The 230,686-nt window shown below is 44.3% G+C and carries 213 protein-coding genes, 2 tRNA genes, 1 rRNA gene, 7 pseudogenes, 1 riboswitch and 2 other annotated features (1 of these 226 running past the window's edge); of the genes and pseudogenes, 188 read left to right on the top strand and 35 right to left on the bottom strand.

The features are described 5' to 3' along the window. The 3 genes from BN3261_RS09015 to BN3261_RS09005 all read left to right on the top strand — a co-directional run. Positions 1-353: the final stretch of an ABC transporter permease gene (locus tag BN3261_RS09015; RefSeq protein WP_059086064.1), read on the top strand. The gene continues 655 nt to the left of window position 1, outside the view; only the last 353 of its 1,008 coding nucleotides appear in the window; the start codon falls outside the window, past its left edge; the stop codon is at positions 351-353. A 99-nt stretch (positions 354-452) separates the two neighbouring features. After that, positions 453-1,520, top strand: coding sequence for a substrate-binding domain-containing protein (locus BN3261_RS09010; RefSeq protein ID WP_059086063.1), 1,068 nt, complete (start codon positions 453-455; stop codon positions 1,518-1,520). A 213-nt stretch (positions 1,521-1,733) separates the two neighbouring features. Then, positions 1,734-2,717 carry an AraC family transcriptional regulator gene (locus tag BN3261_RS09005; RefSeq protein WP_059086062.1) on the top strand — a complete coding sequence of 328 codons (984 nt, stop codon included), beginning with the start codon at positions 1,734-1,736 and terminating at the stop codon, positions 2,715-2,717. Positions 2,718-2,730: 13 nt separating this feature from the next. Here BN3261_RS09005 and BN3261_RS09000 read toward each other — a convergent pair whose 3' ends face one another. Continuing rightward, on the bottom strand, positions 2,731-3,408 hold the full coding sequence (locus tag BN3261_RS09000) for a GTP pyrophosphokinase (RefSeq protein ID WP_059086061.1): 678 nt from the start codon (positions 3,406-3,408) through the stop codon (positions 2,731-2,733). 516 nt (positions 3,409-3,924) lie between these two features. Between BN3261_RS09000 and trpE the strand changes: the two genes are divergently transcribed. The 8 genes from trpE (at position 3,925) to BN3261_RS08955 (ending at position 12,967) form a co-directional block, all read left to right on the top strand. Then, positions 3,925-5,412: an anthranilate synthase component I gene (gene trpE, locus BN3261_RS08990; protein ID WP_059086060.1), complete on the top strand. Its 1,488-nt coding sequence runs from the start codon at positions 3,925-3,927 to the stop codon at positions 5,410-5,412. Beyond that, on the top strand, positions 5,409-5,987 hold the full coding sequence (locus BN3261_RS08985) for an anthranilate synthase component II (RefSeq protein ID WP_059086059.1): 579 nt from the start codon (positions 5,409-5,411) through the stop codon (positions 5,985-5,987). Before trpE ends, BN3261_RS08985 begins: the two co-directional genes overlap by 4 nt. A 57-nt stretch (positions 5,988-6,044) precedes the next feature. Next, positions 6,045-7,058: an anthranilate phosphoribosyltransferase gene (trpD, locus tag BN3261_RS08980; protein ID WP_059086058.1), complete on the top strand. Its 1,014-nt coding sequence runs from the start codon at positions 6,045-6,047 to the stop codon at positions 7,056-7,058. 129 nt (positions 7,059-7,187) lie between these two features. Next, positions 7,188-7,982, top strand: a complete 795-nt coding sequence (gene trpC, locus BN3261_RS08975) for an indole-3-glycerol phosphate synthase TrpC (protein WP_059086057.1) — start codon at positions 7,188-7,190, stop codon at positions 7,980-7,982. Between the two features lie 107 nt (positions 7,983-8,089). Then, positions 8,090-8,737: a phosphoribosylanthranilate isomerase gene (locus tag BN3261_RS08970; RefSeq protein WP_059086056.1), complete on the top strand. Its 648-nt coding sequence runs from the start codon at positions 8,090-8,092 to the stop codon at positions 8,735-8,737. Position 8,738: 1 nt separating this feature from the next. Next, positions 8,739-9,923: a tryptophan synthase subunit beta gene (trpB, locus tag BN3261_RS08965; protein ID WP_015527286.1), complete on the top strand. Its 1,185-nt coding sequence runs from the start codon at positions 8,739-8,741 to the stop codon at positions 9,921-9,923. Then, positions 9,916-10,689 (top strand): tryptophan synthase subunit alpha, encoded by a 774-nt coding sequence (trpA, locus tag BN3261_RS08960; RefSeq protein ID WP_059086055.1) that lies wholly within the window; start codon positions 9,916-9,918, stop codon positions 10,687-10,689. The genes trpB and trpA overlap by 8 nt, the downstream gene beginning before the upstream one ends. Before the next feature lie 184 nt (positions 10,690-10,873). Beyond that, entirely contained in the window at positions 10,874-12,967 is a 2,094-nt protein-coding gene (locus BN3261_RS08955; RefSeq protein ID WP_059086054.1) for a glycoside hydrolase family 3 C-terminal domain-containing protein, read from the top strand. Between the two features lie 57 nt (positions 12,968-13,024). Here the strand turns inward: BN3261_RS08955 and BN3261_RS08950 are convergent, their stop codons facing one another. Beyond that, entirely contained in the window at positions 13,025-14,404 is a 1,380-nt protein-coding gene (locus tag BN3261_RS08950) for an aldehyde dehydrogenase (protein ID WP_059086053.1), read from the bottom strand. A 70-nt stretch (positions 14,405-14,474) separates the two neighbouring features. Further along, positions 14,475-15,689, bottom strand: coding sequence for an iron-containing alcohol dehydrogenase (locus tag BN3261_RS08945; protein WP_022426709.1), 1,215 nt, complete (start codon positions 15,687-15,689; stop codon positions 14,475-14,477). 284 nt (positions 15,690-15,973) lie between these two features. Between BN3261_RS08945 and BN3261_RS08940 the strand changes: the two genes are divergently transcribed. Together BN3261_RS08940 and glgP are read left to right on the top strand one after the other, a co-directional pair. Continuing rightward, positions 15,974-16,891, top strand: a complete 918-nt coding sequence (locus BN3261_RS08940) for an AraC family transcriptional regulator (RefSeq protein ID WP_059086052.1) — start codon at positions 15,974-15,976, stop codon at positions 16,889-16,891. A 216-nt stretch (positions 16,892-17,107) separates the two neighbouring features. Continuing rightward, the gene (gene glgP / locus BN3261_RS08935; RefSeq protein WP_059086051.1) at positions 17,108-19,375 is read left to right on the top strand and encodes a glycogen/starch/alpha-glucan family phosphorylase; all 2,268 of its coding nucleotides are present in this window, start codon (positions 17,108-17,110) and stop codon (positions 19,373-19,375) included. 205 nt (positions 19,376-19,580) lie between these two features. On the opposite strand, the gene nudC is transcribed toward glgP, so the two are convergent. Beyond that, positions 19,581-20,417, bottom strand: a complete 837-nt coding sequence (nudC, locus tag BN3261_RS08930; RefSeq protein ID WP_059086050.1) for an NAD(+) diphosphatase — start codon at positions 20,415-20,417, stop codon at positions 19,581-19,583. Between the two features lie 227 nt (positions 20,418-20,644). Here nudC and BN3261_RS08925 point away from each other — a divergent pair, with 227 nt between their 5' ends. The 3 genes from BN3261_RS08925 (at position 20,645) to BN3261_RS08915 (ending at position 23,250) form a co-directional block, all read left to right on the top strand. Next, the gene (locus BN3261_RS08925; protein ID WP_235812364.1) at positions 20,645-21,370 is read left to right on the top strand and encodes a TraX family protein; all 726 of its coding nucleotides are present in this window, start codon (positions 20,645-20,647) and stop codon (positions 21,368-21,370) included. Between the two features lie 234 nt (positions 21,371-21,604). After that, the gene (locus tag BN3261_RS08920; RefSeq protein ID WP_059086911.1) at positions 21,605-22,843 is read left to right on the top strand and encodes an ammonium transporter; all 1,239 of its coding nucleotides are present in this window, start codon (positions 21,605-21,607) and stop codon (positions 22,841-22,843) included. A gap of 47 nt (positions 22,844-22,890) precedes the next feature. Next, positions 22,891-23,250 (top strand): P-II family nitrogen regulator, encoded by a 360-nt coding sequence (locus tag BN3261_RS08915; protein ID WP_059086049.1) that lies wholly within the window; start codon positions 22,891-22,893, stop codon positions 23,248-23,250. Between the two features lie 569 nt (positions 23,251-23,819). On the opposite strand, the gene sdaAA is transcribed toward BN3261_RS08915, so the two are convergent. From sdaAA to BN3261_RS08900, 3 genes are read right to left on the bottom strand one after another with little or no spacing between them, the layout of a single operon-like run. Beyond that, positions 23,820-24,689 (bottom strand): L-serine ammonia-lyase, iron-sulfur-dependent, subunit alpha, encoded by an 870-nt coding sequence (gene sdaAA / locus BN3261_RS08910; RefSeq protein ID WP_015527274.1) that lies wholly within the window; start codon positions 24,687-24,689, stop codon positions 23,820-23,822. A gap of 20 nt (positions 24,690-24,709) precedes the next feature. Next, positions 24,710-25,378, bottom strand: a complete 669-nt coding sequence (gene sdaAB, locus BN3261_RS08905; protein WP_059086048.1) for an L-serine ammonia-lyase, iron-sulfur-dependent subunit beta — start codon at positions 25,376-25,378, stop codon at positions 24,710-24,712. Positions 25,379-25,383: 5 nt separating this feature from the next. After that, positions 25,384-26,604 (bottom strand): dicarboxylate/amino acid:cation symporter, encoded by a 1,221-nt coding sequence (locus tag BN3261_RS08900; protein WP_021652178.1) that lies wholly within the window; start codon positions 26,602-26,604, stop codon positions 25,384-25,386. A 155-nt stretch (positions 26,605-26,759) separates the two neighbouring features. On the opposite strand from BN3261_RS08900, the gene BN3261_RS08895 reads away from it, so the two are divergent. The 4 genes and pseudogenes from BN3261_RS08895 to BN3261_RS08880 form a co-directional block, all read left to right on the top strand. Then, positions 26,760-27,632, top strand: a complete 873-nt coding sequence (locus BN3261_RS08895) for a LysR family transcriptional regulator (RefSeq protein WP_021976645.1) — start codon at positions 26,760-26,762, stop codon at positions 27,630-27,632. Between the two features lie 65 nt (positions 27,633-27,697). Continuing rightward, a complete protein-coding gene (locus tag BN3261_RS08890; protein WP_059086047.1) occupies positions 27,698-28,165 on the top strand; it encodes a DUF2284 domain-containing protein in 468 nt (155 codons plus the stop codon). Between the two features lie 140 nt (positions 28,166-28,305). After that, complete coding sequence (locus tag BN3261_RS08885; RefSeq protein WP_015527270.1) at positions 28,306-29,430, top strand: DUF362 domain-containing protein; 1,125 nt, start codon at positions 28,306-28,308, stop codon at positions 29,428-29,430. A 202-nt stretch (positions 29,431-29,632) separates the two neighbouring features. Next, positions 29,633-30,577, top strand: a pseudogene (locus BN3261_RS08880) (MFS transporter); the annotation flags it as partial. A gap of 35 nt (positions 30,578-30,612) precedes the next feature. Here the strand turns inward: BN3261_RS08880 and BN3261_RS08875 are convergent. Continuing rightward, positions 30,613-31,779, bottom strand: coding sequence for a sensor histidine kinase (locus tag BN3261_RS08875; RefSeq protein ID WP_022426718.1), 1,167 nt, complete (start codon positions 31,777-31,779; stop codon positions 30,613-30,615). Beyond that, positions 31,776-32,453 carry a response regulator transcription factor gene (locus BN3261_RS08870; RefSeq protein WP_022426717.1) on the bottom strand — a complete coding sequence of 226 codons (678 nt, stop codon included), beginning with the start codon at positions 32,451-32,453 and terminating at the stop codon, positions 31,776-31,778. Before BN3261_RS08870 ends, BN3261_RS08875 begins: the two co-directional genes overlap by 4 nt. Positions 32,454-32,658: 205 nt before the next feature. Between BN3261_RS08870 and BN3261_RS08865 the strand changes: the two genes are divergently transcribed. The 3 genes from BN3261_RS08865 to BN3261_RS08855 are packed head-to-tail and all read left to right on the top strand — an operon-like array spanning position 32,659 to position 34,843. Continuing rightward, positions 32,659-33,807: a TlpA family protein disulfide reductase gene (locus BN3261_RS08865; protein ID WP_059086046.1), complete on the top strand. Its 1,149-nt coding sequence runs from the start codon at positions 32,659-32,661 to the stop codon at positions 33,805-33,807. A gap of 27 nt (positions 33,808-33,834) precedes the next feature. Continuing rightward, on the top strand, positions 33,835-33,987 hold the full coding sequence (locus BN3261_RS08860) for a CD1871A family CXXC motif-containing protein (RefSeq protein WP_044962403.1): 153 nt from the start codon (positions 33,835-33,837) through the stop codon (positions 33,985-33,987). A 7-nt stretch (positions 33,988-33,994) separates the two neighbouring features. Continuing rightward, positions 33,995-34,843 carry a 4Fe-4S binding protein gene (locus BN3261_RS08855; RefSeq protein WP_059086910.1) on the top strand — a complete coding sequence of 283 codons (849 nt, stop codon included), beginning with the start codon at positions 33,995-33,997 and terminating at the stop codon, positions 34,841-34,843. Positions 34,844-34,906: 63 nt separating this feature from the next. Here the strand turns inward: BN3261_RS08855 and BN3261_RS08850 are convergent, their stop codons facing one another. Then, positions 34,907-35,635 carry a helix-turn-helix domain-containing protein gene (locus BN3261_RS08850; RefSeq protein WP_021652982.1) on the bottom strand — a complete coding sequence of 243 codons (729 nt, stop codon included), beginning with the start codon at positions 35,633-35,635 and terminating at the stop codon, positions 34,907-34,909. Positions 35,636-35,856: 221 nt separating this feature from the next. On the opposite strand from BN3261_RS08850, the gene BN3261_RS08845 reads away from it, so the two are divergent. From BN3261_RS08845 to BN3261_RS08815, 7 genes are all read left to right on the top strand, one after another. After that, positions 35,857-37,257, top strand: a complete 1,401-nt coding sequence (locus tag BN3261_RS08845; RefSeq protein WP_021652983.1) for a sodium-dependent transporter — start codon at positions 35,857-35,859, stop codon at positions 37,255-37,257. Between the two features lie 240 nt (positions 37,258-37,497). Next, positions 37,498-37,579: riboswitch (ZMP/ZTP riboswitch) on the top strand. A gap of 73 nt (positions 37,580-37,652) precedes the next feature. Beyond that, positions 37,653-39,338, top strand: coding sequence for a formate--tetrahydrofolate ligase (locus tag BN3261_RS08840; protein WP_059086045.1), 1,686 nt, complete (start codon positions 37,653-37,655; stop codon positions 39,336-39,338). 548 nt (positions 39,339-39,886) lie between these two features. After that, the gene (locus BN3261_RS08835) at positions 39,887-40,420 is read left to right on the top strand and encodes a methylated-DNA--[protein]-cysteine S-methyltransferase (protein WP_059086044.1); all 534 of its coding nucleotides are present in this window, start codon (positions 39,887-39,889) and stop codon (positions 40,418-40,420) included. Positions 40,421-40,527: 107 nt separating this feature from the next. Then, entirely contained in the window at positions 40,528-40,836 is a 309-nt protein-coding gene (locus BN3261_RS08830; protein WP_059086043.1) for an MGMT family protein, read from the top strand. Between the two features lie 587 nt (positions 40,837-41,423). After that, complete coding sequence (locus tag BN3261_RS08825) at positions 41,424-41,876, top strand: MarR family winged helix-turn-helix transcriptional regulator (protein WP_059086042.1); 453 nt, start codon at positions 41,424-41,426, stop codon at positions 41,874-41,876. After that, the gene (locus tag BN3261_RS08820) at positions 41,866-43,218 is read left to right on the top strand and encodes an MATE family efflux transporter (protein WP_059086041.1); all 1,353 of its coding nucleotides are present in this window, start codon (positions 41,866-41,868) and stop codon (positions 43,216-43,218) included. The genes BN3261_RS08825 and BN3261_RS08820 overlap by 11 nt, the downstream gene beginning before the upstream one ends. 124 nt (positions 43,219-43,342) lie before the next feature. Beyond that, a complete protein-coding gene (locus tag BN3261_RS08815; protein WP_021977018.1) occupies positions 43,343-44,230 on the top strand; it encodes a putative ABC transporter permease in 888 nt (295 codons plus the stop codon). A gap of 81 nt (positions 44,231-44,311) precedes the next feature. On the opposite strand, the gene BN3261_RS08810 is transcribed toward BN3261_RS08815, so the two are convergent. Further along, on the bottom strand, positions 44,312-44,857 hold the full coding sequence (locus BN3261_RS08810; protein WP_015527251.1) for a biotin transporter BioY: 546 nt from the start codon (positions 44,855-44,857) through the stop codon (positions 44,312-44,314). Between the two features lie 101 nt (positions 44,858-44,958). Then, the gene (gene bioB, locus BN3261_RS08805) at positions 44,959-45,930 is read right to left on the bottom strand and encodes a biotin synthase BioB (RefSeq protein WP_059086040.1); all 972 of its coding nucleotides are present in this window, start codon (positions 45,928-45,930) and stop codon (positions 44,959-44,961) included. Between the two features lie 306 nt (positions 45,931-46,236). Here bioB and BN3261_RS08800 point away from each other — a divergent pair, with 306 nt between their 5' ends. The 22 genes and pseudogenes from BN3261_RS08800 (at position 46,237) to BN3261_RS17715 (ending at position 65,327) form a co-directional block, all read left to right on the top strand. Further along, a complete protein-coding gene (locus tag BN3261_RS08800) occupies positions 46,237-47,574 on the top strand; it encodes a TrkH family potassium uptake protein (protein WP_059086039.1) in 1,338 nt (445 codons plus the stop codon). A 19-nt stretch (positions 47,575-47,593) separates the two neighbouring features. Further along, positions 47,594-48,241, top strand: coding sequence for a potassium channel family protein (locus BN3261_RS08795; protein ID WP_015527248.1), 648 nt, complete (start codon positions 47,594-47,596; stop codon positions 48,239-48,241). A gap of 85 nt (positions 48,242-48,326) precedes the next feature. Next, positions 48,327-49,910 carry an ATP-binding protein gene (locus BN3261_RS08790; RefSeq protein ID WP_059086038.1) on the top strand — a complete coding sequence of 528 codons (1,584 nt, stop codon included), beginning with the start codon at positions 48,327-48,329 and terminating at the stop codon, positions 49,908-49,910. Continuing rightward, a complete protein-coding gene (locus tag BN3261_RS08785; protein WP_059086037.1) occupies positions 49,903-50,655 on the top strand; it encodes a response regulator in 753 nt (250 codons plus the stop codon). Before BN3261_RS08790 ends, BN3261_RS08785 begins: the two co-directional genes overlap by 8 nt. Positions 50,656-50,718: 63 nt before the next feature. After that, the gene (locus BN3261_RS08780) at positions 50,719-52,032 is read left to right on the top strand and encodes a sedoheptulokinase (RefSeq protein WP_059086036.1); all 1,314 of its coding nucleotides are present in this window, start codon (positions 50,719-50,721) and stop codon (positions 52,030-52,032) included. 210 nt (positions 52,033-52,242) lie between these two features. After that, on the top strand, positions 52,243-53,610 hold the full coding sequence (locus BN3261_RS08775; RefSeq protein WP_059086035.1) for an MATE family efflux transporter: 1,368 nt from the start codon (positions 52,243-52,245) through the stop codon (positions 53,608-53,610). 13 nt (positions 53,611-53,623) lie between these two features. Further along, entirely contained in the window at positions 53,624-54,211 is a 588-nt protein-coding gene (locus BN3261_RS08770; RefSeq protein ID WP_059086034.1) for a cytidylate kinase-like family protein, read from the top strand. Positions 54,212-54,296: 85 nt separating this feature from the next. Then, positions 54,297-54,401 (top strand): annotated as a pseudogene (locus BN3261_RS18405) (TnpV protein); the annotation flags it as partial. Beyond that, a pseudogene (locus tag BN3261_RS18400) lies at positions 54,383-54,505 on the top strand (ORF6N domain-containing protein); the annotation flags it as partial. The pseudogenes BN3261_RS18405 and BN3261_RS18400, both read left to right, overlap by 19 nt. A 349-nt stretch (positions 54,506-54,854) precedes the next feature. Continuing rightward, positions 54,855-55,022 (top strand): annotated as a pseudogene (locus BN3261_RS17275) (ketopantoate reductase family protein); the annotation flags it as partial. Positions 55,023-55,087: 65 nt separating this feature from the next. Further along, complete coding sequence (locus BN3261_RS08765) at positions 55,088-55,867, top strand: alpha/beta fold hydrolase (RefSeq protein ID WP_059086033.1); 780 nt, start codon at positions 55,088-55,090, stop codon at positions 55,865-55,867. Then, positions 55,867-56,673 carry a class I SAM-dependent methyltransferase gene (locus tag BN3261_RS08760; protein ID WP_059086032.1) on the top strand — a complete coding sequence of 269 codons (807 nt, stop codon included), beginning with the start codon at positions 55,867-55,869 and terminating at the stop codon, positions 56,671-56,673. The genes BN3261_RS08765 and BN3261_RS08760 overlap by 1 nt, the downstream gene beginning before the upstream one ends. Before the next feature lie 13 nt (positions 56,674-56,686). Continuing rightward, the gene (locus BN3261_RS08755; protein WP_059086031.1) at positions 56,687-57,622 is read left to right on the top strand and encodes an acyl-CoA thioester hydrolase/BAAT C-terminal domain-containing protein; all 936 of its coding nucleotides are present in this window, start codon (positions 56,687-56,689) and stop codon (positions 57,620-57,622) included. 22 nt (positions 57,623-57,644) lie between these two features. Beyond that, the gene (locus tag BN3261_RS17925; protein WP_235812363.1) at positions 57,645-58,025 is read left to right on the top strand and encodes a hypothetical protein; all 381 of its coding nucleotides are present in this window, start codon (positions 57,645-57,647) and stop codon (positions 58,023-58,025) included. Between the two features lie 101 nt (positions 58,026-58,126). Continuing rightward, positions 58,127-58,429, top strand: coding sequence for a hypothetical protein (locus tag BN3261_RS17920; protein WP_235812362.1), 303 nt, complete (start codon positions 58,127-58,129; stop codon positions 58,427-58,429). A 2-nt stretch (positions 58,430-58,431) separates the two neighbouring features. Next, complete coding sequence (locus BN3261_RS08745) at positions 58,432-59,133, top strand: hypothetical protein (RefSeq protein WP_059086030.1); 702 nt, start codon at positions 58,432-58,434, stop codon at positions 59,131-59,133. Positions 59,134-59,487: 354 nt separating this feature from the next. Further along, positions 59,488-60,117, top strand: a complete 630-nt coding sequence (locus BN3261_RS08740) for a TetR/AcrR family transcriptional regulator (protein ID WP_059086029.1) — start codon at positions 59,488-59,490, stop codon at positions 60,115-60,117. A gap of 167 nt (positions 60,118-60,284) precedes the next feature. Next, entirely contained in the window at positions 60,285-62,039 is a 1,755-nt protein-coding gene (locus tag BN3261_RS08735) for an ABC transporter ATP-binding protein (RefSeq protein WP_059086909.1), read from the top strand. A gap of 1 nt (position 62,040) precedes the next feature. Next, positions 62,041-63,780 carry an ABC transporter ATP-binding protein gene (locus tag BN3261_RS08730; protein ID WP_059086028.1) on the top strand — a complete coding sequence of 580 codons (1,740 nt, stop codon included), beginning with the start codon at positions 62,041-62,043 and terminating at the stop codon, positions 63,778-63,780. 590 nt (positions 63,781-64,370) lie between these two features. Then, positions 64,371-64,718: pseudogene (locus tag BN3261_RS08725) on the top strand (TnpV protein). Positions 64,719-64,856: 138 nt separating this feature from the next. Continuing rightward, complete coding sequence (locus BN3261_RS08720; protein WP_059086027.1) at positions 64,857-65,072, top strand: hypothetical protein; 216 nt, start codon at positions 64,857-64,859, stop codon at positions 65,070-65,072. A gap of 39 nt (positions 65,073-65,111) precedes the next feature. Beyond that, the gene (locus tag BN3261_RS17715; RefSeq protein ID WP_059086026.1) at positions 65,112-65,327 is read left to right on the top strand and encodes a hypothetical protein; all 216 of its coding nucleotides are present in this window, start codon (positions 65,112-65,114) and stop codon (positions 65,325-65,327) included. A 300-nt stretch (positions 65,328-65,627) separates the two neighbouring features. Here the strand turns inward: BN3261_RS17715 and BN3261_RS17260 are convergent. Beyond that, positions 65,628-65,902, bottom strand: a pseudogene (locus BN3261_RS17260) (helix-turn-helix domain-containing protein); the annotation flags it as partial. Between the two features lie 179 nt (positions 65,903-66,081). Between BN3261_RS17260 and BN3261_RS08710 the strand changes: the two are divergent. The 17 genes from BN3261_RS08710 to BN3261_RS08630 all read left to right on the top strand — a co-directional run bounded on the left by BN3261_RS08710 (position 66,082) and on the right by BN3261_RS08630 (position 85,059). Beyond that, positions 66,082-66,783 carry a lantibiotic protection ABC transporter ATP-binding protein gene (locus BN3261_RS08710; RefSeq protein WP_026649306.1) on the top strand — a complete coding sequence of 234 codons (702 nt, stop codon included), beginning with the start codon at positions 66,082-66,084 and terminating at the stop codon, positions 66,781-66,783. A gap of 3 nt (positions 66,784-66,786) precedes the next feature. Then, a complete protein-coding gene (locus BN3261_RS08705) occupies positions 66,787-67,512 on the top strand; it encodes a lantibiotic immunity ABC transporter MutE/EpiE family permease subunit (protein WP_059086025.1) in 726 nt (241 codons plus the stop codon). 6 nt (positions 67,513-67,518) lie between these two features. Next, positions 67,519-68,250, top strand: coding sequence for a lantibiotic immunity ABC transporter MutG family permease subunit (locus BN3261_RS08700; protein WP_059086024.1), 732 nt, complete (start codon positions 67,519-67,521; stop codon positions 68,248-68,250). Beyond that, on the top strand, positions 68,243-69,058 hold the full coding sequence (locus tag BN3261_RS08695) for a NisI/SpaI family lantibiotic immunity lipoprotein (RefSeq protein WP_059086023.1): 816 nt from the start codon (positions 68,243-68,245) through the stop codon (positions 69,056-69,058). Before BN3261_RS08700 ends, BN3261_RS08695 begins: the two co-directional genes overlap by 8 nt. A 61-nt stretch (positions 69,059-69,119) precedes the next feature. Beyond that, a complete protein-coding gene (locus BN3261_RS08690) occupies positions 69,120-69,779 on the top strand; it encodes a response regulator transcription factor (protein WP_059086022.1) in 660 nt (219 codons plus the stop codon). Further along, complete coding sequence (locus tag BN3261_RS08685; RefSeq protein WP_059086021.1) at positions 69,770-71,134, top strand: sensor histidine kinase; 1,365 nt, start codon at positions 69,770-69,772, stop codon at positions 71,132-71,134. The genes BN3261_RS08690 and BN3261_RS08685 overlap by 10 nt, the downstream gene beginning before the upstream one ends. Positions 71,135-71,680: 546 nt before the next feature. After that, the gene (locus BN3261_RS08680) at positions 71,681-72,112 is read left to right on the top strand and encodes an RNA polymerase sigma factor (RefSeq protein WP_059086020.1); all 432 of its coding nucleotides are present in this window, start codon (positions 71,681-71,683) and stop codon (positions 72,110-72,112) included. Continuing rightward, the gene (locus tag BN3261_RS08675; protein ID WP_059086019.1) at positions 72,102-72,341 is read left to right on the top strand and encodes a helix-turn-helix domain-containing protein; all 240 of its coding nucleotides are present in this window, start codon (positions 72,102-72,104) and stop codon (positions 72,339-72,341) included. Before BN3261_RS08680 ends, BN3261_RS08675 begins: the two co-directional genes overlap by 11 nt. A gap of 457 nt (positions 72,342-72,798) precedes the next feature. After that, on the top strand, positions 72,799-72,993 hold the full coding sequence (locus BN3261_RS08670; RefSeq protein ID WP_005423220.1) for a hypothetical protein: 195 nt from the start codon (positions 72,799-72,801) through the stop codon (positions 72,991-72,993). Between the two features lie 105 nt (positions 72,994-73,098). After that, positions 73,099-74,316 (top strand): tyrosine-type recombinase/integrase, encoded by a 1,218-nt coding sequence (locus BN3261_RS08665; protein ID WP_059086018.1) that lies wholly within the window; start codon positions 73,099-73,101, stop codon positions 74,314-74,316. A 244-nt stretch (positions 74,317-74,560) separates the two neighbouring features. After that, positions 74,561-77,143 carry an ATP-dependent chaperone ClpB gene (gene clpB, locus BN3261_RS08660; RefSeq protein WP_059086017.1) on the top strand — a complete coding sequence of 861 codons (2,583 nt, stop codon included), beginning with the start codon at positions 74,561-74,563 and terminating at the stop codon, positions 77,141-77,143. 288 nt (positions 77,144-77,431) lie between these two features. Beyond that, positions 77,432-77,605, top strand: coding sequence for a DUF4250 domain-containing protein (locus BN3261_RS08655; protein ID WP_110925881.1), 174 nt, complete (start codon positions 77,432-77,434; stop codon positions 77,603-77,605). 301 nt (positions 77,606-77,906) lie between these two features. Next, positions 77,907-78,425, top strand: coding sequence for a MarR family winged helix-turn-helix transcriptional regulator (locus BN3261_RS08650; protein WP_227588606.1), 519 nt, complete (start codon positions 77,907-77,909; stop codon positions 78,423-78,425). After that, the gene (locus BN3261_RS08645) at positions 78,418-80,580 is read left to right on the top strand and encodes an ABC transporter ATP-binding protein (protein WP_059086015.1); all 2,163 of its coding nucleotides are present in this window, start codon (positions 78,418-78,420) and stop codon (positions 80,578-80,580) included. The genes BN3261_RS08650 and BN3261_RS08645 overlap by 8 nt, the downstream gene beginning before the upstream one ends. Continuing rightward, a complete protein-coding gene (locus BN3261_RS08640; RefSeq protein ID WP_059086014.1) occupies positions 80,577-82,415 on the top strand; it encodes an ABC transporter ATP-binding protein in 1,839 nt (612 codons plus the stop codon). The genes BN3261_RS08645 and BN3261_RS08640 overlap by 4 nt, the downstream gene beginning before the upstream one ends. 182 nt (positions 82,416-82,597) lie before the next feature. Further along, on the top strand, positions 82,598-82,918 hold the full coding sequence (locus BN3261_RS08635; protein WP_059086013.1) for a putative heavy metal-binding protein: 321 nt from the start codon (positions 82,598-82,600) through the stop codon (positions 82,916-82,918). A 5-nt stretch (positions 82,919-82,923) separates the two neighbouring features. Next, positions 82,924-85,059, top strand: coding sequence for a HelD family protein (locus tag BN3261_RS08630; protein ID WP_059086012.1), 2,136 nt, complete (start codon positions 82,924-82,926; stop codon positions 85,057-85,059). Positions 85,060-85,173: 114 nt separating this feature from the next. On the opposite strand, the gene BN3261_RS08625 is transcribed toward BN3261_RS08630, so the two are convergent. Together BN3261_RS08625 and BN3261_RS08620 are read right to left on the bottom strand one after the other, a co-directional pair. Next, positions 85,174-86,304, bottom strand: coding sequence for a pyridoxal-phosphate-dependent aminotransferase family protein (locus tag BN3261_RS08625; protein ID WP_059086011.1), 1,131 nt, complete (start codon positions 86,302-86,304; stop codon positions 85,174-85,176). 54 nt (positions 86,305-86,358) lie between these two features. Then, positions 86,359-86,916 (bottom strand): ECF transporter S component, encoded by a 558-nt coding sequence (locus tag BN3261_RS08620; protein ID WP_059086010.1) that lies wholly within the window; start codon positions 86,914-86,916, stop codon positions 86,359-86,361. Positions 86,917-87,359: 443 nt separating this feature from the next. Here BN3261_RS08620 and BN3261_RS08615 point away from each other — a divergent pair, with 443 nt between their 5' ends. The 4 genes from BN3261_RS08615 to BN3261_RS08600 all read left to right on the top strand — a co-directional run bounded on the left by BN3261_RS08615 (position 87,360) and on the right by BN3261_RS08600 (position 92,308). Continuing rightward, positions 87,360-88,490 carry a hypothetical protein gene (locus BN3261_RS08615; RefSeq protein ID WP_059086908.1) on the top strand — a complete coding sequence of 377 codons (1,131 nt, stop codon included), beginning with the start codon at positions 87,360-87,362 and terminating at the stop codon, positions 88,488-88,490. Positions 88,491-88,666: 176 nt separating this feature from the next. After that, a complete protein-coding gene (locus BN3261_RS08610) occupies positions 88,667-89,440 on the top strand; it encodes a class I SAM-dependent DNA methyltransferase (RefSeq protein WP_059086907.1) in 774 nt (257 codons plus the stop codon). Between the two features lie 17 nt (positions 89,441-89,457). After that, the gene (hslO, locus tag BN3261_RS08605; protein WP_015527218.1) at positions 89,458-90,339 is read left to right on the top strand and encodes an Hsp33 family molecular chaperone HslO; all 882 of its coding nucleotides are present in this window, start codon (positions 89,458-89,460) and stop codon (positions 90,337-90,339) included. A gap of 19 nt (positions 90,340-90,358) precedes the next feature. Next, positions 90,359-92,308, top strand: a complete 1,950-nt coding sequence (locus BN3261_RS08600) for an NAD(+) synthase (protein WP_059086009.1) — start codon at positions 90,359-90,361, stop codon at positions 92,306-92,308. Positions 92,309-92,331: 23 nt separating this feature from the next. On the opposite strand, the gene BN3261_RS08595 is transcribed toward BN3261_RS08600, so the two are convergent. Next, the gene (locus BN3261_RS08595; RefSeq protein WP_021651335.1) at positions 92,332-92,769 is read right to left on the bottom strand and encodes a hypothetical protein; all 438 of its coding nucleotides are present in this window, start codon (positions 92,767-92,769) and stop codon (positions 92,332-92,334) included. Positions 92,770-92,936: 167 nt separating this feature from the next. Here BN3261_RS08595 and addB point away from each other — a divergent pair, with 167 nt between their 5' ends. Together addB and addA are read left to right on the top strand one after the other, a co-directional pair. Continuing rightward, a complete protein-coding gene (addB, locus tag BN3261_RS08590; RefSeq protein ID WP_330383257.1) occupies positions 92,937-96,359 on the top strand; it encodes a helicase-exonuclease AddAB subunit AddB in 3,423 nt (1,140 codons plus the stop codon). Continuing rightward, complete coding sequence (gene addA, locus BN3261_RS08585; protein ID WP_059086008.1) at positions 96,340-100,062, top strand: helicase-exonuclease AddAB subunit AddA; 3,723 nt, start codon at positions 96,340-96,342, stop codon at positions 100,060-100,062. The genes addB and addA overlap by 20 nt, the downstream gene beginning before the upstream one ends. A 52-nt stretch (positions 100,063-100,114) precedes the next feature. Here the strand turns inward: addA and BN3261_RS08580 are convergent, their stop codons facing one another. After that, positions 100,115-101,575, bottom strand: coding sequence for an RsmF rRNA methyltransferase first C-terminal domain-containing protein (locus BN3261_RS08580; protein WP_195635059.1), 1,461 nt, complete (start codon positions 101,573-101,575; stop codon positions 100,115-100,117). 256 nt (positions 101,576-101,831) lie between these two features. Between BN3261_RS08580 and BN3261_RS08575 the strand changes: the two genes are divergently transcribed. The 10 genes from BN3261_RS08575 to BN3261_RS08530 all read left to right on the top strand — a co-directional run bounded on the left by BN3261_RS08575 (position 101,832) and on the right by BN3261_RS08530 (position 110,307). Further along, positions 101,832-102,149, top strand: coding sequence for a PadR family transcriptional regulator (locus tag BN3261_RS08575; protein ID WP_015527209.1), 318 nt, complete (start codon positions 101,832-101,834; stop codon positions 102,147-102,149). Positions 102,150-102,151: 2 nt separating this feature from the next. Beyond that, entirely contained in the window at positions 102,152-102,928 is a 777-nt protein-coding gene (locus BN3261_RS08570) for a DUF1700 domain-containing protein (protein ID WP_059086007.1), read from the top strand. After that, complete coding sequence (locus BN3261_RS08565; protein WP_059086006.1) at positions 102,925-103,842, top strand: DUF4097 family beta strand repeat-containing protein; 918 nt, start codon at positions 102,925-102,927, stop codon at positions 103,840-103,842. The genes BN3261_RS08570 and BN3261_RS08565 overlap by 4 nt, the downstream gene beginning before the upstream one ends. 13 nt (positions 103,843-103,855) lie before the next feature. Then, positions 103,856-104,038 carry a PspC domain-containing protein gene (locus tag BN3261_RS08560; RefSeq protein ID WP_015527206.1) on the top strand — a complete coding sequence of 61 codons (183 nt, stop codon included), beginning with the start codon at positions 103,856-103,858 and terminating at the stop codon, positions 104,036-104,038. A 97-nt stretch (positions 104,039-104,135) separates the two neighbouring features. Continuing rightward, positions 104,136-104,327 carry an alpha/beta-type small acid-soluble spore protein gene (locus BN3261_RS08555; protein WP_015527205.1) on the top strand — a complete coding sequence of 64 codons (192 nt, stop codon included), beginning with the start codon at positions 104,136-104,138 and terminating at the stop codon, positions 104,325-104,327. A gap of 168 nt (positions 104,328-104,495) precedes the next feature. Next, positions 104,496-105,440, top strand: coding sequence for a DUF308 domain-containing protein (locus BN3261_RS08550; protein WP_059086005.1), 945 nt, complete (start codon positions 104,496-104,498; stop codon positions 105,438-105,440). A 43-nt stretch (positions 105,441-105,483) separates the two neighbouring features. Then, a complete protein-coding gene (locus tag BN3261_RS08545) occupies positions 105,484-106,302 on the top strand; it encodes an arginase family protein (RefSeq protein WP_059086004.1) in 819 nt (272 codons plus the stop codon). Beyond that, complete coding sequence (locus BN3261_RS08540) at positions 106,299-107,069, top strand: prolipoprotein diacylglyceryl transferase (RefSeq protein WP_059086003.1); 771 nt, start codon at positions 106,299-106,301, stop codon at positions 107,067-107,069. The genes BN3261_RS08545 and BN3261_RS08540 overlap by 4 nt, the downstream gene beginning before the upstream one ends. 117 nt (positions 107,070-107,186) lie before the next feature. Continuing rightward, positions 107,187-108,998 carry a S8 family peptidase gene (locus BN3261_RS08535; protein WP_015527201.1) on the top strand — a complete coding sequence of 604 codons (1,812 nt, stop codon included), beginning with the start codon at positions 107,187-107,189 and terminating at the stop codon, positions 108,996-108,998. 220 nt (positions 108,999-109,218) lie between these two features. After that, positions 109,219-110,307: a class II aldolase/adducin family protein gene (locus tag BN3261_RS08530; RefSeq protein ID WP_044961478.1), complete on the top strand. Its 1,089-nt coding sequence runs from the start codon at positions 109,219-109,221 to the stop codon at positions 110,305-110,307. A 151-nt stretch (positions 110,308-110,458) separates the two neighbouring features. Here the strand turns inward: BN3261_RS08530 and BN3261_RS08525 are convergent, their stop codons facing one another. Further along, positions 110,459-111,685, bottom strand: a complete 1,227-nt coding sequence (locus BN3261_RS08525) for a 6-phosphofructokinase (RefSeq protein WP_044961479.1) — start codon at positions 111,683-111,685, stop codon at positions 110,459-110,461. A gap of 157 nt (positions 111,686-111,842) precedes the next feature. Here BN3261_RS08525 and BN3261_RS08520 point away from each other — a divergent pair, with 157 nt between their 5' ends. The 4 genes from BN3261_RS08520 to BN3261_RS08505 all read left to right on the top strand — a co-directional run bounded on the left by BN3261_RS08520 (position 111,843) and on the right by BN3261_RS08505 (position 113,803). Next, positions 111,843-112,073: an HPr family phosphocarrier protein gene (locus BN3261_RS08520; RefSeq protein WP_015527198.1), complete on the top strand. Its 231-nt coding sequence runs from the start codon at positions 111,843-111,845 to the stop codon at positions 112,071-112,073. 216 nt (positions 112,074-112,289) lie between these two features. Then, complete coding sequence (locus BN3261_RS08515; RefSeq protein ID WP_015527197.1) at positions 112,290-112,568, top strand: autorepressor SdpR family transcription factor; 279 nt, start codon at positions 112,290-112,292, stop codon at positions 112,566-112,568. Continuing rightward, positions 112,555-113,214, top strand: coding sequence for an SdpI family protein (locus BN3261_RS08510; RefSeq protein WP_326929022.1), 660 nt, complete (start codon positions 112,555-112,557; stop codon positions 113,212-113,214). The genes BN3261_RS08515 and BN3261_RS08510 overlap by 14 nt, the downstream gene beginning before the upstream one ends. A gap of 157 nt (positions 113,215-113,371) precedes the next feature. Continuing rightward, positions 113,372-113,803: a hypothetical protein gene (locus tag BN3261_RS08505; RefSeq protein WP_015527195.1), complete on the top strand. Its 432-nt coding sequence runs from the start codon at positions 113,372-113,374 to the stop codon at positions 113,801-113,803. 35 nt (positions 113,804-113,838) lie between these two features. On the opposite strand, the gene BN3261_RS17255 is transcribed toward BN3261_RS08505, so the two are convergent. Next, positions 113,839-114,369: an IS630 family transposase gene (locus tag BN3261_RS17255; RefSeq protein ID WP_084449127.1), complete on the bottom strand. Its 531-nt coding sequence runs from the start codon at positions 114,367-114,369 to the stop codon at positions 113,839-113,841. Between the two features lie 208 nt (positions 114,370-114,577). Next, on the bottom strand, positions 114,578-114,775 hold the full coding sequence (locus BN3261_RS17710; RefSeq protein WP_021650727.1) for a hypothetical protein: 198 nt from the start codon (positions 114,773-114,775) through the stop codon (positions 114,578-114,580). A gap of 188 nt (positions 114,776-114,963) precedes the next feature. On the opposite strand from BN3261_RS17710, the gene BN3261_RS08495 reads away from it, so the two are divergent. From BN3261_RS08495 to BN3261_RS08430, 15 genes are all read left to right on the top strand, one after another. Beyond that, positions 114,964-115,215 carry a helix-turn-helix transcriptional regulator gene (locus BN3261_RS08495; protein ID WP_138270063.1) on the top strand — a complete coding sequence of 84 codons (252 nt, stop codon included), beginning with the start codon at positions 114,964-114,966 and terminating at the stop codon, positions 115,213-115,215. 46 nt (positions 115,216-115,261) lie between these two features. Continuing rightward, positions 115,262-115,423, top strand: coding sequence for a hypothetical protein (locus tag BN3261_RS17705; RefSeq protein WP_021650642.1), 162 nt, complete (start codon positions 115,262-115,264; stop codon positions 115,421-115,423). Between the two features lie 225 nt (positions 115,424-115,648). Then, positions 115,649-116,173, top strand: a complete 525-nt coding sequence (locus tag BN3261_RS08490; protein ID WP_021650644.1) for a GNAT family N-acetyltransferase — start codon at positions 115,649-115,651, stop codon at positions 116,171-116,173. Positions 116,174-116,470: 297 nt separating this feature from the next. Further along, positions 116,471-117,742: an ABC transporter substrate-binding protein gene (locus BN3261_RS08485; protein ID WP_044960957.1), complete on the top strand. Its 1,272-nt coding sequence runs from the start codon at positions 116,471-116,473 to the stop codon at positions 117,740-117,742. A 68-nt stretch (positions 117,743-117,810) separates the two neighbouring features. Next, positions 117,811-118,710 (top strand): carbohydrate ABC transporter permease, encoded by a 900-nt coding sequence (locus tag BN3261_RS08480; protein ID WP_021650646.1) that lies wholly within the window; start codon positions 117,811-117,813, stop codon positions 118,708-118,710. 16 nt (positions 118,711-118,726) lie between these two features. Then, the gene (locus BN3261_RS08475) at positions 118,727-119,575 is read left to right on the top strand and encodes a carbohydrate ABC transporter permease (RefSeq protein ID WP_044960959.1); all 849 of its coding nucleotides are present in this window, start codon (positions 118,727-118,729) and stop codon (positions 119,573-119,575) included. Positions 119,576-119,592: 17 nt separating this feature from the next. Further along, on the top strand, positions 119,593-120,618 hold the full coding sequence (locus BN3261_RS08470) for a zinc-dependent alcohol dehydrogenase (RefSeq protein ID WP_021650648.1): 1,026 nt from the start codon (positions 119,593-119,595) through the stop codon (positions 120,616-120,618). 22 nt (positions 120,619-120,640) lie between these two features. Further along, positions 120,641-122,875 carry a pyruvate formate lyase family protein gene (locus BN3261_RS08465; RefSeq protein WP_227589144.1) on the top strand — a complete coding sequence of 745 codons (2,235 nt, stop codon included), beginning with the start codon at positions 120,641-120,643 and terminating at the stop codon, positions 122,873-122,875. A gap of 8 nt (positions 122,876-122,883) precedes the next feature. Next, positions 122,884-123,780, top strand: a complete 897-nt coding sequence (locus tag BN3261_RS08460; protein WP_021650650.1) for a glycyl-radical enzyme activating protein — start codon at positions 122,884-122,886, stop codon at positions 123,778-123,780. 34 nt (positions 123,781-123,814) lie between these two features. Next, a complete protein-coding gene (locus BN3261_RS08455) occupies positions 123,815-126,580 on the top strand; it encodes a glucosidase family protein (protein ID WP_021650651.1) in 2,766 nt (921 codons plus the stop codon). A gap of 36 nt (positions 126,581-126,616) precedes the next feature. Further along, complete coding sequence (locus tag BN3261_RS08450; RefSeq protein WP_021650652.1) at positions 126,617-127,753, top strand: carbohydrate kinase family protein; 1,137 nt, start codon at positions 126,617-126,619, stop codon at positions 127,751-127,753. Positions 127,754-127,765: 12 nt separating this feature from the next. Next, on the top strand, positions 127,766-128,695 hold the full coding sequence (locus BN3261_RS08445; protein WP_021650653.1) for a class II fructose-bisphosphate aldolase: 930 nt from the start codon (positions 127,766-127,768) through the stop codon (positions 128,693-128,695). A 152-nt stretch (positions 128,696-128,847) separates the two neighbouring features. Beyond that, positions 128,848-129,825: a LacI family DNA-binding transcriptional regulator gene (locus tag BN3261_RS08440; protein WP_059086001.1), complete on the top strand. Its 978-nt coding sequence runs from the start codon at positions 128,848-128,850 to the stop codon at positions 129,823-129,825. A 238-nt stretch (positions 129,826-130,063) separates the two neighbouring features. Further along, positions 130,064-131,644 (top strand): glucose-6-phosphate isomerase, encoded by a 1,581-nt coding sequence (locus BN3261_RS08435; RefSeq protein ID WP_021650655.1) that lies wholly within the window; start codon positions 130,064-130,066, stop codon positions 131,642-131,644. Between the two features lie 158 nt (positions 131,645-131,802). Continuing rightward, the gene (locus tag BN3261_RS08430; protein WP_021650656.1) at positions 131,803-132,321 is read left to right on the top strand and encodes an AAA family ATPase; all 519 of its coding nucleotides are present in this window, start codon (positions 131,803-131,805) and stop codon (positions 132,319-132,321) included. 12 nt (positions 132,322-132,333) lie between these two features. Here BN3261_RS08430 and BN3261_RS17250 read toward each other — a convergent pair whose 3' ends face one another. Together BN3261_RS17250 and BN3261_RS17700 are read right to left on the bottom strand one after the other, a co-directional pair. Continuing rightward, entirely contained in the window at positions 132,334-132,864 is a 531-nt protein-coding gene (locus BN3261_RS17250) for an IS630 family transposase (protein WP_084449127.1), read from the bottom strand. A 208-nt stretch (positions 132,865-133,072) separates the two neighbouring features. Then, positions 133,073-133,270: a hypothetical protein gene (locus tag BN3261_RS17700; RefSeq protein ID WP_021650727.1), complete on the bottom strand. Its 198-nt coding sequence runs from the start codon at positions 133,268-133,270 to the stop codon at positions 133,073-133,075. Between the two features lie 90 nt (positions 133,271-133,360). Between BN3261_RS17700 and BN3261_RS08420 the strand changes: the two genes are divergently transcribed. The 13 genes from BN3261_RS08420 (at position 133,361) to BN3261_RS08360 (ending at position 145,203) form a co-directional block, all read left to right on the top strand. Then, complete coding sequence (locus BN3261_RS08420; RefSeq protein WP_021651404.1) at positions 133,361-134,647, top strand: vWA domain-containing protein; 1,287 nt, start codon at positions 133,361-133,363, stop codon at positions 134,645-134,647. Continuing rightward, the gene (locus BN3261_RS08415) at positions 134,644-136,164 is read left to right on the top strand and encodes an AAA family ATPase (RefSeq protein WP_021651403.1); all 1,521 of its coding nucleotides are present in this window, start codon (positions 134,644-134,646) and stop codon (positions 136,162-136,164) included. The genes BN3261_RS08420 and BN3261_RS08415 overlap by 4 nt, the downstream gene beginning before the upstream one ends. Positions 136,165-136,288: 124 nt before the next feature. Further along, positions 136,289-137,161 carry a phosphoribosylaminoimidazolesuccinocarboxamide synthase gene (locus tag BN3261_RS08410; RefSeq protein ID WP_059086000.1) on the top strand — a complete coding sequence of 291 codons (873 nt, stop codon included), beginning with the start codon at positions 136,289-136,291 and terminating at the stop codon, positions 137,159-137,161. Positions 137,162-137,338: 177 nt separating this feature from the next. Next, on the top strand, positions 137,339-138,157 hold the full coding sequence (srtB, locus tag BN3261_RS08405; RefSeq protein ID WP_021651401.1) for a class B sortase: 819 nt from the start codon (positions 137,339-137,341) through the stop codon (positions 138,155-138,157). A 32-nt stretch (positions 138,158-138,189) separates the two neighbouring features. Next, positions 138,190-138,912, top strand: coding sequence for an NAD-dependent protein deacylase (locus BN3261_RS08400; RefSeq protein ID WP_015527191.1), 723 nt, complete (start codon positions 138,190-138,192; stop codon positions 138,910-138,912). Between the two features lie 49 nt (positions 138,913-138,961). Then, positions 138,962-139,156, top strand: a complete 195-nt coding sequence (locus BN3261_RS08395) for a DUF951 domain-containing protein (protein ID WP_022426426.1) — start codon at positions 138,962-138,964, stop codon at positions 139,154-139,156. Positions 139,157-139,271: 115 nt separating this feature from the next. Continuing rightward, a complete protein-coding gene (gene rpsF / locus BN3261_RS08390) occupies positions 139,272-139,559 on the top strand; it encodes a 30S ribosomal protein S6 (protein WP_015527189.1) in 288 nt (95 codons plus the stop codon). 74 nt (positions 139,560-139,633) lie between these two features. After that, positions 139,634-140,092 carry a single-stranded DNA-binding protein gene (locus tag BN3261_RS08385; protein WP_015527188.1) on the top strand — a complete coding sequence of 153 codons (459 nt, stop codon included), beginning with the start codon at positions 139,634-139,636 and terminating at the stop codon, positions 140,090-140,092. A 48-nt stretch (positions 140,093-140,140) separates the two neighbouring features. Further along, complete coding sequence (gene rpsR, locus BN3261_RS08380) at positions 140,141-140,404, top strand: 30S ribosomal protein S18 (protein ID WP_021651398.1); 264 nt, start codon at positions 140,141-140,143, stop codon at positions 140,402-140,404. Positions 140,405-140,577: 173 nt separating this feature from the next. Continuing rightward, a complete protein-coding gene (locus BN3261_RS08375) occupies positions 140,578-142,626 on the top strand; it encodes a DHH family phosphoesterase (RefSeq protein ID WP_022426425.1) in 2,049 nt (682 codons plus the stop codon). A gap of 2 nt (positions 142,627-142,628) precedes the next feature. Further along, positions 142,629-143,075: a 50S ribosomal protein L9 gene (gene rplI / locus BN3261_RS08370; RefSeq protein ID WP_015527184.1), complete on the top strand. Its 447-nt coding sequence runs from the start codon at positions 142,629-142,631 to the stop codon at positions 143,073-143,075. A gap of 3 nt (positions 143,076-143,078) precedes the next feature. After that, positions 143,079-144,407, top strand: coding sequence for a replicative DNA helicase (gene dnaB, locus BN3261_RS08365; protein ID WP_015527183.1), 1,329 nt, complete (start codon positions 143,079-143,081; stop codon positions 144,405-144,407). A 226-nt stretch (positions 144,408-144,633) separates the two neighbouring features. After that, positions 144,634-145,203 (top strand): MerR family transcriptional regulator, encoded by a 570-nt coding sequence (locus BN3261_RS08360; RefSeq protein ID WP_022426424.1) that lies wholly within the window; start codon positions 144,634-144,636, stop codon positions 145,201-145,203. A gap of 46 nt (positions 145,204-145,249) precedes the next feature. Here the strand turns inward: BN3261_RS08360 and BN3261_RS08355 are convergent, their stop codons facing one another. After that, a complete protein-coding gene (locus tag BN3261_RS08355) occupies positions 145,250-145,420 on the bottom strand; it encodes a DUF362 domain-containing protein (protein WP_015527180.1) in 171 nt (56 codons plus the stop codon). Positions 145,421-145,627: 207 nt separating this feature from the next. On the opposite strand from BN3261_RS08355, the gene BN3261_RS08350 reads away from it, so the two are divergent. Next, on the top strand, positions 145,628-145,828 hold the full coding sequence (locus tag BN3261_RS08350) for a DUF1858 domain-containing protein (RefSeq protein ID WP_015527179.1): 201 nt from the start codon (positions 145,628-145,630) through the stop codon (positions 145,826-145,828). Between the two features lie 106 nt (positions 145,829-145,934). On the opposite strand, the gene BN3261_RS08345 is transcribed toward BN3261_RS08350, so the two are convergent. After that, positions 145,935-146,702 (bottom strand): adaptor protein MecA, encoded by a 768-nt coding sequence (locus BN3261_RS08345; protein ID WP_059085999.1) that lies wholly within the window; start codon positions 146,700-146,702, stop codon positions 145,935-145,937. Positions 146,703-147,061: 359 nt separating this feature from the next. Here BN3261_RS08345 and BN3261_RS08335 point away from each other — a divergent pair, with 359 nt between their 5' ends. The 10 genes from BN3261_RS08335 to BN3261_RS08290 all read left to right on the top strand — a co-directional run bounded on the left by BN3261_RS08335 (position 147,062) and on the right by BN3261_RS08290 (position 157,770). After that, complete coding sequence (locus BN3261_RS08335) at positions 147,062-147,331, top strand: hypothetical protein (protein WP_021651392.1); 270 nt, start codon at positions 147,062-147,064, stop codon at positions 147,329-147,331. 185 nt (positions 147,332-147,516) lie between these two features. Further along, positions 147,517-149,166: a glycosyl hydrolase family 18 protein gene (locus tag BN3261_RS08330; protein WP_059085997.1), complete on the top strand. Its 1,650-nt coding sequence runs from the start codon at positions 147,517-147,519 to the stop codon at positions 149,164-149,166. An 85-nt stretch (positions 149,167-149,251) separates the two neighbouring features. Beyond that, the gene (locus BN3261_RS08325) at positions 149,252-149,971 is read left to right on the top strand and encodes an N-acetylmuramoyl-L-alanine amidase (protein ID WP_059085996.1); all 720 of its coding nucleotides are present in this window, start codon (positions 149,252-149,254) and stop codon (positions 149,969-149,971) included. Positions 149,972-150,040: 69 nt separating this feature from the next. After that, positions 150,041-152,038 (top strand): hypothetical protein, encoded by a 1,998-nt coding sequence (locus BN3261_RS08320; protein ID WP_059085995.1) that lies wholly within the window; start codon positions 150,041-150,043, stop codon positions 152,036-152,038. Continuing rightward, positions 152,028-152,738, top strand: a complete 711-nt coding sequence (locus BN3261_RS08315; RefSeq protein ID WP_059085994.1) for a glycosyltransferase family 2 protein — start codon at positions 152,028-152,030, stop codon at positions 152,736-152,738. Before BN3261_RS08320 ends, BN3261_RS08315 begins: the two co-directional genes overlap by 11 nt. An 18-nt stretch (positions 152,739-152,756) precedes the next feature. Next, the gene (locus tag BN3261_RS08310; RefSeq protein ID WP_059085993.1) at positions 152,757-155,015 is read left to right on the top strand and encodes a DUF2298 domain-containing protein; all 2,259 of its coding nucleotides are present in this window, start codon (positions 152,757-152,759) and stop codon (positions 155,013-155,015) included. Between the two features lie 136 nt (positions 155,016-155,151). Next, complete coding sequence (locus BN3261_RS08305; protein ID WP_059086903.1) at positions 155,152-155,733, top strand: HD domain-containing protein; 582 nt, start codon at positions 155,152-155,154, stop codon at positions 155,731-155,733. Between the two features lie 12 nt (positions 155,734-155,745). After that, positions 155,746-156,828, top strand: coding sequence for an L-threonylcarbamoyladenylate synthase (locus BN3261_RS08300; protein WP_059086902.1), 1,083 nt, complete (start codon positions 155,746-155,748; stop codon positions 156,826-156,828). Continuing rightward, positions 156,809-157,237, top strand: coding sequence for a ribose 5-phosphate isomerase B (gene rpiB / locus BN3261_RS08295; RefSeq protein WP_015527166.1), 429 nt, complete (start codon positions 156,809-156,811; stop codon positions 157,235-157,237). Before BN3261_RS08300 ends, rpiB begins: the two co-directional genes overlap by 20 nt. Positions 157,238-157,275: 38 nt before the next feature. Continuing rightward, a complete protein-coding gene (locus BN3261_RS08290; protein ID WP_015527165.1) occupies positions 157,276-157,770 on the top strand; it encodes a deoxycytidylate deaminase in 495 nt (164 codons plus the stop codon). Between the two features lie 86 nt (positions 157,771-157,856). On the opposite strand, the gene BN3261_RS08285 is transcribed toward BN3261_RS08290, so the two are convergent. After that, positions 157,857-160,541, bottom strand: coding sequence for a sensor histidine kinase (locus BN3261_RS08285; RefSeq protein ID WP_059085992.1), 2,685 nt, complete (start codon positions 160,539-160,541; stop codon positions 157,857-157,859). A 42-nt stretch (positions 160,542-160,583) separates the two neighbouring features. After that, a complete protein-coding gene (locus tag BN3261_RS08280) occupies positions 160,584-161,285 on the bottom strand; it encodes a response regulator transcription factor (RefSeq protein ID WP_059085991.1) in 702 nt (233 codons plus the stop codon). A 236-nt stretch (positions 161,286-161,521) separates the two neighbouring features. Here BN3261_RS08280 and BN3261_RS08275 point away from each other — a divergent pair, with 236 nt between their 5' ends. Next, positions 161,522-162,457, top strand: coding sequence for a radical SAM protein (locus tag BN3261_RS08275; RefSeq protein WP_044961497.1), 936 nt, complete (start codon positions 161,522-161,524; stop codon positions 162,455-162,457). A 182-nt stretch (positions 162,458-162,639) separates the two neighbouring features. Here the strand turns inward: BN3261_RS08275 and BN3261_RS08270 are convergent, their stop codons facing one another. Then, positions 162,640-164,079, bottom strand: coding sequence for a TrkH family potassium uptake protein (locus tag BN3261_RS08270; protein ID WP_021651380.1), 1,440 nt, complete (start codon positions 164,077-164,079; stop codon positions 162,640-162,642). 12 nt (positions 164,080-164,091) lie between these two features. Beyond that, complete coding sequence (gene trkA / locus BN3261_RS08265; protein WP_015527160.1) at positions 164,092-165,450, bottom strand: Trk system potassium transporter TrkA; 1,359 nt, start codon at positions 165,448-165,450, stop codon at positions 164,092-164,094. Positions 165,451-165,694: 244 nt separating this feature from the next. Between trkA and BN3261_RS08260 the strand changes: the two genes are divergently transcribed. The 3 genes and pseudogenes from BN3261_RS08260 to BN3261_RS17245 form a co-directional block, all read left to right on the top strand. Further along, a complete protein-coding gene (locus BN3261_RS08260; RefSeq protein ID WP_015527159.1) occupies positions 165,695-165,940 on the top strand; it encodes a spore coat associated protein CotJA in 246 nt (81 codons plus the stop codon). Continuing rightward, positions 165,940-166,218 (top strand): spore coat protein CotJB, encoded by a 279-nt coding sequence (locus tag BN3261_RS08255; protein WP_015527158.1) that lies wholly within the window; start codon positions 165,940-165,942, stop codon positions 166,216-166,218. The genes BN3261_RS08260 and BN3261_RS08255 overlap by 1 nt, the downstream gene beginning before the upstream one ends. A gap of 3 nt (positions 166,219-166,221) precedes the next feature. After that, positions 166,222-166,320 (top strand): annotated as a pseudogene (locus BN3261_RS17245) (manganese catalase family protein); the annotation flags it as partial. Positions 166,321-166,339: 19 nt separating this feature from the next. Here BN3261_RS17245 and BN3261_RS08250 read toward each other — a convergent pair. The 4 genes from BN3261_RS08250 to BN3261_RS08235 all read right to left on the bottom strand — a co-directional run bounded on the left by BN3261_RS08250 (position 166,340) and on the right by BN3261_RS08235 (position 170,590). Then, entirely contained in the window at positions 166,340-167,764 is a 1,425-nt protein-coding gene (locus BN3261_RS08250) for a recombinase family protein (RefSeq protein WP_059085990.1), read from the bottom strand. A 357-nt stretch (positions 167,765-168,121) separates the two neighbouring features. Continuing rightward, positions 168,122-169,714, bottom strand: coding sequence for an SIR2 family protein (locus BN3261_RS08245; protein WP_059085989.1), 1,593 nt, complete (start codon positions 169,712-169,714; stop codon positions 168,122-168,124). 18 nt (positions 169,715-169,732) lie between these two features. Then, a complete protein-coding gene (locus tag BN3261_RS08240; RefSeq protein ID WP_059085988.1) occupies positions 169,733-170,161 on the bottom strand; it encodes an ImmA/IrrE family metallo-endopeptidase in 429 nt (142 codons plus the stop codon). A 9-nt stretch (positions 170,162-170,170) separates the two neighbouring features. After that, complete coding sequence (locus BN3261_RS08235) at positions 170,171-170,590, bottom strand: helix-turn-helix domain-containing protein (protein WP_059085987.1); 420 nt, start codon at positions 170,588-170,590, stop codon at positions 170,171-170,173. A 210-nt stretch (positions 170,591-170,800) separates the two neighbouring features. Here BN3261_RS08235 and BN3261_RS08230 point away from each other — a divergent pair, with 210 nt between their 5' ends. The 36 genes from BN3261_RS08230 (at position 170,801) to BN3261_RS08060 (ending at position 197,809) form a co-directional block, all read left to right on the top strand. Beyond that, entirely contained in the window at positions 170,801-171,004 is a 204-nt protein-coding gene (locus BN3261_RS08230; RefSeq protein WP_059085986.1) for a helix-turn-helix domain-containing protein, read from the top strand. A 2-nt stretch (positions 171,005-171,006) separates the two neighbouring features. Next, entirely contained in the window at positions 171,007-171,180 is a 174-nt protein-coding gene (locus tag BN3261_RS17695; protein WP_173746042.1) for a hypothetical protein, read from the top strand. Between the two features lie 311 nt (positions 171,181-171,491). Further along, positions 171,492-171,629, top strand: coding sequence for a hypothetical protein (locus tag BN3261_RS17690; RefSeq protein WP_173746043.1), 138 nt, complete (start codon positions 171,492-171,494; stop codon positions 171,627-171,629). 11 nt (positions 171,630-171,640) lie between these two features. After that, positions 171,641-171,820, top strand: a complete 180-nt coding sequence (locus tag BN3261_RS08225) for a hypothetical protein (protein WP_059085985.1) — start codon at positions 171,641-171,643, stop codon at positions 171,818-171,820. After that, entirely contained in the window at positions 171,817-171,978 is a 162-nt protein-coding gene (locus tag BN3261_RS17685; RefSeq protein ID WP_173746044.1) for a hypothetical protein, read from the top strand. The genes BN3261_RS08225 and BN3261_RS17685 overlap by 4 nt, the downstream gene beginning before the upstream one ends. Before the next feature lie 185 nt (positions 171,979-172,163). Next, positions 172,164-172,922 (top strand): rolling circle replication-associated protein, encoded by a 759-nt coding sequence (locus BN3261_RS08220; RefSeq protein ID WP_059085984.1) that lies wholly within the window; start codon positions 172,164-172,166, stop codon positions 172,920-172,922. A gap of 1 nt (position 172,923) precedes the next feature. Further along, entirely contained in the window at positions 172,924-173,358 is a 435-nt protein-coding gene (locus BN3261_RS08215; RefSeq protein ID WP_059085983.1) for a hypothetical protein, read from the top strand. Further along, positions 173,359-173,853, top strand: coding sequence for a hypothetical protein (locus tag BN3261_RS08210; RefSeq protein WP_059085982.1), 495 nt, complete (start codon positions 173,359-173,361; stop codon positions 173,851-173,853). Continuing rightward, entirely contained in the window at positions 173,850-175,922 is a 2,073-nt protein-coding gene (locus BN3261_RS08205; RefSeq protein ID WP_059085981.1) for a PcfJ domain-containing protein, read from the top strand. The genes BN3261_RS08210 and BN3261_RS08205 overlap by 4 nt, the downstream gene beginning before the upstream one ends. 10 nt (positions 175,923-175,932) lie before the next feature. Then, entirely contained in the window at positions 175,933-177,189 is a 1,257-nt protein-coding gene (locus BN3261_RS08200; protein WP_059085980.1) for a hypothetical protein, read from the top strand. 74 nt (positions 177,190-177,263) lie between these two features. Next, positions 177,264-177,665 carry a hypothetical protein gene (locus BN3261_RS08195; protein ID WP_059085979.1) on the top strand — a complete coding sequence of 134 codons (402 nt, stop codon included), beginning with the start codon at positions 177,264-177,266 and terminating at the stop codon, positions 177,663-177,665. A 216-nt stretch (positions 177,666-177,881) separates the two neighbouring features. After that, complete coding sequence (locus tag BN3261_RS08185) at positions 177,882-178,301, top strand: hypothetical protein (protein ID WP_059085977.1); 420 nt, start codon at positions 177,882-177,884, stop codon at positions 178,299-178,301. Continuing rightward, on the top strand, positions 178,298-178,486 hold the full coding sequence (locus BN3261_RS08180; protein ID WP_059085976.1) for a hypothetical protein: 189 nt from the start codon (positions 178,298-178,300) through the stop codon (positions 178,484-178,486). The genes BN3261_RS08185 and BN3261_RS08180 overlap by 4 nt, the downstream gene beginning before the upstream one ends. 5 nt (positions 178,487-178,491) lie before the next feature. After that, a complete protein-coding gene (locus tag BN3261_RS08175) occupies positions 178,492-178,674 on the top strand; it encodes a hypothetical protein (protein ID WP_059085975.1) in 183 nt (60 codons plus the stop codon). Further along, complete coding sequence (locus BN3261_RS08170) at positions 178,664-179,587, top strand: SPFH domain-containing protein (RefSeq protein ID WP_059085974.1); 924 nt, start codon at positions 178,664-178,666, stop codon at positions 179,585-179,587. The genes BN3261_RS08175 and BN3261_RS08170 overlap by 11 nt, the downstream gene beginning before the upstream one ends. A 67-nt stretch (positions 179,588-179,654) precedes the next feature. After that, the gene (locus tag BN3261_RS08165) at positions 179,655-180,077 is read left to right on the top strand and encodes a sigma factor-like helix-turn-helix DNA-binding protein (RefSeq protein ID WP_059085973.1); all 423 of its coding nucleotides are present in this window, start codon (positions 179,655-179,657) and stop codon (positions 180,075-180,077) included. Between the two features lie 114 nt (positions 180,078-180,191). Next, positions 180,192-180,260, top strand: a tRNA-Leu gene (locus tag BN3261_RS08160). A gap of 412 nt (positions 180,261-180,672) precedes the next feature. Continuing rightward, on the top strand, positions 180,673-180,882 hold the full coding sequence (locus BN3261_RS08155) for a hypothetical protein (RefSeq protein ID WP_059085972.1): 210 nt from the start codon (positions 180,673-180,675) through the stop codon (positions 180,880-180,882). A 133-nt stretch (positions 180,883-181,015) separates the two neighbouring features. Next, complete coding sequence (locus BN3261_RS08150; RefSeq protein ID WP_235812360.1) at positions 181,016-181,252, top strand: hypothetical protein; 237 nt, start codon at positions 181,016-181,018, stop codon at positions 181,250-181,252. Between the two features lies 1 nt (position 181,253). Beyond that, positions 181,254-181,604 (top strand): hypothetical protein, encoded by a 351-nt coding sequence (locus BN3261_RS08145; protein WP_059085970.1) that lies wholly within the window; start codon positions 181,254-181,256, stop codon positions 181,602-181,604. 247 nt (positions 181,605-181,851) lie between these two features. Then, positions 181,852-182,169 (top strand): P27 family phage terminase small subunit, encoded by a 318-nt coding sequence (locus tag BN3261_RS08135; protein ID WP_059085968.1) that lies wholly within the window; start codon positions 181,852-181,854, stop codon positions 182,167-182,169. Continuing rightward, positions 182,147-183,844 carry a terminase TerL endonuclease subunit gene (locus tag BN3261_RS08130; protein ID WP_235812359.1) on the top strand — a complete coding sequence of 566 codons (1,698 nt, stop codon included), beginning with the start codon at positions 182,147-182,149 and terminating at the stop codon, positions 183,842-183,844. The genes BN3261_RS08135 and BN3261_RS08130 overlap by 23 nt, the downstream gene beginning before the upstream one ends. 21 nt (positions 183,845-183,865) lie before the next feature. Further along, positions 183,866-185,065, top strand: coding sequence for a phage portal protein (locus BN3261_RS08125; protein WP_059085967.1), 1,200 nt, complete (start codon positions 183,866-183,868; stop codon positions 185,063-185,065). Further along, complete coding sequence (locus tag BN3261_RS08120; RefSeq protein WP_059085966.1) at positions 185,049-185,837, top strand: head maturation protease, ClpP-related; 789 nt, start codon at positions 185,049-185,051, stop codon at positions 185,835-185,837. Before BN3261_RS08125 ends, BN3261_RS08120 begins: the two co-directional genes overlap by 17 nt. 12 nt (positions 185,838-185,849) lie before the next feature. Beyond that, the gene (locus BN3261_RS08115) at positions 185,850-187,310 is read left to right on the top strand and encodes a phage major capsid protein (protein ID WP_059085965.1); all 1,461 of its coding nucleotides are present in this window, start codon (positions 185,850-185,852) and stop codon (positions 187,308-187,310) included. 7 nt (positions 187,311-187,317) lie between these two features. After that, the gene (locus BN3261_RS08110) at positions 187,318-187,617 is read left to right on the top strand and encodes a hypothetical protein (protein WP_059085964.1); all 300 of its coding nucleotides are present in this window, start codon (positions 187,318-187,320) and stop codon (positions 187,615-187,617) included. Then, positions 187,601-188,029, top strand: a complete 429-nt coding sequence (locus BN3261_RS08105; protein WP_059085963.1) for a hypothetical protein — start codon at positions 187,601-187,603, stop codon at positions 188,027-188,029. Before BN3261_RS08110 ends, BN3261_RS08105 begins: the two co-directional genes overlap by 17 nt. Beyond that, entirely contained in the window at positions 188,019-188,390 is a 372-nt protein-coding gene (locus BN3261_RS08100) for an HK97 gp10 family phage protein (protein WP_059085962.1), read from the top strand. The genes BN3261_RS08105 and BN3261_RS08100 overlap by 11 nt, the downstream gene beginning before the upstream one ends. Next, entirely contained in the window at positions 188,387-188,713 is a 327-nt protein-coding gene (locus BN3261_RS08095) for a hypothetical protein (protein WP_059085961.1), read from the top strand. The genes BN3261_RS08100 and BN3261_RS08095 overlap by 4 nt, the downstream gene beginning before the upstream one ends. A 3-nt stretch (positions 188,714-188,716) precedes the next feature. Then, positions 188,717-189,331, top strand: a complete 615-nt coding sequence (locus BN3261_RS08090) for a major tail protein (protein ID WP_059085960.1) — start codon at positions 188,717-188,719, stop codon at positions 189,329-189,331. 12 nt (positions 189,332-189,343) lie between these two features. Then, positions 189,344-189,733, top strand: a complete 390-nt coding sequence (locus BN3261_RS08085) for a hypothetical protein (protein WP_059085959.1) — start codon at positions 189,344-189,346, stop codon at positions 189,731-189,733. A 175-nt stretch (positions 189,734-189,908) separates the two neighbouring features. After that, positions 189,909-192,992 (top strand): phage tail tape measure protein, encoded by a 3,084-nt coding sequence (locus BN3261_RS08080; RefSeq protein ID WP_110925781.1) that lies wholly within the window; start codon positions 189,909-189,911, stop codon positions 192,990-192,992. Then, positions 192,992-193,720, top strand: a complete 729-nt coding sequence (locus BN3261_RS08075; RefSeq protein WP_059085958.1) for a phage distal tail protein — start codon at positions 192,992-192,994, stop codon at positions 193,718-193,720. Before BN3261_RS08080 ends, BN3261_RS08075 begins: the two co-directional genes overlap by 1 nt. 12 nt (positions 193,721-193,732) lie before the next feature. Beyond that, positions 193,733-194,107, top strand: a complete 375-nt coding sequence (locus BN3261_RS08070; protein WP_059085957.1) for a hypothetical protein — start codon at positions 193,733-193,735, stop codon at positions 194,105-194,107. Positions 194,108-194,131: 24 nt separating this feature from the next. Next, positions 194,132-197,263 (top strand): phage tail protein, encoded by a 3,132-nt coding sequence (locus BN3261_RS08065; protein ID WP_059085956.1) that lies wholly within the window; start codon positions 194,132-194,134, stop codon positions 197,261-197,263. Positions 197,264-197,296: 33 nt separating this feature from the next. Then, positions 197,297-197,809: a hypothetical protein gene (locus BN3261_RS08060; protein WP_059085955.1), complete on the top strand. Its 513-nt coding sequence runs from the start codon at positions 197,297-197,299 to the stop codon at positions 197,807-197,809. A 417-nt stretch (positions 197,810-198,226) separates the two neighbouring features. On the opposite strand, the gene BN3261_RS08055 is transcribed toward BN3261_RS08060, so the two are convergent. Beyond that, positions 198,227-199,225 (bottom strand): tyrosine-type recombinase/integrase, encoded by a 999-nt coding sequence (locus tag BN3261_RS08055; RefSeq protein ID WP_059085954.1) that lies wholly within the window; start codon positions 199,223-199,225, stop codon positions 198,227-198,229. A gap of 1,455 nt (positions 199,226-200,680) precedes the next feature. Between BN3261_RS08055 and BN3261_RS08045 the strand changes: the two genes are divergently transcribed. From BN3261_RS08045 to BN3261_RS08020, 6 genes are all read left to right on the top strand, one after another. After that, complete coding sequence (locus BN3261_RS08045; RefSeq protein ID WP_059085952.1) at positions 200,681-203,038, top strand: hypothetical protein; 2,358 nt, start codon at positions 200,681-200,683, stop codon at positions 203,036-203,038. Next, positions 203,035-203,232 (top strand): hypothetical protein, encoded by a 198-nt coding sequence (locus BN3261_RS08040; protein WP_059085951.1) that lies wholly within the window; start codon positions 203,035-203,037, stop codon positions 203,230-203,232. Before BN3261_RS08045 ends, BN3261_RS08040 begins: the two co-directional genes overlap by 4 nt. A gap of 102 nt (positions 203,233-203,334) precedes the next feature. After that, the gene (locus BN3261_RS08035; RefSeq protein ID WP_110925877.1) at positions 203,335-203,628 is read left to right on the top strand and encodes a hypothetical protein; all 294 of its coding nucleotides are present in this window, start codon (positions 203,335-203,337) and stop codon (positions 203,626-203,628) included. A 2-nt stretch (positions 203,629-203,630) separates the two neighbouring features. Continuing rightward, positions 203,631-203,963, top strand: coding sequence for a hypothetical protein (locus BN3261_RS08030; protein WP_059085949.1), 333 nt, complete (start codon positions 203,631-203,633; stop codon positions 203,961-203,963). A 30-nt stretch (positions 203,964-203,993) separates the two neighbouring features. Next, positions 203,994-205,439 (top strand): N-acetylmuramoyl-L-alanine amidase, encoded by a 1,446-nt coding sequence (locus BN3261_RS18395; protein WP_330383255.1) that lies wholly within the window; start codon positions 203,994-203,996, stop codon positions 205,437-205,439. A gap of 45 nt (positions 205,440-205,484) precedes the next feature. After that, entirely contained in the window at positions 205,485-206,066 is a 582-nt protein-coding gene (locus BN3261_RS08020) for a manganese catalase family protein (RefSeq protein ID WP_059085948.1), read from the top strand. Positions 206,067-206,201: 135 nt separating this feature from the next. On the opposite strand, the gene BN3261_RS08015 is transcribed toward BN3261_RS08020, so the two are convergent. Continuing rightward, positions 206,202-210,443: a 2-hydroxyacyl-CoA dehydratase gene (locus BN3261_RS08015; protein WP_059085947.1), complete on the bottom strand. Its 4,242-nt coding sequence runs from the start codon at positions 210,441-210,443 to the stop codon at positions 206,202-206,204. Between the two features lie 302 nt (positions 210,444-210,745). Here BN3261_RS08015 and tgt point away from each other — a divergent pair, with 302 nt between their 5' ends. From tgt to BN3261_RS18390, 11 genes are all read left to right on the top strand, one after another. Beyond that, positions 210,746-211,897, top strand: coding sequence for a tRNA guanosine(34) transglycosylase Tgt (gene tgt / locus BN3261_RS08010; protein ID WP_015527155.1), 1,152 nt, complete (start codon positions 210,746-210,748; stop codon positions 211,895-211,897). A gap of 157 nt (positions 211,898-212,054) precedes the next feature. Then, the gene (yajC, locus tag BN3261_RS08005) at positions 212,055-212,369 is read left to right on the top strand and encodes a preprotein translocase subunit YajC (protein ID WP_015527154.1); all 315 of its coding nucleotides are present in this window, start codon (positions 212,055-212,057) and stop codon (positions 212,367-212,369) included. Between the two features lie 751 nt (positions 212,370-213,120). Beyond that, positions 213,121-214,476 carry an SPFH domain-containing protein gene (locus tag BN3261_RS07995; protein ID WP_059085945.1) on the top strand — a complete coding sequence of 452 codons (1,356 nt, stop codon included), beginning with the start codon at positions 213,121-213,123 and terminating at the stop codon, positions 214,474-214,476. 84 nt (positions 214,477-214,560) lie between these two features. Continuing rightward, positions 214,561-215,646: a TFIIB-type zinc ribbon-containing protein gene (locus BN3261_RS07990; protein ID WP_022426084.1), complete on the top strand. Its 1,086-nt coding sequence runs from the start codon at positions 214,561-214,563 to the stop codon at positions 215,644-215,646. Positions 215,647-215,659: 13 nt separating this feature from the next. Continuing rightward, complete coding sequence (locus BN3261_RS07985) at positions 215,660-216,460, top strand: TPM domain-containing protein (protein ID WP_110925779.1); 801 nt, start codon at positions 215,660-215,662, stop codon at positions 216,458-216,460. Between the two features lie 265 nt (positions 216,461-216,725). Next, positions 216,726-217,811 (top strand): 3-isopropylmalate dehydrogenase, encoded by a 1,086-nt coding sequence (gene leuB, locus BN3261_RS07980; protein ID WP_015527150.1) that lies wholly within the window; start codon positions 216,726-216,728, stop codon positions 217,809-217,811. Positions 217,812-217,930: 119 nt separating this feature from the next. Beyond that, a complete protein-coding gene (gene ilvD, locus BN3261_RS07975; RefSeq protein ID WP_015527149.1) occupies positions 217,931-219,604 on the top strand; it encodes a dihydroxy-acid dehydratase in 1,674 nt (557 codons plus the stop codon). A 15-nt stretch (positions 219,605-219,619) separates the two neighbouring features. Further along, complete coding sequence (gene ilvB, locus BN3261_RS07970; protein ID WP_015527148.1) at positions 219,620-221,302, top strand: biosynthetic-type acetolactate synthase large subunit; 1,683 nt, start codon at positions 219,620-219,622, stop codon at positions 221,300-221,302. After that, positions 221,295-222,377: a 3-phosphoserine/phosphohydroxythreonine transaminase gene (serC, locus tag BN3261_RS07965; RefSeq protein WP_015527147.1), complete on the top strand. Its 1,083-nt coding sequence runs from the start codon at positions 221,295-221,297 to the stop codon at positions 222,375-222,377. Before ilvB ends, serC begins: the two co-directional genes overlap by 8 nt. Beyond that, a complete protein-coding gene (locus BN3261_RS07960) occupies positions 222,377-223,540 on the top strand; it encodes a phosphoglycerate dehydrogenase (RefSeq protein WP_021651414.1) in 1,164 nt (387 codons plus the stop codon). The genes serC and BN3261_RS07960 overlap by 1 nt, the downstream gene beginning before the upstream one ends. 519 nt (positions 223,541-224,059) lie before the next feature. Further along, a complete protein-coding gene (locus tag BN3261_RS18390) occupies positions 224,060-224,335 on the top strand; it encodes a pentapeptide repeat-containing protein (RefSeq protein WP_110925778.1) in 276 nt (91 codons plus the stop codon). A gap of 183 nt (positions 224,336-224,518) precedes the next feature. On the opposite strand, the gene BN3261_RS07950 is transcribed toward BN3261_RS18390, so the two are convergent. After that, positions 224,519-225,490 carry a carbohydrate kinase family protein gene (locus tag BN3261_RS07950; protein WP_022427213.1) on the bottom strand — a complete coding sequence of 324 codons (972 nt, stop codon included), beginning with the start codon at positions 225,488-225,490 and terminating at the stop codon, positions 224,519-224,521. A 215-nt stretch (positions 225,491-225,705) separates the two neighbouring features. Between BN3261_RS07950 and glgB the strand changes: the two genes are divergently transcribed. The 3 genes from glgB (at position 225,706) to rrf (ending at position 230,200) form a co-directional block, all read left to right on the top strand. After that, positions 225,706-227,979, top strand: a complete 2,274-nt coding sequence (gene glgB, locus BN3261_RS07945; RefSeq protein WP_059085943.1) for a 1,4-alpha-glucan branching enzyme — start codon at positions 225,706-225,708, stop codon at positions 227,977-227,979. Positions 227,980-228,105: 126 nt separating this feature from the next. Next, positions 228,106-228,178 (top strand) — tRNA-Thr (locus BN3261_RS07940). A gap of 1,539 nt (positions 228,179-229,717) precedes the next feature. Next, positions 229,718-229,814 (top strand) — a sequence feature (16S ribosomal RNA rRNA prediction is too short). Between the two features lie 62 nt (positions 229,815-229,876). Then, positions 229,877-230,009, top strand: a sequence feature (16S ribosomal RNA rRNA prediction is too short). A 73-nt stretch (positions 230,010-230,082) separates the two neighbouring features. Continuing rightward, a 5S ribosomal RNA gene (rrf, locus tag BN3261_RS07930) occupies positions 230,083-230,200 on the top strand. Positions 230,201-230,686 lie beyond the last annotated feature (486 nt).

Genomic DNA, 230,686 nt, shown 5'->3' with positions numbered 1-230,686 from the left:
TAGAGAAGATCCGTTTCATCATCTACACAGTTATGGGACTTATGTCCGGACTTTGTGCAGTATTCCTGGTATCCTCTTCCTACGGTGCAAATACAACAACCGGTAACGGATTTGAGATGGATGCCATTGCAATGGCAGTATTCGGAGGTATCTCCTCCACAGGTGGTAAAGGTAACCTGGCCGGCGGTATCATTTCTGCATTCATCATCGTATGCTTACGAGTTGGCCTTGGACAGAAGAACGTAAATGCACAGGTGATCCTTCTTATCATCGGTGTACTTCTGGTAGCAGCAGTAGCTCTTCCGAATATCATCGGCGATGTGAAAAAAGCAGTCGCAATGAAGAAAAACTAAATATCACTTTTGAAACTCATATGATTGTTAGCTGCCTCCATTGGTGTAGCGGAGGCAGCAGCATATAAAAAAATTATATTCTTATAGGGAGGAACAACAATGAAAAAAAAGGTAATTAGCGCAATCCTTTGTGGAGCAATGGTTCTTGGTACAGTTTGCCCGGTTCTTGCAGCAGATGACAAAAAAGATGATACTAAGACAGAAGCAGCAGCTGGCGATTCCGCAAAAGACAAAAAGATCGCTCTGGTTGGTAAAGCAGCCGGTAACGCATTCTTCGAGATCGCAGCGAAATCTTTCCAGGAGACAGTAGAGGCTGAAGGCGGCGAGGTTCAGGTCGTTTATCCTGAGACAGCTACAGCTGATGCACAGATCAAGGTTCTTGACAACCTGATTTCCCAGGACTTCGATGCAATCTGTATTTCCGCTAACGATGTTAACGCTCTTCAGGCTAAGCTTGAGGAAGCTATGGATGAGGGAATCAAAGTATCTTCCTTCGACTCCGCACCGAACAAAGACAGCCGTGAGATTTTCGTAAACCAGGCTGGTACGAAAGAAGTTGCTCAGGCACTTATGGATGCAGTTCTTGATATTTCCGGTGGTGAAGGACAGTTCGCTATCCTTTCCGCTACATCTCAGTCCGCTAACCAGAATGCATGGATCGACGCAATGAAGACCATCATGGAAGGCGATGACAAATACAGCAAGCTTGAGCTTGTAGACGTTGTATACGGTGATGATGAGCCGCAGAAATCCACAGACCAGACAGCAGCTCTTCTTCAGAACTACAAGGATCTGAAGGTTATCTGCGCACCTACAACAGTTGGTATCGCAGCAGCAGCTAAATATCTTCAGGATAACGGATCTTCCTGCAAGCTGACCGGACTTGGACTTCCATCTGAGATGCAGGAGTACACAGGTGATGATGATTCTCATTCCTGCCCATACTTCTATCTGTGGGATATGCAGGGCCTTGGAAAACTCAGCGCTTACACAACAATCGCTCTGATCAACGAAGACATCACAGGTGCTAAAGATGACAAATTCACAGCTGGTGACCTTGGTGACTACACAGTAACAGAGGCAGATGACGGCGGTACAGAGGTTGTTCTTGGTGCACCTCTGAAATTCGATACAAGCAACATCGAGGAGATGGCTAAGCTGTACTAATCAATCCTCAGATTGACTGTAATATTCATATGATAAATCCTTTCAGAGCAGGCGAGGTCTTTGGACTCCGCCTGTTTCTGTGTGCAGAGACGTTGGAGGTTCTTTTGCGCAGATCTTTTATATGAGGATTTTAGTTGTGTGGATGTGACAGCAGTGCTAAAATGAGGATAAAGAGGAACAAAGAAAGAAGAAACGGATAAAGGAGAGGAAGGCATGCAGCAGGCGCTACTGGATCAGCTGAGAAAGATCACAGAAGAAGAACGAAAGATCCTGGATGGAGAGGCAGAGGTGGACAGAGACCTTTATACCTCCGGCAGGGACTTTACCGTGGACAGCGGAAAAATGCTGGAGGAAGGCCGGCTGATCGCGGTCCGTACCCATACCCGTTTTGTGCATTTTCCGGCACACCGGCATAATTTCGTGGAAGTGCTCTATGTCTGCGAAGGCTCTCTGACTAACATCATTGATGGCAAAAAAGTCATCGTTAATAAGGGTGAGCTGCTTTTTCTCAACCAGTTTACGAAACATGAGATCCTGAAGGCTGGACAGAACGATATTGCCATTAACTTTATGGTGCTGCCGGAGTTTTTTGATGTGGCTTATTCCATGACCGGCAATGATAATATGCTGGCAGATTTTCTTGTGAATGTGCTCAGACAGGATGAGGAACGGGGAGAATATCTGCATTTTAAGGTGGCAGAGGTGCTACAGATCCAGAATCTTCTGGAAAACATCATCTATTCCCTGGTAAATGGAGAAGAGAACCGGGAACGGATTAATCAGACCACAATGGGCCTGATCTTTATGTATCTGGTGGAATCCGTACAGTACGTGGAGATGCGTCTTCCCAACCAGTACGAAAACATGATCTCCATGACCACACTGGACTACATTGAGCAAAAATACCGGACAGCTACCCTGACAGAGCTGTGCAGCCGTCTTCATCTGCCCATGCATGTATTAAGCAAGATGATCAAAAAAACGACAGGATTTAACTTTAAGGAACTTCTTCAGCGAAAACGTCTGAACAAGGCGGTGGAACTGATGTGTGACACAGATCTTCCCATCAGTGATATCATTGCCGCGGTGGGATATGAGAATAACAGTTATTTTCACCGGGTATTTAAAGAACATTATCATATGACACCCAGAGCATTTCGGGTAAAGAACAGCGAAAAAGAGCAGGTGAGGCTTTAACCCCACCTGCTTTTTAAATGTCGTGGAACTGTCCGATCTTATCCTTGATCCGCTGCATCTCATTATCCATGTCGATGACAGCTCTGGCGCAGTTGAGAAGTTCATCACTGACTTCTTCATATCCATCCATTTCTTCGATATTCTGCTTATAACGAAGCTGATGCTCCAGTGTGGCCCAGAAATCCATGCCGTTGGTACGGATCTGGATCTCGGCTCTCATCGGTGTTTTTCCTTTGGAGAAAAATACGGGGATTTCTACGATCATGTGATAGCTGCGGTAGCCGTTGGGCTTTGGATTTTTGATGTAATCTTTTACCTGGATAACAGTGATATCGTCCTGCTTGGAGATCAGATCCGCAATGGTGTAGATATCATCGATAAAAGCGCACACAACCCGGATGCCGGCTACATCATTCAGCTGATTCTGGATATTCTCGGCTGTAAATTCATAGCCAAGCTTCTTAAGCTTCTTGTAAATGCTTTCCGGTTTTTTGATCCTGGTTTTGATAAAAGAAATGGGATTACGTTTATATTCCACGGAAAATTCATCGTTGAGGACTTCCAGCTTGGTACGGACCTCCCGGACAGTACAGCGGTACATCATCATCAGGTCGTTAAATTTTGCGGAATTTTTGATAAAAACCCGGGGATCCGGTGTATCCAGCCAGTTATTGGTATTTTCTTTTGCCATGGTATTTTTTGAGAGAAACTCCTTTCGTATGTGAAATCTGCTGAAAACAGTAAAGACAGATTCTGATCTGTTCCTGTTATTTTTCGGCAATGTGATAAGATAATTATAGAATAAAATGACATTTTTTTCAACTTTTGTATTGACAGATTAAAAATCCTGTGCTATTTTATATGAAGAGTTTAATCAAGTAAACCACTAAACCGTTGAAGCGGAGATAAAAGTTTTCATGCGCGCACAGAGAATCCGGGAGGGTGAGAGCCGGGTCGAGAAGCAGTTTACTAAATGGACCGCTGAGGGCACAGGGAAAGGTATCCCGGATACCGAGTATTCTGTGACGTGAAGGCATACGTCAGTTGCCGGGAATATGCAGGTATTCCGACAAGTGCACAGGTCATACTGTGAAGCAGGGTGGCACCGCGGGTGTATTGGATTTTGAACGCTCGTCCCTGGCAGAACTGGATTCTGCCGGAGACGGGTTTTTTTTGTTACATAAATGTAGATCAGGAGGGACTGAATATGTATCCAGCATTAGAAGGATTAAGAGAAATCGCAAAGTCAGGGGAATACCGGCGTATTCCCGTATGCAGAGAACTGTATTCCGACCGCTATACACCCGTAGAAGTCATGAGGACCTTACGCACAGCCAGCAGACATTGCTATCTTCTGGAAAGTGCCAGCCAGACAGAGGTATGGGGACGCTATTCCTTCCTGGGATATGAGCCATCCATGGAGATCACCTGTACAGACGGAAAGCTTCAGATCCGCAGGATCCATGAGGACGGAACTGAAGAAAAAACCGTACAGCAGGTGAAGCATCCGGGAGATGCTATTCGGGAGATCCTGAAAGAATACAAAAGCCCGGTGATGGAAAATATGCCGACCTTTACCGGAGGTCTGGTGGGATATTTTTCCTACGATTACATCAAATACAGCGAGCCGAAGCTGGAGCTTACTGACGAGACAGTACAGGATTTCCGGGATATGGATCTGATGCTTTTTGACCAGGTGATCGCCTTTGACCATTACAGACAGAAGGTGCTTCTGATCACCGGAGTGATGACAGATGATCTGGAAAATGCCTACCAGAATGCGGAAGCGAAACTAAAAGAGATGGCGGATCTGATCCGCAATGGAAAGCAGGATGAATTCCCGTCACTGAAGCTGAAATCTTCCATTGAGCCGCAGTTCCCGAAAGCAAAATACTGTGAGATGGTTGAGAAAGCGAAGTATTACATCCACGAAGGAGATATTTTCCAGGTGGTGCTCTCCAATCCGATGCGAGCGAAAGCAGAGGGAAGTCTGTTTGATACATACCGTGTTCTCAGGGCTACCAATCCTTCGCCGTATATGTTTTATTTTTCCAGTGATGATATTGAGATTGCAGGAGCCTCCCCGGAAACACTTGCCAGGCTTGCAGGAACAGAATTAAGTACCTTCCCGCTTGCAGGAACAAGACCAAGAGGCAAGACAAAAGAAGAAGACCTGGTGCTGGAAAAAGGACTCCTGGCTGATGAGAAGGAACGTGCCGAGCATAACATGCTGGTGGATCTTGGGCGAAATGATATCGGAAAGATCAGTAAGATCGGTACTGTGAACGTAGAAAAATATATGTGCATCGAGCGTTTTTCTCATGTGATGCATATTGGTTCCACAGTTACCGGCCAGATCCGGGATGACAGGGATGCGGTGGATGCAGTGGATGCCATCCTTCCGGCAGGAACACTTTCCGGAGCACCGAAATTCCGTGCCTGCCAGATCATCCAGGAACTGGAACAGAGCAAGCGAGGTATTTACGGCGGTGCTATCGGATATCTGGATTTTGCCGGAAACCTGGATACCTGTATTGCCATTCGCCTGGTTTATAAGAAAAACGGTGAGATCTGTATCCGGTCAGGAGCAGGGATCGTAGCAGACAGCATTCCGGAAAGTGAATTTCAGGAGTGCTGCAACAAGGCAAGAGCCGTTGTACAGGCAATCGAAACTGCACAGGAGGGACTGGAATGATAGTACTGATCGATAATTATGATAGCTTTTCCTACAATGTTTATCAGCTGATCGGTTCTGTGGAGCCGGATATCAAGGTGGTAAGAAATGATGAAGTGACCATCAAAGAGCTGGAGGCCATGAAGCCGGAGGCATTGATCCTTTCCCCTGGTCCGGGAAAACCGGAGGATGCGGGAATCTGTATTGAATCCATAAAATATTTCAAAGACAAGCTGCCGATCCTGGGTATCTGCCTTGGACATCAGTCCATCTGTGAAGCCTTCGGAGGGACAGTATCCTACGCAAAAGAGCTGATGCACGGAAAGCAGAAAGAGGTACATAAAGTTGGAAAGAGCCGGATGTTTGAAGGACTTCCGGAAACTTTTCCGGCAGCCAGATATCACTCACTGGCAGCTATCCGGGATACTTTACCGGAGGAACTGGTTGTTACCGCTGAGTCTGAGGACGGAGAGGTGATGGCACTGGAGCATAAAGAATATCCGATATTCGGATTACAGTTCCATCCGGAATCTGTTATGACACCGGATGGAAAAACAATGATCGAGAACTTTATGAAGGTTATCAGAGACAGATAAGACAGAGAACAGCAATCCATAAAAGATAGAATCGTTACAAAACAGGAGGAAACAACAATGATCAAAGAAGCAATCCTCAAGCTTTCAAAAAAAGAAGATCTTACATATGACGAAGCAGAAGCCGTAATGAATGAGATCATGGACGGAGCGGCAACACCGGTACAGATGGCATCCTACCTTACTGCACTTTCCCTGAAAGGAGAGACTATTGATGAGATCACTGCATCAGCAGCCGGAATGCGTGCACACTGCATCAAGCTTCTCCACGATATGAATGTTCTGGAGATCGTAGGAACCGGTGGTGACGGAGCAAACTCCTTTAACATTTCCACGACATCTTCTCTTGTGATCGCAGCAGGTGGCGTTCCGGTAGCAAAACACGGAAATCGTGCAGCATCTTCCAAGAGCGGTGCAGCAGATGTTCTGGAAGCACTTGGCGTAAAGATCACCATTCCGCCGGAAAAAAGTGCAGAGATCCTGAAAAAGATTAACATCTGTTTCCTGTTCGCCCAGAATTATCATATTGCCATGAAATATGTGGCACCGATTCGTAAAGAGCTGGGAATCCGCACGGTATTTAATATCCTCGGACCATTAAGCAACCCGGCAGGCGCAAACATGGAGCTGATGGGAGTCTTTGACCAGTCTCTGGTAGAGCCGCTGGCACAGGTTATGATGAAGCTTGGCGTGAACCGTGGAATGGTAGTTTTTGGACAGGATAAGCTGGATGAGATCTCCATGAGCGCACCGACTTCTGTGTGCGAGATCAAGGACGGATGGTTCCAGTCCTATGAGATCACACCGGAGCAGTTCGGCTATACACGCTGCAGCAAAGAAGATCTGGCAGGCGGCACACCGACAGAGAACGCAGAGATCACAAAAGCCATTGTAAACGGAACCGAAAAAGGCCCGAAGCGTCAGGCGGTCTGCATGAACGCAGGTGCAGCACTTTATATCGCAGGAAAGGCAGAGAGCCTGGAAGCCGGCGTAAGAAAGGCTGAAGATCTGATCGACAGTGGTGCAGCTGCTGCCAAGCTTGCGGAATTTATCAAATTAAGTAACGAGATTTGAAAATAATAGCGGCAGAAGAGAAATCGGCAATCCCTATCGGAAGAGATACGAACGGAAACATTAATCTGTCAGACTTCTTGAAATTGCCGAATGAGAGTTGAACTGAAATATCAAGGAGACAAACAAAGAATGAGCGAAAAAAACATTCTGGAGGAAATCGCAGAAAAAACAAGAGAACGTATCCGGAAGGAAAAACGTCAGTTTCCCCTGGATCAGCTGAAAACCCTGGCAGAAAAAGCGCCACAGCAGCCGTCCTTTCTGGAAGCGTTGAAAAAGCCGGGTATGTCCTACATCTGTGAAGTAAAAAAAGCTTCCCCCTCCAAGGGGCTGATCGCACCGGAATTTCTGTATCTGGAAATTGCGAAAGAATACGAAGCAGCAGGTGCATCTGCGATCTCCTGCCTCACAGAGCCATTTTATTTCATGGGAAGTGATACTTATCTCCGTGAGATCACAGAAACAGTGGATATTCCGGTCCTTCGGAAGGACTTCACGGTGGATAAGTACATGATCTATCAGGCAAAAGCATTCGGTGCATCGGCAGTGCTTCTGATCTGTGCTATCTTAAATGACCAGGAACTCCTGGAATACCGAGAGCTTGCAGAAACTCTGGGAATGGATGCACTGGTGGAAGCTCATGACGAGAATGAAGTGGCAAGAGCATTAAAGACAGGTGCAAAGATCGTCGGTGTAAATAACCGTGACCTGAAAACCTTTAAGGTTGATATGAATAACAGCATCCGTCTTCGAAACCTGGCACCGGACAATGTGGTATTTGTGTCTGAGAGCGGAATCAAAAACGCAGGTGATATCGCTATCCTGGAAAGAAACCGGGTAGGTGCAGTCCTGATCGGTGAGACTCTGATGCGAAGCCCGGATAAGAAAGCTGCATTGGAAAATCTGAATGGTGGAGCGCTTGTATAAAGGCCAAACGAAAGGATAGAGCAAATAAGTAACAGAGCTGACCAGCAGCAAATAGTAACGAAACAGGAAGGGGCAGGGTCAGACAGAAAGGGCAGGATTGGCTGAATATGAGAGAACAACCGTTGAAACATGGGAGCAGAACCAGGATCAAGATCTGCGGCCTGACCCGCCCGGAAGATATCCAGGCAGTGAACCAGGCTAAACCGGACTTTGCAGGATTCATTGTAGAATTCCCAAAAAGCAGAAGAAACGTCACCGTGGAGCAATTGAAGGCTTTCCGGGAAGAACTGGATGATAGCATTTTGCCGGTAGGCGTATTCGTCAATGCACCGGTGGAGCTTCCCGCACAGCTTTTAAACGAGGGAACCATCGCACTGGCACAGCTTCACGGCCAGGAGGACGAGAATTATATCAGACAGCTTAAGACCATGACAGACCAGCTTCTGATAAAGGCTTTTTCCATAAAAACAGAAGCAGATATAAAGAAAGCGATCCGTTCGGAAGCAGACTATATTCTGCTGGATCAGGGCGCAGGAGGAACAGGAGAAACTTTCGACTGGAGTCTGGTACCGGCGATCAAACGGCCCTGGTTTCTGGCAGGAGGTCTGGGCTGTGAAAATCTGGAATCGGCCATACATCTGCTTCACCCCTGGGCAGTAGATTTAAGCAGTAGTGTAGAAACCGACGGTCACAAAGATCCGGATAAAATATTAGAAGCAGTATACGCAGTAAGGAACATAAAGGAGGAAATATAACATGTCAAAAGGAAGATTCGGCATCCATGGCGGACAGTACATCCCGGAAACACTGATGAACGCCGTTCTGGAGCTTGAGGAAGCATACAACCATTACAAAAACGATCCGGAATTCAACCGTGAGCTCACAGAGCTTCTCAATGAATACGCAGGAAGACCATCCCGTCTTTACTATGCGGCACATATGACCGAGGACCTTGGCGGAGCCAAGATCTATCTGAAAAGAGAAGACTTAAACCACACAGGAGCCCACAAGATCAACAACGTACTTGGTCAGGTGCTCCTGGCAAAAAAAATGGGCAAGACCCGTGTCATCGCAGAGACAGGAGCCGGCCAGCACGGTGTTGCAACTGCAACCGCAGCAGCACTGATGGGAATGGAATGTGAGGTATTCATGGGAAAAGAGGACACCGAGCGTCAGGCTCTGAACGTATATAAAATGCGTCTCCTCGGAGCAAAGGTCCATGCAGTCACAAGCGGAACCGCAACCTTAAAGGATGCCGTTTCCGAGACCATGCGTGAGTGGACAAACCGTATTGCAGATACCCATTATGTACTGGGATCTGTTATGGGCCCGCACCCGTTCCCGACCATCGTACGTGATTTCCAGGCCGTGATCTCCAAGGAAATCAAAGAACAGATGCTGGAAAAAGAGGGCAGACTTCCGGATGTTGTCCTGGCTTGTGTAGGCGGCGGCTCCAATGCTATCGGAACCTTCTACAATTTCATTGAGGACAAAGACGTTCGTCTCATCGGCTGTGAGGCGGCAGGACGTGGCGTGAATACTGCGGAGACTGCGGCAACCATTGCAACCGGTCGTCTCGGAATCTTCCATGGTATGAAATCTTACTTCTGCCAGGATGAATACGGACAGATCGCACCGGTATACTCCATCTCCGCAGGTCTTGATTATCCGGGTGTAGGTCCGGAGCATGCACACCTTTATGATATCGGAAGAGCAGAGTACGTTCCTGTTACAGATGACGAAGCAGTAGAGGCTTTTGAATATCTTTCCAGAACAGAAGGAATCATTCCTGCGATTGAAAGTGCCCACGCAGTGGCCTATGCGAAAAAGATCGCACCGACACTTGGAAAGGACAAGATCATGGTAGTTACCATTTCAGGACGTGGAGATAAGGACTGTGCGGCAATTGCCCGCTACAGAGGGGAGGATATTCATGAATAAGAGAATTACAGAAGCATTTGCAAACGGAAAAGCATTTATTCCTTTTTTAACCTGCGGAGATCCGTCTCTGGAGGTAACAGAGCAGCTGGTTTATGCAATGGAAGAAGCAGGAGCAGATCTGATCGAGCTTGGGATCCCGTTCTCAGATCCTACCGCAGAGGGACCTGTGATCCAGGAAGCTAATGTCCGGGCACTTGCAGGCGGCGTGACTACAGATAAAGTTTTTGCAATGGTAGAAAAAATCCGTAAAAATACAAAAATCCCAATGGTATTCATGACCTACGCAAACGTAGTATTTTCTTACGGAACAGAGCGTTTTATCAAGAAAGCAGCGGAAGTTGGAATGGATGGACTGATTCTTCCGGATGTTCCGTTTGAGGAAAAAGAAGAGTTTGATGTTGTGTGTAAACAGTACGGCCTTGACCTGATCTCCCTGATCGCACCGACCTCCCATGAGCGGATCGCCATGATCGCAAAAGAGGCGGAAGGCTTTGTTTACTGCGTATCTTCCCTTGGTGTAACAGGAATGCGTACCAGCATTACCACAGATATCGGAGCTATGGTGAAATTAGTAAAAGCTCAGAAAGACATTCCATGTGCAGTAGGATTCGGAATCTCCACACCGGAGCAGGCAAAAAAAATGGCAGATCAGTCAGACGGTGCCATTGTAGGATCTGCGATCGTGAAGCTCTGTGGTGCCTACGGCAAAGACTGCGTGCCGAAGGTGAAGGCTTATGTGAAAGAGATGAAGGATGCAATCAGATAAGTTCCCGGCTGAAATTGGAACACAGATCACAAAGTGTAATAAAAATCTGCTTTATCCCAAAGAAAGGGTAAAGCAGATTTTTTTCTGCTCTGAACAGAGGCCGGAAAAATTGCAGGAAATATCTACTTGACAGTCAGAGACCAAATGATAGATGATATAAAAAAAGGTGAGGAGGAAATTGGGGATGAATCGGGAAGAAGCAAAGAAGAAAGCAGAAGCGCTGGTTGCCAGGATGACTCTGGAGGAAAAGGCCAGTCAGTTAAGGTACGATGCACCTGCAATAAAAAGATTGGGAATTCCGGCGTATAACTGGTGGAATGAGGGACTTCACGGTGTTGCCAGAGCAGGGCAGGCAACGGTTTTTCCACAGGCGATCGGAATGGCGGCTGCTTTTGACCGGAAAAGTGTGGCAGAGATGGCCGGTATCGTGGCAACAGAGGGCAGAGCAAAGTATAATGCATATTCCGTAAACGGTGACAGAGATATTTATAAGGGATTGACGTTCTGGTCTCCTAATGTCAATATTTTCCGTGATCCACGATGGGGTAGAGGCCATGAAACTTATGGGGAAGATCCGTATCTTACAAAAGAACTGGGAGTTTCCTTTGTAAAAGCACTTCAGGGAAATGGGGATACAATGAAGGCAGCAGCCTGTGCCAAACATTTTGCAGTACATTCCGGGCCGGAGGCACTCCGTCATGAATTTGATGCGGAAGCATCCGCAAAAGATATGGAAGAAACGTATTTGCCGGCATTCGAAGGTCTGGTAAAAGAAGCCAAAGTAGAAGCGGTTATGGGAGCTTATAACCGGACAAACGGGGAACCCTGCTGCGGAAGTCCCACATTACAGAAAAAACTCAGAGGCGAATGGAAATTTCAGGGGCATTTTGTATCAGACTGCTGGGCAATCCGTGATTTTCATGAACACCATATGGTAACGGATACAGCCGTTGAATCTGCAGCACTGGCTATTAATAATGGCTGTGACCTGAATTGTGGAAATACCTATCTTCACATTATGAAGGCATACGAAAAGGGGCTTGTCACAGAAGAAACCATAACCCGGGCAACAGTGCGGCTTTTTACCACAAGGTATCTGCTGGGGTTGTTTGATGGAAGCGAATATGACAATATCTCCTATCTGGAGGTAGAATCTCCCAGGCATCTGGATGCAGCGGAGAAAGCAGCGGAAAAAAGCTTTGTTCTGCTGAAAAATAACGGGATTCTTCCGCTTGATAAAGAAAAACTGAAAACAATAGGGATCATCGGACCAAATGCGGACAGCAGACAGGCGCTGATCGGCAATTATCACGGGACAGCTTCCAGGTATATTACCATACAGGAAGGCATCCAGGATTATGTGGGAGACGATGTAAGGATCCTTACTTCCAGAGGCTGTGATCTGTTCCGAGACCGGACGGAGCACCTTGCGTTTACCAGAGATCGTATTGCGGAAGCGAAGGTGGTTGCGGAAAACAGCGATGTGGTGATCTTATGTATGGGACTGGATGAGACACTGGAAGGAGAAGAGGGAGACACCGGAAACAGCTATGTATCGGGAGATAAAGAAGATATTGAACTTCCCGGAGTACAGCGAGAACTGATGGAAGCAATCGCAGACACAGGAAAACCGGTAGTATTCTGTCTGCTGGCAGGAAGTGACCTTAATCTGAAATATGCGGCAGAGAAATTTGATGCCGTCATGATGCTGTGGTACCCTGGATGCCAGGGCGGGAAGGCAGCGGCAAAGGTACTGTTTGGAGAAATCTCGCCATCAGGAAAACTTCCGGTGACATTTTATGAAAGCCTGGAAGAACTTCCGGATTTTACCGATTATTCCATGAAAGGCAGAACATATCGCTATATGGAACGAAAAGCACAGTTTCCTTTTGGATATGGTCTGACGTACAGTAAGGTGGCAGTAGATAAAGCAGAGGTCAAAACATGTGGACAGAAGATAAACGTGGAGGTAGAAGTGCAGAATAACGGCGCATATGATACAGAGGATGTTGTTCAGATTTATGTAAAAAATATCGACAGCAAAAATGCCATTCCAAATCCGATGCTGGCCGGTTTTCATCGGATATTCCTGAAGGCGGGAGAATGCCGAAAAATAGAAATCCCAATATGGGAAAAAGCATTCACCGTAGTAGATGAAACAGGAAAACGGATGGAAGAAGGAAAGAAATTTGAAATTTATGCAGGCTGCAGCCAGCCGGATGAAAAAAGCAAAGAACTGACCGGGATCATGCCGGTAAAGATCATCTGGGAAAAATAATAAGAAAATCTAAAGTAACAGGAGGGCGATGCATCAGGTAGCGCCCTCCCTTTATATCTAACGCATAAACAACCGTACCATTTTCTCATAAATCTTCCGATATTTCTGATACCGCATAGGAAGATCGATCCAGGTCTTTTTATCTACAATACTCTTATAATGAGAGAATGTCCGGAAGCCGTCGATGCCATGATAGGATCCCATGCCGCTTTCACCAAAGCCGCCGAAGCCCATATTGCTGGTTGCCAGATGTATGAGGACATCGTTGATACAGCCACCGCCGAAACCACATCGGGAAGTAACTTCCCGGGCATTTTTTTCATCTTCGGTGAAGATATAAAGAGCCAGCGGATGTGCCATGGAATTGATCTTTGTTACGGCACCTCCGAGAGAGTCATAGGTGAGGACCGGAAGTACCGGACCGAAGATTTCCTGCTGCATGACCGGATCTTCGAAGGTTACGTTATCAAGAACCGTCGGCTCGATCTGAAGTGTTTCACGGTTGGAACCACCGCCGCAGACAGTTTTGGAAGGATCGATCAGACTGTTGATACGGTCGAAATGCTTTTCGTTGATGATCTTTCCATAATTCCGGTTCTTCAGTGCTTCTTTTCCATACTGGCGTGTGATCTGTCTGCGAAGCTCTGCGACCAGGGCTTCTTTGATCTCCGGATCACAGTAGATGTAGTCCGGAGCCACGCAGGTCTGGCCACAGTTCAGGAACTTGCCGAATACGATACGTTTTGCCGCAAGGCGGAGATTGGCTGTTTTGTCCACGATGCAGGGGCTTTTTCCACCCAGCTCCAGAGTGACTGGTGTGAGGTGTTCGGAAGCCTTTCTCATGACCTCTTTTCCCACAGACTGGCTTCCCGTGAAGAAGATGTAATCAAAGTGCAGACTGAGAAGATGTGTGTTTTCCGCACGTCCGCCTGTGACAGTTGCAACGTATTTTTCATCGAAACATTCATGGATGAGAAGACGGATCACTTCACTTGTTGCCGGTGAGTAGGCGCTTGGTTTCAGGATGACTGTGTTTCCGGCTGCAATGGCGTCTACCAGTGGTTCTATGGTGAGAAGAAACGGATAGTTCCACGGACTCATAATGAGAACCACACCGTAGGGGGATGGTTTGCGGAAACTGTGGGAATGGAACTGTGCCAGTGGAGTTGGAACGGTCTGTTCTTTTGCGTAGGAGCGGATATTTTTCAGCATATGTGTGATCTCGGAGAGCACCAGTCCGGTCTCACACATATAGCTTTCGAAATTACTTTTTCCAAGATCATTTTTCAGCGCGGCGTGGATCTGATCTTCGTGTTTCCGGATGGAAGCGCGGAGACGTTTCAGGGCGCTGATGCGAAAATCAAGGTCAAGAGTTGCGCCGGAGTAGAAGTACTGGCGCTGTTTATCTAAAAGCTGGTTGATCTGTTCTTTTTCCATGGAATTGTAGTCCTTTCTGAAAAAACTGTATTCGAAATATCGAAAAAATCTTTCTATGCCAATGGCTGTTTTAGCAATTGCCTGCCGGAGGCATCAGTCTGTAATACAGTGTTTCAAGTTCGCCGGCATCCATCAGTACAGGAACCGGGTACAGAGGATTGGCTTCTTTATCTGCGTAATGGGCAAGCTCCGGGATGTCTGTTTCCTGGATTTCCGGAATATAGTCTCCGATGCTAAAGCGTTTTTTCATATCTTTTATTGCATCAATAAACATCCGGGCAGCAGTTTTATCGTCCTCATGTTTATCGCAGAGACCGGCAGTTACGGCAAGGTTGCGGAGTTTGTGAGTGATGGAATCTCCGTATGTTTCCAGTACCATAGGAAGGATCACTGCATTGGCAAGCCCATGTGGAACATTATATTTTCCGCCGAGGGAATGTGCAATTGCGTGGACATATCCAACGTAGGATTTGGTGAAGGCACAGCCTGCGAAATAGGAGGCGCGGAGCATATTTCGTCTTGCTTCAATATTATTGCCGTCTGTGTAGGCGGTATCCAGATTTTCAAAGATCAGTCTGACAGCATCCAGGGCATTTTTTCTTGTGCCAGGTGTAGTGGAATTTCCAATGTAGGCTTCCACCGCGTGAGTCAGGGCATCCATGCCGGTGGTAGCTGTGATAAACGGCGGAAGGCTTAAAGTCACTTTCGGGTCAAGGACTGCGTAGCGTGGGATCAGCGGAAAATCGTTGATGGCATATTTGTGCCGTGTTTCTGCATCGGTAATGACAGCAGCAAGTGTTGTTTCACTTCCTGTTCCTGCAGTCGTGGGGATGGCGATGAGAAGAGGAAGCTTTTTGTGGATCTTCAGGATTCCCTTCATCTGAGCAAGAGACTGGTGTGGCTTGGCAATGCGGGCTGCTGTGGCTTTTGCACAGTCCATACTGGAACCTCCGCCGAAGCCGATGATCGCCTGGCAGTCATTGTCCAGATACATGTGAAGGGCTTCGTCCACATTGACGGTTGTTGGATTGGCAACGGTTTTGTCGTAGATGTGGTAAGAGATGCAGCTTCGCTTCAGTGTCTGCTCCAGTCTTTCTGTAAGGCCAAGGCTTCGGATCCCTGCATCTGTGATGATGAGTACATTGTTATAGTTTCTTTTTTCCAGAACTTCCGGAATACCTTTGACGCTTCCGATGATCTTCGGATTGCGGTAAGGAAGCAGTGGAAGGGCGAATTTAAAGACATTCTGGAAAACCCGGCAGTAAGCTTTTTTTAATGGATTCATGGTAGTTTTTTTTCCTTTTAAAGTCAAATTATTTTATTCTAAATATTATATATAGCAGTTGGAAGGGGAAAAGTCAAGATTGCCGTTTATGGAAGTGCATCGCGAAGCGTGTTGCTGAGAACAGAGTAACCGTAACGTCATAAAAAAGAAAACAGGAAATATAATATTGTCATGGTTGTAAATATCCTTTACACTAAGGGAGTCAAACAGAATCATTATGTAAGGATTGGATATCCAGCGGAAGGCAAATGTCCGCAGGATAGATATTGATCACGGAGGAAATCATGCCAGAAACAGACACATCCGCAAAAAATCCTCTTCACGTATCCGAAGTGGATGATAATTTAAAAGAATTAAGCCCTCACGGTTCCTTTGAGCTGCCGGTGGAAACCTATATGGCGAACTGTGAAATCTTTCATGCACTGTATGACCACTGGCACAGTGAGATGGAGATCATGTATATTGAAAAAGGCAGTGGCTTTGCCAGACTGAACCGGGAGAGCATCCGCCTGAAAAAGGGGGATATCCTGATCGTGAACTGCGGAGTTCTCCATAGTATGTGCACGGATCTTAAGAAGCCTCTTTATTATAAGAGTGTGGTTTTCAGCCTGGGCTTCCTTGCAGGTCAGCCGGGAGATATCTGCCAGGAATGTGTGGTATCACCATTAATAGAAAACAAGGCAGAATTCTGCCATCATATAGAAGAGGGAGATTCCGGATATGAGAAGCTACGGGAAATTTTTCTGGAGATCCATGACTGTCATACGGAGAAGAAGCCATATTTTTATGTGAAGCTGAAAATGCTGTTTTTTGATTTCTTTTATGAGATGCTGACGAAGCATTATATTATCCCGGTAAGCACAGAGCAGAACAAGAGCCTTGCAGCAGTAAAGGAAGTGCTGGATCATATCAGCCTTCACTACCAGGAGAATCTTACCGTTTCAGAGCTTTCCGGACTTTCCAATTACAGTGAGTATTATTTTATGAAGCTTTTCCGCCAGTATACGGGAAAAACCCTGGTGGAATACATCAATGACTTCCGTATGGAGAAGGCGAAGTATCTTCTTACGCATTCCGATGCACCTGTGACGGAGATCGCCATGCAGGTGGGATTTAACAGTACAAGTTATTTTATAAAGAAATTTCAGCAGTCCAATAAGGTTTCACCGCATAAGTACAGGAAGCGTATGAGACAGATCTGAGAAAGCTCCCGAAGTAACCGCATATGTATCGGTTACGTTTTTATGCAGAGCTATCGTAAAAAGTGAAAAACAGTCTGACAAATATCTTGCATATCATGACAGGATTGTTATATTTTTGAAAAGAAATGCGTGATATCCTAATATCATCAAAAACAAAGCAAACAACCTTGTAAAAACATATTTCATCCCATCAAGATCCATGAAAGGAGATCAAAAATGGAAACATTAAGCAAAGTATTTGAAGACAAATATAATAAAAATGTAAAAGATTGTACAAACGAGGAAATCTATCACGGACTCCTCTCCTGGACAAAGGAGCAGCTGAAGGGCCGCGGCTACCAGGATGGAAAAAAGAAAATTTATTATATTTCCGCAGAGTTCCTTATCGGTAAGCTTCTTTCCAACAACCTGATCAATCTGGGCGTTTATGATGAAGTTGCGAAATATCTTAAAGAAAACGGAAAAGAGCTTTCCATGATCGAGGAGATCGAGCCGGAGCCATCTCTCGGAAACGGCGGACTTGGCCGTCTGGCAGCATGTTTCCTGGATTCCATTGCAACTCTGGGACTTCCGGGAGAAGGAATCGGACTTAATTATCACCTCGGACTTTTCAAACAGGAGTTTAAGAATCATCTTCAGTTTGAGACACCGAATCCTTGGATCCAGCCGGAGAGCTGGCTTACAGATGCAGGCGTTTCCTATTATGTCCCATTTAAGGGCTTTATGCTGAAATCCACACTGTATGATATTGATGTTGCAGGCTATGAGAACAAAGCGATTAAGCTTCGCCTTTTTGATATTGATATTGCAGATGAGAGCATTGTAGGCGAGGGAATCTCCTTTGATAAGAGGGATCTGCTCCACAACCTGACACTGTTCCTGTATCCGGATGACAGCGATGATGCAGGAAGAAAGCTTCGTATCTATCAGCAGTACTTCATGGTAAGCAATGCGGCACAGCTGATCCTGGATGAGGCAATAGCAAAAGGCTGCAATCTTCATGACCTTGCCGATTACGCAGTGATCCAGATCAACGATACACATCCGAGTATGGTAATTCCGGAGCTTATCCGTCTCCTCACAGAGCGTGGAATCGAGTTCGAGGAGGCATGCGAGATCGTATCTCATGTATGCGCTTATACCAACCATACCATTCTTGCAGAGGCACTTGAGAAATGGCCGATCTCCTATCTTGAGGAAGTTGTTCCGCATCTGATGCCGATCATCCGCAAGCTGGACGAGCGTATCAAAGCAAAATATCCGCAGGAAAATCTTGCCATCATCGATAAGAATGACCTGGTACACATGGCACATATGGACATCCACTACGGATTTTCCATCAACGGTGTTGCATCCCTTCATACCGATATCTTGAAGGAGACAGAGCTTCATCAGTTCTATGAGATCTATCCGGAGAAATTCAATAACAAGACAAACGGAATCACCTTCCGCAGATGGCTCCTTCACTGCAACCATCCGCTGACAGAGTACATCACATCCATGATCGGTGACGGCTTCCGCAAGGATTCCTTTGAGCTTGACAAGATGCTTGGCTTCAAGGGAAATCAGGACGTTCTTGCAAATATCCTTAAGATCAAGCAGGATGCAAAGAAGAGATGTGCGGAGTTTATCAAAGCCAACACAGGTGAAGAGATCAACACACACAGTGTTTATGATATCCAGATCAAACGTCTTCATGAGTACAAACGTCAGCAGCTGAACGCACTTTACATCATTGACCGTTACCTGAAGATCAAGGCAGGCGAGAAGCCGCAGCGCCCGGTAACCTTTATCTTTGGTGCAAAGGCAGCTCCTGCATACGTTATCGCAAAGGATATTATCCACCTGCTTCTCTGCTTACAGGAGCTTATCAACAATGATCCGGAGGTTTCCCCGTACATGAAAGTTGTTATGGTGGAAAATTACAACGTAAGTGCAGCAGAGAAGCTGATCCCTGCCTGCGATATCTCCGAGCAGATCTCTCTTGCTTCCAAGGAGGCCAGCGGAACAGGAAACATGAAGTTCATGCTCAACGGTGCTGTAACACTGGGAACCATGGATGGTGCAAATGTGGAGATCAGCCAGCTGGTAGGCAAGGATAATATCTATATCTTCGGAGAGTCCAGTGAGCAGGTTATCGAACACTATGAAAAGGCTGACTACTGCTCCAGAGATTTTTATGAGAAAGACGAGCGCATCCGTCGTGCAGTAGACTTTATCGTAGGAAACGAGCTTCTTTCTATTGGAAGTGAGGAGCATTTAAGAAGACTGCATCATGAGATCGTAAGCAAAGACTGGTTCATGACTCTTCTTGACTTCGAGGATTATGCGAAGGTGAAGGATCAGGCACTGTCCGATTATGAGGACAGAACCGCATGGGCAGAGAAAATGCTTGTAAATATCGGAAAAGCAGGATACTTCTCTTCAGACAGAACCATCGAAGAGTACAACAGAGATATCTGGCATCTGACACCGGAGAAATAAAACGGTTTTAGGCAGATTGCTCCGGCTCGGAAGAAAAATAGAAAAATAGAAAATAAAAACGCCGGCATTCATTGGAATATGTACTGGGGCTGAGATGTCAGAGATGATCTGGCAGCCTGGACAGGACATGTTACAGATGAATGGCCGGTGTTTTTTTGTGAAATTGGTTGCGAAAAATTGTTTACGGAATCAGGCAAGCGATACTTCAGGCTTTTCCATGCTTAAATGCCATCATCATCTCCTTGGTAAGGCTGATATTATCTCCTTCATCCGGAATGTCTTCCCGGTTGAACCAGGAGGCCATGGAAAGCTCATCGTGGTCTACAGTCAGAGTGTCGTCGCCATCCAGATCACAGTAGAAGCCAAACAGAAGGGTTCCGGAGAAGGACCATGGCTGGCTCTTGTAGTAGCGGAGATTTTTGACCTTTACGCCAATCTCTTCCATAACTTCACGGTGAACGGTCTCCTCGATGGTCTCACCAATCTCGGCAAAACCTGCAATCATGGCGTAGCGGGTGTGATTTCGGCCCTCATATTTGGAGAGGATCAGCTTGTCACCGTTGGTAACGCCTACGATCACAGCCGGAGAAAGCACCGGATATTCACCGTTTCCACAGGCAGAGCAGATCATCTTGCGCTCATGTTTATCATGTACCATCGGTTTGCCGCAGCAACCGCAGAAACGGCGCTTGCTGTACCACTGAAAGAGCTGATATCCGGTGATTCCTGCGAAAGCCAGATACTGTGGCTCCGCTGTGCGGAGAACTCTTGTGATCTCAAACTGATAACCAGGAAGGAGACTGGTGTCAAGATCCGGGATCAGATAAAAATGCTCTTCGTCAATGGAGAAGAGATAGATATAATTCTCATAGAGATTTTCAACTTTTCCTTCCAGTTCTCCAAAGCTTGGAAGAGTCATAGTCTCGCCATCTTTTTTCATAAGGATCTTTCCTTCTTCATAGGCGAGGATGTGGCTTTCTTTATCCGGGGCCACAGGTTTGTATTCATTGTGATAGGTATGTGGTGCGATATCCTGGATCATGATCGATAATTCCTTTCCGAATTTATTGTTTTACAGTGTTTGCTGAGAAGTTTTGCCATATAAAATACAGCACGCTTTCTACAGTATAAGCTTACCTTGAGAAAAAGGCAACTCCAGCAATAACAAAAAAAGTTGTATGAGTCAGAAAATCAGTGTAAGATAAATGTATTATATTGTGCAGAAGATGTGAAAGGTCTGAAAATTTTTCTGCACAGAAGGAGAAGATCATGCCAACAACAGAAAAGCCGGGACTGACCCGGGATGCCATTAAATATCTGGCAATTTTTACCATGCTTCTGAACCATATCGCCAACGTGCTTCTGCCGGAAAACACAATCCTGTGGGAAGTGTTTATAGACATTGGCTACTTCACAGCCATTACCATGTGCTATTTTCTTGTGGAAGGTTTTTACTATACACATTCCCGGAGAAAATATGGCGAAAGACTTCTGATCTTTGCCGGAATCTCCCAGGTTCCCTATATGATAGCCTTTGGGAATTCACAGCTGAATATGATCTTTACTCTGTTTATCTGCTTTATGATCCTGGTTGTTCAGGAAAGGATGATGGCAAGTAAATGGAGAATTCCACTTCTGATCCTGCTCCTTTTACTATCCGTTTATTCGGACTGGGCAATCCTGGCACCGGTTTTTACCATCTGGTTCCATGAGAGCTGGGGGAACAGGAAGAGGATGATAACAGCGTACGGAGTCGGTGCTGCCCTTTTTGTGCTGTTTAACTACAGCTCCTACGTGGAAAAAATGGCAGCCGGACCGGCGATGCTCCATGCTCTGTTTTCGGCAGCAGGGATCGTGGCATCAGGAATCATCATCCTGTGCTTCTATAATGGCAAAAAATCCGAAAAAGCACCGAAGTTTTCCAAGTGGTTTTTCTATATCTTTTATCCGGCACATCTGCTGATCCTGAGCATAGTCCGTGTTATAGTACAGTAAGAGATAAAATAAAATCTCTCCAATATTTATAACCGGATAGATTGCCGAAAATAAATTTCATATCCACATAAAACATAGTAATTCTGTAAGAAAACAGAAAAATAGCGAAAAAACTCTTGAAAACCCACAAATTATCTGCTATGCTAACTGACATGACAAAGGCGTCTGGAAATTGAGTTTCCAGGCGCTTTTTGCGTTGCAGAATAATTGAGGGAATCGAGGAGGAAATGAATGATGAATGCAGGAGATACCGGCTTTATACTGATCTGTACAGCCTTTGTGTTCTTTATGACACCTGGGCTTGCGTTTTTCTACGGAGGACTGGTCCGCAGGAAAAATGTGGTAAATACCATGATGGCTTGTGGGGCGATCATGGGACTGTCCGTAGTTATGTGGACATTGTTTGGATATTCGCTGGCATTTGGAGGAAATCATGGCGGGATCATCGGAGATTTTCGCTGGTTTGCGCTGAATGGTGTCGGCTGGGAGCCGGGACCTTATGCGGATACGATCCCGCATCTGGTATTTGTGGCGTTCCAGATGATGTTTGCCATGATCACACCGGCACTGATCACCGGTGCCGTGGTTGGAAGGATGCGTTTTAAGGCGCTGTTTTTCTTTATTGCGATCTGGTCTTTGATCGTGTATTATCCAATGGCACATATGGTCTGGGGAGACGGTGGATTTCTGGCAGCCATTGGCTCTGTGGACTTTGCAGGAGGAAACGTGGTACATATCAGTTCCGGTGTCAGTGCACTGGTTCTTGCCATTTATCTTGGACAGAGACGAGGCTATGCAAAAGCAACCTATCGTACGCACAATATCCCGTTTGTATTTCTCGGAGCAGCTATGCTGTGGTTCGGATGGTTCGGCTTTAATGCAGGAAGTGCGCTGAAGGCAGACGGCCTTGCGGCACATGCCTTTATGACCAGTAGCATTTCTTCTGCCTGTGCACTGCTGACCTGGATGCTGATCGAGGTGATCCGCGAGGGAAAACCGACACTGGTTGGTGCATCCACAGGTCTTGTTATCGGACTGGTAGCCATTACACCGGGAGCTGGTTTCGTACCGGTATGGGCATCTTTTATCATTGGGATCCTGGTAAGCCCGATCTGTTACTTTACTGTGATCCTTTTGAAACAGAAGCTGAAGATCGATGATGCCCTGGATGCTTTTGGCTGCCATGGTATCGGTGGTATCTGGGGAGGAATCGCAACAGGTCTCTTCGGAAAAACTTCCATTAACTCTGTTGCAAAATGGGATGGCCTTGTGTTTGGAGATCACCGTCTGTTCCTAGCGCAGGTATTGAGTATTGTGATCACCATTGCGGTTGCTATTGTGGGAACGCTGATCTGTATCGGGATCGTGCGGATCTTTACACCGCTTCGTGTAGATCCGAAGGAAGAGATGGTCGGGCTGGATGCATCCCAGCATGGAGAGAATGCATATCCGTCATTTAATGGATTTGACTGATAAAAGAATTTGTTCGGCAATGATCGTGTGAAAATGGAGGAAATCGTATGCTTATAAAGATAGAAGCAATCGTAAGAGAAGAAAAAATGGAAGATGTAAAAGCAGCGTTAAATGAGATCCAGGTTAACGGTTTTACAGTAACCCAGCTCATGGGCTGCGGAACACAGCGTGGTTACACAGAGTATGTCCGTGGTTCCAAAATCGATGTATTTCTGAAACCGAAGATCAAGTTTGAGATTGTAGTATCATCAGAAGACTGGGAGATTAAAGTTATTGATGCTATTCAGAAAGCAGCATTCACCGGTGATCCGGGCGATGGTAAGATATTTAGCTATGAGATACGCAACGCTGTTCGTATCCGTACAGGTGAGACCGGATACGATGCGCTGCAGTCGGAATTTCTGTAAATTGTTTTATTAATATGTAAATTATGTGTGAAAGAGTCTTTCAGGAAATCACAGGGATATCAGGAGATATGATCTTGAGATTTTTCGGAGGACTTTTTTACCACAGATTTAACAATAGTTTTACGTTGATTTGATGAAAAATAGCATGTGGCCAGTATAATATATAAGATGTACACGAAAACTAAAAATAATAGATAAGGCAGACATGACAAAAAAGAAATCAAAGAAATAAATAAGAAAAAAACAGAAATCCATTAAAGATGGATTCGAGCAGGACCAAGAAGAGCAGGAGAAGGAGAATCCCAAAAAGGATGCTCCGGCTCAGAAGTCAGAACAGAGGTCCGGAGCCAATAGAACCAGAAAATCAGAAGCTGGCAGCAGAAAAAACAGCAGGGCTGTAAAATGTCCGCATGCCCAAAAGAAAACGGAGAATTCCCGAAAGAAAAATTTAAGGAATTCTCCGTTTTATTATCTGACTGAGCAAACTATGAAGTTATTATTCAATATAGAGCTGTGCAACAAATGGGGCATAAGATATCCAACTGCTTTTTCTCTGCCATAGTTGCATTTCAACTGCAAAGATGACACTTTTCACAGGCGGACGGTGTGGCTGCACAACCGCCGAGAGCAGTTTCACGAAGCTCTGCAGGAAGCTTTTTGCCCACAGTATACATGGCATCGATCATCTCATCCAGCGGGATGAACTGGGGGATACCGGCCAGTGACATTTCCGCTGCGATTAGGGCATTGGAAACACCGGCTGCGTTACGGTTCTGGCAGGGATATTCCACCAGGCCGCCTACAGGGTCGCACACAAGTCCAAGCATGTTCATAAGAACCGTGGAAGCAGCATAAGTACACTGAAGAGGTGTACCGCCAAGAAGTTCCACAGCAGCAGAAGCAGCCATTGCGGAAGCGATTCCGACCTCAGCCTGACATCCGCCAACAGCACCGGCAACTGTTGCATTACGCATGGCAAGATAGCCGATCGCGCCTGCATTAAATAGTGCCTGGCGGATTTTTTTATCGGAAAAGCCATAGACCTCCTGAAGAGCAAGCATCATTCCGGGAACGATCCCGGCACTGCCGGCAGTAGGAGAGGCAACGATAAGTCCCATGGAAGCGTTGGTCTCAAGGGTTGCCATAGCGTAGGTGATCCCCTTTCCGAGAACATTTCCGCACAGGCTTTTTCCCAGGTCATGAAATTCGCAGAGCTTTCGGGCTTCACCGCCGATCAGTCCGCCCATAGATATCACCGGATCTTTGATAGGGGAAAAAGCAGCATCCTTCATGATCTCCAGAACACGGTCCATGCGCTGGTCCACGATTTCAGCAGTGGTTTCACCGAGAAGGATCTCACGCTGGCGCATTACTTCGGAAATCGGAAGCTTTTTTTCCTGGCAGAGAGCAAGAAGTTCCTTGGCATTTTTGAAATCCATAAAACACATCCTCCTTTTCCCTACATCTGAACAACCATGACATCATGGATGTTGGTGTTCCGGTGAATGCTTTCTACGATATCTTCCGGGAGATGACCGTCGGATTCCACGATCGTATAGGCTGTGGTTCCTTTGGATTCACGGAAGAGGCGCATGAAGGCAATGTTAATGTTACGTTCACTTAAGCATCTGGTGATGTAGGCCACAACACCGGGAGTATCCTGATGGATCACGATGATGGCACTGTATTCGCCGGTGAAATCCACTTTCACGTGGTTGATCTCCACAATACGGACCTTGCCGCCGCCCAGCGATTCCCCCCGGACTGTCATTTCCTGTCCCTGGTCATTAACCATGTGGATATCGACAGTGTTGGGATGGACATCGGTTTCTGTTTCATTTGGAGTAAAGGAAAAGTCGATCCCCTGTTCCCTGGCAATGTCAAAAGAATTCCGTATACGCATGTCATCTGTGGAAAAGCCCATGATCCCGCCAAGGAGGGCACGGTCTGTACCGTGTCCCTTGTATGTTCTGGCGAAGGAACCGTAAAGGATGAATTCCACTTTTTTCAGGGGCGGCGTGATCATCTTCTGGGCAAGGAAAGCAATGCGTGCAGCCCCTGCGGTATGAGAACTGGAAGGACCGATCATGTTGGGACCCATAACGTCAAATACACTGATAAAAGACATTTTGCTTAATTCTCCTGTGGTGTTTTTGCAATAAATTTCTTATAAATGGTGTCAACGATCACGCCGATGGCGTTGTCACCGGATACATTGCAGGCAGTTCCGAAGGAATCCTGGGTAATGTAAAGGGCAACCATGATAGCACAGATGGCACCGTCCGGATCCCCGGCTTCCGCTCCGAATACCATGTAAAGGAATGGAAGGGCAGTCATGATGGAACCACCGGGAGCACCGGGAGATGCAACCATGGCAACACCGAGAGTCATGATGAACGGAACGATGATCCCAAGACTGATGGGCAGCTGGTTCATAAGGCAGACTGCAGTAGCACAGGCTGTGATGGTGATCATGGAACCGGCCATGTGGATGTTTGCACAGAGCGGTACTACGAAGTTGCGGATCTGCTCGCACACGCCGTCTTTTTTTGCACATTCCAGATTGACCGGGATGGTAGCTGCGGAAGACTGGGTTCCCAGAGCAGTTGTGTATCCCGGGATCTGATTTTTGATCAGAGTGAAAGGATTCTTTTTGCTGACAGTACCTGCGATCACAAACTGGATCGTAATGCAGATCAGGTGCATGATGATAACAACAAGGAATACCTTCCAGAGGATGCTTAAGATGGCAAAGGTTTTTCCGGAAATAGTCATATCTGTGAAGGTTCCGCAGATGTAAAGCGGAAGCAGCGGGATGATAATGGTATGAAGGACCTTGTCAATGATCTTGGAAAAGTCACTCATTCCGTTATAAAGGCTGTTTCCCATTTCTTTTCCACGCATGGAAGAGAGGCACAGTCCCATGACAAAGGCAAGAGCAACAGCAGAAAGAGTATCCATGACCGGCTCCAGTGTGATGGAGAAAAACGGTGTCAGGGATGCGTCTGCGGTAGCTGCGATCTGATCCAGTGCACCTTCACTCATAAAGTGCGGGAACAGGCTGGATGATACCAGATAGGATGCGGAACCTGCGATCAGAGTGGAGCCATAAGCCAGAGCCACTGTGATCAGGAGAAGCTTCCCTGCACCCTGTGAAAGATCCGCAATACCCATGGTCACATAGGCAAGGATCATCAGCGGGATGACAAATTTCAGAAAGGTACTGAAAAATCCGGAAAGGGTTACAACAAAGCGACAAAAGCCTTCCGGAAGGAACTGGCCGAACAGGATACCTACGATGATGGCAATGATCAGCTTCGGCACAAGTCCGATCTTGATTTTTTTCTTTTCCATTTGGATTCTTTCCTCCGAAGTATGAATTTATTCATTTTGCACAAAAATACGATTGACGTCCTCGTGATTGTATTGTAACATTGACATAAAAATAAGGCAAATTCACAGATTTCATCATCACGATGAAAAAATTTCATAGTAAAAGGGAGAAAATCATGGAAATCCGTCAGTTGGAGACGTTTGTACATGTAGCACAGCTTCAGAGCTTTTCCAGGGCAGCAGAGGTTCTGGGATACACTCAGTCAGCGATCACTGTCCAGATCCGTCTTCTGGAAAATGAGCTGGAAACAAGACTTTTTGACAGAACCGGAAAGCGTGTGGTGCTTACTCCGTCCGGAAAAGAGTTTATGGGGCATGCAAGCCGGATCTTATATGACGTAAATAAAGCAAAAAAGTCAATGAATGATGATGCGGAACTGAAAAATCCATTACATATCGGGACGATTGAATCTCTCTGCACAGCAAAGCTTCCGGCTGTTCTCAGCAAATTTCGTGAGTTTCACCCGAAAGTAAATATGCAGGTGACTATTGATACACCGGAGCAGCTGATACGGATGATGGAGCATAACGGGCTGGATCTTATTTATATACTGGATACCCCAAGGTGGGACCAGAACTGGGTGAAGGTCATGGAGAAGGCGGAGCCGGTAGTATTTGTGGCCTCTGCAGATTCGGAGTTTGCGGGAAAGACGCTGAAGATGGAGAATATCCTGGAAGAGCCTTTTTTTCTCACGGAAAAGAATGCCAATTATCGCCAGGCCCTGGATCAGCAGCTGGCGCTTAAGAAGCAGGCCCTGTCACCGGTACTGGAGATCAGCGATACCGCTTTTATCATCCGCATGCTGGAAAAGAACCACGGACTTTCCTTTCTTCCCTATCTGGCTGTGGAGCGGGATATCCGGAAAGGAAGAATTGCCCTTTTACATGTGGAAGATGTGGAGATATCCATGTACCGGCAGATCTTTTACCATAAAAATAAGTTTAAGACGAGAGAGATGGAGGAGTTTATCCGTCTGGCGGCAGAGTGAAAGTCAGAGCTTGTAAAAACAAATAAAATGTGGCACTATAAAAGAAAAACACAGGAGAGAAAAAAATGAATCTTATTGAAGAAGCAAAAGCTCTTGGTTTTTCCGACGCAGCGGTCATAAGTACCGATCAGCTTGTATTTGTGCCGGAATACCGGGTTTTCTGCGAGGACAATCTTTGCGGGAATTATGATAAAAACCCGGCATGTCCACCACAGAGCGGCACTGTAGAGGAGATGAAAGAGCATGCGCTGAAATATGAAAAAACGCTGATACTCCAGACAATGCAGGATGGCCTTATGGACTACAAAAAGGCAAAACTTGCTCATAACAAACTGACAGAACAGCTGGCAGGGAAGATGAAAGAAGAGGGAATAACTGATCTTCTGATCATGAGTGCGGGACCTTATAAACATAATTCCTGCATGTCCGCTTACTGTGTGGATGCACAGAAAATGGCAGACGCTGCAGGAATGCTATGCTGGACCAGCGACGGAATGATCCGTTATTTTTCCCAGGTTCTTTTCCGTGGGTAAGATGAAGGATTTTGTAAAGGAATATGGGAGAAATAGATGGAGTTTTACGAATGCGAGTATCCGTTGACAGAAACAGAAAAAACGTGTAGAGTTTAAATAAATGTAATTACATAAAAAGAATCAGCAGGAGAAAAACCAGAATGGAAAAATCAACAGTTTATTTCACTGATTTTCGTTGTCCGGTGGGAACCAGCCAGCTGGACAAACTGAAAAAACTCTGCGTTGCCGCAGGAATCAAAGATATCGATATGGATGGAAAATTCGTAGCCATCAAGATGCATTTCGGAGAGCTTGGAAATATGGCATTCCTTCGTCCGAACTATGCAAAGGTAGTAGCAGATCTCTGTAAGGAGCAGGGCGGAATGCCGTTCCTGACAGATTGTAATACCCTTTATCCGGGAAGCAGAAAGAACGCACTGGAGCATCTGGACTGTGCAAATCTTAACGGATTTAACACGATCACAACCGGATGCCAGATCATCATCGGTGACGGAGTTCGAGGAACCGATGAAGTAGAAGTTCCGGTAGTAAACGGAGAATACTGCAAAACTGCCCTGATTGGACATGCTATCATGGACGCAGATATTTTTATCAGTCTCAGCCATTTCAAGGGACATGAGACAACCGGCTTTGGCGGTGCTCTGAAGAATATCGGTATGGGATGCGGAAGCCGTGCCGGAAAAATGCAACAGCATGCCAGCGGAAAGCCGGCCATCCATGAAGATGTCTGTCGTGGCTGCCGCCGTTGTGCGAAAGAGTGTGGAAGTGATGCGATTACATATGTAAACAAGAAAGCAGTTATCGATTACGATAAATGCAAAGGCTGTGGCCGCTGTATCGGGGCCTGCAGCTATGATGCCGTATACAATCCGAATAGCAGTGCAAACGAGCTTCTTGACCGCAAGATGGCAGAGTATGCACAGGCTGTCTGTCACGGACGTCCTCATTTCCATATTGCACTGGTACAGGATATCAGCCCTAACTGTGACTGCCATGGTGAAAATGATGCGCCGATCCTTCCGGATATCGGAATGTTCGCAAGCTTTGACCCGGTTGCACTGGATCAGGCTTGTGCAGATGCCTGCCTGAAGGCAACACCGATCGCCAACAGCCAGCTTGGAGAGCATCTGGCAGAGCCGGGATGGCACTGTCATCATGACCACTTTAAGGATTCCAATCCGAATATTGAGTGGAAGGCAACCCTGGATCAGGCAGAAAAGATCGGTCTGGGAACCAGGGAATATGAGCTGAAGATAATCAAATAAGCAACAGAAATCATATAAAATCACGAAAGCACGCCTGTTACATGGCGTGCTTTTTGCGTAAATAAAGAAATATAAAATGAAAAAACGTAATAAGCGGAGCTAATGTGCAGGAAAACGTGCAGATCGTGTGTACAGAAACAGGCTGCATTCTGTGAGCAGAGAATATAGAGCAGGCCTGAAATCTTTTTCAGAGGAGGAAATTATGACAGGAATACAGAAAAAACAGCGTCTGCTGACTATGATATTCGGAGCTTTTGCAATCTTTTTTACCGGATATCCTCATGTATGCTCTATTTACCAGCCCTATGTGATGGAGCAGGCAGGCTGGAGCCAGGGACAGGCATCCATGTGCTTTTATCTGGCACTGAGCACCTTTGTATTCGGAAATATCATAGGCGGAAGGATGCAGAACCGCTTTAAGGAAAAGACGATTGTATGGATCGGAGGCGGGATCTTTGCGGCAGGAATCCTGGCATCCGCATTTCTGATCGTTCCTACACCGCTTCCTATGTATCTGTCCTATGGCGTGATGCAGGGATTTGGACAGGGAATGATCTACACGGTGATCCTGGCAACTGTGCAGAGATGGTTCCCGGACCGTACCGGATTTGCTTCCGGCGTTGTGGTAACTGCCAACGGACTTTGCGGATTTTTCCTGGCGCCGCTGAGTCGAAAGCTGCTGGAGGCAGAGGGCGTGCAGAAAACCTTTCTGATCATTGGGGCAGCCATCGCAGTTTCCTGGATCCTGTGCGGCATCTTTTTTCAGGCACCCGATAAGCGACTGGTGAACGCAGGTGGCTCTGCGGCAAAGTCCGGGACATCGGAGATGAAGCAGTATACATCCGGAGAGATGATGCGTACAAGAAATTTTTATCTTCTTCTTGCGACCATGTTCTTTGGACTGATTTCTTATTTTATGGTTTCACCGGTATCTCAGACCCACCAGATCGACCTTGGGATCCCGTCGGCAGTGGCAGTCAGCGCCGTTATGCTTGGATCCATTGTCAATGCGGGAGCAAGACTGGTGCTTCCGACACTGGCAGATAAAGTGGGAAGGATCGTCTGCATCAAAGGAGTGCTGATCGTGGCAGTGATCGCTATGGGAGTTCTCGCTGTATCAAAATCCCTGGCAGTAACGGTTGCTGTTGTGCTGATGTACGGCTGCTACGGCGGCATCAATGTTCAGACTGGCAGCATGATTGCGATCATGCTGCCTTTTTTGCTGCTTTCCAGTACTTTTACCTGTCCGTTATGCTGTCGGACAATTTCGCTGACAAGTGCAAGCCCCAGGCCGGCACCTCCCATAGCACGGCTTCTTGATTTGTCCACACGGAAGAACGGGGTGAAGATTTTTTCCTGATATTCAGGAGGAATGCCGATTCCGGTGTCGGAGACTTCAAGAAAGACGTAATTGACAGAGGTGGATGTATCTGTTATTTCTTCGGAAGGATGGATATTTACGGTTACTTTTCCACCGGAGTGATTGTATTTGATCGCATTTTCCACAAGATTGTACACAGCGCGATACAGCAGCAGATAGCTTCCGGTAATAATGCAGTCCCCCTCCTGCTGGATCAGTTCAACATCCTTCTGTTCCGCTACAGAAGCCAGGTCGCAGAAAACCTCATCCGTCAGTGCTGCCAGAGAGATCCTTTCGGAACGTTCAACAGTCTGTACACCGGTCATATCTAGGAGGATTTCAGCCAAATGGGAAAGTCGCCCGGTCTGTTCCTGGAGCATGGAAAAAATCTCCTGATAATCCTTTAAAGCAGGTGTTTCCCTGCGGGCAAAGACCTCCAGATTTGTCTGGATAACGGCAAGAGGAGTCCTAAGCTCATGGGCTGCATTGGCAGAAAACTGCTTCTGTGCAGTAAAGGCCTCATCCAGGCGTGCGAGCATTTTGTTAAATGAAATTGTCAGGCGGGAAATTTCGTCATTGGTAGCAGGAACTTCAAGAGCCTCTGAAAGGTTCTGGACCTCTATTTGGTTTACCTCCTGGCTGAGTCTGCGAAGCGGAAGTAATGCCTGACGGCTGATAAAATAAGTGCAGATGCTGCTGAGAAGGATGATGATCCCTGTTACCATGAGTCCTTTGGTGAGAAACAGTTTTTTTGTTAGCTGCAGCTGATCGGAAAGCTCCGGAAATAAGACGGAGGGATCCATATTAAAGGTGATGGGAGCAGAGTCTGTGTTATCGATCCGTATCATGTAATCTCCCAGATTCTCCATTCCGGCAACTGCAGACTGGCTGATAAAAAAATACATCAGAATGCAGGTGACTGTCATAAGCAGTGCGGTGATCAGTGTCAGACGCCATTGAAGAGATAGCTTTCCGGTTATTTTTTTCATTTTATATCCTCCGTTAAAATGTAACCCTGGCCGATCTTATTCTGTATTGGATCAAAGCCGAGAGCCGTGCGCAGCTTTTTTCGAAGAGAAGAAATGTGGACACGAATGGAATTGCTGAGACTGTTGACGCTTCCGTCCCAGATATGCTCGATCATTTCTTCCGGGCTTATGATACGGTTCTGATGAAGAAGGAAATATTCCAGAAGAGAACTTTCCTTTCGGGTCAGAGAAAGAGGAAGTCCATCGATACTGGCCTTTCTTGTACGGGTATCAAAGCTGATACGTCCGCATTGCAGACATACATCCTGCTGGATAAATTTCCTTCGTGTCAGACTTCGGATCCGTGCCTCCAGCTCTTCAAAATGAAAAGGCTTTGTGAGATAGTCATTGGCACCGAGATCAAGCCCTTCAACCTTGTCCTGGATCTGTCCTCTAGCAGATAGGATCAAAACGGGAGTGGAAGTATTGGATTCCCGAAACTGGCGCAGGATTTCCAGCCCATCAACGCCTGGAAGGTTCAGATCAAGAAGGATGAGATCATAATTTTCCACCAGACATAATTCCAGTCCCTCATCCCCGTCAAAACATGTGTCCGCTTCATAGCCATCCATGCGAAGCCCCTCCGCAATAGACTGGCAAAGCTGCTTTTCATCTTCGATTATCAATATATGCATAGTAAATTCTCCTAAAAAACAGTTGATTTTGCTTTGTTATCTATCATATCATGTATAGCATAAAATTCCTGTAAATTTTTTTATTTCTTAACAGAGATTTTATACAGGGGATGATATAGTAAGGCTATAGAGAACAAAATTAACATATAAAATATACGCCGGTTCCGGATATGGGCCGGTGATATCAGAAGGGAGAATATAAACAATGAAATTAAGAACACAGAAAATAACAGCACTTATGGCAGCAGCGGTATTAGGAATATCTGCATTAGGAAGTGTGCCGGTAACAGCGGCAGAAAGCACGGAAACAGCAGATATCGGAGAGGCAATGGCGGTGGATGGAGAGGCAGTTTCATCAGATCTGGTAGCAGGTACATTTAAGCCTTCCGACGTAACCTGCAAGGCACAGGATTCTTATGAATATCCGTTTCTGGGACTGAAGCTTTCACTTTCAAAGGAGCTGTTAAAGCAGATCAAGGATCAGAGCATTGCAATGCTTACCACGGAAGATTTTGAGAATCAGACCAATGCAGTGACATATGCCTATATAAGCTGGAGCAAAATGACAGAGGAACAGAAAAACGCCGAAATACAGAAGATGGGAACAGGATATGACGACTGGGTGGCAGGTCTGGACAGAATTGGTACAATTGGTGTTTATGACGAAGCTTCACAGAAAAAGCTGGATGAGATCACTGGCTGTACAGAGCATAAAGAGCTTGGAAGCAGTAGTGACGGGAAATACAAATATTATCTGAGCACCAACAAAGATGCAGATGAAAAGCTGACAAAGGAGCTGGAAAAGATCAAAACCGACATTACGGAAATGACACCGTATCAGAATATTTCCGTGTTTGAACAGCCTCAGGATACCAGCGTCAACCCGGAGGATGTAAAATCTGTAGGAAAATTTGAAACAACAGGAATAGATGGAAAAACATATACAGAAAAAGTATTCAGTGACTATGACCTGACGCTGGTAAATATTTTTACAACCTGGTGCTCACCATGTGTAAAAGAGATTCCGGAACTTCAGGAGCTTTATAAAGAAATGAAAGATAAAGGCGTCGGAGTAGCAGGCGTGGTGCTTGATACTACAGATGAAAAGGGAAATCAGGACGAGGAGGCAGTAAAAAAAGCAGGCATTCTTCAGGAAAAAACAAAAGCAGAATATCCGTTCCTGATACCGGATACTACTATGATGAACGGCCGTCTGCAGGGGATTTCCGCATTTCCTGAAACATTTTTTGTTGACAAAGATGGAAACATTGTAGGCGATACCTATACAGGAAGCCATACACTGGACGAATGGAAGGAAATCGTGGAAAAAGAGCTTAAAAACGTTTCAAAGTAGAAGATGATCATTACGGAGAGTGAAAAAATGATTCGGAAAATAACAGAATCCAGGTGGATCGGACCTGCTCTGGCAGTTTTTGGAATTTTACTGATGATATTGGGAATCTGCAGAGGTGAGGCATCTGTAGTTTTTACAAAAGCGATCAACATCTGTATGGAGTGTATTGGCATTGGATAATAAGAAGATGAAAATAAATGAATGGCCGCGGCATGGAATCCAGGCATTGTGGGCGGCCCTTACAAACAGTCACATATCAGGCTTTATAACTGGAAAGATCTATACCGGAAAACTGAAAAATGTCTGTGTTCCGGGGCTGAACTGTTATTCCTGCCCCGGGGCAAGAGGGGCCTGTCCCATTGGTTCCCTTCAGGCTGTGATCGGAAGCTGGAACTTCAAGCTGGCATATTATGTAGCTGGATTTCTGATCTTTGTAGGAGCGTTGCTTGGAAGACTGGTGTGCGGATTTCTCTGCCCCTTTGGACTGATCCAGGATTTGTTGAACAAGATTCCTTTTCCAAAGAAGATTCGGACATTTCGGGGAGATAAGCTTCTGCGAAAACTGAAATATGTGATCTTTCTTGTATTTGTGATCATACTTCCCATGTTTGTAGTAGATATCATGGGCCAGGGAGCACCATATTTCTGCAAGCTGATCTGCCCGGCAGGAACGCTGGAGGGAGGTATCCCTCTGGTGCTGCTGAACAAATCCATGCGAAGTGCAGTAGGCTGGCTGTACATGTGGAAAAATACGATCCTGGTGATCACCATTATCTTATCAATTATGATATACCGGCCATTCTGTAAGTATATCTGCCCGTTGGGAGCTTTTTATTCGGTATTTAATAAAGTTTCCGTTTTTCGTTACAGAGTAGATAAAGAAAAATGTGTTCACTGCGGAAAATGCAGAAATATCTGCCAGATGGAGGTCGATCCGACGGAAAATCCAAACAGTACAGAATGTATCCGATGTGGAAGATGTAAAAAGATATGTCCGACACAGGCGATCCGGTGTGGGTTTGCAGGCAAACCCTGATACAGAAAAATACGAAAACGGTACAGCTTATAAAATATAAGGTGTACCGTTTTTTGCAGAAAACTACTTTTCCATATTATCTATCAGTAACATATTCAGCTGTTCCCAGCGCTTCAGATCTTTTTTTGTAAAAAGCAGCTGGTGGCGGAACGCTTCGGTAAGCTCCTGTGGTTTTAAAGTGATCACACATTTGAATGCGCAGGGCATCAGATCCGCACTGGAAATCCCACACAAAAGTCCTGTTGTAAAATCTCGAAGCTCCAGAGGATTAAAAATGTACAGGAGATCTTCTTCCAGTGGGTTATACTGATTTACAAAGGAAAAACGGATCAGCATATCACTGTAAAGAACTTTTCCGGTGTAAAAAATCTCACTGCTTCTTCCGTTGGCAGAAACAGAACAGATCGTTAAGGTTGCTTCGTATTTTCCGGATTCGCCTTTTTTTTCATAAATATCGATGACGCCATCCTTCGTACGCTGATAGCGTCCATCGTAAAAGTAAAAATATAGCCGCTGTGCCTGAAAAAATGGGCTTTTTTGTCCTTTTCCCGGTGCATTGGACGGTTTACTGGCTGTTTCAGGAAGACCAGTGGTAAGCTGGGACATAGATACCTGGAGAATCTGGCTGATCTCATATAAAGTTTCGATATCAACGGAGATATCTCCATTTTCATATTTGCATACGGTAGCTCGACTTTTATGGATGGCATCTGCCAGATCCTGCAGAGTCATCTTTCCGGCTTTTCGGTATTTTCTTATTTGTTCACCTACATAACAGGTAAAATTACTCATTTTGTTTCCTCATACTATCTATTTTTCTTATTAATTTTTATTGTATACGATTATATCGGAAAAACCGGTATTTTGTAAAGTAGTAAGAAACTTTTTTGGAATAAAATTTCGTAAAAAGAAACTTCTGCCATTTGCACTTATCTTTATTTAAGGTAAGATATGGCTGTTAGGCTGAAGGTTTCAGCCTATATCAAATATATACTTGAAGAGGGGAAATTGAAATGAAAGAAAAAGGAAGTAGCTTTTCCGGCTCAATAGGCTTTGTCCTGGCGGCAGCCGGAAGTGCAGTAGGAGTTGGAAATATCTGGAGATTTCCATATCTCTGTGCCAAAGATGGCGGAGGACTTTTCCTGCTGGTTTATCTGGTACTGGTACTGACTTTTGGATTTGTACTGTTGACAACGGATGTAGCACTTGGGAGAAAGACAAAGAAAAATGCATTGAGGGCTTTTGAATCTCTTGATCCAAAGTGGAAATTTTTAGGACATTTAACGTTTATGGTTCCGGCATTGATCATGACCTATTATTCTGTTATCGGTGGATGGATTGTAAAATATTTTTTTACTTATATTATTTCTGATGGGAAAGATGCGGCTTCAGATGTATACTTTACATCATTTATTACATCAGATATTGCACCTGTTGTATTTATGCTGATCTTTCTGGCATTGACTGCCTGGATCGTATTTCGTGGTGTGGAAAAGGGAATCGAAAAGTTTTCCAGGATCATTATGCCGGGGCTGATTCTTCTGATCGTGATCATTGCCATTTTTTCACTGACACTGTCCCATACTGATACGGATGGAACTGTCCGCACCGGTATGCAGGGGCTGGCTGTTTACCTCAAACCGGATTTTCATGGATTGACGGTAAAACGCTTCCTGGAGATCCTTCTGGATGCGATGAGCCAGTTATTCTTTTCCTTAAGTGTATCTATGGGAATCATGATTACATATGGTTCTTATGTGAAAAATGAAGTTAATTTAAATAAAGCAACAAATCAGATTGAGATCTTTGATACCGGCGTTGCGTTTCTTGCAGGAATGATGATCATACCGGCTGTTTTTGTATTTCTCGGAAAGGATGGAATGGCTTCCGGCCCAAGCCTGATATTTATCTCACTGCCAAAGGTTTTTGATGCCATGGGAGTATTTGGCCGTCCGGTGGCAATTGCATTTTTCCTGATGATGGGATTTGCGGCACTGACTTCCTGCGTGTCTGTCATGGAGACACTGGTTGCAAACTGCATGGAACTTTATCATAAACCACGTAAGAAAATGTGTGGTGCTGTCGGAATTTATTCTCTTGTTACAGCAGTACTGATCTGCCTTGGTTATAACAAACTGTATTTTGAACTTAAACTGCCAAATGGTTCCGTTGGACAGCTTCTGGATGTGATGGATTATATCAGCAACAGTTTTCTGATGCCGTTTATCTCACTTTTGACAAGCATTCTGATCGGCTGGGTGATCGGCCCTGACTGGATCATAGGAGAAGTGGAACGAAATGGGGAACACTTCAAACGGGCAGGGTTATATCGCTTTATGATCCGTTATGTAGTGCCGGTTGTAATGCTGATATTATTCCTGGTATCTACAGGATTTGCAGATTTGATTTCATAAGTGTGGTAATATGTTTATGGCGTCTGGACAGTCGCATTAACGGATGACCGGTACAAGATACGATTAAATAACAGAGGATTTGATGAAAAAAGATATGTACGAATGTTGGAGAGAAAACTAATACATAGAACGGAAATGATTCAGAAAATTAGACTTAACTCACTTTAAAAGTGAAAAAATAATTTGATAATTTCTTGACAAGTACTAATAAATATGTTAGTATTCAATCATCAAATTAATAAAGTCTTCGGTGACTGACGGAGTTGTGGGATAACCACGAGGGAGCCGGAGATTCGATGAGTCGACCGTCTGGGCAGTATTTGAAAAACTTCAGATACTGCTCTTTTTTATGGGATAAAAGATGCAGACGGTTGCAGCGGAGAAAGGAGAACATTATGGGATTTAAAAGTGACATCGAGATTGCACAGGAGTGCACAATGGAGCCAATTACCAAGATTGCAGAGAAAGCAGGTATTGATGACAAATATCTGGAGCAGTATGGTAAATACAAAGCAAAGATCGACTATAATCTCCTGAAAGAAACAGACAAAAAAGACGGCAAACTGATTCTTGTGACAGCTATCAACCCGACACCGGCAGGTGAGGGAAAAACGACGACAACCGTAGGCCTTGCAGATGGAATGCAGAAACTCGGAAAGAACGTTATGGTAGCTCTTCGTGAGCCATCCCTGGGACCGGTATTCGGTGTCAAAGGTGGTGCGGCAGGCGGCGGCTATGCACAGGTAGTTCCGATGGAGGATATCAACCTTCATTTTACCGGTGATTTCCATGCAATCGGTGCGGCAAACAACCTTCTTGCAGCAATGATCGACAACCATATCTTCCAGGGAAATGAGCTGAACATCGACCCGAGAAAGATCACCTGGAGACGCTGCGTGGATATGAACGACCGTCAGCTTCGTAATGTAGTAGACGGACTTGGCGGTAGAACAAACGGTATGCCGCGTGAGGACGGATATGACATTACCGTAGCATCTGAGATCATGGCAGTTCTCTGTCTGGCAAGTGATATCAAAGATCTGAAAGAGAGACTTTCCAGAATCATCATCGGATATACTTACGGTAAGGTTGCTGAGCAGAAACCGGTAACAGCAGGAGACCTCCACGCAGAGGGTGCTATGACAGCACTTCTGAAGGATGCTCTGAAACCGAACCTTGTTCAGACACTGGAGCATGTTCCGGCGATCGTTCACGGCGGACCATTCGCAAACATCGCTCACGGATGTAACTCCGTAACAGCTACAAAGATGGCTATGAAGCTTGCTGATTATGCCATCACAGAGGCTGGATTCGGTGCTGACCTTGGAGCAGAGAAATTCCTGGATATCAAGTGCCGTATGGCAGGTCTTACACCAAGTGCCGTTGTTATCGTAGCAACCGTACGTGCTCTGAAATATAATGGCGGTGTTGCAAAAGCGGATCTTAACAATGAGAACCTCGAGGCTCTTGAAAAAGGTATCCCGAACCTTCTGAAGCATGTAAGCAATATCAAAAATGTATATAAGCTCCCATGTGTGGTAGCTATTAACGCATTCCCGACCGATACCAAGGCAGAGCTTGATTTTGTGGAAGCAAAATGCAAGGAGCTTGGCGTAAACGTAGCACTTTCAGAGGTATGGGCAAAAGGTGGCGAAGGCGGAATCAAGCTCGCTGAGGAAGTAATCCGTCTTGTTGAAGAGCCGAATGACTTCACATATGCTTATGAGCTGGAAGGCTCCATCGAGGACAAGCTGAACCAGATCGTACAGAAGGTTTATGGTGGAAAGAAAGTGGTTCTTACAGCAAATGCCCAGAAGCAGGCGAAACAGCTGGAGGCACTTGGATTTGGCAACTGCCCGATCTGTGTGGCTAAGACCCAGTACAGCTTAACAGACGACCAGACAAAGCTTGGTGCTCCGACAGATTTCGAGGTAACAGTAAGAAATCTTAAGATTTCCGCAGGTGCAGGATTTATTGTTGCACTGACAGGTGAGATCATGACCATGCCAGGACTTCCGAAAGTACCGGCAGCAACCAAGATCGACGTAGACGAGAGCGGTAAGATCACAGGACTGTTCTAATATAAAGATTTTTTGAGGGGAATTCAGATAGAAAGCGGTAGAGCCTGCAAAAATAGAGGCTCTGCCGCTTTTTATATTGTTGTGGAGAGAGTATTGAAAAACTTTTAAAAGCAGGAAAAACACTGGGTTTGACGATCCCGTGATACGAATTTGATACGAAAACCCCCGGAAGTGGTCGAGACTTCCGGGGGTTTTTTGTTCCGTTTATGTAAGGTGGTTTAATCCTTTAGGCTGTTACTGCCTGTCGTTTCTGTCCAGCCTAGCCACAGTTGCCATAACAGAAACAAAGAAAGTAATTATAGAACTTGTCATAGGACTTTACATCCTTTCAGTTGGAGGTTCGGCAGCAACAGCATTATAGCATGTTCAAAACAAAAATGGTATAATATTATAAATTGTCAAGAATATCAGCAATCTCCTGCTGCTTGTTGGGATAAAACTCACAATGTCGAGGAAATCGCAGAGGGGACGCGCATGTGACATTTGTGTTAATTAAGAGGAATGCTATAGAAAATATTGTAGAGATAAATGAATGTGGGGGGGAAAATATGGTATACACATGCAAATATAAATCGCTAATCGGAGATATTTTACTTGCTGCAGATGAAATCGGACTTACCGGTTTGTGGTTTGAAGGACAGAAATATTTTGCAAATACACTTCCGGAAGATTATGTTCCACAGGAAACGAAAATTCTCACAGAAGCAAAAAAATGGCTGGATGTATATTTCTCCGGTGAAGAACCGAACTTTACTCCACCACTTCATCCGAACGGTTCAACATTCAGAAAGGCAGTGTGGCAGATTTTACTGGAGATTCCCTATGGACAGACGATTACATATGGAGAAATTGCGCGCAGAATTGCAGTGATGAAAAACACTTCCCATATGTCCGCCCAGGCAGTAGGCGGTGCGGTTGGACATAATGAAATTTCCATTATCATTCCCTGCCATCGAGTCGTAGGAACAAATGGAAGCTTGACGGGCTATGCCGGAGGAATTGACAAAAAAATTTCACTTCTCAAGCTGGAACATACAGATATGAGCCGTTTGTTTATTCCAAAGAAAGGAACTGCACTGTAAAACTCAGGCTGAGAGGACGGTCTGGTGCAGGCGTCCACGAAAAGACAGATATTTTATTTATGAAAGCATGCTATGAAAATTGCCAGCAGGATTTCGGAGGAATAATTATGGGAAAAATACTGGATGAAGATTTAATCTACGAGATACTGTCCGTGGTGGAAGAGATACCTGAGGGAAAAGTGGCCTCCTACGGACAGATCGCACGTCTGATCGGGCAGGATAAAAATTCACGTCTTGTAGGAAAAGTCTTAGGTATGGCAGAATTTTACGGGAAGTATCCCTGCCACAGAGTTGTGAACCATGCAGGGCGTACTGCACCAGGCTGGAGAGAGCAGAAGATGCTTCTGGAAGACGAGGGTGTGGAGTTTAAGGCAAATGGATGTGTAGATATGAAGCAGTATCAGTGGGAGGAGTAGTGTTTTATGAATTATAGAAAGTAGAAATATGATGCAGATCCCGGAGCTTACAGAAGTTCTGAAGCTGAAAGCAGGGGAAAACGGTCTGGAGTAGTCTGTACGATGGGGCTATTTTGCAGACTGCCTGCAGTGTGTCAAAAGTGAATACAGGATTGAATAACTATATCCATGGAGGAGAATTCGTAGTTCTGACAAATCCCAGTGTCACCAACGACAGCCAGAAACTCGTGCTGGAGGAAAAGGACAGAAACGCCGCAGAGCAGTTGTCTTCCTCTATTCTGGATGCAGAACATTTAAGCCGAGAGCGTGATGGCACAGGCCAGATATCTGAACCTTGCACCGCTTACTATGACCGATGAGCAGATGGAGAAAGGAATTGAGATCTTTGAAGCTTCTCTGAAAGAGGCATTAGAAGCATAGATTAATAGAAAGTTACTCTGTAATAGAATGCTACTCTGTAATAGAATGCTACTCTGTAATAGAATGCTACTCTGTAACAGAAAAATAAAACATGCTTGACAAACCATAAATTCCTCGTATAATTATCGATGGTAATTAACTAAGATAATTATATGAGGAGTTTTTTTATGACAAATGAAAAGATCAAGCGGATGTTTGATGCGTTTTATCAGGCAAAGCGGATCCGGGATATGCTTCCGCCACTGCCCCAGGGGGTGATGCCATCCTACATACAGTATCTGGATGTGATCCATTCTCTGCAGAGAGAAAAAAAGGATATCCGGCTCTCTGATATCAGTGATGCCATGAACCTGCCCCGTCCCGGTGTCACCAGAACAGTGAAAGAAATGGAGACAAAGGGATATCTTCAGAAGCTCATGTCTCCGGATGACGGGCGCGTTACTTACATTTCCATAACAGAAAAAGGAGAGAGGCTTTCCAGGAAGTATGATCAGGATTATTTCAGCAGTCTGGCGCCCTATCTTTCAGAGATTTCCGAAGAAGAAGCAGACAATATGATCCGGACCATCGGGAAATTTTATCAGATCATGTGTGACAGGAGGGAACATTATGACAAATGATAAGGCAGATTTTACCCAGGGAAATATCCTGAAGAAGCTGGTTGCATTTATGATGCCGGTACTCGGTGCGCTGATCCTGCAGGCTGCCTATGGTGCGGTCGATCTTCTTGTAGTTGGAAGATTCGGTTCCACATCCGGACTGTCAGCGGTTTCCACCGGAAGTCAGGTACTGAATCTGGTTACCTTTGTAGTGATCCAGTTTGCTATGGGTATCACAGTTCTGATCGCACGTTATCTTGGAGAAAAAAGACCGGAGCAGATCGGCTCCGTTATCGGTGGGGCTGCGATCGTCTTTACCATGATCTCTATCGTGCTGTTTATTGTTATGGTAGGCTTTGCACATCCGATCTCCATGCTGATGCAGGCACCGGAAGAAGCGGTAGCGCTGACTGCATCTTATGTACGGATCTGTGGCAGCGGAATTTTCTTTATTGTTGCGTATAACCTGCTGTCTGCTATTTTCCGTGGTCTTGGTGACAGCAAATCTCCGCTACTGTTTGTGCTGGTGGCATGTATTGTAAATGTGATCGGAGACCTGGTACTGGTAGCCGGCTTACATATGGATGCAGCAGGAGCAGCTATTGCTACGGTTTCTGCTCAGGCCTTAAGTGTTGTATTTGCAGTAGTTCTGCTGATAAAGAAGAAGCTTCCGTTTACCATTACAAAAAAAGATTTCCGGCTGAATCCTCAGTGCAGACGTTTTCTTAAGATCGGACTGCCGTTGGCACTTCAGGAATTCCTGACACAGATTTCATTCCTGGCCTTGTGCGCATTTGTCAATCGCCTGGGTCTGGAAGCATCCTCCGGTTACGGAGTTGCATGTAAGATCGTAAACTTTGCCATGCTGGTTCCAAGCTCCCTGATGCAGTCCATGGCCTCCTTTGTTTCACAGAACGTAGGAGCAGGAAAGCCGAAACGTGCGAGAAAATCCATGCTTACAGGAATTGGAGTTGGCCTGTTTGTGGGATGCCTGGTATTTATCCTGATCCTGCTGAAGGGTGATGTGCTGGCAGGATTCTTTTCAACAGATGCCGGCGTTATCCAAAAGGGCTTTGATTATCTGAAGGGGTTTGCTCCGGAGACACTGGTAACGGCTGTTCTGTTCAGTATGATAGGCTATTTCAACGGAAACAACCAGACCATATGGGTTATGGTCCAGGGCCTGATCCAGACGCTTCTGGTACGACTTCCAATGGCGTACTTTATGAGTATCCAGCCGGATGCCAGCCTGACAAAGATCGGTCTTGCAGCACCGGTATCTACCACAGTGGGAATCATTCTGAACATCGGATTCTTTCTGTACTTCACCCGTGTGAAAAAAGAAATTGTTTCGGAAGAATGACCGGATAAAGGGATGTAAATGAGATGGGTGATATGATATAATCAGAATCACCCCGGCAGAGGTGATGGTACTGACCCCTGAAATAGCTGCCGGAATCTTGACAGCTGTAAAGGAGGAGTACAGGATGATTTGCGGGATGACGTATTTTCAGATATGTCTGTATTTTTTGTTTTATTCTTTTGGAGGATGGGTCGTTGAAGTTATCTTCCATGCAGTAACCTTAGGAAAGGTTATAAACCGGGGATTTCTCAACGGTCCGGTATGCCCGGTGTACGGATTTGGTGTACTTTCCGTGTTTGCATTGCTTAATACGCTTCAGAGCGGCGGACATCAGATGAGTGAGGGAATGATCTTTCTGTTTGGAATCGTTCTTGCAACTGCGGTAGAGCTGGTTGCCGGATGGCTTCTGGATGTATGCTTCCATGCAAGATGGTGGGATTATTCTAATAAGCCGCTGAATTTTCACGGCTATATCTGTCTTGAGTTTTCCCTGATATGGGGACTTGCCATTGTGATGGTCGTAAAGGTTTTTCAGAAGTATGTGGAGCGTCAGGCTTCTCATACACCTTCCACACTGGAATGGGTTGTTATGGCAATTCTGTATGCGGTGTATCTGGCTGATCTTATTGTAACAGTGGCGGTGATCCGCGGACTGAATAAGAAGCTTACCCGACTAGATAAGGTACGTGCGGATCTGCGGATCGTGAGTGATAAGCTCAGTGATACTCTGGCAACAACTACCATTGATACAGCACAGAAGGTGGGAGAAGGAAAGGTTCAGGTTGCTCTTGCTAAGGCAGAGCTCAGAGATGCGACTGTGGCTCAGAGAGAAAAATCTGCCGAAATGCTTCGAATGAAGAAAGCGGAGCTTCAGGCACAGTTTGATGAGCTGTCAAGCTCTATCACAAACCATACGGTATTCGGCCAGGGAAGAATCATTAAGGCTTTCCCGGAGATGAAGCACAGAGATTATTTTGAACTGATCCAGGAACTGAAGAAAAAACTCAGATAAGAAAAATGAAACGCGATAAAGAGGCAGCAGGAAATTTCCAACATTTCCTGCTGCCTTTTTTGGGAGTATCAGAGTTTCAGCTTATCGGATTCGTTTCTTTATCATTGGTCCGATGATCATGGCGATGATCATTTTTATGAGATCTGCCGGGATAAACGGAATTACACAGATTCCAAGAGCTGCTTTGAAAGTGGAATCTGCAACGATGCAGAACCATACAGTTCCGAAAAGATAGCATACAATTGTTCCTGCGATCATACCAACGAGCTGGATCAGAGGCTTATGGCAGTTGTCAATTACCAGTCCGGCAATAACAGCCATAACGATAAAGCCGATGATGTATCCGCCTGTAGGACCGGCCAGCTTTGCAGGGCCGCCGGTAAATCCGGAAAATACCGGAAGACCTACAAGTCCAAGCAGAAGATAGATCAGATAGCTGATGGTTCCTTTTTTCCATCCGAGAAGATACAGGGACAGATAAATGGCAAGATTGGTAAATGAGATCGGAACCGGACCGATCGGAATGGACAGCGGCGCAAGAATACAAGTGACAGCTGCCATAAGAGCGGTCATGGTGATCTCGTAGGTTTTTGTACGTGGTGCAGAGACAGTATTTGTCTGGTTCATATTGAAAGAGCCTCCTTTGAAAAAGGTAATATATTTACTGGTTCGGGTAAGTAATGAAATGCTGTAAGTGTGTATGATAGGTCATATGTCCATAAGGATGCTTACGCAGATTCAATCTCATAGGTGAATCCTGCATCCGTAATGGTTTTCAGAGTGTCTTCGATTCCCTGACCACCTTCTGTAAGATAACCGGAAGCAAAAATAGAGTCTACAACACTGAGTAGTTTTTTTTCTTCGCCTTTAAAATAAACTTCTCTTCCGGCAGCACATCGGATATCTGCTTTAGGTACAAGAAGTCTTGCCAGGCAGAGGACCTTCATACAGTATTCGGTTGTCAGCTGGGAAATATCTGCATTTCCGAGAGGAGTTCCCTTGATCGGAAGAAGAAAGTTGATCGGCAGTGCTTCCGGCTGGATCTCACGTAATTCCAGAAGCATGTCAACAACGTCTTCCTTACTTTCACCCATGCCAATGATACCGCCGCTGCAGATCTCGAAACCAAGTCCCTGAAGCATATGGATATTCCGGACACGCTGGTCAAAGGTATGTGTACTGCAGATATTATGATAAAAGGAACGGCTGCTGTTCAGGTTATGGTTGATCCGGTCAAGACCAGCCTCTTTGAGCATTTTTGCCTGGTGCTCTGTGAGAAAGCCTATGGAGCAGCAGAGATGAGTTCCGTGTTCTTTCATTTTGCGGATCCTGCGGGCCAGCTCCTCGATCTCTTTATCTGTAAATTTCATACCACTCAGTCCGATACAATGTCTGGATAAATGATAATCATTTACGAAATCATTGTCCTGATATAATTTGTCTTCATCTACCCATTTGTATTTATCAATATCGGCAGTGGAACGACATGACTGGGCACAGTAGGCACAATCCTGGGAACAGTTACCGCTGCGGGCATTGGTAAGGATGTGGATGCTTACCCGGTTTCCCTTATATTTGTAACGTAAACTGCTGGCACGGTCGATCAGTGCCTCAAGTTCTTCGTCCGGAGTATCTAAAATTGCAATGGCTTCATCTCTGGAAAGCGATGGAGCTTCTTTTTCGCATGCTGCAGTGTTCATGTCAATACCTTCCTTTTGATTTTTTTGTACGGGTATCACTTTATCACATAGAAATATCTATTGTCAACTATAAAAATAAAATGAGTTTACAATTAAAAACTGTAGTATTAAGGTATTGCTTAGACTTATCAAAGCAGGTAATTTCCTTGATTCAGTTAAAATAATTCTCAATTCAATATCATATCTTTATAAAATCTTAATACGAAAGCAGAGACTTTTATACTATCTTTGAAAGTAGTTATATATAATAAAATGCATTACGAGGATAGCACTGTTAAAAGTATTGATAAGGAGTTCTGATCATTTATGCCGGAAAAATCATATAAGAAAAAACATATGACATCTTTTCAGCTGATTATCATGGGGTTTGCAGGAGTGATCCTTTTGGGAACCGTTCTGCTGATGCTTCCATTTTCTTCTGCGGAGAAAGTGATCACACCATTTCATGAGGCACTTTTTACAGCCACTTCGGCGGTATGTGTTACAGGTCTTGTGGTAAAGGACACTGGAAGCTACTGGTCCCTGGCAGGCCAGACGATCATTCTTGCACTCATACAAACAGGTGGGCTTGGAGTAGTGACTGTGGCTGCGTCTGTTTCCCTTCTTTCCGGAAAGAAAATATCCCTCATGCAAAGAAGCACCATGCAGGATGCAATTTCAGCACCTAAAGTTGGAGGAATCGTCAGACTGACAAGGTTTATTTTGAGGGGAACATTTTTGATCGAAGCTGCAGGGACGGTGTTGCTGCTGCCGGTTTTTATGGGAGATTATGGAAAAAAGGGAATCTGGATGTCAGTTTTTCATTCAATCTCTGCTTTTTGTAATGCCGGCTTTGATATTCTGGGGACAGATTCCAGTATGTTTCCATCGCTGACCGGGTATTCAGGAAATATACTTATAAATCTGGTAATTATGCTGTTGATCATTACAGGAGGAATCGGTTTTCTCACATGGGATGATATTTATACAAATAAACTGAACTTTAAACGCTACCGCATGCAAAGCAAGATCATTCTCATGACTACCGCATGTCTGATCTTATTTCCGGCAGTCTTTTTCTATATCTGTGATCTGACAAAATTACCCATGGGAAAACGCCTGTTAGCAGCAACGTTTCAATCGGTAACGACAAGAACTGCCGGATTTAATACTATAAACATTTCAGAGATGAGTGAGGCATCAAAAGCAGTTATGATATTGTTAATGCTAATTGGTGGTTCACCGGGATCTACAGCAGGTGGAATGAAAACAACAACTTTTTCAGTACTTATTTTAAATGCAATTGCGACATTTCGAAGTCAGGAAAATGCAGGAGCTTTTGGGCGAAGACTTGAATATCATGTGATAAAAAATGCAGCGACAATAGCCATGTTATATTTTGCCTTGTTCTTTGGCGGCGGAATAGCGATCAGTGTGTACGAAGGCCTTCCGCTTTTAGATTGTCTGTACGAAGCTGCTTCAGCTGTTGGTACGGTAGGTCTGACTCTGGGAATCACACCGGAACTTCATGTTTTTTCACAAGTCGTGCTGATCATACTGATGTATCTGGGACGTGTAGGTGGTCTGACCCTGATCTATGCGGTATTTTCCGGAAGAAATAAGGGAAATGCAAAGCTCCCTCTGGAAAAAATCACAGTTGGATAAGAAGGAGAAAAATAATATTATGAAAAATGTATTGCTTATTGGACTTGGAAGGTTTGGAAGACATATTGCCATGCAGCTCAATCAGCTGGGACATGAAGTTATGGCAGTTGACTGGAAGGAAGAAAGAGTGGACAAAGTACTGTCATTTGTGACGAATGCTCAGATTGGTGACAGCACCAATGCTGAATTTTTACAGTCCCTTGGAATTGGAAACTATGACATTTGTTTTGTGACCATTGGAGAGAGCTTTCAAAATTCTCTTGAAACAACATCCCTTCTAAAAGAACTGGGTGCAAAATTGGTGATATCCAGAGCTGAACGTGATGTTCAGGAAAAATTTCTTTTACGCAATGGTGCCGATAAGGTAGTTTATCCGGAAAAGCAGGTGGCAAAATGGGCCTCCTTCCGTTATACAGATGATCATATACTGGATTATATGGAGGTGGATGCTTCCCATGCAATTTTTGAAGTGGAAGTGCCGGAAGAATGGGTTGGAAAAACAGTGGGTGGACTTGACATCAGAAAACGCTACAATATTAATATTCTGGCAGTAAAAAATGAAGAGGAATTCAGTATTGCAATTTCACCGGAAACATATTTTGCAGAAAATGATAAATTACTGGTATTAGGAGAATACAGAGCTCTTCAGAAGTGCTTCCGCATATAGCTCATTGCCATGAAGAAAAAATTTTGACCACAGAACAGCTGCGTGATATAATTCCAGAAAACAGCAGTAGAAGGAGAATGACAGAATGAGCTTGAAAATGAAGGATACAGTAAAAAACAGAACCTATCCGAAACGGCCATTTGCATGGTATGTGGAAAAACCGTCTGCAAAAGATTACTTGCTGACGGTTTTTATATTTGCAGTATGCACTTTGATCGGCCTGCTGTTTCAGAAACTGGATCTTACAGATACAAATATTGTAACGATATACATTTTGGGCGTATTGATCACTTCGATCGTGACAGATGGTTATCTTTGCAGTGTAGCCGGCTCCTTTTTAAGTGTATTCTTATTTTGCTTTTTCCTGATGGAGCCAAGGATGTCTTTTGAGACATACGCGGTGGGATATCCGGTGACATTTTTCATAATGCTTATTTCGTCTGTACTTACAGGAACCCTTGCGGCAAAGCTGAAAATGCATGCAAAGCTGTCTTCACAGATTGCCTTTCGCACACAGGTTCTGTTTGATACGGATCGTCTGCTGCAAAAGGCAAAAAGTGAGACAGAAATCCTCGGAGTTACCTGTACACAGCTGATACGCCTGTTAAACCGCAGCATCACGGCATATGTTGTGGAAAATGGAACTTTATCAGAAGGAAAGCTTTTTTCCGGGGAAAAAGAGAGCACAGAGGATTTTCTGACACAGGAAGAACAACAGGCAGCCAGATGGACTTATGAAAACAGACAGCGTGCCGGCGCATCCACACAGTATTTCTCACAGGCAAAATGCTTATATCTGGCAATTCGAAGCGGGAATAATGTTTATGGCGTAATCGGGATCCCTCTGCAGAAAGAAACACTGGACTCTTATGAATACAGCATCCTGCTGTCTGTAATAAATGAATGTGCACTTGCAATGGAGAATGTACAAAATGCCATAGAAAAAGAAAAAAATGCGGTTTTAGCAAAAAATGAGCAGCTGCGTGGCGATCTTCTTCGGGCAATCTCCCATGACCTGCGTACTCCGCTTTGTTCTATTTCCGGAAATGCAGATATGCTTCTCAGTAACAGTGATCGTCTGGATGAAGCTACAAGGTATCAGATCTACACGGACATTCATGAGGATTCAGAGTGGCTGATCGGAGTTGTGGAAAATCTGCTTTCCATTACCAGGCTCAATGATGGAAGATTGAAGTTTAAATTTACGGATCAGCTTTTGGATGAGGTAATAGCAGAGTCACTCCGACATATCGGCCGGAAGCATGATGCGTATAAGATCGTGGCGGACTGTGAAGAACTTGTTCTTACACGTATGGACGTGCATCTTATTATACAGGTTCTGGTAAATTTGATCGATAATGCGATAAAATATACGCCGTCAGGCTCTGTCATCAGCATTCGGGGGTTCAAAAAAGCCGGGAAAGCACAGGTAAGCGTGGAAGATAACGGCCCCGGGATCCCGGATGAAATGAAGCCACATATTTTTGAGATGTTTTATACAGGGAAAACAACCGTTGCAGACAGCCAACGGAGTCTGGGGCTTGGCCTGGCACTTTGCCGCTCTATCATAGAAGCTCACGATGGAACACTGGTTCTTTCAGATCATGCTCCGCATGGATGTAATTTTACTTTTACTTTACCATTAAGCGAGGTGACATTAAATGAATAAGACATTAATTCTGGTGGTTGAGGATGACAGACCCATACGGAACCTGATCGTTACCACATTAAAAACACATGACTATAAATATCTGGCTGCAGAAAATGGAGCTTCAGCCATTTTGGAGGCTTCATCACACAATCCGGATATCGTTCTTCTGGATCTGGGCCTTCCTGATATGGAAGGAGTAGAGGTAATAAAGAAAATCCGTACCTGGTCGAATATGCCTATCATCGTGATCAGTGCCAGAAGTGAAGATATGGATAAAATAGAGGCACTGGATGCGGGTGCAGATGATTATATCACAAAACCATTTTCAGTAGAAGAATTACTTGCGCGTATCCGTGTCAGCCAAAGACGGCTTGCCATAACGCAGTCAGGAAAACAGCCGGAAACATCTGTTTTTGAAAATGGTGGATTAAAGATAGATTACACGGCTGGCTGCACATTCCTGAAGGACAGAGAACTGCATCTGACGCCCATTGAGTATAAGCTGCTCTGCCTTTTATCCCGTAATGTTGGAAAAGTATTGACACATACATATATTACTCAGCAGATCTGGGGACGCTGCTCGGAAAACGATGTTGCTTCTCTCAGGGTTTTTATGGCAACACTGCGGAAAAAACTGGAGCCTGAAAAAAACGGTGTACAATATATCCAGACGCACATAGGAATTGGATATCGCATGCTCAGAATCGAGAAACCTGAGCAGGAAACCAAAAAAGATAGCATTAATCCTCAAACGATAATATAATCATCTCATATGATGACAGTTTTTTTCTATAGTAAAGATCACAGAAAAGGACGGAAACAGACGATGAAGATCATGGGGATTGATATCGGCACAACAACAGTCAGTGTCGTAATGACAGATACAGAAATGGGAAAGCTGCTTGCAAAGGAAACAGTGGAGCATAATTCTTTTCTGCAGAGCAGTAAGCCGGAACAGAAGCTGCAGGATCCGGAACGGATCTATGAGATCGTCCGGGAGCTTCTTATAAAGCAGCAGAAGGAGAATGGTTTGCCAGATGGAATAGGGTTTACAGGGCAGATGCATGGAATGCTGTATGTGGATGCTTCCGGCAAGGCAGTGAGTCCTCTCTATACCTGGCAGGATGGAAGCGGAGAGATTCCGCTGGAAAACGGAAAAACCTGTGCAGAGCTTTTGCAGGGAGTAGGTGCGGCGGCGTCCGGATATGGTGTAGTGACACATTTTTATCTTCAGAAGAAAGATCAGATCCCGAAGGATGCTGTAAGGATGACGACGATCAGTGATTATATTGCTATGCGGCTGTGTGAAAATACTGTCCCTGTTATCGGACTTGACATGGCGGCAAGCTGGGGCTGCTTTGACCTGCGAAAACAGGAGTTTCTGTATGAAGCCCTGGAGCAGGCCGGCGTAGATACTTCTTATCTGCCGGAAGTAAGAAAGGGACATTTTTTTATCGGAGAAACAAGAGCCGGTGTGCCGGTAATGGGATCAATCGGTGACAATCAGGCGAGTCTGTTTGGTTCCGTCCGGGATCTTAAAGATACCGTACTCCTGAATGTGGGAACCGGCAGCCAGGTTTCCTTAGTGACAGAGAAGTTTATAGAATGCAGCGGCAGTGTGGAGCTTCGCCCCTGTACCGAAAACAGCTATATCCTCGTGGGAGCTTCCCTGTGTGGTGGTCGTGCGTATGCGATGCTGGAACAGTTTTACAGAGAAACTGCAGAAACTGAAGAAAGACTGTATTCCCGGATGCAGGAGCAGGCAGAAAAATTTATTGAAACATACGGAAAAGAAGCTGCATGGAAAGTAGATACAGCTTTTTCAGGGACAAGAAGTGATCCGTCTCACACGGGCATGATCGCAGGAATCGGTGTAGAGAATTTTCATCCTGGTGCACTGACGGTCGGTGTGATCTGTGGGATCCTTAACGAACTGCATGAGCAGTATGAGCAGATGTGTCAGCTCACCGGAAAAAAGGCCACACGCCTGACTGGCTCCGGAAACGGAATTCGCCGAAACCCGCTGATGAGAAGACTGGCAGAAGAAATGTTCAAAATGCCGATGGAGCTTCCTGAATATGAAGAAGAGGCTGCATATGGAGCTGCACTTACTGCGGGAAAGTTGGTTGCGGCAATGTAAGAAAAATTTTGTTTGACTTTTTGAAAAAGAGGCAATATAATTACAAGAAACGAGTAGCAAGTAAGCGTAAATCCAGTTTACCGGCTACTCGTTTTCATTTTGAAAAAATGAATATCGCCATGAAAAAGTGTGTAGCGTGTCAGCGTAAGTCCAGCTTATATGACAAGGTGCGCACTTTTTTTGTGCTAAAAAGAAAGGAGTTAGAACAAAATGGCGGAAAGCAACAAGATGAAGGAGATGCCGGTAAATAAGCTGATGGTCCAAATGGGAATCCCGATGATCCTATCTATGGCATTGCAGGCAGTCTATAACATTGTAGACAGTGCATTTGTGGGAAATATGAAAGCAGGCAGTGAGACAGCACTAAATGCTTTGACACTGGTATTTCCGGTGCAGATGCTTATGGTGGCAGTGGGGATTGGAACCGGTGTAGGAACCAATGCACTTCTTGCAAGGACACTTGGACAGGGCGACAGTAAAAAAGCTGCAAAGGTAGCAGGAAACAGTCTGTTTCTGGGAGTGATCATTTATGTGGTCTGCTTATTGTTTGGTATCTTTGGGGTGAAAGCATATATTTCATCGCAGACAGTAGATACAGAAGTACGTGAGATGGGAATCAGCTATCTGAGGATATGCTGCGTAATTTCTTTTGGTATTATTTTCTTTTCTCTATTTGAAAAGTTACTTCAGGCAACAGGCCGTTCTCTTTATTCCACGATTGGTCAGGTGGTTGGAGCGGTTGTAAATATCATCCTTGATCCGATCATGATCTACGGTATTGGTCCTTGTCCGGAAATGGGAGTGAAAGGCGCAGCCTACGCAACTGTAATTGGACAGGTAGCGTCAGCAGTATTACTGTTCATTTTTCACATCAAATTAAATAAGGAATTCGAGCATGGGGCGAAATATATGAAGCCAGATGGCGAAATTATCAAGGAGATCTATGCAATCGGACTTCCGGCAATCATTGCTCAGGCGCTGATGTCCATTATGGTTTATGTAATGAACCTGATCCTGAAGTTCGATCCGTCAGCACAGACGGCCTATGGTCTGTTCTATAAGGTACAGCAGTTTGTTTTGTTTCTTGCTTTTGGTCTGCGAGATGCAATCACCCCAATCATTGCATTTGCTTATGGAATGAGAAGTAAGAAGAGAATTCAGGATGGAATCAAATATGGTCTGATCTATACAATTGTGTTAATGATTCTGGGAATTGCAATCACAGAGATTTTCCCTGGGGCATTTGCAACGCTGTTTAATGCGGGACAGTCGAGAGAATATTTTATCGGAGCAATGAGAGTGATTTCTATAAGTTTCCTGTTCGCAGGAATCAATGTTGCTTATCAGGGCATTTATCAGGCACTGGATGGTGGTGTGGAATCGCTGGTTATTTCGCTTTTGAGACAGCTTACTATTATCTTGCCGCTGGCTGGAATCTTTTCTATGCTTGTCAGAAATGCACAGATGGGAGTTTCACTGATCTGGTGGGCATTTCCGATTACGGAAATAGTTTCCTGTTTTGTAGGATATGTATTTTTAAAGAGAATCAGAAAAAATAAAGTAGATGTTTTGAATTAAGGAGGAACTGGAAATGGCAAAAAGAATCATTACGATCAGTAGAGAATTTGGAAGCGGCGGACGCTTTATCGGAGAAGAATTAGCGAAAAAATTGGGACTCGCTTATTATGATAAAAACATTATCAATGAGATCGCAGAAAAGTCTGGTTTATCTCCGGAATATATTCAGGAAAGTGCGGAACTGTCTCCGAAAAAAGGCTTGTTTGCATATGCATTTGCCGGACGTGATATCACAGGAAAATCAGTAGAAGACATGGTGTATGAGGCACAGAGAAAGGTTATTTTAGAACTGGCTGATAAGGAATCTTGTGTGATTATCGGAAGAAATGCAGATTATATTCTGAAAGATAGGGATGATGTACTGAATGTATTTATCCATGGGGATATGCCGGAAAAAACACAGCGTATTATGGGTTTATATAATGTAGGAGAGAAGGAAGCTGTCAAAATGATGGCAGATACAGATAAAAGGCGTATGACGAATTATAATTTTTATACCGATCAGAAATGGGGAAAGGCCAGTAATTATACGTTGTGTCTGAATAGTTCACAGCTTGGATATGGCAGATGTGAGAAGCTTGTCATGGAATGTAGTAAATAATGAAATCCTCATGGTGAAAGTGGATTAAAGAAAATGTGATAAGAGCATTCATGAGTAAGTAGCGAAAGCGGATTGCGAATGTCCTATTTATATAACGTACACGAATGTAAATGGATATCTGATCCTGAATCTCACCTATAAATCCGGTGAGCAGATGGAGCAACTTGGCAAGCATATCATGTTGGTGCGTCTTTGAAGGACGCAGGTAAAAAATGTTTTGGAATTAATCTGATTGAAGATGCAGGTATTGTAAGAGATATTTTAAAGAGAGTGGAATTAGAAACAGAAGAATAGAAAAGTAAGTTATGCAGAAAGGCGTGAGTCATAAGAATATGGCTTGCGTCTTTTTCTGTCTGGAAAGGAAGTGGGGGAGCATGTAAATTATTATTTTAATGACCAGATGAGGGTATAAATTGCATTCCAAGTGCAGTGAATATAATGCGCATGAACATGAAATTTTAAATATTATGAAGACAAAATTTGGTTGATTAACCAGGTAAAAGTGATATACTGAATGCATAAGAAAAGAAACCGTGTGGAATTACAGTTTTGTTTTCACACGGTTTTTTAGAAAATGAGAGTTAGACATTACTAACATGAACACTGGCAGTTTTTTTGAAAATGAAAAAGAGGACGGATTTCTATGAGAATATTGATTTATGGTGCAGGTGTGATTGGATCCTTGTATGCGGTCTTATTTGCAGAAACTGGTTATGATACGAGTATTTATGCCAGAGGTAAAAGACTTGAGTTTTTAAAGAAAAATGGACTGCTTTATAAGAAAAACCAGAACATAAGGCGGGCAAGCACCAGATGAAATGAGGGAGCTGCATAAGTAATTTTATGCTTATATGAAAAAACTAAAGGAGGCCAGATATGAAATTTTATGAAAGTGGAGACAGTAGTAAACCAGTGATATTTTTATTTCCTGGTACCTGTTGCCTGTATAGTAGCTTTGATCATATACTGGATAGATTACATTTTTATTTTTACACGGTAACAGTTTCTTATGATGGATTTGATCCAAATGAGAAAACAGAATTTTATTCAATGGAAGATGAATGCGAAAAGAGTGAGCAGGAAATCAAGAAAAAGTATGATGGAAGAATTAAAGCAGCGTATGGGTGTTCCCTTGGAGGAAGTTTTGTATCCCTTTTGATTCAGCGAAAAAGAATTCATATAGATCATGGCATCATTGGGAGCAGTGATATGGATGAAGCTGGTCAGTTTATGGCGAAAATTCAGTCATCTGTAGTTGTGCCGATTATGTATAAAATGGTGCATACTGGTAAATTGCCTAAATTTATGCAAAAGAAAATAAATGAAGCAGATAAATCAAAGAAAGAAATGATTGATGGATTTTTAAATATGTTCGGCATTGAGCAGGGAGGAAATCCATGGATTACGAAACAGAGTGTTTATAATCAGTTTTATTCTGATCTGGTTACGAAAGTCCAGCATGGAATTGATGTGCCGGGAACTACGATACACGTGTTTTACGCAACAAAGATGGGCAGAAAATATGAAAAGAGATATTGTACTTATTTTAAAAATCCGGATATTCGGAGACATAACATGCAGCATGAAGAACTGTTTTGCTGTCATAGTGCAGAGTGGGTGGAAGAAGTAAGAAAGGCAGTGGAAGGCGACAGATAATGAAAGAAAAAGTGAATGTGACAGGTGTGCCGGAAACGATGGTACAGACTCTGTATGCAAGAGCAAAAGAAACAAGAAAGAAAAATGCTAAAATAAACGACGAAATTGCAGAAGAACTTGTGAAAAATCTTGATTATGACTTTTCTAAAGCGGATAAAGATAAAGCCATGAACTATGGCGTGATTGCAAGAACAATTGTATTAGACCGGATGGTTGAGCAATATTTGGAGAAAAATACAAATACAATTGTTATAAATATTGCATGTGGACTGGATACCAGATGTTATCGAATGAAAGGGAAATATCTGCATTGGTACAATATAGATTTGCCGGAGACTATGAAGATAAGGCGGCAATTTCTTCCAGAAACAGGTTCGATATATCAGATTGCAAAGTCTGCAATGGATGATTCCTATGTAGATGATATAGATTATCACTGTGAGAATGTTCTGGTAATAATCGAAGGGCTTACAATGTATTTGTGTGAAAAAGATATCAGAAAGATGTTTTTTATTATTGAAAAATCATTTCAGGAAGTAACCGTAATGGTCGAAACCATGTCACCTTTTGTTGTAAACCATGTGAAAGAAAAATCCATAGAGGGAAGCAATGCAAAATTCACATGGGGAGTTAAGAACGGAACAGAACTGCAAAGAATTGTGCCGGGATTTTCTGTTCAACAGGAAGTCAGTCTGGTTGAAGGAATGAAAAAGCTTATGCCGATTTATCATGTGATAGGAAAGATTCAAATCGTTCGGAATATCTCAAACAAAATAATAGTTTTGGAGAAACGTGGCCGATATTAAAGAGATGATACAAATGAAGAAAAGACATTTTGATGTGGAAACAGATGGATTTTATGGTGCATACTGGAAATGCAAAACAGGATCAGACTGTGCAATGATTGCCATGATCGGGGATGATCCAGAGGATTATCTGGCGCGTACATCCGTGAAATGGCTACATAAACTCGGTGTGAATGTGATGACAATGTCACCTGGAAAAAAAGATTATGGACATCATAATTATCCATTGGAACGTATAGAGAAAGCAATCAATTGGTTAAAAGCACATGGTGATCAGAAGATAGGAATTGTCGGGGCATCTACTACAGGAACACTGGCATTGACTGCCGCTTCTTATTTTGAGGATATTACATTAACGATAGGTCTGACACCGAGTGATTTTATCTGGCAGGGGTTTATGCAGGGCAAAAAAGATGGCTGTAAGGAATGGCCGATTGAAGGAGAATCTCTTTTTTCTTACAAAGGAGAACCCCTTCCGTATATGCCATTTTGCTACAAACATCCGGATTACTGGCATGTGATTGAGAAAGAAACAAAACGGACCGGTGATATGATTAATTCAAGAAAACTGTTTGATGACTCGGAAAAGGCTCACCCAATCACAGAAGACGAGATGATCAAGATTGAAAAAATCCATGGAACGTTATTGCTGATTGGTGCGGAAGATGATGTGTTGTGGGATACTGCAAAATATATCCGCCGTATGAAGCAGCGTATGAAAGAACATTCACACACATGCAGATTGGATTATGTCATTTATGAGCATGGAACCCATTTCGTTTTTCCGGAGAGCATGCTAAAGACAATGCTCCCGGTTGGATCCGGACTCTTTGTGAAACTGGCATTTCAGGCAGCAAGAAAACATCCGAAAGAATGTCGCAGAGCACGTCTGGATATTGACTGGCGGGTAAGAAATGCTGTTGCAAAATGGAAGAGAGTAGATAGATAAAAAATAGACAGAAGGTGGAAGTGTGGTATTTAAAACAACAGGAAATAAATCAAATTCAGTCATTCTGTTTTTCCATGCAATGGGAGTAACTGGGGAAAGCAGTATGCCGGTTGCAGAGAAAATGGCAGAAAAATATTATTGCATTATGCCAACATCGACTGTGTATTGCTCCGGACAGAGGTATCAAAGCAAAAGAGATGAGATACAACAGATTGTACGATTTTTGGGGAACCATGGAATCAAAGAAATAGAACTTATAGTTGCATCTTCGATTGGAGCAGATCTCGCCATGGCATTCCTGACAGAGATAAAAATACCGGTAAAGCATGTTTTTTTGATGGCAGGCAGTTTGCACAGATTGGAAAGGCAACACGCAGAATCATGGTTCCGTTCTTATATATAGCAATGAAAAGTTTATATTGGTCAAAAGGAAAGACACTAAAGAGAATCATGTGGTGTGACGATGATAAAATTAAACCTTATTTTATAGAGGCAGGAAAGAACTTGACGTATGGAAATCTGAGAAGACAGCTGACAGACAGTTTGGAAGATAAGCCATTTTCAGAATTGTCAGAAGAATTGCAGAAACATACATTCTGGGAATTTGGAAGTATAGAAGAACATTTTAAATACAGAAATGCAGTGATGCAGACTTATATATACAGTAACTTTCCGGTTTTTGAGGGATTCAACCATATGCAGTATCAAATTCAAAATCCGGAGGGATTTGCCAGAATGCTCGAAACAATTATTGAGACTGACCGATTACCGGAATTGGCATTTGCGATGTGGTACAGAGGAAAATAGTTATGAAAAATGCTTATGAGCTTGCTGAAAATATATTGAAGTCCAAACCCGATAAGAATATAGAATTAAAATCATCAGATTCTTTTGCCAGTATTGAGTTATATGGTACATCAGCTTGCAAAAAGGTACAGGATACGGAATTCTGTGAATGTTTTCATTTGGAAAATGAGAGCGGTACAGGAATGATTACATTGTATCATGTGTTTCCAGGAATTGATCTGGTTTATAATGATATACATATGGAGTATTGCAACAAGGAGCAAAAGCCGGCTTCCAGTGTGATGGAAATAAACTATTGCATGGAAGGCCGTTGCGAATGCGTGTTTGAACAAAATGAATATGGTTATATAGCGGCAGGAGACTTGTCATTTTGTTCTTTGAAAAAAACTGGGCATGTGTCAGAGTTTCCAACATCGCGTTATCATGGAATTACCATTACGCTTGATTTTTCCATGATTACAGACGAAATGAAAAGGATACTGCAATTATTGTCTGTAAATCTGGAAAAGATTAGTAACATTTCAAAAACACATAGTTTTACTATTATACGGGCAAATCAGTCAATAGAACATATCTTTTTGGAATTGTATAAAATTCCTGAAGAAATCAGATATGGTTATATTCGTGTGAAAATTCTGGAACTATTATTAGTATTAACTGGATTTGATTTAAAGAAAAATAATTCTGAGCATGTTTCTGCATAGCACCAGATACAAATGATACAACCTATCATATTGAATTGCGCTACGGCAGTGATTTGGAGGTACTTGGAAAATATGATGAAGGAGACTATGCATACTGGATTGGCTCAGGTATTTCAACAGACTATGATCAGACAATGGTTGAGAACTGTATAGAACTTTTCTGCAAAGAAAATCTGTCTGAATAGAACAGACTTGTAAAACTGCAGAAAGCATCTGCGGAGTGGAAACTGAATACACGAGAAAAATAAAAAATTGAAACACCAAGACTTGACAAATTCCTGTAATGAGTTAAAATATAACAGTGTTATATAGCACTGCTATATTTTGGGAAGAAGTTTAGAGGATACGAAAAGAATGTCGACGAAAGCAGAAGATACACAGAAAAACATATTAGATACAGCCAGAAAACATTTTCTGAAAGATGGTTTGACAGGAGCATCTTTAAGAAATATTGTAAAAGATGCAGGGCTTACTACTGGCGCATTTTACAAATATTATCCGATGAAAGAGGCACTTTTTGATGCACTGACGGATCCTTATATGGAACATATTTATCAGATTTATGACCAGATCGTTGAGGAGTTTGAAAAGCTTTCTGCCAGTGATCAGACAAGGAATATGTCGGATACATCCAGTGATGGGATGGAACAGATGGTTGATTATATCTATGATCATTATGATAATTTCAGATTATTGTTGAAATGCGGAGACAGTGGAAAATTTGAACTATTCATACACAATATGGTAGAGCGGGAAATGAAGTCCAGCCTGAATTATATGGAAAAGATGAAAGAGAACGGTGTGAAAATACCGATTGTAGAGGAAAGCCTTATGCATATGATCTATACGGGATTTTTTTCATCAGTATTTCAGATCATTGAGCATGATATAGATAGAGAGACTGCAAAGAAAAATGTGCATCAGCTGAAAGAATTCAATACAGGTGGCTGGGAACGATTGTGGAATATTGAGTTTCCGGTATAACTGATGTAAGAATCCGGAATAGAATGTATGTGTTGCATGTTCTGGATTTCTGAACGAGAATCCGACAGGATAATAATATCAGGTGGCTGGTGCCAATAGGCCGCCTGTTTTATTATACATAAGTTAGATAGAACTAACAATAAAACGAAAGTAAGGAGTGAATGGATGTGAAAGAAAAAAAGAAGTCGGCAGTCAACTGGATCCTGACGTGGGCCGGACAAAAAAGAATTGCCTATGTGTGGAGTGTGTTACTTGCAATAGGAAATGTGATTTTTAAGATTTTGCCGTATTTTATTATTGCAGATGTAGTAAAGCTGTTTTTAAATGGTGAAAAGGAGTTTGAAATATATCTTGCAAAAGCGGTTCTGATTGCATTATCGTTTATCATTGCAGAACTGCTTCATTCACTCTCGACAGCATTGTCGCATAAAGCGACGTTTGCAGTACTCGCAAATATAAGAAAATCCTGCTGTGACAAACTGGCACGGGTACCTCTTGGTTATGTAAAGGATACATCCTCCGGCACATTTAAGAATATCATGGTGGAAAGAATCGACAGTATCGAGACAACACTGGCGCATATTGTCCCGGAATTCACGTCAAATCTGCTGGCGCCGGTTGTGATTTTAATTTATTTCTTTCTGACAGACTGGAGACTGGCACTCTGGTCTTTGGTTCCAGTTATCGTTGGACTTTTCTCTTATTTTGGAATGATGCTGGATTATAAGTCAAGTTTTGAAAGAACAGTTCAGACAACAAAAGATCTGAATGATGCGGCAGTGGAATATATTGACGGAATTGAAGTAATCAAGGCATTTGGAAAGACAGAAAGTTCTTATGCCAAATTTACAAAGGCGGCTTTTGAATATGCGGATTCCTTTATTTCCTGGATGAAACGGTGCTCGATTTTTCATGGACTGATGATGGTGGTCACACCTTATACGCTTCTTACGGTATTGCCGTTGGGGGCACATTATGTAGCGAATGGAACACTTGCGGTTCCTGATTTTGTCATCTGTATTATTTTATCACTTGGAATCGTTGGACCGTTGATTACAGTGGGATCTTACACAGATGATCTTGGAAAAATTGGAGTAATCGTCGGTGAAGTGGCGGGAATTCTGGAACAGCCGGAGCTTGAACGTCCGGAGAAAAGTGAAAGAGCTCCCAAAGATAATTCCGTTACGCTTGAAAAAGTCAGATTTGGTTATCACGACAAAGAGATTCTGCATGGAGTAACTATGGAGCTGAAAGCAGGAACGGTAAATGCAATCGTAGGACCTTCCGGAAGCGGCAAGTCGACCATCGCAAAGCTGATTGCGTCCTTGTGGGATGTGGATTCCGGAAGTATTAAAATCGGTGGAGTTGATGTCAAAGAAATGTCGCTTGCAGATTTTAATCGGAAAATTGCATATGTTGCACAGGATAATTATCTGTTCAATGAAACGGTCCGTGAAAATATCCGGCAGGGAAATCCGGAGGCTACAGATGAACAGATCATCGAGGTGACAAAGAAAAGCGGATGCTATGAATTTATCATGCAGCTTGAGAACGGATTTGATACGGTTGTAGGGGGTGCAGGAGGACATCTGTCAGGAGGCGAGAGACAGCGTATCTCCATTGCAAGAGCGATGCTGAAGGATGCTCCGATCGTGATCCTTGATGAGGCAACTGCTTACACGGATCCGGAAAACGAGGCGATTCTGCAGAATTCTATCGCAAAACTGGTAGCAGGGAAGACACTGATCGTAATTGCACACAGGCTATCTACCATTAAGGACAGTGATCAGATTTTTGTTGTAAATGATGGAAATGTAACAGTACATGGCACACATGAGGAACTTCTGGTGTCATGCCCGCTTTATAAGGAAATGTGGAATGCCCATATTTCTGTAAAAGATACGGTGAAGGAGGGAGAATGATATGTTTGGGATTCTGGCAAAATTCTTTCGTTTTTCAGGCAGGGAAAATGGTAATAAATTTAAACTGTCGATAGTGATCGGACTTATAGAGGCTCTCGCTTCAGCAATGAAGATACCGGCTATTATGTACATATTGATTGGTTTGATGAGTGGAAAACCAATAGGAAAATATATTGGTGGTTCAATTGCGATCATGGTGATTGCAATTGTAGTTGATGTCATCTGTAAGAGATACTCCACAGTGCTTCAGACAGAAGGCGGATATAATGCGAGTGCTTTTATGAGAATCAAGATTGCAGAACATCTGCGTTATTTGCCGATGGGATATTTTAATGCCAACAGCATCGGGGAAATTTCTTCTATTACGACGAATACAATGGAAACACTTGGCGATGTAGCTGCGAGAGTGGTTATGCTGACCATGCAGGGAATTCTGGAAACATCCATGATCATTCTTATGCTGTTTCTTTTTGACTGGAGAATCGGACTGATAGCTGCAGCAGGAGTACTTATTTTCTTTGGGGTCAATTCTGTGATGCAGAATGCGGGTAAAAAAGATTCAGAGCAAAAAGTGGTATGCGATACGGAGCTTGTAAACCAGATCATGGAGTATCTGCAGGGAATATCAGAAGTTAAATCATATAACTTGCTTGGGAAACAGGCGAAAAGATTAAATGATGCAAATGAAGCATGTGAAAAGATCAATACAAAGATGGAAATGCTGTTTGTGCCCTATCATTTTCTGCAAAGTGTGATAACCAAAATTACAGGTGCTGTGATCGTAGCATGCAGTGCATATTTTTATATTAATGGAACTATGAGTGCGGTCTATGCGATCGGTATGACAATTTCAGCATTTATGCTTTATGCCAGTCTGGAATGTGCAGGGAATTATTCATCTCTTTTACATGTGGTAAGCGTATGTGTAGATAAAGCAAATGCAATATTGGAGCTGGATACCATGGATATCGACGGTAAAGAAATACAGCCGGAAAATTACGATATCAGACTTTCTAATGTTTCGTTTTCTTATGACAAACGGAAGATCATTGATGATATATCGCTCTCTATTCCGCAGAAAACGACGACAGCAATCGTTGGACCATCTGGTGGAGGAAAATCAACACTTTGCAATCTGATTGCCAGGTTCTGGGATGTGGATTCCGGGGAAGTGACACTTGGAGGTGTGAATGTAAAAGACTACAGCATGAACAGTCTGATGCGTAATTTCTCATTTGTGTTTCAGTCGGTGTATTTGTTTGCAGACACCATTGAGAATAATATTAAATTCGGACGCCAGGATGCAAGTCATGAGGAAGTGGTGGAAGCGGCGAAGAAAGCATGTTGTCATGATTTCATCAGCAAACTTCCGAATGGATATGACACAGTGATCGGAGAAGGAGGAGCCACACTTTCCGGTGGTGAGAAGCAGCGTATTTCCATAGCCAGAGCGATCATGAAGGACGCACCAATCGTTATATTAGATGAGGCAACAGCCAATGTTGATCCGGAGAATGAAAAGGAGCTGATGGATGCAGTAGATGCACTTACAAAGGAAAAAACGATTATTATGATTGCCCACAGATTAAAAACAGTCAGACATGCAGACCAGATTGTGGTTGTTGAAAAAGGAAGAATTGCACAGCAGGGAACACATGAGCAATTAATGAAACAGGAAGGTATTTATAAGAGATTTGTGGATGCAAGGCAGCAGGCGGTAAGTTGGAAACTGGTGCACTGAGAAATAATCCACAGTTGGTGAATATCCAAATTGAATTGTCTGAAAGAGATTTAATTTAAGTTTCGCTAAGTTTCACTTATATAGGCAGAATGAGGGATATTCAATAAAGTAATATGAAAAAAGCACTGAAAACCGTTGGATTGATATACTCCCCATATGGTAGACAATGGAAATATCCAAAAATCTATCATATGAGGAGCATATTTTTATGTCTAGGAAACAGTATAGTAAGGAGTTGAAACTTGAGCTCGTAAAGAAACACCTTCCAACAAAAGAACATAAAGGGCTAAAGATGAAAATTAGTTTTTCATTTTACGGGCGAAATTCTTTGTAAAAAAATTAGCACTCACCTCTTGATAATGGAAGTCGATTTTTGTCCTGTCTTGTGTATCCCGGAAGTGCCTGTTTTACAGGATTTCCGGGGCATTAGTCATTTTGTCTGGTATTGTAAAGCAGTGTCAGATTTGTCGTAAATGTCGTAAATTTGTGGTCAAAAAATGATGAGAAATGGAGAGTGCTAATAAAATGAATGCAGGAAGCGAAGCAACTGCGTTCATGAGCAAGTAGCGAAAGCGGATTGCGAATGTCCTATTTATATAACGTATACAAATGTAAATGGATATCTGATCCCGAATCTCACCTATAAATCCGGTGAGCAGATGGAGCAACTTGGCAAGTATGGTTTTCTTCGCAGAGATTATCTGAAGAACCATCGAAATTCAACGTATCAGGTGATGCTTCTGCAGGATACGATTGGAAAGCATCTTCTGGAAGTGGACAAGGCAGCCAGAGAACGGGAAGAAATGATTCTGAAACAGTTGGAAGAAAAAGAACCACTGCCGGATAAAAAAGCAGATTAAATGGCATGGGTAAGAGCTGCTAATCAACACAAAGCGATTGCGGAAGAGATTATTCTCAAGGAATTGATTTATGTATAAATGTAAGTTCTAAAAGGATACGCAGTGCGTAGCGAATTGGAACTAATAGGCATTGTAAAGTAAATAAGTGCAGAGAAAGGCGTGAGTCATAGAAATATGGCTTGCGTCTTTTTCTTTGCCTGAAAGGAAGTGATAAGTTTGAACAGGAAGTTTTTGAAGCATTATATGGAAACCAATCCAGAAGGGACAGCACAGACCTATATTTTTCTGGTGGACAATCAGGATATTGCGTTGAATATTGTGATATCAGGTTATCAGGCACTTTGTCTGGTGCAGGAAGATGACGGATATTATTTCAGTGTAGATTCCTTTATAGAAGAAATGAGAGCTATTCAGTTTACTGGAAGTTGCTAGTGTGCCTATCATTATGTGGCTTTGAGGAACAGAAACGGTTTGAAGAGCAGAAGCGAGCAAGAGCTGCTCGAAGAAGAAATAAAAGACGTTCGGGACCAGAACTCTAAATTACAGATACAGGTAAATAAATCATCTGTTGAGGCAGTAGACAAAGCACAGAAGAAACAAAAAGAAACAGAGAAAAAGATGGAACAGGCAGAATCCAAAGCCTGTAACGAAAAGAAACGTGCTGAGCTGGAAATTCAAAAAGCCTGAAGTAAAGCAAAAAGAGAAATTGATGATATGCAAGAAAATCAATATTTCTGGATCTGGGGATATATTATGGTCCTATGTCAAGATTTAGTACAAGTTAAAATGAGAAATTTCTCCCCATTTTAACCTGCCAGAAGCTCAGCCTCAGTGTGCGTTCTTTCATACACTCGTTCGAATTCGTTTGGCGACATATAGTTGCAATAACTTCAATTTCCGTGTGGGACTTGGGCGTATCAGCGAATTGGGGTACGGTATGCTGTTTGGAGCAGATGTGAAAAAGCAGTTTTTCCAGAAATGTATATCATCAAGGAGAGCGTCAAGCTGCCGCCACTTTGTATCTTTTCCGGTGGGCGTATCTAAAAGAAACTGGTCTACGGATATATTGTAACGAAGCATAAGTTCAAAAAAGATTTGAAGGCTCGGATGTTGCCCGTTATTCTCGATATTAGCGAGATAACGGGGAGAAAGATAATTTCGTTACCTACCTTATTGCGGGACTCTTTCTGTCCTGTCCTCGCTGTTTTGATTGCTGCCCCATAAGGGCTAAAGTCTATTTTATGTCTTGGTCTTTTTGCCATATTCATTCACCCAGTTACATTTTACTGTTCCCCTCTCTTCTTGGATGTGTCTATATATTTCCTATCATTGACCCCAATATTTCTCATTATGTATTCAGGGAAATTCTATTTTCTTTATTAAATCTTCAAAATTTGTAGCTATCCTTTTAGCATAATCAAAAGAAAGGACAGTACAAAATATGAGTATAATCTTGAAAACAACAAATCTCTGCAAATCGTTCAACGGGCAGACAGCCGTAAATAACATATCGCTGAACATTGAAAGAAATTCCGTCTATGGATTGTTAGGACCAAATGGAGCCGGAAAATCTACAACACTCAAAATGATAACAGGTATTTTGAGACCCACATCTGGGAGTATTGAGTTTGACGGCCACGCATGGAAACGCAGCGACTTAAACCATATTGGAGCGTTAATTGAAATGCCGCCGCTTTATGAAAATTTGACCGCCTATGAAAATCTGAAAGTAAGGACTACTATTTTAGGACTGACAGATAAGCGGATTGACGAAGTGCTGCAAATCGTCCGGCTGACGGAAACAGGCAAGAAAAGAGCCGGACAGTTTTCTCTTGGTATGAAACAGCGTCTTGGAATTGCAGTTGCATTACTAAACAACCCGAAGCTGCTCATACTTGATGAACCAACCAACGGGCTTGACCCGATTGGGATTGAAGAACTTAGAGAGCTTATCCGTTCCTTTCCTGCAAAGGGTATTACCGTTATTTTATCAAGTCATATTCTCTCCGAGGTACAACAGACCGCTGACCACATCGGCATTATTGCGGGCGGTGTCTTAGGCTATGAGGGGAAACTTAATGCAAACGAAAATTTGGAACAGCTTTTTATGGACGTTGTAAAAAGCAATCACAGGGAGGGTTAAGGCATGGACTATCTAAAATCAGAACATTTGAAATTCAAGAGGACAATATCGAACAAACTGATTTTCATTGTTCCGCTAATTACGGCTATTTTTGCATGGATTATGGGTGGATATATGGGGTATCAGTACATGACGCTTTACTGGTGGTATGCGTTCTTGCTTCCGGGAGCAATCGCAATTTTGTGTTCTTTGTCACACGGAAAAGAAGAAAACGCCGGAAAATACTATTCGGTATTTTCTATGCCTGTAAACCTTTCGAGATTTGAATTTGCTAAGTGCATTATCTTAGTCGAAAAACTGCTTGTTTCAGCGATATTTTTAGCATTGCTTATTTCTATCAGTAATATCATTGCTCCGGTAACGGCAGTATATTCTCTTTTACACAGCATTACAGGAAGTATCGGAATTATCCTTGCGTCTGTCTGGCAAATCCCTTTGTGTCTGTACTTAGCACGCAAAACGGGAATGTTTGTGCCGATTGTGTTAAATACAATACTTGGGATTGTCCTATCTACTGCTACCGCATTAGGAAATACAATAGCATGGTGGTTTGTACCGTATTGTTGGGCAGCAAAACTGGCAGAGCCACTTATGGGAATTGAAATGAACGGAACTTATGCGGGGAATTGTGGATTTTCTATAGCCATTATGATTTCCATTTTGTTGTCAATACTCTTGTTTCTTATTTTATCCTATGCCGACGCAAAGGATTTTTCCAAAGGGAGGTAGACAGAAATGGGTTTTATTTATGCGCTTCGTTCTGAACAGGAAAAAACGAAGCATACATCGTTTTGGGCTATTCATTTTTGTGTACCCGTTATGGGGGCATTGTTATTTCTTGCTTACTATTCCCTGTATGCCAGCACCGCAGACAGTAAAAAGCTCAAAATGATATTGGAAATTACTACAACGTTTTTTCCGTTGTTGATAAGCGTTATTGTTGGTCTGAACGTTGCACTGGAAGAAAAGGCTTCACACTTCCAAACGCTGCTTGCTGTACCAAACAGACACAAAAATATGCTTGCAAAATTAACTTATCTTTATGGTTCGGGGGTATTTGCATTGTTCTTTCTGTTCCTGTTATTTGTGATTGGCATACATCTTTTGGGAATGGCTGATACAGTGCAGCTCGGAATGCTCATTGGAGCCGCCGCCGGGATGGCCTTTTGTAATTTTATAATATACATCTTGCACCTGTTCCTTAGCTTCAAATTTGGATTAGGGTTATCCCTGTTTTGGGGCGTGTTTGAAAGTCTGCAATGTATCTTATATAGCAATATTGAGCTGAAAGGTCTAGCCCGGTATATCCCCTTTGCATGGTCTATGAATTGGGTACAGGATATTTTGAGCCGACAAATTTTCAACTATGGAACGGAAAAAATATGGATTGCAGCATTAACGACAGGTGGCTTGTTGCTGACCTTATTGTGGTTTTCTCATTGGGAAGGACGGAAAAATTATGAATAAAAATAGAAAAATGGTTATCGTCTTTCTGTTTGCTTTTGTTTTATGCTTTTCTCTTGCAGGCTGTACTTTACAGGACAGAATCGAAGAATATTCCAGTGGCAAGGAACAATGCTATTTGAATACGGAAAATGTAACACGTTTTTCCTATAAAGGTAACAATTACACCATTTTGGCAGATACCGTATCAAATGGCGGGCTTGGAGAATGGATTGGATATATCCGGCAGCTTGCCGCCATAGACGAGAACGGAAAAATATTGCTGCAAGAAAATGTTGAATCGGCAACTTTTCAATCCTTAGCGGATTTGGCGGAGAAAGCACCAGAAGCCGCTTACATTATTCCTTTTCTCAATGTATATGCGGCTCCTAACGCAGACGATTATCTTATTGTAGATGTAAACGGAGGGTATCATAAAGCTGTTATCAGTGAAAATGTCAAAGATAGCGATACTGTTTTTGATTTTAAGAAAACAGAAGAATCTATAAATGACAGCTTTGAAGTCAATCCAGAAAATGCGACACAGCTTCTTTGGGGCGGGACGGTTTATCAAGTAACGTCTGATATGGTATCAGATGATGAATTAGGCAGCTACATTGATATTCTCGCTGAAAGTGTTACATTCGATACAGAAACGAAAATCCCTTTGTCAAAAGAAGATTTAAGCAAGATTGACTGGTACGGGAAAAATGGCGGACAGGGGCGAGAGTCTTGGTTTTACACAGATGTCTATGAGATTTACGGAACCGATAAAGCGGAAGCGGTTGCGGTCAATGTAAATGATAACTACTATATTGCAAAGCGACAATGACAACTTTCCTGCCCTTGGAGCTTGTGCTATACTAAAAAGGACAACGAAAGGAGGCAACAATATGGCGGCGATCCTTATGATTGATGATGAACGGGCTATTTTAGAGCTTGTCAAAAACGGGCTGCGAAAGGATGGGCATTTCGTGACCGCTTATACCTCTGCCGCGCAGGTACCGCTTGATAAGCTGAACAGATATGACTTGATTATACTGGATATTATGATGCCAGATGTAGACGGCTTTTCCTATTGTGATAAAATTCGTTCCCTTGTAGACTGTCCTATTCTTTTTCTGACAGCAAAGACAATGGAGCATGACATCACATTTGGGCTTGGTCTGGGAGCAGACGACTATCTGACAAAACCATTTCGTATTGCAGAATTGCGGGCGAGAGTAAACGCCCACTTACGGCGTGAACGTAGGGAACGACATACCGCAATTACCTTTGACCGCATAAAAATTGATTTATCTGCAAAAGAATTACGGGTAGATAACACGCCTGTTGCCTTAACGAAAAGCGAATATCTGATTTGTGAATATCTTGCAAGGAATAAAGGACAGGTATTTTCAAAAGAACAGATTTACGAAGCTGTTTTCAGCTTAGAGGGCGACAGTGATAATTCTACGATTTCTACTCATATCAAGAATATCCGGTCAAAATTGAACAAACTGGATATTCAGCCGATAGCGACAGTCTGGGGGATTGGGTATAAATGGGAATGAAAAAAACAACATCACTGAAAGCGTCTTTTTGGAAATTCTTATGTATGCTGTTGATTGGACTAATAGGTGCGGTGGCAATACCATTTAGTCTTATTTTAGCTGGAACCAGTACAGGGCTTATTACCTATGCGGATTATTCAGAACGCTGCACAAAAGATCTTGCTCCTGTTATTGCCGCAACGCCGGATTTGGCAGATGTGCAGCTTCCTATGGGCTGTAAATATTTGGTGCTGGATAAAAACTATCAAGTGACGGAAACGACCTTAGAGGGCGACGATTTGGACCGGGCTATGGAATACGCAATATCCGGGAAGATAAATTCAAACCTCAACAAACAGTATTTGTTTGTGACCCGCAAAAATGAATATGTAGTGCTGCAATATTACATAGGTTCACAGTTTACAAATGAATGGCTTTATGAGCATTTGCCCTCACCGGAAATTCTGCTTTATATTTTTATAGCAATCAACTGTATTGCAGTATGCGTGATATTGACAGCGAAGTTTGCAAAAAATATGCGGACGCAGCTCTCTCCGCTTTTTGAAGCGACAAGGCAGGTAGCAGAACAAAATCTTGATTTTGAAGTGGAACATTCAAAAATCAAAGAATTTGAGGACGTACTTTGTTCTTTTGCAAATATGAAAGATAATCTGAAAATATCTTTAGAGAAGCAATGGAACGCGGAACAGTTACAGAGAGAACAGATTGCAGCACTCGCTCACGATTTGAAAACACCTTTGACCGTCATTCAAGGAAATATTGATTTGATAAATGAAACGGAGCTTGACGACGAACAACGTCTATATGCGGGTTACATTACTGAAAGCTCCGAACAGATAGGCATTTATATTAAAGCGTTAATTGACATTTCCCGGACAATCGCCGGGTATCAGCTTCATTTGGAGAAATTTGATATAGCTGATTACATGGGCCAGATTAAAGCGCAGGCAAGCTCTTTATGCCTTACCAAAGGAATTTGTCTGCAACTGGAAACGGGGGCTAACCTGGGCACACTCAAGGCGGATAAGCTGCTGTTGGAACGGGCAATTATGAATGTGATAAGCAATGCGTTAGACTATTCTCCACCACAGGGGACAATTTATGTAACGGTGCAAAAAACGGACTGCTTTTTACATATATCTATAACGGACGAGGGAGGCGGCTTCACACCGGAGGCCCTACATCATGCACAGGAACAGTTTTTCATGGGCGACAAAAGCCGTACTTCTAATATGCACTTTGGTATGGGACTTTATATCACAAGCAGCATTATCAAGCAACATGGCGGGCAGCTTGTTTTAAGCAATTCTAAAAAGACTGGCGGCGCACAGGTTATTATCAAAATTCCATATTAGAAATTTGGTGAGCGGTACTGCGGTATCGCTCATTATTTTTCAAATCTTTATGAAATCCACAAAATTAACATATAGCATATAAGTAAAGAATAAAAATGCAATCTGCCGGACGACGGCAAAAGAAAAAAAGCCGTCGTGGAGCAGACATATTTTCATGCGCGTATGAAACGGCGACTTTGATTTTCAGAGCCGCCGTTTCTTTGCGTTTACACAAACCTATGACGACTTGCAGGGACACGGTAGCCGATTGGAGGTTGATTTACCGTGTCTGTTTTGGTTATTCATAGTGTACATGAGTTACATCAATTAAAAAAAGCGTAGCTCCCTCTCCGGGTAATTTCGACTATAAATACGAACTGACAATTCAATATACTGGCTTTTTTATTTCCTATGCGTTTACTTGCGTTCTGCGAGCAGACGCATTTTGTCTTTTTTATAACATAAAGAATTTTTTTGATTCTGCAACAAATCACACCCTGCTGTACAGATATGGTGCGGAAAGAGGGATACATACTTTTCACTTCATAGCGGAAAGGGGGTGTGATTGTGAAACCGTCAGACTTCCAAAAGACGATACAGTGTCAGTTCGACTGTAAGCTCAAAAAAGTTGTGAAAGGAATTGTCCGTAATTACCGCAAGGAATTAGCCAGACGACAGGCAAAGGAAGTATCCTTTTGTGAGCTTCCAGAGATTGTTGTTGAAAAATTGATTGTATGGGACGATTACGAAAGTGAATATACAACGTTCGATGTGTGCGGTATAGAAATCCGTGTACTTGATGAAGAACTTGCAGAAGCACTGAAACAGTTGCCGGAGCAGAGCCGGAACATTGTATTGATGTTTTTCTTCTTGGATATGAGTGATTCGGAGATAGGCGAAAAGCTGAACATCAACCGAAGTACATCATACAGGCACAGAAGAAATTCACTTGAAGAAATCAGAAAACAATTAAAGGAGAAAAAACAAGATGAAGAATAAGCAACATACACTTCCATCTTTCTACCTCATATCATCAGCCGTAGACGGTAACGAAAACGCCATAGAGAAGCTGTTGCTGTTCTATGAAGCGTACATATCAAAATGCTGTTTACGCCCATTCTACGATGAATACGGCAACGTATACATTGTGGTTGATATGGAATTAAAGGGACGTATCAGAGAAGCCCTTTTGAAAATGATATGTGAATTTGAAATAGACGAACATTAAGTAATATTTGAGCGGAGCATGATTTAACAAACTCCCCTCTTTCCTGTTCCGCTTTTTCTTATCATTCTGTATCAGTCCATTTGTAAAAATGAATTGATACAGGCTGACAAGAGCCTAACAGTTCTTTGACAAGTGAATAAAGTAGTCAGATACGTTTGTGCTTGCAGTGAGCCGTCAGAGATTGTACGCCGTGACTTTTCAAATCGGGAGATAGCGATTCATGCAATGATCTGGGAGCGACCGTTGGAAAAGTCGTTCTGCCATGACCTGCAACACAGGATAATGATACACCCGTATGACACGGTTCAGCCCACAGGAATGGGAATGGTTGAGATACCAGCGGAGCTTGCCGAAGCCGTCTGACTGCTTATAAAAAGCACATGGTAAAGGAGAGTGATACTTTTACTGGTGTGCAGAAAATGACGATAATACAGGTCGGTAAAAGGAGGACTGACAGATGAACAAAACAAAAGAAAGACCAACTTCACAGCCGATAACGGTAAATATAGATAAATTATCTGCAATGTTATCTTGTGGTCATGCTACTGCAAGAAAGATTGGAGAACAGGCAGGAGCAAAAATTGTGATTGGACGTAGGGTTCTTTATTCGGTAGAAAAAGTCAAAAATTACCTCTCATATCTGGAAGAATAACACCCTTTTTCGTTTATGTTTCTTGTGATATATGGTATAATATTTATAGACATAACCACGTCATGAGAACAAAAAAGGGGGCTATTACAGAAAGGAATGTTTCTCATGGCAAATAGCAGAAAAGACCATAAAGGAAGAAAATTAAGAGAGGGCGAAAGCTGGCGTAAAGATGGTAGATACAGTTACCGTTATACAGATATAAGAAGCGGAAAACGTCTGACAGTATATGCAAAGGATTTACCGGAATTAAGGGAAAAGGAAAAGCAGATTGCAAAAGACTTGGAAGATAACATTTTAACTGATGGAGCAATCAAAAAACTTACTCTTAATAAATTGTTTGAAAGATATATGTCCACTGGGGAGCTGAAAGAATCTACTAGAGCAAATTATCTGAAAACATGGGAGAATCGTGTCAAAGACGAAATTGGAAACATCAAGGTTGTTCAGATTTTACCATCACACATCAAATCGTTTTACTCAAAACTTTCTAAAGCGGGATACGCATATTCTACAATAAAATTTATTAACAATATGATTTATCCGGCACTGGAAATGGCTGTTGATGATGATATTATCCGCAAGAATCCGGCAAAGTTTTCTATCAGTGATTATGGTAGACAGGCAGAAGAACGTATTGCCTTAACAGTTTTACAACAGGAAAAAATGCTGGAATTTGTGAAAAATAATCAAGTATACAACACCTACTATCCAATGCTCAGAATCATGTTAGGAACTGGTGTAAGGTGCGGAGAACTGATTGGATTGACTTGGGAAGATGTAGATGTCAGAACAAAAGCGGTAAGTATTGACCATCAGTTGATTTATAAAGATTTAGGAGATGGCTATAAATTCCATATTTCCACGCCAAAGACGGATTCTGGAATCCGAAATATCCCTATGACATCAGATGTACAAAGAGCATTTGAAGAACAAAAGAAATTAAACTTTATGCTTCAAAAAGGAAAAGATGTTGAGATAGACGGTTATAAAGGATTCATTTTCATGGCAAAGTCCGGCAGACCGCTCATGCCTAGTGCAATAAACAATATCTTATATAATATTGTAGACGCATATAACAAAAAAGAAGTTCAAATTGCAAAGACTGAACATAGAAATGCTGAATTGTTACCAACGGTATCCGCTCACATTATGCGATATACGGCTTGTACCAGAATGGCAGAAAAGAGGATAGACATAAAAGTTCTTCAATATATTATGGGACACGCCCACATAGATGTAACAATGGACGTATATAACCATGTAAGTGAGATGTCCAGAATTGAGAGTGAAATCACAAGGCTGGAAAGCGTAGCAATTAGTTGACACCAAAAATAAAAAAATTGGTGTCAAAATGGTGTCAAATCAAGAAAAAGTGATGATTATAAGGAAGAAAAAGTGTTGCAAACCTCGTAAAATCAAGGTTTGCAAAAAAAATCTCAAAATATTAGCACTCACCTCTTGACAGTGCTAACAAACGGTGTTATAGTTCTCCTAGAACAAGAAAAAAGCACAGCATTTCCAGTATGCGAATATTGGAAATGCTTTTCATAGAATAGGAGGAAAGCCTATGAATATCAGTAAATTTACACAGAAATCCGTACAGGCTGTCCAGGATCTTGAAAAGATTGCTTATGAATATGGCAATCAGGAGATCGAAGAGGAACACCTTCTGTATGCCTTGCTGACACAGGAGGACAGCCTGATCCTCAAGCTGATCGAGAAGATGGAAATCCAGAAGGAATATTTTATTGACACAGTAAAGAAAGCATTGGATGCCAAAGTTAAGGTTTCCGGTGGACAGCTTCACTTTGGCCAGTATCTGAACAAGGCACTGGTCAGTGCAGAGGATGAAGCGAAGGCTATGGGAGATGAGTATGTATCGGTTGAACATCTCTTTCTTTCTATGCTGAAGAATCCAAGCCCGAGCATGAAGAAAATATTCAATGAGTTTGGAATCACCAGAGAGCGTTTTCTTCAGGCATTATCTACAGTCAGAGGAAATCAGAGAGTTGTCAGTGACAACCCGGAGGCAACCTATGATACTCTGAATAAATATGGTGAGGATCTTGTGGAGAAGGCGAAGAATCAGAAGCTTGATCCGGTGATCGGCCGTGATATGGAAATCCGTAATATTATCCGTATCCTTTCCCGTAAGACCAAGAACAACCCGGTTCTCATCGGTGAGCCTGGCGTTGGTAAAACAGCAGCCATTGAGGGACTGGCACAGCGTATTGTGGCAGGAGATGTACCGGAAGGTCTTAAGAATAAGAAGATTTTTGCCCTGGATATGGGTGCGCTGGTTGCAGGTGCCAAGTATCGTGGTGAGTTTGAGGAACGTCTGAAAGCGGTACTTGAGGAAGTGAAGAAGAGCGAAGGACAGATCATTCTGTTTATCGATGAACTTCATCTGATCGTGGGTGCAGGTAAGACAGACGGCGCCATGGACGCAGGAAACATGCTGAAGCCTATGCTTGCCAGAGGTGAGCTGCACTGTATCGGAGCAACAACTCTGGATGAGTACCGACAGTACATTGAGAAGGATGCTGCACTTGCCCGTCGTTTCCAGCCGGTTATGGTAAATGAGCCGACAGTGGAAGATACCATTTCCATTCTCCGTGGCCTGAAGGAAAGATATGAGGTATTCCACGGTGTTAAGATCACAGACAGTGCATTGGTTGCAGCTGCCACACTTTCACACAGATACATTACAGACCGTTTTCTCCCGGATAAGGCAATCGACCTTGTTGATGAGGCCTGTGCGCTGATCAAGACGGAGCTGGATTCCATGCCTACAGAGCTGGATGAGCAGAGACGTAAGATCATGCAGCTGGAGATTGAAGAGTCTGCCCTGAAAAAAGAAACTGACAACTTAAGTAAAGAGCGTCTGGCTGATCTGCAGAAAGAACTTGCAGAGCTGAGAGATACTTTTAATACCCAGAAAGCTCAGTGGGATAATGAGAAGCATTCCGTAGAGAAGCTTCAGAAATTGCGTGAGCAGATCGAGGATATCAATAAACAGATCCAGAAAGCAAAACAGAATTACGATCTGGAGAAAGCAGCAGAGCTGCAGTACGGCGAGCTGCCGAAGCTTCAGCAGCAGCTGGAAGTTGAGGAGAAGCAGGTTAAGGAGAGTGACAGAAGCCTGGTACATGAGGCTGTCACAGATGATGAGATTGCTCGTATCATTTCCAGATGGACCGGTATTCCGGTAACCAAGCTGACAGAAGGTGAGAGAACCAAGCTGCTGGGCCTTGAGGATGAGCTGCACAAACGTGTAGTAGGACAGGATGAGGGTGTTCGTCTTGTAACAGATGCGATCCTTCGTTCCAAAGCCGGAATCAAGGATCCCACAAAGCCGATTGGTTCCTTCCTGTTCCTCGGACCAACCGGTGTTGGTAAAACAGAGCTTGCCAAGACTCTGGCTGCCACACTGTTTGACGATGAGCAGAATATGGTCCGTATCGATATGAGTGAATACATGGAGAAATATTCCGTGTCCCGTCTGATTGGAGCGCCTCCAGGATATGTCGGATATGAGGAAGGCGGACAGCTGACAGAGGCCGTTCGAAGAAAACCGTACAGTGTTGTTCTTTTTGATGAGATCGAGAAGGCTCACCCGGATGTATTCAATGTACTTCTGCAGGTACTGGACGATGGACGTATCACGGATTCACAGGGACGTACGGTTGATTTTAAGAATACGATCCTGATCATGACTTCCAACATTGGTTCTCCGTACCTTCTTGACGGTATCGACGAGAAGGGAGATATCAAACCGGAGGCACAGGAACAGGTTATGAATGATCTTCGTGGTCATTTCCGTCCGGAATTTCTGAACCGTCTGGATGAGATCATCATGTTCAAGCCGCTGACCAAGGATAATGTAGGTAAGATCGTAGATCTTATGGTCAAAGAGCTCAGCGACCGTCTGGCTGACCAGGAGCTTTCTCTGGAGCTTACAGATGCTGCCAAACAGATGGTAGTGGATAACGGTTATGATCCGGTTTACGGCGCACGTCCTCTGAAGCGTTATCTCCAGAATTATGTGGAGACACTGACGGCCAAGAAGATCCTTTCCGGTGATGTGCATGCCGGAGATACCATTGTGCTGGATGTGAAGGATGGAGCGTTTACCGTCAGCACGAAGTAAAAAATAACTCCATAAAGTTATGATAGATTGACAAGGAAAAGAACTGTCGGTTCTGATAGAAATCCATTTCAGGATGAAAATCGGAACCAGGCAGTTCTTTTTTTGGGACAAGGAATGGAATATTTTTATCAGATACTGAAGAAATAAAAAATCCTGAAAAATTTTTTTACTGGCTCTTGACAAAAAATAAAATTGGTAAGATAGTAAATCTGATATTTCAGATCAGACAGCTATACAGCAGCATCTGGGATATTGGATAAATATCAGATAAAAGGATGGAAACAGATTATGATACCAAAGGACCCGGTAATGCTTTTAAGCTATGTGAACACGCAGCTGAGGGATTTTTACAGTTCCCTGAATGCTTTCTGCGAGGACAGAGGACTTGACAGGAAAGAACTGGAGGATAAGCTTGACATGATCGATTATGCTTATGATCCGGCTGTGAATCAGTTTGTATAAGAAAATCAGGAACAGAAAGAAGTACCCGTTTCGAATAAAAAAACGAAGCGGGTATTTTTTTGTGGAAAAATAGGAAAAACAGCAGAAAATAAATTAGTTTAACAAATTAATTAATAGATTTTAGGTGGAAATTAAAGAAGCTGTAAATCTTAAAAAAGTGTAAAATTCACAAAAATCAATTGCATTTTTTGTGCAGATGTATATTATATATAGTTAGCCGACTAATTAAAAAAGAAGATCACTGCTTCGTATATCATTAACAAAGAGCAGGTGTCTGATCGGATGAGAGAGGAGTGACAGCGTGTTTTGTAAGGAGGAAGATGAGAAAGAAAGGCAGAGCAGTTTTTTATCTCTGTTTATGAAGGTAGACCGTCATTTTATGACGAAATGCTTTGGTCAGATGCAGGAGCTTGGGATTTATCCGGGACAGATCCCGGTTCTGGGGCTTGTGTCCGGAAGGGATGGCCTGAGTCAGCGGGAAATTGCAAAGATCCTGCATATCAAGCCGCCTACGGTAAATGTATCGATACAGAGACTGGAGAAAGCAGGCTTTCTTTATAAGAAACCGGATGAAAAGGATCAGCGTGTGACCAGGATCTACATGACAGAAAAGGGAAAGGAAATCAAGGCAAAAGCACTGGAACGGATCCATAAAAATGAGGCTGTGATGATGGAAGGCTTCAGTGAGGCGGAACAGTGCCTGCTTCGGAGATTTCTGGAGCAGATCCTTGTAAATATTGAAAAGATCCAGCCGGAGGAAGCCATAGAAAAGCTTCATCCGGATGAAATGACAGAAAGGAAGGAACAGAAACGTGATTAAACTGATGAAATATCTGAAACGATCTGCAGGTTACATCGTACTCATCATTGCGCTTCTTTTTCTTCAGGCATACTGTGATCTGTCTCTGCCGAATTACACATCAAATATCATTAATGTGGGAATTCAGCAGAACGGTATTGAAGACAGTGTTCCTGAGAAGATCAGAAAGACGTCCATGGACAGTCTGAAGCTGTTTATGGAAGAGGATGATGCGAAAACTGTGGATGGATTTTATGAGGAAGAGGGAGATGATCTGGTATTAAAGGATAAAATCTCCAAAGAAGACAGAGAAGAACTCAACGATATCTTCGGCAAACCGATGGTGATCGTTTCTACTCTGACGTCCGACAGTGAGGAATCAAAGGCAGCTCTTGCAAAAATGGGAATCCCGGAAGGGACGGATCCACTGGCGGCTCTTTCTCAGATGCCGGCAGAGGCTTTGGCTGCTATGAAGGACCAGGTCGGAGAAAAGATCGACAAGATGCAGGAATCCATCATCACACAGGCAGGTGTTTCCTATGTTCGTGCAGAATATGAAGCCATGGGTGAAGATGTGGATGCCATACAGATGGATTACATGAAAGCAACAGGTATCCGCATGGTGCTGATGGCACTGGTCACCATGATGGCTGCAGTATGTGTGGTATTTCTTTCATCCAGAGTTGCTGCATCTATGGGACATGATCTCCGTGGACTGGTTTATAACAAAGTCATAGGTTTTTCCAGCAGAGAGTACCATAAGTTTTCAACAGCATCCCTGATCACACGATGCACGAACGATATCCAGCAGATCCAGCAGGTAATGGCTATGATGTTCCGTATCGTGCTTTACGCGCCGATCCTTGGAATCGGTGGTGTGATCCGCGTGCTTCAGAGAGATTCCTCCATGACATGGATCCTTGGGGTGGCCATTGTACTGATCATGGCATTTATGGCAATGCTGTTCAGGATCGCAATGCCGAAATTTACAGCCCTGCAGACCATGGTAGATAAGCTGAACCTGGTAACAAGAGAAATCCTTACCGGTATTCCGGTTATCCGTGCATTCAGCCGGGAGAAACACGAGGAGGAGCGTTTTGAGGATGCAAATATCACTCTGACGAAGACAAACCTCTTTGTAAACCGTTGTATGACATTTATGATGCCGGTGATGATGCTGATCATGAACGCAGTTTCCGTACTGACCATCTACAGCGGTTCTTATGCGGTAGATAGCGGAAGTATGCAGGTTGGTGATGTTATGGCATTTATCCAGTATGCAATGCAGATCATCATGTCATTTTTGATGATCACAGCAATGTCTATCATGCTGCCGAGAGCAAATGTATCTGCACGCCGTATCAACGAGGTGCTTGAGACAGAAGTCAGTGTCCAGGATCCGGAGAATCCGGTACAGCCTTCCCAGGATGTGAAGGGTACTGTAGAATTTGATCATGTAAGCTTCGCATATCCGGAGGCAGGAGAGAATGTTATCACAGACATTTCCTTCAAGGCAGAAAAAGGTGAGACAGTAGCGATCATCGGAAGTACAGGAAGCGGTAAGAGTACACTGATTAATCTGATCCCGCGTTTCTATGATGCAACAGAAGGATCTGTGAAGGTGGATGGTGTGGATGTCCGGAAAATGACACAGAAGGATGTCCGTGACAGGATCGGTTACGTTCCGCAGAAGGGTGTACTTTTCTCAGGAACCATTGATTCCAATATCCGTTACGGAAAGACAGAGATTTCGGAAGACGCAGTGAAAAAAGCAGCAGAGGTTGCACAGGCTACGGAGTTTATCGACACCAAGCCGGAGAGATATAAGACTCCGATCGCACAGGGAGGAAGCAATGTTTCCGGTGGACAGAAGCAGAGGCTTTCCATTGCCAGAGCTATCGCAAAGGATCCGGAGATCTTTATCTTTGACGACAGCTTTTCCGCACTGGATTTCAAAACAGACAGCACACTTCGAAAAGCGCTGAAAGAACATACAAAAGAAGCAACAACCATTATCGTGGCACAGCGTATCAGTACGATTTTAAATGCAGATAAGATCCTTGTACTGGACGATGGACATATGGCAGGGATCGGAAGCCATAAGGAGCTGATGAAATCCTGCGAGGTATATCGCCAGATTGCCATGAGTCAGTTATCAGAGGAGGAATTGGCATGAGTCAGCAGAGAAGAAGAGGCCCGATGGGCGGACACGGAATGCAGCCAACAGAGAAGGCCAAGGACTTCAAAGGCTCCATGAAAAAGCTCTTTGGCTATATGGGCAGATATAAATTCCGTTTTATCCTGATGTTTATCTTTGCAGTTGCAGGTACAGCGTTTAATATTGCAGGCCCGAAGATCCTTGGAAAAGCTACCACAGAGCTGTTCAATGGTCTGGTTGCCAAGGTAAACGGTACAGGCGGTATTGATTTCAGTAAGATTGGAATGATCCTTCTGTGGACTTTGGGACTGTATGTGGCAAGTGCATGCTTTTCCCTGATCCAGGGATTTGTCATGACGGGGATCTCCAATGATGTTACATACAATCTCCGAAAGGATATTTCAAAGAAGATCAACCGTCTGCCAATGAATTATTTCGAGAGCAGAACAAACGGTGAGATCCTTTCCAGGGTGACAAATGATGTGGATACCCTGCAGATGAGCATCAACCAGAGCATGACACAGCTGATCACATCCGTAACAACACTGATCGGTGTATTTATCATGATGCTTTCCATCAACGTGTGGATGACACTGGCAGCAGTGCTGATACTGCCGGTTTCCATGCTTATCATTAATAAAGTAATGAAACACTCCCAGAAATATTTCCAGGCACAGCAGGAGTATCTGGGAAAAGTAAATGGTCAGGTTGAGGAAAATTTCGGCGGCCATGATGTGGTAAGAGTATTCAACAAAGAGCAGGATGCGCTGAAGGAATTTGAGCATGACAACCAGAAGCTTTATGAGTCTGCATGGAAGTCACAGTTCTTTTCCGGGATGATGATGCCGATCATGCAGTTTGTGGGAAATCTGGGATATGTGATGGTGGCACTTCTCGGAGGGCTTTTTGCCATCAAAGGAACTATCGAGGTTGGAGATATCCAGTCCTTCTTCCAGTATATCCGTAACTTTACACAGCCGATCCAGCAGATCGCCCAGGTTACAAACCTTCTGCAGTCTTCGGCGGCAGCTTCTGAGCGGGTATTTGAATTTCTTGAGGAGCCGGAGGAGGAGCTTCAGCCGGAGAACCCGGATTCCATTGAGGGACTGGAAGGAAATGTACAGTTTGAGCATGTGAAATTCGGTTATAATCCGGATAAGATCATTGTAAATGATTTTTCCGCAGATGTGCATGACGGTCAGAAGATCGCCATTGTAGGACCTACAGGTGCAGGAAAAACGACGATCGTAAAGCTGCTGATGCGTTTTTATGATGTAAATGGCGGAAGCATCAAGGTTGACGGACATGATATCCGGAACTTCAACCGCAGCAATCTCCGTGAGATGTTCGGAATGGTGCTGCAGGACACCTGGCTGTTTTCCGGAACCATTATGGAAAATATCCGCTATGGAAGACTGGACGCAACGGATGAAGAGGTGATCGCAGCAGCAAAAGCGGCCCATATCCATAACTTTATCATGCAGCAGCCCGGCGGCTATCAGATGGTCCTGGATGAGGAGACCAGTAATGTTTCTCAGGGGCAGAAGCAGTTGCTTACCATTGCAAGAGCGATCTTGGCAGACAATAAGATCCTGATCCTGGATGAGGCCACATCTTCCGTTGATACAAGAACAGAAATGCAGATCCAGAAGGCTATGGATAACCTGATGAAGGGCAGAACCAGCTTTGTTATCGCCCACAGACTTTCTACCATTAAGGATGCAGATCTGATTCTTGTCATGAAGGACGGAGATATCATTGAGCAGGGAAATCATGAAGAGCTCCTGGCACGGAAGGGCTTCTATGCGGATCTGTATAACAGTCAGTTCGAGAAAAAAGAGGCTCAGGCGTGAGACTGAGATCAATCGTTATTATTTAAAAGGTGCGAAGCGGATTTCGAATGTCCGCTTCGCTTTTTTACTCTATACATCTGTTCCGCTTTCGGGTATAATTCTGTAATAAACACTCCGGAGCATGTTTTCGGAAATAATCCTGGAGTGTCCATGAAAAATGACAGAAACGGGAGGATTTTACCATGATCATAACGACAACACCATCGGTAGAGGGAAGAGCAATCCGTGAATATAAAGGAATCGTATTTGGAGAGGTGATCTCAGGAGTAAATTTTATGAAAGATCTTGGCGCGGGTCTTCGGAATTTCTTTGGCGGCAGAAGTGCCTGTTATGAGGAAGAACTTCAGAAGGCCAGGGAAGAGGCACTGAAAGAACTGGAACAGCGGGCAGGAGCAATGGGCGCCAATGCAGTGATTGGCGTGGACATTGATTATGAGGTACTTGGCGCAGATAATGGCATGCTGATGGTTACAGCAAGCGGAACAGCGGTAGTGGTGGATTAAGGCGTATGGCAGCAGTAAAAAACGGACGGGAATATCTTGCACATGTAACAGGAACTCTGCGGCACCGGATCACACAGCTGGATGATTCCATAGAGGCTGGTCAGAAAGAAATCGAAGGAATGCACGAGTATTACTGGGAAAACTACACAGAGATGGACCAGTATGGCTACGAAAATTTCGATAACCAGCAGGCACTTCTCCATGAGATCAATGCCAGCAATGAAAAGATCGAGCTGCGCCGCAGATTCCGTAAGATGATGGATTCACCATTTTTTGGCAGAGTGGATTTCTGCTATGAAGGTGATGATGAGCCGGAGATCTTTTATATAGGTATCGCAAACCTTGCGGAGGAAAACGGTGGTCTGCCTCTGATCTATGACTGGAGGGCACCGGTGTCCGGATTGTTCTATGATTTTGACAAAGGACCGGCCTCCTATCAGGCCCCGCTGGGTGAGATCCATGGAGATATTGCGGCAAAGTGGCAGTATAAGATCCGTGGCGGAAAAATGATCTACGAGTTCGAGAGCGATGTGAAAATTGATGATGAGATCCTGAAGGCAGAGCTTGGAAGCAACGGAGATGTACAGCTGAAAAACATTATCCGAACCATTCAGAAGGAGCAGAATGCCATTATCCGAAACACCTCGGACAGGATCATGGTGATCCAGGGGGCTGCAGGAAGCGGAAAGACTTCCATTGCCCTGCACAGGATCGCATATCTCCTTTATCATGACAGAAAGAATCTGAAATCCTCTTCTGTGCTGGTACTTTCGCCCAACGGAGTATTTTCGGATTATATTTCCCATATCCTGCCGGAGCTTGGTGAGGAGAACATCCGGGAGATGAGCTTTGATCTTTTTGCCTATAAGAGACTGAAAAATACAGTGTCTGACTGCGAGGATCGTTATGATCTGATCGAGCGGCAGATCTCAGGCTTATGTGATGAGGAGCTTCTGAAGGAAAAACAGTCCCGGGATTTTCTGGACCGTATGGAAGGGTATCTGGCAGAACTGGAAGACAGTCTTATGAATTTCCGGGATATAGAACATCGTGGCGTAGTAAAAAAAGAACAGGAAATTATTGAACTGTTTTATTTTAAATTTATGGATATCCCGCTACTTTCCAGAATGGATGCAGTGGCAGAGTATTTCATTGATGAGGTGGAAACGCTGAAGGGTTTTGACCTTCCGGAGGAAGAAAGGGATGCTGTGAAGAGTCGTTTTTACCGGATGTATGAGACAAGAGATCTTTATGTGTTATACAATCGTTTCCTGAGGCAGGAGGGATTTCCGGCGCTTCCACAGGTACAGTACGAAAAAAGAAAGCTTCGTTATGAGGATGTGTATCCGGTTCTGTATCTGAAATACCGTCTGGAGACCCAGCAGGAAGACAGTGGTGTCCGCCATCTGATCGTGGATGAGATGCAGGATTATTCCATGATCCAGTATCTCATCATCCAGAGGCTTTTTAAATGCAAAATGACGATCCTGGGAGATAGGGAGCAGACCATGGATGGGGACCAACAGGATGTGCTTACATTCCTTCCGAAGATCTTTGGCAAGGATATCAGAAGGATCGTGATGAATAAGAGCTACCGTAATACCATTGAGATTGCTTCCTATGCGAATAAGCTTGCGGGGATCACAGAGGTGGAGCTTTTTGAACGCCATGGAAAACCGGTGGAAGAGAAAGAATTTACGGGGCTTACCGAGGCACTGGAGCGTGTGGTAAAGGAACTGAGACTGGAGAAGCAGACAGTGGCGGAAGCCGACGAAGACATGCCGGAAAATGCGGCTTCGGAGACAGATGGGACTGAGACCGGGGAGGAGCTTTCTTACGAGACAGCAGCGGTGATCACCAGAACTGCAGATGAAGCGAGAGAGGCATATTATATTCTTCAGAAAAAACTGGAAGCAGAGGGCTTTGACACAAAGGAAAGGCTGTCACTGCTTCACAGGGACAGCACAAATTTCAAAAAAGGTCTTACTGTTACCACGTTTTATATGGCAAAGGGACTGGAATTTGATCAGGTATTTTCTGTATTTCCGGGGACTGACAGAAGTCCGATCGTGCAGAGAGCCAGATATATTGCGGCAACCAGGGCGCTGCATGAATTGTATATGTATGAAATAACAGAATAAATAACATTACAAAACGCTGTAAATGGAAATGTGAGCTGTCTCTTCATCTTACCGGCTATACCGGCAAAATGGAGAAACAGCAGTGATAAATTTCCTTTTACAGCGTTTTTTTGTCTATTTCATATTTTCGCAGAAGATTTCTTCCATGGATCCGGTAAGAGGAACGCCAAGCTTCTGCAGGGTTCCGTCAAGAGCATGGAAAACTTCACGTACATTGTAGAAAGCTGCATTATTTCCCATGTGACCGATGCGGATAACCTTTCCGGCAAGGACATCGAAGGAGCCTGCCAGCATGATGTTATAGTCTTTTCTGACTCCGTCCAGGATCGCAGCGGCAGTGGTGCCTTCCGGGACTTCAAAAACAGTTACCGTGTTGGAATAGCCGCTGTGGAGATACAGCTTAAGTCCGGCTCCTGTAATGGCCTTTCGGGAGGCTGCGGCGATTTTGGCATGGCGTGTAAGGATCCCGGGATCATCGGCAATGTTGTCAATAGCAGCCCGCAGACCATAGATATCGCTGATCGGCATGGTATATGGAAACCATTTTTCTTCATAATAATGTGCAAAGGTTGTGAGATTTGCGTAGAAAGAAGCAATGGGTGTCTTTCTTTCAGTCATTGCCTTCTTTGCATCGCTGCTGACTACAACAAAGGTAAGTCCCGGAGGTGCAGATACCACCTTCTGTGATCCGCCGCACATGATATCAATCTGGCATGCATCAATGTTCAGAGGCTCGCCGAAGGAAGCGGAAACAGAATCTACAACGGTAAGGATCCCGTATTTTTTAAGAAGCGGGCAGATGGCAGATACATCGTTGAGCATGCCGCTTGGAGTATCGCCGTGTACTACGGTTGCATATTTGTAGTTATGGTTATCCGCAAGGAAGGCTTCCAGTTCCTTTACATTGAGAGTGTTCTGATAATCTCTGGTATAAAGCTCCGGTCTGCCTCCGTACATGGAAACAAAATCGGCAAAGCCTTTTCCGTAGATACCATTGTCCAGAACAAGAACCTTATCTCCGGGCTCAGTCATGGAAGCAATGGCAGCCTCCAGTCCAAGGATACCCTCACCGCTTAAGATGAGAGTTTCGTTGGAGGTATGGAGAAGAGTGCTGATCTTCTCGCAGGTTTCTTTATAAAATTCGACAAAATTTTCGTCCAGATCCGGATTTGTGCATTCCATGCTTCTTGCCAGACGGACATTTTCTGCGACCTGTGTAGGTCCCGGTGTCATGATCTTATACATAAGCTCACCTCTTGATCTTTATATTATTTCCGCAAATTACGGCAGCTGTTACAGCTATTTTTTTAATCCGGTTTTTCTTGCTGCAAGGTTTAATGGTGTGATCACTACGAGAACGATGACAGCTGCAACACCGATCTGGACCAGGTTTCCTGGGATGGAAGATACCGGTGCCAGTGGATTTCCGTAGATGATAACCTCTGCAATGTAGTATCCTGCAACCTTGATCACGCAGGCTGCGGCAATGGCGATCACATACCATTTCATGTTCTGGTGCCGGGGATCCTCTGTGAGCTTACCTACTGTGAAGCCCATGATCCCTACAATAATAAGAGTAAATGGTGCCCACAGGGTCCAGCCGGAGAGAAGGTCAAAGAGCCCCATTCCGATCCCACCGGCAATGGCTCCGGTTTTCTTTCCGAATAAAATGGCACCGATGAATAACGGTACATTTCCAAGGTGGATCAGTCCGCCGTTGGCTGCGATCGGAAGCTTAACATTAATAAATGCGGTGAAGATATAAGTCAGTGCAACAAATGCGGCTGTAATGGTGAGAAACTGAACAGATGAAAGCTCCTGGTCAGTTCTCTGAGATGTCTGAACTGCTTTTTCCATAGTGATAGATCCTTTCCCGAAAACATCGATGTATGGATGTCCTCTTTTCATATATTTTTGGTTGGGTATACTTTACAACATGAGTGTACATGAATAAAGACACAATTATAGAAAAAAAAGAGGGGACAGATTCAAGGAGATATTTGTCATTAAAACAGGAGGCTTACTTGGTGGGGAATAAATCAGAACTTTCGTAATGAAGGCGTAAAACGGGAAATACAGGATCAGCATAAGAAGAGAATAAGATAGGTATATCTGGGAAAATTATAATGTTAGAAAAATCCTGTACGGAGCAGGATATCTGCTTACAGGATATTCATAAAGTACAGGGAGAAATCAATTGACAAAGCTGTAATAAAATCGTAAACTATAGCAAAGAGTGTGTTCAGGAGTGAATGTTCCGGACACACTTTGTGACTGATGATGATTATGAGGAGGATACTATGAAGAATAAAAAATTTATTGCACTTTTAGCTATGACTGTTGCTCTTTCTGGTGTCATGACGGCATGTAGTTTCGGAGGAGGAAAAGAGGACAGCGTGGTTGTGGAGTCTACTCCTACTCCGACACCGGCGAAAAAAGCGAAGGTTACACCGACTGTTGCAGCAGACGCACAGAATACAACCTATACATCCAAGGATAAATCCGTAGCGATCAAGCTTCCGGATGCAACCTGGGCCAACAAGTCCGACGAGACAGATATGGTAAGCTTCGAGTCTCCGGACCAGGGCAGGATCCTGATCCTTCACGGATCCGGCGCAGATCTGGAATCCGCAGTGATCCCGAACTCCCAGGATATGGCAGTTTCCATGACACAGGCAGAGAACATGGTAAATGGAACCGATTTTGAGATCCAGGATTACAAGGCAGATCAGAAAGACGGAATCAACATTTATTCCTATACTGTGAAATATAAGGATACGACCAAGAGTGACGGTTATGTATATGCTATCAATAAATACTTTGTAAATGACAGTGAGTATTACAGCCTTGTGGCATCTGTTAAAAAAGAGGATGCTCTGAAAAAGGTTCAGGAGTCTGTCGACAGCTTTGCGATCCTTGGTGATTCCACTCTGAAGAGTGCGGCAAATGGTTCCGCAGCCAAGACTGCCGGTAAAGGTAATGCAGCAGCTTCCTCTGACGGAAGTGCATCTGCAGATGGTAATGCAGCAGCTTCTTCTGACGGAGCAGCAGATGGAACTACAGCTGCCGACGGAAGCACATCTACAGACGGAAGTGCAGCATCTGACGGAACATCTACAGACGGAAGCAGTACATCTGATGGTTCTTCCAATGGAACTGCATCCACTGACAGCAGCTCCTCCGGTGCTATCGTAAATGGCGGATTTACAGATGAGCAGCTTGGCAACACAGATGAGACAAGAACTATTTACAGAAACTCCGATGGTAAACCACGTGTTATCGTTCCGGACGGAAACGGTGCATGGATGGATAACGAAGGAAACCGTTTCACCTTCTCTTCTCAGTATGACTGTGATGTATATGAAGAGGATGGAACAAGCTTCTACTGGCACGGTGAGGCTGCAGACGTATACTATATGCCTGTACAGTAAAGCCTGGAGTAGCAGGAGATTCGGTTAGATAAGAATTCCGGGATCACAGCTTTTGTGGCTGCGGTCCCGGATTTTTTGTGTCATATTATGTCAGAGGCGTATACTTATACAGGAAGACATGGTATAATGTGAACGCTGCGGGCGATGGAACGCCCGGAAAATATTTGGAGGTTTTTATGGAAGCATACAGTGATTTCGCCAGAGTTTATGACATTTTCATGGACAATGTGGAATATGAAAAATGGGCGGAATATCTTATAGGAAGTCTTAAAGAATACGGAATTGAAGACGGGATCGTGCTGGAACTTGGCTGTGGGACCGGAGTGATGACAGAGCTTCTGGCTGAGTCCGGTTATGATATGATCGGTGTGGATAACTCTGAGGAAATGCTTGGCGAAGCCATGGAAAAACGTGCAGAATCCGGTCATGAGATCCTTTATCTGGAACAGGATATGCGGGAGTTTGAACTTTATGGAACAGTACGTGCTGTCGTCAGCGTCTGTGACTGTATGAATTACATCACAGAGGAGGATGATCTGCTTACTGTATTTAAACTGGTGAACAATTATCTTGATCCGGATGGAATTTTCATATTTGATATGAACACCCCGTATAAATACCGGAAAATGCTTGGAAATACGACTATTGCAGAGAATCGGGAAGAGGGAAGCTTTATCTGGGAAAATGAATTTGATGAGGAGACCGGGATCAATGTGTATGATCTGACTCTGTTTCTTCCGAGAGAAGATGGTCTTTATGAGAGAGACGAGGAAATTCATTACCAGAAGGCTTATGATTCGGAGAAAGTAAGGGAACTTCTTGAAAAGGCAGGCCTGATCCCGCTGGCGGTTTATGACGCATACACCAAGGATGCACCGAAGCCGGACAGCGGAAGACTGACTTTTGTGGCCAGAGAACATGGAAAGGAAATTCCGTCAGACGAGAAATAAAGGAGGAAATTTTTTATATGAGTGATTATATTGTAAGAGCAACAGCGGCAAACAGCCAGATCCGTGCATTTGCGGCTGTTACAACCGATATGGTGGAGACAGCGAGAAAGAATCATAACACCAGTCCGGTGGCAACAGCGGCACTGGGACGTCTCCTTACCGGCGGTGCCATGATGGGAGCTATGATGAAAGGGGAAAAGGATCTCCTTACACTTCGGATCCATGCAGGCGGACCACTGCAGGGAATCACAGTAACTGCAGATTCTCACGGAAATGTAAAGGGCTATGTGGGGAATCCGGATGTATGTATCCCGGCAAACAGCAAAGGCAAGCTGGATGTTGCGGGAGCTGTCGGCGTAGGCTTTATGGATGTGATCAAGGATATGGGACTGAAAGAGCCATATGTGGGACAGGTTGCTCTTCAGACCAGCGAGATCGCAGAAGATCTCACCTATTATTTTGCAACCAGCGAGCAGGTTCCGTCTGCGGTAGGACTGGGTGTGCTGATGAATAAGGATAATACAGTCCGTCAGGCGGGAGGCTTTATTGTACAGCTGATGCCTTTTGCAGAGGAAGAGGTGATCGCAAAGCTTGAGGAAAACGTATCAAAGATCGATTCTGTTACCAATCTTCTGGAGCAGGGACACACACCGGAAAGTCTTCTTGAAAAAGTACTGGAAGGCTTTGACATAGAGATCAATGATACACTGCCCACACAGTTCCATTGCAACTGCTGCAGAGAGCGTGTGGAAAAAGCGCTGATCAGCATCGGAAGAAAAGAACTTAACGAGATGATCCAGGAAGGCAAGGACATTGAGATGAACTGCCATTTCTGCAATAAGAATTATAATTTTACCGTGGAAGATCTTAAGAGGATCATAAGAGAGTGCAAGCGATAAAACTCGGGAGGAAGAAAAAATGAAGCATGGTTTTATCAAGGTGGCAGCGGCAACGCCGAGAGTTACCGTTGCAGACTGCAAGGCAAACGGAGAGGAAATCCTGAAGGCCATTCATGAAATGGAAAAGGAACATGTCAAGCTGATGGTATTTCCGGAATTTTGTATCACAGGATATACCTGTCACGATCTTTTTCTCCAGAGATGTCTTCTGGACAGTGCGTGGGATGAGCTTCTGCATATTGCAGAGGAGACAAGGGAGACGGACGCCCTGATCTTTGTGGGACTCCCGCTGCGTCACAGAGGCAAGCTCTATAATGTGGCAGCAGCTCTGAATCATGGCCGTATCGTGGGATTTGTGCCGAAGACGCATATTCCGAATTATAATGAGTTTTATGAGCAGAGACAGTTTGCAGGTGCAGAGGAAGAAGATGTGGAATTTGTGGACTTCCTGAAGTGCGAGAAAAATGAGGAGGATGAGTTCTGGGATGAAATTCCTTTTGGAACAGAGCTGATCTTTGAATGTAAGGAATTTCCGGAATTCACCGTTGCAGCAGAGCTTTGCGAGGATCTCTGGGTCCCTGCGCCGCCAAGTATCCGTCATGCCGTCAACGGTGCGCATATCATCGTTAATCTTTCTGCCAGTGATGAGATGGTAGGTAAGGATTCCTACCGGAGAACTCTGATAAGCGGGCAGTCAGCACGACTGATCTGTGGATATATTTATGCCAGTGCAGGGGAAGGGGAGTCTACCCAGGATCTCGTGTTTGGCGGACAGAATATGATCGCAGAGAACGGTTCCATGCTTGCGGAAAGCAGACGCTTTGAGAACGGCATTATTTACAGTGAGATCGATGTGCAGAGACTGGCTGATGAGAGAAGAAGAATGTCCACGTATCCGGCAGTTTCTACCTGCAGTCATACAAGAGTTGATTTTTCCGTAGCAGAGGAGGAAACAAGACTTACCAGAAAATATCCACAGTATCCCTTCGTTCCGTCTGTGAAGGAAGAGCGTGATGAGCGCTGCGAGGAGATCCTGAACATCCAGGCTATGGGACTTAAGAAACGTATGGAGCATATCCACAGCAGGAGTGCGGTGGTAGGACTTTCCGGAGGACTGGATTCTACCCTGGCGCTTCTTGTAATGGCACGTGCCTTTGACCGGATGGGAATGCCGAGAGAACAGATCCACTGTGTGACCATGCCATGCTTTGGAACCACAGACAGAACCTATCAGAATGCCTGCAAGTTAAGCCGCTGCCTTGGTGCAAGGCTTACCGAGGTAAATATTAAAGAGGCGGTAAATATCCATTTCCGGGATATCGGACATGATCCGGAGATCCACGATGTGACGTATGAGAACAGCCAGGCACGTGAGCGTACTCAGATCCTGATGGATACGGCAAACAAGGAAGGCGGCGTTCTTGTGGGAACCGGAGACCTTTCCGAGCTGGCTCTTGGCTGGGCAACCTATAATGGCGATCACATGTCCATGTATGGTGTAAATGCTTCTGTCCCGAAGACACTGGTACGTCATCTGGTACGTTATTATGCGGATACCTGCGGAGATGAGGAACTGAAGGAGGTTCTTCTGGATATCCTGGATACTCCGGTAAGCCCGGAGCTTCTTCCTCCTAAGGATGGCAAGATCGCCCAGAAGACGGAGGATCTGGTAGGACCTTATGAGCTTCATGATTTTTATCTGTATTACATGCTGCGTGCAGGATTTACACCGGATAAGATCTACAGGCTTGCCTGCCTGACCTTTGATGGGATTTATGATAAAGAGACGATCCTGAAATGGCTGAAAACCTTCTACCGGAGATTTTTTGCCCAGCAGTTCAAACGTTCCTGTCTGCCGGATGGCCCGAAGGTAGGTAGTGTGGCACTTTCTCCAAGAGGAGATCTCAGAATGCCAAGTGATGCAAGTGCAAGGATCTGGCAGGATGTGCTGGAGAAGATTGAAATCTGAACGTAGATCGCAAAGCGGAGAGCTTAAGTGTTCTCCGCTTTTTTTACTGCATCCGTGATAGCTGAAAGGAGTACCTGGGAGGTATATTTCCGGTCTCCTGCATACTGAATGTCTTCCAGGGACTGACTGGAATAGATCTGACTTGCCAAAGAATCCAGAACCGGTTCCATAAGAGGATAGGACGCTTTTGTGGCTTCATTTAAATTCACCAGACGGATGGCCTTGATCCTGTCAGCATTTACAGTAACTTCCACATCGAAGGTATTCTCGTTCAGGGTGATGGAAGAGGTATAGACGCCCGGCTTGTAGCGGGATTTTTCGCTGGCTGTATGACTGGTATTTTTTCCGGGACCGAACATGAAGAAAAGAACGACAGCCAGAACGACAGCCAGAGCCAGAAAGACAGCTGTGTAAATGATCTCTTTCATATGTAGGACGATGATCCTGGTTTTGGAACTCATGGCACACGCCTCCCAAAGCTTTTTATATAGTTTATTATCGGGAGGGAGGATTTATGCCACAGCTGTGCGCAGGTCATTCGATACTGTGCCTGGAAAAATAAGGAAAAGAGCAGGCTGATATTTCAGAATATAAAGAACGACCGTTCTATAGGAGTAGAATTTGTGGTATGATAGGAATACTTCAGGCGCAGGATGGCGCCGGAATGACTGAAAATCTGCAAGTGATCGGGAGGATGAAGATGTCATTACAGTTTATCATAGGAAGTTCCGGAAGCGGAAAATCCTGTTATGCTTATCAGAATATCATAGAACAGGCAGGGCTGCATCCTGAGAAGCTTTTTTATGTGATCGTGCCGGAGCAGTTTACCATGCAGACCCAGAAGACACTGGTGGAGATGAGTCCGGGCAGGGGAATCCTGAATATTGATATCCTGAGCTTTGAGCGTCTTGCATACCGTGTTCTGGAGGAAGTTGGAGGAGACAGCCGCATCCTTCTGGAAGAAACCGGTAAGAGTATGGTGCTGCAGAAGATGGTACAGCAGCATGGAAAGGAGCTTTCCTATCTGGGAGGTCAGATGCGTAAAGCGGGATACCTGGATGAAGTGAAGTCTATCCTGTCGGAGTTTATGCAGTACGATATCCGGGACAGTGAGATCCAGGAGATGATCGAGGATTCCGGTGACAGAGCGTTACTTCAGATGAAGCTGAAAGACGTAGCTGTTCTTTACCAGGCATTTACCGGATATCTGAAGAATCATTATATGACAGGAGAAGAAGTAATGGATGCGCTGGAAAAAGCTCTTCCGTTTTCTAAAAAAATGAAAAACAGTGTACTCCTTCTGGATGGTTACACCGGTTTTACGCCTATTCAGATGCGTGTTGTGGGAGAACTTCTTGCTGTCTGTGAGAAGGTGATGGTAACGGTGACCATGGATGCGGATGAGAATCTGAGCATGAGAGGAAAACCTTATCAGCTTTTTTATATGAGCCGTCAGATGATCCACGGGCTTTCGGAGCTGACCAGGGAGATCGAGACACCGGTTCTTTTGAAGGATGTGGGAAAATCCCGCTTTTCCCAGGCACCTGCCCTTCATTTCCTTGAAAAAAATATCTTCCGTTACCGAAAAAATATATATAAAAAAGCGCAGGATGAGATCTGCATGTTTTCGGCAGTGAACCCGCAGAAGGAAATGGAAGAAGCTGCCCGCCGGATCGCCAGACTTGTAAGGGAAAAGGGCTGCCGTTACGGTGAGATCGCCGTGATCACAGGTAACCTGGAGGAGTATGGAAATCTTGCAAAGCAGGTATTTACAGCAGCAGGGATCCCGTATTTCATTGATGAGAAGCATACGGTCCTGATGAATCCGTTTGTAGAATATTTCCGGGCAGCACTTGAGATGGCAGTGCAGGATTTTTCCTATGAGAGTGTATTCCGGTATCTCCGGTGCGGAATGTCCTGTGTGACCAGGGAGGAAGCAGACCTTCTGGAGAATTATGTGCTGGCTCTTGGTATCCGTGGATTTAAGAAATGGGATGAAGTGTGGGTGCGTATTTACCGGGGAATGCCGCCGGAAAGCATTCAGAGGCTTAATGAGATCCGGCAGCGGTTCGCAGATGAGACCAGAGAGCTTGCGCTAAGCTTTAAAGGTGGGAAAAAGACGGTGCGGGAATACTGTACTTTTCTCTACGAGTTTGCAGTGCGGAGCCAGGTGCAGCAGAAACTGAAGCATCAGGAACTGAAATTCAAGGAACAGGGCGACAAGGCCATGGAAAAGGAATATGCCCAGATCTACGGAATCGTTATGGAACTTCTGGATAATATGGTGGAGATCCTTGGAGAGGAAACCGTGAACCGCCAGGATTTCCGTCAGCTTCTGGAAACAGGACTGAACCAGGCCAAGGTGGCTCTGATCCCGCCAAGTATGGACCAGGTACTTGTGGGAGATATGGAGAGAACCAGGCTGAAGGATATCCGTGCACTGTTTTTTGTGGGAGTAAATGAAGGGAATATTCCGAAGAATACATCCGGTGGAGGAATGCTTACGGAGATTGACAGAGAATTTTTTAAAGATCAGGGGATCCAGCTTGCACCGGGGCCAAAGGAACTGATGAACATGCAGCGATTTTATCTGTATCTGAACATGACCAAGCCAAGAGAACTGCTCTGTCTGTCCTTCTGTCAGTCCGACAGCCAGGGAAAAGCCCTGAGTCCGGCCTTTCTTGTCAGTAATATCCGGGAGATGTTTCCGGAAATGGAGATCCGGCAGTGCGGAGATATGCAGGAACCTATGGAATTACTGGAGCTTCCGGGAATCAGCCTGGATTATTTCCTGAGAGGGCTTGCAGGAGAAGCTTACCAGGATAATGCGGTCTTCCAGGAACTGTACAGCTGGTATCTTCAGAGCCCGGAATACAGGATCCTTGTAAAAAATCTTACAGAGGCATCTTTTTCAGAACGACCGTCAGACAAGATCGGAAAAACAGTGGCAAAGATTCTCTATGGAGAAATTTCCCCGTACAGTGCTACCCGGCTGGAGCGTTTTGCGGCCTGTGCATTTGCACATTTTCTGCAGTATGGACTGAAGATTACAGAACGTGCAGAGTATGAGTTCCGGGCTATGGATATGGGAAATGTCATGCATATGGCACTGGAAAAATTTGCGGCGGAAGTCCGAAAAGAGGGACTGGACTGGGCAGAGCTTACGGAGGAAGAGCGAAACCGTATCATAGACAGCTGTCTGGATCAGGTTTCCGCAGATTACGGAAATACGATCCTTAAAAGCAGTGCGAGAAATGAATATATGATCGAACGGACCAGACGTATTTTGCGGCGTACCGTGTGGGCTTTGCAGGAACAGCTGAAGCATGGAGCATTCCGGCCGGAAGGATTTGAGGTGAGGTTTCAGGGCGGAAGGATCGACCGTGTGGATATCATGGAAGAGCCGGAGAACAACCGGGTCTATGTGAAGGTGATCGACTATAAAACTGGAAATACTTCGTTTGATCTGCTGGCGTTGTATCATGGCCTTCAGCTTCAGCTGATGGTCTATCTGGATGGAGCATTACAGGTGGAAAAACGGAAGTATCCGGATCGCGAGATCGTTCCGGCTGGTGTGTTTTATTATAATGTGAAGGATCCTATGATACAGGAGAAGATCCATGCGGATATGGAAAGCATCAATGAGCAGATGCTGAAGAAAATGAAAATGAACGGGCTTGTACAGGCAGATGATAATATGAGTACCAAAATCGACAGCACTATGGCCTCCATACCGGTATCCCTGAACCGGGACGGAAGCTTCAGCAAAAGATCTTCTGTTGCCTCAAGGAAGCAGTTTGATGCTCTGGGAGCGTATGTGCGGAGAAAGATCTGTGACATCAGGGAATCGATCCTGGATGGAAATGCGGCAGTGGAACCCTATGAACTTGGAAAAAAGAATGCCTGCACATATTGTCCGTATCTTACTGTGTGCGGCTTCGACAGGAAGATACCGGGATATGAGTTTCACAGGCTGTCGTCTATAGAAGAAGATGCACTGTGGAAAAAGATCATGAAGGGAGAGGAAGAGAATGGCAGTGAAATGGACTGAGGAGCAGAAAAAGGTCATCACGCTCCGGGACCGGAATATTCTGGTCAGCGCAGCAGCCGGTTCCGGTAAAACTGCAGTGCTGGTGCAGAGAATCTTAAGTAAGATCATGGATCCTTTGAAACCGGTGGACATTGACCGTCTTCTGATCATGACATTTACAAGGGCGGCAGCGGGAGAGATGCGGGAACGTATCGAACGTGGACTGGATCAGGCACTGGCTGAAGATCCGGATAATGAGCATCTGCAGAGACAGATGACGTTGATCCATACGGCACAGATCACTACCATTGACGGCTTTTGCGCCTATGTGATCCGAAATTATTTTCATCTGATCGGACTGGATCCGGGTTACCGGACTGCAGATGAGGGTGAACTGAAGCTTTTGCAGGAAGATGTGCTGAAGGAGCTTTTTGAAGATCATTATGCAGAAAGAAAGGCAGATTTTACTGCATTTGTGGAATGCTATGCGCCAGGAAAAACGGATGAAGGACTGAAGGAACATGTGCTGGAGCTTTATAATGCTGCGATGAGTAATCCATGGCCCGAAAAATGGCTGGACAGCTGTGTGGAGAATTATCATCTGGATCCGGAAAAAGGTCTTGAGGGAACGCGATGGTTCCGATATCTGTGGGAGGCTGCAGACTGCGCACTGAAAGAAGCGGAAGAGCTTACAGAAACCGCAATGAAGACCTGTCAGCTCCAGGATGGACCGGAGCTTTATCTGGAGGCTCTGGAAAAAGATATGATACTGATCCGGCAGTTAAAACAACTGTCCGTTAAAAGGGATTATGATGAGATAGCGCAGAATCTCCGGAATCTGAAGTTTGCAAGGCTTTCCTCAAAAAAAATGGAGGGAGTATCGGAGCAGCTGAAAAATCTGGTAAAAGCTCTTCGCGAAGATGCAAAAGATAATCTGAAGGAACTGGGAATCCGATATTTTTACGGAAATCTGGCTGAGCTGACGGAACTAACAGAAGCATCTGCACCACCGCTGGAGATGCTGGTAAAGCTGACAAAGGATTTTGCAGAACGTTTCCAGGCAAAGAAGCGTGAAAAAAATGTTCTGGATTTTTCAGATATGGAACATTTTGCCCTGGACATCCTTCTGAAAAAGGAAGGAGAAACCTATGTGCCCAGCCAGGCGGCAAGAGAGCTTTCTGAAAAATATGATGAGGTCCTGCTGGATGAGTATCAGGACAGTAATCTGGTTCAGGAGATCCTGATGCAGACAGTTTCCGGCTGGGTCAATGAACGCAAAAATATCTTTATGGTAGGAGATGTAAAGCAGAGCATCTACCGTTTTCGTCTGGCCCGTCCGGAACTGTTCATGGAAAAATATAAGAGCTATTCACTGGAAGACAGTCCGGAACAGCGGATCGACCTGCACAAAAATTTCCGAAGCAGACCGGAAGTCCTTGAAAGTGTCAACTTTATTTTCCGGCAGATCATGGGGGAAGATCTGGGAGGAATTGCTTACGACGAGGCGGCAGCTCTGTATCCCGGAGCTTCTTTTCCGGAAGGCCAGGATCCGGAATTTGTAAAAACAGAGATCCTTCTTGTGGATAAATACAGTCCGCTGCTGGAAGAGGAGGATGAAGAAGTAACGGAGAATGAGAGAGAGCTGGAGGCCCTTGCCATTGCAGGAAGAATCCGATCTATGGTAGGGCATGAACGGGTGCTGGATAAGGAAACGGGAGAGTATCGACCTCTTCAATATGGAGATATCGTGATCCTGCTCCGATCTGCTTCAGGCTGGGCTGAAACCTTCGGGGAGGTTTTGAGTGCAAGAGGGATACCGGTATATACGGCCTCCAGAACCGGATATTTTTCTGCAACAGAGGTTGTGACACTGCTGAATTATCTCCGGATCCTGGATAATCCGCTGCAGGATATTCCCATGACCGGCGTACTGCGTTCACCGATCGTTGGATGTACCACAGAAGAGCTGGCTGAGCTTCGGATCGCATATCCGGAAGGAATGATCTATGAATGTGTGCGCAGGTTTGTGGAGGACTACAGAAAGCATGGGAGCTCTGAGGAAAACAAAAAAATCCTCGGAGAGAAGCTGTCCTGTTTTATGGACACCATGAATGCACTTCGTGATAAGGCGGCTTACACGCCGGTCCATCAGTTGATCCTGGAGGTACTTGCACGTACCGGATATGGAGACCATGCAAAGGCAATGCCAAATGGTGAACAGAGGAATGCAAACCTGAACATGCTTGTGGAAAAGGCAATGGAATATGAGAAGACAAGCTATCGAGGCCTTTTTAATTTTGTAAGATATATCCAGAAGCTTCAGCAGTATCAGGTGGATTACGGGGAGGTAAATCTTTCCGGAACCGGGGAAAGTGCAGTACAGATCATGACGATCCATAAGAGCAAGGGACTGGAGTTTCCGGTAGTGTTTGCAGCAGGAATGGGAAAACGCTTTAATTTCCGGGATATGAACGCAAGTATCCTGATCCATCCGGAGCTGGGGATCGGTGCGGATGCGATCCTGCCGGAGAAGAGGATCATCGCTCCATCCCTGTGTAAGCAGATCATACGGAGAGCGCTTCTGATGGAAAGCCTCGGAGAGGAGCTGAGGGTACTTTATGTAGCGCTTACACGTGCAAAGGAAAAATTGATCCTCAGTGGAACCATTGGAGCCCTGCAACCGGAATTGGGGGAATTGTCCGCATTAAGGGACAGTGAGGAACCATTGCTTTCTCTGGGCAGGAGGCTTGGCGGGAAGACTTACTGGGATTATGTGCTTCCGGCACTGGCAAGACATCGCTGCATGGCACCATTATTTCATGAATATGGCATCTTTATGAATACCGCAAATCCTCTGTACAAAGATCCGGCAGAATTCAAAGTTACACGGGTCACAGCACGGGAACTGACAGAAAGTGAGGTTGTGGAACAGGCAGAGCGGGAAATGAAGAAGGAAACACTGGAGAACTGGAATCCGGGCAGAGTTTTTGACAGTGAGATCCGGGAGGAAATCCAGAGACGTTTTTCCTTTGTATATCCCTATCAATATCTGGAAGATCTTCCTGTGAAGGTGAGTGTATCAGAACTGAAAAAGCGAAGCTACCACAGTGAGCAGGATCTGGAAGAAACGGTGGATTATGAGACGGAAGAAGAGATCCAGCCGCTGGTTCCCCGATTTATCGAGGAGAAGAAAGCGGAAGGGTATACAGGGGCACTTCGTGGAACGGCTTATCATCGTGTAATGGAATGCCTGGACTATCAGAAGACAGCAAATAGGGATGAGATCCGCAGACAGCTGAGAGAATGGGTTGACGCCAGGAAGATGGAAAGAAAAGAGGCTGAGTCGGTCCGGGTAAAGGATATCTGGAATTTTGTGGAAACACCTCTCGGACAGCGGATGAAAGCAGCTTCAGAGAAGAGACTTCTGTTCCGGGAGCAGCCTTTTGTGATCGCAAGAAAAGCTTCGGAGCTCGATCCGCAGTGGCAGTGTGAGGAAAATGTTCTGGTACAGGGAATCATTGATGCGTATTTTATAGAGGATGAAGAAATCGTTCTGGTGGATTATAAAACGGACTTTGTGAGACGTGGAGAAGAACAGAAGCTGATCGACCGTTATCATGTACAGCTGGAGGATTACGCCCAGGCGCTGGAACGGATGACAGGCCGGAAGGTGAAGGAACGGTATATTTATTCGTTTACTCTTGGAGAAGCGTTCAGTCTCTGATCTGAAAATGAAATGATATGTTAATGTGGGCAGATATCCTGCGGCGGAGAGATTACACTCTCCAGCCAGCAGGATATTTGTTTTTCAAGATCCCGTTTACAAGCTTTCCGAAGCCGAGAGGATAACCGTCCACACAGAGAAGGTGCCAGCCTTTTTTGTGAGCGGCCTCTTCCGGCTCGATCATAAGAGTTTCGCCTTTCAGATAACGGGTAAGCCGCTCGTCGGAAACCGGCAGGGAGATAACTGCTTCCACATCTCCTTTGTGAAGCGCCAGCGCCAGAGGCTGAGACGGCTCAAAACGTTTTTTTTTCAGATCACCCAGGTAGAGGCCGTTTCGAAGAAAGGAGATTCCGCGGAGATCCAGCGGGAAGGGCAGCTGATAGTATACTTTATCTTTGCGGACTTCCACACGGTTCCAGTCAAATTCCTGACCGCCAATGGTTTTCAGACCGATCTCAGAGAAAAATTCCTCCAGCCATTTCCGGGTATTTTTGTCCGGTCCTTTTGCGGAAAAGCGGAAAACGGGTGGAAGAGAGTCACCTTTTTTGCGGAACAGGGCGAGAAAATGACCTTCGCCATCCATTTTGTGTGGAAAGATTCGGACGCATTTTTGAAGTTCTTCCGGATTAAATGCATTTAAGCTTAACGCGATTTCGGAATCGGAAGTGTCTGCTGTGCCGGCATATTCCGGGCGGCCGCTGGAGAAGCCTTCATATCCTGGCATTTCCATAAGTTCCATATCCGGGCGTTGTCTGAGAAGATAGGCTACCACTTCTTCGTCTTCACATGGGGAAAAAGTGCAGGTGGAATAAAGTAGCATTCCGCCCGGACGGAGCATATCGGCAGCTTTTAAGACCAGGTCTTTCTGGATATCAGAAAGCTCAGCAGATTTTTTCGGTGTCCAGTCGCGGGCAAGGGCTTCCTCTTTTCGGAACATGCCTTCCCCGGAGCATGGAGCGTCCAGAAGGATCTTATTGAAGAAAGCAGGAAAACGCTGGGCAAGTTTGGCGGGCTTTTCGTCGGTGACGAGCATATTTTTCATGCCAAAAAGCTCCAGATTCCTAAGAAGGGCTCTGGCTCTGGAAGTACTGATATCGTTGGCAAGGAGAAATCCGGTGTCATTTAAGGCTGCACCCAGGGCAGTGGCTTTTCCTCCGGGAGCTGCGCAGAGATCCAGGACAAAATCTCCAGGTTCGATAGGAAGCCTGGAAGCCGGTGTCATGGCACTTGGTTCCTGGAGATAATAAAGACCCGCCTGGTAGTAAGGACATCGTGCAGGGCGGCTTTCCTCCTCGTAGAAGTATCCGGTATTGATCCACGGGATCGGCCGGATAGGGAAAGGGGAAAGCGCCTGAAAATCCTGGCAGGAGAGCTTGGCGGTGTTTACACGTAGACCGTAGGTGCGGGGATTTTTGTAGCTTTTCAGGAAAGCATCATAATCATCTCCCAGCATTTCTTTCATACGCTCCAGAAAAGGAAGCGGTAATGTCTGTATTTTATCTGAATCTGTCATAATTTCCTCCATAATATAAACTTGACTCTCTCGGATATTGTGTGAAAAGAGTGGTTTCCGAAAAATATTATAAAGTATAGAGGGATTTTTCTAAATACTATTGACAAAACTATATTATACGATATATAGTATTATTCACAGAACAATATTACATGACTTATCATGTGAGCGTTGGATCGTGAAGTGATCGCGTTCATCAGCATGTAGTAAGACGGAATGTGGATGTCCGTTTTACAGGTCATAGAGAGGTGAGCAGATGGTATTTAATACAGGAGCAGCCCTCCTGGATGCGATCGTCCTGGCTGTTATTTCCAGAGAGAAGGACGGTACCTACGGGTACAAGATCACCCAGGATGTGCGAAGTGTTCTGGAGGTTTCAGAATCTACGCTGTATCCGGTCCTTCGCAGGCTTCAGAAGGATGAATGTCTGGAAGCCTACAATATGGAATATGCAGGCAGAAACCGGAAATATTATAAGCTGACAGATAAGGGCGCAGCGCAGCTGAATCTTTACAGAAGTGAATGGGAGATCTATTCATCCAAGATCACCAGGATGTTTGAGGAGGGAGTTTGATTATGAACAGAAAGCAGTTTATGGAACAGCTTGAACGGCTGCTTTCCGATATTTCAGAGGCAGAGAGACAGGAAGCACTGGAATATTATGAAGGATATTTTGATGATGCAGGTCCTGAGAATGAAGGAGAAGTGATCCGGGAACTGGGAAATCCGGGGAAGGTTGCTGCGATTATTAAGGCAGATCTTCAGGAGAACAGTGAAGATTACGGGGAATACACAGAGAACGGATATCAGGATACCCGTGTGAAAGAGAACGGGGAAATGCCGGACCATTATACAGAAGTAACCGTATACGGAAATGGACAGGGAGAGGCCCATCGTGATACGGGAAATACAGAAAATTTCGAAGACCGCAGGAAAAGACGTGCCCAGCGCGGCTATCACGCAGAGAAAAAGCAGAATAAGGCAGGAATCATTCTTGCGCTGATCGTTCTTGTTTTTGCGGCTCCTCTGATAAAAGGATTATTTGGCGGAGTACTGGGGATTTTGGTGACACTGGCATTGCTGCCTTTCCTGCTGACATTTTTTGCAGGAGCGGGATCGATCATCCTTGTGATCGGTGCAACTGCGTGCATTGTTGTTGGGATTGCCATGACGGTGTCTCTTCCACCGGCCGGGATCCTGACGATCGGCATTGGATGCCTGATGATGGCACTTGGACTTTTGTTACTGGCACTGACGGTGTGGTTTACAGGTAAGATACTGCCGGCGATCCTGCGGAAATTTACGGGATTCTGCAGTAATCTCCTGAATGGAAGAAAGGCGGAAAAAGTATGAAACGTTTTCTGAAGGTAATTCTGATCCTTGCAGCAGTATTCGGTGTAGCAGGCCTGGGACTTACTGCCGGCGGAGCTGCCATGGGAGCGACTATGGGAGATGTGAGTGTTCTGGATCATGGAATCACGCAGGTGCTTCGTGTTCTGGATCATGAAGACAGCTGGGAAGTGGAAGATTCCGAGGAAGATATGGATGAGCAGGAGGACGATTTTCAGGCAGCTGCAGAGAGCGCGGTAACTGAGAAGGGCGTTCTGGCAGACAGTGCAGACAGTTCCGCATATACGAAAGTATATGAGGCCTCGGCTGTGTCAGACCTTTTCTGTGATCTGAGATACGAAGAACTGGTTTTGAAAACATGGAATGAGGATAAAGTTCAGGTGAAAGTTTCAGGGAAGGATCACAATCGCATTCAGATTAGCAATGACAACGGTAGTCTGAGAATTGCAAGCAATCAAAAAGTGAGAAACCGTTCCATAGAAATTTTTTGCCCGGAAAACTTAAGCTTTCAGAAGATAAAACTTCAGATGGGAGCCGGAACCATCGAACTGGATGGTGATTTTAAAGCGGAGCAGATGGAAGTAAATGTGGGGGCTGGAACCATTGAAAATTCCAGCAGCCTGGATATAAAGGAAGCAGATTTTACAGTCGGAGTGGGAACTGCTGACATCAGTGAACTTCAGGTGGAGAATTTAAAAGGAAGCTGTGGTATGGGAGATATGGAGCTTACACTTACAGGAAAAGCTGCTGAGTATAATTATGAGCTGAAATGTGGTCTTGGAAATCTGGAGGTGGATGATTCTCTGGAAACATCCATTACTTCCGGAAATAAACAGATCACAAATGAAGGTGCCACGAAAAATATAAAACTGGATTGCGGAATGGGAAACGTTGAGGTTGAATTTGAAGAAGACTAAAGGAGGAAGCATTATGAGTAACAAAAAACTATACAAATCATCAGTAAACCGTATGTTATGTGGTGTCTGCGGCGGAATTGCGGAATACTTTAATATCGATCCGACTCTTGTCCGGCTGGTATGGGTGATCATCACGCTGATGGGCGGAGCCGGAATCCTGGCGTATATCATTGCGGCGATCATTATCCCGGATTAAAAATGACAGTACCCATAAAGGACGGACATATTTTTCAGAATGCATAATTTCTCCGGAAATTGTCCATACTCCATAAAAAAGATGAGGAGTGTGGAAGATGAACAGGGAGAAAGAAGTAAAAGCATATCTTGAGGGAAAGCTTTCCCAGGCGGAAAAACTGAAATACGAGATTGCCGATGAGATGGGAGTTCTGGATAAAGTGATCAAAGACGGGTGGAAAAGCCTTTCTGCAAAAGAAACCGGACGGATCGGTGGTCTTATGACAAAAAAGAAGAAACATAAAAAGTAAAATGCAGCCTGAAGGAACAAGGCGAAATGACGCCGGAAAAGTCCTTCGGGCTGTATTGAATTATAAGAATATTTTTCTGGAAAAAAGAAATTTTTTTGACGGTTCAGGGTGGACTGACCAGTGGAAAAGAGCTATACTGTTGGAATAACAGAGGAGGTATGAAGGAACATGGGTGAAAAAATCAACAACATTCTAAAGGGTGAGATCATCTCCTCAGTATTTTATATACTGCTGGGACTTTGCCTGATCCTGATCCCCACGCAGACGGTGGACGTGATCTGCAAAGTAGTATTCGGGCTGATCCTCATCGGAGCTGGCATTTATCATATCTATATTTACATACGTGGAAAAGCGAAAGCTACGATCATGGATCTTCTAAGTGGTGTGGTTGTTTTTGTGCTGGGGGTGTTTCTTTTTATGACACCGTCCATCGTGATCAAACTGCTTCCATGGATGCTCAGCGCATTTGTACTGGTTGACAGTCTGTGGAAGTTTAAAGGAGCCTTCCTTCTGAAAAAAGGAGGAAACGGCGCATGGAGCGTGCTTCTGATCGGAAGTCTTGTTTTCATTGCACTTGGAATCGTGATGCTGTTTGGAAGATTTCCGAAGATCATGACTCTGCTGATCTTTTCCGGCTGGGTGCTGGTGTGTGACGGAGCTGCGGATATCGTATTCTATATTATTATGAAGCTGGGGCTTCGAAAGATCGCAAAAAAGGCGGAGACAGAGAAGGAAGATTCTGGTGCAGACAGTGCAGATGCTGTAAATGAAACGGCAGATATGGATGTGCCAAATGATACAAGAACCCAGGATGAAAATGCGCCGAGTGAGCAGCAGAGTGGGAAGGAAACAGAATATCCAACAGAAACTACAGCAGAGACTACAGCGGCTATGCCGGCGCAGGATGCAGACGGATATTCTGCGGACAGAAAAGAGACAGAAGAATCCACAGAACCGGAAGAAGAGCAAAAGCAGAAGAATTCCCGATGGGAAAAAGAACCGGAGAATGTGGAGATGAAGCTCTGGGCTGTAGGCAAAGACCAGGCGGAAACCGGCAGCCTGAAGGATCTTCTGGACGGTTCCGATGAAGAACTGGAAGAGTGGAAGGACTGACCCTTCTCTTGCATCATCTGCCATTCCGTGGTAAGATGTGCACATGAAAAATACAGATAAAAATATAAAGATACTGATGATGGATTTTTCCGGAATATATGAGGATCAGCAGTTCTGGAGGGGAAAAGAAGTATCCCGGGTGGAGGCCAGGGACATTCCCGGAACCAACTGCTACTGTGATGAGGATGCGATGAATGCCATTCGCAGCCGTATTGCCCCTTATTCTTCCGGAGGAATCCATTTTATTGATTCCGGAAACTATCACTATATGACAAGAATCTGGCTGGAAAAGATATCGGAGCCTTTCTCGCTTCTTGTATTTGACAATCACACGGATATGCAGCCGCCGGCATTCGGAGGTCTGCTTTCCTGCGGAGGATGGATCTACGATTCTGTTATGGAACTTCCATTGCTTAAAAGGGTGATCCTGATCGGCCCGGATGAGGAAGCCTTTTCCAGAGTGGAATCGGAGATTCAGGAAAAGGTGGAATTCTTGAGCAGAGAGAAGCTTCTGGAAATGGAAGAGGCGCAGGTGTGTGCGTTTGTAAGCAAGCATGTGGGAAAGCTGCCGCTGTACATTTCTGTGGATAAAGATGTTCTCTGCAAGGATGATGCGGACACGAACTGGAGCCAGGGGGATATGCGCCTGAATACGATGCTGGAATGTCTGAAGAGAGTCAGAGAAATATGTGCAGAGGGAATCCTGGGCGTGGATATCTGTGGTGAATGTGATGTAGCAGAATCTGGAAACAGCACCTTGAATGACCGGGCCAATGCTGCATTGCTGGAGTGTTTTCTGTCCGCATACGGGAGCGAAGATCATGACGGAAATAAGAATGAGATAACAGGAGGAAACCGATGAAAAATGAACTTCTTACCATCGGGCCATTTACGGTATACGGTTATGGTCTGATGATCGCCATTGGAATTTTGGCAGGCTGCCTGACTGCAGAATACAGAGCCGGAAAACAGAAGCTTGACAGTGAACAGATCTTTCCAATGATTCTGTGGTGCCTGGTGGGTGGATTTTTCTGTGCAAAGCTTCTCTTCTGGATCACAGAGTGGAAATCAATTGTTCAGGATCCGGGATTTATAATGGAAACTTTAAGCTCCGGTTTTGTGGTGTTTGGCGGTATCATCGGCGGGATACTGACGGGGCTTCTGTATTGCAGGATCAGAAAGCTTGTATTTTTTAAATACGCGGATGTGATCCTGCCATCTGTGGCACTGGCCCAGGGATTTGGGCGGATCGGATGTTTCCTGGCGGGCTGCTGTTATGGAAAAGAGACAGAGAGTGTTTTTTCTGTGATATTTCAGAATTCCGAATATGCGCCCAATCACGTGGCGCTGATCCCGATGCAGTTGTATTCCGGCGGACTGGATTTTCTGCATTTTCTTTTGTTGTTGCTGATCGCACGGAACAAAAAAGAAGATGGTCAGGTTACTGCCTGTTATCTGATCTTTTATAGCATTGGACGGTTTGTGATCGAGTTTTTCCGTGGGGATATTATCCGTGGAAGTGTGGGAATTTTGTCGACTTCCCAGTTTATCAGTATTTTTACAGGGATTGCGGGGATCGTGCTGCTGATACGGATCAGGAAAAAAAGAGACAGCAAGAGCAGTGTTTAAATGGATCAGGGAAGTCCCATGTATCAGGAACATGTATCAGGAAAAAGTTGGACAATAGTGGTATAAGGACAGGTTTTCGCTGCATACATCTATGAAAAAGGCGAAAGCAGGCCTGTCATGCTCAGAAAAGAAGATTTTGAACCAAATATGAAAACAGAGGATAAGATCCCCGGAGCGCAGACGGAAAATCCGGCACAGAGTCAGCGCTTCGGGGATTTTATCGTGAAATATATGCAGAATGTCCAGGATACTATGGAACTTTTTCCGGGGGCATCTTTTCGGGCGATCAATGAAATTTTCGGGGTTCTTTATGTTCCGCTGGAAAGTATGGGAGAAATTGAGGTCACGGGAACCTCCTATAATTCGATCCCGAAATGTTATACCTACATGGATATGGAGGCAGCAGGGGAATCAGGGATCAACAGGCTGCACGATCACCCTTATCTGAAGCTGCGTGGAAAAGGTACTGCGGTGGCGGTGATCGATTCGGGGATTGATTATCAGAATGAAGTGTTTCGAAATGCAGGCGGCTCCAGAATCGCTTATTTATGGGATCAGTCCATAGAAGAGGAAGAACAAAATCAGTCTGGACGGGAGTTGGAAGCTGAAAATGGAGATGCAGATAATTTGCCGGGGGATGATATAGCAGATACAGAAGTTCCATATGGCAAATTATTTCGGAAAAAGGATATCGACCGGGCACTGGCTTCCGAGGAGCCGTTTGCCATCGTGCCATCCAGAGATACCAACGGCCATGGCACGGCACTGGCGGGTATTGCTGCCGGAAATATGGTACCCGGAGAAAATTTTACCGGAGCAGCGCCGGAGGCAACCCTGATCATCATCAAGGTAAAGCCGGCAAAGCAATATCTCCGGAATTTTTATCTTTATCCTCCGGAGGCAGAAGCTTTTCAGGAAAATGATGTGATGATGGCCATTGCTTTTGCGATTTCCCAGGCCAAAAAGCTGAAGATGCCACTTTCTATCTGCCTGGGGATCGGAAGCAGCCAGGGCGCGCATCTGGGGACCAATGCGTTAAGCCAGTATGTGGACTATGTGGCAAATTTTTCCCAGGTATCCGTATCTGTGGCAGCAGGAAACGAAGGAAATACAAGAAACCACAGCACGGGGATTTTTTCTCAGGGAAGGGAACAGATCGTGACAGAACTCCGTGTAGCGGAAAGAGAGCAGGGCTTTACCATAGAATTCTGGGGAGAACCGCCGGAAATCTATGAGCTTTCCATCCAGTCACCAACCGGTGAGATACTGGAAGTCAGCAGTTCCATAGGTTCCAGAACCCAGGAGCTGTCATTTGTTTTTGTGGAAACAAAGGTGTATGTGAATTATATCTTGATCGAGCGTCAGACCGGATATTCCCTGGTGTATATCCGATTTTTCCATCCGGCGTCCGGTATCTGGAAAATTTTTACCCAGGCAAGAAATCAACAGAACGTACAGTTCCATATATGGCTTCCTGTGGAAGGGCTGATCTCCCAGGATACCTATTTTCTGGAACCATCCCCCTATACCACGGTGACAGCGCCGGGAGACGCCAGGAACAGCATTACGGCAACTGCCTACCAGCATCGTGACGGAAGCATCTACATTGCAGCAGGCAGAGGCTATACGCCAGATGGCATGATCACTCCACATCTGGCAGCTCCTGGCGTTAACGTAAAAGTGCCGCTGGTACGAGGCGACTTTGGAACCCGCTCCGGAACCAGTATCTCCGCCGCACAGACCGCCGGCATCGCGGCACTTCTGTTTGAATGGGCGATCATACGGGATAACCAGCCGTTTTTTACCGGGAGCAGCGTGAAATATTATCTGCAGAGAGGCGCAAGAAGAGAAGAAAACATGCAGTACCCAAACCCGGAGTGGGGGTATGGGAAGGTGGATCTGTATCATACCTTTGAACTGCTGACGTGAGATGATGAGAATTGGAAAAAATATGAAAAGCAGAAACAGATCATTTCCTTTGGAAAGAGTAGATGCACAAGATGCATAGATATTACATTTGGAAAAATAAAAAAAGGATACGAAAGTACTAATTTTGGAAAAAATATTCATATAGATAATTCACTTTGTATCGTGTACTATAAATATATGGAAAAATTATATAATGACACAACAGGGAGGAATTTTACTTATGGAGCTTTCAACTTTGGTAAAAATGTCAAACACTTACGGAAGCAATCCGGCCTATGTTCTGGCAGGAGGCGGTAATACTTCTGTAAAAGACGATACAACACTGTATGTAAAGGGATCCGGTACACAGCTTGCTACCATTAAGGCAGAGGAATTTGTCAAAATGGACAGAGCCCGTCTGAATGAGATCATGAAAACGGAATATCCGGCGGATGATGTGAAGCGTGAATCTGCATATCTTGCAGATGTAATGGCGGCAGTGACCGATGAGGATAAAACCAAACGTCCCAGCGTGGAAGCACTGCTCCACAATCTGTTTGCCTATACGTATGTCCTGCATGTTCATCCGACACTTATCAATGGACTGACCTGCGGAAAGGGCGCAAAGGCTCTTTGCGAAGAGCTTCTTGGAAAAGATGTACTCTGGATCGATATCTGCAAACCGGGATACACACTTGCCCGCATCTGCTTCGAGAAAATGAATGCCTATAAAGAAGAAACAGGAAAAGACGTGCAGGTTCTTCTGCTTCAGAATCACGGAATTTTTGTTGCGGCTGATACTGTAGAGGAGATCGGCGTTTTATTCGATGGTGTGATCGGAAAGCTGGAAAAGCAGGTAAAGAGAATTGCGGATGTAAGTGATGCAGTTACACCTGAAAAAGAGCAGGCAGCACAGAAGCTTTCCAGTCTGCTTGGACATGCGGTGGAAGTCGTACCGGCTGCGGAGGCGGATCATTTTGTAAAAGATAAAACTGCTGCGGCACCTCTTCTGAAGCCGTTTACTCCGGATCATATTGTATATTGCGGACCTTATCCGTTATTTGTAGAAAATATTGATGAGGCGAAAAATGCGATGGATGCATTTATGGCAGAGCATGATAAAGAGCCAAGACTGATCCTGGTACAGGGCGTTGGCGCATTTATCATGGAAGATGACAAAGGAAAGGCAGCAAAGGCACAGCTTCTGGTAAAGGATGCGATCAAGCTTGCAGTGTATGCAGAGAGCTTTGGCGGTCCGCTGCAGATGACTGATGAGATCACATATTTTATCACACACTGGGAAGCAGAAGCATATCGCAGTAAGAAATAAAAAAGAAAAATATATAGAGAGAAATAAAGAAAATGCATCGGGAACTATTAGGAAATTCCCGGTGCATTTTTTATTGAATGACGGATAAACAGTTACTCAGGACAGAGTTACGCAGCAAATGTGGATATTTTTATCCGCATTACCACAAATCTTATTTCCGATACACGAACGCCGGCAGTCCATCCTCACCAACCGGAACATTTACAGTTCCCTGGATCAGCGGGCGGGCATAGCGGATAAAGTCTTCGGTGACATCTGAGCCGTCTTCTGTGATCCATTCCACAGGGACCGTCTTTTCTTCGTTGCAGATAACGTTGACATCCTCCAGTGTACATTTCATGGAGTACGGAGAATCACTCTGACGTTTAAATGCGATCATCTTTCCGGTTTCGCCGTTCAGGGCAGCCTGTACACCAAATTCACCGGCGAGGATGCCTTCTTGCTGGTCTGTTCCGGAGAGCATAGCTGCAGAGCAGCGCTGGCTTACATTGAGCTCTACGGAGCGGGCTTTGACACCAAGACGGCTGCGTACAAGATTCTCAAGATATTTACCGCAGCCAGCAAGCATCTTGTGACCGAAGGCGTCGGTTCCGGCAGCGCTGTCGTATTCGCAGATGAAAGTGCCGTCTTTATCATGGATTCCCTCAGATACACAGACTACGACGTTGCAGTTTTTCTCGAAGGCAGCATGAACTTTCTGGAGAAATTCTTCTACATCGAAATCGGTTTCCGGAAGATAAATGAGAAGCGGATTGTCTCCAACGTATTTCCGGGCAAGGGCAGCAGCTCCGGTGAGCCAGCCTGCGTGACGTCCCATGATCTCGATGATAGTGACGGATTTTTTCTCATAGACACAGGCGTCCAGGGTGATCTCACGGACGGTGGAGGCTACGTAGCGGGCAGCACTTCCGAATCCGGGAGTATGGTCGGTGTTTACAAGATCGTTATCAATGGTCTTCGGCTCACCGAGGATACGGATGTCGCTGCCGATCTTTTCAGCATAGCGGGAAAGCTTGCTGACGGTATCCATGGAATCGTTGCCGCCGATATAAAAGAACCAGCCGATGTTCATCTCCTCGAATTTCTGAAAAAGCTTCGGATAAACCGGATCCTCCAGGGATTCCGGAAGCTTGTAACGGCAGGAGCCAAGGTAAGCGCCGGGGGTCCAGGTAAGAGCGAGAAGCTGCTCTCCCGGAAGTGCTTCCTGGAAATCAAGGACTGTTCCGTTTAAAAATCCCTCAATGCCGTTGACCATACCATAAACATGGTCAATCTCTTCTGTATGTTTAAGTGCTTCAGATACCACACCGTAAAGACTGCTGTTGATAGCTGCGGTCGGTCCGCCGGACTGTCCTGCGATAAGGTTCTTTTTTGACATTCTGATACCTCCTGGGTGTTGTTTTTTTATATTGTAACAGAAATAGGAGAAGATAACATCTAAAAAAATCACCTTTTTTATAAAAAAATTACTCTATACAAATAATTATATCATAGTAAAATAGTAGTATAGATAGAGAAAAGAGGTGAAAAAAACGATGACAGTAAAAAAAGTACAGTTTGAGAGCATGGATGAAGTGAACCGTTTTCTTGATGTGACGGAGCATTTTCCGTTTGCAGTGGATCTGAAAAGGGGAAGCAGAACGGTAAATGGCAAATCCATTCTTGGAGTTGCATCCATTGGCCTTGGAAGAGAGATGGACTTTTGTGCACATGTGCCGGAGCTTGCGCCGGAGATCACATCCAGTCTTGGTTTTTGCATGAGGTAGGTTTAAGAGGGGAAAAAATAAATAATGGTTGATCGATGGTGAATGAGGATATCGTAAGATCGCAGAGGCGATGATCGGTATCCTCATTTTTTTATAGATGACAAATGTAAGTATTTAGAAAAAAATCTAAATACTTATTGACTGGGAAATTCGAAAATGCTATATTCTATTTAGAAATATTTCTAAATACTATCTGAAAGGAGGAAGACATACACGATGGCGTTTGCGGAAACCTTCAAGGCACTTTCGGATCCTGTGCGGAGAGAAATCCTGCAGCTTCTGAAAAACGGGAAAATGTCAGCCGGTGAGATCGGAGGACATTTTGACATGACGGGTGCAACCATATCCTATCATCTGAAAATTTTGAAGAAAGCAGATCTTGTGTGGGAAACGAAGGTGAAGAATTTCGTGTATTATGAACTGAATACCACAGTTGTAGAGGAGCTGCTTCTGTGGCTCAGTGATCTGAAAGGGGGAAAGAATGATGAAAGGTGAAGAAAGAAAAGAGTTTCTGAAGGAATATAAAATGTCCCTGATCTCCGGGAGTATCCTTACGATCTCACCGTCACTGGCAGGGATCCTGCTGTGGAACCGTCTGCCGGAGAAGATCGCAACACATTTTGATCAGCACAATGTGGCCAACGGCTGGAGCAGCAAGCCGATGGCAGTTTTTGGAATTCCATTTCTGCTTTTGCTGATCCATTTGTTTTGCGTGTTTTTTACAGCCAATGATCCAAAGAGAAAAAATATCAACAGGCGTATTTTTACCATGGTCCTGTGGCTGGTTCCGGTGGTGTCTGTGATCACCTGCATGTCAATCTATGGTCTTGCTCTGGGTATGGACATTGATATAGGTGTGATTGTGAATATCATGGTGGGGATCATGTTTATCATTCTCGGAAATTACGTTCATAAGGTGAAACAGAATTATACAGTGGGAATGAAGCTTCCCTGGACCTTGAACAGCGAGGAGAACTGGAACCGTACCAACCGTATGACAGGCTGGATACTGATCCTGTCAGGGCTGCTTTTTCTTATGAATTCGCTGCTCCTGAAAACGGAAATTGTTTTTGCGGTAATTTTGCTGGTCATCCTTGTGCCAATGATCTATTCATTTATTCTTTATAAAAAGGGAATCTGAGAAAATAATTTCGGACCGTCACTGTCAGAAAAAAGGCAGTGGCGGCTTCTTTTTTATCAAAAAATAATGTTCAAACAAAGCGGTACGTGATATGATAATGTCATACAAAAGCATTTTCTCGAACACTATAAACAGACAGCAGACAGGAGGGATCATTATGACAGAATTAAGCCGTTTTCAAAAAGATGTGGAAGTTGCTGCCACTGCTCTTGAAATGCGGGCGGAGAACGAGGATGCCAAAGAAGAGGCCATTCATCTTTACCGGAAATTCGGAAGTACCAAGCAGGAGCCGCTGCGGCTGGCAGTTGCCCTGCGGGGATATTTTCTGGAGGAAGGTGTGGAGGAAGAGGAACGCGCGCATTATGGAGCATATCTTAAGAAAAGGATCCGTCCGGCTGTGGAACGCCTGATCCTGGAAGATGACTGGGAAAAGATCGAGAAGCTTTATGAGAACGAATGGTTTGGGGAACAGGAGCTGGAGGTGTTCCTGAAACTGGCTGAAGAGTGGAGGAGACCTGCAGCGCTGATGGGACTTCTCCATTTGAAAAAAGCAAATTATGGATTTAAAGAGAAGGAATTTGAATTGTAAATAAATCTGGTGAAAAACTATAGCAATCCAATAAATTATTGCACATAATTACACGAATGAAACCACCCTATGCAGTCCTTTGGACGAATTGTTAAAAATCCTTTTGAAATAGCTGATGGTAATTCCGATGCAATCCGTATCTTTTCTTTCCTTAAAAATGCTTTGAGTTTTGACCACATCTTTTCAATCGGATTCAGATCCGGACTATACGGGGGTAAATACAGATAGGTTACTTTTGAGCTGTCCAGTAGCTGTTTCACCACTTTTGCATGATGGGAACGCATATTATCCATAACGATAATGTCTGCTTCTGAAAGCGTCGGCAGCAACTTTGTTTTCAGGTATTCTGCAAACCGCTCTGCAGTAGTTCCTCCCTGATAGACTGTATAGGCACAGTCTCCATTCAGACGTATGGAAGAAAGAACGGTTGTATTGCAGGGCGTGTTGAGTGGAGTTTTATCTACTGCTCTCCGGTTTTTCCATGCTCTGGCATAATGTCGCGTCATATTGATGTTTACTCCGCTTTCGTCCAGAAAGACCAGATGATTTATGTCTCTCTCCGACATATGTTTTTTCCAGTTTCTGCGTTTTTCCCTGACATCGGGGACGCTCCTGCTCTGAGGTATGAAGAGATTTTTTCTTGTAAGAATACCCGAGTTTAATAACTGCCTTGCGGACTGTTTCATTACAAACATGCAGACCAAGTTTATCGATGATTTCATCAATTGTGATATCTGGTTCCTGCTGAACCACCCGGTCAATATTTTGGATATCTTACGGTGTCAGGGCATGTTTACGTCCTCTCTGTGATGTTCTTGTTTTTACAGAACCTGTTTCACGCATTTGTTTTTCCAGGCGGTAAACAGTACTGGTATTCACAGAAAAACACTCTGGGATTTCTTTTGCATTGTGCGTTTTATTCCAAGCTTCAATAAGTAGTTTACGTGTTTCATCATGTAATATAATAATCACCTCTTGACTCTATCATAGTCCTGTTGTCAAGAGTGTGCAGTATTTTTTTGGAGTGCTATAAGAAAATATTGTGAGTATTGAACTGGGGCTGTCGGAAAGACAGCCCCTTTCCTCTACAGGTGGTACGCGAAAAATACAAGTCCTTTTATGCACGTAAGAAAAAACAAAGTGCAGAAAGGGCTTATATTATGGAAAAACAGAAAAAAACATGGAACAAAATAATAGGAGAAAACATACGAAGACTGCGAATCAGTCATAATGAGACTCAGGCAGAACTGGGGGAGAGCATTGGTTATGGTTCTACAACTATTGCTAATTATGAAAGCGGAGAACGTCTCCCGGATCTTATAACGGCATATGCGATAGCACAGCGTTATCATGTCGAAATGGAAAAATTGATGGAAGAAGACTTCACGAATCGTGAATACAAAGAGAATTAAAAAGAACTATACTTATAAAAAAGAATAAGTAAAGGAGAAGGAAAGCATGAAAGATAAGGAAATAAACAACTTTATCAGAGAAACAGGTAAAATGGGTGATATCTGGACGAAAGAGCAGGTCAAAGATGTATACCAGAATGTTTCATTGGAGGAGGCGCTGGCAGACCGTCAGAGATCATATGATAAGATGAAGGACATGCTTGACTAGATGAAGAAACTATGAAAGAAGAATCTTCAGACATAGAACTAAATGGACTATCAGATAAACAGATAGTGGATCTTTTGAGAGAAGTAAATCAGGAAGTAATCCAGTCGGCTGGTATTATTTACATGTGGTGAGGGACAAAATATGTTACAATGTAAAACAGATATTAAAATAGTAGCAGGTGATCAGCATAACAGTATTGACCTGTCATGAGCAGGAGAGGGATTGATGAAACAGAACAGCAAAGTAATACATGAAAAATATGAATTCAGAAACATTCATAAGGATGAAATTGAACAGGCTGCAGAGATTGAAAGCATCTGTTTTCCGCCAAATGAAGCGTGTACTTATGAACATATGGAGTCACGAATAAAAAAAGCATCGGATCTTTTTCTGGTTGTTGTGGATCGGGAGACAGGCAAGATTGCAGGTTTTCTTAACGGACTTGCAACAGACAGAGAACATCTGACAGATGACTTTTTTACAGATGCGAATCTACATGATCCGGAGGGCGTAAACATTATGCTTCTTGGGCTGGATGTGCTCCCAGAGTACCAACACCAGGGGCTGGCAAGAAAACTGATGGAACAATATAAGGAAAGAGAGCGCGCCAGGGGAAGAAAGAAGCTGATCCTGACCTGCCTCCCGGATAAGGTTGAGATGTATAAGAAATTTGGCTTTAAAGACCATGGGATCGGCGATTCTGTGTGGGGCGGAGAAGCCTGGCATGAGATGGATAGTATTCTGAACTGATTTTAGCTTACGAAATAAAAAGGAAAATCATAATGGCAATCAATGTAAAAAATAGAATAAAGAGAAATTGCTGAGAAAGCTCCTATGGTGTCGAAAGGCATTGTAGGGGCTTTTTATATTCTTTAAAAACCGCGAAATTGTGAATAATATACAAAAATAATTTGATAAAACCATACATAATGCATGAAATGAAAAAAGCATATTTACAAAATAAAAATTAAATGATATATTAAAAAAAACAAACAATATGAAACCGGTTGACATATGGAAAAAGTCACAATACGAAGGGAGAACAAAATGAAGAAAAAGGTAATTGCACTTGCATTAACAGCATGTATGGTACCAGTTGGTAGTGGGGTGGATGTAATGGCTGCCAAGGGAGATTCCGGGGATAAAATTACATTAAACTGGCAGAGCTATGACAGCTATGATAAATATCAGAAAGTTGTCGAAGCTTTTGAAAAGGAAAATCCGGATATTGAAATTAATTTTGAAGAAGTATCAGATTATGCAACTAAAATTTTGACAGAAGCTACAGCGGGTGACCTTCCGGATCTTATCAACTGTAATACAGGAACTACACAGATTCTTGCAAATGCCGGGGCATTACAGAAATTCGATGTAGATGCACTGAAAGCAGATACAGAATATAAATTTGATGATTTCTGGGATGCTGCAGAAAACTATTGTACATATGATGGTGACTGGTATTCACTTCCATTGGACGGAGGAAATTATGGATGGGTTTACAACGTCGATATGTTTGACAAGTGTGGAATTGAAGTTCCGGAAGATGGATTTACATGGGATGAGTTTACAGATGCATGTAAAACATTAATGGAACACAAAGATGAACTTGGAATCGAATATCCGACAATTATCAATGATCTGTCTTCCGCAATCGATACTATGTATCCATGGATTACAGAAGCTGGTGGAAGCTACTTGAATGATGATGAAACCTGTGGATGGAATTCAGATGAAACCGTTGCGGCTTTCGAATATGTCAAGAGTCTTGTAGATGAAGGTTATGTGCCGGCAATAGAAAAACTGGGAGACGGTTATGATGCACTGATTACAAAATTTAATGCGGGTCAGATTGCTATGTGTCGTGTGGCTCTCTGGAATTCAACATATCTTCAGGACGATGTAAACTGGAAAGCAATGAATGCGCCACGTGCAAATGATGGTACACAGGCAGAAGTACTTTTCCTGAATGGTATTGGCATTTCAAGCAGCTGTGAAAACCCGGAAGCAGCAGAAAAGTTTATTAAATATCTGACCAGCGAAGAGGGGCTTGCATTATATCTTGAAGATAATACATCTCCACAGATTGCAGTAAGAAAGTCTCAGGCAGATCTTTCCGTATCTATGTTTGACGAAAACCATGATATGAAATTGTTTAATACAGGACTGAAATATGCAGGATATATTGACCTTACAGAAACATTTGCAGACCAGCAGACGATCATTGGACAGTATTTTGATGAAATCTGGCATAATGATGCTGATATCAAGAGTACGCTGGATAGCATGGCAGATCAGTTAAATGGTTTACTTGCTCAGTAACTAAGAATAAAAGGATGATATGGAAAATACTCTGTATCATCCCTTGGATTTAACTAGGAGGGATTCATGTGAGTAACGCAAAAACAGTAGTAAAACGTAAAAAAGGAGACTGGCGGATTGCTGTTTTGTTTCTGTTGCCGTCCCTGATTTTGCTGGGATTGTTTGTATTTTGGCCAATGGTAGATTCCATCCACATGTCATTTTATGACTGGAATCCATTAAAAGGTAAGATATTTACAGGATTAGAGAATTATCAAAATCTGCTGAAAGATAAACTCTGGTGGACAAGTCTGGGCAACACGATCAAGTATATCCTGATGAATGTTCCGCCAATTGTCATTTTTTCTATCATTATGTGTGAACTTGTGTTGTTTGCAAATAATAAAAGTGAAGTTATTTCGAAATTTATCAGAGGCAGTTTCTTTTTACCATGTGCACTTTCTCTGGTTGCAACCGGTGTTGCATGGAGATATCTGATGGGAACGAATTATGGTGTTATCAATAACTTCCTGAGTGTATTGGGATTCGAAAAAATTGGCTGGCTGACAGATGGCAAGATTGCACTGGGTTCTATGGCAATCGTAACAATCTGGAGATGGGCAGGATATTACATGGTTATGGTTGTTGCAGGACGTCTGGAAATTTCGCAGGAATTTTTTGAAGCGGCAGATCTGGACGGTGCAAATGCATGGCATAAATTTGTTTATATTACATTGCCGCAGCTGAAACCAGTTCTTACATATATTATTCTCATGTGTGTAATCGGTACGTTCCAGGAATTTGATCTTGTTTATACGATGACAAATGGTGGACCTGGAACAAGTACGTATTTAACTGGGCTGACATTATATAAGACTGCTTTCTCATCTTTGAAAATGGGATATTCCTGTACAATGGCAGTATTTATCTTTATTCTTTCGATTATTATTTCGGTTGTACAGTTAAAGTTGACAAGTGACAAAGATTGAGAAGGGAGAAGAGATTATGACCAGAAAATTAAGAAATAAAATTCTGGGAGACAGCTTAATCTGGGTAATTATAGCTGCATTTGTAGTAATCATGCTGTTTCCATTTGTTTATATATTATCTACTGCATTGAAATCGGATACAGATCTTGCAACAAGTGTTGGAAGAATTTTGCCGAAAGCAGCGCAATGGGAGAATTTTACAAAAGCATGGCAGCTGCTGGATTTTCCCAAGTGCTTTTTTAATTCATTTATTGTTGCGATAGCAGTGACCGCACTTACTATTTTCCTCTGTAGTTTAGCTGCATATGTATTTACCAGACTTGAGTTCAAAGGCAGAAATATTGTTTTTATTCTTTATTTGTCAACGATGATGATTCCGATTACTGTAAGACTGATTCCGTCTTATAATCTGTGTAGAAATCTCAATATGCTGGATACATATATGGGGATGATACTTCCGCAGGTAGCATGGTCCATTCCGTTTGGAACATTTCTTATGCGCCAGTTTTATATGGGAATACCGAAGCAACTGGATGAAGCAGCAAAAATTGATGGAGCAAATCATTTCCAGATATTCTGGAAGATCTTACTGCCAAATACGAAATCAAGTATGACAACATTAGGAATTTATACATTTATTTCTGCGTGGAATAATCTGATCTGGATGTTGTTATCCGTCAGAAGTGAAGGCAAATGGACAGTAACATTGGGAATAAGTTCAATCTGTGGCGCATCTGTAATCAAACAGCCGACATGGAATCTGATCATGGGTGTTATCGTGATTGGAATGATTCCTGTTCTGATTCTGTTTTTTGCATTCCAGAAATATTTTATGCAGTCTGTAGCTGCAACCGGCATTAAATAGTAAAAAGGAGATCAGTTATGAAAGGTTTAGTGGTAACAGAAGACAATAAACTGTACCTGGAAGAAAAGCTTCCGATTCCGGAGATCGGAGAGTATGAAGCACTGGTAAAAAATGAATGCTGTATGATCTGTAACGGAACGGATCTGGGAGTTATTGGAGGAAAAGTCAGAGAAGTAACGAGATATCCGGCGGTTTTAGGACACGAAGATGCAGGAAGAGTTGTTAAAATTGGCAAAAAAGTTACTTCTTTTAAAGTGGGAGATCTTGTAGTCAGGGCAGGACAACCGGATAATGAGAAATTTTCCAGCGCTTGGGGCGGATTTGCTGAATATGGAATTGTAAAAGATTATAAAGCAGCCATGGCAGACCAGGCCGATGTAAAAGATATTAATCTTGGAATTACACAGCAGGTGTGCCCGGAAGGAATGCAGGCAGAAGCTGCTTCTATGCTGATAACTTTAAAGGAAACATACAGTGCATTAAAAAGAATCGGCGTTGAAGATAAAAAGAAGATGGTCATACTCGGAGACGGACCGGTTGCGCTTGCTTTTCTAAGCTGTGCAAAACTGATGGGAATTCAGGAGATTTATGTCCTGGGAAATCACAGAGACAAGCTGGAAACAGCAGAAAAACTGGGAGCAGCAGGTACATTTCTTAACAAAGACGAAGAAGAAAAGAAAAAAGCTTCTGATCTGTTTGACAGAAAGTCCGATATCTGTATAGATACGATTGGATCAAATCAGACAATCACGCAGTGTCTGGACTATATTAAAGAGACAGGGACAATTGCTGTATATGGCTTAAAAAGCGGAGAAAATCTGAATGTACCATTACCGGAACTCAGGAATTTCAATATTCAGTATGTGCAGTGGCCGGTGCCTGAGGTAGAAGCAGAAGTACATAAGCCGGTTTGTGATGCGATTATGGATGGGAAAATAGACATCGATTTATTTGTGACACATAGATTTTCAATAGATGATTATGAAAAAGGATTTCAGGCAGTAAAAGACAGAACTGCATTGAAGGTAGTTTTAAATTTTTAAGGCAACTCAGGAGGAACGCATGATGGCAGGTTATCGATTCAATAAAGAAGAATATTTTAAAGAGACCAAAGAGGTATATTCTAATTATCCAACCGATGTTTCCAGAATGGAAGAAGAACTGGACCGCCTCCAGAAAGAAAATCCAAAGGCAAGCTCTTTTCAGAAAAAAACATGGATCTACAGAATTGCAGCCAGGGATGCTGAAGTGATTCTTTTTCCATCCAGTCCGTTTTATGCAGAAATTGATACAGGAAGAGAACAGAACAGTGTTACGGCATCGTTCCCGCCACAGCCAGGCATTGGATGTTGGCTAATGAAGCAATACCCAGATTTTGTAGATGAATATGGAGAATGGAGTGGATACTACGGAAAATATGGTGTCATGAACGGACCACAGTTTATGGATGCGGCGCATCACTATGCAAATTGTGAAACTGTGTTGAAATATGGTCTATCAGGAATAATCAGACATGCAATGATGCGTCTGGAAGAGAAAAATCTTACAGATCATCAGCAGGATTTTTTAAAATGTATGGTCGATGTATGCCGAAGTCTGCAAAAAATTTCTGAAAGATTTGCAGAAAAAGCGGAGGAAATGCTGAAAACAGAACACGATGAGGAACATGTAAAGGCACTTAAAATGATTGCTGTTACGGCACGCCGAATTCCATCTGAACCGGCAGAAACATTTTATGAAGCAATGTGTGCAATCTGGTTTACGCGTGAGATGTGCAATGCGTTAGATGGTCTTGGATTTGCTGTGATTGGCCATTTGGACAGAATCCTGATTAGTTATTATGAAAGAGATTTGAAAAATAATCGAATAACGCCGGATGAGGCGCAGGAACTGGTTGACTGTTTTGTATCAATGACAGATGCAAGATGGGATCTTGAAGCAGACCTGCCAGGGGGCACAAATGCAGATATTATTATAGGCGGATGTGATAAAAATGGCAATATTGTTTATAATGACATAAGCAGGATGATCATAAACAGTTATAAAAAATATCATTTTGCAAATCCGAAACTACAGGTGAGAATATCGGCAAAGCATCCGGATGAATTTCTGATGCAGGTTGGTGAATTGGCAGGAATGGGTCTGAATGTGCTGTCTGTCTTTAATGATGATGTGATAATTCCAGCAAATCAGAAGCAGGGAAAAAGTCTGGAAGACTGTCGACTTTATGTCGCAGGTGGCTGCCAGGAAATCTGTCTTTCTAATGAAGTCAACAGCAGAGCATATACCTATCTTAATCTTGTGCAGATGTTAAATGGATCCTTATATCCAGAGTACTGGAATGACGTATTTAAAAGGGATGGATTTAAATTTATTCCAGCTGCGAATGCGAGCGATTTTGAAGAATTCTATCATATTGTAATTGAAAATTATAGAAATGAACTGAATTTCTTTGTGAAAAAATATAACGAATATGGTTCATGGTGGAAAATAATAAATCCGTCGTTGTTCTTTTCTGCAACTATGCCATCATGTACTGAGACGGCAAAAGATGTCTCAGAAGGCGGTGCTGTCTATAATACAGATAATTTTGCTGCTGCGGGTGCAGGGACAGTAATTGATTCGTTATATGCGATAAAGAAGGCAGTATATGAAGATAAGATTACGACATTTGGTCACCTGCTTAAAGCGATGAAAGAAGACTTCAGAGATGATGAGATCCTTCGACAATATTTGCTTCATAAAGTCCCAAAATTCTGCAAGGATAAAGATGCTACAGAATTTGGAAAAAAGGTTATGGATGATCTGGCTGAATGTCTTGGAGGACAGGCAAATTACAGAGGCGGAAAATTTGAGCCGTCATTATTTGCTTTTTATTCTTATAACTGGTTTAAAAATGTAACGATTGCAACGGCCGATGGACGAAAAAGTGAAAGTGCTCTCTCACGAGGCGTTAACCCAAGTGAAAGTACAGAAAACATCAATATTGCAGCATTACTTGATGCAATAAAAACAATGGATTACACGAAATATCCGGGTGGGGCAGTTATTTATATGGACATTCCACTGATGTATAAAACTCCGCAGCCGTCATTGTTTGCAAGTGTGATGCGGGCCTTCTGTGAAAATGGCGGAAGCATTATGGATTTTAATGTTATCAGCAGGAATGCACTTTTAGAGGCACAGAAAAATCCGGAAACACATAAAAATATTGTAGTAAGAGTGTGTGGATACAGTGCATATTTCCATACATTGACTGCGGAAATGCAGAATGAGGTAATTCAGCGTACACAGAGGTAAGCGGTAAAATGAAGCAAAAATTACTGGTAAGTCAGATACAGAACTTTTCTCTGCATGACGGACCGGGAATACGGACAACTGTATTTTTACAGGGATGTAATTTGCGGTGCAAATGGTGTCACAACCCGGAGACATGGAAAAAGGAAAGTATACTGAGTTATACGGAAAATAAATGTATTGGCTGTGGTCAGTGTATTGAAATCTGTCCCTCAGGAGCACAACAGATACAAAACGGGCAGCATATTTATGAAAGAACTCTTTGTACTGTGTGTGGAAAGTGTGTGGAAATTTGCTGCACAGAAGCATTGGAAATCGTAGGAAGTTATTATTCTGCTGAAGAATTATCGGAACTTTTGCTCAGAGACAGAAGACTCTATGAAATTTCAGAAGGTGGTGTTACTTTTTCCGGTGGAGAACCAATGATGCAGGCAGAGATTCTATATGATTTGTGCAACAGACTTCAGAAAGAGCATATTTCAGTTGCTTTTGAAACAGCACTTGCTTTTCCTTGGAAAGTGATACACAGAATGACAGAATGTGCAGATCTGTTTCTTGTAGATTTTAAGATGTTTGACAATGAAAAACATAAAGAATATACAGGAACAGAAAATACCCTGATCAAAGAGAATCTGAAAAAACTGGTGAATTACAGACCGATCATGATCAGGCTTCCAATTATAAAAGGAATCAATGATGAGATAGAAAATGCTGTTGCAACAGCAGATTTTTTTGCAGCTCTTGGAAGAAACATCAAGAGTGTGGAATTTTTGCCGTATCATGATTTTGGAGTTGAAAAAGCAAAACATGTCGGAGTGAATCAGCAGATGTTTGAAGCACCTGATGAAAAACAGCTGGAGCTGTTGAAAGAAGTTTACAGAAGTAAAAAGATTGACGTAGTGGAATAAAGAAGATTGCTAACAGAAAGGAACAGAGACAGAAATGAAAAAGCATTTTCTGAAAAAGCACGAAGAAAACTGGTTGCGCATTCCTTATGAAGAGAATGCAGATCCATGTATTATAACTATTTCAGACAGTACTGGAAAAAAAGAAACTATTCAGATGAAAGTATCTAAGACAAGAGTGGACTATTGGATGGCATATCCCCTGAAAGATTTTTTCGGGGACGATATTCAGGCAGAAGGTCCGGCGAGCAGATGGATCAATGCAATAGAACTTTCTGATGATCCGGAAAAACAGAGAAGAAGAGAACTGTCTAAGTCTGTCATTCATTATATGCCGCCAACCGGATGTATCCGGGAACTGAACAGTGTAAAAAAAGCAGGAGAACAGTGGGTTTTAGATTGTGTAACCGATCCATGTTCACTGACAGGAAATGAAGAAAATCAAACAGCTATGAGACTTGTAAGCAAGGATCTGCTGCACTGGAAATCCGAGGAGAATGAGTTAGAAGAAATTGAAATCAACTGCCGGAAATCAGATAAATGGATTGGAGATGTCGAAAAACAAATAGAATTTGAAGAAGATGGAAAAATCTGGATTCTAGGTCAGACTGCGAAAAAAACGTGTGAAGGTGTTGCATCATCTAATGCAATCAGTATTCCATCCGTTTTTTCAGGAGAACAGATAAAGCCAGCTGCACAGATGGATAATCTGCGAGTGTGGGTTAGACAGTGGCATAATGAGCATATTGATAAAAAGTTTGAATTTCTCATGAGATTTCGTCAGGGACCAGACGTATGGCCGGAAGTCCGACTTCTGGCACCTGAAAATATTTTATCTGATATTCAGACAAAGGCCTGTGAGGTAGAACTGGAGATGTTTGTCGGACAGGAACCGGAAATTGAGTTTGAGCTGTGTGGAGTGAAGTGGGTCTGGAAGGCATTAGATCAGACACTGAACTGTCAGGGATATAAAATGAAAATTCCAACGGAAAAAGGAAGACTGTATCTGCATTTCTACAGGGACATGGCAATTCAGGAATTATATGCAGACAGAAAGAATGCAATGCTCATAGTACAGGATAATGGACCGAAAAAAGAAGATTATAAGATTCGAAGTGAGCAGGTGGAAAATATCAATAATCCATCATTTTATCTGCAATATAATGCGGACCCGTATTTTGAAATCCATACGAATGGAAAAACAGCCTCTGTCATTTGTCTGAATATATGGGGTTTAAGATCTACGAGATATGAAGAAGAAAACAGAAGGCTGATCGAACAGGAAGAAAAAGGACAGCCGTTGTTTAAATCTGAATCTTACACAATATATGAGAAATGTGTAGAAGATCGTATTTATGGAGAACCTGCAGCATGGGCACTGCGTGGTGGAAAAATAGTTTTATCACCTGTACGCGCGGTGGAAGAATTCTGCTGGAGAGATACTCCGTGGGGAGACATGACAAGAATCCAGAACCGAACCGAGCGTTGGGACGCACCGGAAGATTCAGCCTACCCGAAATTACATACAGAGCATAACGTCATAAATGCAGCATTTTCGCTTGCAACAGATATTATGTGTCAGAACAGAAATAAAAAGTATGCCTTGCCAGGACAAGAAGGTCTGATGAATGCGGCTGTTTTTCAAAGAGAAGGAGAAGGTTTTGGAAGTTGGGTAAGAGATACCTGCCATGCAGCATTTCGATGTCAGAATCTACTTGCACCGGATGAAGCCAGGGAGTCGTTATCCTATATTTCTGAACATGGATTTAATAATGGTGTTGACTGTGCTGCCATGCCGGCGATTGCAGCATGGGATCATTATATAACAACTGGAGATATCCAGCTTTTGTATGAAATGTTACCTGGAATTATAAAATATGCAGAAGAAGCGGATGCACGTTATGATGAAGAAATGCAGCTGGTTCATGCAACCATGTGTCTTGCGCAGGATGCTTTTGAAGAACCGGAGAATGGCGGATACTGTCTTGGAACAGAAATTGCATTTGCCCTGATGTATCAGGATGTCGCCAGAATATGTGAGGTGACAGGATGCTATCCGGAGAGAATTAAGTTCTGGGAAAGTCGTTCGAAGGAAATGCTTGCATCCATAAAGGAAAAATACTGGAATGAAGAAAAAGAATGCTTTACAAGTGGACCAATAGGAAGTGAAGCATACGAAAAAGGCTGGTGGGAGACGACTGGGGCAGAAATGGTTTTGTGGCCACGATTTGGTATTGCAACTGAGAGACAGAGAAATCTGTTTTTGAAGACAATCGAAAGTAATCCAGAGGCATTTTCTGAGTTTGGAATTAACTGGTATCCGTTCCGCAAAGAAAAAAACCATTTCTGGAGAGCATGCTGGGTATCATGGACGCTTGGGTTATCAGAGGCAGCTGGTGAAAGTGGAAATAAAGAGTTTCTGAAAAAACTTATTTATGCACAGGTGAGAAATGTGCTCCTGAATAAATCTTTTCATGAAGTAATGGATGTTGATACAGGAAGAGCGTGGAGATGGCCGCACCTGCCATGGCATGCGGCAGGTTTTATTGGATTTATTGTTAATGGAATTTTTGGAATACGTTATAGTGAACAGGGAATTCAGATACATCCATGTATTTTGGATGAATTTGAGGGAGCAGTACTTGATTCTGTTCCATATCAGAATGCAAAATTTGTATTTGAGATACATGGGCATGGTGACAGCTATACAGTAAAAATGGATGGAAATCTGGTGGAAGGTTCCTTTGGCAAGGAAATGACAGGAGAGCATAAGGTGGATATATATGCTTATGAAACTGAATAAAATCGGTATGGTAAGAAATAACTGTGAGGATAGAACATGAGCATAAAGAAAGCAATTGCAGCCGGACATATCTGTCTGGATATTACACCGGCTTTTAAGAGCAAGGAAGAAAAAAACATCAAAGACCTTTTCAGACCGGGGCAACTAATCGCAATGGATGCGGCCAAAGTAAGTCTTGGCGGATCGGTATCCAACACAGGTGTTGGCATGAAACGTCTTGGCGCAGATGTAGAACTAATGGGAATGGTCGGAGATGATGCATTTGGTCAGATGGTTCTCAACGAACTGGAAAAATATGGTGCATCTCCGGAGAGCATGATTGTAAGAAAAGGAGTCGGAACTTCTTATTCTGTAATCCTTGCACCGGCAGGCATTGACAGGATCTTCCTTCACTGCTCAGGTGCTAATGATACATTTACTCTGGATGATATCGATCTGGAAAAGGTAAAAGGAGCAAATCTGTTCCATTTTGGCTATCCATCGCTGATGCGGAAGATGTATATTGATGGCGGCAAAGAACTGGTTCGTCTTTTAAAGGCTGTTCATGAACAGGGAGTTGCAATCTCTGTTGATATGGCAATGTTTGAAGAAAGTACAGAAGCAGGTACCCAGGATTGGAACGAAGTTCTGAAATCTGTGATTCCGTACATTGATTTCTTTGTGCCGAGTGTTGAAGAACTCTGCATTATGCTGGACCGTGACCGTTATCATGAATGGAACGAAAGGGCAAATGGTTCAGATGTAACGAACTTCCTTGATGTTGAAAAAGATATCAGGCCACTGGCAGATAAGCTTCTCTCCTATGGTGCAAAAGTTATCCTGATCAAATGTGGTACACCGGGCATCTATTTTCGCACAGCAGCCAAGGAACAGCTTCTGAAGATTGGTGGTGGAATCGGAGAAGAGATTGCGGAGACATGGGCAGTCAAAGAAGCTTTTGAGAAGAGTTATTTCGTAGAAAAAGACAAAGTCGCATCTGGAACAGGCGCCGGAGATACGACGATTGCTGCATTCTTAAGTGCTATCCTGGAAGGCAAAAGCTGGGAGGATGCTCTTCATCTTGCAACAGCGACCGGAGCGCTCTGTGTACAGACCTATGATGCGCTCAGTGGAATCATTCCACTTGATGAAGTACAGAAGAAGATTGCCGCAGGTTGGGAAAAAAGAAAGTAAGAGGTAGAAAAAATGTTAGTTAATATGAATGATGTGCTTTATCCGGCAAAAAAGGGAAAATATGCAGTAGGACTATTTAATGCGGTAAACCTGGAACTGGCGCGAGGAATCATTGCAGCAGCAGAAAATTCTCAGTCACCGGTTATCATGGGAACTGCGGAAGTACTTCTTCCATACGGACCACTGGAAGAGGTTTCCTATTATCTTATTCCTATGGCTAAGAAAGCAAATGTTCCGGTAGTTATTCATCTGGATCATGGCCTTAAGAAAGAAACATGCCTGAAAGCTCTGGAACTTGGATTCTCATCCATTATGTATGACTGCTCTACAGATTCTTATGAAGATAATGTAAGAAAAGTTAAAGAAATGGCAGACATCGCGCATTCTTATGGAGCAACCATCGAGGGCGAACTCGGACATGTAGGTGACAACCCGGATTCTGCAGAGGGAAGCGCCCATATCAATCCGGCTGATTTCTATACAGATCCGAGGATGGCAAAAGACTTTGTTGACAAAACAGGTGTGGATGCTCTTGCAATTGCAGTAGGAACTGCCCACGGGGCATATAAGTTGCCTCCAAAGCTTGATTTTGAGAGAATTAATACCATTGCTCATACAGTAGATGTACCGCTTGTTCTGCATGGCGGTTCCGGACTTACAGACAACGACTTCAAACGTGCGATTCAGGAAGGTATAAGCAAGATCAATATTTTTACGGATATCAATGTGGCAGCAGTAGAGGCTGAATTCCGCAAATTTGAAAGTATGAATAAAGGTATCATTGATTTGATTCCGGCGGCAGTTGAGGCTGTTAAACAGGAAACCATGAAGAAGATGATACTTTTCTCAAGCAATGGAAAAGGTGTATTAGACCAGCCATCCCAGGATGAACTTGTAAAAGCTGTTGTTCAGGGTGTTCTCAAAGAAATTGTTGGAAAATAGGGTATTATTGATCCGAGCAGAAACAGAATAAGAGGTTGACTAGAGCATTTTGAAGATTTTGTGTGCAAAAGTAGAGTTTGGCTTGCGAAATACATGAATAAATAGTTATAATATAAAGAAACAAGCGAATCTGTAAAATCACGGAGGATTGAATGGCAAATATTAAAGATGTGGCCAAACTGGCTGGAGTTTCTGTAACAACTGTTTCAAGAGTATTGAATAATAAAGGGTATATATCACAGGATACATACGAAAGTGTATATAAAGCAATTGATCAGCTTGATTATGTCCCAAATCAGATTGCTAGAAACCTTTTTAGACAAAAATCTTATTATATTAGTCTGATCGTGCCTGACAGCTCGCATCCTTTTTGGGCGGAAATAACGAAATACATCGAAAAAAAACTTTATAAACATCATTATAAACTTTTTTTATGTAATACCGGAGATACGGAAGATAAAGAAAGAGATTATATAAAAATGATGAGAGAAAATATGGTAGATGGTATTATTCTTGGAACGCATATGTTAGCAGAGTCCGAATATCAGAATCTGGATCTTCCTATTGTGGCACTTGATTATCGAGTTGCGGAAGAGATTCCAACCATCTATTCTGACCATAATAAGGGTGGTTTGCTGGCTGCAAATGAAATTATAAAGAATGACTGCAAATGCGTTTTAAATGTAACGGCTGTTGTAACAGATAAATCTCCTTCTATTAATCGTCATAGGTTTTTTTCAGAAACATTGAAGAAAAATGGTGTAAAATGTATCGATTATATCTGGAATACAAAACAAAGAACAGAAGAATATCATCAGCAAATGAATAAACTTTTTGATGAATATCCGGAAATGGATGCAATGTTTTCGGAAGATTTGATCATTATGAATGCGTTAAAATGTGCAGGTGAGAGGGGAATGTGTATTCCTGATGAATTTAAAGCAGTAGGATATGATGGAACGCTGATTGCAAAGATAAGTTATCCGTCAATGACTTATGTTTCACAGCCAATAAAAGAATTGGCAGATACATTGGTAGATGTATTATTAAAGAAAATAAATGGTGCAAAATTACATGAAGATATTATTTTGAAGGATGTTTGTCTGGTGAAAGGGCAAACGACAGAATAGAATAAAAAAAATTACAGAGAAAGTTCCTATAGTGTTGAATGGCATTGTAGGAGCTTTCTCTGTAATTTTTTTAAGGTGTACGATCCAGATGAGGGAAAAAGGGCGTTGATTTTATAGAGAGAATATCCACACCTCCGTTTGCAGACTTGAATTTACCTTCATTTGATATTATAATCAAAGAGATTGAAACGAATCCTGAAAACAGCGGGAACATCTAATTTTAAGGAGGAATCTTATTATGAGTACCTGGAACAACCTGGATACTCTTGAATCTTTCAAAGAACTTTCAAATGTAAAGAAAGTAAACCTTGTAGAAGCTATGACCGGAGAAAATGGTGCAGAACGTGTTAAAAAATACAGCGTACCGATGGCTGCTGGTCTTGCATATAACTATGCTGCAAAACAGGTAGATGACGACGTACTTGAAGGTCTCAAAAAGCTTGCAAAAGAAGCACAGCTTACTGAAAAATACGCAGCTCTCTACAATGGCGAAATGATCAATACAGGTGAGAAACGTCTCGTTCTTTATCAGCTGACACGTGGCCAGCTTGGTGATACTGTTACAGCTGACGGCGTTGACAAACGTGCTTTCTATGTAGAACAGCAGCAGAAGATTGCTGACTTTGCCAATAAAGTACATGCAGGTGAGATTACAAACGCAGCAGGAGAAAAATTCACAACTGTTGTTCAGATCGGTATCGGCGGAAGTGACCTTGGTCCGCGTGCAATGTACCTTGCACTTGAGAACTGGGCAAAGAAAAATGACAAATTTAAAATGGAAGCCAGATTCATCAGCAATGTAGATCCTGATGATGCAGCAGCAGTCCTGAATTCTATTGATGTTGCACATTCCATTTTCGTACTGGTATCTAAATCAGGTACAACTCTTGAAACACTGACAAATGAATCCTTCGTAAAAGATGCTCTTAAAAATGCAGGACTGGATGCTTCCAAGCATATGATCGCTGTTACAAGTGAGACTTCTCCACTTGCTAAGAGTGATGATTATCTTGCAGCATTTTTCATGGATGATTATATCGGTGGACGTTATTCTTCCACATCTGCAGTTGGCGGTGCTGTATTATCTCTGGCATTCGGACCGGAAGTATTTGCAGAATTCCTTGAAGGTGCAGCAGAAGAAGATAAACTTGCTAAAAACGAAGATGTTATGCAGAACCCGGCTATGCTGGATGCGCTGATCGGCGTATATGAAAGAAACATCCTTGGATATCCAAGCACAGCAGTTCTTCCATATTCACAGGCACTCAGCCGCTTCCCTGCACATCTGCAGCAGCTTGATATGGAATCTAACGGAAAATCTGTAAACCGTTTCGGTGATCCTGTAAATTATGTAACAGGACCGGTAATCTTTGGAGAACCAGGAACAAACGGACAGCATTCTTTCTATCAGCTTCTTCATCAGGGAACTGATATCGTACCGCTTCAGTTCATCGGATACAGAAATAACCAGATGGGCACAGATGTAGTGATCCAGGACAGCACAAGCCAGCAGAAACTCTGCGCTAACGTTGCAGCTCAGATCGTTGCATTTGCATGTGGTAAATCTGATGAAAACAGCAATAAGAACTTTGAAGGTGGACGTCCGTCAAGCATCATCATTGGTGATCAGGTAAATCCTGCAAGCCTTGGTGCACTCCTTGCACACTTTGAAAACAAAGTAATGTTCCAGGGATTCCTGTGGAACCTGAACAGCTTTGACCAGGAAGGTGTTCAGCTTGGTAAAGTTCTTGCAAAACGTGTTCTTGCACATGAGACAGATGGAGCACTGAAAGTATTCAGCGATCTGCTGAATATCTGATTTGAAAGTTAGATCAATCATGAAATAATACAAGCCCTTCGCTTACAAATTGTAGGTGGAGGGCTTGTGTTTTACACGTGGAAAATCACCTTGTAACTTGCCATTAAACAGGTCAAATGATAAGATATATGTAATAATCTTTTGAAAGGAGCAGGATCATGGTATATGGAAAAAAACTTCCCATTGGTGTGGATGATTTTGAAAAGTTGATAAGAGAAGATTTTTACTATGTGGATAAGACCGAGATGATTGCAGATTTGTTGAGAAACTGGGGTGAAGTGAATCTTTTTACTCGTCCACGTCGTTTCGGAAAAAGCCTTAATATGAATATGCTTAAATCATTTTTTGAAATCGGCTGTGATAAAAACCTGTTTCAGAGTCTGAATATTTCAAAAGAAAAAGAACTGTGTGAGACTTATATGGGGCAGTTTCCTGTCATTTTCATCAGTCTGAAAGGTGTAGAAGGTCAGTCTTTTGAGGCTGCATGTAAGGGCCTGGCAAATATCATAGGTATGGAAGTTTTGCGATTTTCTTTCCTGAAAGACAGTTCGAAACTGACAGAAGATGAAAAAGCACTATATTCTGGATATACGAATGTAAAAGAAGGAGACTTTGTAACAGCCTCCAATATTGACAGTTTAGTTTCTTCTCTTAAGAGGCTTTCTACATTATTATAGCAATCCAATAAATTATTGCACATAATTACACGAATGAAACCACCCTATGCAGTCCTTTGGACGAATTGTTAAAAATCCTTTTGAAATAGCTGATGGTAATTCCGATGCAATCCGTATCTTTTCTTTCCTTAAAAATGCTTTGAGTTTTGACCACATCTTTTCAATCGGATTCAGATCCGGACTATACGGGGGTAAATACAGATAGGTTACTTTTGAGCTGTCCAGTAGCTGTTTCACCACTTTTGCATGATGGGAACGCATATTATCCATAACGATAATGTCTGCTTCTGAAAGCGTCGGCAGCAACTTTGTTTTCAGGTATTCTGCAAACCGCTCTGCAGTAGTTCCTCCCTGATAGACTGTATAGGCACAGTCTCCATTCAGACGTATGGAAGAAAGAACGGTTGTATTGCAGGGCGTGTTGAGTGGAGTTTTATCTACTGCTCTCCGGTTTTTCCATGCTCTGGCATAATGTCGCGTCATATTGATGTTTACTCCGCTTTCGTCCAGAAAGACCAGATGATTTATGTCTCTCTCCGACATATGTTTTTTCCAGTTTCTGCGTTTTTCCCTGACATCGGGGACGCTCCTGCTCTGAGGTATGAAGAGATTTTTTCTTGTAAGAATACCCGAGTTTAATAACTGCCTTGCGGACTGTTTCATTACAAACATGCAGACCAAGTTTATCGATGATTTCATCAATTGTGATATCTGGTTCCTGCTGAACCACCCGGTCAATATTTTGGATATCTTACGGTGTCAGGGCATGTTTACGTCCTCTCTGTGATGTTCTTGTTTTTACAGAACCTGTTTCACGCATTTGTTTTTCCAGGCGGTAAACAGTACTGGTATTCACAGAAAAACACTCTGGGATTTCTTTTGCATTGTGCGTTTTATTCCAAGCTTCAATAAGTAGTTTACGTGTTTCATCATGTAATATAATAATCACCTCTTGACTCTATCATAGTCCTGTTGTCAAGAGTGTGCAGTATTTTTTTGGAGTGCTATAGTTTGATCAGAAGGACAGGAGGCGGATTCGGTGGACCGGAATCAGGAAGAACTGGGAATACATATCCTGGAAAATGTGAGGAACGAACTGTACTACTATTTTCCATATCTGGACGGTGCTTTTGCCTGCATTTCCGGGAAGGGTTCGGAAGAGACCAGAACCATTGGAACAGACGGAGAGTTCTTCCTTTTTTCTCCGGAATATCTGCTGGAACTTTATGTGAAAAAGCCGGAGGCAGTGCGACGAGGGTATTTGCATATGTTGCTGCACTGCCTGTATCTGCATCTTTTTCGGGAAAATCAGGAAGACAGACGTTTATGGAACCTAGCCTGTGATATTGCGGTGGAACAGATCATTTCCAGAGAAAAGATCCCGGTTCTGGAGACAGGTGGAAATGAAAAAAAAATCCGGAAAAAAGTTTTCCATATGCTTGGAAACGGCGCGGATTCCGCAGAAAAGATCTGCCAGAAACTGAAAGATCAGGTATTTCCATTTCGATTGGAAGAGATGGAAGAAGCGTTCCATTTTGATGATCACTCACTATGGGATGCCTGCACAGGAGAAAAAGGAAAAAGAACAAAGGAAAAATGGAACAAGCTTCTTTCCTATACTGCCGCAAACCGTCAGGATCACCGGAAACGGCGGGGAAGTCAGAAAGGGGACCAGAAGGAAGAGGCAGGAACGGTAAGATCCGGAAGATACGATTACAAAAAATTTCTCCGTCAGTTTTCTGTGCTGCGGGAAGAGGTGGAGCTGGATACGGAAAGCTTTGATTATATTTTTTATAATTACGGGATGGAGCATTATGGAAATCTTCCGCTGATCGAGCCGCTGGAATATAAGGAAGTGAACCGTCTGGAGGAGCTGGTGATCGCCATTGATACTTCCGGCTCCTGTGATGGAGAGACTGTGCGGAGATTCCTTGGAGAAACGTATTCCATTCTCAGTGAAAAAGAGAATTTTTTCCATAAAATGAAGGTGTACCTGATCCAGTGTGACTGCTGTATCCAGGATGTTAAGGTGATCCATTCCGAGGAAGAATGGAAGGAATACAGCAAAAATATCACCATACAGGGCCGGGGCGGAACAGATTTCCGGCCGGTGTTCCGGTATGTGAAGGAGCAGCAGGAGAAAAAAGAAATCCGCAGTCTTAAGGCTCTGATCTATTTTACAGACGGGGATGGGATATATCCCGGAAGCAAACCGGATTATGAAACGGCCTTTGTATTTTTACATAAAACAGAAAAAATGGAGCTTGTTCCGCCCTGGGCGATCCGGCTTGTGGCAGAACAGGAAGGAGTGCGTTACAGAACATGAACATAAAAGAGGCAAAAGAAGAGATCAAACATACCTTACTGGCTTACAACCGGAAGGATGCAGCCGGACGCTACACATTTCCCAAACTCCGGCAGCGTCCCGTCCTGCTTATGGGGCCTCCCGGAATCGGGAAAACAGCGATCATGGAGCAGGTGGCAGAGGAATGTAATGTAGGTCTGGTAGCCTATACCATTACCCATCATACAAGACAGAGTGCGGTAGGACTGCCAAGGATCGTGACCCGGTGCTACAACGGAAAAGAGGTCAGCATCACAGAGTATACCTTAAGCGAGATCATTGCTTCTGTGTATGATTGTATGGAACGTACCGGAAAGAAGGAGGGAATCCTGTTTATCGATGAAATCAACTGTGTCTCCGAGACACTTGCGCCTACCATGCTGCAGTTCCTTCAGAACAAGACCTTCGGAAGCCACAGTGTGCCGGAAGGATGGCTGATCGCGGCAGCAGGAAATCCTCCGGAATATAATAAATCGGTCCGGGAGTTTGATATTGTAACACTGGACCGTGTGCGGAGGATGGATATCGAGGCAGATCTTGAGGTGTGGATGGAGTATGCCTGGAAAAAGGAGATCCACGGATCGATCCTGGCTTATCTCGGCATGAAAAAGGATCATTTTTATTCTGTGGAAAATACAGTGGACGGGAAATTCTTCGTGACAGCAAGAGGCTGGGAAGACCTGTCTGAGATCCTGAAGGCTTATGAGGAGCTGGGCGTGGAGATCACAGAGAATCTGGTCGGGGAGTATTTATGCAGAGAGGAGATCGCAAGAAGCTTTTTTGCCAGCTATCAGCTGTACCGGAAGTACGGAGAGGACTATGGCCTGGAACGTCTGCTTTCCGGAGAGATGCCGGAGGAGGAACAGCAGAAAAAGGTAAAAATGGCGAAGGAAGCTTCCTTTGAGGAACGCTTCCTTGTGACAGGGCTTCTGCTTGACGGTCTGAACGGAGGTTTTCTGACCTATGAGAAGATGGATGGTGAGACAGGTGCTGTTTATCAGGAACTTCTGCATCTGAAAGCTTTTCTTCAGGATAAAAAGGACATGACAGCGCTGGATGAATTTACAGATATGAAGAAGAAAAGTCTGGCTGTCCGTCTGGAGGCGGAGCTTCTTACCGCAGATCAGCAGACTACAGAAGAGCTTGTGATCCGCACTCTGGAGGAATTCAGCCTTACTATCCGAAAGGAGCATATCACAGAAACAGAGGCTGGCTTTGAACGGATCCGGCAGCTGTTTACGGAAATGGCGGAGAATAGAAAAGCCTGTGCGAAAAAGATCAGCGGGGAGCTGGAACAGGCATTTGCATTTATGAAGGAATGCTTCGGGGACGGACAGGAAACGGTGCTTTTTGTCACCGGACTGACCCGGAACAGCCATGCGGCGGCCTTTATCCGAGAGTATGGCTGTGATCCTTATTTTGCCTGCAGTGAGAAGCTTCTTTACCGGAAACAGGAGAAAAAGCTTCAGGAGGAATGTGCATCACTATTAGAAATATGAATGATCCCTTAACGAATACTTATGACTGAAAGGGGCCTGACATCTTGACAGGAGGGCTTGTGAGGTGATACGGTAACGGTGTCGAAAACAAAAATCAAATAACCGAATGATGAGGTGTGAGAACATGCAGGAATTAAAACCAATCAAAGAAGGTAAAGTACGTGAGATCTATGACAATGGAGACAGTCTGATCATGGTTGCAACAGACCGTATCAGCTGCTTTGACGTAATTCTGAATAACGAAGTTACAAAGAAAGGTGCTGTACTGACCCAGATGTCCAAATTCTGGTTTGACATGACTGAGGACATTCTTCCGAACCACATGATCTCTGTAGATACCAAGGATATGCCGGAGTTTTTCCAGCAGGAGAAATTCGAAGGAAAATCCATGATGTGCCGTAAACTGAACATGCTTCCGATCGAGTGTATCGTACGTGGATATATCTCAGGAAGCGGCTGGGCAAGCTATAAGGAGAACGGCACTGTATGCGGCATCAAGCTTCCGGAGGGACTGAAGGAATCCGACAAGCTGCCTGAGCCGATCTACACACCATCTACCAAGGCTGAGATCGGTGATCACGATGAGAATATTTCCTTTGAGCAGAGTATCGATCATCTTGAGAAATACTTCCCAGGAAAAGGACGCGAGTATGCAGAAAAGCTTCGTGACAACACCATTGCTCTTTACAAAAAATGTGCAGAGTATGCACTCAGCAAGGGAATCATCATTGCAGATACAAAATTCGAGTTTGGTCTTGATGAGGACGGAAACATGGTCATCGGTGATGAGATGCTGACACCGGACAGCTCCCGTTTCTGGCCGGCAGAAGGCTATGAACCAGGACATGGTCAGCCATCCTTTGACAAACAGTTTGCACGTGACTGGCTGAAAGCCAATCCGGACAACGACTGGACACTTCCGCAGGAGATCGTTGACAAGACTATTGAGAAATATCTCCAGGCATACAAAATGCTTACAGGAAAAGAACTGGCCTGAAAAATAACAGCAGCTCTGAAATAGAACATACCTTACAAGCCGCTTCGGATACCCATTCCGAGGCGGCTTCTTTCTGTATAAAACAGGACAAAAACAAAACGGTTGCAAGAAAACGGAGGGATATTTATAATAAATACAGAAACCAGATGATCCTGACAGATTTAAAGGAGTGTGATTATGAGCAGGAAAAACAAGGTGAAAAAGAAAAAAACAGTTGGAGATCATATTCTGACGATCGTTCTGATCGTGGCAATCTGTATTTTCTGTTATGCAGCTTTTAACCTTTATCATATTTATACAGAATATAAAAAAGGAACCGATGAATATAACAGCATTTCCGAAATGGCAGTGACAGAACGTGATCCGGACCAGGTGGAAGAGATAGATCAGCCGGATGAACAGCCTGTAGCACCTGTGAGCATTGATTTTGATTCTCTCAGGAGTATCAATGAGGATGTGATCGGCTGGATCTATATGGAAGCATTGCCTGAGATCAGTTATCCGGTGGTACAGGGAGAGGATAATAATTTTTATCTGCACCAGACATATGAGAAAAATTATAATTTTGCGGGAACGATCTTTATTGATTATGAGAACAAAAGAGATTTCAGCGATTGTAATACCCTGGTGTACGGACACAACATGAAGAATGGTTCCATGTTTGGAATGCTGAAAAAGTACAGAGCGGATGAGACGCTTTATAATACCAGCAAATATTTCTGGATCCTCACACCGGAAAAAGATTACCGGTATGAGATCATTGCAGCGTATACGACTTCTGTAAACAGCGATACGTATACCTTATTTAAAGGACCTGGCAAAGAGTTTCTGGAATATGAGAAAAAAATGTTCCAGAATTCGGAGATCAGAACAGATGCCACTGCAAGTGAAGCCAATGTGAAGGATAAGATCGTTACATTATCAACCTGTACCGGCAATCAGGCAACACGTTTTGTGGTACAGGGAAAAAGAGTGAATGCGGTGAACCCACAGTAGAGCTTTTGCGGATAAGTTTGGGAGGAAATGATATGGGAAATGAGATAGAAAAATTACAAAAGATCATTGATGAGAGCAGAAATATTGTATTTTTCGGCGGCGCAGGTGTTTCAACAGAAAGCGGGATCCCGGATTTTCGAAGCCAGGACGGACTGTATAACCAGAAATATGATTACCCGCCGGAGACGATCTTAAGCCATACATTTTTTATGCGAAAACCTGAGGAATTCTTTAAATTTTACAGAGATAAGATGCTTTGTGATACTGCAAAACCGAATGCGGCACATCTTAAGCTGGCGGAGATGGAGCAAACAGGAAAGCTGAAGGCTGTGATCACTCAGAATATCGATAATCTTCACCAGATGGCAGGAAGTAAAAAGGTCCTGGAGCTTCACGGAAGCGTTTACCGAAATCATTGTGTGAAATGCGGGAAATCCTATGATTTTAAATATATGAAGGAATCGAAAGGTGTTCCGCGGTGCAGCTGCGGCGGCATGATCAAGCCGGATGTGGTCCTTTATGAGGAAGGACTGGATGACTATACGATCCAGGAATCAGTAAGAGTGATCTCAGAGGCGGAGGTGTTGATCATCGGGGGAACTTCTCTGGCGGTATATCCGGCAGCAGGTCTGATCGATTATTTCCGGGGAAATCATCTGGTGGTGATCAACAAGGCACCGACACCGAGGGATAAATATGCGGATCTTCTTATTAAAGAACCGATCGGGCAGGTGTTTTCTCAGATAAGAGTCTGAAAATATGGGAACCTGGGATGATCTGCAAATTAAAAATGAGGAGTATCAAATGGGATTAAATTATGAAGTTGGAGATATTGTCACACTGAAGAAGGCTCATCCCTGTGGCAGTAAAGAATGGGAGATCCTTCGCGTAGGAGCGGATTTTCGCCTGAAATGCAAGGGCTGCGGACATCAGATCATGGTGGCACGTAAGCTGGTTGAGAAAAATACACGAGATTTGAAAAAAATTGAAAAAAATTAAATTTATGCTTTACATCACGGGAGAGATGTGCTAGAATCAACAATCGTGATATATTTCATATCCTTGCTCTTTGACAGGCAAAGGGCCAAAAGACCATAAGGAGGTTAAGACAAGCATGAACAAGTACGAGTTAGCATTAGTTGTGAGCGCTAAGCTTGAGGACGAAGCACGTGACGCTGTAGTTGAGAAAGCAAAAGGCTACATCACACGTTACAACGGCGTGATCACAGAAGTTGAAGAATGGGGTAAGAAGAAATTAGCTTACGAGATTCAGAAAATGCATGAAGGCTTCTACTATTTTATTCAGTTTGAAGCAGATTCTCAGTGCCCGGCGGAGATCGAGAGACATGTCCGCATCATGGACAATGTATTAAGATACCTGGTTGTCAAGAAAGAGGCATAATTTTTGCAGCGGATTTTTCGAAAACACCATTAAGAACCTGTTCAGTTAAGTGAAATCATAAGAGAGGTAGAACGATGAACAAAGTAATATTAATGGGACGCTTGACAAGAGATCCTGAGGTAAGATATTCCGCAGGAGAAAATGCCCTGGCAATCGCCAGATATACACTGGCAGTTGATCGCAGATTCCGTCGTGACGGAGAGGCAAGTGCTGATTTTATCAGCTGTGTTTCTTTCGGACGTACAGCAGAATTTGCGGAAAAGTATTTCAGACAGGGACTGAAAATTGCAGTTACGGGACGTATCCAGACAGGAAGCTATACGAACCGTGAGGGACAGAAGGTTTATACGACAGAGGTTGTTGTTGAGGATCAGGAATTTGCTGAGAGCAAAGCATCAAGCGACAGCTATGCAGCAGCTCATCCGAGAACAGAGGCAGCACCTGCAACGTCTATGCCGAGTCCGAGCGCAGCAAGCGCCGACGGCTTCATGAACATTCCAGATGGAATTGATGAGGAGCTGCCGTTCAATTAGAACATCTGATCAAGACAGATGAGACGAATAAGATAGGAGGAAACAATCATGGCTTACAATAGAGGCGAGAGACCAGATTCTCCGATGAAGAGAAGAGGCGGACGCAGAAGAAAAAAAGTTTGTGTATTCTGCGGTAAAGAGAATAACGAGATCGATTACAAGGATGTAGCAAAGTTAAGAAAGTATGTTTCCGAGAGAGGTAAAATTCTCCCGAGAAGAATTACAGGTAACTGTGCGAAACATCAGAGAGCACTGACAGTTGCTGTTAAGAGAGCACGTCATATGTCCCTGATGCCATACGTTCAGGACTAATTCTGATCTTATACGGGGTCGTTGCGAAACAGATGAGCAGTCATCTGGAGGCAGCGGCCCTGTTTTTTTTATGAGCAAAACAGATTTTATCATTGCTATGGAATTATAATAAGGAATCTGGTATAATGTTAAATAACTTGTGGGTTAAATTACATTAAGAACAGGAAAAAGCAATGAACAACAAAGTTAAATTCAAGGGGCCTATGAAACACTTCATGCGCTGGCCGCTGTACCTTTCGGTCCTGGTCGTGCTGCTGGACCTGCTGGTGTTTATTGTAAGTGTAAAGGCCGGAATTCTGGTGTCTGTAGGTACTGTGATCTATATTTTTATCGCAGTACAGCTTTTTCGATATCACAAACCGCTGATCATCAATGATATGATCGCATTTGCCAATCAGTATGATGTGGTAGAAAAGCGGATGCTGGAAGAACTGGCGCTTCCTTATGCCATTATGGATATGGAAGGCCGCATGATCTGGTCCAACCGTATTTTTTCAGAGATCACGGGGAGAGATCAGTTTTATAAAAAAAATATCAGCACAGTTTTCCCGGATATTACTCCGGACAAGCTTCCTGTAGCCGATGAACCGGAAATTTCCGAGATGAGTATACATTTCGGGGATCGGATCTATCGGGTTTCCATGCAGCGGGTGACTATGGGGGAAGTAGTCAGCCATGCGGATATTCTGGAGAATATGTCCCAGAATGTCAGTCTGATCGCCATGTATCTTTATGATGAAACAGAGCTTAAGGAATACATCCAGAAAAATGAGGATAACAAGCTTGTTGTAGCACTGGCTTATCTGGATAATTATGAAGAAGCACTGGAGAGCGTGGAGGATGTGAGAAGATCTCTGCTTATCGCACTGATCGACCGAAAGATCACCAAGTATTTTTCCAACTTTGACGGCCTTGTGAAGAAACTGGAGAAAGATAAATATCTTCTGATCATGCGCCAGAGTTCACTGGAAACACTAAAGGAACAGCGTTTTCATATCCTGGATGAGGTTAAGACGGTTAACATCGGAAATGAAATGGCTGTGACATTAAGTATCGGAATTGGTCTGAATGCTTCTACGTATATCCAGAATTACGAATATGCCAGAATTGCCATTGAGATGGCACTGGGCCGTGGCGGTGATCAGGTAGTGATCAAAAATGAAAATAATATTACCTACATTGGCGGCAAGGCACAGCAGATGGAGAAATCAACCCGAGTGAAGGCACGAGTGAAGGCTCAGGCTCTGAAGGAATTTATGAGCACCAAGGATCGAGTGGTGGTTATGGGACACAAGATCACAGATGTGGATGCTCTGGGAGCTGGGATCGGTATTTACCGTGCCGGTAAGACTCTTGGTAAGCCGGTGCATATTGTGATCAATGATCCGACCACATCCATTCGGCCGCTGATGAGTGGATTTATGGAGAATCCGGATTATGAGCCGTCCATGTTTGTGGACAGTAATCAGGCCAAAGAACTGGTGGATAATAATACGGTAGTAATTGTGGTGGATACCAACAAGCCAAGCTATACCGAATGCCAGGATCTTCTCTATATGACAAAGACCATTGTGGTATTGGATCATCACCGCCGCGGCAGCGAGGTGATCCAGAATGCAGTTCTGTCCTATGTGGAGCCATATGCATCCTCAAGCTGCGAGATGATCGCAGAGATCCTGCAGTATTTTGCAGACGGGCTGAAGCTTCGAAGTATTGAGGCGGACTGTATTTATGCGGGTATCATGATCGATACCAACAACTTTACAACAAGAGCGGGTGTGCGTACCTTTGAGGCAGCAGCATTCCTGCGCAGATGCGGAGCAGATGTGACACGTGTACGTAAGATGCTCCGGGATAATATTGATTCCTATAAGGCGAGAGCGGAGGCAGTTCGTACTGCGGAGATCTACAGAGATTATTTTGCCATTGCAAGATGTCCGAGTGAAGGTCTGGAAAGTCCTACCGTTGTAGGAGCACAGGCGGCCAATGAGCTGCTCAATATCGCAGGAGTCAAGGCATCTTTTGTTCTTACCAGCTATAATAATGAGGTTTACATCAGTGCCAGAGCCATTGATGAAGTGAATGTACAGGTCATGATGGAACGGATGGGCGGCGGCGGACATTTGAATATTGCCGGTGCACAGGTGAAAGACACCATGGATGAGACCGAAAGAATGCTGAAAGAAATTATAGACCAGTTATATCAGGAAGGGGACAAATAGAAATGAAAGTAATTCTTCTGGAAGATGTTAAATCCCTGGGTAAAAAGGGACAGATCGTAAATGTAAGTGACGGATATGCAAGAAACATGATCCTGCCAAAAAAGCTTGGTGTTGAAGCTACATCCAAGAATCTCAATGATCTGAAACTCCGTAAGGCAAATGAAGAAAAGGTTGCACAGGAAAACCTGGACGCTGCCAAGGCATTTGCAGAGGAGCTTTCCACAAAGGAGGTTATCCTTACTCTGAAGGTAGGTGAAGGCGGAAGAACATTCGGTTCTGTATCCTCAAAAGAAATCTCAGAGGCAGCCAAAAAACAGCTGAATCTTGATATCGATAAGAAAAAGCTCCAGCTGGAGAATCCAATCCGTAACCTGGGTGTTACCAATGTTCCGGTACGACTTCATCCGAAGGTAACCGGAAGTCTCAAAGTCTGGGTAAAAGAGGCGTAATCAATGGAAGAAGCACTGATCAAGAGGATTCTACCTCACAGCATTGAGGCAGAGCAGTCAGTGATCGGATCCATGATCCTGGATCGTGATGCGATCCTGGTGGCTTCCGAGATCCTGACCAGTGATGATTTTTATCAAAAACAATACGGCATCATTTTTGATGCCATGGTGGAGCTCTGTAATGAAGGACAGCCGGTAGATCTGATCACTCTGCAGAATCGTCTCAAGGAGAAAGAGCTTCCGCCGGACATCAGCAGTATGGAATATGTCCGTGATCTGATCGCAGCAGTTCCTACATCAGCCAATGTGAAATACTATGCCAATATCGTAAGCGAAAAGGCAGTTCTCCGGCGGCTGATACGGACTACGGAAGAAGTTGCCAATGCCTGTTATCTGGAAAAGGACAGTACGGAAACCATACTTGAGGAATCCGAGAAAAAGCTGTTTAATATTTTGCAGAGAACAAATGGCAGCGATTATGTGCCAATCCAGCAGGTTGTGTTGAATGCAGTCAGCAATATTGAGAAGGCTTCCAAGCTGAAGGGCTCCGTTACCGGGATCCCGACCGGATTTGTGGATCTGGATTATAAGACTTCCGGTATGCACGCGTCCGATCTTGTACTGATCGCAGCTCGACCTTCCATGGGAAAAACTGCCTTTGTATTGAATATTGCCCAGTATATGGCGTTTCGTAAAGATGTGACCGTGGCTATTTTCAGTCTGGAGATGTCCAAGGAGCAGCTGGTAAACCGTCTTCTTGCTATGGAATCTCACGTGGATTCCCAGAATCTCCGTACCGGAAATCTGAAAGATGAGGACTGGACGAAGCTGGTAGAAGGAGCGGATATTATCGGTGGCTCCAATCTTATTATTGATGATACACCTGGAATCTCCATTGCGGAGCTTCGTTCCAAATGCAGAAAATATAAGCTTGAGCATAATCTGGGGATCATCATGATCGATTATCTTCAGCTGATGAGCGGAAGTGGAAAATCGGATTCCAGACAGCAGGAAATTTCAGATATTTCACGATCGCTGAAAGCGTTGGCAAGAGAGATCGATGTACCGGTAATTGCGTTATCACAGCTTAGCCGTGCAGTGGAACAGAGACCGGATCACAGACCAATGCTTTCAGATCTTCGAGAGTCCGGAGCTATTGAGCAGGATGCGGATGTGGTCATGTTTATCTATCGAGATGATTATTATCACAAAGATACCGAGAAGAAAGACATTGCGGAAATTATCATAGCCAAGCAGAGAAACGGCCCGATCGGAACTGTGGAGCTGGTATGGCTGCCGAGATATACCCAGTTTGTAAATATGAAAAAATAGAGCCGTGCAGACGGTAAATGAAAGGCTGTCAGGATGAAAGCTTATAGTTATCCTGATGGCCTTTTGTATTTTTGTCTGTGTGATCGTGGAGTTCGGGATGCTATGGATATAGGCAAAGAGTCATATTTGGTAAAATTATGTCAACCGATTATTCTTGCTATTTCCTGATCTCAGGGGTTATACTGTAGACAGCAGCAGTGAATCTCTATATAAGGGGGCGTTCACAATGGAAAAAAGATATACAGTCAGACAGGCCGTAACACTGACCGGAGTGAAATCTTATGTCCTGCGTTACTGGGAGGAAGAACTGGAGCTTCGGATCGGACGCAATGAACTGGGACATCGCTATTATACACCGTTTGATATCCAGCTTTTTCTTAAAATAAATGAGCTGAAAAGTAAAGGACTTCAGTTGAAAGCAATCCGTACACTGATCCCACCGGAGGCAAGAAAGGCAGATACACCGGATTTTTCAGAATCTGGTATCAGGATCCTGGATGGAGAAGCTGTTGAGCTTGAAGATATCCCAATGAAAAAAACGGGATCTGAAAAGGAGTTCATGGAAAAAACGGAATCCGGGAATACAGAGAAGTGCGGAGCAGATAACGATAAGATACTGGAGTTTCAGGAAATCATGGAACGCCTGATCCGTGAGGAAATGCAGAGAAAGAAAGAAGGAGAGTACCGGTGTCGTTCTCTGGATGAAGCGATCCGCAGGCAGCAGCAGGCAAGAAGAGAAGCGGCAGCTTCCTGTGAGGGAAAAAAGAATAAAAAAAACAGAAAAGGCTGCCGGTAAACCGGCAGCCTCATTCATTATAGCAGCTTATCAAGCTAATGATGCATTACTCAGCAGAGATAGCACCAACTGGACAGGCCTCAGCGCATGTTCCGCAGTCAACACAAGCGTCTGCGTCGATTACATAATGCTCGTCTCCCTGAGAAATAGCCTCGTTCGGGCACTCACCCTCACATGTTCCACAGCTAACGCACTCGTCAGAAATTACATATGCCATAATTGATATCCTCCTTTTAAATTGTGTATTGTATGTATCCCCTACCAGGGATTCTATTCCCATTCTAATATATCTGCATAAAGAATACAAGTATAAATTTATAAACAAAACTGAAAATTCGTAACCCGTTGATTCCATTCCGGATTCGTATTATAATAGCAGAACGGAATGAAATATTTCGATAAAACAGTAAAGGAGAATACAATCATGGCAAAAGTTACAAAGAGCATGCTGATCGGAGAACTGCTCACTGTAGACCCGAATATCGCACCGATCCTGATGAGAGCAGGAATGCATTGTCTTGGCTGCCCGTCTTCACAGATGGAATCTCTGGAAGAAGCAGCAATGGTCCATGGCCTGGACGCAGATGTCCTCGTAGCTCAGATCAATGATTTTCTTGGTGAGTAATAAACAGAAGCTTTTTTGCTGAAACAAAAGGACCGCTGTCGGGAAATGCAGATCATATGGATCGCATTCCGACAGCGGTTTGTTTGTCTGTAGGATATTTGGTTTGTCAGATATTCAGAAGCTTCTGAAGTGCATGATCAGCGATCAGTGCACAGTGCTCTCTGAGGTAGGCTTCACCGGCTGGTGTGAATGCGCGGCCGATGCCATACTCGGAAAGGATATTGCAGACCTTGTTAAATTCTTCAGGTGTACAGTCTGACTGATGAAGTACCAGCTGATAGACACCGTCTTCTCCTTCACGATAGAGAGTATTATCACCGGTAAAGAAACCATTCATACCATGAGATGCGGCAATAACATCATCCAGCCCCGGGAAAGAGTACAGGCGTATAAGCTTTACAGAACTCTCACCCGGCTGCTGTGATGCATCCGGAGTTTCTGTTGCCTGAGGGGCGGAAGTTTCCGCCCTTTTTTCTTCCGGTTTCTGTGAAAGATCCTTAAGCTTGGATTCACAGAGCTTCTGGAAGATATCGATGATATTGTCAGCGCCATCGATCTCTACGGTATCGGAAGGTTTGTTGCCCTTGAAGGGTGCAAATTTGGAAAAACGTGTATCCAGTTCTTCAGGATCTTCCACTTTAGTGATAATGAGGATAATACTTTCGGCATTGACAGGAATAGCCTCAATCATCAGAGGAATATTATCTGCTTCAAAACCAAATTGTATCTGTGCCTGCTGCATCATATCACGAAAGAGACGTTTGGCTTTTTCGGTACCGTATGCAAGTTCGCTGATACGGATCTGATGACTGTCCAGATCTTCTTTCGTCAGGGTACAGCGGATCTGATTTTCATTGATTTTTTCTATTTTCATATGATCACATCCTATAGGTAAATAAATTTAATCTTTTACATACTGTATTATATAACAGTTATACACAAGATGTAAAGATGTAGAAACCGGAGAAAAAAGAAAATTTCTGATTCTTTTATAAAAGACTTGCATCTGAAGGGAAATCAGGTATAATGAAAAGCAGAAAAGCTGTCTCCTCCCGGAAACAAGAAGACAGTAACGATAACTTAAAGTCATATTTTTCTGAAGATAAGGATTCTGTGTGAAATTCATCGGCGAGTCTGTCGGTACACAGAGAAATTTCCCCCATTTTATTATTTATATTTTATTACAAGTATCATCCTAATAGGGAAGTTGCAGCTTTTCGAGAACCATTGCTGGTGTTTTCTGAAAATCTAACCAGGAAAGGAGGTCGGGATACGCCAAATATATCACAGGAAAAAAAGAAATCCGCAAAACCCCTTCGAAGGGAGCTGGAGCTTTATCGTGAGAACGGAGTTTCTCTTTATCTCAATGGAGCACCAAGCACTCCGAAAAAAATCGCAAAAGCCTGTCAGATTGCGGAAAACGGGGTCTATATGCGGGATTATACGGAAGATGAAGACGGCCATATCGCCTGTGTAAGCTTTGATCTTATTCGCAAAGAATGACCGTACATAAGAAAAAACGGTTCCCCGGATAACGATCATCCCCTGCACTCATGCATACCATGCGGGGAACCGAAATTCTAAAGAAATTGTGAAAAATTATTAAAAGTGGATTTTTATAACGAAATGTAGACAAGATATGTTATAATAGAGCAAATTATGACATTTTATACCGAAAGGAAAAAAACATGACAAAAAAACATATACCGGTCCTTGTGGTAGGTCTGCTGATCGTTCTGGTCGCTCTTGCCGGAGGGGCTGTTTACGGGATCAATAAGCTTATACCAAGCAGGAAACAGATGGATCTGACAGAATACTACGGCCAGAATGCAGACGGTGAGGCTGCGTTGATACTTGGAACTGAGAAACTGGAAGAGAAGGCACTTATCTCAGGAGAAGATGTATATCTTCCGCTGGATGTAGTGAACGGATATTTGAATCAGAGATATTACTGGGATAGCGAAAACAAGAAGATACTGTATGCAACACCATCCAGTCTCACAGAGGAACCGGCTTCAGATAAGGCAGACGGAAACGTGTGGCTGAAGGATGACACGGTTTATCTGAAACTGGATTATGTAAAAAAGTATACAGATATCGATTCTTATATAGAGCAGGATCCTGCAAGGATTGCGATACAGTACAAATTTACCAATGTGGAGACCGTGACCACGAAGAAAGATACCGTGATCCGTTACCGGGGCGGGATCAAGGCGCCGATCCTTTCCAAACTGGCGAAGAATACAGTTCTCCGGCTGATGAATGAAGGAGAGGACTGGGATCAGGTGGCAACCGATGACGGTTACATCGGTTATGTTCAGAAGAAAAAAGTAAGTGCTGTGGATACAACGGATTATGAAAGGGATTTTAAAACAGAGTCCTATACATATCTTACCATGGATGAACCGGTGAACCTGGCATGGCACCAGGTTACCAGCACAGATGCAAACAGCTATTTCGCAGATGCGGTACAGAATATGACAGGCGTGAATGTGATCTCTCCAACCTGGTTTTCTGTAACAGATAACTCCGGAAATATTTCAAGTCTTGCATCTGGGGAGTATGTGATGCAGGCACATGAAAAAGGACTGAAGGTATGGGGACTGGTGGATAATTTTAATGAGAACATGAATACCAAAGAAGTTCTTTCAAAAACCAGTTCAAGGCAGAATCTGGAGAATCGGCTGATCACTTATGCACTGAAAGTAGGAATGGATGGAATCAATGTTGATTTTGAATCTTTGAGCGAAGGAGTAGGAATCCATTTCCTTCAGTTTTTAAGAGAGCTTTCTATCCAGTGTCACGCCAATAATTTGGTACTGTCTGTAGATAATCCGGTTCCGGAAGATTTTACCAGTCATTATGACCGTGCGGAGCAGGGCAAGGTTGTGGATTATGTGATCATTATGGGCTATGATGAGCATTACGTAGGCTCCGATGCCGGTTCTGTGGCATCTCTGCCATGGGTAGAACAGGGGGTTAAGGATACGCTTTCAGAAGTAGCGGCTCAACGGACGATCCTTGCGATTCCGTTCTACACAAGGCTCTGGAAGACTACAGATGGCGGTGCACTGACAAGTGAGGCCATCGGTATGGATCAGGCACAGCAGACGATCAGTGATAACGGAGCAGAAACATACTGGGACAAGAAGACAAGCCAGAATTATGGAACCTATGAAGGGGACGGTGCCACATACCAGATCTGGCTGGAGGACTCTAAGTCTATTGCGGAAAAGGTTAAACTGATCAAAAAATATAAACTAGCAGGTGTGGCAGAGTGGAAGCTTGGATTCGAGAACAGCGGGATCTGGAGCGTGATCACAGAAAACCTGTCATAAACAGAAGAAAACATTGTGATCTTCACAATGCTAAAAACACTCCCGGCAACATATATTAAAATAAATATGCCGGGGGTGTTTTGCGTTGAAAAAACATTTCATAGAATTGGCAATGGCAGTTCTTATGCTGGTCTGTTTTTATATTCTGTCATGGGAAGCGGCAGAAACTGCAGGCAGACTTATAGATGTATCCGGAAATATAAAAGCAGATCAGGTGATCCTGGTGGATGCCGGTCATGGGGGTGTGGATTCCGGAATGGTGGGAATCGGTGGACTGAAGGAAAAAGGAATCAATCTGGATATTGCCATGAAGCTAAAAACGATCCTGGAAAAAAAAGGCCTTGCCGTAGTAATGACCCGGGAAGAAGATAAAGGTCTTTATGAAAATGGTACAAAAAATATGAAAGCACAGGATCTGCAGAATCGTATTGAACAGATCCGGAAATATGAACCGGTGCTTTCTGTGAGTATCCACCAGAACAGCTACAGTGATCCCGGAGTAAAAGGTCCGCAGGTATTTTATTATGAGGATTCGGAAGGCGGAAAAGAACTGGCACTTGCGATCCAGGAAAACATGAACCGGAAGCTTTCCATTGCACGGCCGCGGGTGGCAAAAGAAAACAGAACCTATTATCTTCTGAAGAGAAGTCCGGGTGTGATCAATATCGTAGAATGTGGATTTCTTACAAATCCGGAGGAAGCCGCCCTGCTGCAGACAGAGAAGTATCAGAGAAAGGTAGCAGAGGCTGTGGCTGATGGAATCGTTACATATCTGAAAAAACAGAAGGAAAACGAAAATAATTGAAAAAAATGTGAATAGCCTTTTCATAGGAAGGTGATTCTGCTATACTTTACGTGAATTAAGGAGAATCCTATGCTTGGAATCATTTATCTTATATTATGTATGTTAACAGGAATGGAAATGGCAGGATGTCTGTTTCCGCGTCAAACAACTGAAAGAGGAAACAGGATATGGGTGGTCCTGCCGGCAGCGTTTGGGATGGGAATCCTGATGCTGACCTGGGCAGTCTATATTCTTTCCTGGATGTTCAGCATATGCGCGGGGGCAGAGCATCCTCTTTTTTATGGAAATCTGATCGTATTTCTGGTAGATATCCTGCTGCTTTCGGGAATCTTCCGGTGGAAAAAGAAAAAACAGCAAAAAATGTTTGTGATATCCGAACGGATGATCAGCAGAAAATGGATCCTGAAAAAAGAGCTTCTGCTTTTTGGCATTTTGACGGTTTTTGTGACTTGGATGATGTTTTACGTTTTCCATATGAAAGACGGCATTCTGTACTCCGGCTTTTCGGTATACGGAGATTATGCACCCCACACGGCAATGATGCGATCTTTTTCACGGGGAAATAATTTTCCTACCCAGTATCCGCATTATGGCGGGCAGGATGTGAAATATCATTTTATGTTCCAGTTCCTTGTGGGAAATCTGGAGTATCTGGGCCTTCGTCTTGATCTGGGATATAATCTGGTAAGCATCCTGTCTCTGGCGGGATTTCTTATGGTGCTTTACGGGATCAGCTACCGGATGTTCAAAAGCTTCTGGGCCGGGGCAGCTGCCATTGTTTTCTTTTTTTTCCGCAGCGGAACAGCGTTCTGGCGTTATCTGTGGGAACATCTTCAGGCGGGGGACCTTGTACGGACTCTGGAAGAAAATACGGCGTTTATCGGTTATACTACCAATGAAAACTGGGGATTATGGAATTTCAATGTATATCTGAACCAGCGTCATCTGGCTTTCGGCCTTCTGATGGCAGCTGTAGCGGTATGGACCTTTATGGATTGGGTGGAAGCCGGATGCAGTCACAAGGAGCAGGGCTTTTTGTGGGTCCGTAATCGTTTTTTTACAAAAGAAGCCTGGATCTGCAGAAATGTGGATACGGCGATCCTTCTGGGACTGTTTCTGGGATTAACTGCTTTCTGGAACGGAGCTGCGCTGATCGGCGGCCTTCTGATCCTTGCCGGACTGGCAGTGTTTTCTGACGGTAAGCTGGATTATGTGATCTGTGCCGGACTGGCAGTGCTTTTTTCGGAACTGCAGTCGAAGATCTTTGTGTCGGGAAGTGTTATGAGTCCATCCTTTTACTGGGGCTTTCTGGCAGACAATAAAAGCATTTCCGGTGTACTCTGGTATCTGGTGGAAATCAGTGGATTTTTCTTTGTGGGAATGATCGTGGCAGCAGTATTTCTGAAGAGAGGTCAGCGGGTAGTGCTGATGGGCTGTTTGCTTCCAATGGCATTTGCATTTCTGGTATCTCTGACTCCGGACATCAATGTCAATCATAAATATGTGATGATTTCCTATGCCTTTGTGACAGTTTTCTGGGGATGGATCATAAGATGTGTTTTCCTTGCAGGGAAAAATAGCTGGAAGAAATGGGCCGGTCGCGCAGCGGCAGCGGTCCTTTGTATCTGTCTTAGTGCAACGGGGATCTATGATTACGTGATCATCTTAAGAGACAACGATTCCGCACACAGGATGACTGTAAATATGGAAAGCAGCCTGACGGATTGGCTCAGTGCAAATCTTAAGAAAAATGATCTTCTGCTGACACCGGAATATACCATGAACGAGGTCACTATGTCCGGTGCCATGCTGTATTGCGGATGGCCTTATTATGCATGGTCTGCAGGGTACGATACGGGCTATCGTGCCGGCCAGGCAGTGCTCATGTATACCACGGATGATCCGGAGCTACTGAAAGCTGCCGTAAAACAGGAAAAGATCACATATATCCTGTTTGAGGAGGATATGGAATTTGAACAGCAGGAATGTCGTGAGGATATCATCAGGGAGACATATCCACTGGTGTATACCTCAGAGGATGGGAGAATAAGAATCTATGAAACATGACAGCTTATATATCATTATGCCGGCATATAATGAAGAAAAAAATATCGGGACCGTGATCGAGCAATGGTATCCGGTAGTGGAGAGGATCGGCGGGGACAGCCGCCTGGTGATCCTGAATGATGGCAGCAAAGATGCTACCTACAAAAAAATACAGAATTATCAGAAAAATCATGACCGTCTTATCGGAATCGATAAACCGAATGAAGGACATGGAGGAACAATACTCAGGGGATATCGTTACGCAGTAGAAAAAGGTGCCAATTATATTTTTCAGACGGATTCAGACGGCCAGACACTTCCGGAGGAATTCTGGCAGTTCTGGGAAAAACGTCAAAAGTGTGGGCTTCTTATCGGTTACCGGCAGAAGAGAGAGGATGGGCTTTCCAGGATTTTTGTGACAAGAATACTGCGGCTTGTGCTTTTCCTTATTTTTGGAACCTGGGTAAAAGATGCAAATACGCCATATCGGCTGATGGAGGGAAAACAGCTCGCCAAAGTACTGAAGCGTATCCCAGGCGGATTTTTCCTTTCCAATGTGCTGATGACCGTGATCTATGAAAAACATCATCTTTATGTGGAATATATCCCCATCACATTCCGACCGAGACAGGCCGGAAAAAATTCTATCAACATGAAACGGATCATAAAGATCGGAAGACAGGCATTTGCGGACTTTTACCGTCTGCGGGGCAGAATCTGATACAGGAGGAACAGAAGGATGAAAAAAAAGATCAGAGAATTATTTCCGGAGCTGACTGCAGCAGTGCTCCTGACAGTACTTTCTGCGTATCTCCTGGGAGGAGATGTATGGACATTCTGGACCTGGTGGCTGCTTGCACTGTTCATGGGAATGGTGGCAATGCCGGTCACAGGAAGGCTTTTCGGAGGTTTTGAAGACCGGGGATGGCTTTTTTCAAAGGTACTTGCCATTGCAGTTACCGGATTTCTCACCTGGCTTCTGGTAGCGGTGGAAATCCTTTCTTTTACAGCAGTAGTGTGTGTAGGGGTATCTGTGGCTGTTGGCATTTTATGTGCAGTACTTTTTCATGTTCAGCTGAAGCATGGCATTGAATGTTATCCGTCAGGAAAGATGCAGCTGATCTTTCGGGAGGAGCTTCTGTTTTTTGGAATCTTTCTGCTGTGGACTTATCTGGCAGGATTCCGGCCGCAGGCATACGGAACAGAGAAATTTATGGATTATGGATTCATGGAGGCCATGATGCGGAGCAAAACTCTTCCTGCACGTGATCTCTGGTATTCACAGGGAACCATCAATTATTACTATGGCGGGCAGTATTTTGCAGTATTTCTTACGAAGCTTACAGGAAGCAGAGTGGAAGTGACTTATAATCTGATGCGTACCTTTGTGGCAGCGTTTGCCTTTGTGTATCCGTTTTCCCTGGTCCGTCAGATGACGAAGGACAGGCTGTATGGACGGCTGGATGGAAAGAAGAAATATCTTCCTTCACTGGCAGGAGTTACTGCAGGCATTGCAGTATCTATCGCGGGAAATGTACATTATATCGTCTACCGTTGTGTACTGCCGCTGATCCGGAAGATACAGGGAGTGGCAGAAACAGCCAGCTACTGGTTCCCGGATGCAACTCGTTACATAGGGTATAATCCGGTGAATGACAGTGATAAGACCATACATGAATTCCCATGCTATTCCTTTGTTCTGGGAGATCTTCATGCCCATGTGGTAAATGTGATGTTTGTGACATTTCTGGTGGGAATGCTCTATGCATGGCTGAAAATGATCCGAAAAAGAGGGCCTGAGCCTGAAAAACAGGAACGCAGTGTTTTCTGGCTGAGACAGCTTCTGATGCCGCATATCCTTCTGGCGTCAGTTTTTCTTGGCATGTTCCAGTGGACCAATTACTGGGATTTTGTGATCTATTTTGTAGTGACCGGTGGAGTTGTCCTGATCGCAAATATCATACGATTTGAGGGAAAGATAATCAGGATCCTGGCAGTGACGATCGTACAGGCAGTGGAGATCATAGGTCTCTCTTATCTGGTGATCCTGCCCTTTACATTGAAATTTGATACGATGGTACAGGGGGTGGCACTGGCACAGCATCATTCACTGTGGTATCAGCTTCTGATCCTCTGGGGACTTCCGGTGCTCCTTACTGTTTTGCTGATCCTGTCTGTCATCACAGAAAAAATGAAGGGACTGAAGCATAAAAGTCTTTACAGGCTGCTGGAGGCGATTACAGTTCCGGATCTTTTTGCAGTGATCATGGGCTTATGTGCTATCGGACTGGTTTTGATCCCGGAGCTTGTATATGTGCGGGATATTTATGAAAATGGAAATGCCAGAGCCAATACTATGTTCAAGCTGACGTATCAGGCATATATCCTTTTCGGAATGACAATGGGATATGGGATTTATCGTATGCTGGTGATATCCAGACAGAAGATCATCCGGATTCTTTCAGGTGTGGGGCTTTTTGTACTGCTCTGGACCGTGGGCTATTTCGGAAATGCCGTGCATTCCTGGTTTGGGGATGTCTGGAAGGTTTCGGAGTATCAAGGACTGGATGCAACTACATTTCTTGAGCAGGATTTTCCTCAGGATGCGTCGGCGATTCGCTGGCTGAAGCAGAATATCAAGGGCTCTCCTGTGGTGCTCGAGGCTAACGGGGACAGCTATACCGGATATGAGAGAGTTTCTGCATCTACGGGGCTTCCGACCGTACTGGGATGGTATGTGCATGAATGGCTCTGGAGAAATAATGTACCTGACCTCAATGAAAAAAGTGCGGACATCCAGACTATTTATACAGCTACTGATGCAGAGACGGTAAAAAAACTGATCAGCCGTTATGATATTTCCTATATCTTTGTAGGAGGACAGGAAAAAGAAAAATACGGAACAGAGCTTAATGACCGTGTTCTTCAGAGTCTGGGAAGCATTGTCTTTGAAGATGATATGTCAGGAACCTACATTGTGAAAGTGGAGCAGGATTGACATTTTTTCCATAATAACGCTATAATGTAACTATTATGTGGCTATCTGTTAACGGATATGCTCAGCAGGAGATTTCTGCTGAGCAGTATACTGAAAAAAGTGGCAGTTGCAGGATGGCAGCAGAGAGGAGGATATTATGAACAGAATCGACAGACTTTATATGGAAATGATCCATTATTATCAGGGGGATCCGAAGCATATCCAGCATTTTGTGAAGGTGCATGATCTTTCAAGGCTGATCGGCCAGAGTGAGGGTCTGGATGAAGATACGATGTATGTTCTGGAAGCCGCGGCTCTCGTTCATGATATCGGGATCAAAGTCGGTATGGAAAAATACGGACGCTCTGATGGAAAGACGCAGGAAGCAGAAGGTCCGGCAGCTGCCAGAGAGATGCTTACCGCACTGGGCTTTCAGGAGAGGGTGATCCGCAGAGTGGAATATCTGGTAGGACATCATCATACCTATAAGGATATTGACGGGCTGGATTATCAGATCCTTGTGGAAGCTGATTTTCTGGTTAATTATTTTGAAGATGGACTGGATAAAGAACATATAAAGAAAAGTGTAGAGAAGATCTTTAAAACAGAAACAGGTAAAAAAATAGTAAAAGACATGTTTTTCCCGGAGACTTTTCAGAAATCCGAAACCTGGGCACAGGATGCCCTTCAGGATTTGGAAGATTTTATTGAAGAGCAGGGGATTTATATCAGACAGTAAATGGAGCGTAAAATGAAAGCAGAAATAGCAGTTATGACAGCGGAGAATATAGACAGAAAGGCAATTGCCAGAGGTGGCGAGATCCTGAAAAACGGCGGGCTTGTGGCATTTCCCACAGAGACTGTATACGGCCTTGGAGGAAATGCCCTGGATCCGAAAGCATCGATGAAGATCTATGCAGCCAAGGGAAGACCTTCGGACAATCCGCTGATCGTACATATCGCAGATATCCGTGACCTGGATAAGATCGTTACGGAGGTTCCTGAAAAAGCCAGAATACTGGCTGAGAAATACTGGCCGGGTCCGCTGACAATGATCCTTCCCAAGGCAGATATCGTGCCAAAGGAAACAACCGGAGGACTGGACAGTGTGGCAGTACGTTTTCCAAGTGATCCTATCGCACAGGAGCTGATCCTTGCGGCTGGCGGATATGTGGCAGCGCCAAGTGCCAATACTTCCGGAAGACCAAGTCCTACGACAGCAGGACATGTGGCAGAGGATCTGGGAGAAGCCATTGATATGATCATTGATGGAGGACAGGTAAATATCGGTCTGGAATCTACGATCGTAGATTTTACAGAAGACATACCGGTAGTCCTGCGGCCGGGATATATTTCCCTGGAAATGCTCCGGGAAACACTTGGAGATGTAAGGATGGATAAGGGACTGATCAAACCGGACAGCAAGGTCCATCCAAAAGCACCGGGAATGAAATACCGTCATTATGCACCAAAGGCAGATCTTGCCATTGTGGAGGGGGCCACAGAGGGTGTGATCGCGGAGATCGAAAAAAGAGCCGGAGAGGCTGAGGAGAAGGGACTGACGGTGGGGATCATCGCAACAGATGAAACAAAAGGCCGATATTCACATGGAATCGTAAAGAGTATCGGAAGCCGGGAGCAGGAAGAAACCATCGCGCATCATCTGTACGAGGTCCTGCGTGATTTTGACAGCTGTAATGTAAGTGCCATTTATTCAGAGGCATTTTTTACACCAAGAATGGGACAGGCGATCATGAACCGCTTACTGAAAGCGGCTGGTCATAAAATTATCAACGTTGAGGAGGAGAAAGAAAATGATAGCACTGGGATGTGATCATGGCGGCTATGAGCTGATGCAGGAGGTAAAGAAGCATCTGGAAGAGAGAGGACTGGAGTACAAAGATTTTGGATGCAATGGTCCGGAATCTGTAGACTATCCTGTTTATGGAAAGAAAGTAGCACAGGCGATCGTGGATGGTGAGTGTGAGAAAGGAATCCTGATCTGCGGAACAGGTATCGGAATTTCCATCACTGCTAATAAATTCAAGGGAATCCGTGCTGCACTTTGTACAGATTGCTTTACTGCAGAGGCAACAAGACTTCATAACGATGCCAACATTCTGGCCATGGGCGGTCGTGTAGTAGGACCGGGACTTGCTCTGAAGATCGTGGATACATTCCTGGATACACCATTTTCCGGGGATGAGCGTCATATCAGAAGGATCAACATGATCGAGGATTGATCGATCAGTAAGAAACCAATAGAAAAAGAGGATTCTGTATGGATAAAAAAGGACAGAAACGACAGGGATATCTTTCCTGGGATGAGTATTTTATGGGGGTTGCCATGCTTTCCGGCATGCGTTCCAAGGACCCGCATTCACAGGTTGGTGCCTGTATCGTAAGTGAAGATAACAAGATCCTGTCAATGGGGTACAATGGATTTCCAAAGGGATGCTCCGATGATGAGTTTCCCTGGGGAAGAGAAGGAGATCCGCTGGATACCAAATATCTTTATGTGACACACAGTGAGCTCAATGCCATCCTGAACTACCGAGGAGGAAGTCTGGAAGGTGCCAAGCTTTATGTGTCCCTGTTTCCCTGCAACGAATGTGCCAAGGCTATTATCCAGGCAGGGATCAGGACTATCGTATACGACTGTGATAAATATGCAGATACTCCGTCGGTGATCGCATCCAAAAAAATGCTGGATGCAGCCGGAGTCCGGTATTATAAATATAACCGGACAGACCGTGAGATCACCATTAAAGTGTAAAAGAGAACAAAAATAAGAGAAAAACAGCAGCCTGGCTCCTGATTCATCATATCATCAGGGCTTCCGCTGCTGTTTTTTATGAATGGTTAAGAATATGCTTCGGAATGAGGATCTTCCGGTGCGGATAAGGCTGTGGGAGAGATCTTCTGTGGAAAACTTAAGCAGACTTTGAAAAGGTCACCGTCCAGATAAAGTTTAAAGGTGCCACCTTGAAGCTGGGTAAGGCTCTGTGCGATGGATAATCCAAGTCCGCTGCCTTCTGTATTTCTGGCAACATCGCCGCGGATGAAACGTTCGGTCAGTTCTTCAGCCGGAATGTTCAGAGGCTGTGCGGAAATATTTTTCAGGGTAAAGATGACTTGATCTTTTTCCAGAAGAACTTCTGCATAGACCCTTGTGTTCTCCATGGCATATTTCAGAATATTGCCGAAAAGATTTTCAAGGATACGCCACATCCGTCTGCCATCGGCATAGATCATGGCAGGAGAATCAGGCAGATGTGTCATCAGGGTCAGATGTCTGTTTTCCATCCGTTCTTCGAATTCACCCATCACCTGGTAAAGCATTTCCACAAAGTTCAGTTCCGTCATTTCCAGAGAAAGATTTCCGCTACTGGCTTTGGAAGCCTCCACTACATCTTCGGTCAGACTTTTCAGACGATGTGCCTTTGAGTCCAGGATCTCAAGATATTTCAGTGCTTCCGGATCTTTGAGGTTCAGCCTTTTCAGCAGATCAATGTAATTGATGATGGAAGTCAGCGGCGTTTTCAGATCATGGGAGACATTGGTGATCAATTCGGTTTTCATACGCTCATCTTTGAGGCTTTTTTCCACGGCAGCGTCCAGCCCGTCACCAATGCGGTTGATATACTGTGCCATTGCTTTCTGATCACCACGGAGTTCCTTTTCCGGGATCTTGTAAGTGAGCTCTCCATCGGTGATCCGTTTCAGGCCATCAAGGAGGAGTTCCCGTCCAAGAGCAATTTTGTAGACGCAGAAAAGCGCACCCAGATCCAGAAGGAATAGAAGCAAAAACATCAGGAACCATCCATCAGATGCCGCGAGCAGGGCACTGAAGAAAAATTCAAGAAATAGAAATACGCCAAGTCCCACTATCATGCGGATTCTGCTGATGGTATTCCTAGAGAAAAAATCGATCAGTTTACCGGCTTTGCAAAGACACAGACGGGGAAGCTTCAGACATTTGCGAAGCAGGCTGTTTTTCCACAGGGTGCGAGCTTTGATCCTGCGGATCAGGCTTAAATAGCCGATCCAGAACAGGCACGTGATCAGGAAAATCGTGATACCCAGGATGATCAGGGAGGAGACAAGGTTATAGGTGGAAGCTTGCATGCTCAGTCCTGCAGTCAATACACCAAGTGCCGGGATACACACAAGTCCGGCTGCTACTTCCGTATAGATCCTGTCAAAAAAGTTCAGTTCTGGTTGAGCAGTGTCTGTATTACCGCTAGCGGAATTTCTTTTTCCGGTGTGGACAGTAAGCCAGATAAAATCTATGATAAAGAGCAGAAAACTGATCACGGTGATCACAGCAGCCGGGATAAATAAAGTACGGTAAGTCAGGAAATGCTGTCTGTCAGTTTTAATGGAATCCTGTACAGGAAGGCTGGTATCATCGATCCAGGCAAGAAAACTGCAGTTTTCATCGTATGTGGAGTTTCGAAGGAGATCGATCCAGTTTCCTACAGAAGGGTTTGCAGCAGCGGAAAGGTTCAGATTCATAAGACCATTCCGGGCATTTTTCTCATCTGTGGCAGTTTCGTTGACATTTAGGAACACGTAAGGCTTTTTGTCTGAAAAACCGGAAATATCAGTCAGGTCGGAAGTATAGGCTGCATCTGTATTTGTGAAGATTTTCTGTGAGGTGTTATCCGTATAGGCATAATGGATATTGGAATTATCACTGCTGTATTCATCCAGTGTCTGAGCAGCTTCTGTCCAGCTGGAAAAAAGATCCCGGGCATTATCCAGCTGCTCAAAGGCATCGTTCAGGTTCCCTTTGAAATTCCTGGTTTTGGATGAGGTGGAATTCATGTAATCCAGGAGACTGTCGTAACCTTCCGGTGCACAGGGGATATCAAGGATCGGAGTGAGCATATCTGCCACGTCTGTGTAAACCACGTTTCCGTTTTTGTCTGTAATGTTTTTCAGAGGTTCCTGTGACTGGATGCCGCCGTCTGCATATTCGGCGCTCAGAGCGGAAAGAATCCTCTCAGTCCAGTCTTTCTGGGAAATTCCCTCGTATTTCAGGGCACCGGAGTTGGCATTTAGTTGCAGGGTTCCGTCTTCCAGAGCTTTTTTGAAATCGGAATAGTACATATATTTTTTTTCACCCTCCGGGGTGGTAAGGCCCAGGACGATCCAGTCATCATTGGAATGGATGGTCTGTGAGCTCCATTCCTTAAGATCATTGAAGGAATAGGCTAGTCCGGAGGTGTTTTTGAAGGAGAGGGAATCTCCGTTATAAAGCTCTCCGAGATCAATGTATGCATCTTCGTTTGTTTTATCCAGGATTTCTCTGGCTGAGATTCCGGACAGGATTGTGGAAGCTTTTGAGTAAAAGCTGTCAGCAAAAGCAGAGGTCTGGAAATAATCCTTTGTTTTAAGATCTTCTGCAGAGTCCATCCGGATACCTGCCTGGATCACCAGTGCCGCTGAAAAGACCATGATCAGAGGCAGGATAAGGGCAAGGACAAGAGCAGGAATGCGCATAAATGAACGGTTTTTTTCCGTATGTTTATTTTTATTCATAATACCCCTTTCTGAAGTACAGATACTTCATGGCCGGCTGGTTCACCGGCTCAGTTTTTCGATTTTATAACCCAGGCCCCAGACAACTTTCAGATAGCGGGGATCCCTGGGGTTGATCTCAATCTTTTCGCGAATGTGACGGACGTGGACAGCTACCGTGTTATCCGCGGCCAGAGCATCTTCATTCCAGATGCTCTCGTAGATCTGCGTGGTGGAAAAAACACGTCCGGGATTTTTCATGAGAAGAAGCAGGATATTATATTCGATGGGCGTCATCCGTACCGCTTCTCCATCTACCAGCACCTCTTTTTTGTCGTCGTTTACCGTAAGACCTCCGGTTGTGTAGATATGTTCCGATGCTGTCGGTGCAGCGGAGCCAAGCTGTGTGTACCGGCGCAGCTGGGATTTTACCCTGGCGATCAGCTCCAGAGGATTGAAAGGTTTGGTGATATAGTCATCTGCACCGATGTTAAGGCCCAGGATTTTGTCCGTGTCTTCAGATTTTGCGGACAGGATGATGATGGGCAGAGGATTGCTTTCCCGGATCTTGACCGTTGCCCGGATCCCGTCGAGACGGGGCATCATCACATCGATGATCAGCAGATCTACAGTTTCGCTGTTCAGGATATCCAGCGCTTCCTGTCCGTCATAGGCTTTCAGAATGTGATAGCCTTCCTGCGTAAGATAGATTTCGATAGCTTCCACGATGTCTTTGTCGTCATCGCAAACAAGTATGTTAGCCACTTTTTTGTACCTCCCTGATGTTATTAGAATAGCAGCCGGAAATTAAGACGAAAGGGGTAAATTCTTAAGATTCCATGAAATCCATTGTACTATATTAAGTATATAGTGTAAACAGAGAAAGCCTTGTTGGCAGCAGACGTGATGTGCTAAACTAGTACTAGATAACAGAAAATAACGATATTGGAAGAAAGATCAGGAGAAAAGTGAAAGTGGAGAATGAAAATAAAATCAGCAGTATGGCAGGGAGCGCGCACTGTACGGAAGAAATTATGTCAGCTTGTGCTCTTTGTCCAAGAGAATGCCTGGCAGACCGGAGTGCAGGGAAAAAAGGCTTCTGTGGCATGGATGAGAGAATTTATCTGGCAAGGGCTGCACTTCATATGTGGGAGGAACCCTGTATCTCCGGAACAAAAGGCTCCGGGGCAGTGTTCTTTTCCGGGTGCGGGCTGCGCTGCTGTTTCTGCCAGAATCATGATATTGCCATCGGGAGCAGGGGACGGGCTGTAAGTGTGGAACGGCTTGGAGAGATTTTTCTGGAACTGAAGGAAAAAGGAGCTGCAAACATCAATCTGGTAACAGGTGCACACTATGTACCACAGATCATAGAGGCACTGGATATGGCCCGAAGGAATGGTCTGGATATTCCGGTGGTGTATAATTCCAGCGGGTATGAAAAAACAGAAACCCTGAAGCTTCTGGAAGGATATGTGGACATTTATCTTCCGGATCTGAAATATCTGGATCCGGAGCTTGCACAGAAATTTTCTTATGCGCCGGATTATGTGCAGGCTGCAAAGGCTGCAATTGGAGAGATGGTGCGTCAGACCGGGAAATGTGAGTTTGGAGAGGATGGATACATCCGGAAAGGAACTATTGTCCGTCATCTGATCCTGCCGGGACATACAGGAAATTCCATAAAGGCTCTGAGGTATCTTCATGAAACCTATGGGGAAGATATTTATATCAGTATTATGAATCAGTATACGCCGGTGAGAAAATTTGTGGAATTTAAGGAATTAAACCGGAAAGTTACAAAAAGAGAGTATGAAAAAGTTCTGGATGCTGCTGTGGATATGGGGATTCAGAATGGATTTATACAGGAAGGAGAAACTGCTTCAGAAAGCTTTATTCCGGATTTCGATTATGAGGGAGTGGAAAAAAATACTCCATAAATGGAAGGAGGCCGGTACTTTCGTACCGGCGCGTATGAAAAAGAAAAATATTATAGAAAGTTCATCACCTTCTATGGTTTATAATATACAGTAAAAATGTGAAGAAAGTGTGTCTAACATTTGAAATAAATGTGAAAAGAACAATTTATGCCACAAACATAGCAAAATATGACGAATATTTATCAGAATTTCTTCCAGGTTTCACGAAGGAAAAGGATCAGGATCGGAAATAGCTCCAGTCGGCCGGCCAGCATATCGAAAGAAAGGACCAGCTTGGACAGCGGAGAAAAGATCCCGAAGTTTCCGGTAGGACCGATCAGGGAAAGACCGGGACCCACATTGTTTAAAGTGGTGACTACGGCTGTGAAATTTGTTACAAGATCAAATTCATCAAAACTGATGATAAAGATAGATGTAGCCACGATCATCAGATAAACGATCATATAAATATTGGTGGCACGCATAACTTCGTGAGACACCGCTTTTCCGTCCATTTTGATCTTTTTTACTGCATTGGGATGCAGATAAAGATGCAGTTCCTTGCGGACGGATTTTGCAAGAAGCAGAAGACGGGAAATCTTGATTCCGCCGCCTGTACTGCCGGCACAGGCACCACAGAAGGTAAGCAGTACCAGGATCGTTCTGGATACCGCAGGCCACTGGTTAAAATCCGTAGTGGCATAACCGGTGGTGGTGATAATAGAACCAACCTGGAAAAATGCCTGTTGAAGTGCTTCCCACACATTGTCAAACAGATGTCGGACATTGAATGTGATCATCAGGGCAGAAGCGATGATCACAAAGAAGTAGCAGCGGACCTCTTCAGATTTCAATGCTTGAGAAAACTTCCTGGTGAGAAGAAGAAAATAGACATTGAAGTTTACGCCAAACAGGATCATAAAGATGGTGATGACGATCTGAATATATAAGCTGTAGCTTCCCATACTGTCGGATTTGATTCCGAACCCACCGGTTCCGGCAGTTCCAAATGCTGCACAGAGACTGTCGTAAAGAGGCATCCCCCCAAGAAGCAGGAGGATGATCAGTGCAACAGTGAGTGCAATGTAGATCTTGTACAGGATCTTGGCAGTTGACTGGACTTTTGGAAGAAGCTTTCCTACGGAAGGACCGGGGCTTTCTGCCTTCATAAGGTTCATATGATAGCCACCTGCAAGCGGAAGCAGTGTCAGGATAAATACCAGAACACCCATACCACCGATCCAGTGGGAAAAACATCTCCAGATATTGATGCTGTAAGGCATCTGTGATGGATCGGAGAGAATACTGGAACCGGTTGTAGTGAAACCGGAAACAATCTCAAAAAAAGCATCAATGGGATTCGGGATAGCCCCGCTGAGCACAAACGGCACAGCACCGACAATACTGAGGACGATCCAGCTTAAAGCAGTAGTCACAAGGCCTTCACGGGCGTAAAACGCTTTCTTGGACGGTTTGCGGCTGACCAGTGGAACACCGATGGCCAGACATGCCAGAATCGTGATCAGGAAGGCAATACCGGATTTTTCGCGGTAGATAAGGGCAGTGATGCCGGGAACCAGCATACAGACAGCCTCCACATTCATGATCCATCCCAGGATATAAATAATAATCGAATAATTCATTTGGCAGTACCTCTATTTTTCAAGTATATCTGTGATGTCGCGAAGCCCCTTGTGAGTGGTTACGATGATCACGGTATCTCCCACCTGGATCATATCCTGACCACGGGGAATGCGGATGCGGCCGTTGCGGTTCAGGCATCCCACCAGAAGATTCTTGCGGAGATTCAGCTCTGCAAGAGGGATATAAGTTACGGCAGATTCCTCACGGATCGCAAATTCCAGTGCTTCTGCATTGCCATCCAGAATATGATAAAGGGTTTCTACATTGCTGCCGATGCTGTTCTGAGTGGCACGGACATACTGCAGGATATAATCAGCAGTGATATTTTTCGGGTAGATGACACTTCCGATATCCAGGGAGTCGATGACATCATCAAATTCCAGACGGTTGACCTTGGCAACCAGCTTGGCATCGGAGATGCTTTTGGCAAAGAGAGCAAGAAATACATTCTCCTCATCCAGATTTGTCAGAGTGACAAAGGATTCGGACTCGGAAAGTCCTTCTTCTAGCAGAAGAGAACGGTTCGTTCCGTCACCATTGATGATAGTCGCATCTGGAAGCAGTTCGCTTAAGTGCTCACAGCGGTTTTTGTTCTGCTCGATGATCTTGACACTGATCTTCATACCCAGAAGTGCATGGGCAAGATAATAGGAAATGGTTCCGCCACCTACGATGATACAGTTTTTGACCTGATTGGTCTTGAGACCGATCTTACGGAAAAATGCCGCTGCATTAAGCGGAGAAGCCAGAATGGAAACCATATCTCCGTCGTGTATAATGTGATCACCACCAGGAATGGATACATTGTCACGGCTCTCGATCGCGCAGACCAGAATATCACTTCGGAAAGCATCTGAGATCTGGGAAACGCTCATTCCGTCCAGCTTGAATTCCGGGAGAACTTTAAACTTGAGAAGTTCTACACGACCACGTGCAAAGGTGTCAATCTTGATCGCAGATGGAAAACGGAGAAGCCGTGAAATTTCCTGGGCAGCGGCAAACTCCGGGTTAATGATCATGGTAACACCAAGACGTTCTTTGATGAATCCGATTTCTTTTTCATAAATGGGGTTACGGACGCGGGCGATGGTCTGACAGTGGTTGGCCTTCTGCGCGATCAGACAGCAGAGAAGGTTCAACTCGTCAGAAGCGGTAACTGCGATCAGAATATCTGCAGTATCAACACCTGCCTCCATTAAAGTATTGATGCTGGCACCATTACCGACGATTCCCATAGCGTCGATATTTTCGCAGAGATCATTGATCTTGTCGGCAATAACGTCGACAAGAGTGATATCAATATCCTCTGCCTGAAGCTGCTCTGCAAGATTTCTACCGACTTTTCCGCAGCCTACAATAATTACCTGCATAATTTCCTCCTTCAATAGCCGGTCAGGGCTACAAATCATAAGTAAAAGCGCCCATCCGTGTAAAGATAGGCAAGGATATTATAGCACTGTATATCTGATTTTTAAACAGTAATATTTTCCTGTATATATAGAAAAAAATGGCAGAAAGATAGATATATATGAAGGAAAGTGAACATTCCTGTTTTCACAAGTTTAAAAAACGGTCATAAAATATAGCGTGATCATGAATGAAAGGATTTCGATTATGGACCGATTTCAGATGAATCGTTCGGGCTGCCGGCCATATCAGTATACCTGTGGGATGAATAGCGGGATGGCAGGCCGGACGGATCGATCATTTTCTGATATGGCAAAACAGGTTCCTGCAATGGCGTATGTGCCATACCAGGAATTTGCGCCTACCTTTGAGCTGAAAAAAGCTCTTCAGGTCGGAACTATTTTCCCTGAGCTTTGCAAGCCGTTCTGCGGCAGGAGAGGAGGAAGTCGATGATGTATGGAAATTGTACTTCCAAAAAAGAACTGCTGCAGTTTATTGACCAGGTAAGCTTTGCCATTGACGATCTTCTCCTTTTTCTGGATACGCATCCAAAAGAAAAAAGAGCTCTTGAATATTACAGTGAGCTTTCAGCAAGAAGAAATGAGCTTCTGGAAAAATATGCAAAATTTTATGGACCGCTGACCATTGATACCGGAAACGACAGCAATCTTAAGTCATGGCAGTGGATGGAACAGCCGTTTCCATGGGAACAGGAAGGAGGGTGCAGATAAGGTATGTGGAATTATGAAAAAAGACTCCAGTATCCTGTAAATATCAAGACGCCTAACGCAAAGCTGGCACAGTTTATATCCAGCCAGTATGGCGGGCCGGAGTGCAATAGCAGATAAAAAATCAATGTACAATAATATCAAAATACATCTTGTTATTTTCTTTATTCCAGACGATTTGATCAACAATAGTCCGGATAAGCATGCCTTTTTCTTCATATCCAACATCCGGATCCTTGAGTACGTCATTCACAGATTTAATCTCTTTCAAAACCTCTGATTTATCTGTAAACTTTTCTTTTTTCTTGCGCAGTAGGTTGTGAAGTTCAAACTCTAACTTTGATCGATCATCATTCAGACGTTCTTTATTTTCTTTGTATTCCTGAAGAGAGTCAATTCCACTTTCATAAGCATCATGGATTCGTTTGCTTTTCATATCTATCCGGGATAACTCTTTGTGAATCTGATCAACTGTAACTTCATTATTGACAGAATAATTACTTTTCCGGACATAAGAAAAGTCAGCACCTTCAAGAATCTTGTCAAAATATTCAATAACAGCTTCTTCAGCCTTTTTTACCGGAATAGAAGAAGTGCCTCTGTGATAGCCCTTTGCATATTGCCAGCAGTTGAAATAATGATAGCCATCTTTGCCGCCACCGGTATAGGCAAGAGTGGCGCCACAGATCGAACATTTCAAAAGTCCAGACAGCCAGTGCCTGCATGTGGATACGCTACGGGACTTGGCTGGGCGCATCCTGGCCTGGATCAGCTTTTGACGCTCCTGAAAACGTTCCTTTGAGATTCTGACCTCATGAGAACCTTCAAATTCCATTCCATTCCATGTGACTGTCCCACAGTAAAAAGGATTTCGTAAAATACGGTCAATACTTCTTCGTTCAAAGAGGTTTCCACGCTTAGTGCGATATCCTAGATCATTGCACTTCCTTGCTATAGCGGTTTCATCCATATTTTCGCAATCGTATAAATTCATAGCATAGGACACAATAGCGTAGCTGGCTTCGTCAATCACGAATGGCTTTCCGCCACCGACCGCCTTATAACCAAGGGGAGGGGTGCTCTGATAACCATGGCGCAAAGCTTTCTCTTTCATGCCACGCTTTACCTCACCGGAGAGCCGTATGGAATAATATTCATCCATCCATTCGATGATACGCTCAATAAGAGAACCAAACGGACCGTCTACGAGCGGCTCAGAGATACTGATAACTTCCACATCATCTTTCTTGAGCATACTTTTATATACGATGGATTCTTCCTGGTTTCTAGCAAACCTAGAGAATTTCCATACCAGTATCACATCAAAGGGATGAGAGGATTGTTTTGCCATTGCAATCATTTTTTGAAACTCTGGACGTTTTTGGGCGTGACGGCCGGAAACACTCTCACAGAAAATAAATTCTTCACAGGTTATGAGATCGTTCTTCTTTGCGTATTCCAGCAACAATCTTTTTTGAGCATCCGGAGACAATTCCGCCTGATCTTCTGTGGAAACACGGACATATAAAGCAGCCATTCTTTTTTGCATTTTATCACCTCGGTTAAAATTATGTAAAAAAGGGTACAAAAATAACAGCGCACAAACGTTCTGATTGTGCAGCCGCTCCGAAGATGATACAATATTTTTGCGAAATGAGTAGCATCTTCGGAAGCTACATGCCGGTTCCTGTTGGCGCAGGAGCCGGTTTTTGTCGACGGAAATTTCTTGACAAATCGATATAAAAAGAGTATTATTCAGATTGTCAAGAGAAAAAAAGGATTTATCCTTTTGTTGACAGTTGATTAAGTAGAACACAGAACCTCAAGTGTTCTGAATAATTATTTAGAAAAAGTCAGTAATGTTTTTGGTGTTTACCAGAAAAGGTTTACTGACTTTTTCTGTTGCTTAGAAATAATTTTCCATTAAATCAATATACATAACACATCTTTTGAAATGAGTAGAGGTTTTAATTTCTTCTTTATCAGAGGAATATAAGCGTTTACATATTTCTCGTATCTTTGAAATATTAAAAGAAGTAATATTTTTTAATAATAGTCCGGCTTTTTTATTAAGACCTGTTACATTATCTATTTCAGCTAAAAGATCATTAAAATTATTAATGGTTGGAACGTTCTTTAATGATTTTTGAATTTTTTTAGTAATAATTAAGTCAATAGAATTATGTTTTTCTATATAGGCACCTAAGTGTGAAAGTGGATCTATATGTAAAGTTGTTGCTTTTACATATTTGAATACAGGAAGTAATCTTGTATGAGGAATTGACTTAAATCGATCCGAGCACATGGAGTCAGCATCAAAATGTTTGTTGTCATATAAAATGTCTTCAAATATCAGTGTATCATCAAAAATGCCATATCCAAATTTGTTTAATATACTTTCACGATAACCAATTGCAATTGCTAGAGGTTTATTAGAAAAATTCATATTATTTAAATCATCTAATCCTACAATAGTTGCTTCTACATTATCAGAAGATAAATTGTTATCAACGATGTTTTTAACTATTCGTTTTGTTGCTCTGATTTTGACAGGCGAAATACCGGGTGTAATTTTGTTAAGTGATTCATATACCTTTAAATAATTATCAGTTTGAATTTCCGTAATAGGAATTTCGTTTCCTTGACGAGTGGTAATGGTTCGTTGAATTTGTTGTAAATTTAATTCTCCTTTTTTATAGCTAATGAAAATAAAGTGGTTATGAATACTTTGAAGCTGAATTGGTGATAAACAACCTAAAAAGTCGCTAATTATTCCTTGAATATTTTCGTCAGTAAAAGAATATCCTAAGAATACAATTGGAGATTCAGCGAATAATGTTAACATTTTGGCAATAATAAGTTTGCGAGAATCATTAAAAGTTCTATAATCTTGTTCAGTAATGATAATAGAATTAGCATCAGTTGCAGAACCATGTATTTTATATATTTCAGCGATATTGTAACTATCCGAATTGAAAAGCTGAGTTTGGTTTGTAAATACTGTATAGTCATCGGGAAAAATAAATGTTTCAAGAAATAAATCGTAATTTGTTGTAATGATTGCTGAAATTTTGTTCTTTAGTTGCTTAAAGCGTTCAAGCTCTTGTTCTATTAAATGACCTCTGCGTAAATGCATCTTTTTAAAATATGAAGAAAGAAACATCTTATAAGGTGAAATCCCTCTTTTTACCCATTCGGGGTTTTTGGCGTTACCGATATTTAATTTTATTTTTCGGTCAAAAAACGCGGCATTAAATTCATTTTCTATGATAGATGCTAGTTTAGCATTTATTTCAAAGTCGGATAAATTTTGGCGAAATAGGGCATCTTTATGTTTTTGCAACTGGAAAATATCTGAATTATATTTTTTAAATGATAATTCAAGCAGTTCGTCCCAAGTAGGATAATTAAATAAATATCTTTTGGATATTCCAGACCCTATAAACAAAACAGGAAGTTTCTTACTATCAACAATCTTATCTAATACGTTCTTTTCCATAATATTCTCCAATAAATACTAATTTTCAATGCGAAGTTGGATTAATTTTTGTTCATATCCAGTCATTCTGGAAATTTGATCAATAGTAAAGTCTCTGTATTCATCTAAGAATGAATCCGGCAACAGTAGCTCCATAGCAAACTTATTCGCTTCGATTTCCTTCTTTGAATTTAATAAAAGCGTTTTATTTCTAATAAAGTAACAGTTCTCTTTCCGGTGCAGGAGAGCATGACCAAGCTCATGAGCCATGACCAGACGTTGTTCGTGTTCCGGAAGATTTCTATTAATGAATATGTAGCGGTGATTTTTCAGGAACATGTAGCATCCTTCGAATTGCAGGTTACAGATCTGGTAGAGAATACCAAGCTGATCGGCAATGGCGAAAGGGTCTGATGTTCCTGTTTTTCTTTTATAGTACGAAACGATCTTCTTGATGTCACGATTCAAGCATCTCACCTACTTCTTATATTTCTTTGGCGTGTATTTTTCTTTGTTGATGATCTTCAATCGCTTCAGGGCAATCTCTAACTCATCCCGGAACAGCTCTGCGGCATCTGGGCTGAGCTCTTCACCGTTGTAACTGGCAGGGCCATCTTCACCGGCAGTGAGTTTCTCCATGATGTTGTCCAGGTCTTTGGCGATGTCACGGTTGTCTTTTGAAGTAAGAACGGATTCAGAACTGCTTTCTTTTCCGTTCAGTAGAAATTCAGATGTTACGTCAAGGAAGTCTGCAATCTTTTGAATTTTGTCAGCACTGGGAGTTATATTTTTGAATTTACTTATATAACTTCTTGCAAATCCAAGTTCTTTTTCCAGTCTGTTTATAGAATATCCCTTTGCTTTGGCGGCTTCCTTTACGTTTTCGTAAAGTCCCATAGTAAGTTCCTCCAAATTTTGCGCAATTTACTATTGACATACGCCATATCTTGTGTATAATAAAATTACAAGTTGCGCAAGATATTGCGAAAGTCAAAGATAAAAAATAGCGTTCTATATTATATTGGTCACGCTTTTAATATAGAATATTTTGCGCAATTTGTCAATGAAAAACGCAATATTTTGCGAAAAAAACAAAGGAGGTGCAAAATGCCAATTTATACAAATATAAAGAAAACCTGTAAACAAAAAGGTATTTCGGTAACAAAGCTGGAAGCCGATTTAGGATTTGCGAGAAGTACTATTTATAAATGGGATACACATCAGCCTGGAATAGGGAAACTCAAGAAAGTTTCTGACTACTTAGGAGTAACCATGGAATATCTTTTGTCAGATCAGAAGGAGGCGAGTTGAAAATGCTGATTAATATAAGAGGAAAAACAGAAGTGCTACAGGATCTGGAAAAAGCAAAAAAGCTGATTGATGAAGCTGGAAAGATTCTGTACCACATGCCAACAAAAATTGAATTTGAGGTAGGCGGTACAGAAAAAGAATCAGATGCTATTCGGCCTGATTTAGATAATCAATAATTTCAGAGAACATATAGTGACAATTCCTGGAAAGAGTGTCAAAAAGACTCTGATATTCAGGTGGAATAGAAGGATTATTGATCATTTTTTGAAACTCTGCGGAATAATGGTCAAGATGTTCGCGAAGATCATTGGTTGTGATTTTTTCCATAGAAATCGCTCCTTTCATTTTACTCAGGCATGGCAGTGTCCTGTATATACAGAATAGGAGCGCACCGTCGAAACTGCAAGAAAAAGCGTTCGACAAAGTAGTGAAAATTTTATAAACACAAAAATCAATACATTCATAAGATATAACAGAGGTGATAAACATGAAAGATATTGAATTTATCACAAGAATCCAGGTAAACGGAGAAAAAAGAGAGCTCACAAAAGAAGAAGCGTCGGAGTTGATCCTCCGGCGTGTAAAAGAAGCCCTGGAAGGAATGAACTACGAAAAGACAGCATAAAGGAGGAACACATGACAGCACAGCAGGTAAGCAGATACATAGAGCTGGTAAACAGACGGACACAGATCCTGAACCACAGTGGAGTGGACTGGAAACCGGAATACGGCCTGGAATTGAACCAGATCGAGAAGGAACTTGCAGAGCTCAGCCCTCTGGTGGATGAAGAACATAAGAAAAGAGGCAAGAAATGAAACGAGATGCGATCATATCCCTGTGTATAGCCCTCCCGGTGGCAAATCTGCCGTTCTGGCAGTGGAGAAGCCCGGCAGAGATGCTCCTGATGGTAGGATTGTTCTGGCAGGTGGCGTTTGTGGCCGTGGTCGGGACGGGGTATAAGAAACGAAGATAAAAAATGCCAGCACATAGCAGTGTGCTGGCAAAGGGAAAAATCCCAGATGTAAACGTTCAACATCATCATAGCATCTGGGAGGAGAACAGTCAAGCGGCACGGGTGAAAAGCCCGTATTTATTTTTGGGGTATGAATCCCCTTACAGGCTTGATTAAACGTATTAGAGATAGGACAAGGATTGCTTATGAAGTGTGGATATATAAGATGGATCTGGGACTGTGGGAACACCAGGGAAGTTGAAGAAAAGCATACGGGCAGATATGGAGCCAGGGGACAGAAAAGACAGAAGAGGAGAAAAGCCACTCCGGAAGAGATTGCTAAACAGAACCAATGGAAAAGGGAACGGGATGTCCGCCGTCTGATTAAATGGAATTTCGGAATAGGAGATTACTGGTTCACGCTGACGTACAAGAAAGGCTCACGGCCGCCCTGGAAACAGATGCAGAAAGATATGTCAAAATTCATTCGAAAGCTCCGGGACAAGTATAAAAAATATGGATGGGAGTTGAAGTACATATACCGCTTGGAGATTGGAAAGCAGGGCGGACCCCACGTACATATCCTGGTCAACCGGAAATCAAACAATGAGACAGATACAGGGCTTCTAGTGGAAATGTTATGGAACCATGGCCATGCACAGACGAAGAGAGTATATGACGTAGATTCCGGAGAACTGGCAGAATACATAACCAAGCCGTTAAAAGAACATGAGCCAGAGGACCTGAAACGGTACCACCCATCCAGAAACCTGATCCGCAAGGATCCGGAGAAAGAAGAGATAAAGAAACGGAGCCTGGTGGACAGGCAGGGGATACCGAGAGATCCGAAACCACCAAAGGGATGGGCGATTGTTCCTGGTTCAGTAAAACATGGGAAAAACAAGGTGACAGGCTACGCATACCGGCATTACATACTGGTCAGAACAGGGAATAGAAGGGATTGACATGTGGAAAGTAGACATATATCTGGAGGCAGACAGCAAGGCCCAGAAGAATACAGAGAGAAAATGTGCATATATCCTGGAAACGATTTGCGCCGGCGCAATTAAAACAGCAGAAGGGTTCCAATGTATTTCTGGAACATACCATAGTGCAACCCTTCAAAATCTGGTGGCAGCATTATCGCGGATCAGAAAGACAAGCAATGTCTGCGTCCATACAGAAGATGTTTATGTGGTCTCCCGTATCCGGAAACTTCCGGAAATGGCAGCAGCCAATTGGGAAGATGCCAGAGGCACCAGGATTGGGAACGCAGAACTCTGGAAAAGGATCTGGGAGCTGATAGAAGAGCATCGCTTAACATTAACAGCAAAAGCCGGGAAGCATAGTTACTCAAACTGGCTTCAGGAAGCTATGAAAAAACGAAAGGAGAAGATGTAAATGTTCGAAAGATTTGGAGAGATGAGCAGCTGCAGGGAGATCAACGAGCTTGCAGAGAACCTGCTGAATGAAGGAGATATCCAGAACCTGAAAGTGATGGCGCAGGAGAACGGCATCCCGGAAGACTATGTTGAGATGTATCAGTCCGGCGATATCCCGTATCTTTGCGATGCTGTGACGGCCGCCATGGGGAAATTGGATGTGGAATGCGGATCCCTGAAACTGGCCGGTCTGATGAATGACTGGGTGGAGTATATCCGTGGGCTCTGCATGGAGGATGAGATGGTCGCACACCAGGTCCGCAAGAAAGGAAAGAGCCTGAAGCAGTGCATCGCAGAGATCTTGAAGCATGCCTTTAAGAACCAGGTACCTGTGGACAAGGAGATCATAAAGGCTGCAGGAGTCAACGCCGGAAAAGTGACCTTCGGAGATCCGGACATGGGTACCGCAAAAAAACTGATCCGTGATTACTATCTGGGAGGCAGCAGGAAATGAAGAAAAAGGAGATAGAAAAGATCCCTTTCCGGGGTGGCGTCAGGGCAGACAAACAGTATCGTAACACAGCAGTTGTATTTTTGCAGGATATCCGTGGAGAGAGCCATCTGTTTGTTGAAGTTTACGAAAACAAAAAACGGGAGCTGCAGACCCCGTGGATCCGGATGGTGTTTACCCAGAAGGACTGGGGCTTGTATTATCCGGATGCAGGGGTCTGGTCGGCAGCAGGTCTGGATGAAGAAAGGGAAAAGATCGGCAGTAACTGCAAAAAAAGAGACAACAAGTGTTATATGGCTAGGTCCCAGGGAGATATGGTGTGGAAGTTTACTGGAGATACGTGGGAACGGAAATACACCACCTGGGTAGGTGCCCTGCAGAGCCTGATCTATAACATCAAAGCGCAAAGAGTCCAGAAAAGGGAAGACAAACGTGCGGACAGGCTTAAAGAACGGGAACAGAACACCCCGCCGCTTCCGAAAGGACTGGAAGACTGGGCGAAAAAAACAGGTATCGGAACAGAACACTTCCTGTACTACAAGCGTCATGGAAGATATGCGGATATAACCTGCTCTGCATGCGGACAGGTGACGGAGGCAGCGGTCAGAAGAAAAGACACCTACGAGGGACAGTTTGAAAAGATAATCCCGGTCCCGCAACATGATTCGGTGGGAACGTGCCCTCATTGTGGTGCTGCAGGGGTGTATAAAGCCCAGGGAAAGGCCAAAGGAGTATGGGGGCATGGGATGAACTGCTTTATTGCACAGAGATATAAGGACGACGGAGCAGTGATCAGATACGTGGAGATAGAAAAAATATACAGACTGGATACTTTCCTGGATGAAAAAGAGATCATGATAGGCGCAGGCGAAAAGATGATCATAACTGAGATCGCAAGGACTTACCTGGAAAAAGGAAAAAGGCCACAGACAGATTATCATAAATTTAGTTCTTACTCCGGAGAATTCTGGGATGACTGCAATTTGTGCGGAATGAACAACATTTCGATCAAAGCAGCAAAGATATATCCGGAAAGCTACAAAGAACTCCGGACCACATTCCTGAGATATTCGGCAGCAGAGATGTATGGAAAACATAAGACCATGTACAACTTGAAAGAATACCTCGAAAGATATATCCAATGGCCGCAGATAGAGATGTTTGCGAAAATGGGATTACATCATATAGCGGAATCCATAGTAGAGGGCTACTGCGGGATCATAGCAGACAAGGATGCCATAAAGCCGGAATGTTTTCTTGGAATCTATAAAAGAAGGCTCAGGGACCTGAAGACCTTGCAGGGAAACCCTGACTATCTGAAAGTGTGGCAGATGGAGAAACGGATGGGACTCCACGTGACAGTACAGGAAAGCATATTCCTTGCGGAAAGCCAGGTACGGCAGAACGATCTGGAAGAAATATTGAAATATACCACAGTAGCAAAGTTCATGCACAGGATAGAGCAGTATTCCGGATGCGGGATCCCGGATACTATGCAGGAACCCATGTGTGGAAGGGCAGCAGGTGCTGTAAGCGGCGTAACCCGCACTTATGTGGATTATCTGCATATGCGGATACAGAGGGGGTATGACCTGCATAACCAGATTTTCCTTTTTCCGAGAGACCTGAGGCTTGCCCATGACCAGATGGTCATTGAGACAAATGCGGAAGAGATCCGCAAGAGAGAACAGGCAGTTAGCGAAAAATATCCGGACATCCGAAAGAACTACAGGGGTCTGAGGAATCAATATATTTACGAAGACGAGGATTATCTGATACGGCCGGCAAGATCAGCAGAAGAGATCGTTGCAGAAGGAAGGATCCTCCATCATTGCGTCGGCGGGGACAGCTATCTGAATAAGCATAACACCGGCCGGAGCACGATCCTTTTCCTGCGTTCAAAGTTAGCGCCGGAAACACCGTATATCACAATAGAGATCTGCGGGACAAAGATCCTACAGTGGTATGGGATCCGGGATACAAAGCCAGATGAAATCAGGATAGAAAGGCATCTGAGAAGATACATAAAAGCATTAAAGGAAAAAGATCAGATAAAGTCAGTGACCGCATAAGGAGGAAAGCATGGAATATGTACAGCTGAGCATGGATGAATACATCCAGAGTAAAAATGACATCAAAAATAATCTTGGGGGTATCGTAAAGAGTTTTGTCCGGATCGGATGGCAGCTGACGAGGATCGACCGGTCAGGTGCTTATAAAAATGACGGATACAGCAGCATAGCCGAATTTGCGGCCGCAGAATATGGAATGACCAGGACCGGTGTAAGCCGTTTTATGAACGTATATGAAACATATTCTACAGATGGGGATACACCGGAATTGAAAGAACAGTACCGGGAATTTAAGTTCTCGCAGCTGACCGAACTCCTGCAGGTCCAGGAAGCAGACCGGCAGATGTTCACGCCGGAAGTGAAAAGGGAGGATATCAGAGAATTCCAGAGGTTTGAAAAAGAAAATGAAGCAGATCCGGCCCGGCTGCTTGACTGGAAGGATGCAAAAAGCCCGGAAGAAAAGCTGAAAGCAACGATACAGGAGTTTTGCAGGGAGAATAAAGATATCCTCAACGCAGTGTACAGCTCAATTATGGAACCAAAAGACCTGGCAGAGATGATCAGCCCGTCCGGCAGCAGGAGTTACCGGAAAGGCACTGTGTATCTGATGTTTTACGAGGAAACAAAAGGGATCATGGTCAAGGTGTTCGGAGAGACGCCGGTGGATATCACATATCGATATTTCCTCGATGTTGTGCATAGCCTGTTCGATGAGTACGATGCAGGGGCCCATACCTGGGAGAAATGCTTCGGGGTACTGCCGGACGAGGGAACAACAGCCCAGAAGCAGGAAGAACCTGTGGAACCGAAAATGCCAGAGCATAGCGGTAAAAACATCGGGAATGTACATGGGGATATTTCGGCGGAGAAGGTGATGGAAAAACCAGAGATTGCGCCGGCGCAACAGGAAGAACAGATTCCTGGACAGGACAGTATCGATCAGCATCCGGAATATATGCCGGAACCGGTGCAAGAACCAGATATCCCGAAGAAACCAGAAGATTCTGTACCGGGGATCCATAAAGAAGAACAGAAGTCCGACCCAGTACCGGAAAACAATGAAACTATTCCGGAAGCTATTCCGGAAAAAGCAATAACCCGGAAAGAATATCTTGAAACGCTCACATTATACGGCTGGGCGGATTACGTGGCAGCAGCAATGCGGACCTTTGGAAGCATACCATTCTCCAGGTTACGAGAGATCAGCTTCTGGGAAGAATGGCTGCGTGGAAAAGTGGACAAAAAAGGACGTCCATGGATTGAGTAAAGGGTGTTTTTGAAAATCCAAATATATCACAACTACATAAGGGGAGGCCCTGACCTCCCCGGGAAGGGGCAGAAATGTTATTTCCAAAACAAAAAAGTAAGAAAAAGAGAATGCGCCATCCAGCCAGCATCCTGCATGACAAGAGCAGCCGGACCTGCTATCTCTGTGTTGCGCTTCACGATAACTGGAATGAACACAGGATCCTTGATGAGCATCATGTGTTCGGAGGACCAAACCGGAAGAACTCCGAGGAATATGGTCTGAAAGTATACCTGTGCAATGATCATCACATCTACGGCCCGGAGGCTGTACACAACAACGCCCGGATCCGGCATGAGATGCAGCGCATGGCACAGAGAGAATTTGAAAAGAGATATGATCACGCAAAATTTATGGAAGTGTTCGGACGAAACTTTTTAGGTCCGTCAGGAGAGAATGATGAAGAAATGGTCAGAACTGACAGAAAGAGAGATTAATCATAACAAAAAGAAACATTGCGAGAAATGCCTGTATTTTTCCAGAGGCGGAGACACAAACACGACTGGTTCCAGGTTCTGCGAATATCTTTTGATCACAGGTCACCCAAGGGGCTGCAGTCCGATGGAATGTAAAGAAAAAGAGATTTTCACACCCAGGCCAAAAGGCCAGCGCCGGGTAAACAGAGCAATCAGGATATCGTAAGGAGGAAAGGTATGAAGACATGCAAAAACTGTATCGATAACGACGATGGTCTTTGTGATCGTAAAGGAATCCTTGTAGAAGACGGAGACCACTGTGACCGGTATCGGAAGGCAGAGAAACCCAGAATGAAGAAACATGAAAAGAAGTTGGACATTACTCCAGAGCTGGCACTGGCAGCATACAACACACTGATCCAGTTCTGTAGAAGCCAGCCGGCCAGTGAAGATGGAACCTGCAGTAACTGCATCCTGTACCAGCACTGCCCAGGTACATCAAATCTTCCTCCAGAAGACTGGCAGGAGATACACTATCCGTATTTGACAGGAAACACGATTCACTACATAAAGGCTGGTAAAGTCAAGCAAATCATATTTTCTAGCCGAGAGGATGCAGAAGAAAGACTTGCGGAAATGAAAGAAGGTGTGAAATGAGCTACAAGAACAATGAAGGTTATCCAGATCCGACAGCTGGTAAGGCAGTCCAGGCAGCAGGCCGGATGCCGACATACATCTATAATGTCAGCTGCGCCTTAAATGCTGTGGCGGGGCTCCATGGACTGGAAATCATGGGCCTGAGAGATAAGAAAACGGGAAAAGAATGGCCACAGAGGAGGTGAGAACAATGTGGGTAATATTTCTTGGTTCCGGTATGGTGTTCGGAATCGCAGCCCTGGTGCTGGCCTGGATTGGAAGCAGAGTGATCCTGTCGATCAGGCGGCAGCAGAAGAAATTCGAGATTGAAGATGAAACATATAACAAAGTAAAAGAAGCTATCAAAGAAAAGGAGAACAAAAATGAAAAGTAAGATTATTATCGGAATCGTGGCAGCAGTAGCAGTTCTTGGCGGAGGATACACTGTATCAAGAATGGATTTTATCGGCACAGGTAAAGTTGGTATCGTCTACAACTATAAAGATGGAGTACAGGACACAGTACTCACCACGGGAATGCATTTTATCGCACCGATGAACAAAGTAAAAGAATTCAGTACCAGCAATGAGATCCTCGTTCTCACAAAGGACAAAAGGGATGGCAGTAAAGAGGATGATTCTTTCAAAGTAGCCACATCAGACGATGCCAGCATTACAGTATCTTTCCAGATGAGTTACCGATACGATCCAGATACAGTGATTGATACATACAAACGTTTCAAGGGAATGGACGGGGAAGATATTATCGAAAACCGTGTCAAAACTGTTTTGAAGTCAAAGATTTCTGAGGTTACAACCGATTATTCAATGATGGACATCTATTCCGGAAACAGATCTGAGCTGAATAACGCTATCACGGAATATCTTAACAAAGATTTTCATAAAAAATACGGCATTGAAGTCCTGGATGCTTCCATCGTGGACGTGCATCCGGATAAAAAGCTGAAACAGGCCATTGATAATCGTGTTACTGCCCTGCAGGAAAAACAGCAGGCGCAGGCAGAGCAGGAAAAAGTAAAAGTCCAGAAGGAAACAGAGAAGCTCCAGGCAGAAGCGGACGCTCAGATCGAACTGACCAAGGCAGAGGCAGACGCAAAGAAAGCTAAGGTTAAAGCAGCAGCTGAAGCAGAAAACACAAAAACCAAGGCAAAAGCACAGGCAGAGGCTAATAAAGAACTCAGTGCATCCATTACAGATGAATTGATCAAAATGAAGGAAGCAGAAGCACATTACAAAAATGGCTGGGTTACAGTCCAGGGAGCCGATGCCGTGATCGCGGATAAATAAAAGAAATGCAGAGAAAGCCGGGAACGTGTATGCTCCCGGCTAAAAGCATCGAAAGGGGAGGATACCAGTGGAAACAGAAATCCAGAAAGAAAACGAAGAGAAAAAAGAATATCTGAAATCCTATCGAAGAGCAGTGAAGAGAGAAAAAGATATCCTTGACGAGATCCAGAGACTGAGGGCAGACAAGATGTTCCCTGCCGTGGCCAATGACGGGATGCCAAAAGGCAGCAACCAGTCCGATCTGTCAGACTACATAGCTATTCTGGATGAGCAGATCGAGCTCCTGAAGGTAGAACGCCTGGAAAAAGCCAGATGTTATCAGAAGATTGAAAGGCAAATCAAACAGATGGAAAATGAGGATGAACAGGAAGTGCTGAGATTGAGATATATAACAGGACTGAAATGGGAGGAAGTAGCCTTGAAGATGAATTATAGCTGGAAATGGATACATAAGATTCATGGTCGAGCATTACAAAATTTTAAAATCTGAAAAGAGTACATGGAAGTACACACAATATCTGTGTTATTATTACAATGGATTTCAGGAAAAATAAATGAAATCCTCCTTTCGCAAATTCCACTGTCAACCCACAGACAGTGGTTTCGGAACGTAGCTCAGGTGGAAGAGCGCACTACAAAAGTGAGGTCGCAGGTTCGAATCCTGCCATTCCGATCAGATATACCCATATCTGGCCAATAGCACACCTCTGTAAAGCATCTGACATTATGTTAGGTGCTTTTATGATATTACTTGACATATGGTGCACCATATTGTATAATATAAATATAAGGAGGTGAGAAACAGATGAGTAACAAGAACCGGAAGCATCCGGAAAAGAAAAAGTCCGATATCGACTTAAAGAGCTGGCTACTCGGAGCGATAACGGACTTGGTCATCGGAATCATTCTACTGATTCTCGATAAGCTATTAAATTAGCAGAGAGGGGCGAAAGCCCTTCTCTTAAACAAAATATAACACAATAACTCATCTGTGTAAAGTATGCTGTGGAAACTGGGAATATTCTTTGTAGCGATCGGTTTAGCCAAATTGGTGTATTATCTCATCCGGAAACGGAGGGATAACAGTGCCAACAGGTAATCCGAAGCCACAGACGGTAGCGTCAAAGAAATATCAGGACAAAGCCGGATGGATATCAAAGAGCTATAAACTGAAACGGGATATAGCAGAACAATACGCCGAAGCCTGCAGGAAAGCAAACGTCAGCCAGGCAGGACAACTAATGAAAATGATGAAAGAATTTACAGACAAAATGAACGAAGAGCACTCGGAATGATCCGGGTGCTCTTTGCTGTTGAAGAAGAATGACAGAACAGGAAAAAGAATTTACGCGCTGGTGCGTGGAGAACGACATACATAGATTCTACACGTGGACACGATGGAAACAGATCCGGAAGCAGGTATTGAAGATGGATCACAGTGAGTGTCAGAGATGCAGAGAACATCACAAATACACACCGGCAACGACCGTGCATCACGTGAACTACGTGAGGAAACATCCGGATATGGCACTGGAGATATGGTATGAGTGGCATGGTGTACGGAAAAGGAACCTGGTCAGTCTGTGTCACGACTGCCATGAGGCAGTGCATGGATACAGGAAACCAGAGAAGAAAGAAACTCTGACAGAGGAAAGGTGGGATTGATATGGCAAGGACAAGCGATGCAGCAGATTATATGGTTACACAATGCCAGGCGTGTGGAATGCTGAATGTGATACCGAGAGAGTATCAAGACGGTCAAGTGTGCGCGAATTGTTCCGGAGGGCCATTGATGCCCGTGGGATACGCAATACTACAGGAGAGACCAACGAGCAGAATCACGGTGCAGGTAGACGTGGAACGTGACCAGTTAGACAGATTGATTGATGATGTAGCAGCAGTCAATGACACTGTGGACAAAATCGCTCAGAAGATAGGGAAAATAAAAGAGGGACAACATGAAGCAGGAACAGATCATCGAATGCGGAGGACAAAAGATAAAGGTATTCAACTGTGATCCGGAAAAGAATACGCAATGTGACAAAGAGTTCTGTGTGCATAATATAAATGCAATAGACGGGCTGTGCGATCACACAACGAATCCGGATTTTGCTCTGGAAAGTGGACAGAAAGCACAGAAAAAAGCGTATACCCCCGGTCGAAAAAATTAGCGTTTTAATTTCAACTACGGAGACCGGTGGGAGGCCTCGACAACGCCGAGAAAGTTCGCACATGATAAAAAATAAAAAATAGGGGGCGGGAATATGGCGCAAAAAAAATCGGATATATTAGAAAGTTTAATTTCTCAGCTTGAGAAAAAACAGGCTGATATTTCATGCTTTTTGGACCTCATAGATGACTATATGGCCCTCTACGATATCAAGAAAAAGCTAAAAACAGACATAAAAAAGAGAGGAGTATCCTATGAGGCACAATCTGCATCCGGCAAGGCCACCATCATAAAACAAAATCAATCCGTCAAAGATCTGGTGGCCGTAAATAAGCAAATGCTTATGATATTGGACAAGCTTGGTCTAACCACGGAGAAAACCATAAGGGATGACGATGATGACAAACTGTGATCCACGAATAGAAGCCTACATGGAGGCAGTGGAGACAGGAAAAGTGGAGGCGTCCAAAGATGTCAAGGCACTGATGAAACATGTCAGAAAGTGTTTTGAGACGGAGGACATCTATGTGGACCAGCAGCAACTGACGGACTACCTGGGACTGGCACGATATTTCCCGTATGATGAGGTTTTCCCGTGGCAGCAGTTCGTGATTGGATTGCATGACTGCACGTACTGGAGGGAAAATGGACGGCCAAGGTGGCCGGATTTGTTCTGCTTGATTGGACGAGGTGCAGGAAAGGACGGAACAATAGCGCTGGAATCAACAGCACTGGCATCTGAGTACAACGGAATCAGAGAATATGACGTTGATATCTGTGCGAATAATGAGGACCAGGCTCTCCGGCCGGTGAAGGATATCGTTGGAGCATTTGAGCAGCCGAAGTGGCTCAAAAAGCTCCAGCGATTTTTTAAATGGACGAGGGAAGAAGTAGTCTGTAAGGATACAAGGTCAACCATAAAGGGGCACACAAACAATCCAGGCGGAAAAGATGGTCTCCGTTCCGGGATGGTAGTGCTCAATGAGATCCATCAGTATCAGGACTATAAGAACATCAATGTATTTACGACCGGCTTGGGTAAGAAAAAACACCCGCGCCGGTCTTATTACACTACCCAGGGAGATGTCAGGGAGGGGCCGTTGGATGACCTGCTGGGGACAACAGAGGAAATCCTGTTCGGAGGAGAACCGGACAACGGCCTACTACCGTTTATCTGCCGGTTGGACAGCAAGGAAGAGGTACACGATGAGAAGAACTGGGAAAAGGCTAACCCATCATTGAGATACCTGCCGGATCTCATGGAGGAAATCCGGAAAGAATACAGAGATTGGTTGAAACGGCCTGAGAAGTTTACGGCATTCATGACAAAGAGAATGAACCTCCCAGACGGCTCCAGCGAGATCAAAGTGTGCGCCTATGAAAGAATCAAGGCAACTAATAGACCTGTGCCAGTAGATGATCTGGTGGGAAGAATGTGCACCTGTGGCATCGACTTCTCAAAAGTCACTGATATGATTTCTGTTAATCTCCATTTCAGAGACGTGGATACCAGGTATGATCTAAACCATTCCTGGCTCTGCCTGCAGTCAAAAGATCTGCCAAGAATAAAGGCACCATGGAAAGAGTGGGCGGATCGGGGGCATATCACGCTGGTTGATGATGTGGAAATCCACCCAGAGCTGATTGTGGACTATATTGAAGCACAGATGGAATACTATTCGATCAAGAAAATGGCAATAGATGATTTCCGTTATGCTCTGGTGGCCAAGTATCTGCAGAACATTGGTTTTGATGCAAAAGCGTACAAAAACCTAAAACTGGTAAGACCGTCAGATATCATGAAAGTTGCGCCGGTTATAGACAGCTGTTTTGCAAATGACTATTTCGTATGGGGAGATAACCCAGTGTTGCGCTGGGCAACAAATAACACAAAGATGGTCAGATACGGCCGGAAACTGGGAAAGGAAGATGATGCCGATATTGGAAACTTTGTATATGCAAAGATTGAGGCAAAGTCAAGAAAGACAGACCCTTTCATGGCATTGGCTGCATCTATGACGGTAGAGGATGACCTGCCGTATGCTCAGAGCGTAAGCGCGCCGGATCTGGGCGTATTCACATATTAGCGCAGAAAGGAGGAAACTGACATGGGATTAAGTCTTAGAAAGCTGTTCAAGGCAAGAGAAAAACCGGGAGAAGATGTGCAGCGGGTATCAACTGTGGAGATTACAGATCAACAGGTTCGTGATGCGGTAACAGAAATTTGTCTGAGAGAGCTGGCGTTCTGGACTTGTGTAGGGAAGATTGCCAACGCTCTGACAAAATGTGAATTTCGCACATTTTACGAGGGAGAGGAATTGTTCAAAGATGAATATTATCTATGGAACTACGAACCGAACCGCAACCAGAACAAAGCAGAATTTTTATCAAAGGCTATGGAGCAGTTGTTCCGAAACAATGAGCTTTTGATTGTAGAGAGCTATGACGGACAGCTCCTGGTGGCTGATGATTTTTCTGTGACGAAAAATGCACTGTATGGAGACACTTATACCAATGTGCAGGTGGATAATTACACATTTTCGCGGTCATTTCGAAGTTCAGACGTGCTTCACTGGACACTCAACAACAAGAATGTAAACCGGATCATACAGCACCTGTATGACTCATACAGCAAGCTGATTGATTATTCTGCAAAATCGTATCTCAAAAGCAGAGGCAGTAGAGGAATCCTGGACATTTCGGCAATGGCTCAGAGTGACAAATTGTTCAATAAGAAACTGGAAAAGCTCATGAATGAGTATTTTAAGTCATTCTTTGAAAGTCCAAACGCTGTCCTGCCACTGTTTGAGGGATATTCATACACAGACATTGGCTCAAAGACTTACAGTGAGGGAACCAGTCGTGATATCAAGAGTCAGTATGATGACATCTTTGACTTTACAGCCAGAGGATTCTCCATGCCGCCTACACTGGCCAAGGGAGACGTGCAGGACACCGAGAAAGCAGTGGACGAGATGTTGACGTTTTGCCTGGACCCGCTTGCACAGATGTTCATGCAGGAGATCAACCGCAAGAGGATTGGAAAAAACGGGATACAGAAAGGAACAAAGCTACAGATCGACACCATGAGAGTCAAACATATTGACATGTTCGACATTGCAACATCAGCAGACAAGCTCATCAGCTCCGGAATTTATACAGTGAATATGATTCTGAGAGCACTGGGAGAGATTCCGATAGATGAGGACTGGGCAGACCAGCATTTCATCACGAAAAACTACTCAACTATCCAGGAAATCCTGGAAGAACAGCAGAAAGGAGGTGGGAAGAATGCCAAGACAGGATAAAGTATTTGTATGTTTTCAGAAAGCAGAGGACGATACTCACAAATTATACATCTATGACGATGTGACAGCATACGGCACATTTAACTGGAGCACATGGAGCTATGAGGAATCGGAGACATCTGCAAAGTATTTCCAGGAGCAGCTTGCAGCAATTCCTGATACAGCAACCATTGAGCTGCATATCAACTCAAACGGAGGATCTGTCAAAGAGGGCGTGGCGATCTATAGCCAGCTGAAACAGAAGAACTGCAAAAAGGTTGGATATGTGGATGGAGTTGCCTACAGCGTAGCGTTCCTGATCCTGCAGGCGTGTGATGAGCGCGTCATGGGACTGGGAACATCTGCATTGATTCACAATATGTGGATGAGCGTGGATGGAAATGCCAAAGAACTCAGAAAAGCAGCAGATGATCTGGATACGCTCATGGAGTCAAACAGACAGATTTTTCTGGAAAAATCAAACCTGGAAGAACAGCAGCTCATTGACATGATGGAGGCAGAAACATTCCTAACACCGGAGAAAGCTCTGGAATACGGCCTCATTGACAGGGTAGACAGCTACCAGGCTGATGATAAGGATGTACAGCAGAGACTGATGAGCCGCGTGCAGCAGCTGTCCGGTGTGATTGCACAGCAGAAATCATTCCGGGAACAGTTGGAGTCTATGCGGCAGCAGGGAGGAGAACCAAAACCTCCGGTACCGACTCCAAAACCAGAGCCGGAAGAAAAGAAACTCACAAACCAGTTAGCAAAATTATTCCAAAATATGTAAAGGAGAACTGATATGAAGAATAAAGACGTATTAGCAATGGAAAAGGCCAAGATTGTTGAAAAAATGAATCAGGCCATCAAAGATGACGATACAAAAGCATTCAGCGAGGCGTTCACTGAGCTGTGCCAGAAGATTGAGGACAATGTTCTGGAGCAGGCCAAAGAGATGCTGGTTGAGCAGGATGCAACAATCCTGGCACAGAGAGGTGTGCGCCAGCTGACCTCTAAGGAAAAACAGTATTATGAGAAAATCATTGAGGCTATGAGATCCACAGATCCGAAACAGGCTCTTAATGACGTTGAGGTGGTTATGCCGGAAACAATCATTGATTCTGTCTTTGATGAACTCCAGACAAACCACCCGCTCCTGTCCAAGCTGAATGCAACCACAGTGACAGGTCTGACAAGAATGATGATGAATATAAACGGCGAGCAGAAAGCAGCATGGGGCAAGCTGACAGCCAAGATCATCGAGGAGCTGACCTCTGGATTCAAAGAGGTAGATGTAACACAGGAAAAACTGAGCGCATTCCTGCCAGTTTCCAAGGCTATGCTGGATTTAGGACCGACATGGTTGGATACATACGTGCGTCAGGTGCTCTATGAGGCACTGGCAAACGGGCTGGAGCACGGTATTGTACAGGGAACTGGAAAAGATGAGCCAATCGGTATGATGAAACAGGTCGGAGAGGGCGTTGTAGTGACAGGCGGAAAATATCCGGACAAAAACGCTATCAAAATGACTGCACTGGACATGACACAGATGGGAAATGTTACAGCAATCATGGCCAGAAACGACAAAGGACAGGCAAGAACTGTCACAAGCCTCATTTTGTTGGTTAATCCGGTAGATTATTTCCGCAGAGTGCTCCCGGCCACAAGGATGCTGACTCCGGATGGAATCTATGCATCTGTGCTCCCGGTGGACGCTGAAATCATTCAGAGCGCAGCTGTTCCGGAGGGAAAAGCAGTATATGGAATGGCAACCAAGTATTTCCTGGGAGTCGGAATGGCAAAAAATGGAAAAATTGAATATTCTGACGAATACAGATTCCTGGAAGATGAGAGGGTATATCTCATCAAGCTGTATGCTCATGGTTTCGCACTGGATAACAATGCTTTCCAGGTTCTGGATATCAAGGATCTCCAGCCGTTACGTTTTAAGGTTGTAAGCGAGACAGAAAAAACAAAGACAGATGATGCAACACTGGCCGACTTAAAAATTGGTGCACTGAAACTGTCTCCGACATTTACAGCAGAAACCACAGAATACACAGCAACCACACAGAATGCGTCCAACACAATCACAGCAGTACCGGCAAGTTCCACAGCGGAAATTGAGATCACGGTGGGAGATGTGAAAGTGACAAATGGAGCAGCAGCAAACTGGTCCGAGGGTTCCAATACTGTGACTGTAAAAGCGACTGACGGAGCACAGACAAAGAGCTACAAAGTAACAGTGACAAAGGAGTAAATGAATTATGGCAGACGATAAAGACAACAAGCTCCTAAACGAGATCAAAAATTATCTGGAGATAACCTGGGATGATTCCCTGGGAGATGAGAAAATCAGGGGCATGGTCAAAAGAGGAATGGCTGCCATAAGCGGGAAAATAGGGGAGTGCAATTTCTATGAGGAAACTCAGGAAAAAGCACTCCTTTTTGATTATGTCATGTATGCCAGAGCGGGGGAGATACCACAGTTCTGGCAGAATTACAGAGATGAGATCATTTCTCTGCAGATAGACAGAAAGGTGGACGGATATGCCGCGGATCAGTAGTAAGCATTTTGAAAATTTTGGAGACGGCCTGCTGACGATCTGTGAAGCGGATGAACGAAGTCTGACCAGAACAAAGTTGGAGCATATACGTTTTGGAAACAGAACGGTAGGCGTAACAAGATACTGGAAGGCGCAAACGGCCGGAAACCAGGTGGATAAGCTTCTAGCAATTCCGCTGGAGGTACTGGATGCAGAGCAGATCGAGGTCAATGATGTGATTATTCTGGAAAACGAGACGGACTGGTTATGTGGCAATATGACATTTGATGAGTCAGAGATGAAAGACAGAGCCGGGCATTATCAGATCAAGCAGGTACAACCGAAGTATGATACGAAACCGCCGGCGTTGTATTTATCACTGGAAAAGCTGATGCACCCGTTCAAAGATGGGAGGGATTCTGGTGGCAATTAAAATCGGAGACCTAGCCAAGGCAGTCATGAAAGAGCTGGATGATTATGGCGTGGCGGTCGGCTTGGAAGTCGAGAAAGTGTCCAAGGAAGTTGCCGAGGATACAGCAAAAATACTGAATAAAACATCTCCAAAGCTGACAGGAGACTATGCAGCATCATGGACCTATGGGACGGGAGAGACCAAAAGGACAAAGCATACAATGGTTGTCTACGCGGATAAACCGGAATATGCTTTGACACATCTACTGGAGAAAGGACACCAGAAACGGGGCGGTGGAAGAACCAAGGCAATAGTGCATATTGCACCTGCAGAGGAGGAAGCAGTAGATGAGCTGGAAAAGGAGCTGAGGATGAGATTATGACCAAAAATCAAATTGAACAGATGCTGGGAGAAATGGGAATCCCATTCAGATATCATCATTTCACACAGAAAGAGATGCAGGGCATCCCGCTCCCTATTGCTGTATGGCTAACACCGGGAACAGATAATTTTTTCGCAGATGGCAAGACATACAAAAAGATAACGAAACTGGATATTGAACTCTACACAGATGACAAAGACTGGGAGCTGGAGAAAAAGCTGGAGGAAGTCCTGGACAAATATGGCATTGCCTGGGAACAGACGGCATCTGAATGGCTGGAGTCGGAGAAAATGTGGGAGTCATTATATGAAATGGAGGTATAGAAAATGACTGGAGAAGAGAACAAAGTCAAGTACAACATTAAAAACGTTCATGTGGCCAAGCAGACAGAAAAGAACACAGAGGGAGCTACTACATACACGTATGATGCTCCGAAAAGTATTCCTGGAGCGGTCAGCATCAGCCTGGACGCGCAAGGAGAGATTTCCAAGTTCTACGCGGACGGAATTGCGTACTATGTGACAAGTGCAAACAATGGATATGAGGGAGATTTGGAAATGGCACTCATTCCGAGCTGGTTCCGCGTGGAAATTCTCAATGAGGAGCAGGATAAAAATGGTGTTCTGGCGGAAAATGCAGACAAAACAACGAATCCGTTCGCTCTACTGTTTGAGTTTGATGGAGATGTGAAAGCAATCCGCAGATGCTTATATAACTGCACATGCACAAGACCGTCTATTGCATCCGAGACAAAAGAGGAGACAGTAGACCCTGGAACAGAGACTCTGACAATCACAAACAGTCCGAGAAAAGACGGTCTGGTAAAAGTACAGACAGGACCGGACACAGCAGATGGAACATATACAGGTTGGTACAACAAAGTATATGAGCCGGTTGCCGTGACAAGCGAGGTGGCACAGACAGCTGAAGCAAAGAGATAGGAGGGATAGATTATGCTGAGAAAAAAGGTGGAAATTGATGGCAGAGAGGTGGAGTTCAAGGCGTCAGCAGCGGTGCCGAGAATCTACCGGATGAAATTCCGCAGAGATCTTTTCGTGGATTTGCAGAAAATTGCAAAGTCTGTGAAAAAGAAAGGCAAAAAAGAGGATAAGGAGTCAAGCGAGATTCCGATTGAGGACCTGGAAATGTTTGAAAATATCGCGTATGTCATGGCACAGCACGCGGATCCGGAGAATGTGCCGCCGGACATTATGGACTGGCTGGAGCAGTTCAACACATTCTCTATTTACCAGATTCTGCCTGCCATTCTGGAACTCTGGAATATGAATGAGGAGACGAAAAGTCGGGCAAAAAAAAACTTAGACCGAGTAGCAGGGAGTTAAATACTCCACTGTTCCTCCTGAGATGCTGTCAGGTCGGAATCTCTATCCGGGATCTTGATCTGCTAACAGTCGGAATGGTCATGGATATGTTTACTGAGCAACAGAATGATTCGTACAAATATCCGAAGATGGCAACACAGGAGGATTTTGACAAGTTCTAAGGAGGTGGAACAGGATGGCGACAGGCCGGAATATCAAAGGAATAACGATTGAAATCGGCGGAGATACCACGGGCCTGCAGAAAGCCCTAAGCGGTGTAAACGACAAGCTGAAAAATACCCAGGCACAGCTGAAAGACGTGAACACTCTGCTGAAATTAGATCCATCAAATACGGTGCTGGTAGCGCAAAAACAGGAATTATTGAAAAATGCGATAGCAGACACAGCAAACAAATTGAATACGCTGGAGGCGGCACAGAAAGATGTGACGGCGGCTCTGGAGGCCGGAAAGATTGGTCAGGAGGAGTACATGGCTTTCCAGCGGGAAGTTGAGGCAACCAAGGCAACACTGAGCCGGTATCAGTCAGAACTGGACGGATTAAACACCGAACAGGACAGACTGGCTACAAATACCGAACGTCTCAGCAAATTATTTGATGCTCTGGGAGCGGACGTGGATGATTATGCGGACGTCCTGGGCAGCAAGTTGGTAACAGCAATCAAAAACGGATCTGCATCATCAGATCAGTTAAAACTGGCCATTGAAAAGATCGGAAGATCAGCCACAGACGGAAAAGCTGACATCAAACAGATGACAGACGCTCTGGATACGGTAGACGATGGACAGGCAATCAAGAACCTCATCCAGGACTTGAAAGAAGCAGGAACACAGACAGACAACACAGCAGAACAACTGGACGAGATGGGAAAAACCCTCTCAGCAGGCGCATTGATGGAGGCTGCCGATCAGCTTTCTGGACTGGGGGATAAAATAACAGAATTAGGAGACAAAGCAAAGGACGCTTTTCTGGAGACACAAGATGCCACAGTAAAAGCGTCCACTTATTTTGGAGAAACCGGGAAAACGGCTGAGGAAACAGCCGGAGTCATCAAGGACGTATATGCTGAGGGCGTGGGAGATTCCATGGACTCTGTATCAAATGCGGTCATTACGGTCAAAAAGAACCTGAAAGATCTGGATGAGACTACACTGACACATCTGACAGAGCAGGCAATCACGCTGGATGAGCTGTATGGAATTGACATGAATGAGACTCTCCGAGGTGTCAACAGCCTCATGGAGCAGTACGGACTCACGGCACAGCAGGCCATGGACTATATCGTAAAGGGTACACAGAATGGCCTGGATAAGACAAACGAGCTGGGGGATAACCTCTCAGAGTATTCTGGAAAGTTCGCTCAGGCCGGTTATTCCGCTCAGGAGTATTTCCAGCTATTGCAGAACGGACTGGACAATGGAGCGTATAACCTGGACAAGGTAAACGATGCCATTAACGAAGTCACGACCAGACTGGTTGATGGAACTATAGCGGATTCACTGAGCAAAATTGATGAAAAGACCGGGGAGGTACAAGCCGGAACCGGAGGCTGGAGCAAAGAAGTTGAGGATGTATTCAAACAGTGGCAGCAGGGCGGAGCTACACAGAAAGATGTTATTGATGCCATTGTGACAGATATTCAAAACACAGAGAACCAGCAGGACAAACTGAACAAAGCAGCGCTGGCATTCGGTACAATGGCCGAGGACGGCAATGCGAAGTTTATCGAGTCGCTCACTACGGTAGGGGACACCTATGATGACGTGGCTGGATCAGCAGAGAATATGTTCGACCAGTCCACGACAGACTCCCAGACGTTTGAGGCAAGCATGAGACAGCTGGAGCAGAGCCTGATTCCGTTGGGAGAGGCACTGATGAACCTGGCAAACAATATCATTCCACCGATAGCAGCAGGATTGAAACAGACGGGAGAGTTTTTCGGAAAACTGCCAGAGCCGGTACAGAATTTTGTGATTATACTGGGGGCTGTGATTGCCGCCTTTACCACTTTAGCCCCTGCCATAACAGCGGTTATGATGATTGTGGGAACGCTAGGAACAGCGGTCCTAGGACCAATCATCGGAATTATTGCCGGTGTAGCTGCAGCAATTACCGCAATCATAGCCATTGTGAAAAACTGGGGCGCTATATCGGAGTGGTTCGGAGATTTATGGGTAAAAGTGAAAGAGAAATGCTCACAAGTGTGGGAATCAATCTGCTCATTTTTTACCGAAACGATACCGCAGGCATGGGACAGCCTGGTGGCAAAATTCCAAAGTATCCCGGAATGGTGGGCTGGAATCTGGAACCAGATTTCGGATTTTTTCACAAACGCATGGAATACGATCATGCAGAATCCTGTAGTACAAGAAACTATAGGAACCATAACAGGCCTTTGGCAGACCGGAGTTAATACAATTCAGTCAATCTGGAGCGGACTTGTTGATATCGCAAAAGGTGCATGGGAGCTTTTGAAAAACACGATTCTCGCACCGGTTCTTTTACTGATAGATCTCGTAACAGGAGATTTCAGCAAATTAAGCACGGATGCACAGGCTATCTGGAATAATATCAAAAATGCAGCAAGCCGGATCTGGACAGGAATCAAAACGGTTGTAACAACACTGATACAGGGGCTAAAAACGAATGTCTCAACACTATTCACTAGCATAAGAGATATAGCGAATGGAATTTGGGAATCTATTAAAGAAAAAGTTACGACTACAGCTGGAAAGCTGAAGGATTCAGCTGTTGATGCGTTTAGAAGCATGGTATCAAACATTGGCACTGCCTTGTCCGGGTTAGGAACCGTAGTCGAGAATGGATTTCAGTCGGCAATTAACTTTATCGTTTCTCTTCCTGGGAAAGCATGGAACTGGGGTGTAGATTTCGTGAACGGAATCGCAAATGGAATCAGAAGCGCCATAGGAGCCGTGACAAGCGCTGCTTCGGACGTGGCAGGTAAGATTCGGGCTTTCCTTCATTTCTCTGTACCAGATGAAGGACCTTTGACTGACTATGAAAGTTGGATGCCGGACTTCGTTCAGGGACTTGCCAAAAGCCTTGAGAACAGCCGGGGAATGATACAGAAAGCAGTACAGGGCCTTAGTAGTGACCTGATTGTATCTGCAAATGTAACAGGTGTTCAGACTGCCGGAACCACAAACGTAAATTTCTACGGAAATTATAAGTTTGAAGATGCGCAGGAGATTGACTACTTAATGAACCAGGCAGCACTGAGAATATCGAGGAAACGTTAATGATAGTAGATGGAAAAGATCTGACAAAAAAATATAAAGGAAAAATAAAATTTGGCCAGCAGACCATCCAGCCACGACAGGTAAATACTTACACAGAGTGGCTGGATCATAATGCGGATCCGACCCGATCATGGTTCCCTGAGACGCGGTTTTTCGAAGTGCAGATAGAAATGATTGTATCCGGGAGCACTAAAACAGAGGCAGAGCTGAGAATCAGTGAGGTAGTTAACGACTTTGTGACCGGAAGTATGATCAGACTGGACAATGTTGATATAAATATCAGTGCAGAAGTTACCGGAGTCGAAAAAGAATTCATAAAAAGATGGGACTATAAAGTGACAATAACAATGCAGGGATGGGAAAAGAGTACAGAGCAGATTACGGTTGCGGTGAATGGTACCGTACAGATTATTCTTGCAGAAGGAAATCTAGCGGCTCCTTGCGATATTGAAATCACTCCAAAAACAGATATAGCACAGATTCAGTTGTTTGGCGCATTTTACGACCAGGTCTCCGGATCCGATGAAGGAATAATTATCAAAAATCTGAAGCAAGGAAAAAAGATAGTGATTAGCGGAGATGATTGCACAGTTCTTCAGGAGGGAAAGAACAAATTTTCAGACACAGAGTTCTGGGCGTTTCCGCACCTGAGACCAGGAAGCAATACAATCAGCTGCACAAGTGATCAGTGCGATATTGTTATTAAATACAAACCACGATATATGTAAAGGAGAGTTGAAATGAGATTTACAAATCAGAAGATTGAGAACATGCAGAACGTGCTTACGGCAGTTGGAAATAAAGAAATTGATAATCCCGTTCTCGCACTTAAAATTGCAAGAAACAACTATAACCTTACTCAGGTATTAAATCCTGTTCTGAAAGTTAAAAACGATATCTTAAGAAAATATGGCGAAAAAGATGAAAAAGGCAAGATCGTCATGGACGAAGACGGAAGAATCCGTATCACAGATATCCCTGGATATAACACGGAAATCACCACGTTGATGAATACAGAAACCGATGTGAATGTTGAGCGCTTTTCAGAAGAAGAATTCAAGAAAATGAACGCAACTCCAAATCAGCTTATGACTTTACTTGAAATAGCAAAATAATCATGAAAAAGCGGGGAGGATAACATGCTTAGAATATTAGATAAAAATAAAGTCCCCGTGAAGGGTTTGCGAAAATACAGTGATTTGTGTATCGAGAACTCGATCGAGCTTGATGATAAGACACTTACGTTTTCAGTACCGTACAGAAATGTCAGATCAGCTATTGTGGTTGAAGGGTACATAGAAACAAAAGAAGACCGATTTGTTGTTAAAGAAATCGAAAAAAGCAGTGAGGGAACAGCAAATATAACGGCGCAACTGGACTTGGAAAGCCTGGAAGGAAAACCGTTCAGGACATTCAGATCAGAAGAACAAACGATAAAAGCAGCATTGCAGCTGGCATTTACAGGAACTGGCTGGACAGTTGGTGAGTGTAGTGTTTCAAAAAAACGAACACTGTCCATGGCAAATGTGTCTGCGCTGGATGTCCTGAAACAGGCTTTGAAAACATATCGGGCTGAGATTAAGATTGATTCTAAAAAACAGAGCATCGATATATATCCGGAAATCGGAAGTGACAAGGGAGTGTATTTTTCAGACCAGCTGAATCTTCGAAAGCTTACTGTACAGTATTCCACATATGATTTCTACACAGAGATAGAGCCATACGGAAAAGATGGATTAACCATTGAAACAGTTAATTCAGGAAAGATTTATCTGGAAAATCATCAGTACAGCAGCAAGAAAAAACGCTGCATCTGGAAAGATGAGAGATATACGATCGCAGATTCATTAAAAGAAGATGCTGCAGCAAAGCTGGCAGATATGAGCAAGCCGTATGTATCATACAGTGCAGACATCGTAGATTTATCACGAAATTCCCAAAAATATTCAATACTCCAATACGAAATCGGTGATACGGTAACTTTAATCGATCACGTTACTGGAGAGAAAGAGAAGCAGCGTATTGTAAGTGTGAAAATTTATCCGGAGGCGCCGGAAAAGAATAGCTGCACACTGGCGAATAAAGTTCTGACTTTTGATGAGCTGGCACAAAAGTATGAAGATACCGCAGATACGGTGGATAACATCACGAACGATAATGGCCAGATTGACGGAGATGCAATCGATGGAATACATAGCAGACAGATTATTGATTTGGAAAATGGAATAATTGAATCAGCGTACATCAAAGAGCTAGGTGTAAAATATCTGGATGTGTCTGGAAAAATCACAGCTGTAGAAGGCGAATTTGGAATACTGAAATCAAATACGGCACAGTTTGAGGAAACGTATACGAAAAGACTGGAAGCTGTAGAAGGAGATATCTACACCCTCAGAACAACTGATTTTACAGCTGTTAACGCCAAAATCGGTATCCTGGATAATGAATTCGGGAATATCAAGGTACTTTTATCAGGCGGTGCTGGTATTGGTGAAATACAGAACATCCACCTGACCTCACAGAATGCGGTCATTGACTCGGCTCTGATTCGGTCAGCGGTGATGCAAACAGTATCTGTTGCAGATCTTCTTGCCGGCACAATCTCAACAAACAAATTCCTGATAGCTTCCGACGATGGCGGCATCCGTATCCAGGGAGCAACGCAGCAGTGGTCCGATACAGATGGCACAGTCCGGATGCAGGCTGGACGGGACGCAAATGGAGATTTCACCTTCTCCCTGTTTGATAAGACCGGAAAAGGCATCCTGATCGATGCAACAGGTGTTAAGCCTGATGCGATAGCAGATGGGCTGATCGTCAATAAGATGGTGTCTGATTCGGCCAACATAGCAGCATCTAAACTTGATATAAACAGCCTGTTTACAGAAATCAATAACAGCTCCAAGGTAATCAAGAGTAACCGTATCTGGCTGGATGATTCTAACCAAAGTCTTAATCAGGCATACACTAAGATGAGCCAGAATATCACCCGGATTGGAGACACTGCAAGTTCTGCATCAGATAGTGCATCAGCGGCAACAGATGCGGCTAAGAAGGCCATGGAAACATTATCTGGTATCTCAATACTGGATGCTATTGGTGCATCGCTCAATAATGACGCTCATGTGGTCCATACCTACGCAGATGGAACCGGAGGGGATTACAGTTCCTGTTACACTGTCTTTTCAGTGTTCCTGGGTGATACAGATGTATCTGATCATATTGATGAGATCAAGGCTACTACATCTCCCGGCATAGCCGGAACATGGGATCCGAATCTCAGAAAGTATCAGGTTACTGCAATGTCCACTGACAGCGGATATGTTGATATATCGGCACTGTACGGACTGGAAAGTAAAGTACTTCTGGTAGGCGGTAAAGGCTTGATTATTAGTGGCAAAACGATGGTAGTGAAGTCCGTGGGCTCATGGATCACAAAGCGTTTTTCTGTATCCAAAGCTAAGGACGGTAAGATTGGCCTGAGTTATGACCTGAGAGCTAGTACACAGATTATTAAGAAACTGAAAGATGATAAAACACTGGAACCAGCAAATGTGACGTTCTCAGCTTTTAAAAATGACAATGGTATGGTGAGCAGTTATTCCGGAAAGTTCCAGATCGAAGAGTCAACGGATTCCGGGAAGACCTACAATATCAAATATGGATCCACATCTCCGGAGCTGATGAAGGTATATACTCCATCTGGCCCGGATGTAAATATCATCAAATGCTCTCTGTATGATGAATCTGGTGTGCAGCTCCTGGATACGCAGACGGTATCGATCATATCAGATGCTGCAGGTCTTGCAAAAGATATAGCCGCAGCAGACAAGAAGGCACAGGAAGCTAAGAGCGCAATTGAAACGACATCTCAGGAGGTGGCTAATATCCAGAGCAGTATCAAAGGGTTTGAAACAGAACTATCTCAAACCATAACTGATCTGCATGGTGTTACAGATGGAACACTCCTATACAATGCGAAGTATCAGGACAATGGCGACGGAACTACTACGATATCAGCGGTTCTATATAAAGCTGGCAAGGATGTTACAAAAGAATATCCGGCTGCATGGTTTGCCTGGAGCAGACGCACAGAGAGCGGCGAAGTGTTCCTACAGTATGGCTATTCAGTAACAGTAAATAACAATGATTATATGTTCGGTGGAGTAGTTATCGGACAATTCACAAGATATATACATATGGCTCTTGTCGTTGGTGACAAGATTCTGGTAGTTGGAAGTAAGGCTATATGCTTACAAGTAGATGCGTAAGGTGCCCGATCAGGGCACCAGAAAGGAGATAATATGGCATTACCGCAGGACGGCCAGAACGCAAATGCCTTGGCCACAGTAAAAGAAGTACCAACAGGAAAGAAATTGATATTTGTAGACCCAACCACAAATGAGGGTGGTGTTATCACACTTGAGGATTTGACCACCCAGATACTCAAAAATTTGACATCGCAAACATTTGCATTAGATCAGGGAACCAAGACACTTCCAGCCGCACTTAATGAATTAAATAGTAAGCGGTTCAAGGCCGATAGTTATATTATACATAGTGATGACTCTACCAAAACAGTAAGCGTAAAGTGGAATAGTGTAAACAATCATATGACTTCGTTTCTACTAATTGATAACAACTGCATTACCTCTTTATATATAACAGGAAAGGGGGCGGGAGTGACAACAATATCAGGAGAATCTGAATACGCAGTACCACCCGTACTTGATACTTCTTCTGCAACATTGAAAGTGACACTTATTCCCTGGAGCACAGCACTTTTAATCTGCTTTGATCCTGTGACTATAAGTTAAATAGTAAGCGGTATAGGGAGAAAATAACCGGTACAACCACACTGGAAGAATACCGGGCGGGCAACGGGAAATTACCCGGGGAATATCAAATTGACGGAGCAATCATTCCTGGAATATCATCCACTGAGAAATATTGGGGCGTATTAATTTTGCTGAACGTGTATGATATACAAATAGTTATCATTGGCGGCGGTGTTATGTATATTAGAGATTTCACCGGAAATCCTAACGTATGGTCGAAATGGGCGAAGTATTCATATGAAAGAGTGAATTAATTTGCCACCTTCCCATTTTGTATAATATCGTCTCTCTGAACATCTTCTTAATCCTCATTTCCTTTTTGTAGTTTTTTAGGTACGACAAAAAGGCTGCCATTTCTGCCAGCTTCAAAAAATTATATTATTTATTTAGAACAATTCAGGCTATATACCGTCTGAATGATGCTCGGACGTTTTCTTCACTTACCGTCACATACATCATAGTCGTGTCTGGCTTCTGGTGTCCGGCATACATCTGGATTTCCTGAAGTGGTATGCCTCGGTTTCCGGCGTCCGTCAGTAATGTGCGACGGAATTTATGCGGATGTGCATGGATTTCCGTCTTCTGGCCAAGTGTTCGTAGCATGGACTGGATTGCCTGCTTTCCTAGGCGGGTGTGTGGCCGCTTATTGCTCACGAACAAGGCCGGGTTTGTATCATCTCTGGATAACAGATACTTATGCAGATGATATGCACAATCATCCGTCAGGTATACTCTTCTCTCCTTCTTTCCCTTTTCTCCGTATATAATCACTTCCTTATTAGCCCAATTTATGTCTTTCCGGTTCAGTCTCACAACCTCCCCAATTCTGGCCGCTGTACTGTACAGGAACGCCATGATTGCTATGTCTCGCTGGCACTCCGCGTTACAGCGCAGATGCTCCATTTCAGCTTGTGTAAAGGGTTTCTTAATCATTCTTGGTACCTTAATCTTCTTAAGGCGCCTCATAGGATTGCGGCTAATATACCCCTCATCCGATATCCATGCAAAAAAGCTACTTAGGTACCGTCTGATCGTATCCATATAGCTCATAGAGATCTTCCTCTGTTCCTGATACATTGCAAGATAGTATCGAATGTCATTCGTTGTGATATCCTGTAGCCGCTTATTCAGAGCCGTGACAAGCTTAACTACACAGTCATTATATCTTTCCAGTGTTCCTGGACTGCAGTTCTCGATTCTTTTCGAAGCAATGAAGGTCCTAAGAATCTTCTGCCAGTGAATTTCTGACGTTACTAGCTGCGTACACTCCTCCTGCACCTCAATCCCGTGGAATTCTATCGCCAAGACGTTCTCCAAGTGCTGCAACTGTTCGTTCGAAAGTATATCCTGCATCCTCTCCATTATCCTCGATTGTATCATTTCGATTTTTGTCAAAAAAGTGCACCTCCTATGGCTTTATTTTACCTTTATTTTGCCACAAGAAGTGCTCTGTTCACAAACCAATTAAATGGGAAGAGGAAAATTTCTATATTATTCGCCTCCATTCGTCCACAGCACCATTACTCATTATACGGTAACGAATGCGCTCATATACAAAAAGATACTGTACTCCCCAACTGTGATCATCATTAACAAATGTCATACATATTGACATAGTACCTTTGTCGGGATTATCGTCTGCTCCTTGACAATCACAAAAATTCACGCCTATAGGAGCGTTTTTCATGTAGTTTTCCAAAGAATTTACGTATTTTGATGGCGTCTTACTATTTTATGTCGTAACGATATGTCCAAGTGCTGTTCATCCGGTAGGCTGCTATTACTTTACCAATTCCAACAACTATCAATCCAGCATCCCGTCCGAATGGAATGTAGATGCAGAATGCCCACGGAGGTATAGTAAGGTTTTCGTTTACTACAATTGCGTTTTCACCAGCACGGAAAAAAGCAATTTCGTTGCCGTCTGGAATCTTGTCGTAGGCGGCACTTGCATAACTGGAAATACGGTTACTATTTAACTTATAGTCACAGGATCAAAGCAGATTAAAAGTGCTGTGCTCCAGGGAATAAGTGTCACTTTCAATGTTGCCGAAGAAGTATCAAGTACGGGTGGTGCTGCGTATTCAGATTTTTTTGATAGTTCTGTCGCTCCCGTCTGCTTTCCTGTTATGTATAAAGAAGTAATGCAGTTGTTATCAATTAGTAGAAACGAAGTCATATGATTGTTTACACTATTCCACTTTACGCTTACTGTTTTGGTAGAGCCATCACTATGTATAATATAACTATCGGCCTTGAACCGCTTACTATTTTATTGAGCTGAAAAGTATTTCCAAGCACTCCAAGAATCAGTCTTTTTCGTCCTTATTGCTATTTTTTCGCAGCCGAACGAAAAAGCCAATTGTGCAGTATATATTTCATTACCAGGGTTATGTTGTATAACGCAACACCCATTGCTGTCCAATTTAGGAAGCCCTTTAGGATTTATATCCGTATTTAAAATAAATGCAGCTGGTGGATTATCTAAGTCGGATACATTTTTTTCACAGATTGAAAACCGGTTACTATTTAAGCATCAGCATCTTAATGCCTCCCCATATGGTTTCGCTGGCGTTTATCGTCAATGTAGATGTGTCATCACTGTATGTACCCGAAAAAGTCCTGCTTGCCACAAAGTCTGCAATTTTAATAAAATTTACTGTCCGTTTTTCCGATGCAACATCAACAAAGACAATGTACATAAATCCATTATATCGTGAAGTCGCTCCGTACATGAGAAACGATGCATAGGTGTAAGTATTAAGCTTAATATTTACAGAAAATGTTGAGAGATTTCGAATATCAATGAAGACCTTACTATTTAATCTCACAGAAAGGAGGTGAGAAAAAATGAGATTTCAGAAAGAAGTGAATATTTTTGCACCGGACGCGATATTAAAGCGCTTCCAGGCAAATGAGACAAATTTTTCTGTTGTCAAAGGCAAGATTGAAGCTCTGATCAGCGAGAGCGAAATCCTCGAACTGCAGAACAGCAAGGTTACTATGTATAGCAAACTTGCGGATGTGAAGCTTACTGTAGATGGACTTGAGCAGACCTATACAGACATAACGTCCAAATACGATGCTGTCAGCGGAAAGTACACAGACCTCGATGCCAAAGTTGCTGAGTATAAATCAGGTGTGGATGGCATGTCGCAAAACCTTTCGCGGGTGCAGACAAATCTACGGGACAACTATAGTACCACAGCCACGATGAATGCTACTATTCAGGCCAAGATAGATGGCCTGTCCTCAACTATATCACAGACTTATGCCACAGGATCAGATGTTCAACAGAAGCTTGCATCTGCCGATGCAACTGCAAAAGGCTATGCAGATGCGGCAAAACAGGCAGCTGTTGATACCGCACAGGCTTCAGCAAAAGAGTTGTTAAAGTCATATGCCACAGTTACGCAAACACAGTCAATGATTGACCAGAAGGCAGGAAGCATTGAAAGTAAGGTATCATCTACGTACGCCACAAAAAAATCTGTTGGCGAATTGCAAACATGGAAAACAGAAGCGTCTCAGAAGATCACTGACAGCGCTATAGTATCAACAGTCACATCGAGCACGGAATGGACAAAAAAGGCTGACAAAGCATCACTGATCAGTCAGATCAATCAGTCGGCAGAACAGATCAAGATCCGTGCAAACATCATAGACCTGCAGGGCAACATCAGTATCACGGATATATCTAACGACGCTATGGATACTATCAAAAACTATAGTATCACGGCATTGTCAGATGCAAAAAAGTACACGGATGAATGTGATAAGTTAGTGATTAAAGATTCACAGGATTACTCAAAAAGCTACACACTTTCCGAAATCGGAAAGCTGGAAGCGTCCGGAGGAAATCTCGTCAAAGGATACAGGTTCTCTGACGATAACATTAAAGCATACTGGAACACGGCCGGGACAATCAAGTCGGGACAGAATGATCCAGATGGTGGGAAAAATGCAGTGGCTATCGTTGCGGACGCAGCGAATTGCTATTTGGCTTCAAAAAGAAACGAAAACACGATAATCAACGCCACAGGCCGATATACAGTGACCTTCTGGGCCAAGGCATCAAAAGCGCAGACAGTGACATTCTCCTTTAACAAGGTCAGTGAAAGCATAGCGTTAACCACCACCTGGAAAAAGTTCTCCTTCATAAAGGATATCACGAGTATCGCAACATCCGGAAGTTTGATAATATTCGGCGGTAGCAATTCAATCAGCACCGGTGATGGAACTATCTATATTTACCGGCCAGACGTGCGGCACGGATATTCTTCGGAAGATATATTCAATTTACTGACCAACAACGGAAACATCCAGGGTATGTACATGACCGACGGCAAGTTGTACTGGAATGGAACATACATCAAGTCTAAGTCTATAACCACGGCCGCACTTGCAGCTGACAGTGTAACAGCTGAAAAAATTAAAGTAGATGATCTGTACTCTTTGAAAGCAAGCATAGCCGGGTTCAAGATCTCATCAGATACGATATCGCATCAAAGCATTACAAACCCCGAAAGCGGTATCGGACAGAACTATTACGATACATTTTTTTCTTCAAAGGATAAACGCCTTACTTTTCGAAAAGGACCGGGAACATCTGACTACATTACATTTGATATACGAGGTCTGCGAGCCAGTGGAGGAAAAAGATTAAACCTGATATCAGACGCAGAAACAAATGACAGCAGCGAGGGTTTTTCCTCTGGAGCTCATCACTCTATGGGACATACAAACATTTACGGGAATTTATACGTAGCAGATAGTTTTCGGACAGCTGGAACTAAACAGGCAGTTCGTCAAACAGAAAACTACGGAGAAAAAGGCGTTTACTGCTATGAGACCCCAACGCCGCATTTCGGCGACATTGGATCCGGAGAGATATCAGAGGATGGAAAGTGCTACATTGACATTGAGGACATCTTAAAAGAGATGATTAACACAGAAATGCAGTACTATGTTTTTTTGCAGAAATGCGGTGAGGGAGATCTGTACGTATCAGAATGCTTCCCGGATTACTTCATAGTCACTGGTACACCTGGTCTCAGATTTTTTTGGGAATTAAAGGCAAAACAGAAAGGTTATGAGTACAACCGATACGAAGGCGAGGACAGAGTAGTAGGATTCAGAAAAATAGCATATGACGAAGAGTATATCGCAGAAACAGAAAAGCTCATCGAAGAAAGAGAGGAAATATGAAGGTATTAACGAGTTTTATAGTATTAAACACAGGAGAAGGTGAAAGAATCTCATTCACCTATTCGGAAGTAGCTGAGGACGGAACAATCATCAGCCAGAATAACAAGAAAAACTTCCTCGTACTTAACAAAGAACTGAAAAATCATATCAGCGAAATTAAGAAATATATCGAAGATAATCACCTCACAGAATAGGAGAAAACATATATGAAGATCAGAGCAGAGCCGTAAGGCTCTTTTGTTTTACGCAAAATTGCGCCGGCGCAACACCGGAGAAAGTGTGAATGATTGAAAGAAATGCTTACACAGACATACGTTATTGCACTTCCGATTGTTTTAGGATACATCGTCTGGCTTCTAAAAAACCAGAAAAAAGACCGGGATGCAAATAGTAAGGGAACCATGCTCTTGCTTCGTGTTCAGATGATCGAATACCATTCAAAGTACATGAAAATGGGAGATATCCCATCTTATGCTTATCAGAACTTTTGTGAGATGTATGAGGCTTATCATGAACTTGGCGGGAACGGCATGGTAACAAAAATGAAACAGGAAATTGAAGAATTACATATCAAAAGAAAAGGAGAATGATCATGAATATTAATACAATTACACAGTATGTAACTTACGCCCTTGCCCTGATCGGCATTCTGGCTTTCATCGTATCAGCTATTGTGCAGGTAATCAAAGACCTTCCGGGACTGAAGAACATCCAGACCAGCATTGTGGCGCTTGTATCATCTATGATCCTGTGTCCACTGGCACTGATGGTCATGTGCACATATTATAAAGCTGCAGTTACCTGGTACTACATCGCAGCATCAGTCATTGCGGCATTTATCGTTTATTTAGTTGCAACCGGGGGTTGGGAAAAAGTTAAGGAAATCTGGGATAGAACAAAATATAAGGATTCAGAGGGCGAGTGATCGTCCTCTTTTTTGAGAGGAGAAAACAATATGCTGAAGATCATGGGAAAATCACAGGTCAGCATTGAACAGATGCGGGCTTATATCAAAAAAGTAAACCCAAAGGTGTCCGATTCGGTCATCAAGATGATTTCTCTGTATATCGCAGAAGGTGCGGCAGAAGGAGTCCGTGGTGACATTGCTTTTGCTCAGTCTTGCTTGGAAACTGGGAACTTCACTTTCAGCGGATCCGCGGTGACGCTCAGCCAGAACAACTTCTGTGGAATGGGCGTGACTAAAATCGGCATGAAGGGCAACAGTTTCAAAACCCCGGCAGAGGGCATCCGAGCACAGATCCAGCACCTGCAGGCCTACGCATCCACAGACCGACTAAAGAATCGTTGCGTGGATCCGCGCTATACATACGTCAACAGAGGCTGTGCAGAGCACGTGGAGCATCTGGGCATTCAGGAGAATCCAAAAGGTCAGGGGTGGGCATCCGGCCGGAATTACGGCCAGAAGATCATTAATATTCTGAATAGCATATTATCCATTAAGGCATCAAATAAGACATCAAAAACAGAAAAGGAGAGTACAACCATGAATATCAACACAAGTCTTATCAGTAACAATAACAGCTATGCAGGCCAGACACCGGCATATATCGTAATTCACAACACAGATAACTATGCCAAGGGTGCAAATGCGAAAGCGCATGCTAAGGCTCAGCATGATGGCAACTTTAAAGGCTATTCCGCACATGTATATGTGGATGACACAGAGGCGTATCAGGCGCTTCCATATAACCGTGGCGCATGGCACGTAGGGGTTAACTACGGCGGTCGGCTGTTTGGTACTGTCAACAACAGAAATTCAGTAGGGATCGAGATGTGCGTCCAGGCAGGCTATAACTATGAGAAAGCTTTCCAGAATACAGTCCAGGTGTGCAAACAGCTTATGAAACAGCTGGGAATCCCGGCAGACAGAGTTGTGCAGCATTATGATGTATGTGCAAAGAACTGCCCGTCAGCAATTCGAGCAAAAGGTGACTGGAACCGGTTCAAGCAGCTGATCGGAGCTAAGACCGCCACACCGACGGTAGATAAGTACTATCGCACAAGAAAGTCCTGGGCTGACAGCAAGAGCCAGATCGGAGCATACAAGAGCCTTGAGAATGCAAAGAAAGAGTGGAAACAGGGATACACCATCTATGACTGGAACGGAAAAGCAGTGTATCCGGTACAGACTTCAAAAAAGGCAGTAGTTCTGACGGGAAAGTTTGAGACCCAGCTTCCAATCATCCGGAAAGGGAATTCCGGCGTTGCAGTTTCTGTGCTGCAGTCTGTACTTGGTGTTACTGTGGATGGCAATTTCGGAGACGATACAGAAACATCCCTGAAAGTTTTCCAGAAAAACACAGGCGTAAAGGCAAATGGAACCTGCGGTATTGATTCCTGGAAAAGAGTGATCGAACACATGAAAACCAACACAAAATAACTTCCTATTGTAGAAAAAGTCCGGCAGGTACCCACTGCCGGACAGATTGTATCATCATTCGGAAAGTTAAATTATCTGTTATTGTACTCAGGTGGGCCGGACGGAGAAATAGGAGCTTCCATGCGGTATCTTTCCCAGCGTTTTACCGCACCGAACCGGATGGTCGCGGCAGTGCTCAATGATGTGGGAACAGAAGAACTGGCGCATTTGGAAATCGTATCCACCATTGTCCATCAGCTGACAAAGGATCTTTCTATGGAAGAAATCGAGAACAGCGGACTTGGGCCGTATTATATTGACCACACGGTGGGAATCTGGCCGCAGGCTGCAGGTGGAGTGCCCTTTAATGCCTGCGAATTCCAGAGTAAGGGTGATCCGATCACGGATCTGTTTGAAGATCTGGCAGCAGAACAGAAGGCACGCTCCACCTACGATAATATCCTCCGGGTGGTGAAAAATATCCCGGAGGTTGCAGATCCCATCCGTTTCCTTCGGGCAAGAGAGGTAGTCCATTTCCAGCGTTTCGGTGAAGCACTGAGATCCGTGCAGGAGCAGCTGGATGCCAAAAATTTCTATGCCTTTAACCCGAGCTTTGATGCTCCGTGCAAAGCTTCCTGTGAAGAGTGATGGATCAGAGAAAAAATCTGTCTGACAGGAATCATATCTGAAATAAAAAGAGCTGCACAGCCGGCAGGGATCCTGCGGCTGTGCAGCTTTGAATTTGTTTTTTGGGAAAAAGATGTTTGTAACCTGCATTTCTTGTTATGCGTCTTTTTTATCGTCTTTATGCAGATTCTTCTGTGCTGTGGAAAGCATAAGCTTGATCCTGTTCAGCTGATTTACTTCGCTGGCACCTGGATCGTAGTCGATGGCAACAATGTTGGCTTCCGGATGCTCACGGCGAACTTCCTTGATGACACCTTTTCCTACGATGTGGTTCGGCAGGCATCCAAAAGGCTGGATGCAGACGATGTTCGGGATACCGCCGTGGATGAGTTCCATCATCTCTCCGGTCAGGAACCATCCTTCACCGGTCTGATTTCCGGCAGAAACGATGGGCGCAGCCATTTTTGCAAGATCACGGATATCTGCGGCCGGTGTAAAGTGGCGGCTCTGCTCCAGGGCCTCATTTGCTGTTTTTCTCAGCCAGTCGATGGCTCTGAGGCCAAGATTTGCGATGGTTGCCTTGGATTTCTTGAATCCAAGCTTTTCAACCTTGAAATTCTGGTTGTAGAAGCAGTAGCAGATAAAGTCGATAAGATCCGGAACAACCGGTTCTGCCCCTTCTGCCTCCAGAAGATCTGCCAGGTGGTTGTTGGCAGCAGGCAGGAACTTGACAAGGATCTCACCTACGATACCAACGCGAGGCTTTTTCTCATCGGAGATCGGGATCGTATCAAAATCATGGACCATCTCACGGCACATTTTTTTGAAGGTACCATGGCTGACGCTGCTGCCTGTTACGAAGGCAATGACGCGCTGCTCCCAGATCTTGTGCTTGCGGTTTACGATACCCTTTTCCAGCTCGTAAGGACGCATGCGATATACGCATTTCATCAGGATATCACCGAATACGGCACTGTAAACGATGCGCCTGATCAGCGGCAGTGTCAGCTTAAAGCCAGGGTTGCTCTCCAGTCCGCTTAAGTTGAGGGAGATAACCGGAATCTGCTCCATACCGGCTTTTTTCAGGGCGCGGCGGATGAATGCGATATAGTTGGAGGCACGGCAGCCGCCGCCTGTCTGAGACATGATGACTGCAGTTTTGTTCAGGTCATATTTGCCGGAAAGAAGAGCATCCATGATCTGTCCCACAACCATCAGGGACGGATAGCAGGCATCGTTGTTTACATATTTAAGGCCCACATCAACAGCATGCTTGTTGTCGTTGGGGAGGACTTCCAGGTTATAGCCGGATGCCTTAAAAGCAGCCTCAAAGATTCCGAAGTGGAATGGAGACATCTGCGGGCAGAGAATGGTGTACTCCTTACGCATCTGCTTGGTAAAGGATATCTTCTCGATGGAAGCCGGCTTGATGTTCCTTTTTTTATTCTGTGCCTGTTTTGCACGGATAGCAGCGATCAGGGAACGGATACGGATCCTTGCCGCACCCAGGTTGTTGACCTCATCGATCTTCAGGCAGGTGTAGATCTTGTCACTTCCATCCAGGATCTCATAAACCTCATCGGTGGTAACGGCATCAAGTCCGCATCCGAAGGAATTCAGCTGGATCAGATCCAGATCCTCTCTTGTTTTTACAAAATTTGCGGCAGAGTAGAGACGGGAGTGATACATCCACTGGTCGTTGACACGGATGGGACGCTCCAGATGTCCAAGGTGTGCAACGGAGTCTTCGGTAAATACGGCGATTCCGTAGCTGTTGATCATATCTGGGATACCGTGGTGGATTTCCGGATCAATATGGTATGGACGGCCTGCAAGAACGATTCCGCGGCGGCCGGTTTCTTTCAGGTACTGCAGGGTTTCTTCACCCTTTTTCTGGATATCCATATGTACGGCTGCAAGTTCTTCCCAGGCCTTATGGGCAGCAGCTTTGACCTCGGCAGCAGGAATATCCTGGAATTCTTCCACAAGGCGGTTTGTCAGGATATCCTCGGAAGTAAATGCCAGGAACGGGTTGCGGAAGGTGATGGATGGATCACTGAGCTCGTCCACATTGTTCTTGATATTTTCCGCATAGGAAGTAACGATCGGGCAGTTATAATGGTTGACCGCATCCGGGAACTCGTTGCGTTCGTAAGGGATGCATGGGTAGAAGATAAATTTCACACCGTTACGGATCAGCCATGTGACATGTCCGTGAGCAAGCTTGGCCGGGTAGCATTCGGATTCACTTGGGATGGATTCGATACCCAGCTCGTAGATCTTACGTGTGGAAGTAGGAGAAAGTACCACCTGGTATTTCAGCTCTGTAAAGAAGGTATACCAGAACGGGTAATTTTCAAACATGTTCAGAACACGTGGGATACCAACCTGTCCACGGGTAGCCTTATCTGCGGAAAGTGGTTCATAGGAAAAGAGCCTCTTATATTTGTAATCGAAAAGGTTCGGGATATGATCCTTGTTCTTTTCCTTTCCAAGTCCGCGCTCACAGCGGTTTCCGCTGATGTATTTACGGCCGCCGGAGAATTTGTTGATGGTCAGACGGCAGTTGTTGGTACATCCGCGGCAGTTTGCCATGGAGGTGGTGTACTGGAGGCTGTTGATCTGATCGATGGAAAGCATGGAGGTTTTTTCACCCTCCTGATAGCGCTCCCTTGCGATCAGAGCAGCACCGAAAGCACCCATGATCCCGGCGATATCCGGGCGGATGGCCTGGCAGTTGGCAATCTTCTCAAAGCTGCGGAGAACTGCGTCATTATAGAAGGTACCACCCTGTACAACGATATGCTTGCCAAGCTCGGAAGCATCGGAAACCTTGATAACCTTGTAGAGGGCGTTTTTGATAACGGAGTAGGCAAGACCAGCGGAGATATCGGAAACCTCAGCGCCTTCCTTCTGGGCTTGCTTAACTTTGGAATTCATAAATACAGTACAGCGTGTTCCAAGATCAATGGGATGTTTTGCAAAAAGAGCTGCTTTTGCAAAGTCCTGTACTGTGTAGTTCAGAGATTTTGCAAAGGTTTCGATAAAGGAACCGCAGCCTGAGGAACATGCTTCGTTGAGCTGTACACTGTCAACCGTCTGGTTACGGATCTTGATACATTTCATATCCTGACCGCCGATATCCAGGATGCAGTCTACTTCAGGATCAAAGAAAGCAGCTGCGTAATAATGGGAAACGGTTTCGACTTCACCTTCGTCAAGAAGAAGTGCCGCTTTGATCAGGGCTTCGCCGTAACCGGTGGAGCAGGAAAAAGCAATTTCTGCATCTTCCGGAAGAAGGCTGTAAATCTCCTTGATGGAATTGATGGTGGTTTTCAGCGGGTTTCCGTTGTTACTGCTGTAGAAGGAATAAAGAAGAGTTCCGTCTTCGCTTACCAGCGCGGTTTTTGTTGTGGTAGAGCCGGCGTCGATCCCCAGGAAGCATTTTCCCTTATAGGTGGAAAGATCTCCGGTTTTTACCCTGTAGGCACTCTGACGGTCATGGAAAGCCTGGTAGTCGTCCTCTGTGGCAAAAAGCGGCTCCATACGTTCTACCTCAAAATCCAGCTTGATGGTAGTCCGCATGCGTTCCTTCAGTTCAGTCAGGGAAACGGTAACATCCTGCTTTGCATTCAGGGCGGAGCCGATGGCTGCGAACAGATGAGAGTTGTCCGGTGCGATAATATGTTCATCATCCAGCTTCAGGGTTCGGATAAAAGCAGTCTTCAGCTCAGAAAGGAAGTGAAGAGGCCCGCCAAGGAAGGCAACATGTCCGCGGATCGGTTTACCGCAGGCAAGACCGGAGATGGTCTGGTTGACAACTGCCTGGAAAATGGAGGCAGAAAGGTCTTCCTTAGTTGCTCCGTCGTTGATCAGTGGCTGGATATCTGTTTTTGCGAAAACACCGCAGCGTGCCGCAATGGGATAAAGTGCCTTGTAATGTTTGGCGTATTCATTAAGACCTGGTGCATCGGTCTGGAGCAGAGATGCCATCTGGTCAATGAAGGAACCGGTACCGCCGGCACAGATGCCATTCATACGCTGCTCTACATTTCCGTTTTCGAAATAGATGATCTTGGCATCCTCGCCTCCAAGCTCGATAGCAACATCCGTCTTTGGTGCCAGCTTCTGCAGGGAAGTGGATACGGCGATAACCTCCTGTACAAAAGGTACTTCCAGATGATTGGCAAGTGTCAGTCCGCCGGAACCTGTAATGACCGGACAGAGTGTCAGTTCACCAAGCTGATCCTCAGCTTTCTGAAGAAGATCTGCAAGGGTTTCCTGGATATTTGCAAAATGTCTCTCATAGTCGGAGAAGACAAGCGTATCGTTTTCGTCTAAGATCGCAATCTTAACAGTGGTGGAACCAATGTCAATTCCAAGTGTGTGTTTCTTCATAAAAAATTGATTTCCTCCTCGTTGTATCTATACAGGGGTTGCCCGACTCTGACATTTCTGTCAGATGGGAGTTGTTTCTTCTTATTATAAAGGATTTTTAAGCGAATATTCTATATTATACGATATCGTTTAAAAAATGGCAATGTAAAAGTTTAACAATCAGTAGCCGTAAAGAAAAAAATGTGTTATGATATTGACTAAAAGTTTTGAAAGATATTTGCATCGACAGCTGGTTATGGCTGTATCTGCGACGCAGATGCCGGGCAGAGACAACTTTAAAATGTTTTTAGAAGGGAAATGAAATGGCAGAATATAAACTGATCACAACAGAAGGAAGAGCGAAAAGGGGCGAGTTTAAGACGGTCCACGGAACGATCCAGACTCCTGTTTTTATGAATGTAGGAACAATTGCGGCAATTAAAGGTGCAGTTTCCACTGTGGATCTTCATGAGATCGGTACACAGGTAGAGCTGTCCAATACCTATCATCTTCATGTGCGCCCTGGAGACAAGGTGGTAAAGCAGCTGGGAGGTCTTCATGAATTTATGAACTGGGACAGACCGATCCTTACCGATTCCGGCGGATTCCAGGTGTTTTCGCTGGCGAAGCTTCGTAAGATCAAGGAAGAGGGCGTGTATTTTAACTCTCATATCGATGGTCATAAGATTTTTATGGGACCGGAGCAGAGCATGCAGATCCAGTCAAATCTGGCTTCTACCATTGCAATGGCCTTTGATGAGTGCCCAAGCAGTGTGGCAGACAGGGATTATGTACAGAAATCGGTAGCGCGTACAACACGCTGGCTTAAAAGATGCAAGGATGAGATGGCTCGTCTGAACAGTCTGCCGGATACCATTAACAAGAACCAGCTTCTTTTTGGCATTAACCAGGGGGCTGTTTATGAAGATATCCGTATTGAGCATGCCCAGGCTATCGCGGAGATGGATCTGGACGGCTATGCAGTGGGCGGCCTTGCAGTTGGTGAAAGTCATGAGGAGATGTACAGGATCCTGGATGAGGTGGTTCCGCATTTGCCGCAGAACAAGCCGACGTATCTTATGGGGGTTGGTACCCCGGCCAATATCCTGGAGGGGGTTGAGCGTGGTATTGACTTTTTTGACTGTGTATATCCCAGCCGTAACGGCCGTCATGGTCACGTGTATACCAACCATGGCAAGATGAATCTTTTTAATGCAAAGTATGAGCTGGATTCCAAACCGATCGATGAGGAGTGCCAGTGCCCGACCTGCCGTCATTACAGCAGAGCGTATATCCGTCATCTTCTGAAGGCGAAGGAGATGCTTGGCATGAGGCTTTGTGTTCTGCATAATCTGTATTTCTATAATCATATGATGGAAGAGATCCGGGATGCGCTGGATGCAGGGAATTTTGCGGCTTATAAGAAGATGCGTCTGGAAGGCTTTGAGGAAGGCAGGATCAACGGGAACCGGTAAGTTTTATTTATAAAATTTGTGTAAATTACTTTGATTTTATAAGAAAACTCTTGAAGGTTTTTTGGTTTTTGTGTATGATAGTACGAAGTGACACTTTTAGAGGTCAGTAACGGCGGGGGTACCGCAGATTATTTGTTTTTAGCAGGAGGAATTTGAAATGATCGCATCATCTACAGCGGCAGCTGGCGGACTTAGCGCGGGTCTTGGTATTGTCTGGATCGTAGTTCTGTTTGGAATTATGTATTTTATGATGATCCGTCCGCAGAAGAAGGAGCAGAAGAGAACTCAGACTATGTTGAACAGCATGGAGGTTGGTGACAGTGTTGTTACTACCAGTGGTTTTTATGGTGTTGTTATTGATATGACTGAGGAAGATGTTATTGTTGAGTTTGGTAATAATAAGAATTGCCGTATTCCTATGAGGAAGCAGGCGATTGCTGAGGTTGAGAAGGCTGATCAGGCTTCTGCTTGATGCTTTTTTCGCAATAACTTGAATATGAGAGAGGCACTGCGTTTTTTGTGACGTGGTGTCTTTTTTTGTATTTGTATGTGGACGAACGGACGAACGAACGGATGAAGGGACGCCGGGGAAGGGGATGCTGGCTGGTCTGCGGCTTCGTCGGGGGCTGGCTTCTAGGACGCCGGAAATCTGCTAAAAGCGTTTTTAAAAAGTCCGAACTCGCGGCCTGCTGCCGCTCAGACAGCGAACTTTTGAAAAACAACGCAGATTCCCGCCGTCCAAGAATCAGCTCCCCTCCTGCAGAAGCAGAGCCATCCAGCATCCCCTTCCCCGGCTGGTGCTTCCGGTGAGAAATAGTGTCGTTTGACGGTTGGTTGTGGGTCGTCAGCGTTGCGTTGGACGACTGCAATGGCTGAGTTTGTGTTTGATTGGGGGGACGGCTGAGGCGCTGCGCTGTCAGCCTGGATTGCGGATGTGCCTAGAATTGCGGATGTGATGGGAGAATAGCCTTTGATGCCAGCGCAGATGGACTGTGTGGATGTGCCTAGAATAGCCTTTGATGCCAGCGCGGATGGACTGTGTGGATATGCCTACAATTGTGGATGTGATGGGAATATGACAATTGTAATATTGTATAGAAATAAGTGGATTTTTGATAAAATTCGTGTAATAATGATGTTACTATCAGAAATGAGAGTGACGATGGCTTTGGAATATCGTAAAATTGTAAATAAGAATGAATTTTCAGAAAGGGGTTGGATTTATGGGTCTTATCAGAGCGGCTGTGGGTGCAGCGGGTGGTACGTTGGCGGATCAGTGGAAGGAGTTTTTTTACTGTGAGGCTATGGATAAAGAAGTGATGGTTGTGAAGGGGACGAAGAGGTCTTCTTCCAGGTCTTCCAATAAACATGGGAGTGATAATATCATTTCCAGCGGCAGCGGGATCGCTGTGGCGGATGGTCAGTGTATGATGATCGTGGAGCAGGGAAAGGTTGTTGAGGTTTGTGCGGATCCGGGAGAGTATACGTATGATGCTTCTACGGAGCCGAGTATTTTTTCAGGTAGTCTGGGTGACGGAATCAGGAAGACCTTTGATACGATCGGGAAGAGGTTTGCTTTTGGCGGTGATACGGGTAAGGATCAGAGGGTGTATTATTTTAATACCAAGGAGCTTGTGGATAACAAGTTTGGTACTGCTAATCCGATCCCGTTCCGGGTTGTGGATTCTAGGATCGGGCTGGATGTGGATGTGGCTGTGAGGTGTCATGGTGTTTATTCCTACAGGATCGCGGATCCCCTTCTTTTTTATACGAATGTGTGTGGAAATGTGGAGCGGGAGTATACCAGAGAGGAGCTGGACGGACAGCTGAAGGCGGAGTTTATCAGTGCGCTGCAGCCTGCTTTCGGAAGGCTTTCGGAGCTGGAGTTGCGTCCGAATCAGATCGTGACTCATAATACGGAGCTGGAGAATGCCATGAATGAGGTGCTTTCTGCCAAGTGGGAGGAGCTTCGTGGGCTTAAGGTGGTCAGTGTGGCACTTGGTTCTGTGACATTGCCGGATGAGGATGCCGAGATGATCAAGCAGGCTCAGCGTACGGCTATGATGCGTGATCCTGCTATGGCTGCGGCTACTCTGACCGGGGCCCAGGCGGATGCTATGAAGGCTGCGGCTTCTAATTCAGCAGGGGCTATGACTGGTTTTATGGGCATGGGTATGGCTGCTAATGCAGGTGGTCTGAATGCGCAGCAGTTGTTTGAGATGGGCCAGAAGCAACAGGCGCAGCAGCAGAGTGTACAGCAGCAGGCAGCGCGGCCGGTTTCGCCGGCAGGGAACGGAGCAGGGGCTGCGGCTGGTTCCTGGACCTGCAGTTGTGGTGCGGTTTCTTCGGGGAAATTCTGTCCGGAGTGTGGTGCATCGCGTCCGGTGGAGGACAGCTGGACCTGTTCCTGCGGTACGGTGAATAAAGGCAAGTTCTGTATGAACTGCGGAGCGAAGAAACCGGAGAAGAAGATGCAGTATCGCTGCAGCAGGTGCGGATGGGAACCGGCAGATCCGGAGAATCCACCGAAATTCTGCCCGGAGTGCGGTGATCCGTTCGGACCGGAGGATGCAGTATAGATCAGAAAGAGAGATGGTCAGGAGCAAAATGCAAGGTAACTCCTGCCGGTTGTTGGATACAGAATGATGAAGTGAGGTGAATATATGGCGAAGATGCAGGAGTTTAAGTGTCCGTGCTGTGGTGGCTCTATAGAGTTTGACAGTTCTGTGCAGAAGATGAAGTGTCCGTTTTGTGATACGGAGTTTGATGTCGGGACGTTATCGGAATATGCCCAGACTGTGGAGGAAGAGCAGCCTGAGGATATGAGCTGGTCGGATGAGGCCGGCAGTGAGTGGCAGGACGGGGAGAGTGAGGGGCTGCGTACCTATGTGTGCAAGTCCTGTGGCGGTGAGATCGTGGGAGATGCCAACACGGCAGCAACGGCCTGCCCGTTTTGCGGAAGTCCGGTGGTAATGACCGGGCAGCTGTCCGGTGCACTGAAGCCGGATTATGTGATCCCGTTTAAGCTGGACAAGAAAGCGGCAAAGGAGAGGCTGAAAAAGCATCTTACCGGTAAGAGGCTTCTGCCGAAAGCGTTTAAGTCGGAGAATCATATCAGCGAGGTTAAGGGTATCTACGTTCCGTTTTGGCTGTATGACACAGACGCAGACGCAGATATCCGTTACCGTGCAACAAAGACCCGGTTCTGGAGCGATAGTGATTATGATTATACGGAGACCAGCTATTATGCAGTACACAGAAGTGGTTCTCTTGGTTTTGATCATGTACCGGTGGATGGCTCTGCCAGCATGGAAAATGATCTGATGGAGTCTATAGAGCCTTTTGATTTCAAAGAAGCGGTGGATTTTCAGACTGCGTATCTGGCTGGATATTTTGCAGATAAATATGATGTGACAGCCAGCGAGTGTGAGGAACGTGCCAATGAGCGTATCCGCCGCAGCACAGAGGCTGCATTCCGGGATACGGTGAGAGGATACGCCAGTGTGGTACCGGAGAATACCAGTATCCGGCTTCATAACGGGACAACGAAATATGCGTTATATCCCGTATGGATCCTGCAGACGAAGTGGAAGGGTGATAATTACATATTTGCTATGAATGGTCAGACAGGGAAATTTGTGGGAAATCTGCCTACAGATAAGAACGCTTTTGCACGATGGTTCCTGGGAACAACGGGGGTCGTGGGTGTGATCACTTATATTATCCTGTATCTGATCTGGGCTTTGTAGGGAGGTGGATGCCATGAAAAAAAGAATATCTGTATTTTTGATATCGATCTTTTTGTGTCTGGCATGTGCTTTTCCAGTATGGGCAGGCACCGTAAGCCGTCTGGATGACCAGGCGGGCCTTCTGGATGCAGAGCAGCAGGAGAGCCTGAGCAGTACTCTGGATGAGATCAGTGAGCGAGATCAGGTAGATGTTGTGGTCGTTACCGTTAACAGTCTTGAGGGAAAAACAGCCCAGGCGTATGCGGAGGATTATTTTATTGACCATGGATATGGACAGGGGGAAAATGGTGACGGTATTTTATTCCTGTTGGATATGGGAGACCGTAACTGGGCCATTGCAACACACGGATATGCGATAGAAGTGTTTACGGATGCCGGACAGTCCTACATCATGGATCAGGTGAAGCCTTATTTAAGTGACGGTGATTATAACGAAGCGTTTCATAAGTTTGCCACGGAATGCGATGATTTTATCACGCAGGCAGATGAGGCAGAGCCATACGATGTGGAAAACCTTCCAGATGAGCCTTTTGCGGTTGGGATAAACCTGCTGATCGCTCTTGCTGTGGGGCTTGTGGCAGGATTACTGGTGACCGGAAATATGAGAAGAAAGCTGAAAACTGTGCGAAAACAGGATCGGGCGGCTTCTTATGTGCGGCAGGGCAGTATGAATGTGACCAGAAGTAATGATTTTTACCTCTACAGTACGGTATCAAAATCCGCAAAACCGAAAAATGAGGATAATAGCGGTGGTTCCAGCACCCATACCTCATCTTCCGGTGATACCTTCGGTGGTTCCAGCGGGAAATTCTGAGAAGATCATCAGGAAAAACAGAATATGATAAAAAAAGAAAGACTGCTGTACCGGAATGGTAGGCAGTTTTTCTTTTTTCTGTGTGCGAAAGTATGTCTCTGTGGCGGCAGAAACAGGGAATTGCCGTTTATTTTTTGCATTCCGGAAATAACTTTATCTATTTAATAGGTTGAAATCCGTCGAAAAGTGCGTTATGATAATAACAATTATCCACACCAGTGCGTTAAAATTTTACAGCACAGGGGAAATCGGAGGAGTGAATAAAATGGAGTACAAGATTGCCCTGATTCCGGGAGACGGAATCGGTCCGGAGATTGTTGCCGAGGCCAAAAAAGTTTTAGACAGAGTATGTGAGAAATACAGTCATAAATTTTCATACACAGAGGTTCTTTTAGGAGGGGCATCCATTGATGCTCACGGAGTACCTCTTACAGAGGAAGCCATTGCCCAGGCAAAAGCTTCTGATGCAGTACTGATGGGTTCCATTGGCGGCGATGCCAAGACATCCCCGTGGTACAAGCTGGAGCCGTCCAAACGCCCGGAGGCAGGTCTTCTTGCGATACGTAAGGCGCTGAACCTGTTTGCAAACCTTCGTCCGGCTTATCTTTACAATGAGCTTCGTGATGCATGCCCGCTCCGTGATGAGATCATCGGAGATGGTTTTGACATGATCATCGTAAGAGAGCTTACAGGAGGTCTTTATTTCGGAGCAAGAAAGACTACTGAGGAGAACGGAGTCCGCACAGCAGTAGATACTCTTTCTTATAATGAGAATGAGATCCGCCGTATTGCCATTAAGGCATTTGAGATCGCACGTAAGAGAAGAAATAAGGTTACAAGTGTAGATAAAGCCAATGTTCTTGATTCTTCCAGACTCTGGAGAAGTGTAGTAGAGGATGTGGCAAAGGACTATCCGGATGTAACACTGGAGCATATGCTGGTTGATAACTGTGCAATGCAGCTGGTACGTGATCCGAAGCAGTTTGATGTTATCCTTACAGAAAACATGTTCGGAGATATCCTCTCTGATGAGGCAAGTATGGTGACCGGTTCTATCGGAATGCTTTCCTCCGCAAGCTTAAATGAGACAAAGCTTGGTCTCTATGAGCCGAGCCATGGTTCTGCACCGGATATCGCAGGCCAGAACAAGGCAAACCCCATCGCAACCATTCTTTCCGCTGCTATGATGCTGAGATATTCTCTGGATCTTGATAAAGAAGCAGATGCTGTGGAAACAGCAGTACAGAAGGTTCTTACAGAGGGTTACAGAACAGGAGATATCATGTCTGACGGATGCAAGCTTGTCGGAACCAAAGAGATGGGCGATCTGATCGCAGATGCCATTGCATAAATAAAGCGGGACAGAGAGAAGAAAACGAAACAGAACAGAAAAAACCGGTACCTGGAAGAGGAAGTCTATAAACAGATACCGGATCCTATCGTAAAGAATAAAAAGGAGAGACCTTAAAAATGAAAAGTGATACCGTAAGAAAAGGCACACAGCAGGCACCACATCGTTCCCTGTTCAATGCCCTTGGAATGACAAAGGAAGAAATGGACAAACCACTGGTAGGAATCGTAAGCTCTTATAACGAGATCGTACCGGGACATATGAACCTTGACAAAATTGTAAATGCTGTAAAGCTCGGCGTTGCAATGGCTGGCGGCACACCGGTTGTATTTCCGGCGATCGCAGTATGTGACGGAATCGCAATGGGACACGTTGGAATGAAATATTCCCTTGTAACACGTGACCTGATCGCAGATTCCACAGAGGCCATGGCACTGGCTCATCAGTTTGATGCTCTGGTCATGGTTCCCAACTGTGACAAAAACGTACCTGGTCTTCTGATGGCAGCGGCAAGGATCAACGTTCCTACTGTATTCGTAAGCGGCGGTCCGATGCTTGCCGGCCATGTAAAAGGGCACAAAACCAGTCTTTCCAGTATGTTTGAGGCAGTAGGATCCTATGCAGCAGGAACCATCACAGCAGATGATCTGGAAGAATTCGAGAACAAAACCTGCCCGACCTGCGGATCATGTTCCGGTATGTACACTGCGAACAGCATGAACTGCCTGACAGAGGTTCTCGGTATGGGACTGAAAGGAAACGGTACCATCCCGGCAGTATACTCTGAACGTATCCGTCTTGCAAAGCATGCAGGAATGCAGGTAATGGAAATGTACAGAAGGAACATCCGCCCAAGAGACATTATGACAAAAGAGGCAGTTTTAAATGCACTTACAGTAGATATGGCACTTGGATGCTCCACAAACAGTATGCTTCATCTTCCGGCTATCGCACATGAGATCGGAATGGATTTTGATATCAGCTTTGCAAATGAGATCAGTGAGAAGACCCCGAACCTTTGCCACCTTGCACCGGCAGGCCCGACCTACATGGAAGATCTTAATGAGGCCGGTGGTGTCTATGCGGTCATGAATGAGCTGAACAAGCTGGGACTTCTCCATACAGAGTGTATGACAGTAACCGGAAAAACAGTAGGTGAGAATATCAAAAACTGTGTAAACCTGAATCCGGATGTTATCCGCCCGATCGACAATCCGTATACAAAGACAGGCGGACTTGCCGTACTGAAAGGAAACCTTGCACCGGATGGTGGTGTTGTAAAACGTTCTGCAGTTGTACCGGAGATGCTGGTACATGAAGGTCCTGCACGTGTATTTGACAGCGAGGATGACGCAATTGTTGCCATCAAGGGCGGTAAGATCGTAGAGGGAGATGTTGTGGTTATCCGCTACGAGGGACCAAAGGGTGGTCCTGGAATGCGAGAGATGCTGAATCCTACATCTGCTATTGTGGGAATGGGACTTGGTTCTTCCGTAGCCCTGATCACCGACGGACGTTTCAGTGGTGCATCCAGAGGAGCCGCTATCGGACACGTATCACCGGAGGCAGCAGTAGGCGGCCCGATCGCACTGGTTGAGGAAGGCGATATCATCAGCATCAATATTCCGGAGCTGAAACTGGAGATCAAGGTTTCAGATGAAGAGATGCAGGCTAGAAGAGAAAAATGGCAGCCAAGAGAGCCGAAGGTGACAACCGGATATCTGGCAAGATACGCTTCCATGGTAACATCCGGAAACCGTGGTGCGATCCTGGAAGTACCGAAAGCAAAATAAGGAGGAACGAAAGATATGCAGCTTACAGGTGCAGAGATCATCGTAGAATGTCTGAAGGAACAGGGCGTTGATACCGTATTTGGATATCCGGGCGGCGCGATCCTGAATGTTTACGATGCCTTATATGAATACAAAGATGAGATCACACATGTACTGACCTCCCACGAGCAGGGTGCATCCCATGCTGCTGACGGTTATGCAAGAGCGACTGGAAAGGTGGGTGTCTGCCTGGCAACCTCCGGTCCAGGAGCAACTAACCTGGTAACAGGGATCGCGACTGCATACATGGATTCCGTACCGATGGTAGCCATTACTGCAAACGTAGGAAGACCACTCCTGGGAAGAGATTCTTTCCAGGAGGTTGATATCGCAGGTATCGTAATGCCTGTAACAAAATACAGTTTCATCGTAAAGAATATCGAAGATCTTGCAGATACGTTAAGAAGAGCATTTTATATTGCAAAAAGCGGAAGACCCGGCCCGGTGCTTGTGGATGTCCCGAAGGATATCACAGGAATGAAATATGAATATGAGCCATGCCATCCGGCTACGGTTAACCGTGAGATCAAAAGTATCCGTAAAGAAGATATTGATCAGGCACTGGAAATGATCAGAGAGGCAGAGAAACCGTTTATTTTTGTTGGCGGCGGATGTGTGATCTCCGGTGCTGACCAGGAAGTACGTGAGCTGGCTCGCAGGATCCAGGCTCCTGTCTGCGATACTCTGATGGGCAAGGGTACCTTCCCGGGAGAAGATCCTCTCTATACAGGTATGGTAGGTATGCACGGAACCAAGACTTCCGATCTTGGCGTAACAGAGTGCGATCTTCTTATTGTTCTCGGTGCACGCTTTAGTGACCGTGTAACAGGAAATACCAAAACTTTTGCGCATAATGCAAAAATCCTTCAGATTGATGTGGATGCTGCGGAGATCAATAAAAATATCAAAGTGGATGCCAGTGTGATCGGTGATGTGAAGGAAGTGCTGAAACGCCTTCTGGAGGAAATTCCGAAGAAAGAACATCCGGAGTGGATCGCACATATCCAGGAATTGAAATCAAAATATCCGCTGAATTATGATCACACACAGCTTACAGGTCCGTATATTATAGAGAAGCTTTATGAGTTGACCAACGGTGATGCGATCATCTCCACAGATGTTGGACAGCATCAGATGTGGGCGGCGCAGTATTATAAATACAAAGAGCCGAGAACTCTTCTTACTTCCGGTGGCCTTGGAACCATGGGCTACGGCCTTGGCGCTGCAATTGGCGCGAAGATGGGCAGACCGGAAAAAACAGTTGTAAATATAGCAGGTGACGGATGCTTCCGTATGAATATGAATGAGCTGGCAACAGCTGCACGCTGTGGCAGACAGCTGATCCAGATTGTTATGAACAATCATGTACTGGGAATGGTGCGTCAGTGGCAGACGCTCTTCTATGGAAAGAGATACTCTTCCACAGTACTGGATGACGCCGTTGATTTTGTGAAATTATCAGAGGCGCTGGGTGCAAAAGCCATTCGTGTGACAAAGATGGAGGATGTGGAGCCTGCACTTAAGATGGCACTGGCAGCAGAGGGACCTGTCGTTCTGGATTGCTGGATCGATCAGGATCTGAGTGTGTTCCCGATGGTACCGGCTGGTGCGAACCTTGATGATGTATTTGACGAGGAGGATATGAAGAAACATGAGTAGAGTGTATAATTTTTCTGCCGGACCGGCAGTGCTTCCAGAGGAAGTACTCAAAGAAGTAGCGGATGAGATGATGGATTATAACGGCACAGGAATGTCTGTTATGGAAATGAGCCACAGAAGTGCAGCTTTTCAGGAGATCATTGATACTGCAGAGAAAGATCTTCGCGAGCTTATGAACATTCCGGATAACTACAAGGTACTTTTCCTTCAGGGAGGAGCATCCCAGCAGTTTGCCATGATCCCGATGAACCTTATGAAAAACAAGGTCGCAGATTATATCGTAACAGGACAGTGGGCAAAAAAAGCTTATCAGGAAGCTCAGAAATACGGAAAAGCAAACAAGATCGCCTCTTCTGAAGATAAAACCTTCAGCTATATCCCGGACTGCAGTGATCTGCCGATCAGCCCGGATGCAGACTACGTATACATCTGTGAGAACAACACCATTTACGGCACAAAATTCAAAAAACTTCCAAACACAAAAGGTAAGACTCTGGTAGCAGATGTATCCTCCTGCTTCCTGTCTGAGCCGGTGGATGTAAGCAAATATGGTATTATCTATGGCGGTGTTCAGAAGAACATCGGACCGGCAGGCATGGTTATCGTGATCATCCGTGAGGACCTGATCACAGAGGATGTTCTTCCGGGAACCCCAACCATGCTTACTTATAAGACACATGCAGACGCAGGCTCTCTTTACAATACGCCGAATGCTTACTGCATCTATGTATGCGGAAAAGTATTCAAATGGCTGAAGAAGATGGGCGGTCTGGAAGTGATGAAGCAGCGCAATGAGGAAAAAGCAAAAATCCTTTATGATTACCTGGATTCCAGCAAGCTGTTCAAAGGAACTGTAGTTCCGGAAGACAGATCCCTTATGAATGTACCGTTCGTAACCGGTGACAAGGAAATGGATGCCAAGTTTGTTAAAGAGGCAACTGAAGCAGGACTTGTAAACCTGAAAGGACACCGTACTGTTGGCGGAATGCGTGCCAGCATCTACAATGCCATGCCAAAGGCCGGCGTAGAGGCACTGGTTGCATTCATGAAAAAATTCGAGGAGGAGAATGCATAATGTTCCAGTATCATTGCCTGAATCCGATCGCTGAAAAAGGTCTGAAACTTTTTGGCGATAATTATAAAAAAACAGAGACCGCTGACCAGTGTGACGCAATCCTTGTAAGAAGTGCAAAAATGCACGACATGGAGCTGCCGAAGAGCGTTTGTGCAGTTGCACGTGCAGGTGCAGGCGTCAATAATATTCCGGTTAAGGAGTATGCAGAGAAGGGTGTTGTTGTATTCAACACGCCTGGAGCTAACGCAAACGGCGTAAAAGAGCTGGTACTTGCAGGTATGCTCCTTGCATCCAGAGATATCGTAGGAGGTATCGAGTGGGTTGCACAGGAGAAAGATAAAGAGCACATCGGCAAGCTTGCCGAGAAGCAGAAAAAACAGTTCGCAGGATGCGAGATCAGCGGCAAAAAGCTTGGTATCATCGGTCTTGGAGCCATTGGAGCCATGGTGGCAAACGCAGCATGCGGTCTTGGCATGGAGGTATATGGCTATGACCCATATCTTTCTATTGATGCAGCATGGAACCTGTCCAGAACCATCAAGCACAGCAAGAGCCTGGATGAGATCTACAGCCAGTGCGATTATATCACCATTCATGTGCCGCTTCTTGACAGCACTAAGAAGATGATCAACAAAGAAGCTTTCGATAAGATGAAGGACGGCGTAGTTCTTCTGAATTTTGCAAGAGATCTTCTTGTTGATGAGGATGCGCTGATCGAGGCTGTTGAGAGTGGCAAGGTTAAGAAGTATGTAACTGACTTTGCAAATGAGACAGTTGCAGGACGTGAGGGTATTCTGGTAACTCCGCATCTTGGTGCGTCTACAGAGGAATCTGAAGAAAACTGTGCAGAGATGGCTGTAAAGGAGATCCGCGATTACCTTGAGAATGGTAATATCAAAAATTCAGTTAATTATCCGAACTGTGATATGGGTACCTGTGTGGCTGTTGGAAGAATCTCTCTTGCGCACAGCAACACACCGAATATGATCAGTCAGGTTACCAAGATCCTTGGATCTGAGGGATTGAATATTGCGGATATGACGAATAAGAGTAAAGGGGAGTTTGCTTATACTCTTATAGATCTTGAGAGTGCGGCGTCTGCTAAGGCGTTAGATGAACTCAAGGAGATTGAGGGAATGTACAGGGTGCGTGTTGTTAAGTAAAGTAACAAGAGGTTAGAAATACTTTTTTTTAAATACTGTGTGGCGTTTGCTTTTTTGGCGAATGGCGCACAGTATTTTTTTGAGGAAAAAAGGAAAACCGCAAAGGGGCCGCAAAGCCGCGGCCCCTCTGCACACCCCTCGGGCTTTTTTTAGGAGTGCTTGGTTGTGGAGGACGGGAGTTTTGTTGACTTGTGTCTGTATGCGACGGTGCTGGGAACGAAAGGTTGAGCCGATGGAGGAGAACGGCCTGAAGGGGTTGTTGAGAGGGAAAAAGTCTTGAGGCCGTTGTAGGTATGTGACGGTATTGGATGTGGAAGGTTGAGCCGAGAGTGAGGGTGGGAGGGCGTTGGTAGGTCTCGATGTGCGGGGCACATCTGCGGATTTTTTGGAATAATATAGAAGTGAATTTGAGCGGTAAATATATCAAATGCAGATATATCAAATGATCAAATTCAAATATATCAAATGATCAAATGTAAATATATCAAATTCAAATATATCAAATGATCAAATGTAAATATATCAAATGCAAATATATCAAATGCAAATATATCAAATGCAAATATATCAAATGCAAATATATCAAATGCAAATATATCAAATGCAAATATATCAAATGCAAATATATTAAATGCAAATATATCAAATGCAAATATATTAAATGCAAATATATTAAATGTAAATATATCAAATACAAATATAATGTGCAAATATAATATGCGTAATGATATTGGTTGTAAATTTTTATACGATAAGATATTAATAAAAATATATGATATAATAGGGAAAATATGAAGAATACACAACAATTGGCGGATAGGCGCGAAGCGTCGTTTCTGCGGTACGTGCCCGGAAAGAGGGGGTGCAGGGGGAGAAAAACGGGCTTCGTAACTTTGAGTGCTTTCTCCCCCTGCGGTGTTTTCTCAGCTTTTCAAAGCCAATAAACAAAAAAATAATTCAATAAAAGAAAAACATACACTACTTGCGGGATGCGATGAAGTCAAGAACTTCATCTCTTTCAGGCATTACGCGGAGTGCTCCCTTCTTTGTTGTGATGAGAGAAGCTGCTGCATTTGCAAAAGTAAGAAGCTCTGCGAGATTTTCGTCAGTGAGATCCTCAAGACCGTGTTCCAGCACATAATTCAGGGTGCTTGCACAGAAGGTGTCTCCTGCACCGGTGGTTTCAATGGTTTTTTCCTGAAGGAAAGGAGCAGCCTCGACCTTCCGTCCGCGATAATAAGCGCGGCTTCCGTCTTTTCCCATTGTGATCAGCACAAGCGGGATATGATATTTTTCTTCGATAAGGGCAGCACCCTTATCATAATCTGTTGTGTCAAAAAGAAATTCCACTTCATTATCAGAAATCTTCAGTACATCACAGCGTTCCATGCCGTATTCGATCTCTTTGCGGGCATCGTTCAGATCCTTCCAGAGTGGAGGGCGTAAGTTCGGGTCAAAGGTGATGATGCATCCGGCTTCTTTTGCCACGTCAAGAGCATAGCGGGTTGCTTCACGGACACCCTCATGTGTGGAAGAAAGCGTGCCGAAATGGAAGATCCTGGAATTGCGGATCAGATCGGCATCTACCTCATCCTTTGTCAGCATCATATCTGCACCTGGATTACGGTAGAAAGAAAAATCACGGTCTCCGTCCGGGTAAGTATGTACAAAAGCAAGGGTAGTGTGAATTTCATCGTCCATGACAAGATTTCTGGTATCAATGCCGCATTCTTCTACGGCAGCCTTCAGCTGCTTGCCGAACATGTCGTTTCCGACCTTTCCGATAAATGCAGTTTTTTTGCCAAGACGGTTCAGCATGGCAAGAACGTTACAGGGAGCTCCGCCCGGGTTTGCCTCGAAAGTAGGGTTTCCTTGGGAACTGTCACCGTTTTCTGTGAAGTCGATCAGAAGCTCGCCGAGAGCTGTTACATCATACTGTCTGTTTTCCATTGATGATTCCTCCTGATAAGTTATTTGTTTCATATTCTGCTTCATATTATAATCGTTACACATGATTTTGGGAAGGACCAAATCGAATTATTTTCTGTTCTGTTACCGGTTACTTGTGGTGCTTTTTGCGAAGATTAGAACTGTTATCTTTATTTTTCTGTAAAATGGTGGTAAACTTAGTCTATAAAACAACAAATATGATGGAGGAGACGATTATGGCTGATAAAGCGTATGAATATATGGATTGGCCCCGGATCGAGGCGATCGTTTATGGGGAGGAGGCATCACCTCGTGATGTGATGCAGCCAAGGGTAACAGAGGATGGCGTTCTGATCCAGGGATTTTTTCCGGGAGCGGATGCTGCAGAGGTTGTTGTAGGGGAAAAGAGTTATCCGATGATCCTGGAAGATGAGGCTGGTTATTATGCTGTAATGCTTCCGCTGAAAAGGATTCCGGAATATCGTTTCCGTGTGATAAGAGGAAGCAGGAAAGAGACTTTTTACGATGCGTATGAATGTCCATGCCAGATCACGGAAGAGGAGGAACGAGCTTTTTGTGCCGGTGTCTATTACAAGGCATATGAGAAGCTGGGAGCGCATCCGGGGACCTGTGGCGAGGTAGAAGGAACATATTTTGCTGTCTGGGCACCCAATGCAATCCGTGTCAGTGTGGTCGGTGATTTTGACAGGTGGGATGGAAGGCGTCTTCCGATGCATCGGATGCCAATGTCCGGAATTTTTGAGATTTTTGTTCCAGGTGTACAGGCAGGGGCCTCTTACCAGTATGAGATCAAGATCAAAGGCGGCAATGTACAGCGGAAGTCTGATCCTTACGGAAATGGAACCCAGGGAGCGCCGTCTGTGATTTCTGTTGTAACAGAGCTGGGGGATTTTTTATGGCAGGATGAAGCGTGGATGAAGGAACGTGAAAGGTTTGCCAGCCGTGAAGTTCCGGTTTCTATTTATGAAACGGATGTAACAGAGTGGAAAAACAGTGGTGAACTGGTGGAGTTTCTGAAGGAAACCGGTTATACGCATGTAGAATTTCATCCGGTGATGGAGTATCTTGACCGAAGTTCAGGAGGATATTCTACGTCTGCGTATTATGCTGTGACTACCCGTTTTGGGACTGCGGCAGATTTCCGGACACTGGTGGAGGATCTTCATCAGGCAGGGATTGGCGTGATCCTGGACTGGACACCGGCTCAGTTTCCGCGGTTTGATGCAGGGCTTGAGAAATTTGACGGAACTCCTCTTTATGAAGTACAGGATCCGGCTATGGCCGTTCATCCGATGTGGGGCACCATGCTTTATAATTACGGAAGTCCTATGGTCAAAGATTTTCTTATTTCCAATGCGTTTTTCTGGCTGGATGAATTTCATGTGGACGGATTTCGGATGGATGATGTAGATGCGATGCTGTATCTGGATTTTGGAAGAGAGGCGGGACAGTGGACGGCTAATCTTTATAGTTCCAATGAGAACCTTCAGGCAATGGAGTTTCTGAAGCATCTGAATTCTATTGTGAAGAAGCAGTATCCGGGGATTCTTCTGATCGCACAGGAGGATGGTTTATGGCCGCAGCTTACAGACAGTGTGGAGAATGATCATCTGGGGTTTGACTATAAATGGAGTGGTGGCTGGACAAAGGATCTTCTCTCTTACCTGGAAGCAGAGCCTTTGGACAGACGAAATTATTATGATCAGCTGACGCTTTCCATGATGTATGCATATAGTGAGCATTATGTACTGACTCTGGGGAAGAGAGATGTGGGTACGTTAAAAGAGTTTCTGGAGAAGCTTCCGGGATCTTCAAGGCAGAAGGATGCTCAGCTGCGTGCTGCGTATGGCTATCTGATGCTTCATCCGGGTGTGAAGATGACTGCGCCGGATGGGGATGTGGGGCCGGAAATGAGGGCGTATCTGCATGATCTGAATGAACTTTACAGGAATCATCCGGCGTTGTATGCAATGGATGGTAATTCGGATGGGTTTGAGTGGATCCAGTTTACCAGCTATGATGAGAATGTGGTTGCGTTTCTTCGTAAGACGGAAAAGCAGGAAGAAACGATTCTTGCGGTGTGTAATTTTTCACCGGTATCTTATGACAGTTACCGGGTTGGTGTGCCTTTTGCGGGGAAATATAAGGAAATTTTCAACAGTGACAGTGAAAAGTTTGGCGGACAGGGTGTGGTGAACGCACGGGCGAAAGCGGCTATTCATATGGAGTGTGATAACAGGGAATTTTCTTTGAAGCTGAAGCTTCCGGCTTATGGTGTGGCGGTATTTGGGTGTACACCGGAGAAGGGGGATGTGAAGAAAAGCTCTGTGAAGAAAGGAAATGTGAAAAAGACTGTGGGGAAAAGCAGGGGAAAGCGTATGGATAAGGCGAAAATGAAGGTGGTTGAAAAATCTGTGGCTGTAAAGGATGCGGTAAAGGTTGTGAAACGGGTGGCTTCTCGCAGGAAGGGGGCTTCCGGGGATGAGTGATGGTTTGTGAATTAAATGGGAATATGTTTGGGGGTGATTGGGGTGGTGAGGATTTAAGTGGATTGTAGGAAAAAGTGCTTGCATTTTTTGTAAAATACGGTATAATATCAGTTGTGTTTAGCACAAGCTGGAATAGCTCAGTCGGTAGAGCACTTCACTCGTAATGAAGGGGTCGTGAGTTCGAGTCTCATTTCCAGCTTATATATGACTGATGGGAGTCCGGTGTCTTTGGAATATGAAGATGCTGGGCTTTTTTTGTGTGTATGGATGTGGTCGAGGGACGCCAGAGGAAGGTGGCATCGCTCGGTGGATGCAGTCGGGGATGCTTTTGAGGTGTTGTGAGAAGGATGGAGAGGGACGCCAGAGGAAGGTGGCATCGCTCCGGGAGTGGATGCAGTCGGGGATGTTTTTGAGGTTTTGAGAGGTGGATGTGGTTGAGGAACGCCAGAGGAAGGTGGCATCGCACCGGGCAGGGACTCCGTCGGGGGGATACTACTAGGGCTCCGTGAGACGGCTAAAAGCATTGCGGCAGGGCCAGAACTCGCCTCCGGCTCAGACAGCAGACCCTGCCGCAATAACGCCGTCTCCCGCAGCCCAAGTAGTAATCACCCCTCCTCCGCAGCAGCCCGGAGCGATGCCACCTTCCTCTGGCTGACGCTTCCAGCCGACAGGAAAAAGCCAGAGTATGGGACAGAAGCAAACATTAACGAAAACATCAAAGAATCCAGAATCCAGATCGGCACAGCGTACCACCATAAGTACCGAAGAATACAGAAACCAGATCGGCACAACGTTCCATTCTGAGTACCGCAGCATACAGACAAAAGTCAACAACGCAGCACACACAACAACGCAGAACTCCTTCCGTGCCCAAGAGGGTGGGGGTGCAGGGGGAGGGCCTTCGGGCTACGGAACTCTGAGATGGCCTTCCCCCTGCATATTCCCGCATTGAAAATGCGACCGGCATAGCGCCATCCAGCGAAGAGACTTATTATTAAAAAACAACACGATAAACAACACAATAAACAACAATAAAGATAATCCTAAAATTACAAATAAGAATAAAAAATTGTCCTATAAAGATAAACTTCCAGGAAAATCTAAAAAAATTGAAATTTATGGTTGACAAGCATAACTCCCAGTGGTATTATAACTGAGCTGTCGCAAATAATTGTTTTTGAAAAGCAAACAATTAAAAAGAATTTCAGAAAAATGAAATTCACAGTTGACAAAAGACAGAAGATATGATAAAGTATCCAAGTCGTCAACGAAACGACAACAAAATCTTAACTCAAAAATGTTTGAAAAAAACTTAAAAAAGTGCTTGACAAACAAAAAGAGATGAGATAAAATAAACGAGCTGTCTGAGAGACAGACACAACAAACCTTGATAACTAAACAGTGAAACACATACGATTCTCGAAAATTTCTTTACATTTAAAGAACGGTTTAAACAAACCAAAAGCAGTAAAAACGAGAGATAGCCAAACGGTTGTCTTGAGTAAACGAATCAAACATTTTATCAGAGAGTTTGATCCTGGCTCAGGATGAACGCTGGCGGCGTGCTTAACACATGCAAGTCGAACGGGAATTACTTTATTGAAACTTCGGTCGATTTAATTTAATTCTAGTGGCGGACGGGTGAGTAACGCNGGAGACTGCCAGGGATAACCTGGAGGAAGGCGGGGATGACGTCAAATCATCATGCCCCTTATGATTTGGGCTACACACGTGCTACAATGGCGTAAACAAAGGGAAGCGAACCTGCGAGGGTGGGCAAATCCCAAAAATAACGTCCCAGTTCGGACTGTAGTCTGCAACCCGACTACACGAAGCTGGAATCGCTAGTAATCGCGGATCAGAATGCCGCGGTGAATACGTTCCCGGGTCTTGTACACACCGCCCGTCACACCATGGGAGTCAGTAACGCCCGAAGTCAGTGACCTAACCGCAAGGAAGGAGCTGCCGAAGGCGGGACCGATGACTGGGGTGAAGTCGTAACAAGGTAGCCGTATCGGAAGGTGCGGCTGGATCACCTCCTTTCTAAGGAAAAAGTAGAGAAACAAGATGTGTTTTACTGTTTAGCTATCAAGCTAAAAGATTTCTGGTGCCGATGCGGTTGGGGGACACACCCGTTCCCATCCCGAACACGACGGTTAAGACCCAATCGGCCGATGGTACTGCACTGGAGACGGTGTGGGAGAGCAGGTGGGCGCCAGATCAAAAAAAGAAAAACAGGAGAGATNATCCCAAAAATAACGTCCCAGTTCGGACTGTAGTCTGCAACCCGACTACACGAAGCTGGAATCGCTAGTAATCGCGGATCAGAATGCCGCGGTGAATACGTTCCCGGGTCTTGTACACACCGCCCGTCACACCATGGGAGTCAGTAACGCCCGAAGTCAGTGACCTAACCGCAAGGGAGGAGCTGCCGAAGGCGGGACCGATGACTGGGGTGAAGTCGTAACAAGGTAGCCGTATCGGAAGGTGCGGCTGGATCACCTCCTTTCTAAGGAAAAAGTAGAGAAACAAGATGTGTTTTACTGTTGAGTTATCAAGGGACCATACAGAAATGAGCCTAAGACGAAGGGGTTCCGAATTACTAAATTCGATGACACTATCGTGTCCTCTCATTAAGTTCCTCGGAACAAAGTTCGTACTAAATTCGCACTGCGCCTACGGCTTGTGCTCATTAAGTACTCTACTT

The organism is Blautia massiliensis (ex Durand et al. 2017) (assembly GCF_001487165.1).
Classification (GTDB): Bacteria; Bacillota; Clostridia; order Lachnospirales; family Lachnospiraceae; genus Blautia_A; species Blautia_A fusiformis.
This window is presented reverse-complemented; position numbering and strand designations above follow the sequence as displayed.

Excerpts from the sequence above, each read along its gene's own strand:
- BN3261_RS08105 (WP_059085963.1), top strand. The coding sequence starts at position 187,601 with ATGCCGCGGATCAGTAGTAAGCATTTTGAAAATTTTGGAGACGGCCTG.
- ilvB (WP_015527148.1), top strand. The coding sequence starts at position 219,620 with ATGCAGCTTACAGGTGCAGAGATCATCGTAGAATGTCTGAAGGAACAG.
- trpD (WP_059086058.1), top strand. The coding sequence starts at position 6,045 with ATGATCAAAGAAGCAATCCTCAAGCTTTCAAAAAAAGAAGATCTTACA.
- BN3261_RS08085 (WP_059085959.1), top strand. The coding sequence starts at position 189,344 with ATGCTGAGAAAAAAGGTGGAAATTGATGGCAGAGAGGTGGAGTTCAAG.
- BN3261_RS07995 (WP_059085945.1), top strand. The coding sequence starts at position 213,121 with ATGGGTCTTATCAGAGCGGCTGTGGGTGCAGCGGGTGGTACGTTGGCG.
- BN3261_RS08450 (WP_021650652.1), top strand. The coding sequence starts at position 126,617 with ATGAGCATAAAGAAAGCAATTGCAGCCGGACATATCTGTCTGGATATT.
- BN3261_RS08285 (WP_059085992.1), bottom strand. The coding sequence starts at position 160,541 with ATGAATAAAAATAAACATACGGAAAAAAACCGTTCATTTATGCGCATT.
- bioB (WP_059086040.1), bottom strand. The coding sequence starts at position 45,930 with ATGAACACTGCAGCATGCGAAAAAGAAGCTCCATCGCTTTCCAGAGAT.
- BN3261_RS08600 (WP_059086009.1), top strand. The coding sequence starts at position 90,359 with ATGAAGCATGGTTTTATCAAGGTGGCAGCGGCAACGCCGAGAGTTACC.
- BN3261_RS08230 (WP_059085986.1), top strand. The coding sequence starts at position 170,801 with ATGCCAATTTATACAAATATAAAGAAAACCTGTAAACAAAAAGGTATT.
- BN3261_RS08840 (WP_059086045.1), top strand. The coding sequence starts at position 37,653 with ATGGGATTTAAAAGTGACATCGAGATTGCACAGGAGTGCACAATGGAG.
- BN3261_RS08270 (WP_021651380.1), bottom strand. The coding sequence starts at position 164,079 with ATGAATTATTCGATTATTATTTATATCCTGGGATGGATCATGAATGTG.
- BN3261_RS08035 (WP_110925877.1), top strand. The coding sequence starts at position 203,335 with ATGCTTACACAGACATACGTTATTGCACTTCCGATTGTTTTAGGATAC.
- BN3261_RS08775 (WP_059086035.1), top strand. The coding sequence starts at position 52,243 with ATGGCGGAAAGCAACAAGATGAAGGAGATGCCGGTAAATAAGCTGATG.
- BN3261_RS08780 (WP_059086036.1), top strand. The coding sequence starts at position 50,719 with ATGAAGATCATGGGGATTGATATCGGCACAACAACAGTCAGTGTCGTA.
- BN3261_RS08795 (WP_015527248.1), top strand. The coding sequence starts at position 47,594 with ATGAAAAATGTATTGCTTATTGGACTTGGAAGGTTTGGAAGACATATT.
- BN3261_RS08740 (WP_059086029.1), top strand. The coding sequence starts at position 59,488 with ATGTCGACGAAAGCAGAAGATACACAGAAAAACATATTAGATACAGCC.
- BN3261_RS08700 (WP_059086024.1), top strand. The coding sequence starts at position 67,519 with ATGGGTTTTATTTATGCGCTTCGTTCTGAACAGGAAAAAACGAAGCAT.
- BN3261_RS07960 (WP_021651414.1), top strand. The coding sequence starts at position 222,377 with ATGTTCCAGTATCATTGCCTGAATCCGATCGCTGAAAAAGGTCTGAAA.
- BN3261_RS08675 (WP_059086019.1), top strand. The coding sequence starts at position 72,102 with ATGAAGAATAAGCAACATACACTTCCATCTTTCTACCTCATATCATCA.
- BN3261_RS08275 (WP_044961497.1), top strand. The coding sequence starts at position 161,522 with ATGGCAGGGAGCGCGCACTGTACGGAAGAAATTATGTCAGCTTGTGCT.
- BN3261_RS08790 (WP_059086038.1), top strand. The coding sequence starts at position 48,327 with ATGAGCTTGAAAATGAAGGATACAGTAAAAAACAGAACCTATCCGAAA.
- BN3261_RS08015 (WP_059085947.1), bottom strand. The coding sequence starts at position 210,443 with ATGAAGAAACACACACTTGGAATTGACATTGGTTCCACCACTGTTAAG.
- BN3261_RS08710 (WP_026649306.1), top strand. The coding sequence starts at position 66,082 with ATGAGTATAATCTTGAAAACAACAAATCTCTGCAAATCGTTCAACGGG.
- BN3261_RS08705 (WP_059086025.1), top strand. The coding sequence starts at position 66,787 with ATGGACTATCTAAAATCAGAACATTTGAAATTCAAGAGGACAATATCG.
- BN3261_RS08945 (WP_022426709.1), bottom strand. The coding sequence starts at position 15,689 with ATGAATCCATTAAAAAAAGCTTACTGCCGGGTTTTCCAGAATGTCTTT.
- trpB (WP_015527286.1), top strand. The coding sequence starts at position 8,739 with ATGTCAAAAGGAAGATTCGGCATCCATGGCGGACAGTACATCCCGGAA.
- BN3261_RS08535 (WP_015527201.1), top strand. The coding sequence starts at position 107,187 with ATGCTCAGAAAAGAAGATTTTGAACCAAATATGAAAACAGAGGATAAG.
- BN3261_RS08620 (WP_059086010.1), bottom strand. The coding sequence starts at position 86,916 with ATGGAAAAAGCAGTTCAGACATCTCAGAGAACTGACCAGGAGCTTTCA.
- BN3261_RS08655 (WP_110925881.1), top strand. The coding sequence starts at position 77,432 with ATGATACCAAAGGACCCGGTAATGCTTTTAAGCTATGTGAACACGCAG.
- BN3261_RS18395 (WP_330383255.1), top strand. The coding sequence starts at position 203,994 with ATGCTGAAGATCATGGGAAAATCACAGGTCAGCATTGAACAGATGCGG.
- BN3261_RS08075 (WP_059085958.1), top strand. The coding sequence starts at position 192,992 with ATGATAGTAGATGGAAAAGATCTGACAAAAAAATATAAAGGAAAAATA.
- BN3261_RS08300 (WP_059086902.1), top strand. The coding sequence starts at position 155,746 with ATGAAAGCAGAAATAGCAGTTATGACAGCGGAGAATATAGACAGAAAG.
- BN3261_RS08445 (WP_021650653.1), top strand. The coding sequence starts at position 127,766 with ATGTTAGTTAATATGAATGATGTGCTTTATCCGGCAAAAAAGGGAAAA.
- trpA (WP_059086055.1), top strand. The coding sequence starts at position 9,916 with ATGAATAAGAGAATTACAGAAGCATTTGCAAACGGAAAAGCATTTATT.
- BN3261_RS08225 (WP_059085985.1), top strand. The coding sequence starts at position 171,641 with ATGACAGCACAGCAGGTAAGCAGATACATAGAGCTGGTAAACAGACGG.
- BN3261_RS08205 (WP_059085981.1), top strand. The coding sequence starts at position 173,850 with ATGAAGAAAAAGGAGATAGAAAAGATCCCTTTCCGGGGTGGCGTCAGG.
- BN3261_RS08375 (WP_022426425.1), top strand. The coding sequence starts at position 140,578 with ATGAACAACAAAGTTAAATTCAAGGGGCCTATGAAACACTTCATGCGC.
- BN3261_RS08925 (WP_235812364.1), top strand. The coding sequence starts at position 20,645 with ATGCCAACAACAGAAAAGCCGGGACTGACCCGGGATGCCATTAAATAT.
- BN3261_RS08875 (WP_022426718.1), bottom strand. The coding sequence starts at position 31,779 with ATGAAAAAAATAACCGGAAAGCTATCTCTTCAATGGCGTCTGACACTG.
- addB (WP_330383257.1), top strand. The coding sequence starts at position 92,937 with ATGATAGGAATACTTCAGGCGCAGGATGGCGCCGGAATGACTGAAAAT.
- BN3261_RS08245 (WP_059085989.1), bottom strand. The coding sequence starts at position 169,714 with ATGGAAAAGAACGTATTAGATAAGATTGTTGATAGTAAGAAACTTCCT.
- BN3261_RS08150 (WP_235812360.1), top strand. The coding sequence starts at position 181,016 with ATGGATCACAGTGAGTGTCAGAGATGCAGAGAACATCACAAATACACA.
- BN3261_RS08560 (WP_015527206.1), top strand. The coding sequence starts at position 103,856 with ATGAGTAACAAAAAACTATACAAATCATCAGTAAACCGTATGTTATGT.
- trpE (WP_059086060.1), top strand. The coding sequence starts at position 3,925 with ATGTATCCAGCATTAGAAGGATTAAGAGAAATCGCAAAGTCAGGGGAA.
- BN3261_RS08305 (WP_059086903.1), top strand. The coding sequence starts at position 155,152 with ATGAACAGAATCGACAGACTTTATATGGAAATGATCCATTATTATCAG.
- ilvD (WP_015527149.1), top strand. The coding sequence starts at position 217,931 with ATGAAAAGTGATACCGTAAGAAAAGGCACACAGCAGGCACCACATCGT.
- sdaAA (WP_015527274.1), bottom strand. The coding sequence starts at position 24,689 with ATGGATTTCAAAAATGCCAAGGAACTTCTTGCTCTCTGCCAGGAAAAA.
- BN3261_RS08520 (WP_015527198.1), top strand. The coding sequence starts at position 111,843 with ATGACAGTAAAAAAAGTACAGTTTGAGAGCATGGATGAAGTGAACCGT.
- BN3261_RS08345 (WP_059085999.1), bottom strand. The coding sequence starts at position 146,702 with ATGAAAATAGAAAAAATCAATGAAAATCAGATCCGCTGTACCCTGACG.
- glgP (WP_059086051.1), top strand. The coding sequence starts at position 17,108 with ATGGAAACATTAAGCAAAGTATTTGAAGACAAATATAATAAAAATGTA.
- BN3261_RS08080 (WP_110925781.1), top strand. The coding sequence starts at position 189,909 with ATGGCGACAGGCCGGAATATCAAAGGAATAACGATTGAAATCGGCGGA.
- BN3261_RS08830 (WP_059086043.1), top strand. The coding sequence starts at position 40,528 with ATGGGAAAAATACTGGATGAAGATTTAATCTACGAGATACTGTCCGTG.
- BN3261_RS08095 (WP_059085961.1), top strand. The coding sequence starts at position 188,387 with ATGACCAAAAATCAAATTGAACAGATGCTGGGAGAAATGGGAATCCCA.
- trkA (WP_015527160.1), bottom strand. The coding sequence starts at position 165,450 with ATGCAGGTAATTATTGTAGGCTGCGGAAAAGTCGGTAGAAATCTTGCA.
- BN3261_RS08385 (WP_015527188.1), top strand. The coding sequence starts at position 139,634 with ATGAACAAAGTAATATTAATGGGACGCTTGACAAGAGATCCTGAGGTA.
- BN3261_RS08355 (WP_015527180.1), bottom strand. The coding sequence starts at position 145,420 with ATGGCATATGTAATTTCTGACGAGTGCGTTAGCTGTGGAACATGTGAG.
- BN3261_RS08360 (WP_022426424.1), top strand. The coding sequence starts at position 144,634 with ATGGAAAAAAGATATACAGTCAGACAGGCCGTAACACTGACCGGAGTG.
- BN3261_RS08040 (WP_059085951.1), top strand. The coding sequence starts at position 203,035 with ATGAAGGTATTAACGAGTTTTATAGTATTAAACACAGGAGAAGGTGAA.
- BN3261_RS17695 (WP_173746042.1), top strand. The coding sequence starts at position 171,007 with ATGCTGATTAATATAAGAGGAAAAACAGAAGTGCTACAGGATCTGGAA.
- BN3261_RS17255 (WP_084449127.1), bottom strand. The coding sequence starts at position 114,369 with ATGTCGGAGAGAGACATAAATCATCTGGTCTTTCTGGACGAAAGCGGA.
- BN3261_RS09000 (WP_059086061.1), bottom strand. The coding sequence starts at position 3,408 with ATGGCAAAAGAAAATACCAATAACTGGCTGGATACACCGGATCCCCGG.
- BN3261_RS08755 (WP_059086031.1), top strand. The coding sequence starts at position 56,687 with ATGAAGAAAAGACATTTTGATGTGGAAACAGATGGATTTTATGGTGCA.
- BN3261_RS08415 (WP_021651403.1), top strand. The coding sequence starts at position 134,644 with ATGAACATAAAAGAGGCAAAAGAAGAGATCAAACATACCTTACTGGCT.
- BN3261_RS08870 (WP_022426717.1), bottom strand. The coding sequence starts at position 32,453 with ATGCATATATTGATAATCGAAGATGAAAAGCAGCTTTGCCAGTCTATT.
- clpB (WP_059086017.1), top strand. The coding sequence starts at position 74,561 with ATGAATATCAGTAAATTTACACAGAAATCCGTACAGGCTGTCCAGGAT.
- BN3261_RS08530 (WP_044961478.1), top strand. The coding sequence starts at position 109,219 with ATGGAGCTTTCAACTTTGGTAAAAATGTCAAACACTTACGGAAGCAAT.
- BN3261_RS08670 (WP_005423220.1), top strand. The coding sequence starts at position 72,799 with ATGAACAAAACAAAAGAAAGACCAACTTCACAGCCGATAACGGTAAAT.
- BN3261_RS08640 (WP_059086014.1), top strand. The coding sequence starts at position 80,577 with ATGAGTCAGCAGAGAAGAAGAGGCCCGATGGGCGGACACGGAATGCAG.
- BN3261_RS08180 (WP_059085976.1), top strand. The coding sequence starts at position 178,298 with ATGAGCTACAAGAACAATGAAGGTTATCCAGATCCGACAGCTGGTAAG.
- BN3261_RS08135 (WP_059085968.1), top strand. The coding sequence starts at position 181,852 with ATGGCGCAAAAAAAATCGGATATATTAGAAAGTTTAATTTCTCAGCTT.
- BN3261_RS08630 (WP_059086012.1), top strand. The coding sequence starts at position 82,924 with ATGGCAGCAGTAAAAAACGGACGGGAATATCTTGCACATGTAACAGGA.
- BN3261_RS08915 (WP_059086049.1), top strand. The coding sequence starts at position 22,891 with ATGCTTATAAAGATAGAAGCAATCGTAAGAGAAGAAAAAATGGAAGAT.
- glgB (WP_059085943.1), top strand. The coding sequence starts at position 225,706 with ATGGCTGATAAAGCGTATGAATATATGGATTGGCCCCGGATCGAGGCG.
- BN3261_RS08815 (WP_021977018.1), top strand. The coding sequence starts at position 43,343 with ATGATTTGCGGGATGACGTATTTTCAGATATGTCTGTATTTTTTGTTT.
- BN3261_RS08810 (WP_015527251.1), bottom strand. The coding sequence starts at position 44,857 with ATGAACCAGACAAATACTGTCTCTGCACCACGTACAAAAACCTACGAG.
- BN3261_RS08525 (WP_044961479.1), bottom strand. The coding sequence starts at position 111,685 with ATGTCAAAAAAGAACCTTATCGCAGGACAGTCCGGCGGACCGACCGCA.
- BN3261_RS08210 (WP_059085982.1), top strand. The coding sequence starts at position 173,359 with ATGTTCGAAAGATTTGGAGAGATGAGCAGCTGCAGGGAGATCAACGAG.
- BN3261_RS08835 (WP_059086044.1), top strand. The coding sequence starts at position 39,887 with ATGGTATACACATGCAAATATAAATCGCTAATCGGAGATATTTTACTT.
- BN3261_RS08955 (WP_059086054.1), top strand. The coding sequence starts at position 10,874 with ATGAATCGGGAAGAAGCAAAGAAGAAAGCAGAAGCGCTGGTTGCCAGG.
- BN3261_RS08860 (WP_044962403.1), top strand. The coding sequence starts at position 33,835 with ATGATTCGGAAAATAACAGAATCCAGGTGGATCGGACCTGCTCTGGCA.
- BN3261_RS17250 (WP_084449127.1), bottom strand. The coding sequence starts at position 132,864 with ATGTCGGAGAGAGACATAAATCATCTGGTCTTTCTGGACGAAAGCGGA.
- BN3261_RS08070 (WP_059085957.1), top strand. The coding sequence starts at position 193,733 with ATGAGATTTACAAATCAGAAGATTGAGAACATGCAGAACGTGCTTACG.
- BN3261_RS08320 (WP_059085995.1), top strand. The coding sequence starts at position 150,041 with ATGCTTGGAATCATTTATCTTATATTATGTATGTTAACAGGAATGGAA.
- BN3261_RS08665 (WP_059086018.1), top strand. The coding sequence starts at position 73,099 with ATGGCAAATAGCAGAAAAGACCATAAAGGAAGAAAATTAAGAGAGGGC.
- BN3261_RS08850 (WP_021652982.1), bottom strand. The coding sequence starts at position 35,635 with ATGAGTAATTTTACCTGTTATGTAGGTGAACAAATAAGAAAATACCGA.
- rpsF (WP_015527189.1), top strand. The coding sequence starts at position 139,272 with ATGAACAAGTACGAGTTAGCATTAGTTGTGAGCGCTAAGCTTGAGGAC.
- BN3261_RS08460 (WP_021650650.1), top strand. The coding sequence starts at position 122,884 with ATGAAGCAAAAATTACTGGTAAGTCAGATACAGAACTTTTCTCTGCAT.
- BN3261_RS08400 (WP_015527191.1), top strand. The coding sequence starts at position 138,190 with ATGGGAAATGAGATAGAAAAATTACAAAAGATCATTGATGAGAGCAGA.
- BN3261_RS08765 (WP_059086033.1), top strand. The coding sequence starts at position 55,088 with ATGAAATTTTATGAAAGTGGAGACAGTAGTAAACCAGTGATATTTTTA.
- BN3261_RS08565 (WP_059086006.1), top strand. The coding sequence starts at position 102,925 with ATGAAACGTTTTCTGAAGGTAATTCTGATCCTTGCAGCAGTATTCGGT.
- BN3261_RS08690 (WP_059086022.1), top strand. The coding sequence starts at position 69,120 with ATGGCGGCGATCCTTATGATTGATGATGAACGGGCTATTTTAGAGCTT.
- BN3261_RS08970 (WP_059086056.1), top strand. The coding sequence starts at position 8,090 with ATGAGAGAACAACCGTTGAAACATGGGAGCAGAACCAGGATCAAGATC.
- BN3261_RS08730 (WP_059086028.1), top strand. The coding sequence starts at position 62,041 with ATGTTTGGGATTCTGGCAAAATTCTTTCGTTTTTCAGGCAGGGAAAAT.
- BN3261_RS08885 (WP_015527270.1), top strand. The coding sequence starts at position 28,306 with ATGGAAAAATCAACAGTTTATTTCACTGATTTTCGTTGTCCGGTGGGA.
- BN3261_RS08470 (WP_021650648.1), top strand. The coding sequence starts at position 119,593 with ATGAAAGGTTTAGTGGTAACAGAAGACAATAAACTGTACCTGGAAGAA.
- BN3261_RS08315 (WP_059085994.1), top strand. The coding sequence starts at position 152,028 with ATGAAACATGACAGCTTATATATCATTATGCCGGCATATAATGAAGAA.
- BN3261_RS08505 (WP_015527195.1), top strand. The coding sequence starts at position 113,372 with ATGACAGAATTAAGCCGTTTTCAAAAAGATGTGGAAGTTGCTGCCACT.
- BN3261_RS08125 (WP_059085967.1), top strand. The coding sequence starts at position 183,866 with ATGGGATTAAGTCTTAGAAAGCTGTTCAAGGCAAGAGAAAAACCGGGA.
- BN3261_RS08555 (WP_015527205.1), top strand. The coding sequence starts at position 104,136 with ATGAACAGGGAGAAAGAAGTAAAAGCATATCTTGAGGGAAAGCTTTCC.
- BN3261_RS08940 (WP_059086052.1), top strand. The coding sequence starts at position 15,974 with ATGCCAGAAACAGACACATCCGCAAAAAATCCTCTTCACGTATCCGAA.
- BN3261_RS08435 (WP_021650655.1), top strand. The coding sequence starts at position 130,064 with ATGAGTACCTGGAACAACCTGGATACTCTTGAATCTTTCAAAGAACTT.
- BN3261_RS08090 (WP_059085960.1), top strand. The coding sequence starts at position 188,717 with ATGACTGGAGAAGAGAACAAAGTCAAGTACAACATTAAAAACGTTCAT.
- tgt (WP_015527155.1), top strand. The coding sequence starts at position 210,746 with ATGGCAGAATATAAACTGATCACAACAGAAGGAAGAGCGAAAAGGGGC.
- rpsR (WP_021651398.1), top strand. The coding sequence starts at position 140,141 with ATGGCTTACAATAGAGGCGAGAGACCAGATTCTCCGATGAAGAGAAGA.
- rplI (WP_015527184.1), top strand. The coding sequence starts at position 142,629 with ATGAAAGTAATTCTTCTGGAAGATGTTAAATCCCTGGGTAAAAAGGGA.
- BN3261_RS08950 (WP_059086053.1), bottom strand. The coding sequence starts at position 14,404 with ATGGAAAAAGAACAGATCAACCAGCTTTTAGATAAACAGCGCCAGTAC.
- BN3261_RS08550 (WP_059086005.1), top strand. The coding sequence starts at position 104,496 with ATGGGTGAAAAAATCAACAACATTCTAAAGGGTGAGATCATCTCCTCA.
- BN3261_RS08695 (WP_059086023.1), top strand. The coding sequence starts at position 68,243 with ATGAATAAAAATAGAAAAATGGTTATCGTCTTTCTGTTTGCTTTTGTT.
- BN3261_RS07950 (WP_022427213.1), bottom strand. The coding sequence starts at position 225,490 with ATGGAAAACAGACAGTATGATGTAACAGCTCTCGGCGAGCTTCTGATC.
- BN3261_RS08065 (WP_059085956.1), top strand. The coding sequence starts at position 194,132 with ATGCTTAGAATATTAGATAAAAATAAAGTCCCCGTGAAGGGTTTGCGA.
- rpiB (WP_015527166.1), top strand. The coding sequence starts at position 156,809 with ATGATAGCACTGGGATGTGATCATGGCGGCTATGAGCTGATGCAGGAG.
- BN3261_RS08890 (WP_059086047.1), top strand. The coding sequence starts at position 27,698 with ATGAATCTTATTGAAGAAGCAAAAGCTCTTGGTTTTTCCGACGCAGCG.
- BN3261_RS08635 (WP_059086013.1), top strand. The coding sequence starts at position 82,598 with ATGATCATAACGACAACACCATCGGTAGAGGGAAGAGCAATCCGTGAA.
- BN3261_RS08120 (WP_059085966.1), top strand. The coding sequence starts at position 185,049 with ATGCCAAGACAGGATAAAGTATTTGTATGTTTTCAGAAAGCAGAGGAC.
- BN3261_RS08250 (WP_059085990.1), bottom strand. The coding sequence starts at position 167,764 with ATGCAAAAAAGAATGGCTGCTTTATATGTCCGTGTTTCCACAGAAGAT.
- BN3261_RS08745 (WP_059086030.1), top strand. The coding sequence starts at position 58,432 with ATGAAAAATGCTTATGAGCTTGCTGAAAATATATTGAAGTCCAAACCC.
- BN3261_RS08255 (WP_015527158.1), top strand. The coding sequence starts at position 165,940 with ATGTATGGAAATTGTACTTCCAAAAAAGAACTGCTGCAGTTTATTGAC.
- nudC (WP_059086050.1), bottom strand. The coding sequence starts at position 20,417 with ATGATCCAGGATATCGCACCACATACCTATCACAATGAATACAAACCT.
- BN3261_RS08595 (WP_021651335.1), bottom strand. The coding sequence starts at position 92,769 with ATGAGTTCCAAAACCAGGATCATCGTCCTACATATGAAAGAGATCATT.
- BN3261_RS08570 (WP_059086007.1), top strand. The coding sequence starts at position 102,152 with ATGAACAGAAAGCAGTTTATGGAACAGCTTGAACGGCTGCTTTCCGAT.
- sdaAB (WP_059086048.1), bottom strand. The coding sequence starts at position 25,378 with ATGTCTTTTATCAGTGTATTTGACGTTATGGGTCCCAACATGATCGGT.
- BN3261_RS08510 (WP_326929022.1), top strand. The coding sequence starts at position 112,555 with ATGATGAAAGGTGAAGAAAGAAAAGAGTTTCTGAAGGAATATAAAATG.
- BN3261_RS17705 (WP_021650642.1), top strand. The coding sequence starts at position 115,262 with ATGAAAGATAAGGAAATAAACAACTTTATCAGAGAAACAGGTAAAATG.
- BN3261_RS08685 (WP_059086021.1), top strand. The coding sequence starts at position 69,770 with ATGGGAATGAAAAAAACAACATCACTGAAAGCGTCTTTTTGGAAATTC.
- BN3261_RS08490 (WP_021650644.1), top strand. The coding sequence starts at position 115,649 with ATGAAACAGAACAGCAAAGTAATACATGAAAAATATGAATTCAGAAAC.
- BN3261_RS09005 (WP_059086062.1), top strand. The coding sequence starts at position 1,734 with ATGCAGCAGGCGCTACTGGATCAGCTGAGAAAGATCACAGAAGAAGAA.
- BN3261_RS08475 (WP_044960959.1), top strand. The coding sequence starts at position 118,727 with ATGACCAGAAAATTAAGAAATAAAATTCTGGGAGACAGCTTAATCTGG.
- BN3261_RS08215 (WP_059085983.1), top strand. The coding sequence starts at position 172,924 with ATGTGGAAAGTAGACATATATCTGGAGGCAGACAGCAAGGCCCAGAAG.
- BN3261_RS08825 (WP_059086042.1), top strand. The coding sequence starts at position 41,424 with ATGACAAATGAAAAGATCAAGCGGATGTTTGATGCGTTTTATCAGGCA.
- BN3261_RS08575 (WP_015527209.1), top strand. The coding sequence starts at position 101,832 with ATGGTATTTAATACAGGAGCAGCCCTCCTGGATGCGATCGTCCTGGCT.
- BN3261_RS08110 (WP_059085964.1), top strand. The coding sequence starts at position 187,318 with ATGGCAGACGATAAAGACAACAAGCTCCTAAACGAGATCAAAAATTAT.
- leuB (WP_015527150.1), top strand. The coding sequence starts at position 216,726 with ATGGAGTACAAGATTGCCCTGATTCCGGGAGACGGAATCGGTCCGGAG.
- BN3261_RS08485 (WP_044960957.1), top strand. The coding sequence starts at position 116,471 with ATGAAGAAAAAGGTAATTGCACTTGCATTAACAGCATGTATGGTACCA.
- BN3261_RS08330 (WP_059085997.1), top strand. The coding sequence starts at position 147,517 with ATGACAAAAAAACATATACCGGTCCTTGTGGTAGGTCTGCTGATCGTT.
- addA (WP_059086008.1), top strand. The coding sequence starts at position 96,340 with ATGGCAGTGAAATGGACTGAGGAGCAGAAAAAGGTCATCACGCTCCGG.
- BN3261_RS08185 (WP_059085977.1), top strand. The coding sequence starts at position 177,882 with ATGAAGACATGCAAAAACTGTATCGATAACGACGATGGTCTTTGTGAT.
- serC (WP_015527147.1), top strand. The coding sequence starts at position 221,295 with ATGAGTAGAGTGTATAATTTTTCTGCCGGACCGGCAGTGCTTCCAGAG.
- BN3261_RS08895 (WP_021976645.1), top strand. The coding sequence starts at position 26,760 with ATGGAAATCCGTCAGTTGGAGACGTTTGTACATGTAGCACAGCTTCAG.
- BN3261_RS08350 (WP_015527179.1), top strand. The coding sequence starts at position 145,628 with ATGGCAAAAGTTACAAAGAGCATGCTGATCGGAGAACTGCTCACTGTA.
- BN3261_RS08625 (WP_059086011.1), bottom strand. The coding sequence starts at position 86,304 with ATGTATAAGATCATGACACCGGGACCTACACAGGTCGCAGAAAATGTC.
- BN3261_RS08920 (WP_059086911.1), top strand. The coding sequence starts at position 21,605 with ATGAATGCAGGAGATACCGGCTTTATACTGATCTGTACAGCCTTTGTG.
- BN3261_RS08760 (WP_059086032.1), top strand. The coding sequence starts at position 55,867 with ATGAAAGAAAAAGTGAATGTGACAGGTGTGCCGGAAACGATGGTACAG.
- BN3261_RS08440 (WP_059086001.1), top strand. The coding sequence starts at position 128,848 with ATGGCAAATATTAAAGATGTGGCCAAACTGGCTGGAGTTTCTGTAACA.
- BN3261_RS08130 (WP_235812359.1), top strand. The coding sequence starts at position 182,147 with ATGACGATGATGACAAACTGTGATCCACGAATAGAAGCCTACATGGAG.
- BN3261_RS08770 (WP_059086034.1), top strand. The coding sequence starts at position 53,624 with ATGGCAAAAAGAATCATTACGATCAGTAGAGAATTTGGAAGCGGCGGA.
- BN3261_RS08175 (WP_059085975.1), top strand. The coding sequence starts at position 178,492 with ATGTGGGTAATATTTCTTGGTTCCGGTATGGTGTTCGGAATCGCAGCC.
- srtB (WP_021651401.1), top strand. The coding sequence starts at position 137,339 with ATGAGCAGGAAAAACAAGGTGAAAAAGAAAAAAACAGTTGGAGATCAT.
- BN3261_RS08410 (WP_059086000.1), top strand. The coding sequence starts at position 136,289 with ATGCAGGAATTAAAACCAATCAAAGAAGGTAAAGTACGTGAGATCTAT.
- BN3261_RS17685 (WP_173746044.1), top strand. The coding sequence starts at position 171,817 with ATGAAACGAGATGCGATCATATCCCTGTGTATAGCCCTCCCGGTGGCA.
- BN3261_RS08115 (WP_059085965.1), top strand. The coding sequence starts at position 185,850 with ATGAAGAATAAAGACGTATTAGCAATGGAAAAGGCCAAGATTGTTGAA.
- BN3261_RS08045 (WP_059085952.1), top strand. The coding sequence starts at position 200,681 with ATGAGATTTCAGAAAGAAGTGAATATTTTTGCACCGGACGCGATATTA.
- BN3261_RS07985 (WP_110925779.1), top strand. The coding sequence starts at position 215,660 with ATGAAAAAAAGAATATCTGTATTTTTGATATCGATCTTTTTGTGTCTG.
- BN3261_RS08195 (WP_059085979.1), top strand. The coding sequence starts at position 177,264 with ATGTTATTTCCAAAACAAAAAAGTAAGAAAAAGAGAATGCGCCATCCA.
- BN3261_RS08610 (WP_059086907.1), top strand. The coding sequence starts at position 88,667 with ATGGAAGCATACAGTGATTTCGCCAGAGTTTATGACATTTTCATGGAC.
- BN3261_RS08200 (WP_059085980.1), top strand. The coding sequence starts at position 175,933 with ATGGAATATGTACAGCTGAGCATGGATGAATACATCCAGAGTAAAAAT.
- BN3261_RS08495 (WP_138270063.1), top strand. The coding sequence starts at position 114,964 with ATGGAAAAACAGAAAAAAACATGGAACAAAATAATAGGAGAAAACATA.
- BN3261_RS08455 (WP_021650651.1), top strand. The coding sequence starts at position 123,815 with ATGAAAAAGCATTTTCTGAAAAAGCACGAAGAAAACTGGTTGCGCATT.
- trpC (WP_059086057.1), top strand. The coding sequence starts at position 7,188 with ATGAGCGAAAAAAACATTCTGGAGGAAATCGCAGAAAAAACAAGAGAA.
- BN3261_RS08545 (WP_059086004.1), top strand. The coding sequence starts at position 105,484 with ATGAAAAATACAGATAAAAATATAAAGATACTGATGATGGATTTTTCC.
- dnaB (WP_015527183.1), top strand. The coding sequence starts at position 143,079 with ATGGAAGAAGCACTGATCAAGAGGATTCTACCTCACAGCATTGAGGCA.
- BN3261_RS17690 (WP_173746043.1), top strand. The coding sequence starts at position 171,492 with ATGAAAGATATTGAATTTATCACAAGAATCCAGGTAAACGGAGAAAAA.
- BN3261_RS08845 (WP_021652983.1), top strand. The coding sequence starts at position 35,857 with ATGAAAGAAAAAGGAAGTAGCTTTTCCGGCTCAATAGGCTTTGTCCTG.
- BN3261_RS08145 (WP_059085970.1), top strand. The coding sequence starts at position 181,254 with ATGGCAAGGACAAGCGATGCAGCAGATTATATGGTTACACAATGCCAG.
- BN3261_RS08865 (WP_059086046.1), top strand. The coding sequence starts at position 32,659 with ATGAAATTAAGAACACAGAAAATAACAGCACTTATGGCAGCAGCGGTA.
- hslO (WP_015527218.1), top strand. The coding sequence starts at position 89,458 with ATGAGTGATTATATTGTAAGAGCAACAGCGGCAAACAGCCAGATCCGT.
- BN3261_RS08615 (WP_059086908.1), top strand. The coding sequence starts at position 87,360 with ATGAAGAATAAAAAATTTATTGCACTTTTAGCTATGACTGTTGCTCTT.
- BN3261_RS08820 (WP_059086041.1), top strand. The coding sequence starts at position 41,866 with ATGACAAATGATAAGGCAGATTTTACCCAGGGAAATATCCTGAAGAAG.
- BN3261_RS08220 (WP_059085984.1), top strand. The coding sequence starts at position 172,164 with ATGAAGTGTGGATATATAAGATGGATCTGGGACTGTGGGAACACCAGG.
- BN3261_RS08430 (WP_021650656.1), top strand. The coding sequence starts at position 131,803 with ATGGTATATGGAAAAAAACTTCCCATTGGTGTGGATGATTTTGAAAAG.
- BN3261_RS08580 (WP_195635059.1), bottom strand. The coding sequence starts at position 101,575 with ATGACAGATTCAGATAAAATACAGACATTACCGCTTCCTTTTCTGGAG.
- yajC (WP_015527154.1), top strand. The coding sequence starts at position 212,055 with ATGATCGCATCATCTACAGCGGCAGCTGGCGGACTTAGCGCGGGTCTT.
- BN3261_RS08060 (WP_059085955.1), top strand. The coding sequence starts at position 197,297 with ATGGCATTACCGCAGGACGGCCAGAACGCAAATGCCTTGGCCACAGTA.
- BN3261_RS08800 (WP_059086039.1), top strand. The coding sequence starts at position 46,237 with ATGCCGGAAAAATCATATAAGAAAAAACATATGACATCTTTTCAGCTG.
- BN3261_RS08170 (WP_059085974.1), top strand. The coding sequence starts at position 178,664 with ATGAAAAGTAAGATTATTATCGGAATCGTGGCAGCAGTAGCAGTTCTT.
- BN3261_RS08465 (WP_227589144.1), top strand. The coding sequence starts at position 120,641 with ATGGCAGGTTATCGATTCAATAAAGAAGAATATTTTAAAGAGACCAAA.
- BN3261_RS08900 (WP_021652178.1), bottom strand. The coding sequence starts at position 26,604 with ATGGAAAAGAAAAAAATCAAGATCGGACTTGTGCCGAAGCTGATCATT.
- BN3261_RS07990 (WP_022426084.1), top strand. The coding sequence starts at position 214,561 with ATGGCGAAGATGCAGGAGTTTAAGTGTCCGTGCTGTGGTGGCTCTATA.
- BN3261_RS08310 (WP_059085993.1), top strand. The coding sequence starts at position 152,757 with ATGAAAAAAAAGATCAGAGAATTATTTCCGGAGCTGACTGCAGCAGTG.
- BN3261_RS09010 (WP_059086063.1), top strand. The coding sequence starts at position 453 with ATGAAAAAAAAGGTAATTAGCGCAATCCTTTGTGGAGCAATGGTTCTT.
- BN3261_RS08785 (WP_059086037.1), top strand. The coding sequence starts at position 49,903 with ATGAATAAGACATTAATTCTGGTGGTTGAGGATGACAGACCCATACGG.
- BN3261_RS08290 (WP_015527165.1), top strand. The coding sequence starts at position 157,276 with ATGGATAAAAAAGGACAGAAACGACAGGGATATCTTTCCTGGGATGAG.
- BN3261_RS08985 (WP_059086059.1), top strand. The coding sequence starts at position 5,409 with ATGATAGTACTGATCGATAATTATGATAGCTTTTCCTACAATGTTTAT.
- BN3261_RS08855 (WP_059086910.1), top strand. The coding sequence starts at position 33,995 with ATGAAAATAAATGAATGGCCGCGGCATGGAATCCAGGCATTGTGGGCG.
- BN3261_RS08540 (WP_059086003.1), top strand. The coding sequence starts at position 106,299 with ATGAAAAATGAACTTCTTACCATCGGGCCATTTACGGTATACGGTTAT.
- BN3261_RS08395 (WP_022426426.1), top strand. The coding sequence starts at position 138,962 with ATGGGATTAAATTATGAAGTTGGAGATATTGTCACACTGAAGAAGGCT.
- BN3261_RS08260 (WP_015527159.1), top strand. The coding sequence starts at position 165,695 with ATGGACCGATTTCAGATGAATCGTTCGGGCTGCCGGCCATATCAGTAT.
- BN3261_RS08515 (WP_015527197.1), top strand. The coding sequence starts at position 112,290 with ATGGCGTTTGCGGAAACCTTCAAGGCACTTTCGGATCCTGTGCGGAGA.
- BN3261_RS08030 (WP_059085949.1), top strand. The coding sequence starts at position 203,631 with ATGAATATTAATACAATTACACAGTATGTAACTTACGCCCTTGCCCTG.
- BN3261_RS08235 (WP_059085987.1), bottom strand. The coding sequence starts at position 170,590 with ATGGGACTTTACGAAAACGTAAAGGAAGCCGCCAAAGCAAAGGGATAT.